149 protein-coding genes and 1 pseudogene are annotated in these 162,193 nt (G+C 70.8%); 72 read left to right on the forward strand and 78 right to left on the reverse strand.

What is annotated here, in order from left to right; genetic code table 11:
- Nucleotides 1-104 precede the first annotated feature (104 nt).
- From ACFY1L_RS44490 to ACFY1L_RS44510, 5 genes are all read left to right on the forward strand, one after another.
- Nucleotides 105-1,109 (forward strand): C-terminal binding protein, encoded by a 1,005-nt coding sequence (locus ACFY1L_RS44490; protein ID WP_388838644.1) that lies wholly within the window; start codon nt 105-107, stop codon nt 1,107-1,109.
- A complete protein-coding gene (locus tag ACFY1L_RS44495; RefSeq protein ID WP_388838647.1) occupies nt 1,106-2,152 on the forward strand; it encodes a phosphotransferase family protein in 1,047 nt (348 codons plus the stop codon). Before ACFY1L_RS44490 ends, ACFY1L_RS44495 begins: the two co-directional genes overlap by 4 nt.
- 22 nt (nt 2,153-2,174) lie before the next feature.
- Nucleotides 2,175-2,705 (forward strand): cupin domain-containing protein, encoded by a 531-nt coding sequence (locus tag ACFY1L_RS44500; RefSeq protein ID WP_388838650.1) that lies wholly within the window; start codon nt 2,175-2,177, stop codon nt 2,703-2,705.
- 140 nt (nt 2,706-2,845) lie between these two features.
- Nucleotides 2,846-3,190 (forward strand): hypothetical protein, encoded by a 345-nt coding sequence (locus ACFY1L_RS44505; protein WP_388838653.1) that lies wholly within the window; start codon nt 2,846-2,848, stop codon nt 3,188-3,190.
- Nucleotides 3,191-3,296: 106 nt separating this feature from the next.
- A complete protein-coding gene (locus tag ACFY1L_RS44510) occupies nt 3,297-4,235 on the forward strand; it encodes an RNA polymerase sigma-70 factor (protein ID WP_388838656.1) in 939 nt (312 codons plus the stop codon).
- A gap of 14 nt (nt 4,236-4,249) precedes the next feature.
- Here the strand turns inward: ACFY1L_RS44510 and ACFY1L_RS44515 are convergent, their stop codons facing one another.
- Nucleotides 4,250-5,113 carry a sigma factor-like helix-turn-helix DNA-binding protein gene (locus ACFY1L_RS44515; protein ID WP_388838659.1) on the reverse strand — a complete coding sequence of 288 codons (864 nt, stop codon included), beginning with the start codon at nt 5,111-5,113 and terminating at the stop codon, nt 4,250-4,252.
- Between the two features lie 307 nt (nt 5,114-5,420).
- Here ACFY1L_RS44515 and ACFY1L_RS44520 point away from each other — a divergent pair, with 307 nt between their 5' ends.
- Nucleotides 5,421-5,687 carry a WhiB family transcriptional regulator gene (locus ACFY1L_RS44520; protein ID WP_388838662.1) on the forward strand — a complete coding sequence of 89 codons (267 nt, stop codon included), beginning with the start codon at nt 5,421-5,423 and terminating at the stop codon, nt 5,685-5,687.
- Between the two features lie 73 nt (nt 5,688-5,760).
- On the opposite strand, the gene ACFY1L_RS44525 is transcribed toward ACFY1L_RS44520, so the two are convergent.
- The 3 genes from ACFY1L_RS44525 to ACFY1L_RS44535 form a co-directional block, all read right to left on the reverse strand.
- Nucleotides 5,761-6,507: an SDR family oxidoreductase gene (locus tag ACFY1L_RS44525; protein WP_388838665.1), complete on the reverse strand. Its 747-nt coding sequence runs from the start codon at nt 6,505-6,507 to the stop codon at nt 5,761-5,763.
- 401 nt (nt 6,508-6,908) lie between these two features.
- Nucleotides 6,909-7,382: a carboxymuconolactone decarboxylase family protein gene (locus tag ACFY1L_RS44530; RefSeq protein WP_388838668.1), complete on the reverse strand. Its 474-nt coding sequence runs from the start codon at nt 7,380-7,382 to the stop codon at nt 6,909-6,911.
- Between the two features lie 114 nt (nt 7,383-7,496).
- On the reverse strand, nt 7,497-8,414 hold the full coding sequence (locus ACFY1L_RS44535) for a LysR family transcriptional regulator (RefSeq protein ID WP_388838671.1): 918 nt from the start codon (nt 8,412-8,414) through the stop codon (nt 7,497-7,499).
- Between the two features lie 163 nt (nt 8,415-8,577).
- Here ACFY1L_RS44535 and ACFY1L_RS44540 point away from each other — a divergent pair, with 163 nt between their 5' ends.
- Nucleotides 8,578-9,462 carry an NAD(P)H-binding protein gene (locus ACFY1L_RS44540; RefSeq protein WP_388838674.1) on the forward strand — a complete coding sequence of 295 codons (885 nt, stop codon included), beginning with the start codon at nt 8,578-8,580 and terminating at the stop codon, nt 9,460-9,462.
- A gap of 49 nt (nt 9,463-9,511) precedes the next feature.
- Nucleotides 9,512-10,441, forward strand: coding sequence for an alpha/beta hydrolase (locus ACFY1L_RS44545; RefSeq protein WP_388838677.1), 930 nt, complete (start codon nt 9,512-9,514; stop codon nt 10,439-10,441).
- A gap of 32 nt (nt 10,442-10,473) precedes the next feature.
- Here the strand turns inward: ACFY1L_RS44545 and ACFY1L_RS44550 are convergent, their stop codons facing one another.
- The 4 genes from ACFY1L_RS44550 to ACFY1L_RS44565 form a co-directional block, all read right to left on the reverse strand.
- Nucleotides 10,474-11,007 (reverse strand): VOC family protein, encoded by a 534-nt coding sequence (locus tag ACFY1L_RS44550; RefSeq protein WP_388838680.1) that lies wholly within the window; start codon nt 11,005-11,007, stop codon nt 10,474-10,476.
- 108 nt (nt 11,008-11,115) lie between these two features.
- Complete coding sequence (locus ACFY1L_RS44555) at nt 11,116-12,177, reverse strand: threonine aldolase family protein (RefSeq protein ID WP_388838683.1); 1,062 nt, start codon at nt 12,175-12,177, stop codon at nt 11,116-11,118.
- Nucleotides 12,178-12,242: 65 nt separating this feature from the next.
- Nucleotides 12,243-12,455 (reverse strand): hypothetical protein, encoded by a 213-nt coding sequence (locus tag ACFY1L_RS44560; RefSeq protein ID WP_388838685.1) that lies wholly within the window; start codon nt 12,453-12,455, stop codon nt 12,243-12,245.
- Nucleotides 12,448-12,846, reverse strand: coding sequence for a hypothetical protein (locus tag ACFY1L_RS44565; protein WP_388838688.1), 399 nt, complete (start codon nt 12,844-12,846; stop codon nt 12,448-12,450). The genes ACFY1L_RS44560 and ACFY1L_RS44565 overlap by 8 nt, the downstream gene beginning before the upstream one ends.
- Before the next feature lie 86 nt (nt 12,847-12,932).
- On the opposite strand from ACFY1L_RS44565, the gene ACFY1L_RS44570 reads away from it, so the two are divergent.
- The 4 genes from ACFY1L_RS44570 (at nt 12,933) to ACFY1L_RS44585 (ending at nt 14,989) form a co-directional block, all read left to right on the forward strand.
- Complete coding sequence (locus ACFY1L_RS44570; RefSeq protein WP_388838691.1) at nt 12,933-13,049, forward strand: Lrp/AsnC ligand binding domain-containing protein; 117 nt, start codon at nt 12,933-12,935, stop codon at nt 13,047-13,049.
- A gap of 41 nt (nt 13,050-13,090) precedes the next feature.
- Nucleotides 13,091-13,228, forward strand: a complete 138-nt coding sequence (locus ACFY1L_RS44575; RefSeq protein WP_388838694.1) for a hypothetical protein — start codon at nt 13,091-13,093, stop codon at nt 13,226-13,228.
- Between the two features lie 22 nt (nt 13,229-13,250).
- Nucleotides 13,251-13,916, forward strand: coding sequence for an SDR family NAD(P)-dependent oxidoreductase (locus ACFY1L_RS44580; protein ID WP_388838697.1), 666 nt, complete (start codon nt 13,251-13,253; stop codon nt 13,914-13,916).
- A gap of 110 nt (nt 13,917-14,026) precedes the next feature.
- Nucleotides 14,027-14,989, forward strand: coding sequence for a hypothetical protein (locus ACFY1L_RS44585; RefSeq protein WP_388838700.1), 963 nt, complete (start codon nt 14,027-14,029; stop codon nt 14,987-14,989).
- Between the two features lie 49 nt (nt 14,990-15,038).
- Here ACFY1L_RS44585 and ACFY1L_RS44590 read toward each other — a convergent pair whose 3' ends face one another.
- Both ACFY1L_RS44590 and ACFY1L_RS44595 read right to left on the reverse strand, forming a co-directional pair.
- The gene (locus tag ACFY1L_RS44590; protein ID WP_388838703.1) at nt 15,039-15,965 is read right to left on the reverse strand and encodes a class I SAM-dependent methyltransferase; all 927 of its coding nucleotides are present in this window, start codon (nt 15,963-15,965) and stop codon (nt 15,039-15,041) included.
- 63 nt (nt 15,966-16,028) lie between these two features.
- Entirely contained in the window at nt 16,029-17,147 is a 1,119-nt protein-coding gene (locus tag ACFY1L_RS44595; protein ID WP_388838706.1) for a sodium-dependent transporter, read from the reverse strand.
- 268 nt (nt 17,148-17,415) lie between these two features.
- Here ACFY1L_RS44595 and ACFY1L_RS44600 point away from each other — a divergent pair, with 268 nt between their 5' ends.
- Nucleotides 17,416-17,808 (forward strand): VOC family protein, encoded by a 393-nt coding sequence (locus ACFY1L_RS44600; protein WP_388838709.1) that lies wholly within the window; start codon nt 17,416-17,418, stop codon nt 17,806-17,808.
- 35 nt (nt 17,809-17,843) lie between these two features.
- Nucleotides 17,844-18,914, forward strand: coding sequence for an adenosine deaminase (locus ACFY1L_RS44605; RefSeq protein ID WP_388838712.1), 1,071 nt, complete (start codon nt 17,844-17,846; stop codon nt 18,912-18,914).
- Here the strand turns inward: ACFY1L_RS44605 and ACFY1L_RS44610 are convergent.
- Together ACFY1L_RS44610 and ACFY1L_RS44615 are read right to left on the reverse strand one after the other, a co-directional pair.
- Nucleotides 18,896-19,411 (reverse strand): DUF664 domain-containing protein, encoded by a 516-nt coding sequence (locus ACFY1L_RS44610; RefSeq protein ID WP_388838715.1) that lies wholly within the window; start codon nt 19,409-19,411, stop codon nt 18,896-18,898. The two genes, ACFY1L_RS44605 and ACFY1L_RS44610, sit on opposite strands and share 19 nt — an antisense overlap.
- A 17-nt stretch (nt 19,412-19,428) precedes the next feature.
- Nucleotides 19,429-20,322: a LysR substrate-binding domain-containing protein gene (locus tag ACFY1L_RS44615; RefSeq protein WP_388838717.1), complete on the reverse strand. Its 894-nt coding sequence runs from the start codon at nt 20,320-20,322 to the stop codon at nt 19,429-19,431.
- A 136-nt stretch (nt 20,323-20,458) separates the two neighbouring features.
- On the opposite strand from ACFY1L_RS44615, the gene mgrA reads away from it, so the two are divergent.
- Nucleotides 20,459-21,451 carry an L-glyceraldehyde 3-phosphate reductase gene (gene mgrA, locus ACFY1L_RS44620; protein WP_388838720.1) on the forward strand — a complete coding sequence of 331 codons (993 nt, stop codon included), beginning with the start codon at nt 20,459-20,461 and terminating at the stop codon, nt 21,449-21,451.
- Here mgrA and ACFY1L_RS44625 read toward each other — a convergent pair.
- Nucleotides 21,441-22,424, reverse strand: coding sequence for an oxidoreductase (locus ACFY1L_RS44625; protein ID WP_388838723.1), 984 nt, complete (start codon nt 22,422-22,424; stop codon nt 21,441-21,443). The genes mgrA and ACFY1L_RS44625 overlap by 11 nt on opposite strands.
- A gap of 102 nt (nt 22,425-22,526) precedes the next feature.
- On the opposite strand from ACFY1L_RS44625, the gene ACFY1L_RS44630 reads away from it, so the two are divergent.
- The gene (locus tag ACFY1L_RS44630) at nt 22,527-23,444 is read left to right on the forward strand and encodes an AraC family transcriptional regulator (RefSeq protein ID WP_388838726.1); all 918 of its coding nucleotides are present in this window, start codon (nt 22,527-22,529) and stop codon (nt 23,442-23,444) included.
- Here the strand turns inward: ACFY1L_RS44630 and ACFY1L_RS44635 are convergent.
- Complete coding sequence (locus ACFY1L_RS44635; RefSeq protein WP_388838729.1) at nt 23,434-23,721, reverse strand: DUF1905 domain-containing protein; 288 nt, start codon at nt 23,719-23,721, stop codon at nt 23,434-23,436. The two genes, ACFY1L_RS44630 and ACFY1L_RS44635, sit on opposite strands and share 11 nt — an antisense overlap.
- 75 nt (nt 23,722-23,796) lie before the next feature.
- On the reverse strand, nt 23,797-24,180 hold the full coding sequence (locus ACFY1L_RS44640) for a nuclear transport factor 2 family protein (RefSeq protein ID WP_388838732.1): 384 nt from the start codon (nt 24,178-24,180) through the stop codon (nt 23,797-23,799).
- Between the two features lie 350 nt (nt 24,181-24,530).
- On the opposite strand from ACFY1L_RS44640, the gene ACFY1L_RS44645 reads away from it, so the two are divergent.
- Genes ACFY1L_RS44645 through ACFY1L_RS44660 form a run of 4 tightly spaced genes read left to right on the forward strand, consistent with a single transcriptional unit; the run spans nt 24,531 to nt 28,885 of the window.
- Complete coding sequence (locus ACFY1L_RS44645; protein WP_388838735.1) at nt 24,531-24,941, forward strand: hypothetical protein; 411 nt, start codon at nt 24,531-24,533, stop codon at nt 24,939-24,941.
- Between the two features lie 59 nt (nt 24,942-25,000).
- A complete protein-coding gene (locus ACFY1L_RS44650) occupies nt 25,001-27,340 on the forward strand; it encodes an FHA domain-containing protein (RefSeq protein ID WP_388838738.1) in 2,340 nt (779 codons plus the stop codon).
- A gap of 8 nt (nt 27,341-27,348) precedes the next feature.
- Nucleotides 27,349-27,894 carry a hypothetical protein gene (locus tag ACFY1L_RS44655; protein ID WP_388838741.1) on the forward strand — a complete coding sequence of 182 codons (546 nt, stop codon included), beginning with the start codon at nt 27,349-27,351 and terminating at the stop codon, nt 27,892-27,894.
- Nucleotides 27,884-28,885 carry a serine/threonine-protein kinase gene (locus tag ACFY1L_RS44660; protein ID WP_388838744.1) on the forward strand — a complete coding sequence of 334 codons (1,002 nt, stop codon included), beginning with the start codon at nt 27,884-27,886 and terminating at the stop codon, nt 28,883-28,885. The genes ACFY1L_RS44655 and ACFY1L_RS44660 overlap by 11 nt, the downstream gene beginning before the upstream one ends.
- Here the strand turns inward: ACFY1L_RS44660 and ACFY1L_RS44665 are convergent.
- Complete coding sequence (locus tag ACFY1L_RS44665; protein WP_388838747.1) at nt 28,860-29,276, reverse strand: nuclear transport factor 2 family protein; 417 nt, start codon at nt 29,274-29,276, stop codon at nt 28,860-28,862. The genes ACFY1L_RS44660 and ACFY1L_RS44665 overlap by 26 nt on opposite strands.
- Nucleotides 29,277-29,320: 44 nt before the next feature.
- Entirely contained in the window at nt 29,321-30,598 is a 1,278-nt protein-coding gene (locus ACFY1L_RS44670; RefSeq protein WP_388838750.1) for a streptophobe family protein, read from the reverse strand.
- Between the two features lie 162 nt (nt 30,599-30,760).
- Between ACFY1L_RS44670 and ACFY1L_RS44675 the strand changes: the two genes are divergently transcribed.
- A complete protein-coding gene (locus tag ACFY1L_RS44675; protein WP_388838752.1) occupies nt 30,761-31,945 on the forward strand; it encodes a DUF6777 domain-containing protein in 1,185 nt (394 codons plus the stop codon).
- A 104-nt stretch (nt 31,946-32,049) separates the two neighbouring features.
- The gene (locus tag ACFY1L_RS44680) at nt 32,050-32,505 is read left to right on the forward strand and encodes an ATP-binding protein (RefSeq protein ID WP_388838755.1); all 456 of its coding nucleotides are present in this window, start codon (nt 32,050-32,052) and stop codon (nt 32,503-32,505) included.
- A 51-nt stretch (nt 32,506-32,556) separates the two neighbouring features.
- Here ACFY1L_RS44680 and ACFY1L_RS44685 read toward each other — a convergent pair whose 3' ends face one another.
- On the reverse strand, nt 32,557-33,441 hold the full coding sequence (locus ACFY1L_RS44685) for an RNA polymerase sigma factor SigF (protein ID WP_388838758.1): 885 nt from the start codon (nt 33,439-33,441) through the stop codon (nt 32,557-32,559).
- Nucleotides 33,442-33,655: 214 nt separating this feature from the next.
- Between ACFY1L_RS44685 and ACFY1L_RS44690 the strand changes: the two genes are divergently transcribed.
- Nucleotides 33,656-34,099, forward strand: coding sequence for a helix-turn-helix domain-containing protein (locus ACFY1L_RS44690; protein ID WP_388838761.1), 444 nt, complete (start codon nt 33,656-33,658; stop codon nt 34,097-34,099).
- Between the two features lie 21 nt (nt 34,100-34,120).
- On the opposite strand, the gene ACFY1L_RS44695 is transcribed toward ACFY1L_RS44690, so the two are convergent.
- The 3 genes from ACFY1L_RS44695 to ACFY1L_RS44705 form a co-directional block, all read right to left on the reverse strand.
- Complete coding sequence (locus ACFY1L_RS44695) at nt 34,121-34,723, reverse strand: ClpP family protease (RefSeq protein ID WP_388838763.1); 603 nt, start codon at nt 34,721-34,723, stop codon at nt 34,121-34,123.
- A gap of 1 nt (nt 34,724) precedes the next feature.
- Nucleotides 34,725-35,363 carry an ATP-dependent Clp protease proteolytic subunit gene (locus ACFY1L_RS44700; RefSeq protein WP_388838766.1) on the reverse strand — a complete coding sequence of 213 codons (639 nt, stop codon included), beginning with the start codon at nt 35,361-35,363 and terminating at the stop codon, nt 34,725-34,727.
- Between the two features lie 110 nt (nt 35,364-35,473).
- Entirely contained in the window at nt 35,474-36,679 is a 1,206-nt protein-coding gene (locus ACFY1L_RS44705; protein ID WP_388838769.1) for an epoxide hydrolase family protein, read from the reverse strand.
- A gap of 124 nt (nt 36,680-36,803) precedes the next feature.
- Here ACFY1L_RS44705 and ACFY1L_RS44710 point away from each other — a divergent pair, with 124 nt between their 5' ends.
- Complete coding sequence (locus ACFY1L_RS44710) at nt 36,804-37,286, forward strand: VOC family protein (protein ID WP_388838772.1); 483 nt, start codon at nt 36,804-36,806, stop codon at nt 37,284-37,286.
- Between the two features lie 73 nt (nt 37,287-37,359).
- Here ACFY1L_RS44710 and ACFY1L_RS44715 read toward each other — a convergent pair whose 3' ends face one another.
- Nucleotides 37,360-39,888 (reverse strand): beta-L-arabinofuranosidase domain-containing protein, encoded by a 2,529-nt coding sequence (locus ACFY1L_RS44715; RefSeq protein ID WP_388838775.1) that lies wholly within the window; start codon nt 39,886-39,888, stop codon nt 37,360-37,362.
- A gap of 167 nt (nt 39,889-40,055) precedes the next feature.
- On the reverse strand, nt 40,056-40,823 hold the full coding sequence (locus tag ACFY1L_RS44720; RefSeq protein ID WP_388838778.1) for an ABC transporter ATP-binding protein: 768 nt from the start codon (nt 40,821-40,823) through the stop codon (nt 40,056-40,058).
- 173 nt (nt 40,824-40,996) lie between these two features.
- On the opposite strand from ACFY1L_RS44720, the gene ACFY1L_RS44725 reads away from it, so the two are divergent.
- From ACFY1L_RS44725 to ACFY1L_RS44765, 9 genes are all read left to right on the forward strand, one after another.
- Complete coding sequence (locus ACFY1L_RS44725) at nt 40,997-42,034, forward strand: ABC transporter substrate-binding protein (protein ID WP_388838781.1); 1,038 nt, start codon at nt 40,997-40,999, stop codon at nt 42,032-42,034.
- 5 nt (nt 42,035-42,039) lie between these two features.
- A complete protein-coding gene (locus ACFY1L_RS44730) occupies nt 42,040-42,840 on the forward strand; it encodes a class I SAM-dependent methyltransferase (protein WP_388838784.1) in 801 nt (266 codons plus the stop codon).
- Entirely contained in the window at nt 42,837-43,595 is a 759-nt protein-coding gene (locus ACFY1L_RS44735; protein WP_388838787.1) for an ABC transporter permease, read from the forward strand. Before ACFY1L_RS44730 ends, ACFY1L_RS44735 begins: the two co-directional genes overlap by 4 nt.
- A 152-nt stretch (nt 43,596-43,747) precedes the next feature.
- Complete coding sequence (locus ACFY1L_RS44740) at nt 43,748-45,331, forward strand: ABC transporter substrate-binding protein (RefSeq protein WP_388838790.1); 1,584 nt, start codon at nt 43,748-43,750, stop codon at nt 45,329-45,331.
- Between the two features lie 2 nt (nt 45,332-45,333).
- The gene (locus tag ACFY1L_RS44745; RefSeq protein ID WP_388839073.1) at nt 45,334-46,290 is read left to right on the forward strand and encodes an ABC transporter permease; all 957 of its coding nucleotides are present in this window, start codon (nt 45,334-45,336) and stop codon (nt 46,288-46,290) included.
- A complete protein-coding gene (locus tag ACFY1L_RS44750; RefSeq protein ID WP_388838793.1) occupies nt 46,287-47,174 on the forward strand; it encodes an ABC transporter permease in 888 nt (295 codons plus the stop codon). Before ACFY1L_RS44745 ends, ACFY1L_RS44750 begins: the two co-directional genes overlap by 4 nt.
- A complete protein-coding gene (locus ACFY1L_RS44755) occupies nt 47,174-48,922 on the forward strand; it encodes a dipeptide ABC transporter ATP-binding protein (RefSeq protein ID WP_388838795.1) in 1,749 nt (582 codons plus the stop codon). Before ACFY1L_RS44750 ends, ACFY1L_RS44755 begins: the two co-directional genes overlap by 1 nt.
- Nucleotides 48,919-50,925 carry a CocE/NonD family hydrolase gene (locus ACFY1L_RS44760; RefSeq protein WP_388838798.1) on the forward strand — a complete coding sequence of 669 codons (2,007 nt, stop codon included), beginning with the start codon at nt 48,919-48,921 and terminating at the stop codon, nt 50,923-50,925. The genes ACFY1L_RS44755 and ACFY1L_RS44760 overlap by 4 nt, the downstream gene beginning before the upstream one ends.
- Nucleotides 50,922-51,590 carry a TetR/AcrR family transcriptional regulator gene (locus tag ACFY1L_RS44765; protein WP_388838801.1) on the forward strand — a complete coding sequence of 223 codons (669 nt, stop codon included), beginning with the start codon at nt 50,922-50,924 and terminating at the stop codon, nt 51,588-51,590. The genes ACFY1L_RS44760 and ACFY1L_RS44765 overlap by 4 nt, the downstream gene beginning before the upstream one ends.
- Here the strand turns inward: ACFY1L_RS44765 and ACFY1L_RS44770 are convergent.
- The 7 genes from ACFY1L_RS44770 to ACFY1L_RS44800 form a co-directional block, all read right to left on the reverse strand.
- Complete coding sequence (locus ACFY1L_RS44770) at nt 51,553-52,467, reverse strand: SGNH/GDSL hydrolase family protein (protein ID WP_388838804.1); 915 nt, start codon at nt 52,465-52,467, stop codon at nt 51,553-51,555. The two genes, ACFY1L_RS44765 and ACFY1L_RS44770, sit on opposite strands and share 38 nt — an antisense overlap.
- A gap of 106 nt (nt 52,468-52,573) precedes the next feature.
- Nucleotides 52,574-54,235, reverse strand: coding sequence for an ATP-binding protein (locus tag ACFY1L_RS44775; RefSeq protein ID WP_388838807.1), 1,662 nt, complete (start codon nt 54,233-54,235; stop codon nt 52,574-52,576).
- 30 nt (nt 54,236-54,265) lie between these two features.
- A complete protein-coding gene (locus ACFY1L_RS44780; protein WP_388838810.1) occupies nt 54,266-54,940 on the reverse strand; it encodes a response regulator transcription factor in 675 nt (224 codons plus the stop codon).
- Between the two features lie 228 nt (nt 54,941-55,168).
- On the reverse strand, nt 55,169-56,047 hold the full coding sequence (locus ACFY1L_RS44785; protein ID WP_388838813.1) for a geranyl diphosphate 2-C-methyltransferase: 879 nt from the start codon (nt 56,045-56,047) through the stop codon (nt 55,169-55,171).
- Nucleotides 56,048-56,094: 47 nt separating this feature from the next.
- Nucleotides 56,095-57,144, reverse strand: coding sequence for a family 2 encapsulin nanocompartment cargo protein terpene cyclase (locus tag ACFY1L_RS44790; protein ID WP_388838816.1), 1,050 nt, complete (start codon nt 57,142-57,144; stop codon nt 56,095-56,097).
- 14 nt (nt 57,145-57,158) lie between these two features.
- On the reverse strand, nt 57,159-58,601 hold the full coding sequence (locus tag ACFY1L_RS44795) for a family 2B encapsulin nanocompartment shell protein (RefSeq protein ID WP_388838819.1): 1,443 nt from the start codon (nt 58,599-58,601) through the stop codon (nt 57,159-57,161).
- 261 nt (nt 58,602-58,862) lie between these two features.
- Nucleotides 58,863-59,867: a zinc-binding alcohol dehydrogenase family protein gene (locus ACFY1L_RS44800; RefSeq protein ID WP_388839076.1), complete on the reverse strand. Its 1,005-nt coding sequence runs from the start codon at nt 59,865-59,867 to the stop codon at nt 58,863-58,865.
- A gap of 151 nt (nt 59,868-60,018) precedes the next feature.
- Here ACFY1L_RS44800 and ACFY1L_RS44805 point away from each other — a divergent pair, with 151 nt between their 5' ends.
- Nucleotides 60,019-60,816 carry a VOC family protein gene (locus tag ACFY1L_RS44805; RefSeq protein WP_388838822.1) on the forward strand — a complete coding sequence of 266 codons (798 nt, stop codon included), beginning with the start codon at nt 60,019-60,021 and terminating at the stop codon, nt 60,814-60,816.
- Nucleotides 60,817-60,858: 42 nt separating this feature from the next.
- On the forward strand, nt 60,859-61,557 hold the full coding sequence (locus ACFY1L_RS44810) for a ribonuclease H (RefSeq protein WP_388838825.1): 699 nt from the start codon (nt 60,859-60,861) through the stop codon (nt 61,555-61,557).
- Nucleotides 61,558-61,619: 62 nt separating this feature from the next.
- On the opposite strand, the gene ACFY1L_RS44815 is transcribed toward ACFY1L_RS44810, so the two are convergent.
- Both ACFY1L_RS44815 and ACFY1L_RS44820 read right to left on the reverse strand, forming a co-directional pair.
- Nucleotides 61,620-62,444 (reverse strand): tyrosinase family protein, encoded by an 825-nt coding sequence (locus ACFY1L_RS44815; protein ID WP_388838829.1) that lies wholly within the window; start codon nt 62,442-62,444, stop codon nt 61,620-61,622.
- A gap of 34 nt (nt 62,445-62,478) precedes the next feature.
- Nucleotides 62,479-62,829, reverse strand: coding sequence for a tyrosinase cofactor (locus ACFY1L_RS44820; protein WP_388838832.1), 351 nt, complete (start codon nt 62,827-62,829; stop codon nt 62,479-62,481).
- 391 nt (nt 62,830-63,220) lie between these two features.
- Here ACFY1L_RS44820 and ACFY1L_RS44825 point away from each other — a divergent pair, with 391 nt between their 5' ends.
- Together ACFY1L_RS44825 and ACFY1L_RS44830 are read left to right on the forward strand one after the other, a co-directional pair.
- Nucleotides 63,221-64,660, forward strand: a complete 1,440-nt coding sequence (locus ACFY1L_RS44825; RefSeq protein WP_388838835.1) for an MFS transporter — start codon at nt 63,221-63,223, stop codon at nt 64,658-64,660.
- Complete coding sequence (locus tag ACFY1L_RS44830) at nt 64,657-65,268, forward strand: TetR family transcriptional regulator (protein WP_388838838.1); 612 nt, start codon at nt 64,657-64,659, stop codon at nt 65,266-65,268. Before ACFY1L_RS44825 ends, ACFY1L_RS44830 begins: the two co-directional genes overlap by 4 nt.
- Here ACFY1L_RS44830 and ACFY1L_RS44835 read toward each other — a convergent pair.
- Together ACFY1L_RS44835 and ACFY1L_RS44840 are read right to left on the reverse strand one after the other, a co-directional pair.
- Nucleotides 65,237-65,368 carry a hypothetical protein gene (locus ACFY1L_RS44835; RefSeq protein WP_388838841.1) on the reverse strand — a complete coding sequence of 44 codons (132 nt, stop codon included), beginning with the start codon at nt 65,366-65,368 and terminating at the stop codon, nt 65,237-65,239. The genes ACFY1L_RS44830 and ACFY1L_RS44835 overlap by 32 nt on opposite strands.
- Nucleotides 65,365-67,098 carry a cholesterol oxidase substrate-binding domain-containing protein gene (locus tag ACFY1L_RS44840; RefSeq protein WP_388838844.1) on the reverse strand — a complete coding sequence of 578 codons (1,734 nt, stop codon included), beginning with the start codon at nt 67,096-67,098 and terminating at the stop codon, nt 65,365-65,367. Before ACFY1L_RS44840 ends, ACFY1L_RS44835 begins: the two co-directional genes overlap by 4 nt.
- Nucleotides 67,099-67,234: 136 nt before the next feature.
- Here ACFY1L_RS44840 and ACFY1L_RS44845 point away from each other — a divergent pair, with 136 nt between their 5' ends.
- Entirely contained in the window at nt 67,235-68,218 is a 984-nt protein-coding gene (locus ACFY1L_RS44845) for an aldo/keto reductase (RefSeq protein WP_388838847.1), read from the forward strand.
- Between the two features lie 15 nt (nt 68,219-68,233).
- Here the strand turns inward: ACFY1L_RS44845 and ACFY1L_RS44850 are convergent, their stop codons facing one another.
- Nucleotides 68,234-68,584 (reverse strand): hypothetical protein, encoded by a 351-nt coding sequence (locus ACFY1L_RS44850; RefSeq protein ID WP_388838850.1) that lies wholly within the window; start codon nt 68,582-68,584, stop codon nt 68,234-68,236.
- A gap of 180 nt (nt 68,585-68,764) precedes the next feature.
- Between ACFY1L_RS44850 and ACFY1L_RS44855 the strand changes: the two genes are divergently transcribed.
- The gene (locus ACFY1L_RS44855; protein ID WP_388838853.1) at nt 68,765-69,268 is read left to right on the forward strand and encodes a DUF6328 family protein; all 504 of its coding nucleotides are present in this window, start codon (nt 68,765-68,767) and stop codon (nt 69,266-69,268) included.
- Here ACFY1L_RS44855 and ACFY1L_RS44860 read toward each other — a convergent pair.
- From ACFY1L_RS44860 to ACFY1L_RS44870, 3 genes are all read right to left on the reverse strand, one after another.
- The gene (locus tag ACFY1L_RS44860) at nt 69,189-69,899 is read right to left on the reverse strand and encodes a DUF2238 domain-containing protein (protein WP_388838856.1); all 711 of its coding nucleotides are present in this window, start codon (nt 69,897-69,899) and stop codon (nt 69,189-69,191) included. The two genes, ACFY1L_RS44855 and ACFY1L_RS44860, sit on opposite strands and share 80 nt — an antisense overlap.
- Nucleotides 69,900-69,996: 97 nt before the next feature.
- Nucleotides 69,997-71,013: a hypothetical protein gene (locus ACFY1L_RS44865; protein WP_388838858.1), complete on the reverse strand. Its 1,017-nt coding sequence runs from the start codon at nt 71,011-71,013 to the stop codon at nt 69,997-69,999.
- A gap of 119 nt (nt 71,014-71,132) precedes the next feature.
- Entirely contained in the window at nt 71,133-72,104 is a 972-nt protein-coding gene (locus ACFY1L_RS44870) for an LLM class F420-dependent oxidoreductase (protein WP_388838860.1), read from the reverse strand.
- A gap of 84 nt (nt 72,105-72,188) precedes the next feature.
- On the opposite strand from ACFY1L_RS44870, the gene ACFY1L_RS44875 reads away from it, so the two are divergent.
- A complete protein-coding gene (locus ACFY1L_RS44875) occupies nt 72,189-73,634 on the forward strand; it encodes a serine hydrolase domain-containing protein (RefSeq protein ID WP_388838863.1) in 1,446 nt (481 codons plus the stop codon).
- Here ACFY1L_RS44875 and ACFY1L_RS44880 read toward each other — a convergent pair.
- The 7 genes and pseudogenes from ACFY1L_RS44880 to ACFY1L_RS44910 all read right to left on the reverse strand — a co-directional run bounded on the left by ACFY1L_RS44880 (nt 73,626) and on the right by ACFY1L_RS44910 (nt 81,594).
- Nucleotides 73,626-75,242: a serine/threonine protein kinase gene (locus ACFY1L_RS44880; RefSeq protein ID WP_388838866.1), complete on the reverse strand. Its 1,617-nt coding sequence runs from the start codon at nt 75,240-75,242 to the stop codon at nt 73,626-73,628. The two genes, ACFY1L_RS44875 and ACFY1L_RS44880, sit on opposite strands and share 9 nt — an antisense overlap.
- A 187-nt stretch (nt 75,243-75,429) precedes the next feature.
- Nucleotides 75,430-76,389: a threonine/serine dehydratase gene (locus ACFY1L_RS44885; RefSeq protein ID WP_388838869.1), complete on the reverse strand. Its 960-nt coding sequence runs from the start codon at nt 76,387-76,389 to the stop codon at nt 75,430-75,432.
- Nucleotides 76,390-76,510: 121 nt separating this feature from the next.
- Nucleotides 76,511-77,548, reverse strand: coding sequence for a polyprenyl synthetase family protein (locus ACFY1L_RS44890; protein WP_388838872.1), 1,038 nt, complete (start codon nt 77,546-77,548; stop codon nt 76,511-76,513).
- Nucleotides 77,545-78,585: a tetratricopeptide repeat protein gene (locus tag ACFY1L_RS44895; RefSeq protein WP_388839079.1), complete on the reverse strand. Its 1,041-nt coding sequence runs from the start codon at nt 78,583-78,585 to the stop codon at nt 77,545-77,547. The genes ACFY1L_RS44890 and ACFY1L_RS44895 overlap by 4 nt, the downstream gene beginning before the upstream one ends.
- A gap of 172 nt (nt 78,586-78,757) precedes the next feature.
- A complete protein-coding gene (locus ACFY1L_RS44900; protein ID WP_388838875.1) occupies nt 78,758-79,435 on the reverse strand; it encodes an AIM24 family protein in 678 nt (225 codons plus the stop codon).
- Between the two features lie 64 nt (nt 79,436-79,499).
- On the reverse strand, nt 79,500-80,813 hold the full coding sequence (locus tag ACFY1L_RS44905) for a CAP domain-containing protein (protein ID WP_388838878.1): 1,314 nt from the start codon (nt 80,811-80,813) through the stop codon (nt 79,500-79,502).
- Nucleotides 80,814-80,919: 106 nt separating this feature from the next.
- Nucleotides 80,920-81,594 (reverse strand): annotated as a pseudogene (locus tag ACFY1L_RS44910) (polysaccharide lyase family 7 protein).
- A 182-nt stretch (nt 81,595-81,776) separates the two neighbouring features.
- Between ACFY1L_RS44910 and ACFY1L_RS44915 the strand changes: the two are divergent.
- Together ACFY1L_RS44915 and ACFY1L_RS44920 are read left to right on the forward strand one after the other, a co-directional pair.
- Nucleotides 81,777-83,693 (forward strand): glycoside hydrolase family 97 catalytic domain-containing protein, encoded by a 1,917-nt coding sequence (locus ACFY1L_RS44915; RefSeq protein ID WP_388838881.1) that lies wholly within the window; start codon nt 81,777-81,779, stop codon nt 83,691-83,693.
- Between the two features lie 36 nt (nt 83,694-83,729).
- Entirely contained in the window at nt 83,730-85,058 is a 1,329-nt protein-coding gene (locus ACFY1L_RS44920) for a MarR family transcriptional regulator (protein ID WP_388838884.1), read from the forward strand.
- A 10-nt stretch (nt 85,059-85,068) separates the two neighbouring features.
- Here ACFY1L_RS44920 and ACFY1L_RS44925 read toward each other — a convergent pair whose 3' ends face one another.
- Genes ACFY1L_RS44925 through ACFY1L_RS44950 form a run of 6 tightly spaced genes read right to left on the reverse strand, consistent with a single transcriptional unit; the run spans nt 85,069 to nt 92,244 of the window.
- On the reverse strand, nt 85,069-86,523 hold the full coding sequence (locus tag ACFY1L_RS44925; protein WP_388838887.1) for a glycoside hydrolase family 3 N-terminal domain-containing protein: 1,455 nt from the start codon (nt 86,521-86,523) through the stop codon (nt 85,069-85,071).
- Nucleotides 86,520-87,614, reverse strand: coding sequence for an ABC transporter ATP-binding protein (locus tag ACFY1L_RS44930; protein WP_388838889.1), 1,095 nt, complete (start codon nt 87,612-87,614; stop codon nt 86,520-86,522). Before ACFY1L_RS44930 ends, ACFY1L_RS44925 begins: the two co-directional genes overlap by 4 nt.
- On the reverse strand, nt 87,611-88,624 hold the full coding sequence (locus ACFY1L_RS44935) for an ABC transporter ATP-binding protein (protein WP_388838892.1): 1,014 nt from the start codon (nt 88,622-88,624) through the stop codon (nt 87,611-87,613). Before ACFY1L_RS44935 ends, ACFY1L_RS44930 begins: the two co-directional genes overlap by 4 nt.
- Nucleotides 88,621-89,541: an ABC transporter permease gene (locus ACFY1L_RS44940; protein ID WP_388838895.1), complete on the reverse strand. Its 921-nt coding sequence runs from the start codon at nt 89,539-89,541 to the stop codon at nt 88,621-88,623. The genes ACFY1L_RS44935 and ACFY1L_RS44940 overlap by 4 nt, the downstream gene beginning before the upstream one ends.
- Nucleotides 89,538-90,593, reverse strand: a complete 1,056-nt coding sequence (locus ACFY1L_RS44945) for an ABC transporter permease (protein WP_388838898.1) — start codon at nt 90,591-90,593, stop codon at nt 89,538-89,540. Before ACFY1L_RS44945 ends, ACFY1L_RS44940 begins: the two co-directional genes overlap by 4 nt.
- Before the next feature lie 46 nt (nt 90,594-90,639).
- Entirely contained in the window at nt 90,640-92,244 is a 1,605-nt protein-coding gene (locus ACFY1L_RS44950) for an ABC transporter substrate-binding protein (protein WP_388838901.1), read from the reverse strand.
- 244 nt (nt 92,245-92,488) lie between these two features.
- Here ACFY1L_RS44950 and ACFY1L_RS44955 point away from each other — a divergent pair, with 244 nt between their 5' ends.
- The gene (locus tag ACFY1L_RS44955; protein WP_388838903.1) at nt 92,489-93,781 is read left to right on the forward strand and encodes an alpha-L-fucosidase; all 1,293 of its coding nucleotides are present in this window, start codon (nt 92,489-92,491) and stop codon (nt 93,779-93,781) included.
- 40 nt (nt 93,782-93,821) lie between these two features.
- Here ACFY1L_RS44955 and ACFY1L_RS44960 read toward each other — a convergent pair whose 3' ends face one another.
- Nucleotides 93,822-94,871 (reverse strand): LacI family DNA-binding transcriptional regulator, encoded by a 1,050-nt coding sequence (locus ACFY1L_RS44960; RefSeq protein WP_388838906.1) that lies wholly within the window; start codon nt 94,869-94,871, stop codon nt 93,822-93,824.
- Nucleotides 94,872-94,962: 91 nt separating this feature from the next.
- Between ACFY1L_RS44960 and ACFY1L_RS44965 the strand changes: the two genes are divergently transcribed.
- Genes ACFY1L_RS44965 through ACFY1L_RS44985 form a run of 5 tightly spaced genes read left to right on the forward strand, consistent with a single transcriptional unit; the run spans nt 94,963 to nt 102,464 of the window.
- Nucleotides 94,963-96,285 carry an ABC transporter substrate-binding protein gene (locus ACFY1L_RS44965; protein WP_388838910.1) on the forward strand — a complete coding sequence of 441 codons (1,323 nt, stop codon included), beginning with the start codon at nt 94,963-94,965 and terminating at the stop codon, nt 96,283-96,285.
- Nucleotides 96,282-97,208 carry a carbohydrate ABC transporter permease gene (locus tag ACFY1L_RS44970; RefSeq protein WP_388838913.1) on the forward strand — a complete coding sequence of 309 codons (927 nt, stop codon included), beginning with the start codon at nt 96,282-96,284 and terminating at the stop codon, nt 97,206-97,208. The genes ACFY1L_RS44965 and ACFY1L_RS44970 overlap by 4 nt, the downstream gene beginning before the upstream one ends.
- An 8-nt stretch (nt 97,209-97,216) precedes the next feature.
- Nucleotides 97,217-98,083, forward strand: coding sequence for a carbohydrate ABC transporter permease (locus tag ACFY1L_RS44975; protein ID WP_388838916.1), 867 nt, complete (start codon nt 97,217-97,219; stop codon nt 98,081-98,083).
- Nucleotides 98,083-99,804 (forward strand): DUF2264 domain-containing protein, encoded by a 1,722-nt coding sequence (locus tag ACFY1L_RS44980; protein ID WP_388838919.1) that lies wholly within the window; start codon nt 98,083-98,085, stop codon nt 99,802-99,804. Before ACFY1L_RS44975 ends, ACFY1L_RS44980 begins: the two co-directional genes overlap by 1 nt.
- Nucleotides 99,801-102,464, forward strand: coding sequence for a discoidin domain-containing protein (locus ACFY1L_RS44985; RefSeq protein ID WP_388838922.1), 2,664 nt, complete (start codon nt 99,801-99,803; stop codon nt 102,462-102,464). The genes ACFY1L_RS44980 and ACFY1L_RS44985 overlap by 4 nt, the downstream gene beginning before the upstream one ends.
- A gap of 22 nt (nt 102,465-102,486) precedes the next feature.
- Here ACFY1L_RS44985 and ACFY1L_RS44990 read toward each other — a convergent pair whose 3' ends face one another.
- Nucleotides 102,487-103,698 carry a serine hydrolase domain-containing protein gene (locus ACFY1L_RS44990; protein WP_388838925.1) on the reverse strand — a complete coding sequence of 404 codons (1,212 nt, stop codon included), beginning with the start codon at nt 103,696-103,698 and terminating at the stop codon, nt 102,487-102,489.
- 256 nt (nt 103,699-103,954) lie between these two features.
- On the opposite strand from ACFY1L_RS44990, the gene ACFY1L_RS44995 reads away from it, so the two are divergent.
- Entirely contained in the window at nt 103,955-105,751 is a 1,797-nt protein-coding gene (locus ACFY1L_RS44995; RefSeq protein ID WP_388838928.1) for a M4 family metallopeptidase, read from the forward strand.
- A gap of 15 nt (nt 105,752-105,766) precedes the next feature.
- Here the strand turns inward: ACFY1L_RS44995 and ACFY1L_RS45000 are convergent, their stop codons facing one another.
- Nucleotides 105,767-106,498 carry a hypothetical protein gene (locus ACFY1L_RS45000; protein WP_388838931.1) on the reverse strand — a complete coding sequence of 244 codons (732 nt, stop codon included), beginning with the start codon at nt 106,496-106,498 and terminating at the stop codon, nt 105,767-105,769.
- 95 nt (nt 106,499-106,593) lie between these two features.
- Between ACFY1L_RS45000 and ACFY1L_RS45005 the strand changes: the two genes are divergently transcribed.
- The 4 genes from ACFY1L_RS45005 to ACFY1L_RS45020 are packed head-to-tail and all read left to right on the forward strand — an operon-like array spanning nt 106,594 to nt 113,229.
- The gene (locus tag ACFY1L_RS45005; RefSeq protein WP_388838934.1) at nt 106,594-107,781 is read left to right on the forward strand and encodes an ROK family protein; all 1,188 of its coding nucleotides are present in this window, start codon (nt 106,594-106,596) and stop codon (nt 107,779-107,781) included.
- A 26-nt stretch (nt 107,782-107,807) separates the two neighbouring features.
- The gene (locus ACFY1L_RS45010; RefSeq protein WP_388838937.1) at nt 107,808-109,607 is read left to right on the forward strand and encodes an alpha-galactosidase D; all 1,800 of its coding nucleotides are present in this window, start codon (nt 107,808-107,810) and stop codon (nt 109,605-109,607) included.
- Between the two features lie 20 nt (nt 109,608-109,627).
- Entirely contained in the window at nt 109,628-111,994 is a 2,367-nt protein-coding gene (locus ACFY1L_RS45015) for a glycoside hydrolase N-terminal domain-containing protein (RefSeq protein WP_388838940.1), read from the forward strand.
- Nucleotides 111,991-113,229: an SGNH/GDSL hydrolase family protein gene (locus tag ACFY1L_RS45020; protein WP_388838943.1), complete on the forward strand. Its 1,239-nt coding sequence runs from the start codon at nt 111,991-111,993 to the stop codon at nt 113,227-113,229. Before ACFY1L_RS45015 ends, ACFY1L_RS45020 begins: the two co-directional genes overlap by 4 nt.
- 12 nt (nt 113,230-113,241) lie before the next feature.
- On the opposite strand, the gene ACFY1L_RS45025 is transcribed toward ACFY1L_RS45020, so the two are convergent.
- From ACFY1L_RS45025 to ACFY1L_RS45045, 5 genes are all read right to left on the reverse strand, one after another.
- Complete coding sequence (locus ACFY1L_RS45025) at nt 113,242-116,181, reverse strand: AAA family ATPase (RefSeq protein WP_388838946.1); 2,940 nt, start codon at nt 116,179-116,181, stop codon at nt 113,242-113,244.
- A 167-nt stretch (nt 116,182-116,348) separates the two neighbouring features.
- Nucleotides 116,349-116,702, reverse strand: coding sequence for a UBP-type zinc finger domain-containing protein (locus tag ACFY1L_RS45030; protein WP_388838949.1), 354 nt, complete (start codon nt 116,700-116,702; stop codon nt 116,349-116,351).
- Entirely contained in the window at nt 116,699-118,159 is a 1,461-nt protein-coding gene (locus ACFY1L_RS45035) for an ATP-binding protein (protein ID WP_388838952.1), read from the reverse strand. The genes ACFY1L_RS45030 and ACFY1L_RS45035 overlap by 4 nt, the downstream gene beginning before the upstream one ends.
- Nucleotides 118,156-119,832, reverse strand: coding sequence for an FAD-dependent oxidoreductase (locus ACFY1L_RS45040; protein ID WP_388838955.1), 1,677 nt, complete (start codon nt 119,830-119,832; stop codon nt 118,156-118,158). Before ACFY1L_RS45040 ends, ACFY1L_RS45035 begins: the two co-directional genes overlap by 4 nt.
- Before the next feature lie 130 nt (nt 119,833-119,962).
- Entirely contained in the window at nt 119,963-120,319 is a 357-nt protein-coding gene (locus ACFY1L_RS45045; RefSeq protein WP_388838958.1) for a VOC family protein, read from the reverse strand.
- Between the two features lie 61 nt (nt 120,320-120,380).
- Here ACFY1L_RS45045 and ACFY1L_RS45050 point away from each other — a divergent pair, with 61 nt between their 5' ends.
- Nucleotides 120,381-121,253, forward strand: coding sequence for a universal stress protein (locus tag ACFY1L_RS45050; protein ID WP_388838961.1), 873 nt, complete (start codon nt 120,381-120,383; stop codon nt 121,251-121,253).
- A gap of 1 nt (nt 121,254) precedes the next feature.
- Here ACFY1L_RS45050 and ACFY1L_RS45055 read toward each other — a convergent pair whose 3' ends face one another.
- From ACFY1L_RS45055 to ACFY1L_RS45070, 4 genes are all read right to left on the reverse strand, one after another.
- On the reverse strand, nt 121,255-122,490 hold the full coding sequence (locus tag ACFY1L_RS45055; RefSeq protein WP_388838964.1) for a DUF4032 domain-containing protein: 1,236 nt from the start codon (nt 122,488-122,490) through the stop codon (nt 121,255-121,257).
- A 41-nt stretch (nt 122,491-122,531) separates the two neighbouring features.
- Complete coding sequence (locus tag ACFY1L_RS45060; protein ID WP_388838967.1) at nt 122,532-123,278, reverse strand: MBL fold metallo-hydrolase; 747 nt, start codon at nt 123,276-123,278, stop codon at nt 122,532-122,534.
- Nucleotides 123,279-123,371: 93 nt separating this feature from the next.
- Nucleotides 123,372-124,532: an acyltransferase gene (locus tag ACFY1L_RS45065; RefSeq protein WP_388838969.1), complete on the reverse strand. Its 1,161-nt coding sequence runs from the start codon at nt 124,530-124,532 to the stop codon at nt 123,372-123,374.
- Nucleotides 124,533-124,641: 109 nt separating this feature from the next.
- Nucleotides 124,642-125,268, reverse strand: coding sequence for an alpha-ketoglutarate-dependent dioxygenase AlkB (locus tag ACFY1L_RS45070; protein WP_388838971.1), 627 nt, complete (start codon nt 125,266-125,268; stop codon nt 124,642-124,644).
- Between the two features lie 125 nt (nt 125,269-125,393).
- Between ACFY1L_RS45070 and ACFY1L_RS45075 the strand changes: the two genes are divergently transcribed.
- The 5 genes from ACFY1L_RS45075 (at nt 125,394) to ACFY1L_RS45095 (ending at nt 131,813) form a co-directional block, all read left to right on the forward strand.
- Nucleotides 125,394-126,026 carry a TetR/AcrR family transcriptional regulator gene (locus ACFY1L_RS45075; RefSeq protein ID WP_388838974.1) on the forward strand — a complete coding sequence of 211 codons (633 nt, stop codon included), beginning with the start codon at nt 125,394-125,396 and terminating at the stop codon, nt 126,024-126,026.
- A 17-nt stretch (nt 126,027-126,043) separates the two neighbouring features.
- Nucleotides 126,044-127,714 carry an FAD-binding dehydrogenase gene (locus tag ACFY1L_RS45080; RefSeq protein WP_388838977.1) on the forward strand — a complete coding sequence of 557 codons (1,671 nt, stop codon included), beginning with the start codon at nt 126,044-126,046 and terminating at the stop codon, nt 127,712-127,714.
- A gap of 180 nt (nt 127,715-127,894) precedes the next feature.
- Nucleotides 127,895-128,581, forward strand: a complete 687-nt coding sequence (locus ACFY1L_RS45085; RefSeq protein ID WP_388838980.1) for a FadR/GntR family transcriptional regulator — start codon at nt 127,895-127,897, stop codon at nt 128,579-128,581.
- Nucleotides 128,578-129,960 (forward strand): hypothetical protein, encoded by a 1,383-nt coding sequence (locus ACFY1L_RS45090; RefSeq protein WP_388838983.1) that lies wholly within the window; start codon nt 128,578-128,580, stop codon nt 129,958-129,960. Before ACFY1L_RS45085 ends, ACFY1L_RS45090 begins: the two co-directional genes overlap by 4 nt.
- The gene (locus tag ACFY1L_RS45095; protein WP_388838986.1) at nt 129,957-131,813 is read left to right on the forward strand and encodes a GMC family oxidoreductase N-terminal domain-containing protein; all 1,857 of its coding nucleotides are present in this window, start codon (nt 129,957-129,959) and stop codon (nt 131,811-131,813) included. Before ACFY1L_RS45090 ends, ACFY1L_RS45095 begins: the two co-directional genes overlap by 4 nt.
- On the opposite strand, the gene ACFY1L_RS45100 is transcribed toward ACFY1L_RS45095, so the two are convergent.
- Nucleotides 131,768-132,127 (reverse strand): DUF488 domain-containing protein, encoded by a 360-nt coding sequence (locus ACFY1L_RS45100; protein ID WP_388838989.1) that lies wholly within the window; start codon nt 132,125-132,127, stop codon nt 131,768-131,770. The two genes, ACFY1L_RS45095 and ACFY1L_RS45100, sit on opposite strands and share 46 nt — an antisense overlap.
- Before the next feature lie 153 nt (nt 132,128-132,280).
- Between ACFY1L_RS45100 and ACFY1L_RS45105 the strand changes: the two genes are divergently transcribed.
- Genes ACFY1L_RS45105 through ACFY1L_RS45120 form a run of 4 tightly spaced genes read left to right on the forward strand, consistent with a single transcriptional unit; the run spans nt 132,281 to nt 137,049 of the window.
- Entirely contained in the window at nt 132,281-133,705 is a 1,425-nt protein-coding gene (locus tag ACFY1L_RS45105) for a M1 family metallopeptidase (protein ID WP_388838991.1), read from the forward strand.
- Nucleotides 133,706-133,746: 41 nt separating this feature from the next.
- Nucleotides 133,747-134,511, forward strand: a complete 765-nt coding sequence (locus tag ACFY1L_RS45110) for a L,D-transpeptidase family protein (RefSeq protein ID WP_388838994.1) — start codon at nt 133,747-133,749, stop codon at nt 134,509-134,511.
- A 19-nt stretch (nt 134,512-134,530) separates the two neighbouring features.
- Nucleotides 134,531-135,229 (forward strand): response regulator transcription factor, encoded by a 699-nt coding sequence (locus ACFY1L_RS45115; protein ID WP_388838997.1) that lies wholly within the window; start codon nt 134,531-134,533, stop codon nt 135,227-135,229.
- Nucleotides 135,226-137,049, forward strand: a complete 1,824-nt coding sequence (locus ACFY1L_RS45120; protein ID WP_388839000.1) for a sensor histidine kinase — start codon at nt 135,226-135,228, stop codon at nt 137,047-137,049. The genes ACFY1L_RS45115 and ACFY1L_RS45120 overlap by 4 nt, the downstream gene beginning before the upstream one ends.
- A 92-nt stretch (nt 137,050-137,141) precedes the next feature.
- Here ACFY1L_RS45120 and ACFY1L_RS45125 read toward each other — a convergent pair whose 3' ends face one another.
- The gene (locus tag ACFY1L_RS45125) at nt 137,142-137,396 is read right to left on the reverse strand and encodes a WhiB family transcriptional regulator (RefSeq protein ID WP_388839003.1); all 255 of its coding nucleotides are present in this window, start codon (nt 137,394-137,396) and stop codon (nt 137,142-137,144) included.
- A gap of 110 nt (nt 137,397-137,506) precedes the next feature.
- Entirely contained in the window at nt 137,507-138,721 is a 1,215-nt protein-coding gene (locus ACFY1L_RS45130) for a saccharopine dehydrogenase family protein (RefSeq protein WP_388839006.1), read from the reverse strand.
- A 125-nt stretch (nt 138,722-138,846) separates the two neighbouring features.
- Here ACFY1L_RS45130 and ACFY1L_RS45135 point away from each other — a divergent pair, with 125 nt between their 5' ends.
- Nucleotides 138,847-139,566 carry a TetR/AcrR family transcriptional regulator gene (locus ACFY1L_RS45135; RefSeq protein WP_388839009.1) on the forward strand — a complete coding sequence of 240 codons (720 nt, stop codon included), beginning with the start codon at nt 138,847-138,849 and terminating at the stop codon, nt 139,564-139,566.
- Here the strand turns inward: ACFY1L_RS45135 and ACFY1L_RS45140 are convergent.
- Nucleotides 139,548-140,459, reverse strand: a complete 912-nt coding sequence (locus ACFY1L_RS45140; RefSeq protein ID WP_388839012.1) for a LysR family transcriptional regulator ArgP — start codon at nt 140,457-140,459, stop codon at nt 139,548-139,550. The genes ACFY1L_RS45135 and ACFY1L_RS45140 overlap by 19 nt on opposite strands.
- 66 nt (nt 140,460-140,525) lie before the next feature.
- Between ACFY1L_RS45140 and ACFY1L_RS45145 the strand changes: the two genes are divergently transcribed.
- Together ACFY1L_RS45145 and ACFY1L_RS45150 are read left to right on the forward strand one after the other, a co-directional pair.
- Nucleotides 140,526-141,140, forward strand: coding sequence for a LysE/ArgO family amino acid transporter (locus ACFY1L_RS45145; RefSeq protein WP_388839014.1), 615 nt, complete (start codon nt 140,526-140,528; stop codon nt 141,138-141,140).
- Between the two features lie 120 nt (nt 141,141-141,260).
- Nucleotides 141,261-142,568: an MFS transporter gene (locus ACFY1L_RS45150; RefSeq protein WP_388839017.1), complete on the forward strand. Its 1,308-nt coding sequence runs from the start codon at nt 141,261-141,263 to the stop codon at nt 142,566-142,568.
- Nucleotides 142,569-142,572: 4 nt separating this feature from the next.
- Here the strand turns inward: ACFY1L_RS45150 and ACFY1L_RS45155 are convergent, their stop codons facing one another.
- From ACFY1L_RS45155 to ACFY1L_RS45165, 3 genes are all read right to left on the reverse strand, one after another.
- Nucleotides 142,573-143,028, reverse strand: a complete 456-nt coding sequence (locus tag ACFY1L_RS45155) for a cyclic nucleotide-binding domain-containing protein (protein WP_388839020.1) — start codon at nt 143,026-143,028, stop codon at nt 142,573-142,575.
- Between the two features lie 277 nt (nt 143,029-143,305).
- Complete coding sequence (locus ACFY1L_RS45160) at nt 143,306-144,793, reverse strand: aminotransferase class I/II-fold pyridoxal phosphate-dependent enzyme (protein WP_388839023.1); 1,488 nt, start codon at nt 144,791-144,793, stop codon at nt 143,306-143,308.
- A gap of 51 nt (nt 144,794-144,844) precedes the next feature.
- A complete protein-coding gene (locus ACFY1L_RS45165) occupies nt 144,845-145,066 on the reverse strand; it encodes a hypothetical protein (protein WP_388839026.1) in 222 nt (73 codons plus the stop codon).
- 260 nt (nt 145,067-145,326) lie between these two features.
- Between ACFY1L_RS45165 and ACFY1L_RS45170 the strand changes: the two genes are divergently transcribed.
- The 6 genes from ACFY1L_RS45170 (at nt 145,327) to ACFY1L_RS45195 (ending at nt 149,292) form a co-directional block, all read left to right on the forward strand.
- Nucleotides 145,327-145,770, forward strand: a complete 444-nt coding sequence (locus ACFY1L_RS45170) for an ATP-binding protein (protein WP_388839029.1) — start codon at nt 145,327-145,329, stop codon at nt 145,768-145,770.
- A 175-nt stretch (nt 145,771-145,945) separates the two neighbouring features.
- Nucleotides 145,946-146,806 carry a SigB/SigF/SigG family RNA polymerase sigma factor gene (locus ACFY1L_RS45175; protein WP_388839032.1) on the forward strand — a complete coding sequence of 287 codons (861 nt, stop codon included), beginning with the start codon at nt 145,946-145,948 and terminating at the stop codon, nt 146,804-146,806.
- Between the two features lie 28 nt (nt 146,807-146,834).
- Entirely contained in the window at nt 146,835-147,071 is a 237-nt protein-coding gene (locus ACFY1L_RS45180) for a DUF5133 domain-containing protein (RefSeq protein ID WP_388839036.1), read from the forward strand.
- On the forward strand, nt 147,068-147,934 hold the full coding sequence (locus tag ACFY1L_RS45185) for an ANTAR domain-containing protein (protein WP_388839039.1): 867 nt from the start codon (nt 147,068-147,070) through the stop codon (nt 147,932-147,934). Before ACFY1L_RS45180 ends, ACFY1L_RS45185 begins: the two co-directional genes overlap by 4 nt.
- Before the next feature lie 58 nt (nt 147,935-147,992).
- Nucleotides 147,993-148,832: a DUF1206 domain-containing protein gene (locus ACFY1L_RS45190; protein WP_388839042.1), complete on the forward strand. Its 840-nt coding sequence runs from the start codon at nt 147,993-147,995 to the stop codon at nt 148,830-148,832.
- Nucleotides 148,833-148,860: 28 nt separating this feature from the next.
- Nucleotides 148,861-149,292 carry a hypothetical protein gene (locus ACFY1L_RS45195; RefSeq protein ID WP_388839045.1) on the forward strand — a complete coding sequence of 144 codons (432 nt, stop codon included), beginning with the start codon at nt 148,861-148,863 and terminating at the stop codon, nt 149,290-149,292.
- A 6-nt stretch (nt 149,293-149,298) separates the two neighbouring features.
- Here the strand turns inward: ACFY1L_RS45195 and ACFY1L_RS45200 are convergent, their stop codons facing one another.
- The 8 genes from ACFY1L_RS45200 to ACFY1L_RS45235 form a co-directional block, all read right to left on the reverse strand.
- Nucleotides 149,299-151,539 (reverse strand): FUSC family protein, encoded by a 2,241-nt coding sequence (locus ACFY1L_RS45200; protein ID WP_388839048.1) that lies wholly within the window; start codon nt 151,537-151,539, stop codon nt 149,299-149,301.
- 79 nt (nt 151,540-151,618) lie between these two features.
- A complete protein-coding gene (locus tag ACFY1L_RS45205; protein ID WP_388839050.1) occupies nt 151,619-152,992 on the reverse strand; it encodes an NAD(P)/FAD-dependent oxidoreductase in 1,374 nt (457 codons plus the stop codon).
- A 221-nt stretch (nt 152,993-153,213) separates the two neighbouring features.
- Nucleotides 153,214-155,121, reverse strand: a complete 1,908-nt coding sequence (locus tag ACFY1L_RS45210; protein ID WP_388839053.1) for an AMP-dependent synthetase/ligase — start codon at nt 155,119-155,121, stop codon at nt 153,214-153,216.
- Nucleotides 155,122-155,291: 170 nt separating this feature from the next.
- Nucleotides 155,292-156,380: a glutamate--cysteine ligase gene (locus ACFY1L_RS45215; protein ID WP_388839055.1), complete on the reverse strand. Its 1,089-nt coding sequence runs from the start codon at nt 156,378-156,380 to the stop codon at nt 155,292-155,294.
- A gap of 62 nt (nt 156,381-156,442) precedes the next feature.
- Nucleotides 156,443-158,641, reverse strand: a complete 2,199-nt coding sequence (glgB, locus tag ACFY1L_RS45220; protein ID WP_388839058.1) for a 1,4-alpha-glucan branching enzyme — start codon at nt 158,639-158,641, stop codon at nt 156,443-156,445.
- Nucleotides 158,642-158,645: 4 nt separating this feature from the next.
- A complete protein-coding gene (locus ACFY1L_RS45225) occupies nt 158,646-160,007 on the reverse strand; it encodes a maltokinase (protein ID WP_388839061.1) in 1,362 nt (453 codons plus the stop codon).
- Nucleotides 160,008-160,033: 26 nt separating this feature from the next.
- Nucleotides 160,034-161,752 carry a maltose alpha-D-glucosyltransferase gene (treS, locus tag ACFY1L_RS45230; protein WP_388839064.1) on the reverse strand — a complete coding sequence of 573 codons (1,719 nt, stop codon included), beginning with the start codon at nt 161,750-161,752 and terminating at the stop codon, nt 160,034-160,036.
- A gap of 25 nt (nt 161,753-161,777) precedes the next feature.
- A partial coding sequence (locus ACFY1L_RS45235; protein ID WP_388839066.1) for an alpha-glucosidase C-terminal domain-containing protein occupies nt 161,778-162,193 on the reverse strand: 416 nt, incomplete at its 5' end.

Genomic DNA, 162,193 nt, shown 5'->3' on the forward strand with positions numbered 1-162,193 from the left:
GCGACCCTCCACCCCACCCGCGGCGACCGTCGGTCCATCGGACAAGCCGACGGCCGCCGTTCCGGATGGCGATGAGACTGCTGAGACTGCGAGGACGACCTGCCATGAAACCACCGAGCCGCCCGGGCACCGTGTTGCTCACCGACCACGCCTGGCCCGACGACTCCGTCGAGCGATCGGTCATCGAGGAGGCCGGGCACACCTTGGTGACCGGCCCCGCGGAGCCCGCATCGGCCGAGACCGTCGAGCAGCTGGTCGCCGAACACCGGCCCACCGGGATCCTCACCTGCTGGGCGCCCGTCTCCGCCACCGCGATCGGCACCTCGCCGGGCCTGCGGATCGTGGCCAGACTCGGCGTCGGACTCGACAACATCGCCGTGGACACCGCCACCGAGCGCGGCGTGTGGGTCACCAACGTCCCGGACTACTGCGTCGAGGAGGTCTCGGACCACGCTGTCGGCATGGTGCTGGCGTGGACCCGCGGCCTTGCGCTCTTCGACCGCGAGGTCCGTGCCGGCCGATGGGACCCCGCGAGCGCCCGACTGCGCCGGCTGTCGACGCTGACCTGCGGCGTCGTCGGCTTCGGGCGCATCGGACGGGGCACCGCGCGCAAGCTCGGTGCCTTCGGCTGCCGGATCCTGGCCCACGACCCGCACCCGCCGAAGGACGCCCACGGAGTGGAGATGGTGGGCCTGGAGGAACTGCTGCGCCGCAGCGACGTCGTGATCCTCCACGTGCCGCTCACGCCCGACACCCACCACCTCATCGGCACCGGGCAACTGGCGCTGATGAAGCCGGGCGGCCTGCTGGTCAACGTCAGCAGGGGAGGCCTGGTGGACACCGACGCGGTCGTCAAAGCCCTGGACAGCGGACACCTGGACGGCGCCGCCTTCGACGTACTGGAGACCGAACCCCACGTTCCCTCCGGCCTGTTGGACCAGCCGGGCGCACTGCTCACCCCGCACGTCGCCTTCTCCTCCGACGCCTCCGTCACGGAGCTGCGCCGCCGTGCGGCCGAGGAGGTCGTACGGATCCTGGCGGGGGAGGCACCGGCCCACGCCTGCAACAGTCCCCGCGGTCTGACCGGCGGGTCGGGTGACCCGCGGTGAGCCCGACTCCCGCGCCGGCGAGCCCGGATCCCGTACTGGCCGACTTCCTGATCACCCGGCAGCTCGCCGCACCCGGCGAGACCGCACGTTGGACGCCGCTGGCCGGCGGTGTCTCGTCCGACCTGTGGCGGGTGGACCTGCCGGGACGCTCCCTGTGCGTCAAGCGCGCCCTGGCCCGGTTGCGGGTCGCGGCCGACTGGGAGGCACCGGTGTCGCGCAACGCCTACGAATGGGCCTGGATGCGGTTCGCGTCCCGGCACCGGCCGGACAGCGTCCCCGAACTGCTGGCCCACGACGCCGAAGCCGGCCTCTTCGCGATGGCGTACCTGCCGCCCGGGCAGTACCCGGTCTGGAAGGCTCAACTCCTCGGCGGCGAGGTGGAGTTGGCGACAGCAGCAGCCGTAGGAGAGTTGCTCGGGACCCTGCACGCAGCCAGCGCGGGCGACGCCGCCCTCGCCGCGGCGTTCGCCACCGACGACAACTTCCACGCGCTGCGCATCGAGCCGTACCTACTGGCCACCGCTGCGGCGCATCCCAACCTGGGCGACATCCTCCAGCACCTCGCCGACCGCACGGCCACGACCCACCTCGCGCTGGTGCACGGCGACGTCAGCCCCAAGAACATCCTCGTCGGCCCGTCGGGACCGGTACTGCTGGACGCCGAATGCGCCTGGTACGGGGACCCGGCCTTCGACCTGGCCTTCTGCGTCAACCATCTGCTCCTCAAGAGCCTGGTGGTACGCGGTCGCCGTGCCGAACTGCTGCGATCCGCGCGCGAGTTGGCCGCGGAGTACGTCCGCTGCGTCGACTGGGAGCCGCGGCCGGCCGTCGAGGCCCGGGCCGCCTCTCTGCTGCCTGCACTGCTGCTCGCGCGCGTCGACGGCAAGTCCCCGGTGGAGTACCTCACGGACGACCGCCACCGGTTGTTCGTACGTACGGCGGCGTCGGCGCTGCTACGGGCGCCGGGCGCGTCGGTGGCCGACGTCCTGGACGCCTGGGGGAGGGCCCTGGAGGCCCCGACCGAATCCGGCATGCACGACTGACTTGACCGAGTGAGGAGAGACGATGCGCAGAGTCGTCACCGGCCATGACGAGGCCGGCAGGTCCGTCGTCGTGAGCGACGGATGCATCCCGCGCAGCCGGGAGTTCAGCAGCCTGCCGGGCTGGGTGTCCCGCCTGCCGTGGGCCACCGAGCCCGGCGAAGCGGTCAGTCGGACGGGGGAGGACCGCACAGCGAAGGTCACCAGCCTCCTCCCGGCGCCCGGCGGCACACGCTTCATCGTGCTGACCTTCCCGCCGGACACCGCGATGGCCGACCCGGCGTTCGACCCCGTCGCCTTCGACCAGGAGCAGCGAGCCGACTCGCCCGGCATCGCGGACCTCATGGAGTTCGACGGCATGCACACGACGCCGACCGTGGACTACGGCATCGTGCTGCAGGGCGAGATCGAACTCGAACTCGACGACGGCCGCTGCACCCGGCTCTCGACGGGCGACATCGTGATCCAGAACGGCACCCGCCACGGCTGGCGCAACCGCAGCGACCGTCCGGTCACGATGGCCTTCGTGCTCGTGGGTGCGGAGCGTGACGGCTGACGCGGGCAGCCTTCGGCAGGGCGGCTCGCCCTTGACGGGTGGCCGGAGGCTGCCCACGGGGTATGTCACATCCGTGCGAGCTGAACGGTCCAAGTGATGTGAAGGTCGGCGGAGGCCACCCTTTCCCTCTGGAGCGTGCCATGGATGCAGGTGAAGAGGCCGCGCGCGGCCTGACCGACATCGAGTCGTTCCTGTACCGGGAGGCTCATCTGCAAGCAGCGCATCAGCGCGTTGCGGAGTTCACCGCACGGGCACCGGGGCTGACCCGGGAGCAGAAGACGGACATCGAGCGGTGGTATCTCGAGGAGCAGACATACGTCGCCCGGATGGTCACCGAGCACATCGCCGACAGCATCAGCGTGCTGGAACAGCGGCACCACGCCAGCTTCGGGCGCTGGCTGCGAGGAACACTGATCGCGATGGCTCTGATCACCGGGGCGATGGTCTGGGTGTGCATAGCCGTGATCCTGGGATCGTCGCACTGAACCGCCCGGCGCTGTCACAGGAAGGGGCCGAGCCCGGTCTATTGAAGGAGAGGCGATAGGAGCGGTCGTGATTTTCAGCGACCGGAGGAACGGAGACCGAAGGATCATGCATCTCGAACCGTCTCCGACGACGAGTGACCTCGACGAGGCTGTTGCTGTCTTCGTGCAACACCGGGCACGTCTCTTCGGAATCGCCTACCGCGTGCTCGGCAGCGCGGTCGAGGCCGAGGACGTGGTCCAGGAGGTGTGGCTGCGCTGGCAGAAGACCGACCGTTCCGTGGTGCTCAGCCCGGTGGCCTTCCTCTCGAGCGCGACGACCCGCCTGGCCATCAACGTCGCACAATCGGCGCGTGTGCGCCGCGAGACCTACATCGGACCCTGGCTGCCCGAGCCCGTCGACACCAGCTCGGACCCGGAGGTGGGTGCGGAACGTGCCGAGGCCCTGGAGATGGCCCTGCTGCTGGTTCTGGAGAAGCTGAGCCCCACCGAGCGAGCCGCCTACGTACTGCGAGAGGCGTTCGACTATGGCTATCCCGAGATCGCTGAAATCCTCCAGCTCAGCCCCGTCAACGTACGGAAGATCGTGAGTCGCGCTCGCAGGCATCTGGCGGACGAGCAACGGGAGACCGTGGACGCGGCGGAGCACCGGCGCCTGCTGAACGCCTTCGTCTCGGCAGCTCAGACGGGGGATGTGGCGTCGCTGGAAGCCCTTCTCACCCCCGACGCCGTCAGTCTTTCCGACGGCAACGGCATCCGAGGCTGCGCTCGTGTTCCGGTGCTGGGCCGTGCACGCGTGGCCGCTCTGACGAGCGCCTGGCCGCGGTTCTGGCCGGGAGGGGACGCCAGGCTGGTGGACGCCAACGGCAGTGCGGGCGTACTGATCCACCGAGACGGCGAGCCCGTCACCTTCCTGACGATCGTGGCCTCGAAGGAAGGCATCCACAAGCTGTTGTGGGTGTTCAACCCGAGCAAGATCGCCGCGTTCCTCGCTTCGCGTTCGCGCTTCAGCACGGCTCTCGTCCCTGCGGCGGGTGTGTCCGACTGACGCTCCCGAAGCGATCAGGACCAGGACTGCAGTTTGTCGGGGTTGAGGACGGCCCAGACCTGGGTGATGCGGTGGCCGGTCACGTCGAGGCTGATGACGGCGGCGACCTGGTCGTCGTAGCGGGCGACGAGGCCGGTGCGGCCGTTGACGGACTGGGCGGTCAGGGTGGTGCCCGGGCGGCGGGCCAGGAGGGCGAGCAGGCTCTCGGCGACCTGGCGACGGCCGTGGACCGGCCTCGTCAGCGCCCGGACCTTGCCGCCGCCGTCGAAGAACGCGATGGCGTCCGGACACAGCAGCGATGCCAGCAGATCGGCGTCCTCGCTCAGGCAGGCCCGGCGGACGGCGCGGGCCAGGGCGTCGTGCTCCTCCCGGCTGGTGGCGTGCGAGCGGTGCAGCCGAAGGGAGCGGCGGGCCCGCTCGGCGAGTTCGGCGCACTCCGGCTGAGGGCGGCCCACGATGTCGGCGACCATGTCGGGCGTCATCCCGAACACGTCATTGAGCACGAACGCCGCCCGCTCGGCCGGTGACAGGGAGTCCAGCACATTGAGCACAGCCCGGCTCACCTCGGCTTCGAGCCCTGCCTGCGCCCCCGCGGTGTCTCCGGTCTGCGTTTGTTCCCCCTCGCGCCGGTCGGCGTCAGACCCATCGAGCCGGGAGAGCCGGCTCAGGCAGATGCCGCCCGCCGTCCTCGCGAGCCATGACCGTGGTGCTGCGATCTGCTGCCGTTCCGCGTCCGACAGGCCGTACCACCTGCGGTAGGTCTCGTCGACGACCTCCTCCGCCACGCCGTGACCGCCCAGCATCCAATACGCGACATTCAGCAGATACCGACGCTCGTCGAGCAGTTCCGCGATCGGGACCGCATCAGCATGGTCCATACGGCAGCCTCTTCCCTCTCGCACGACACAGGCGTCCCTCCGTGGTGCCGCCATGCCGGCCCACCACACATCTCTTTCGTTCTCTCTGCTCAATCCCTTAGACCGGGCATGCACGGATCCTGTGACATGAGCCGCTCCAACGATTCGCGACGACTCGGGCAGCGTCGTGGTGCCGCCGCGTGTCACATATGCGCCGGCTGCTTGGTCTCAACTGACAGCCGTCGGCACCGCGTCGTCGAGGCGAGAACCGCGATGATCGAATTCCGGGGTCTCCGGCCGAATGGCGAATCCTGGAGGTGTGCATTCCATGGCTGAACGACAGAACTACGCGGAGAACTGGCGAGAGCGGGCAGCCTGCCTACGCGCAGACCCAGAGCTCTTCTTCCCCATCGGAGACCGGGGCCCGGCGCGTGGACAGATCGACAAGGCCAAGGCCGTCTGCGGCCGTTGCCCTGTCGTGGAACAGTGCCTCGACTGGGCGGTGCGGGTGGGGCAGGCGGAAGGCATCTGGGGCGGTCTGACGGAGAGCGAACGGCGTGCGATGCGGCGCCGTGAGGGCTGCAGCGCCGCCTGAAGGATGCGGTGAGCGAGAAAAGCCACGGGCAGAGTCCCCGGAACGCAATGCCGGCCACCACTGCTTGCAGGGCTTACTGCTGCTGTGCCAGCCAGTCGGCGAACCTGGTCTCGGCGATGTGCGCGTCCGGACCCGGCAGGAGTGTGTTCTCCTCCAGCGGGGCACCCCAGTACGTCGCCTGCGGATCTGTGACGATCTTGCGGGGGTCGTTCTGGGCGCTGAGCCCCATGCGGATGAACTCCTCGAGCTGGAAGGCCTCCGGACCGGCGACCTCCACCACGCCGCCCACCGGTGCCCCGACCGCGGTGCGGGCGACGGCGGCGGCCACGTCGTCGGAGACGATGGGCTGGATCTTGGCGTCGGGCAGGTGCACGGTGTCGCCCTGGGTGACACCGTCGGCGAGACCCTTCGCGAACTCGAAGAACTGCGTTGCGTGGACGATGGAGTAGGGGGCGTCGGACGCCTTGATCAGGTCTTCCTGGACCTGCTTGGCCCGGAAGTACCCGCTCCCCAGGAGGCGGTCGGTGCCGACCACGGACAGCGCCACGTGGTGCGTCACGTCGGCCTCGGCTTCCGCCTTGAGCAGGTTGGTCGTGGAGGTGCGGAAGAACGCCATGACGTCCTCGTCCGCGAACGAGGGGGAGTTGGAGACGTCGACCACGACCGACGCGCCCTTCAGGACGTCGGCCAGCCCCTCGCCGGTGAGGGTGTTGACCCCGGTGTTGGGCGAGGCGGCGACCGCCTCGTGGCCGTGCTCGCCGAGCCCGGCGACCACCTTCGAGCCGATGAGCCCGGTTCCACCGATCACTACGACCTTCATGACGGAATTCCTTTCGGGTTTCCCTGATGCCTGTACCAGAAGAGACCGGGCAAGGCCTTTGCCTGTGACACCCCTATTCGGCGAGCTTCCCATCGGTCGAGACCTCCTGCATCAGAGAGGAAATCTCGTCGGGGACTGCCGGAATGCTTTCCCGGGTGACACCGGTCGTCGGGGACCACACGAGATTGACCTGCAGAGTTCTCATTCACTACGACCGGGCCGTACCGGGATCTGTGACACGCGTTGCGGCGGCGCTTGAGGAGCGGAGCGGCGGTGACGGGTCGATGTCCGGCCAGTTGACGACCAGGTCGATGCGCAACAAGTAGCCGCCTGCCGCCTCCCCGTCGCAGCTTGGGGCGACGCGGAGACGGACCGTGCGTGTCCGGCTGGGCAGGTGTTGGCTAGCCGAACATTCCGGGCTCGTAGTCGCCGGCGGGCTGTTGGTTGATGACGTTGATGCGGTTGTAGGCGTTGATGACGGCGATGAGTGAGAGCAGGGCGACAAGCTGGTCGTCGTCGAAGTGCTTGGCGGCGTTCGCCCAGGCGTCGTCCGTGACCCCGCCCGCCGCGTCGGCGATGCGGGTGCCCTGCTCCGCCAGCTCCAGGGCGGCGCGCTCGGCCTCGGTGAACACCTTGGCCTCGCGCCAGGCAGCGACCAGGTTGAGGCGCTGCTGGGTCTCCCCGGCGTGTGCGGCGTCCTTGGTGTGCATGTCGGTGCAGAAGCCGCAGCCGTTTATCTGACTTGCACGCAGCTTCACCAGCTCCTGGATCGCTGTCGGCAGCGTCGAGTCCCAGACGACCTTGTTGGCGGAGTTGATGTGCTTCAGCACCCTTCCCGCGAGAGGGTGAGCGAAGTAGTCGAGGCGCGGTTCCATGGCGATCTCCTTGCCGTGTGGTGCGGATACGCACTACTGACCGGCACGGTCGGCGATGTGTGACACGAAGCCGGGCGTGACGCGCACCGGGCGGTCATGGACACCGGGAAGCCGTCACGAATCCGCAGTCGCGAGGGCGCAGGCCGTGCGTACGAAGGCCGCCACCGCCGGGGAGCGGGACTCCTGAGGCCAGGCCAGAGCAAGCTCGAGGGGCGGAAGGTCCATGACCGTGCGGTAGGCGATGTCCGGACGGGGATGGCGTCGGGCGATCGATGCCGGGGGGAACCAGACGATGCTGCCCAGTTCGACCAGGTTGAAGATCTGGGCCAGGTCCAGGTGGCGGGGCGGGGCCGCCGGCGCCGAGGGGCGGGCAGGTCGTGGGCTGTCGTCGTTGCGCGGCTCGGCCGAGTGCAGCGGTCGTAGACCCTCCTGCTCCGCGGCGCGTCCGTCGGGCAGGACCCTTCCGCCGAGGTCCGCCAGGTGCAGGCGCGGGCGCGCGGCCAGCGGATCCGTCGCGGCGACGGCGAGGAGGCGGGGCTCGGTCAGCAGTGGTTCCACGTCGAGGCCGCGTTCGTCGAACGGCCGGGGCAGCAGCGCGATGTCCGCGCGGCCGTCGCGCAACGCCGGCTCCTGCTCTCGGGGTCCGCCGAGTACGAGTTCCACGGGGAGGGCAGCCGCCTCGTTCCGGTAGGCGGCCAGGATCTGGGGCAGCAGTCCGCCGTCGTAGTCGGCCTTCATCGCCAGCCGCAGCCCCGGCTCGGGCTGCCCCGCATGCCGGGCCCGGCGGGCGGCTGCCGTGACCGCGTCGAGTGCCGTGCGGGCATCGCGCAGCAGGACCTCGCCGGCGGAGGTGAGCGTGACCCTGCGCGTCGTCCGCTCCAGCAGCGTCACGCCCAGCTGCCGCTCGATCTCGCGGATCGCCCGCGACAGCGGAGGCTGCGCCATGCCCAGCCGTTCCGCCGCCCGTCCGAAGTGCAGTTCCTCGGCCACGGCCACGAAATACCGGAGCTGTCTGACCTCCAGATCACTCATACTCGCACGGTATCAGTGGTGCTCGGATCGGTCCTTCTGGTCGGCAGGCGCTCGGAGTTGACTGAGGAACGTCACCGGCGAGCAGCTTGCCCCTTCAGCTCGGGAACACCGCTGCGCGCGGCCCCTGCTCGCCCTCTCATCAGTACTCCTGACAGGAACTCTCGTGATCGTTCTCACCACTCCCACAGGTCAGATCGGCCGGCAGACCCTCGACCGTCTCCTGGCCGCCGAAGCACCGGTCCGTGTGGTCGTGCGCGAGGCCTCCCGCCTGCCTGACGCCGTGCGTGACCGGGTCGAGGTCGTCGAGGGCTCGCACGGCGATCCCGATGTGGTCGACAAGGCCTTCGCCGGTGCGGACTCGCTCTTCTGGTTGGTACCGCCGGACCCCCGCGCCCACAGCCTCGACGCCGCATACACGGGCTTCAGCCGGCCGGCGAGCGTCGCCCTGCGGACCCAGGGCGTCAAGCGGGTCGTGGCCGTCTCGGCGCTGGGGCGGGGTACACCCATGGCCGACCGCGCCGGACACGTCACCGCGTCCCTCGCCATGGACGACCTGCTGGCCGGCACAGGCGTCAGCTATCGAGCGCTCACCATGCCGTCGTTCATGGAGAACCTGCTGCGCCAGACCGAACTGATCAAGAAGCAGGGCATGTTCACCTCGCCCATCTCCGGAAACCGCAAGGTGCCCAGCTGCGCCATCGGGGACATCGCGGCGGTCGCCGCGGACCTCCTGCTCGACGGCACCTGGAGCGGCGTGGAAGAAGTTCCCGTGCTGGGGCCCGAGGACCTGTCGTTCGACGACATGGCGCAGATCATGTCCGAGGTGCTGCGGCGCCCGGTCCGCTTCCAGCAGGTGCCAGGGGCGGACTTCAAGGACCGGATGATGCGGTTGGGAACGTCCGAGGCCATGGCCCAGGGGCTGCTGGACATGGCGCTGGCCAAGGACGCCGGCCTCGACAACGCCGTAACACGCACCGCCGGAGCCAGTACGCCCACCAGCTTCCGCCAGTGGTGCGAGGACGTGCTCAAGCCGGCCGTGCTCGCCTGAGCCCACTCCACCACGACGGAGGCTCGACGAATCCATGACGGGGTATCACATGGCCACAACCGTAGATGACCAAGTCGCAGGCATGCTGCGGCAGTTCGCCGATGCGTTCTGCTTCCAGCGGCGTTCACCGGTCCTGCACTCACCGCACGAGCAGGGTCTGCACTACGAGGACGTGACCTTCCCTTCCGCGGACGGCGTGCCCTTGGAGGGGTGGTTCGTCCCGGCGCCCGGTTCGGACAAAGTGGTGATCGCCAATCACCCCATGGGCTTCAACCGTTCCGGCATGCCCGCCCATCTCGAGCCGTGGCGCTCGCAGTGGGCGGCCAGTGGAAACGCCTTCGAGATCGACTTCACCCCCGACTACCGGATCCTGCACGAGGCCGGCTTCCACGTTCTCGCCTACGACCTGCGCAACCACGGCCTCAGCGGCGAGGGCAACGGAGGGATCACCTCCAACGGAATCCACGAGGCCCGTGACGTCGTCGGCTCGCTGGACTACCTCCGCAGTCGCCCGGACACGCGCGACATGGCCGTCGGTCTCTTCAGCCGGTGCCTGGGCGCCAGTTCCACGTTCGCCGCCATGGCCCGGTACCCCGAGGCGTTCGACACGGTGCGCTGCCTGGTCGCGGCGCAGCCGGTGACGCCGCGGGTCATCGTCGAGCGCCGCCTCGCGCTGCTCGGACTCGCCGACCGTATCGACGAGTTGGAACAACTCCTCGTCCTCCGCACGGGCATCGGCTTCGGACCGCGGAACCCCCGACTCTGGGCGAAGAGCGTCGGCGTGCCCACGCTCCTCTACCAAGTGCGCGACGACGTCCTCACCCACACCGGCGACATCCAGACGATGTTCGACAACATCCCCGTAGCGGAGAAGAAGCTGCACTGGATCGAGGACACCACCGCGCGGTTCGACGGCTATCTGGAATTCCAGCGCCGCCCCGGCCCGGTGCTCGACTGGTTGGCGACGTACCTGTCCTGAGCGAAAGGCCTGCCCGTCTTGAGCGCAGGCCGTCACTCGGTCCGCTGCACGGGTGCGCTGCTGCGCCCGTGCCGTCGGCCGCTCAGCTCGGCGTCCAGCGTTTCCTGAGCCACGCGCATGGACTCCGCGTAAACGGGGTCCTGCAGGCGCTTCCACATCACGTCCTCAGGTACGTCCTCCACATGGCTGACCACCCACCAGATGTTGCCGAACGGATCCTTGATACGCCCTCCGCGCTGTCCGAATGCGCTGTCGGACAGGTCAGTGACGACCTCGCCACCGGCTTGGACGGCCCGGCTGAACGCCTGGTCCGCGTCGGCGACGAACACGCGGAGCAGGCTCGGCATGGCGGGCCAGTCCGCGCGTCGGTCGAAGGCCAGCACGACGGTGTCGCCGACGCGGATCTCGCCGTGACCGATCAAGTCGTCCTCGGTCGGCACCCGCGCGAGCTCCTCACCGCCGAACGCCTGGGTGACGAAGTCGAAGAAGGCTCCCGTGTCGTCGGTGACGACCCAGGGCGCAACGGTGGTGTAGCCCGCTGGTGCAGCGTTGGTCTGTTCGGACATGGCAGTCCTTTCGGCGATGTCGTTGTCGCCCGGCGACGATAGGTGCGAAGTAGGTCTGTTCCTGGCCTGGTTGACGGTGAGCAGGGCCGTACTCGACCCGTACGGTGGTCAGTTGGTGTGGTGGCGGATCGCGTCGAGGAACCGGTCGATGTCGTCGGGGGTGTGGGTGAAGGCGGTCACGAGTCGTACGACTCCCTCGCCCCAGCGGCCTCGGTAGAACGTGTAGCCCTCCGCGAGGAGCCCTTCAACGGCCGGTTGGGGCAGGCGGCAGAAGAGGATGTTCGCTTGCGGAGTGGCCAACAGGTCGGTACCGGGGATGGCCTTGAGACCGTCGCCGAGCCGTGTGGCCATCGCGTTGGCGTGGCGGGCGTTGCGCAGCCACAGGTCGTCGGTGAGGTAGGCGTCGAACTGAGCTGCGTGGAAGCGCATCTTGGCGGCGAGCTGCCCGGCACGCTTGGTGCGGAAGGCTAGTTCGGCGGCCGGTTCGGGATCGAAGGCGACGATCGCTTCGGCCGTCATCGCGCCGTTCTTGGTGGCTCCGAAGGACAGCACGTCGATGCCTGCCTTCCACGTCATCTCGGCCGGTGTGGCACCGAGGCGGACCAGGGCGTTGGCGAATCGGGCGCCGTCCATGTGGACGCGCAGGCCGGCATCCCTGGCGACAGCGGACAGGCGGCGGATCTCGTCGAGGTCGTAGACACTGCCGCTCTCGGTGGCCTGGCTGATGCTCAGCACGGACGGTTGCACGCTGCTCACGTCACCCACCTGGTGGTGCGCCGCCCGCCGCAGGGCCTCGGGGTCGATCTTGCAGTCGTCACCGGGCACCGGGACGATCTTGGCGCCGTCGGTGAAGAACTCGGGAGCACCGCACTCGCTGTTGTTGAGGTGGCTGTGCGGATGGGCCAGCACACTGCCCCAGGGCCGGGTGAGCGCGGCGAGGCTCAGGGCGTTGGCAGCGGTTCCGGTGGAGACCAGGAAGACGGTGGTGTCCCGCTCGAAGACATCGCTCAGCCGGCGTCGGACCCTGTCGGTGAACGGATCGTTGCCGTACGGCAGGACCTGACCCGCGGCCGCGTCGACGACGGCCCGGACGATCTCCGGGGACGCCCCGGCCATGTTGTCGCTCATGAAGGCATGGCTGGAGGGGATGGAGCCGGCGGTGATGTCCATGAGCGTCTTCCCTCGGGTCCGGTGCGCGACGGCGACGTGCCTCAATGTACGTGTCAGCATGTTCCCTACACGGAGTTGACGAGCACCACGTAGACGGCGGTGCCGACGCCCACGCTCAGGATCGTGCGTCGGCCGAAAGCGAGGTGGACACCGGCGGTGACGGCCACCGCGAGCCGTGCGTACGGCATCGCGTGCGGGTCGGCCTCGACCGTGCCATGCAGAGCGGTGACGGCGCGGATTGCGAGGAGGACGGCTATGAGGTACGAGGTGCTAGGCACCGGCGGCCTCCTTGGCGGCTCGGCGGGCGGTGAGCGCGTGGTGGGCCGGCAGCTGGGTGACGAACAGCAGCAGCGCGGTAAACATCGCGACGCCGGGGGAGAGGACGAGGGCGACGGCCACGCTCACCTCGGCGAGCAGCACCGACGGCAGCTCGGCGCGGGAGCGGAACGCGTCCAGGCCGAGCACGGTGAACAGCGCGCACAGGGCGAACTCCAGGCCCTTGACCGGGGCGGGCAGGGCCACGCCGAGCAGGCCGCCGCCGACCCAGTAGGTCGCGCAGGCGATCTGCATCGCGAGCAGCCGGGCTGCCGAGCGCTCGTGCTCGGGCAGCGAGGCGTTGACCGCGAACACCTCGTCGATCATCGCGTAGAAGGCATACGCCTTGGCCAACGGGTTCCTGACCAGGTGGAGGGGGCGCAGGCCGAAGAGGTCCTCGAGCTGCGCCGGCTGTTCGGCAGCCCGACTACTTCGTGCGCGTGGCCGTCGCCGACCTGGGCGCCTACGAGACCTTCCTCAGTACGCGGGTCATGACCATCCCGCGCGTCAAGAACGTCACGTCGCACTTCACGATGAACACGGTCAAGGCGCGATGAAGACCGTCACGCCGGCCCCGTGAGGGCGGCTTCGCCCGCACGTGCGGGTGGTCGGCGCGCCGACCACCACCTCGCCGGGGTTCTTGCACGGAATGCGGATCGGCCTCACGATCTCCATCGTGCTGCTGGTCGTCGTCGCGGCGGCCACGCCCGTGCTCGAGCCCGCCACATCGAAGTGACCGTCCGGACGGAGGAAGAGCCATGACCACCATCGCCGTCATCGGAGCCGGACCGGGCCTCGGCGCCGCAGTCGCCCGCCGCTTCGGCCGTGAGGGCTTCGACGTGGCGCTCGTCTCCCGCAACCACCAGCGGACGAACGCGCTCGCCGCCGACCTCGCCGACGCGGGCATCACGGCACGTGGCTTCGCGGCCGACGTACGTGATCCGAAGGCCCTCGCGGCCGCCCTCGACGCGGCGCACACGGAACTGGGACCGATCGAGGTACTGCAGTACAGCCCGGTCCCGCAGCGGGAGTTCATGCTTCCGGTGCTGGAAACCACCCACGCCGACCTCACCGGACCGATCGAGTTCTCCGTCTACGGCCCGGTCGCCGCCGTCCAGCAGGTCCTGCCCGGCATGCGTGCCCTCGGCCGCGGCACCATCCTCTTCGTCAACGGCGGCACCGCGGTCGTCCCGCACCCCGACCGCGCCGGCACCTCCATCGCCTTCGCGGCGGAGAGCGCGTACGGCCAACTGCTGCACGACACGCTGGCCGGCGAGGGCATCCACGTCGGGCAGTTGGTCATCCCCGGCGCGATCGTCCCGGGCCACCACCGCAAGGACCCGGCCGTCCTCGCCGACACCTTGTGGGAGATGCACCGCGACCGGCACGGCTTCCGGCACTTCGCCGACGACCTCGATTCCTGACGGCTGATCAGGAGGCCGGTACGAGGGCGCCGGTACCTGTGATGCGGCTGTGACCCGGAACTATGGCCTCCACCACAGTCGGCGGGACCAAGCCCTGGTGAGCTGGCCCGATGCGCAGAGCAGCCACCCCCCTCTTACTGGTCCTCGCCTCGGCACTCGCCCTCGCAGCGTGCGGCGGGCGGACCGACCCGCCCGCCTCCGACGGGCGGCCCACCTCGTCCGACGACCCGCGCTTCCTGCCGCTGGCCGCGTACGACAAGCACGACGACGCCCGAACGGTCTCGAAGGCCCGCTGGACGCTCGCCAAGGAGTGCATGGTCCGCCTCGGGTTCGCCGGCCTCGAGAACCTCGACGTCGACCCCACACCCGCCTGGCCCGAACGCCCCGCCGGGACGGGTGTGGTGACGATGGCCATGTACGCCGACGACGAGTTCCGTTACGGCGTCCAGGACCCCGAGCAGGCCGCGCGCTACGGCTATCAGGCCGCGCGGATCCAGTACGAGCACCGCTACCCGAAGAAGAAGTGGACCCTGTCCGAATACCTCGCGCTCACCGGCGGGTTCGTCGGCAACGACCCGAAGACCGTGCACGGCCACCGCATCCCGGAACGCGGCTGCCTCGGTGAGGCCGACCGCGCGATCTACGGGACCAACCCCCAGGACCGAAGGGACCCGGTCCTGGAGCTGGAGGGCAAGAGCCTCGTGCAGGGCAAGAAGGACCCCGCCTGGAAGAAGGCGGACAGGGCATGGGCCGCCTGCATGCGCAAAGCGGGTTACCACTACGCCACCCCGCAAGACGCCCAGACCGGTGACGATCGCCGTAGCCAGGAGCTCGAGGACCGGTTGAACGGGTCACGGCACGACCCGAACGAGCCCACCGCCCTGGAGAAGAAGACCGCGACCGCCGACGCCCGCTGCAAGCAGCAGACCGGCTACGTCCGCACCGTGCACGCGATCGACGTACGCATCCAGAACCAGCTCATCACCAAGAACCGAACCAAGCTGGAAAAACAGCGCAGTTGGAATGACGACGCGGTGCGCAGGGCTCAGGACATCCTCGACGACCGGTCGTGAGGCGCCCCTCACGACCGGTACGGGATGTACGGCCTGGCCCCGGCAGGCCCTATGCCCGGTTCGCGCGCGCCCGGCGTATCGCGCGGGTGACGATCGGGGGCAGCAGGTCCACGGCGATGCGGCGGGTGCGGGGACGGGGACGGGGGCGGCGGGGTGCGGGTACGGCGGCCGGTGCCGGGGTCGGGGATGTCCGGGGCCGCGGTTCCGGCGCCGAGTAGTACCGGGAGTGCGGGAAGGGCGGCGGCTGCATGCCCTTGGCGCGGGCGCGGACCAGGCGGTGTCCCGCGGCCTCCTGGACGCTCAGACCGCAGTCCGTGCGGCTCCTGAGCATCGCCAGCAGCTCCTCCTGGACCGGTTCCGGATCGCCCCAAGTGCCGTACAGCTTCTGGGTGCTGAGACATATGGGGCGCAGCCCGCGGTTGAGCACGGCCTCCCAGGTGGCGACCGAGACGCCGGGGGTGTGCTCGGAACGGAAGTCGTCGAGGACGACTATGCCGCCGGGCTGCAGGATGTCGTGGGCCGCACCGATGTCGTCGTGGACGTGCTCGTACAGATGAGACGCGTCGATGTGGACGAAGCGACAGCTGCCCGGCTCCACCTCCTTCGAGATCACGGACGTCGGGGCCTCGATGACCCGGGGCAGGGCGTCGTGGAAGGAGAGGTAGTTCCGCTCGAAGGCCTGCCGGGTGAGCGAGGAGTACGACTTCGCCGTCTCGGCCCGGTTGGCCCCGTCCGGCGCCTCGCCGCCGAACAGGTCGCAGACGGTGAACTCCTCGCCGTCCTGCCGGTGTTGACCGAGCAGGATCGCGCTCTTGCCCATGTACGCACCGAGTTCCAGCAGGTCACCCCCGACCCCGCCGGTCTCCTGCCGCTCCAGGAACCAGGTGAACAGGACCTGGTCCAACGGCGGAAACCAGCCGGGAACGTCTTTGAGCTCGCCGGGGTTCTTGTTGTCGATTGCCTGTGCGGTCGCCATGAGGCCAGTCTGCTCACTGGGCATCGAAGAAACTGTCTTCCTCTTGAACGTCCAGTGAACAGCTCACCGAGGCCGGGGTCCGTCCGCCTCCTCCGCTCCTTCCCGTGGACCGAACCCCCGCACGACCCGCCCGGCCGCCACCTTCTGCAGCAGCCCGTAGGCCAGCACCGGCAGCAGGATCTGCGGCCGGTCGGGCAGCGCCGTCGTGATCAGCACGGCACTGGCGCTGCTGTTGTTCATCCCGCAGGCCAGCGTCACGGACGCGCCGGCTCTCGCGTCCAGCCGCAGGGCGTGCGCGGCGACGCGGCCGAGGGTGAAGGACAGCCCGCACACGGTCGCGGCGACGGCGAGCGCGGCAGTCAGCAGCAGCGGACGCGGATGCCGGAGGAAGGGGCCGAGGACCCCGCTGGCGTTGACGTACGTCAGAAGCAGCGAAGCCGGGAGCGCCGCGGCGACGGCGGACTCCAGGAGCCCTGCCGACGCGTGCCGGGGCAGCAGCAGTCGGCACAGCATGCCCGCGCCGCAGGGCAGCACCACCGATGTGAGAGCGAACGTGTACCCGGCGCTGTGCTCCGCCTCGGCCACCCGGCTTGCGTAACCGCCGTGGAGCAGCGGGCACAGGACGGCCAGGGTGAGCGGCACCGTCAACGGACTGACCAGGGTGGAGGCGAGGACCAGCCCGACGGCCGTCGGCTGGTCGCCGTCCCCCTTGGCGGTCCACACCGTCGCCCCGGCCGCCACCGGCATCGCGACGATCAGGATCACCGCGGCGACCATGCCGCTGCCGCCGTCCTGATCGGGGGACTGCCGCAGCGCGAAGGCGACCCCCGGCACGATCAGCAGCGGTGCGCCGACGTGCAGCACGAGCCCGGCGACGAGTGCGACCGGGCGCCGCAGCCGCAGCCGCAGCTCACGCAACGGCACCTGGAGCCCGGCGCTGAACAGCACCAGCGCGAGCAGCAACTGCGGTGTCCGCAGGGGCAGTTCAGCCAGACTGGGGACGCCGAGCCCGTGCGGGCGCCGCAACCACAGGCCCGGACCGGGCAGCAGTGCCGCGGCGGCGTAAGCCAGGGCGATCGCCGGGCCGAGGTGGCGGCGGAGCAGGTCGGGTACGGGAGCGTGGCGCGCTCGTCGCGGTTGGTGGTCAGCGGTCGTCTTCGTCTTCGGGGGGCGGGGACACATGGCGGCGCTCTTCCGTCGTGGGGCAGGGGCACGGGCGGAGACGGAACGCCGGTATCGCGAAGGGGCCGGTCGGGACGGTCGGGCGGGTGGGAGTGCGATGCCCTGTCGTCATGTTGCAAGCCCCTTTCGCCGCCGATCGACTACATCCATGTAGACCGTCTACTGAACTGTAGACGACGGCTCCGACAGGGCGGATCGGGATCCGACTGGCGTCCTCGGGGTTTTACGTATAACCTCTCCCGTCAATCACCCCCTCCGAGAGGCTCCGATGAGACGCATCGCCCTGGTCACCCTCGTCGTCGACGACTATGACGAGGCGATCCGCTTCTACACCGAGGCCCTCGGATTCCGGCTCGGTGAGGACGAGCCGCGCCCGGACGGCTCCCGCTGGGTCGTCGTCGAGCCGGGCGTCGAAGGGCAGAGCACCGCCCTGCTGCTCGCCCGGGCCAAGGGCGAGGCGCAGCGCGGCCGGGTCGGGGACCAGACCGGCGGGCGCGTCGGCTTCTTCCTCCACACCGACGACTTCGCCCGCGACCACGCCCGCATGCTCGCCGCGGGCGTGACCTTCCTGGAGGAGCCCCGCCACGAGCCGTACGGCTCGGTCGCCGTCTTCCAGGACCTGTACGGCAACCGCTGGGACCTGCTCCAGCCCGCCACCTGATCCCGCCCACCCGAACCGCCGAGGAACGACCGCACATGACCTCTACGCGCATAGACACCGCCACTCTCCGCCGGCTCCCCAAGGCCGTGCTGCACGACCACCTCGACGGCGGCCTGCGCCCCGCCACCGTGGTGGAACTCGCGGAAGCGGTCGGCCACACCCTGCCCACCACCGACCCGGACGAGCTCGCCGCCTGGTACTTCGAGGCCGCCAACTCCGGTGACCTGGTGCGCTACATCGCCACCTTCGAGCACACCCTCGCCGTGATGCAGACCCGCGAGGGCCTGCTGCGCACCGCCGAGGAGTACGTCCTCGACCTGGCCGCCGACGGTGTCGTGTACGGCGAGGTGCGCTACGCCCCCGAACTGAACACCAACGGCGGGCTGACCCTCGCCGAGGTCGTCGAGACCGTCCAGGAAGGCCTCGCGGCCGGCATGGCGAAGGCGGCAGCCGCGGGCACCCCGGTGCGCGTCGGCACCCTGCTGTGCGGCATGCGAATGTTCGACCGCGTCCGCGAGGCCGCCGACCTGGCCGTCGCCTTCCGCGACGCCGGAGTCGTCGGCTTCGACATCGCCGGCGCCGAGGACGGCTTCCCGCCCGCCGACCACCTCGACGCATTCGAGCACCTGCGCCGCGAGAGCGTCCCGTTCACCATCCACGCCGGCGAGGCGCACGGACTGCCCAGCATCCACCAGGCCCTCCAGGTCTGCGGCGCCCAGCGCATCGGCCACGGCGTGCGCATCACCGACGACATCGTCGACGGCAAGCTCGGCCGGCTCGCGGGCTGGGTCCGCGACCGCCGTATCGCGCTGGAGATGTGCCCGACCTCCAACCTCCAGACGGGCGCGGCGACTTCGATCGCCGAACACCCGATCACCGCCCTGAAGGACCTCGGCTTCCGCGTCACCCTCAACACCGACAACCGGCTGGTTTCGGGCACGACGATGACCCGTGAGATGTCCCTGCTGGTGGAGCAGGCGGACTGGACGGTCGAGGACCTGCGCACCGTCACGGTGAACGCTCTCAAGAGCGCCTTCATCCCCTTCGACGAGCGCAGCGCCCTCATCGAGGACGTCGTCCTGCCGGGCTACGAAGCCGCGCTCTGAAGCAACCCCCGTACGTACGCGGCCTGGCCGACGTGTTCGAGATCGTCGCCCAGGACGCTGACCAGCCGGACGCCCAGACTGACCGGCGGATCCCAGCGTTCGTCGACGATGCGCTCGAGGTCCTTGGCGGCCAACCCGCGCAGGACACCGACGCTCTGGGCGTGCACGGCGTCGTAGTAGCCGGTCAGCAGATCGGGGGAGTCGACCCGTACCCTGGCGACCTTCGCGGAGCTGTGCCCGTACCCGGTGTCGTGGCGCGGGAGGTCCAGGCCGAAGCGCTTCTCCCAGTCCTGCGTGAGCCACACCTGGTCGAGCCCGAAGGCGTCGGCCACGTGGTCGTCCTGGACCCGGGTGAGATGCCAGACCAGCCAGGCGATGGAGTTGGCGTCTTCCGCGGGGCGGGCGTTGAGGTCGTCGGGGCCGAGGCCCTCGACGGCTGCGTGGACTTCTTCCTGGATGCGGTTGAACCCGTCGATGAGGATGTCCTTGGCATGCATGCATCCACCATCGCGCATTACGGTCCCTCGTGCGTCCCCTGTTCCAGAAGCGCCATCAGCGCCCGGGCCGCCGGGCTGGTCGCCTGCGGCGGCGGCAGCAGGGCCACCGTCTCGTAGACCGTCTCGCCGGTGCCCTTCACGGGCAGGGCGGTCAGCGCCTCGCGCTTGTACCGGAAGTGCCGGGGCACCACCGCGATGCCGAGGTTCTCGTCCACCAGGTCCAGCAGGCTGTGCACGTCGTTGACCTCCAGCGCGACGGTGCGCCGTACACCCGCCGCGGCAAAGGCCGTGTCGGTGGTCCGGCGCGGTCCCCAGTCCGGGTGGAAGTCGACGAACACCTCGCCGCCGAGGTCGTCCGGCGTAACGGCCGCACCGCCGGTCGCCAGGCGATGGGTGGGGTGGCACAGCACGGTCATCGGCTCGCCGGTCAGCGACACCGAACGCAGCTGATCGGTGTCCGCCTGCGTGCGGTAGGCGAAGGCCAGATCCAGACGCCCGGCCGCGACCTCCTCCGCCAGCGCGCCCGAACCGGCCTGCCGCAGCCGTATCTCCACATCCGGATGACGCCGCCGGAACGCGGCCAGCAACCCCGCCACATGCACCCCCGCGATGCACTGCTCCGTGCCCAGCGCGAGCGTCCCGCGCAGCACGCCCTGCACGGCGGCGACCGCCTCGTGCGCCGACCGCACCTGCGCCAGGATCCGCTCCGCCTCGCCCAGCAGCGCCCGCCCAGCCTCCGTGAGGGTGACCCGGCGGGTCGTGCGGACGAACAGCGGAGTCTGCAACTCCCGCTCCAGCGCCCGGATCGAGGCCGACAGGCCCGACTGGGAGACCATCAGCCGTTCCGCGGCCCGGGTGAAGTGCTGGTCCTCGGCGACCGCGACGAAGTGCTGGAGATGGCGCAGTTCCATGATTGAGAAGCCTATCCGCTTAGTTCCATCGGATTCTCCTGTTGGACCACTGCCCGCAGGTCACGAAAGAGTGGGTACTGGTTTCCCAGAGTTTCCCGGAATCCGTGATTCGTGTGCCAACCCCTCTGGAGTCGCGTTGTACACCGCACACCCCGACCGCTACGCGGACATGCCCTACCGCCGCACCGGACGCAGCGGCCTCAAGCTCCCCGCGCTCTCGCTCGGCCTGTGGCACAACTTCGGTCCCGATCGCCCGGTCGAGACCCAGCGGGCCATCCTGCGCCGCGCCTTCGACCTCGGCGTCAACCACTTCGACCTGGCCAACAACTACGGCCCGCCGCCCGGTGCCGCCGAGTCCGCCCTCGGCGAGGCGCTGAAGGCGGACTTCGCCGGCTACCGCGACGAGCTGGTGATCTCGACCAAGGCCGGCTACCTCATGTGGCCCGGCCCGTACGGCGAGTGGGGCTCCCGCAAGTACCTGCTGTCCTCGCTCGACCAGAGCCTTACGCGGATGGGCCTGGACTACGTCGACATCTTCTACTCGCACCGCCCCGACCCGGAGACTCCCCTGGAGGAGACGATGGGTGCCCTGCACTCGGCGGTCCAGCAGGGCAAGGCGCTCTATGTCGGTGTCTCCAACTACTCGCCCGAGCAGACCCGCGAGGCCGCCCGCATCCTGGGCGAGCTGGGCACGCCCCTGCTCATCCACCAGCCGCGCTACTCGATGCTGGCCCGCGGCCCGGAGGAGTCGGGGCTGCTGGACACGCTGGACGAGCTCCAGGTCGGCTCCATCGTTTTCTCCCCGCTGGAGCAGGGCGTGCTGACCGCCCGCTACCTCGACGGCATCCCGGAGGACTCGCGGGCCGCGAGCGACAGCCCGTTCCTGAACTCGGACCGGCTCACCGCGGAACTGGTCGGCAGGCTGCGCTCCCTCGACGAGATCGCCAAGGGCCGCGGCCAGACCCTGGCCCAGCTGGCCCTGGCCTGGGTGCTGCGCGGCGGCCGGGTGACCTCCGCGCTGGTCGGTGCGAGCAGCCCGCAGCAGATCGAGGACAGCGTCGCGGCCACCCGCAACCTGGACTTCGACGCCGACGAGCTCGCCCGCATCGACGCGATCATCAAGCAGTAAGGCGCTCGCTGACCTCCCAGAGGCGGGCCGCCGCCTCTGGGTCCACGGCATGGGGCAGGACACCCGGGGTCTCCTCGCCCGCGTACCAGGCGGATTCGGTCTCGGGGGTCACCAGCGGGCTGACGTCGCAGTTCTCGCAGTAGACACCGCCGACACCGGCGAGCTGCGGGCTGGTCGCGCACCAGACACTCGTGGCCGCGCCCTGCTGCACGGTCTTCCACTGGCGCTCGGGGTCTCGGATCGGCCTGCCCGCCTCGTCGACCGTGCCCGACGCCCGGATGATCTCCGGGTCGACGTGCTTGATCAGGCCCGTGTCGATGATGATGCCGGGGTGCACGGAGAAGGCCTGCACGCCCTGCGTCCGCCCGCGCCGGTCCAGTTCGACGGCGAAGAGCGCGTTGGCGGTCTTCGACTGCCCGTAGGCGGTGAACGGCTCGTAGGGCCGGTGCTCGAAGTGCAGGTCGTCGAAGTCGACGCCGCCGAAGCGGATGCCCCGCGACGACACCGCCACGACCCGAGCCCCGCGCGCCGCGACCAGCGCCGGCCACAGCCGCGCGACCAGCTGGAAGTGGCCCAGATGGTTCGTGGCGAACTGCACCTCGTAGCCGCGTGCGTCCCGGGTCAGCGGGGTCGCCATGATCCCGGCGCTGTTGACCAGGATGTGCAGCGGCCGCCCGGAGGCCAGGAACTTCTCGGCGAAGGCGTCGATCGATGCCGGATCCAGCAGGTCCAGGTACTCGACCTCGGCACCGGGCATGTCCTCGAGCGCTTCCTGGGCCCGCTGAAGATCCCTTGCCGGTACGACGACCTCGGCGCCGGCGGCGTGCAGCACTCGGGCGGTCTCCAGACCGATGCCGGAGTAGCCGCCGGTCACGATGGCCACCTTGCCGGTGAGGTCGACGCCCTTGATCACCTCCTCCGCGGTGGACGCGGCGCCGAAGCCGGAGGGGAGCGGATGCTGTGCGGTGGTCATGGCTGGTGTCTCCTCGAAAGTGAGCTGTCGAGGCCACCGTAGAGTCGCGTCTTCGTACGATGAATGCTTGAGAATCCGCATTACTTGCGTGATAGTTCGAGCATGTCCGCCGATCCGCTCTCCGACGCCCTCGCCGTCGCCAGTGCCCGCAGTGTGTTCTCCGGTGGTTTCACGGCGGGTGGGACCTGGGCGATCCGGCTGCGTGGCCGCGACAAGCTGAAGGTGAACGCCGTGGTGCGGGGCGGCTGTCTGCTGCTGCGTGAGGGTGGTGGGGAGCCGGTGTCCCTGTCCGAGGGTGACGTCGTCGTCTCCGACGGCAGACAGCCGTACGTGCTGTGCAGTGCGCCGGGCCTGGAGCCCCTCGACTCCGGCGACGTGACGATGGACCCCGAGACCCGGATGGCACGCCTCGGCCAGGGCGAGGACGTCGCGTGCGTGTCCGGGCACATCGACCTGAGCCGGGACAGCGGTGAACTGCTGCGCCGGGCGCTGCCGGAGCTGATCCATGTACGGGCCGACGCGGCCGAGGCGCCGGTGCTGCGCTGGCTGACCGGGCAGCTGGTGGGGGAGATGAAGACGCGCCGGGCCGGTGTCGAGTTCGCCTCGGACCAGCTGGCCCAGCTGCTGTTCGTGCAGGTGCTGCGGGTCTGTCTCGCCGAGGCCGAGGGGCTCCCGCCCGGCTGGCTGCGCGCCCTCGCGGACGAACGGCTCGCCCCGGCCCTGCGCCTGATGCACGAGGACCCGGGCCACCCCTGGCAGCTGGAGGAGCTGGCCCGGGCGGCCGCGATGTCGCGCACCACCTTCGCCGTACGGTTCAGGGAGGCGGCCGGGGTGCCGCCGCTGACGTATCTGCTCAACTGGCGCATGAGCCTTGCGGCGCGCGCCCTGCGGCAGGACGCGGTTCCCGTCGCCGTGCTCGCCCGCTCCGTCGGCTACACCTCCGAGAGCGCCTTCAGCAACGCCTTCAAGCGCGCCGTCGGTGTCGCGCCGCGCCGCTACCGCGACGCGGTCAGGAGCTGATCCGCTCCTCCAGGCGCACGGTCACCGTGTCGCCTTCCGCCTTCCCGATGGCCTTGCGGATCTCGGCCTTCACGGGCAGCTTGTGGGTGCCGTCCCCCAGCGCCATGAAGGAACTGCGGAAGGGATGTCCGTCGATCGTGCCGCGGACCTTGACCAGCCCGCGGGTGCCGAAGAACTCGACGGACCCCGGCCAGACGAGATAGATCCAGCCGCCCTCGTTCGGGCTTCTGCGCAGGACGGCGGTGAACTCCGCGTCCAGCTTGCCGGTCGTAGCCATGATGCTTCCTCCGCTCCCGGCGGTCCTTCATTCGGCAGACCGCCGGGAGCGGGGAAACTCATCGCGGGCGGGTTCTCATGCCCCTGCGGGCACGCGGTCCAGGAAGCCGAGCACGGACCGGATGCGGCCGTCCGCGTCCAGGGTGATCACGTCGAAGCCGGCGACGGGCGCCGAGCCGTCGGCCTCGCTCACCAGCTCCCAGGTGAAGCGCGCCGTGTCGTGGTGGCCGTCCACGGCGCCGGTCCGCCGGAAGGCGAAACCCGGGAACTGCTCGTGGGCCGCCGCGATCACGGCCGCGATCCGGTCGAGGCCGGTGACGTCGGCGAGCGGGTCGGTGTAGGAGCCGTCCGCGGTCCAGGCGGCGGCCACCGCCTTTGTCAGCTCCTCGGGCTCGCTCGCGTTCCAAGCCTCGAAGTAACGGGCGACGGCGCTCTCGTAACGATCGGTGTTCGCGGACATGGGCGATCAGCCTCCATCGAGGTGGTCGTTGCTGGTCAGGACCCGGATTCGCGCTCCGGCGACCCGGTGCGAACAACCATGCCCGCGGCTGCGAGCGCGGTCGATTACCCCTCGGGTAATGGCGGCACTCGCCGGATTTCGGCCAACTCCCCCTGTGAATATGCCAGGAGACTGGCCGGAAAGTCGTGGTGACAGTGTTTCAGTAGTGAACATACTCAACAGTCAAGGGACTTCACGGCGAGCGAAGACGCCATCACGCACAGCACATGAGCCGCACCGAGAGCACAGCACGTGAGCCGCATTGAAAGCGAGGCCGGCCGACAGGCGAACGAGCAACGGGGGAGCGAAGCGTGCACGACGAGTTCTTATGCCATGTCACCGCGTACGGCACCTGTGGGGGCGAACGCATCGGGGTGCCTTTAGGCAGCTACCGGGCCCCCACCCTGGCCCTCGCCCTGTGGTGGCTGCGCGATCGCGCGAACTGGATCGCCGACCGCCTCGACCCGCAGCCCGAGGCCGAACACTTCCCGCCGAGCTCCCTCGTCCCCGTCGCCGACACGGTGCCCGACGTCCCGGCGGTGCTGCGCTCCTGGTGCGGCGATGTCGCCCAACAGGAGCTGGTGGCCGACGAGTTGGCGGGCGGGCGGCTGGTGCGGATCGCCACCGGCGACGAGACCACCGAGTACGAGCTGCTGGCCGAGTCCGTCGACGCCCTGCGCATGCAGCGGACCATCCCGGCGCTCGTCCTGCCCGTCGGCTGAGTGTCCGCGACGCCCGCCACGCCGGGCGCGCATGTGGACGAATCGGTAGAATTCACCGCATGGCAGAGCGGCCGGTCGCGCCGACTGCGCCCGCCCTCGTCCTGGAGACCGAGACGGGCTCCCTGGTGATGAGTCCGGGCCGCGACTACCACGTCGGACGCGACCCGTTGAGCGACATCGTCATCGACGATGCGAGGGTCTCGTGGCACCACGCGGTGCTGCGGCCCGACGACGACCACTGGCTGATCGAGGACGAGAACAGCACCAACGGCACCTTCACCGACGGCCGCCGCATCCACGAGTGGGGGGTGGGCCCCGGCAGCGTGATCCGCTTCGGCAACCCGTCGGACGGCCCGCGCGCCGTCCTGGCCGATGTGCCGCCGCCGGTCCGGGAGCGCCCCTCGGCGGTGTCGATGCCGGGCCTGACCGGCACCTTCCGGCAGCCCACCACCGTACGGCCGCTGCCCACCCGCACCGTCCGCATCGGCCGCGCCGCCGACAACGACCTGGTCCTCGACGACCTGGGCGTCTCGCGCCGGCACGCCGAACTGCGCGCGCTGCCCGACGGGACGTACGAGATCGCGGATCTCGGCAGCCACAACGGCACGTTCCTCAACGGCTCGCCCGTCACCGCCGCCCCGATCGGCCCCGGCGACATCGTCGGCATCGGCCACTCCGCGTTCTGTCTGGTCGGCGACCAGCTGCAGGAGTATGTCGACACCGGCGAGGTCTCCCTCGACGTGCAGGACCTCACGGTCGCCGTCGACCGCGGCCGCAAGACGCTGCTGGACCACGTCTCCTTCCCGGTGGGGGAGAAGTGCCTGCTCGCGGTGGTCGGCCCGAGCGGGGCCGGCAAGTCCACACTGCTCAACGCACTGACCGGGCAGCGGCCGGCCGACCGCGGCACCGTCCTCTACGACGGCCGCGACCTCTACCGCGACTACGCCGAACTGCGCCAGCGCATCGGCCTGGTCCCGCAGGACGACATCCTGCACGCCCAGCTCACCGTCCGCAGCGCCCTGTCCTACGCCGCCGAACTGCGCTTCCCCGAGGACACCGCGAAGGCCGAGCGCCGCGCCCGGGTCGACGAGGTCATCCGCGAACTGGGCCTGGAGCAGCGCGTCGACCAGCCCGTGCACAGCCTGTCGGGCGGCCAGCGCAAGCGGGTCAGCGTGGCCCTGGAGCTGCTGACCAAGCCGTCCCTGCTCTTCCTCGACGAGCCGACCTCGGGCCTGGACCCTGGCATGGACCGCTCGGTGATGCACATGCTGCGCGGCCTGGCCGACGACGGCCGGACGGTCATCGTGGTCACCCACAGCGTCCTGAGCCTCGACGTGTGCGACCGGCTCCTCGTCCTCGCGCCCGGCGGCAAGGTCGCCTACTACGGGCCGCCCGAGGACGCCCTCGCCTTCTTCGGCTTCGAGCAGTGGCCGGAGGCCTTCGAGTCCTTCGAACGGGACCGGGACCGCGACTGGGCGGGCGACTTCAGCTTCTCGCCCTTCCACCGCGCCTACGTCACCGAGGCCACCGCCCAGCCCCGCGTGCCCCGCTCGGGTCCGGTCGTGATCACCCCGCCGGCCCGGCCGCGCAGCCGCGGCGGGCAGCTCGGCACGCTGGTCCGCCGCTACACGACCGCACTGGGCGCGGACCGCACCTTCCTCGCCATCATGATCGCCCTGCCGTTCGTGATGGGCGCCATGGCCCGAGCCCTGGCCGGCAGCAGGCTGACCCAGGCGACGGCGATGAACGCGCTGCTCATCCTGTGCGTCGGCGGTGTACTCACCGGCGCGGCCAACGCCGTGCGCGAGCTCGTCAAGGAGCGCACCATCTACCAGCGCGAACGCGCCGTGGGCCTGTCCAGATCGGCGTACCTGATGTCGAAGATCGTCGTGCTGGGGACCATCACCGTGCTGCAGGCCGTGGTGCTGACCCTGGTCGGGCTGGCGGGCGTCGACCTCAACGCGCCCGGTGGCGAGGGCGTGTTGATGCCGCCCCTTGTCGAAATCACCATCGCCGTCGCCCTGCTGGCGTTCACGGCGATGATGCTGGGCTTGCTGGTGTCGGCGCTGGTGCGTAAGGAGGAGGTGACGATGCCGCTGCTGGTGCTGCTCGCCATCGTCCAAGTCGTCTTCTGCGGCGCCCTGTTGAAGCTGCACGGCGTACCCGGCCTGGAACAGCTGTCCTGGCTGGTGCCCTCCCGGTGGGCGCTCGGCGCGATGGCCGGCACCATCGGACTGGCCCGCATCGTGCCCGGCGACCTGACCGGCGACCCGCTCTTCAAGCACTCGGCCGGCGTGTGGCTGCTGAACATCGCCATGCTGGTCGTGCTGTCGGCGGTCTTCGGGTTCGCGGTGTCGCGGCTGCTGCGCCGGCACGAACCCGTCGTGATGCGGAAGTAGGAGCCGCGATGACGTCCCCCGGCTTCCGCCCCACCCACGTCGTCCCCCAGCACGGCATGCCCGCCTGGGAGGCTCCCGACCCCGCCCGCCCCACCGTGCCCCTCGACCCGCTCCTGCCCGTCCAACTGGTCGAGCGGCGCGGCGACTGGGGGCACGTGATGTGCGCCAACGGCTGGTCGGCCTGGGTCGACGGCCGCTTCCTGGTCGCCGTACCCCAGGACCCGCCCGCCACCGGCGATCCCCAGGCCCGCACCGCCGACCCCCGCCCCCTCCTCGCCCGCACCGAACAGGCCCTGGCCCGCTACCGGACCGCGGTCGAGGAACTCGCCGGCGGCGGCCTGGACGGGGAGTCCTTCCGCGGCCGTACGAAAGGACTGCGGATCGGGCTGGTCGTCGACGGCGAGTCCATGTGGCTCTACGACACCGAGCACGGCCGCTGGGTGTACGGCGACGGGACGCGCCTGAGCACGTACGCGACGGACGACGAACCCCGCGCCGCGGCCGCGGACCCCGGCCACGCTCCCACCCAGGTCGTGACACCCGATGGCCCATGACGCGAGCCTCTTCTCCGGCCGCCCCTCGGAACTGATCGGCAGGCAGGTCGCCGGCTACCGCATCGAGCGCGAGATCGGCCGCGGCGGCATGGCCGTCGTCTACCGCGCCCGCGACCTGCGCCTGGACCGCACCGTCGCGCTGAAGCTGCTCGCCCCGGAACTCGCCCGCAACGACACCTTCCGCCTCCGCTTCACCCATGAGTCCCGGGCGGCCGCCGCGATCGACCACCCGCACATCGTGCCGGTCTACGAGGCGGGCGAGACGGACGGCGTCCTGTACATCGCCATGCGTTACGTCGAGGGCAGCGACCTGCGTCATCTCCTCGACCGGCGTGGCCCGCTCACGCCCGCGGTCGCGCTGCGCATCGCCGCGCAGGTCGGCTCCGCGCTGGACGCGGCCCACGAGCACGGGCTGGTCCACCGGGACGTGAAACCCGGCAACATCCTGGTCGCCCGCGGCACCGACAGCGACCACCCCGAGCACACGTATCTGACGGACTTCGGCCTGACCAAGAAGTCGTTGTCCCTGACCGGCTTCACCACCGTCGGCCAGTTCGTCGGCACCCTCGACTACGTGGCCCCGGAGCAGATCTCCGGCCGACCCGTCGACGGACGCTGCGACGTCTACGGCTTCGCCTGCGTCGTCTACGAGTCCCTGGCCGGCCGCCCGCCCTTCCGGCGTGACGACGACATGGCCCTGCTGTGGGCCCACCAGTACGACCAGCCGCCCCCGCTGACGGAATTCCGCCCCGACCTCGCGCCCCAGGTGGACGCGGTGTTCGCCGCGGCCCTGGCCAAGAGCCCGGACGACCGCCACGACTCGTGCCTGGCCTTCGTGACCGCCCTGCGCGCTGCCGTGATGGGCGAGGCGGCCGTCGGTCATCCGCCGACGGAGGTGGATCTGCCGGTCGTGGCGGCCGGGCAGGGCCGGCCGGCACCGCCGCCGCGGTGGGCCGAACCGGTCTTCAGGCCTCCTGGCCCAGCCCGTTGAGCGGCACCCGCCGCGCCACCACCTTGCGCCGGCAGATCCGCCAGCCCGCCGCGACGCGCACCACCACGTCCTCGTACGTCACCGACCCGCACGAGCCGTCCGCCATGATCCCGAGGCCCTTGGAGCGGGCACGCACCCGGTCGTCGGCCGCCTCCTCGATCACCACGTTGGTCACGTGGTGTGCCACGGGGTTCTTCGCGCCCAGCGCCAGCGCCGCCTCCTTGAGGGCGGCGAGCCCGGCGACCTCGCCCTGGCCGAAGTCGGACAGGTCGTAGACGACGTCGGACGTGAACACCTCGTGCGACCGGTCCAGGTCCCCGTCGTCGACCAGGTGGCCGTGCAGTGCGATCAACTCGGTGACCGCCAGGCGGTCTTCGAGAGCCAGCGCCATCTCCTGCCCTTCTCTCGGCTGATCGCACACTCCCACGGACGGCATCATCGGTCCCACCTCTTTTCCGTCTCGCCCCGTCGCCGCACCGGCCTGGCCAGCAGTGCGCCGAGCAGACCGGTCACCAGCCCCCACAGCAGCGCGAGGCCCAGCGCGGTCCACACCTGGGGTTTGAGAAACAGATCACCGGCCAGGTCCCCGCCCAGGTCGCCGATGCCGAGCACCGACAGCCCGTAGTGCGCGGAGATCCGGCAGACCAGGCAGATCATGAGCACGGTCAGAGCGAGCGCGACCGCCATGTGCAGGGCGTGCTGCCAGGCGCGTATCCGGGCCGGGGAGCGGGTCGCCAGCAGGAACGCGGCGGCCAGCAACAGCACCGCGGCCACGACCATCAGCCACCACACCCGGCCGTCGTACTCGGCGAGCGTGCGCAGGTTGAGCGTGGAGACCTCCTTGGTGCGCAGCACCTCGTCCAGCACATGCGGCATGGGCAGCCCGAAGGGTCCTTGCACCCGGCCGGTCCAGGTGGCGCCGAGGCCGAGCGTGAGCGCCAGCCAGACCAGGTTCGGCATACCCAGCAGGATCACGGCCAGCGTCTCGACCCGGTGGCCGCGGACCACCGCGACGACCAGGCCGACGACGATGCCCAGAACGACGTACGCCAGCAGCAGGACGACCATGGCGTACGCGGCCGGCCGTACCGACTCCTGAAAGCGCAGCAGCCGCCCCGGCAGCGGCGCTCCGGGCGCGACCAGCAGGGCCAGCACCAGCACTCCGGCCAGCCACAGCACACCGAAGAGGAGGGTCAGCGGGACATCGGTCTTGAAGCCGACCTTCGGCGAGACGTCGAACAGGTCGCCGATGTCGCCGATCGTCCCCTCGCCGAGCTGGAGCGTGAAGGTCTGCCGGGCGGCGAAGGCCAGGCCGAGCAGCGCGAGCAGCCACAGCACGGCGACCCGGGCGGCCCAGCCGGCCAGTTCCGGTGCGCCGGCGACCGCCCGGTGCCGCAGTGGGCGCAGGAAACCCGAGGCGAGCACCAGTGCCCCGACGAGCGTGACGGACAGCGGGATCACGGTCAGCCCGGCGTTGGACTCGGCCAGACCGCCGGCGTTCCCCGACAGCTCGATCGTGCCGCCGACGGCCGTGACGACCGTCGCCGCGACCACCCGCGGGAAGGCGCCGTCCGGAAGATCCCCCGCACCGGCCGCCCACAGCCCCAGCCCGGCGACCACTCCCATGGCGACCAGCGCGGCCAGCACCGCGGCGAGGGCCTGCACCCAGCCATGGCGGGAGACGGCCGGGGCGAAGGGGGGTCGCGGACTCACCCTTGCCACGCTAAGCAGCACCCGCGGCCCCCGCCCGCCGGGAGGGCCGTCCGCGTCGGCTTGCGGGCAGCACGGGACCGGAGCACACAATGGGTGCACCAGGCAAGAAAGCGGCATGAATCGGGGCGAGCCGCAGGAAATCCGCGTCGGGAAGAAGAGCTCGTGAGCGTCGAACCGCCGTCCTCCGGCCGACCCACAGGACCCCCCTCCGGCCCGCTGTCGGGCCCCTCCCAGCCACCCTCGGGCCCGCCCTCGCAACCACCGGGCAGCAGCGGCGGCACGCCGTCGCCGGAACCCCACCGCCCCTGGTGGAAGTCCGCTCCCCGCGTCGCCGTGCTCACCACCGCGGTGGTCGCCGCCGTGGTCCTCGCCGTCGTGTTCACCCGCTCCGACGGCGGCACGGGCAAAGGCGGCGAGGTCTTCCTGCAGGCCGCCGGCAAGACCGGGCCCGACCCGTTCACCCAGTCCACGGCCACGGAGAGCTCCGCCCCACCCGTCTCCGCCTCCCCGGCCACCGAATCCGCGCCGGCCAACGCGGTGCGCGGCGTCGAAGGCGGCGCGCCCGGACTGTACGGCGGCACCCGCAACGTCTCCAGCTGCGACGTGGAGAAACAGATCAAGGCCCTCCAGGCGGCCCCCGCGAAGAACAAGGCATTCGCCTCTGTCGCCGACGTCACGCCCACCCAGGTCCCCACCTACCTGCGCGCACTCACCCCCGTACAGCTGCGCATGGACACCCGCGTCACCAACCACGGCTACCGCGACGGCGCCGCCACCAGCTACCAGGCCGTCCTGCAGGCCGGCACCGCCGTCCTCGTGGACAGCCACGGGGTGCCCCGTGTGCGCTGCGCCTGCGGCAACCCGCTCACCCCGCCCGTCGCCCTGCAGACCACCCCGAGGCGCACCGGCGACTCCTGGCCGGCGTACAGCCCCGCGAACGTCGTCGTGGTCACCCCCGCACCGCGGATCATCAACATCTTCGTGATCTACGACCCAGACCACGACGAGTGGATCGGCCGGCACCGCGGCGACACCGGCCGCCACGACCACAAGACCGAGCCGCCGGTGAAGCCCTCCCCGTCGGTCAGCGTGTCCACGCCGACCTCGCCGTCGTCCAAGCCGCCGTCACCGTGTGCCTCCTCGCCCGGCGAGAGCAAGAGCACGCCGACCCCCTCCACGACCAGCTGCCCGCCGACGTCGACCGCCCCGTCCTCGCCGAGCTCCCCGTCCTCCTCGCCGCCGGATTCCGGATCCAGCTCCTCCGAGCCGGAGACGAGCCAGCCGGAGTCGATCACCACCTCGTCCGCGCTCCAGTCGGAGTCGATCACCACATCACCGGCGCTCTGAGTCGAAGCGGACACATCGGACCGGATGGGACTGCGGAGCCCGGCTCGGGGTAACAGCACTGATGCAGCAGCGTCCGGCCAGGCCGGCTTCCGAGAGAGAAACGCATGATCGAGCACGTGGGCGGGGCAGTGGTACCGACTGGTTTCGACGTGCCCGTCGAACCGCTGCGGCGGGCGGCGCACTACTCCGGCGAACCCGGATGCATCGCCGAGGCACGGTCCTTCGCCGCACACTTCGTGGACCAGCTCAGAACCGAGTGGTGCGCCAAGATCGACGACCGGGCCCGGGACGAGGTGCTCCTGGTGGTGAGCGAGCTGGTCACCAACGCGGACCGGCACAGCAACGGGCCGTACATCCTGGAACTCGAGGGCACCGACAGCGCGGTCACGGTGTGCGTGTACGACAGCAGCGCGGCCCTGCCTCGGCGTTTCCCCAAGAACCCCGAGCGCGTCGGCCGGCACGGTCTGGAGATAGTCCACGTACTGGCGGCCCGGGTCACCGTCGAGCGGGTGCCGGTCGGCAAACGGGTGTCCGCCGTGGTGGCGCTGAACGGCGAATGACCGCCGCAGTGGCCTGCGGCGGTCACCCGTACAGGTGCGCGTGTCCGTCCCTCACGCGCAGCCGAGCTCGCCCAGCATTCCCTCGCGAAGTCGCGCGATGATCCGCTTGATCAGGCGGGACACATGCATCTGCGAGCAGCCGAGCCGTTCGCCGATCTCCGCCTGAGTGGCCTCCTCCACGAACCTCATGTGGATGATCTGCCGGTCGCGCTCGCCGAGTTCCGCCATCAGCGGGGCGAGCGACTGGAAGTCCTCGACGAGCCGCAGCCCGTCCTCCTCCACGCCGATGAAGTCGGCGAGCACCGCCTCGCCGTCCTCCGGGCCGTCGCCGGTGAGCGCGGCGTCCAGGGACGAGGAGTTGTAGCCGTTGGAGGCGATCTGCGCCTCGATCACCTCGTTCTCGGGGATGTTCATCAAGGTGGCGAGTTCGGGCACCGTCGGCTCCCGGTCCAGCCGGCTGGCGAGCTCCTCACGGGCCTTGGCCAGTTCGACGCGCAACTCCTGCAGCCGGCGCGGTACGTGCACGGCCCAGGTGGTGTCGCGGAAGAACCGCTTGATCTCACCGACTATGTACGGCAGCGCGAACGAGGTGAACTCGACCTCCCGGGACAGCTCGAACCGGTCGATCGCCTTGATCAGACCGATCATCCCGGTCTGGACGAGGTCCTCCATCTCGTCGCCGCGCCCCCGGAAGCGCCCGGCGGCGAACCGCACCAGCGAGATGTTCATCTCGATGAGCGTGTTGCGCGCGTACTGGTACTCGTGCGTGCCCTCCTCGAGTTCGGACAGGCGCTGGAAGAATTGGCGGGACAGTTCCCGAGCGTCACGCGGAGCCACGGCTCGCGGTTCCGCGATCCCTGGCAGTGGTCCGTTTTCCGTGCCGGTCCTGGCGGTCTCCACGAGTTGCGCCTCCGACCGTTCCACGGCGGTGTCCATGTCCTCTCCCGGAGTCACGGTTCGACGTCTGTCTGCGTCAAGCCCTACTGGTTGCGCGTACCCCCTCTGCGCCGGAGCATGCCCATCGGCACCCACGGCGACGGGTCGGCTGCGCTGCGTCGGTCCTCACGACGTCGTCGTCTCCCTCCATGATTCCACTCTCGGCGGAATGCCGCCCCCTTCCGTCGGGGTCCTGGAAACCTAGGCTGAAGAGGTGAGCAGCCAAGCGCCGAACGAAGCCCGAGTCATTCCGCTGCGCCGCCCGCAGGGTGCGCGCCCCGCCACCTCGCCGCCTCCGCGCCAGGCCTCCCCGGCGCCCTCGGCCCCGCCGGTTCCTTCGGCTCCCGCGGCCAGGGAACCCCTGTGGCGCGACCTGATCGGTGACGTCCTGCGGCGTGAGCGTCTCGCCCAGGAGCGCACCCTCAAGGACGTGGCCGACGCGGCCCGGATCTCCATGCCGTACCTGTCCGAGGTGGAGCGGGGCCGCAAGGAGGCCTCCTCCGAGGTCCTCGCGGCCGCCGCCCACGCCCTGGGCCTGGGCCTGGGCGATCTGCTGTCGCTGGCCCAGGGAGAGCTCACCCGGATCGGCAGCCGCCGGACCGGCCGCAGCCGGGGCACGTCCACGTCGCCGTACAACGGACTGTGCCTGGCCGCCTGAGGACGCCTTCCGGTCGGCGCCTCACACCGAGACGAGGCGCCGGCTGACCACCTCGTCGGCCAGCCCGTACGCCACCGCCTCCTCGGCGGTGAACACCTTGTCGCGGTCCATGTCCGCACGCAGCGTCGCCAGGTCGTGGCGGGTGTGCCGGGACAGCACCTGTTCGACCTGGGAGCGGATCCGCACCATCTCCTTCGCCTGCAGCGCGAGATCGGAGATCGTGCCCCGGCTGCCACCGGAGGCAGGCTGCCCGAGCAGCACACGCGCGTGCTCCAGCACGAACCGCCGCCCCGGATCCCCGCCGGCCAGCAGTACGGCCGCGGTGGACGCGGCCTGGCCGACGCAGAACGTCGAGATGGGCGCCTGCACGAACGTCATCGTGTCGTAGATCGCCATCAGCGAAGTGAACGATCCCCCGGGCGAGTTGATGTAGATCGCGATCTCGCTGTCCGGGGCCGACGACTCCAGATGGAGGAGCTGCGCGATGACGACGTTGGCCACTCCGTCGTCGATCTCGGTGCCGAGGAAGATGATCCGCTCCGACAGCAGCCGGCTGAACACGTCGGAGGACCGCTCACCGTTCGCGGTGCGCTCGACGACGTACGGAATCGTGTAGTTCCCCATGTCACAGCCCCATCCGTCGCTTCGAGGCGGCCGGGCGGACGTCCGCGAAGGACTCCACGACCCGGTCCACGATGCCGTACTCCCTGGCCTCCTCGGCCGTGAACCAGCGGTCCCGGTCGCCGTCCCGGGAGATGGTCTCCGGGCTCTGGCCGGTGTGCTCGGCGATGAGCCGCTCCATGGTCCGCTTGGTGTGCTCGAGGTTGTCCGCCTGGATCTCGATGTCGGCGGTGGTGCCGCCGATGCCCGCCGAGCCCTGGTGCATCATGATCCGCGCGTTCGGCAGGGCGTAGCGCTTGCCGGGTGCGCCGCCGCAGAGCAGGAACTGGCCCATGCTGGCCGCGAAGCCCATGGCGAGCGTCGAGACGTCGTTCGGGATCAGCCGCATCGTGTCGTAGATCGCGAGCCCGGCGTGCACCGAACCGCCCGGGCTCTGGATGAACAGGCTGATGTCGGTGCGCGGGTCCTCCGCGGACAGGACCAGCAACTGGGCACAGACCCGGTTCGCGGAGACCTCGTCGACCTGCGTACCCAGCAGCACGATCCGCTGCGCGAGCAGCTGGGCGGCGAGATGGTCGTCGAAGCGGGTGGGCGGGGTGTCGCCCTCCTCGGCCCGCGGGGCGAGCGTGGTGAGTGGAGTCATCGGTTCTCCTCGTGGTGGCGGGGATGCCGTCGACTCCACTCTTGACCTCGGACGACGCCCTTCAGTGCTTTCTCTGCCCGCGGCAGATTCGCCACGGGCAGAGCCCGGTCTCAGCCCTTCTCGCGCAGCTGCCGGAAGAACGCCCGTACGTCCTCCACCAGCAGGTCGGGCTCCTCCATCGCGGCGAAGTGCCCGCCCCGGTCGAGCTCCGTCCAGCGCACGATGTGCTCCGTGCGCTCCGCCTTGTGGCGCAGCGGGATCTGCGGGTCGCCGGGGAAGGAGGCCACCGCGGTCGGGGCGGTCGAGGGCTCGTGCGGGGCGGCGATGCGCTCGCCCGTGGCGTGGGCGCGCTCGTAGTAGACGCGGGCGGACGAACCGGCCGTGCCCGTCAGCCAGTACAGCATCACGTTCGTGAGCATCAGGTCCCGGTCCACGGCCTCCTCGGGCAGCTCCTCGGAGTCCGTCCACTCCTGGAACTTCTCGACGATCCAGGCGAGTTGACCGACCGGCGAGTCGGTGAGCGCGTACGAGAGGGTCTGCGGGCGGGTGGACTGCACATGGAAGTAGCCCGTCCCGTCGCGGAACCACGCGGCCCACCGGTGCCACGACGTCAGCGTCCGCTCCCGCTCCTCGGGGCTCAGCCTCGCCAGTTCCTCGGGGGTCGGCTCGGTGGCCGCCTGGGCGCCGGGCAGCAGGTTGAGGTGGATGCCGACGACCCGGTCGGGGTGGACGCGGCCCAGCTCGCGGGAGATGCCCGCGCCCCAGTCGCCTCCCTGGGCGCCGAACCGCTCGTAGCCCAGGCGTGTCATGAGCTCGACCCATGCGTCGGCGATCCGGCGGGCCTCCCAGCCGGTCTCGCGGGTGGGCCCGGAGAACCCGAAGCCCGGAATGCTCGGCACCACCACATGGAAGGCGTCGGCGGGGTCGCCGCCGTGTGCGGCCGGGTCCGTCAACGGGCCGACGATGTCCAGGAATTCGGCGATCGACCCCGGCCAGCCGTGCGTGACGATCAGCGGAGTGGCGTCGGGCTCGGGGGAGCGGATGTGCGCGAAATGCACATGTGCGCCGTCGATCTCGGTCGTGAACTGCGGCCACTCGTTCAGCCGCGCCTCGGCCACCCGCCAGTCGTACTCGTGCCGCCAGTACCCGACCAGCTCGCGCAGGTAGTCCGAGGGCACGCCGTACGCCCATCCCACCCCGGGCAGCTCGTCGGGCCAGCGGGCACGGTCGAGGCGGTCGTGGAGGTCGTCGAGGTCGCGCTGCGGGATGTCGATGCGGAAGGGACGTAGGCCGCTGTCGGCGGACGGAGTCGTCATGACCGCGATGCTAGTTCCGAACCGTGTAGCGGCCATCTGGATTAATCGGCCGCCCGACCGATGAGTTCCGGCGCGAGGATCAGTCGACACAGGAGACCGTGTTCCACGCCCCCAGGAGGTGCTCATGACCACCGACGGATTCACCACGTGTCTCTGGTACGACGGCCAGGCGGAGGAGGCCGCCCACTTCTACGTCTCGATCTTCAAGAACTCCAGCATCGGACGCGTCGGCCGCAACGTAGAGGGAGGTGCGGGCCCCGCCGGCTCGGTGCTTGCGGTGGAGTTCACGGCCAACGGCCAGAAGTTCGTCGCGTTGAACGGCGGCCCGCAGTTCAAGTTCAACGAGTCGATCTCCTTCCAGATCTTCTGCGCGGACCAGGAGGAGATCGACTACTACTGGACCAAGCTGACCGAGGGCGGCGGCGAGCCCGGCCCCTGTGGCTGGCTCAAGGACAAGTACGGCGTGTCCTGGCAGGTCGTGCCCGACAAGCTCATCGACATGATCAGTGATACGGACCAGGAGAAGGCGGCCCGCACGACCAAGGCGTTCATGGCGATGAGCAAGTTCGACATCGCCGCTCTGGAGAAGGCCTACGCGGGCGAGTGACGGTCGGCCCCCGAGCGACGGCCGGTCCGCCCTCCACGGGGGAGGGGGCGGACCGGCCGCACCCGCTCGTCCGCTACGCGGAGGGGGCCGCCAGGGCCGCCACCTCTGCGGCGCTCAGCGCCTTGCCGTAGACCCGGAAGTCGTCGACCGCGCCCTTCAGATACGGGTCGGCGTACTGCGACCTGCCGACGTACCCGGCGCGGATGTGGTTGCCGAAGTGTCGCGGCTCGACCGTGACGCCCGCGTTCCGCCCGGCTTCGGCGCCGTCGACGTACAGGACGGCCGTCCCGCCGCCGTAGGCCACCGCCACGTGCACCCAGCGGTCTGTGGGCAGCGGGTCGGCGTCGATGCGCTGCTCGGCTCCCGCACCGCCGGCGGTGATCGCGTACCGCAGAGTGCCGTCTCCGCTGAGCGGGGTGAGGAACAGGTTGGCGGTGACGCCGGTGCCGATGTCGAAGATCCGGCTCCAGGCACCCGGCGAGCCGTCCAGCCGCACCCACGCGGCGAGGGAGTAGGCAAAGGCGCCCGCCAACAGGTCCTCGGCCAGGGCGACATGACCGTCCGTGCCGTCCAGCGCCACCGCGCCGCCGATCCGGCCGGACGCCAACCATGAGGCACCGCCGACCAGTTGGGCCGCCTTGCCGTGGCCCGTCGCGTCGGCCGCGGTGGTCCCCGAGGGCTCGTCGAAGCGGTGCCAGGCGGCGAACTCCGGGGGAGGGGACGGGGGCAGACCGGTCAGCCAGTACACCGAGTAGCGCTGGTGGTGGACGCGGGCGATGGGCAGCAGGGTGACGTCCTCGCCGTCGGCGCGGGCGGTGAAGCGCAGCGGGGCCGACGACTCCTGCCGTACGGAGGCGACGTCGAGGCGTGGCAGCCACGGGTTGGCCTTGTCGCCGTACGCCCCCGCCAGGACGACCGGGCCGTGCAGCACCGCCTGGACGTCGCCGTCGTCGGGGGTCGCCTCGACGGTCGTGCGCATCGGCAGGGACACCTCGACGCGGTCACCGGTGCGCCAGGCGCGCTCCAGGGTGAGCCAGGTGCCGGGCTTCGGACGGTCGGGCAGCGCACGGCCGTTGAGGGTGGCCCGGGCGCCCGAGGCCCAGGCCGGGATGCGGATCTGCAGCCGGTGCGTGGCGCGCCCGGCGGCCACCGTCAGGGTGGTGGCGGGGCTGTCGGGGAAGCCGGTGGTCTGCCGCCAGGTGATGCCCTGCTCCCGCCAGACGACCCGCGAGGGGATGAACAGGTTGACCAGCAGACCGCGGTCGTCGTGCGTGTAGATCGTGTCGGCGAACTTGGCGTGGGTCTCCATGCCGGTGCCGTGGTCGCAGGAGAAGTTGTCATAGTCGGTGGAGTAGGCGTTCGGGTCGCTGCCCATGAAGGACGGCTGGCGCTTGAACGAACCCGGGGCGAGACCGGTGTAGTAGATGTTGAAGCCGTGCGCGGAGTCCGGGTCCTGCTCGCCGAGCATCTGGTTGAACAGAGTGCGCTCGTAGTAGTCGAGCAGGTCGGTGCGGTCCGGGGTGTGGAAGTGCAGCAGCCGGGTCAGCTTGAGCATGTTGTAGCTGTTGCAGTTCTCGCAGGTGTTGTCGGACAACTGGCCCGCTACGACGTCCGGTTCATGGAAGGCTTCGCCGTTGCTGTTGCCGCCGATGACATACGAGTGGTGGCCGGTGACGATCTGCCAGAAGTTCGCCGCGATGGTGCGGTAGCGGTCGGGCAGGCCCTCCTCCCACAGCCGCAGGGCGCCCACCATCTTCGGGATCTGCGTGTTGGCGTGCAGACCGGCGAGCCGGTCCTCGCCCCGCGCCAGCGGATCGAAGACACGCGCGTGCGTGAAGCGCTCGGCGACCTCGAGCCACCTGCCGTCACCGGTGAGGGCGTGCAGATCGGCGAGCACGTCGTTCATCCCGCCGAACTCGGTCTCCAGCACCCGCTGCATCTGCTCGTACGACAGCTTCGCGGTGCGCGCGTCGACCCAGCCCGCCTGCTGCAGCACCACCTCCAGGGCCTGGTCGTTCCCGGCCAGCCGGTACTGCTCGACCAGCCCGGCCATGATCTTGTGGATCGTGTAGTACGGCGCCCACACCCCCGTCCCGGCCTCCAGCCGGTCGAAGAAGCTCTCCGGGAAGGCCGACAGATACCCCTTGCCGAACCCGGCGGCGGGCGAGGCGGCCTGGCACTTGGCGAGCTCGGCGACCAGGGCGCGGCCCTTGTCCCGTAACGCGGTCTCCCCGGTGCCCGCGAAGGCGAGAGCGAGCCCGGAGAGCAGATGGCCCGTGGAGTGCCCGCGCAGCTCCACGCTCGGCCCCTCCCAGCCGCCGCAGGGCTGGGCGCTGCTGGGCAGGCCGACGTTGATGCGGAAGGTGTGCAGCAGCCGGTCGATGTCGACGAAGCGCAGATACGCCGAGTTGCGGCGCTGGTTGTGGCGGAAGGCGCTGTCCAGCAGGGTCACCGCGGTGAGCGGGAAGGGCCGCACCGGGGTGGCGGCGGCCGGAGCGGCTCCGGTGGCGGCGTGCGCAGTTCCTGTGCCGGCGAGGGCGAAGGCGGCCGAGGCGGTGCCGGTGGCGGCGAGGAACAGGCGTCTGCCGAGGGGTGGGGTCATCACCGATGTCCTTTGCATGTCGAGGAGTCGGGGCGGCGGTGTCCCTCCACCACTCCACTCCGGTTCGAAATACCGAATGTTGTGCGACATGCTGTGCGGTGGACACGCTATGCGCCTGCTGTGTGATGTCAACAGCGCTTGATGAGACGGAAGTTGCGCGCGGGGGGTCAGCTCCCCTTGCGCTCGCTGTCCAGCAGCAGCGCGTGCAACTCGGCCGCCCGACGGGCCAGTTGCTCCGCCTGGCCGGTCTCGGCACGGGTGCGCGGCCGGGGGAGGGTGATGTCGAGGACCGTACGGATTCGGCCGGGGCGGGGAGTGAGGACGACCACCCGGTCGGCGAGCAGGACCGCCTCGTCCACGGAGTGGGTGACGAGGACCACGGTGGCCGGACGCTCGCGGTGCGTCCGCTGCAACTCGGCGCACAACTCGTCCCGGGTCAACGCGTCGAGCGCGGAGAACGGCTCGTCCATCAGCAGTACCCGGGGTCGCTGCATGAGCGAGCGGCACAGCGCCACCCGCTGCTGCATCCCGCCGGACAGCTCGTGCGGCAGCCGCCGGTCGAATCCGTTGAGCCCCGTCGTCGCGAGCAGTTCGAGGGCCTGTTCACGGGCGCCGCCCGGCCGCTCACCCGAAATCTCCGCAGGCAGCAGCACGTTGTCGAGCACCGACCGCCAGGGCAGCAGCGCCGGACGCTGGAAGAGGAAGGCGCAGTCGCGGCGCGGTCCGGTGACCGAGCGCCCGCCGACCAGCACCTCGCCCCGTGTCGGCGGCAGCAGCCCGGCGATCAGCCGCAGCAGCGTCGACTTCCCGCACCCCGAGCGCCCGACGACGGCCACGAACTCCCCGTCGCCGGCCTCCAGGTCGATACCGTGAAGCGCTTCGACGCGGCCCCGCCGATGCGCGAACTCCTTGGACACATTCCGTAGTTGGATCATGCGTCGACTCCAGCCGGCCACCGTGCACGGAGTACCGAAAATCGCTCTGCTGGATTGTGGCATGCGCGCGTACGATTTTCGGGATCGCGATCCCGGCAATACGGCTCGGCCGATTGCCGCCGTCCCCCCACCATTCCGCTTCATTCCCCTCCATTCCCCACCGGGGAGGCCGCATGCTCCGTGCCGGGCGCACCACGGCCGTGTTCTGCGCGATGGCCGCGCTGCTGGCCGCCGCGACCGCCTGTGACTCCAACTCGTCGGCCAAGAACGCGAGTTCGGCCAAGTACCACGACACGTACGTCACCGCGTTCGGGGCCGCGGGACGGGACGCGTTCGTCTGGGTGGCCGAGCAGAAGGGCTATTTCCGGCAGGCGGGCCTCGATGTGAGGATCGAACTCGGAAAGGCCACCGGAGAGAACCTCAAGGCCCTCGCCGCGGGAAAGGCGCAGTTCGCAAGCCTGGACCTGACCGGCGCGATGATTTCCGAGGGCGCCAAGAACTCCACCGCCTATCGCGAGTTCCGTGCGGTGCTCGCCATCCATCAGCGCACCCTTGTCTCCATCATGGCGATGCAGGGTTCGGGCATCAGCGCCCCGAAGGACCTCAAGGGGAAGCGCATCGCGGCCGCCGCCAACTCCGTGAACCAGCTGCTCTTCCCCGGCTATGCCAGGCTCGCCGGCATCGACACCGCCGGAATCCGCTGGATCGCCGTCCAGCCCGTCCAGTTGGGCCCGGCCCTCGCGAGCGGGAAGGCCGACGCGCTCAGCACCTTCCTGATCGGCCGGCCCACCATCGAAAAGGCCACCGTGCAGGCCAAGTCGAAGCATGTCGTGGTGTTCCCCTACAGCGACCACCTGCCCGACCTGTACGGCAACGCCGTCGTCACCCCCAACTCCCTCGCCACGAACAAGCCGGACCTGGTCAAGCGCTTCCGTACCGCCATGCTCCATGCCCTGAAGTACACGATCGAGCACCCCGATGAGGCCGGAAGGCTGCTGCACGCCGAACAGCCGGAGACCGACGCCGCCGCCGCGACCCAGGAGATAGAACTGATGACACCGTCCGTGACGGCGCAGGGCAGGGCGAACATCGGGATGATTACGGAGGCGCGGATGCGGCGGGCCATCAGCAGCCTGCAGAAAGCCGGTCTCATCGAGCCCGGCATGACACCGCAGGACGTCGTCGACTTCGCTGCCATGAAGGCGAGTTGACGCCCATGGAAACCCCGCTCACCTACGCCTTCGACAACGACGACCCGGCAGCCGTCGACCGGCACAACCAACTCCCGGTGGTCCTCGACGAGTTCACCGCCTCGCGGCTGACGTCCCTGGGCGACCTGACCGGCCGACGCTGCCTCGAGATCGGAGCCGGGGGCGGCAGCATCGCCGCCTGGCTCGCCCGCGCGGCGGGACCGACCGGACGCGTGCTGGCCACCGACATCAACACCCGCCATCTACCGACCGATTCACCCTACGAGGTGCTGCAGCACGACCTGGAGACGGAACCGGTCCCCGAAGGGCCGTGGGACGTCATCCACGCCCGGCTGGTGCTGCTGCACCTGCCCGGCCGCGAGGCCATTCTGCGCAGGCTCGCCGCGGCCCTCGCCCCCGGCGGCGCACTGGTGGTCGAGGATTTCGAGACGACCTTCCGCAAGATGGTGCTGGCGGCTCCCACCCCGGAGGCCGCCGAACTGGTCGACCTGTACCACACCCTGCTCGTCGAACGCGTCCTGCCCGCCCACGGCAATGACCCCACCTGGGCCTCCCGGGCACCCGCCGCCATGCTCGAGGCGGGCCTGACCGACGTCGACACCGCGATGCACGCCCGGTCCTGGCCCGGCGGCACCGCCGGCGCCCTGCTGATCGGCGCGAACCTCGCCCAGGCCCGGGAGGACTTCCTGGCCGCGGGCATGACCGAGGCCCAACTCGACGCCCTGGTAGGGCTGGTCGACGACCCCCGCCTGATCGTGCGCAGCCACTTCACATACTCGACCATCGGCCGCAGGCCCCCGGCGTGAGACGCGTCCTGTCGGCGGGACCTCCGGTCCTGGCGGCCGGGTGCGCCCTGGCCGGGTGGTGGCTGGTGACGGTCGCCTTCGACATCCGGCCGTTCCTGCTGCCCGCGCCGCCCGACGTCGTCGACGCCTTCGACCGGCTGCCCGGCTATCTGCTCCGCCAGACCTGGCAGACGTTCGCCGAGACCGCGGTCGGCTTCGGGCTCGCCGTGGCCGCCGGTCTCGCCACCGCGGTGCTGCTCACCGCCTCCCGTACGGTCGAGCGGGCGGTCATGCCGCTCCTGGTCGCCGTCAACGCGGTCCCCAAGATCGCGGTCGCGCCGCTCCTCGTGGTCTGGCTCGGCTTCGGCACCGCGCCCAAGGTGTTCATGGTGGCCCTGCTCGCCTGGTTCCCCGTCGTGGTGGCGACGATGGCCGGGCTGACCTCCGTGCCCCTGGAACTGACCGAACTGGCCCGCTCGCTCACCGCCTCCCGCTGGCAGACCTACCGCAAACTGCGCATCCCCTGGGCCCTGCCCCAGGTCTTCATCGGACTGCGGCTCGGCGTCACCCTGGCCGTCGTCGGCGCCGTCGTCGGCGAGTTCGCGGGCGGCGACCAGGGCCTCGGCTACGTCATCGTGGCCTCCGGCGGCAACGCCGACACACCCCTCGCATTCGCCGCGATGGCCCTGCTCAGCGTCATGAGCGTGCTGCTCTTCTACCTCGTCGTCCTGCTGGAGCGACTGTTGCTGCCGTGGGCCCGCGAGGTCACCGGCTGATCGCGCTCCCGGCTGCCCGCCGTCGGTAACCGCTGCGTTTCCGACGTAAATTTCCGCGCCCGAAGGGTTGGCGGGAAACCGTCGTCTCGTTATCGTTCACGCACTTCACTCAATCGTTCCACTGAACGAATAGCGAGAGGGACGGTCGGTCCATGTCCGACATCCACCATCCGGGCCGCCGGTCGGTGCTCGCCGCGGGAGCCGCCTCCGTGGCCTCACTCGGCGCGTCCTGGCTGCTGTCCGGCTGTACGGGCGCCACGGCCGCCCCCGTCGTGCCGGCCGCCGCAGTGCGGGGCGCCCCCGACCGCGGCGGCACCCTGCGGATCGCCCGGCCGCCCGCCTCCGACGCCGAGACCCTCGACCCGGCGAGCGCCCTGTCGGCGTACGAATACCTGGGCGCCCTGTACAACCGGCTCGTCCGCATCGGCGCCGACGGCGAGCTCGCGCCCGACCTCGCCGAGTCCTGGGAGGCCGACGGCAAGGCGCGCACCTGGACCTTCCGGCTCCGCAAGGGAGTCACCTTCCACGACGGCCGCGCCTTCACCTCCGCCGACGCCGCCTACACGCTGCGCCACATCCTCGACAAGGCGACGGCTTCCCCGCAGGCCGCCGTCCTCGCCCCGCTCGTCGACCCGGACAAGCTGCGCACGCCCGACGCCCACACCCTCGTCGTCCCGCTGAAAACCCCGAACGCCGAGTTCCCGAGCCTGCTGACGCACTACAACTGCTACGTCGTCCCCGACGGCAGCGCGAAGTCGATCGGCCGCACGGGCATCGGCACCGGCCCCTTCGAGCTGGAGTCGTTCGCACCCGCGGGCCCCGGCCGCATCACCGCCTACGCCGACCACTGGGCGGGCCGCCCCGTCCTCGACGCGATCGCCTTCTACTCGGTCGCCGACATGTCCGCCCGCTCAAATGCCCTGCTGGCAGGGCAGGTCGACCTGCTCTCCCAGACCAACCTGGACTTCGCCACCGCCCGCGTCGTCGCCGCCTCCGACCGCGCCACCATCGCCCGGGTGCAGAACGCCCAGTGGTACGTGCTGCCGATGCTCACCACGGAGAAGCCCTTCACCGACGTACGCGTACGCCAGGCCATGAAGCTCGCCTACGACCCGGAGCACGTGGTGCAGGTCGCGCTGCAGGGCGCCGGCACGGCCGGCTGGGACAACCCCGTACCGCCGAACGACCCGGCGCACATCTCCGCACACCCGAAGCACGACCCGGAGCAGGCGAGGTACCTGCTGAAGAAGGCGGGCCACGAGCATCTCGCCGTCGACCTGTACACCTCCTCCTACGACCCCCTCTTCACGCCGATGGCGCTCGCCTACCAGGAGTCGGCGAAACGCGCCGGCATCCGCATCCGCGTCAAGACGGCGTCCGCGGACTCGTACTACACGCAGATCTGGATGAAGAAGCCGCTCATGGCCACCTACTGGTTCACCGGCAGGCCCGTCGACCAGCTCTTCACCCAGATCTTCCGCACCGGCTCCTCCTACAACGAGACCGCCTGGTCCGACAAGAACTTCGACGCCGTCCTCGACCGGGCACGCGCCGAGACGGACGACACCAGACGCCGCGAACTGTACGGCGAGGCACAGAAGTTGGTGATCGAGAAGGGCGGGGCGATGACCCCGATGTTCGCCGACCGGCTCGTCGGCATCTCGCGCAAGGTGCGCGGATACGCCGAGCACGGCTTCGAGTTCGACTACCTCCGCATCGGCCTGAAGGGGGCGTGAGCATGCTGTCCTTCGTCGCCCGCCGGATCGCGGCCGCCTTCGGCACCCTCTTCCTCTCCTCCGTGCTGGTCTTCCTCGCCGTCCAGGCCCTGCCCGGCGACGTCGCCACCCAGGTCCTCGGCAAGGACGCGACCCCGGCCGCCGTCGCCGACCTGCGCGGCAAGTTGGGACTCGACCAGCCCGCCTGGGAGCGGTACGTCGACTGGATCAAGGGCGCCCTGCACGGCGACTTCGGCACCTCCCTCGTCTCCACGAAGCCCGTCGGCGGTGAAGTCGCCCAGTATCTCGGCAACTCCGCGCTGATCGCCCTGATCACGGTCCTGTTCGCGGTGACCGGCTCACTGCTGCTGGGCATCCTCGCCGGGCTCCACCGCGACCGCTGGCCCGACCACGTCATCTCGACCGTCAGCCTCGTCGGCATGAGCGTCCCCGAGTTCGTCGTGGCCACCGTCCTGGTGCTGTGCTTCTCGGTCGCCCTGCCATGGTTCCCCGCGGTCGTCCTCTACGGCCCCGACGCCACCGTCGGCCAACTCCTGCCCGCCGTCTGGCTCCCGGCCCTGGCTCTCGCCGTGGTGATGGCCGCCTACATCCTCCGCATGGCCCGCACCTCGGTCATCGACGTGATGGCGAGCGAGTACGTCACCACCGCCCGCCTCAAGGGCCTGTCCACCTGGCGGGTCGTCACCCGGCACGCCCTGCCGAGCGCCCTGCTGCCCACCCTCCACGTGATCGCCCTCAACGTCGCCTGGCTCGCGGGCGGGGTCGCCGTCGTCGAGAACGTCTTCAACTACCCGGGCATCGGCAAGCTGATGCTCTCCTCGGTGCAGAACCGGGACCTGCCCGTCATCCAGGCCATCGCCCTGATCAGCGCCGTCGTCTACGTCGTGTGCAACCTCGCCGCCGACCTCGGCGCCATGGCCCTCAACCCCAGGCTCCGCACCCGAGGGAGGACCCGATGACCACGCTCGACATCCCACCGGTGACCGTGGTGGCCCCGGGACGCGCCGCCCGCGCCTGGCGCACCCTGCGCTCCTCACGCACCGCCGTCGTCGGCCTCGCAATCGTCGCCGTCCACGTAGTGATCGCACTGCTCGCGCCACTGCTCACCTCCTACGACCCCATCGCGGGCGACGCCTCGCACGCCCTGCTCGGCCCGAGCGGGTCGCACTGGGCCGGCACCGACCAGTACGGCCGCGACGTCCTCGCGCGCGTCCTCTACGGCGGCCGGTACGCGCTCGGCGTCTCCGTCACCGCCACCGTCCTGACCGTCGCCCTCGGCACGGTGATCGGCTGCGCGGCCGCACTGCGCGGCGGCTGGTTCGACGACGTGCTGGGGCGGGTGCTGGACGCAGTGCTGTCAGTGCCCGCGATCCTGACACTCCTCGTCGTCGTCACGGCGCTCGGCACGGGCCCGCTCGTCATCGTGCTCGCGATCGCCGTCGTCTACGTGCCTCAGGTCGTCCGGGTGGTGCGGGGCGCCGCCCTCGCCGTCGTACCCGCCGACTACGTGACCGCCGCCCGAGCCCGTGGGGAGGGCACCTGGGCGATCCTGCGCCGCGAGGTCCTGCCGAACATCACCGACGTCGTGTGCGTCGAGTTCGCGATGCGTGCCTCCTGGGTCGTCCTGCTGATCTCCTCGCTGTCCTTCCTCGGCTTCGGCGCCGATCCGCCCACTCCCGACTGGGGGTTGATGGTCGCCGAGAACCGCACCGCCATCACCGTCGTCCCGATGGCGAGCCTTGCGCCGATCATCGCCCTGGCCACGCTCGTGGTCGGGCTCAACCTCGCGGCCGACGGCCTGTCCAAGGCCTGGGGCGTCGACCGGATCAGGGAGGGCTCCTGATGACCGCGATCGCATCGGTCACGACCCCGATCGTCTCCGTGAACTCCCTGTCCGTCGCATACCGTTCGGGCGGCCGGGACGTGCCCGTCGTCCACGAGGTGTCCCTCGAGGTCGCCGCCGGGCGGACCCTCGCCCTCGTCGGGGAGTCCGGCAGCGGCAAGTCGACCGTCGCCGCGACCCTGCTCGGGCATCTGCGGCACGGCTCCCGGATCACCGGCGGCTCGGTCCGGGTCGACGGCCACGACGTCTTCGCCCTGCCCGCACGGGAGTTGCGGCGGATGCGCGGTGGGACGGTCGCCATGGTCGCCCAGAACGCCGGACACGCGCTGACGCCCTCCATGCGCATCGGCCGCCAGATCGAGGAGGCGGGCGGCGACATCCCCGTTGCCGACCTGCTCGCACAGGTCCGGCTGCCGCGCCCCGCCGAGCTGGCCCGCCGCTACCCGCACGAGCTGTCCGGCGGCCAGCAACAGCGCGTCGCCATCGCCATGGCCATCGCCGCCCGCCCCAAGGTGCTGGTCCTCGACGAACCGACGACCGGCCTGGACGTCGTCACCCAACGCGGCGTCCTGGACCTGATCGCCGCCCTGCGCGACGAACTCGGCCTGGCGGCCGTGCTGGTGAGCCATGACCTCGGCGTCGTCGCGCACCTGGCCGACGAGGTGTGCGTGCTGAACTCGGGCCGGGTGGTGGAGTCGGCGCCCACCCGGCAGCTGTTCGCAACGCCGCAGGAGCCGTACACGAAACGGCTGTTGGCGAGTGTGCCGCGGCTGGACGACTCCGGTCTCGCGCTCGTGGGGGAGACGGGGGAGCGCGAGATCCGCCCGAAGGCCCTCGTGCCGGACGGCTCGCCCGTCGCTGTCTCTGCCCGTGACGTCACCGTCGACTACGGCAGCTCCCGTGCCGTGCACGGCGTCTCCTTCGAGGTGCGGCGCGGTGAAGTCCTCGCGCTGGTCGGCGAGTCGGGCAGCGGCAAGTCCACGCTGGCCTGGACCCTGGCGGGCCTCCGCGCCCCCTCCGGCGGCTCGATGAGCCACGAGGAGGGCGACCTGGCCCGGCCCGCCCGGCAGCGGCCGATGTCCCTGCGGCGCCGGGTGCAGCTCGTCTTCCAGAACGCGGACACCTCGCTCAACCCCCGCCGTTCGGTGGGGGACGCGGTTCGGCGCCCGCTGCGGTACTTCGGTGCGGCGGCCGGCCGCGCAGAGGCCGCCGAGCGCGCCCGGCAGCTCATCGCCGACGTACGCCTCGACCCCGCCCTCGCCGACCGGCTGCCCGCCCAGCTCTCCGGCGGCCAGCGCCAACGCATCGGCATCGCAAGGGCGTTGGCGGGCGAACCGGACGTGCTGATCGCCGACGAGATCACCACCGCGCTGGACGTGTCCGTACAGGCCGACGTGCTGCGCCTCCTCGACGACCTGCGCCGCGAGCGACAGTTGGCCTGCCTGTTCATCAGTCACGATCTGGCGGTCGTGCGAGGCATCGCGGACCGCGTGGTCGTCCTGCGGGACGGCGTCGTGGTCGAGGAGGGGCCGACGGAGGCCGTCTTCGCCGCGCCCGGCCACCCCTACACCCGGCAGCTGATGGCGGCCGCCCTCGAACCCGACCCCGACGCAGGACCGTTGGTGGACGACGTTCCCGACTGGGCCGACGCGGCGGAATCGGACGAGGTGTGGACCGAGCACGGCGACGGTCACCGTGTCCGCCGCTGGCGACCCGTCAACGCCCCTGTCACTGAAGGAGTTTCGTGAAGTACCGCGACCGGTTCGAGCACCAGGTCGTGCACGAGGACGTGTGGATCCCCACCCGGGACGGCACGACCCGGCTGCACGCCCGCATCTGGCGCCCCGCCGACGCCGAGACCACCCCCGTGCCCGCGCTGCTCGAATACCTCCCGTACCGCAAGAGCGACTGGACCGCCCCGCGCGATGCCCAGCGCCACCCCTGGTACGCGGGTCATGGTTATGCCTCCGTGCGTGTGGACATCCGCGGCCACGGCGACAGCGAGGGCACACCCGGCGACGAGTACGACGCACAGGAACTCGCGGACGGCGTCGACGTCGTCAACTGGCTTGCCGCACAAGCCTGGTGCACCGGCAAGGTCGGCATGTTCGGCATCTCCTGGGGCGGCTTCAACTCCCTCCAGATCGCCGCCCTCGCCCCCGAACCCCTCAAGGCGATCGTGACGGTCTGCTCGACCGACGACCGCTACGACAACGACGTCCACTACACGGGCGGCGCCGTCCTCGGCATCGACATGCTCGCCTGGGCCGGCACCATGCTCGCCTTCGCCGCCCGCCCGCCGGACCCGTCGAACGTCGGCGCCGACCGCTGGCTGCCCATGTGGCGCGAGCGCCTCGACGCCCTCGAACCCTTCCTGCACACCTGGCTGGAGCACCAGCAGCGCGACGACTACTGGAAACACGGCAGCGTCTGCGAGGACTACGGCGCGATCGATGCGGCCGTCCTCGCGGTCGGCGGCTGGAACGACCCGTACCGGGACACCGTGCTGCGGCTCGTGGAGCACCTCCCCGGCGACCGGGTGCGGGGGATCATCGGGCCCTGGTCGCACCAGTACCCCGACCGCGGCCTGCCGCCCGGCCCCGCGATCGGTTTCCTCCAGGAGACACTCCGCTGGTGGGACCAGCACCTCAAGGGCATCGACACGGGCGTGATGGAGGAGCCGCTGCTGCGTGCGTGGCTCAACGACCCGGTCCCGCCCGCCCCCTCGTACGACGAGATGCCGGGCCGCTGGGTGAGCGACACCAACTGGCCCAGTCCGAAGGTAACTTGGGGTACACGGCCGCTCGGCGAGAGCCGTGATCCCGTTCCCGTACGCTCCCCGCAGCACACGGGCCTCGACGCCGGGCGCTTCTTCCCCTTCGGCAACGCGGGCGACCTGCCGCCCGACCAACGTGAGGAGGACGGCCGTTCGGTCTGCTTCGACTCCGTTCCCCTCACCGAGCGGGTGGAGATCCTGGGCCGCCCGCGTGTCCGGCTCCGCCTCGACAGCGCCACCCCGCGGGCCCACGTCATCGCCCGGGTGTGCGACGTCGCGCCTGACGGCTCGTCCACGCTCGTCACCCGGGGCGTGCTCAACCTGCTCAGCAGGCACGGGCGTGACCGGGCGGTCGAGTGGAGCCCGGGGACGTACGAGGACGTCGAGTTCGAGCTCAACGGCATCGGCTACGCCTTCCCGCCCGGCCACCGCATCCGCGTCGCCGTGTCCGACGCGTACTGGCCCTGGGTGTGGCCGCACGGCGAACGCGGCGCACTGCATGTCGTCCCGGCCGACAGCGCCGTACTCCTGCCCGTCCGCGAAGCCGTCGACGAGCCACCCGTCCGCTTCGAGGAACCCGAGCAGGCGTCCCCGCTGCCGGTGGCCTACGACGTGTCCGCCGACCCCCGCCCCGAGCGGCTGGTCACGCACGACGTGGCGAAGGGGGAGTGGACGCTCGAGGTCGACCCCGGCTACGGGGGATCGCGGACGTACCCGGACGGGCTGCGTTATGAGGAGAGCGCGCGCGAGACGTACGTCGTCCGCAGTGACGACCCCCTGTCCGCGCGGGCCGTCTCCGAGTGGCACATCCGGCTGCGGCGGGGGGACGACTGGGACGCTGAGATCATGACGCGGACGGAGCTGCGCGCCACGGCCGCGGACTTCATCATGGACAGCCGTATCGAAGCACGGGCGAACGGAGAGACAGTGGCCAAGCGCGCATGGCACCGCACCACCCCGAGGACGTCGGGATGACGGCCGCCAAGCAGCCCGAGCAGGCCGCGAAGAGCCCGCGCCGAGCCGTCGCCGCCGCCGACCGGACCCGCCAGCCCACCGAGGTGCGGCGGCGCCTTATCGTCGAGGCGGCCGTGCCGCTGATCGCCGAGCGCGGTTACAAGTCGGTCGGCGTGCGTGACGTGGCCGCGGCCGCCGGGGTGTCCGTCGGGACCGTCACCTACCACTTCGGCAGTGTGCAGGAGATCCTCTCCGAGGCCATGGTGCTGCACATCGAGCGGTACTACGCCGCGCTCAGCGAGGCCGCCGAGCAGGCGACGAGCGGCGCCGAGGCGCTCAGGCTGCTCGTCGACGCGCTGTTCACCGAGGACACCGACCGGCACTGGCGGATGTGGTTCGACTACTGGAACGCGGGCGAGCAGGGCACCGACGAGGCCTTCGCGCGCGGCCAGGCCCAGCGGTACGAGGCCTGGCACCGGCAGATCCGTGAACTGGCCGAACGGGGCGTCGCCGACGGCGAGTTCGACTCCGACGACCTCGACGGATTCACCGTCCGCTTCGCCGCCCTCGCGGACGGCCTGGCTCTTCAACGGCTGCGCCAGGCACCCCCGTTGAGCACCCAGGAGGCCCGACGGCACCTCAACCGGCTCATCGAGCGCGAGCTCGTTCCCCGATCACCCGAGTGATCTCGCGGGCGATCCGCAGGATGCCCGGGGAGCGCGCCGGGCACGGCTTCGGCGTGGAGGTCGTGGGCGCCAGACAGAAGTGCAGGTAGTCCTTGTCGAGGTGGAGGGCGGTGCGGTCGCGGGAGGGCTGGGTGCAGTAGTCGGGGTGTGCGCGCTCGTAGGCGGTGCACGGCAGGTACTCGGCCCAGGTGTAGCGGGCCCCGGCGGGGCTCACGGTCGCGCCCGCGTCGGCGACCAGGTCGCCCGAGGCGGTGGCCTGCTTCTCGTACATCTCGTTCACGCGCCGGACCCGGTCGGGGGTGATCGGGTCCGGGCCCTGCAGCACCCACACGATCTTCGGGGGTTTGCTGCCACCCGCCGCGGCGATCTGCTCGGTGAGCCTGCGCAGGTCGGCCTCGTAGCGGGTGAAGTACTTCTGCTGCGAGGCGTCGTAGGTGATGCCGTCCATGCACCACGTGTAGACCCACGCGTTGCCCCAGAACTGCATGACCACATAGTCCGGATGCTGCGCACGCACCAGCGCGGCCGCCTTGTCGGCGGCCGGCACCAGTGACTTCTCCCCGGTGCCCTCCAGGTAGTCGCACAACGTCGTGCCCGAGTACGGGGCGCTCGTGTACTTCGCCTTCAAGTCCCGGCGCAGTTCCTGCCCGAGCACGTTCTGGGCCTCCATCGCGAGCGAGTCGCCGAGGTAGAGCACACGGGGCGCCACCTTGGGCACCTCGGGGGAGGCGGGGGCCCGCTGGTGGGTCGTCGTGGCGGATGCGCCCGGCACGGCGGGCGAGGGCGGGGCCTCCTCGGGCCCGGACGACGGGTCGCCGCACGCGCCGAGCAGCAGCACTCCGGTCAGCAGTGCCCCCACGAACCACGGCTTCCGCATACGTCGACTCCAGCCCCGGCAACCGAAACGGCACCCCAGGCAAGCACAGCCGGGCCCAAGGCGGAAGACACACAAGTGAGTTCAAGCCGAGGGACTGTCTTTCGGATCAGCCCCGGCCCAGTCGCTGAAGGAGTTCCAGCAGATCCGTCAGCGGCAGGGGCTTGGCCAGGTGGGCATCGAAGCCGGCCGCCCGGGACAGGGCGCGGTCGGTGCCCTGGCTGAACCCGGACACCGCGATCAGCCGGATCCGGTCGCCGTCCGGCCGCGCACGCACCGCACGGGCGACCGCATAGCCGTCGATGTCCGGCAGCCCCAGATCGCACAGCACGACGTCGAAGGGCTGATCGTCGACGGCGGCGAGCGCGTCCTCGCCCGTGTGCACCGCCGTGACCCGGTGGCCCTGCCGTACCAGCAGGGTGCGGTAGGTCGCGGCCAGGTCCACGTTGTCCTCGACGATCAGGATGGACAGGTGGCTCTGCGCCGGGCGGATCTTCCGGGGCCCGGCCTTCCGTGGACTCGCACCGTCGGTCGTCGGCAGCAGCACCGTGAAGGACGCGCCCTTGCCCGGCCCGTCGCTGTGCGCGCAGATCGTGCCGCCGTGCAGCTCCACCACCGTACGGGCCACCGCGAGCCCGAGCCCCAGCCCCTCCGGCGTGTCCGGACCGGCCGGGGCGGCCCGCATGAACACCCCGAACAGCTCCTCGGCCTGGGCGGGTTCAAAGCCGATGCCGTCGTCGCGCACGGTCAGCCGGGCCCGGCCGTCCACCGCCGTCAGGCCCACCTCCGTGTGCCCGCCCGGCCGGGTGTACTTCAGCGCGTTCGACAGGAGGTTCATCAGAACCTGCGCCAGCCGCAGCCGGTCGCCGTCCACGACCACCGGCTCGGCCGGCAGCACCACCCCCAGCGTGCGGCCCTCGTGCCCGAACAGGCCCCGTATGTCGGCGCACGCCCCGTGCACCACGGACCGTACGTCGACCGGATCGCGCACCAGCTCAAGACGCCCGGTCACCGCCCGCGTCCCGTCCAGCAGGTCGTTGCTCATCCGCGCCAGCGTGCCCAACTGCCGCTCCAGCACCGCCAGCGCCGGATGGCCGTCCGGCATGTCGAGGGCCAGCAGCTCGGTGGCAGCCGTCGCCGCGGCGAGCGGGTTGCGCAGCTCGTGCGAGAGCGTGGCGATGAACCGGTCCTTGGCCCGCTGTTCCTCCCGCAACCGCCGCCCCGCCGCGTCCAGTTCGTGATTGGCCCGACTCAGCTGCTCGTTCACCTCGCGGATCTCCCGCGCCCGTACGAACAGGTCGATCTCCATGCCCTCGGCCCGCATCTGCGCGTCCGCCACGGCCCGCTGCTGCTCCCGGCCCACCTTGCGCAGATGCACAAACTCCGTGACGTCCTCGACCCGGTGGATGATGTACCGCACCTGCCCGTCGTCCCCGAGCACCGGCGCGTTGACGGGGCTCCAGTACCGCTCGTCGAAGGCGCCCTCCTCGCCCGTCGGGATGTCGTAGCGCTGCAGCGCCATGGTGTCCGTACGGCCGCTCCTGACCACCGTCTCCAGTGACCGGCGCAGGTTGGCGACGCCGTCGGCCGACGGGTCGTCCGGGTTGTCGGGGAAGATCTCGAAGATGGGGTGGCCGACGATGGCCCGCTCGGTGCGGGTCGCCGTCAGGTAGGCGCGGTTGACCTCGACGATGGTGAAGTCGGGGTCCAGGATCAGCAGCGGCGACAGCGTCGCGTCGAACAGGCTCCGGAAGTCGGGGGCGTCGGGCATGGTCGGACCTCCGTGGCCGCAGCGGATGACTCAGGCGTCGAGGCGGTAGCCGTAGCCCCGCACGGTCGTGATCCGCGGGGCCGGTCCGGGCAGGTCCGCGAGCTTGCCGCGCAACCGGTACACGTGCTCGACCACGGTCGCCGGCTGCTGCCAGGACGAGCCCCAGATCCGCTCCAGCAACTGCTCCGCCGAGAACACCCGGCCCGGCGCGGCCGCCAGCATCTCCAGCAGCGCGTACTCCTTGGGGCGCAGCGTCAGCGCCGCACCGTCGACCGACGCCTGGCGCGCGGCGCAGTCGATGCGCAGCGCGCCGACCCGCAGCACGGTCGGCAGGTCAGGCGGCTGCGAGCGGCGCAGCACGGCGTGGATACGGGCCACCAGCTCCCGCTGCGAGAACGGCTTGACCAGGTAGTCGTCCGCGCCGATCTCCAGCCCCGCCACCCGGTCCGCCTCCGCACCGCGCCCTGTGACCACGATGACCGGCAGCCGGCTCGTGGAGCGCAGCGCCCGCAGCAGCTCGAGACCGCTGCCGTCCGGCAGCCCCAGGTCGAGCACGGCGAGATCAACGCCGCCCTCGTACAGGGCGGCCTTGCCGGCGCGCGCGTCCATGGCCCAGGTGACCGTGAAGCCCGCGCGCTCCAGATAGGAACGGCACATCAGTGCGAAGTCGGGGTCGTCCTCGATCAGAGCGAGGTGCGGACGCATTCCGCATCACCCGGCCCATCTGCCGTCCACCAGTTGTTGCGCTGGTGAGCAGGCGTTGATGCCCCGACCATGTGGCGAAGGTAGAACAGTAAATGCCCACGGTTCAAGGGGGAGCCGCCCGGGGGAGTTCCGGCACGGGCTCGTGCGATGCGGGGATGCAAGAGACATCGCACGAGCCCGCGCCGGAACGTGCTGTCCGGCGCGGGCCCGTGCGGGGCGCGGCGCCGCTCAGATCCGGTCGGCCGCGATCAGCAGGTACTGGAAACTTCCGTTCTTGTACGCGGTCAGGAACGTCTCCTCGATGCCCGTGACCAGATGGTCGGCCTGCCGGCGCAACTCCCAGTAGGGGATGGTGTCCGAGGTGAGGTCCTGCACATGGACGGGCACCAGGCGGTGGCGGGCCAGCGCGCGGAAGTACTCCGAGCGCGGGTGGATGTCGCAGATGTAGTGGGCGTTGATGAGGGACACCTCGCGGGAGGCCCGCCCGTAGGTGTCGTTGTAGCAGCCGGTGATCACGACGTAGCGTCCGCCGCGGCGCAGCAGCCGGGAGTGCTCGGCGAACAACAGGTCCAGCTCGACGTACATGGTCGACTCGTTGTTCCACGACGCCGCGTACGCACCGCTCGCGAAGCCCGTGTCGAGCATGTTGCGGTGGTGGTAGCGCACCTGGCCGTCGATGCCCCGCCTGCGGGCCTGGTCGCTCGCGAACTCGGCCTGCTTGGCGGAGATCGTCACACCGTCCGCGTGGCAGCCGTGGCGCAGATGCGCCACGACACTGCCGCCGCCACGCCCGCAGCCGGCGTCGAAGACGCGGTCGGTGGGGGAGAGGGGGCCGAGGTGGGTGGTGAGGAGTTCCGCCTGGGCGTGCTCCAGACGGTGCAGTTCGGTGGTGATCCGCTCACGGCGCAGCTCGGGGTCGGTCTCGTCGAGCACGGACCAGTCGACATCGCCGACGCCGTAGTGGTGGTGGTAGAGGTCGTCGATCCTGCCGAGTTCGAGATTGACCGGGTTCTCCTCGGCATTCCAGTAGTCCGCGACGCGGGTCTGGTACGTGGACTGGGTAGGCACCGGTGCTGCCTTGGTGCCGGCGTCGGGGGCGATGGTCAACGATGACTCCTCGTGGTGCGTCTGACGGTACGTCAGGAGAGTGGGCATTACCAGTAGTTGGGCAGGTGGTAGCGATGGGTGTTGGTGGCGTGCCACTCGTGGTTGCCGGCCACCCAGTCGGACAGGCCCCGGGCGTAGCGCTCGACGAGGGGCGAGGTGGCGGACAGCAGGGCGGACTCGTCCTCGAACGCGGCCATGATGTCGTTGTGGATCTCGACGGCCTTGAGATAGGCGGCCTTCAGCCCGCACCGCTCGTTGGCCGCGACGACGACCGGCAGATTCAGATGGGTGGGGTCGCTCGCCAGCTCCTTGGTGAAGGAGTACAGGTCGTTGACGATGGTGGTGGCGTTGCAGGCGAGGGCGGTGATGCGCTGGATCTCCGGCCGGGCGTAGACGGCCTCGGGCAGCTCGTAGCCGTCCACGGCGTCGACGATCGACAGACAGGGCCGGAAGTTGTTGAACTGCCGCATCACCAGGTACTCCCACACCCGCGGCGTGTAGCGGATCTCGGACCAGGCCGCCTCCGCGAGATAGCCGAGGTGCAGCCGGGCGATGTCCTGCACGAAGCGGTCGGTCTGGCTCGGGGTGGCGAGGACGGCGTAGTCCTTGAGCGCCCAGTGGTACGAGCGCAGCGGGCCGTCGGCCTGCACCCCGTGCGCCCACTGTTCCTGCAGCGCGGGTGTGCCGTGGAAGGGGTCGAGCGCCGACTGGGCCAGGATCAGCCGTCCGCCGAGGCCGCGGCGGGCACCGCCCCTGCCCTCGTCCTCCTCGCAGTAGCAGCTGTCGACGAGGTTCTCCGCCAGCAGCAGCTTGCCGGCGACGGTGAGGCGTTCCAGGTCGGCCGCCGCCGGATGCTGCAGTACGACGGCCCGGCCGAACTGGAAGCCCGAGAAGTCCCCCGACCAGGCCTCGGGGAACAGGTCGAGGCCGCGGGCCCAGGATTCCAGCCTCCGGTCGACCTCCTTGACCTTCTCCGGGTCGGCGGGGGCGACGGACCGGTACCTGAGCCCGGGGATCGCACCGCCGCGGCGGGTACGCACGGTGCGGGCCAGATTCGGCGGCCCGGGCAGCGCAGGCGGGGAAGCGGGCGTGCTCATTGCTTGCTCCACCCTCAGTCGGCCGTCCGGCCGATCTGGACGTTCTCCAGGATCCCGGCCGCGTCCGGCACGAGGATGGCCAGCGAGTAGTAGGCGGTCACCAGATAGCGGATGATCGCGGCCGTGTCGATGCCCATGAACCGGACGTTCAGGCCCGGCTGGTACTCCTCCGGGATGCCGGTCTGGTACAGACCGATCACGCCCTGGTCGGACTCTCCGGTGCGCAGCGCGATGATGCTGCTGGTGTGGTCGCGGCTGATCGGGATCTTGTTGCAGGGAAAGATCGGGACCCCGCGCCAGGCAGGAATCTCGTGCCCTTCGACGGTCGCCGTGCCCGGCACCAGACCGCGCCGGTTGCACTGCCGGAAGAACGCCGCGATCGCCTTGGGGTGGGCCAGGAACACCTTGGTCTTGCGGCGCATGGCGAGCAGCTCGTCCATGTCGTCGGGGGTCGGCGGTCCGGTGAAGGTGCTGACGCGCTGGCCGTAGTCGACGTTGTGCAGCAGCCCGAACTCCCGGTTGTTGACCAGCTCCCACTCCTGGCGCTCGCGGATCTCCTCGATCGTCAGGCGCAGTTGCTGCTCGGTCTGGTTCATCGGGTTGTTGTAGAGGTCGGCGACCCGGGTGTGGACCCGCAGCACGGTCTGGGTGAGCGACAACTCGTACTCGCGCGGGGCGAGTTCGTAGTTGACGAAGCCGCCGTTCAGGGTCGGCTCGCCGACATGGCCGGCCTGCACGGGGACGTCGGCCTCGCCCTTGCGGTTCACCGGCAGCTTCTGCCGCTCGGCGTACGCCGCCAGATGTGCGGCGAGGGACGGCACCCGCTCGGTCAACTCCGTGACCACGTCCCAGGGCAGGACCAGCAGCACGCCGGCGGTCTCCGCCCGCACCGAACTCAGCCACAGCGGATCGGACTGGCCGATGCCCTCGTCCCCCATCTGGTCACCGTCGGCGACGACCCCGAGGATCTCCTCCTCGCCGTACTTGCCCGCCGCGAAGCGGGTGAACTTGCCGTGCACCACCAGGTACGCCTCCGTGACCGGCTGCCCGGCCTCGAACAGCACCTGCCCGGCGCGCACTTCGCGGACCCGGAAGCGCGTGGCGACCTGCCTGAGGACGTCGGTGTCGGAGTAGCCGCGCAGGACCGGCAGTTCGGTGAGCGTCTCGGGGATGACCTTGATGTCGTCGGCGCCGTTCTGCTCGAACTGCACCCGCCCGCGCCCGATCCGCAGCTGCAGACGCCGGTTGACCCGGTAGGTGCCGCCCTTCACGTCGACCCACGGCAGGGTCCGCAGCAGCCAGCGCGAGCTGATGGCCTGCATCTGCGGTTCGGACTTGGTCGTCGTGGCGAGCTGGCGTGCCGCCCGGGTGCTGAGACTGGTCAGTTCCGGCTCGCCGGCGGGATCGGGGACGGGTTCGTCGGTGGCGGGTCCGGGGGCGCTTTCGGGCGCGGACACATTCCCTCCCTGGGGATGACAGGGGTGAGTGGAGTGGTCGTTGATGAAGGAGACGTCGCGGTGGCTGACAACCGCGCACCGCATGTACAAGGCAAACAGCCACGGCGATGCCCCGGTACGGCGCGAAGGGGGCGGTTTCACGGCCCGGTGGTGCAAACCCGGCAAGCGAGGCGGATCACCACGGCCATCTCACCCCCACGCCGGTCGCTCCCGACCGCCGCCTCCGGCGCACAGGCGCACGACCACCGCGCGCAGCCCGCACTACAGGTCGTTGACCAGCACCGCCGCACCGTCGAACCGGCCCGCTTTGAGGTCCCGCAGCGCCTCGTCGGCCCGCGACATCGGGTAGGTGTGCGTGGTGGCATGCACGCCATGCAGCGCGGCCAGGGTCAGGAACTGGCGGCCGTCCTCCCGGGTGTTGGAGGTGACGCTGCGCAGCTGCTTCTCGTAGAAGACGTCCGTCTCGTAGCGCAGGGGCGGGATGTCGCTGAGATGGATGCCGGCGATCGAGAGCGTCCCGCCCCGGTCGAGGGCCCGCAGCGCGAACGGGACCAGATCGCCGACCGGCGCGAACAGGATCGCGCTGTCCAGCGGTTCGGGCGGCAGCGCGTACGCGTCCTGCGCCGAGGCCGCGCCCAGCTCGAGCGCCAGCTGCCGTGCCGCCGCCCCGCGGGTCAGGACGTGCACCGTCGCGCCCTCGGCCAGCGCCACCTGCGCGCACAGGTGGGCACTGCCCCCGAAGCCGTACAGGCCGAGCCGTCCGCCCGGCGGCAGCGCCGCCCGCCGCAGCGCGCGGTAGCCGATGATCCCGGCGCACAGCAGCGGCGCCAGCGCCACGTCGTCCAGGGCGCCCGGCAGCCGGTAGGCGAAGTCGGCGGGCACGGTCGTGTACTCCGCGTAGCCGCCGTCGGCGTCCCAGCCGGTGTACCGCGAGGCCGGGCACAGGTTCTCGGCCCCGCGCACGCAGTACGCGCACGTGCCGTCCGTCCGGCGCAGCCACGCCACACCCACCCGGTCACCGACGGTGAACCCGTCGACCTCCGCTCCGAACCCGGCCACCAGGCCCACGACCTCGTGCCCGGGCGTCACCCCCGCCCGGTGCACCGGCAGGTCCCCTTCGGCGACGTGCAGGTCGGTCCGGCACACCCCGCACGCGCGCACGTGCACCAGAAGCTCGTCGTCGCGGGGCACCGGCACCGGTTTCCCGACGAGTTCCAGCCCCCTCTCCTCGACCGGCCCGGGCGTCACCACCGACCACGCGCGCATCGTCCCGTCCGTCATCCCGCACCCCGTCCGCAGCGTCGAAACCCGTTCACATCCAGTCTGAAACGGACCGAAGCGTTCGGCGCGCGCTTCGGCGGGCGTGTGACTAGCGTGAGGAAACGGACCATCCACCGATCGGGAGAGGGTCGCAGTCATGGCCGTACAACCAGAGGGAACCCCCTGTTGGGCCGATGCGATGTTCGGCGACGTCGAGGGAGCGAAGAGCTTCTACGGCGACGTGCTCGGCTGGACCTTCGGCGAGGCGTCGTCGGAGTACGGCAACTACACCCAGGCCTACGCGGACGGCAAGGCGGTCGCCGCCGTCGTACCGCCGATGTCCGGCCAGGAGGGCCAGTCGCAGTGGTGCCTCTACTTCGCCTCGCCGGACGCAGCCGCCACCGCCGCCAAGATCCGGGAGAACGGCGGCGAGGTGCTGATGGAGCCGATGCAGGTCGGCGAGTTCGGCACCATGTGCCTGGGCCGCGAGCCCAGCGGCGCCGTGTTCGGCGTGTGGCAGGCGGGCACCCACGAGGGCTTCGAGGCGACCGCCGTGCCGGGCGCCTACGGCTGGGCCGAGGTGTTCACCCGTGAACCCGAGAAGGCGGACGCGTTCTTCCGTGCCGTCTTCCCGTACACGGCCCAGCAGATCGTCGACGACAACGTCGACTTCCGCATGTTCAACCTCGGCGACACCACGGTCCTCGGCCGTATGAAGATGGGCGACGAGTTCCCGCCCGAGGTGCCGTCGTACATCAACCTCTACTTCGTCGTCCCGGACTGCGACGACGCGGTCGCCAAGGCCACCAAGCTCGGCGGTGTACTGCGCTTCGGCCCGATGGACAGCCCCTTCGGCCGGTTCGCGGCACTGAGCGACCCACAGGGCGCGAGCTTCTCGGTGATCGACGTCAACCGCACCGAGGGAGAGCTGCCGAAGACGAAGGACGTCCCTTAGACCTCCCTTGGACCGCGAACGAGGGGCCCGTCCACGCATGGCATGATCGAGCCCATGCGTGAACGTGTGGTGGCCGCGTGCGACGGGGCTTCGAAGGGAAATCCGGGACCGGCGGGCTGGGCGTGGGTGGTCTCCGACGACTCTGAGACCCCGGCCCGCTGGGAGGCCGGACCGCTCGGCAAGACCACCAACAACGTCGCCGAACTCACCGCGCTGGAACGCCTGTTGGCGGCCACCGACCCCGGCGTCCCGCTCGAGGTCCGCATGGACTCCCAGTACGCGATGAAGGCGGTCACCACCTGGCTGCCGGGCTGGAAGCGCAACGGCTGGAAGACGTCCGCCGGCAAACCGGTCGCCAACCAGGAACTGGTCGTCCGTATCGACGAACTGCTCGACGGCCGCACGGTCGACTTCCGTTACGTACCCGCCCACCAGGTCGACGGCGACCCGCTCAACGACTTCGCCGACCGCGCCGCCAGCCAGGCGGCGAAGATCCAGGAGCCCGCGGGCAGCGACCTCGGCTCACCGGAGCCGCCGCCCTCCCCGGACACCCCGAAGACGGCTGCGCCGCGCCGGAAACCCGGCACGGCGCGCAAGAACGGCGGCTCCTCGTCCCGGACCATCAAGGCGAAGTTCCCCGGGCGCTGCCTGTGCGGCCGTTCCTACGCCGCCGGGGAGCCCATCGCCAAGAACGATCAGGGCTGGGGGCACCCGGAGTGCCGTACGGCGGAGGCCGATTAGACCCTGCACTGCTGGGCGAACCGCCCCATCCCGTCCGTCGGCCGGCGCCGTCCGTCGTGCCCTCAGTCGGTGTCGAAGGTGTAGTGGGCGGTGTGGTCCAGCAGGTCGGAGGGTCGTACGTCGTTCCACGGCTTCATCGTCTCGCCGAGGTCGACCACATCGGGCGTACCGCCGGTCGGCAGATAGCCGGAGCCGGGGTGGCGGCGCTGCCACTCGGCCCACAGCTTGTCGATGTAGGCGTGGTGCAGCCAGAACACCGGGTCGTTGGGGGAGACGCCGGTCGCCATCTGACCGCCGACCCAGACATGGACGCGGTTGTGCAGGTTCACGCCGCGCCAGCCCTCGAGATGGTTGCGGAAGCCGTCCGAGGCGCTGTTCCAGGGCGCCATGTCGTATATCGCCGTCGACAGGACCGACTCCACCTCGGCCCGAGTGGGCAACTCCCGTACCCCTGAGCCCAGTTGGCGGCGCAGATACGTACGTCCGTCGACGCGCACATTGATCGGCCAGTTGCCGGCCGACGCCGCGAACGGACCGTCCGTCACCTGGCCGTCACGGCTTCGCCCCGTGCCGCCGAGGAAGTCGGGCGCCCACAGCGAGGAACGCGGCGAGCGGTCGGTGCTCCAGTCCCAGTAGGGCAGCGCCACCGACGCGTCCACGGACTGCAGTGCGGCCTCGAACTCCAGCAGGAATCTGCGGTGCCAGGGCAGGAAGGACGGCGAACGGTGGCCGGTGCGTTCGCCGTTGTCGGTGTCGCCGAGGATGAACGCGTTGTGCGTCGTGACGAAGGCGTCGTAGCGGCCGCTGCGCTTGAGTTCGAGGACGGCGGCGACGAAGCGCCGCTTCTCGTCGGCGGTCAGGGTCGACTGGTTCTTGCGGACGGTCATGGTGCAGGTGCTCCGAAGGTGCTTGCGGGACTGGTCAGTTGGCGGGGAACGGCAGGAGTACGGCGCCCTGCAGCTCGTCGACGGCGGCGCGTGCGGCGGCGTGCGGCGTGGGGACCGGGTCGTAGTGGCTGACGACGCTGATCCATGTGCCGTCGGCGTTCTGCATCACGTGCAGCTCGACTCCGTCGACGAACACGGCGTAGCCGCCGCCGTGGTGGTGCCCGCCTCCGGAGGCCGGCCGGCCCTGTATTCGGCGGCCTTTGTAGACCTCGTCGAAGGAGTCGGGGGAGTGGTGGTGGTCGGCGGCGGACGCGACAGGGGTGACAGTGGTCGCGGTCAGGGCGGCCGCCACGGTGAGCGCGCGGCGGCGGGTCAGGGCCTGCATACGGGATCTCCCGGGTTCGTTCGGTGGACGACCCGGCATGCCTATCGGCCCCGCCGTGAGCTGGAGAAATCCTTCGGGAGTGGTTGGCTGCGATCAGGACAATTACGTACATGTCATGCAAGATTGAACGAAGGTGATCTTGCCGAAAAGGGGGCTGTCGACTCCCGGAACGGGGAATTCCTTCCCGCGAGCCCCCTGTTTCAGGTGGTCCTTCGCGGACGCCCGCGTCGCCAGTGGCCTGCCTCACCTCGCAGAACTGACGTGATCCGTATCGACGATCCAGGACGGCCGTCACGTCGTGCGCGGGATATTTTTTGGGTGAATTGCCATTCACCCACTATGGTGAATTGTCATTCACCTATTGTTTCCCGTACCAACCACTGGAGTGCCGATGGAGCGAGGCCGGCTCACCGTCCTGGTGCTGGCGTTCGGTGGCATCCTCATGGCCGTCATGCAGACGGTCGTCGTGCCGCTGCTGCCCGACCTGCCCCGGCTGACGAACTCCTCGGCGGGCACGGTCTCCTGGATGGTCACGGCGACGCTGCTGTCCGGCGCCGTGCTCACCCCGGTCCTCGGCCGCGCCGGTGACATGTACGGCAAACGCAGGGTGCTCACGGCAGCCCTCGCGCTGATGACCGTCGGCTCGGTGATGTGCGCCCTGTCGTCCGACATCGTCGTGCTCATCGTGGCCCGCGCCCTGCAGGGCGCCGCCGCGTCCGTGGTGCCGTTGTCGATCAGCATCCTGCGGGACGAGCTGCCGCCCGAGCGCCGGGGCTCCGCGGTGGCGCTGATGAGCTCCACCGTCGGCATCGGCGCCGCGCTCGGCCTGCCGCTGGCCGCGCTGGTCGTGCAGTACGCCGACTGGCACACCATGTTCTGGCTGACCAGCGCCCTCGGGGCACTGGGTGTGACGGCGGTGTGGTGGGCGGTCAAGGAGTCTCCGGTGCGCGAGCCGGGCCGCTTCGACGTGCCGGGGGCCCTGGGGCTGGCCGCCGGACTGGTGTGTCTCCTGCTGGGGGTCTCCCAGGGCGGTCAGTGGGGGTGGGGGAGTGTGCGGGTCGTGGGTCTGTTCCTCGCTGCCGTCGTCGTCCTGGCCGTGTGGTGGTGGCACCAACTGCGCGCCGAGCGGCCGCTGGTCGACCTGCGGCTGGTCTCGCGGCCTCGGGTGGGCCTGTCCCACGTGGCGGCCCTGCTCACCGGCTTCGCCTTCTACGCCAACTCCCTGGTCACCGCCCAGCTGGTGCAGGCGCCGAAGGCCACCGGGTACGGGCTCGGGCTGTCGATCGTGGAGACCGGCCTGTGCCTGCTGCCCGGCGGTGTCACCATGCTCCTCTTCTCGCCGCTGTCGGCCCGGATCTCCGCATCCCGCGGCCCGCGGATCACGCTCGCGCTCGGGGCCGCGGTCATCGCCTGCGGCTACGCGGTGCGCATCGCCGACAGCCGCGACCTGTGGATGATCATCCTGGGGGCGACGGTGGTGGCGACCGGCACCACCCTCGCCTACTCGGCACTGCCCACCCTGATCCTGCGCGCCGTCCCCACCGAGCAGACCGCCTCCGCCAACGGCGTCAACGTACTGATGCGCACGATCGGCCAGGCCACCTCCAGCGCCGCTGTCGCCGCGGTGCTCGTCCACCACACGAGCCTCGTCGGCGGCGCCCCCGTGCCCACCCTGCACGGGTACCTGCTCGCCTTTGCGATGGCCGGCGCGATCGCCCTGGCGGCCTGCGCCGCGGCTCTGACCATCCCCGGCGACCCGGCCGCGGGCGGGACGCCGGCCGGCGGCGACCGCACCCGGGACGCGCGCGACGAGGCTTTGGAGGGAGCATGAGTGCCGTGAGCACTCCCCCCACCGCACCCGCACCCGCGCCCGCCCGCCGGGACGCCGACGCGACCAAGGCGGCCATCCTCAAGGCGGCCCGCCATCTCCTGGCCAGGCACGCGCACGCCGACATCACGCTCAAGGCGGTCGCCGAACGCGCCGGTGTCAGCCCGCCGTTGATCCTGAAGTACTTCGGCAACAAGGACGCCCTGTTCGCCCGCGTCATGTCCTTCGAGTCCGACGCCGACGCCCTGCTGGACGTCCCCCTCGACGAACTCGGCCGGCACATGGTCCGCCATGTCCTGGTCAGCCAGTCACGGCAGGGCGCCGACCCGCTCCTGCGGATCGTGTTCGCGCCCCTGCACGGTGAACAGGGCGACATACTGCGCGCCAACTTCCGCACTCAGGTCACCGAACGCCTCACCGCACGCCTGACCGGCCCCGACGCGGGTCTGCGCGCGGAACTGGCCGTCGCGAACCTGCTCGGCCTGGGGGTGATGTACGGCATCGCGCGCGGCACCCAGGTGCGGGGCGCCACGCTGGAGGAGATCGTCGACCGGTACGCGCCCGCGGTGCAGGAGCACCTCACACCGGGCGGAGGAACCCCGCGACCGTAGCCGCGAACCGCCCGGGATCGTCGAGCCACGGGAACTGACCGGCGCCCGCCGCGGCCTCCTGCCGCCGCCCGGCACCGGCGGCGAGCTGTGTCTCGCTCATCGCAGCAGCCGGTCCAGGAAGGCGTTCCCGAACACGCGGTGCGGGTCGAGCCGGTCCAGGGTTCCGCCCGCGCGGCCCCACACGGTTTCGCCGAAGGAGGCGGGTACCGCCGAACTCAGCACCTCCTCGTCGCTCCAGACCGCCTCGTCCGTGTAGGCCCAGCCCTTGGACCACTCGACGCGGGTGAGCGCGTGCTCCCCGTCGTACGTGCGCAGCAGGAACCGTTCCAACTCCCGCAGGAACGCCTCCGCGTACGGCGTACCGGGCAGCGTCAGGACGTCCAGCCACACGGCCGTGTCCCACTCGGGATGTGCGTCGCTGGGCCGCAGCGCCGACAGCAACGGGGCGCGGGCGCCGTCCAGTTCGACGTCGGCCGGGTCGTCGAGGCCGGTCACCCGGATCTCCACCGAGCCGTTGACCGGGAAGCGGCCCAGCGCCGCGTACGCGGTGAGCCGTTCGCGGTAGAAGGACGTGAACTCCGCGACCACGCGCTGCACTTGGGCCCGTGTGGTGAGCACCGCGTACCCGTTCGCGGTCACCCTGAGCGTCGTCGGCTTGATGTACAGCAGCGTGTTCTTCGACGGCCCCCAGATGTCGGCGGACAGCGTCGCCACCAGCCCGAGCGCGGCGGCGTCGGACTGCGCGTTGCCCAAAACCGGAGCCAGATACCAGGCCGCGTCCGAGGTCATCCGCCCGACCAGGTCCGCCACCACGGTCGGAACGTTGTCGGAGAACGGGTAGTTGTACGGCGATGTCACATGCCGCGAGGTGAGCGGCCGGGTCGGGGCCACGCTCCACACCTTGAACCACGGGTACTCGGTGAACGCGAACCAGATCGCCTCCACCCGCCCCGACTGCTCGAGGTAGCTCGCGAGGGTACGCCCGTCGCTGCCCGGCGCCGCGAAGAGTTCGGCGGCCGGGATGTCCGTCCGGCTCACGCACCGCAGATTGACGTTCGCCCCCACCCGCAGCACGACCTCGGTCACCAGCGAGCGGCCCAGATGGGTGAGCAGGGCGGCGCAGTCCGCCTCGTCGCGGTCGTAGGTCCGCAGGACGTACGCGCCCGAGGCCTCGTCCCACACCACCGCCGTCAGCGACAGGACCAGATTGCTGAGCGACCCGTATGTGTGCCCGGGCAGCCGCTGCTCGCCCTTCGCCGGTACGGCGGTGCCGTGCGCGTCGATGGCGAGCGCACCGCCCAGGGTGAGGTCGCCGGGGGCGGGCGCGGCGGTGACCCCGAGGCCGTGCTCCTCCAGGAAGGTGAGCAGGGCCTCCAGGGTGACGCCGGTGCCAGCGCGCACGGCGGTCGTCGAGTCGAGGGACAGGCCGGTGAGGTGCGGGGCGGTGTCGACGAGCAGGACGGGCGCGTCGGACGGTGTGCCCGCGGTGATGGTCAGTGGCGACCAGCCGTGCGCGGAACCGCGGGCCCGCACCGTCCAGCCGTGCCGCCAGGCCCAGTTGACGACGTCGACCACCTGGTCCGGGCCGTCCGGCGCACAGGCCCACAGTCCGTCGGCGGTGATCTCGCCGACCCAGTTGCGGTACGCCGAGCGGTACAGCGCGACGTTGGCCGGAAAGTCCGGTAACTCCTGCGCCGCGACCGCCGGATCGGCCGCGACCAGGACGGGCACGGCGGCCAGCGCTGCCGCACTGAGCAGGAAACCCCGACGGCTCCAGGAGGGTTCTTCGGGTGCCCCGGACGGGAAGTTGCTCGCTGAACAATCAGTCACGGGCTCACGCTAGGCGCCGGTTGACACGTGCCGCCATCCTGTCGAAACACGTCACTCGTGTGAGTGAATGATTCACAGGTTCTGCACCGGAGCCGTCGGTTCCGCGAGCGGACGTGACGGATGACAGACTGACGCCATGGACGAGCGCACATTCGGTAGGTCTGGTCAGCACGCATCCGTCGTCGGTCTCGGGACCTGGCAACTGGGCGCCGACTGGGGAGACGTCGACGACAAGGAAGCCCTGGCGGTGCTGGAGGCGGCGGCCGAGGCGGGGGTGACCTTCTTCGACACCGCCGACGTCTATGGCGACGGGCGCAGCGAGCAGACCATCGCGGCGTTCCTCGCGGGCCGGCCGGACCTGCATGTGCTGGTGGCCACCAAGATGGGCCGCCGGGTCGAGCAGATCCCCCAGAACTACGTCCTGGACAACTTCCGCACCTGGAACGACCGTTCGCGGCGCAACCTCGGCGTCGACCGCATCGACCTCGTCCAGCTGCACTGCCCGCCCACGCCCGTCTACTCCACGGACGAGGTCTTCGACGCCCTGGACACCCTCGTCGAGGAGGAGCGCATCGCCGCGTACGGCGTCAGCGTGGAGACCTGCGAGGAGGCGCTGACCGCGATCGCCCGGCCGGGCGTGGCGAGCGTACAGATCATCCTCAACGCGTTCCGCATGAAGCCGCTGCGGGAGGTCCTCCCGGCCGCGCAGGAGGCCGGCGTCGGCATCATCGCCCGCGTCCCGCTCGCCTCCGGGCTGCTGTCGGGCAAGTACACCAAGGACACGGTCTTCCCCGAGAACGACCACCGCACCTACAACCGGCACGGCGAGTCCTTCGACGTCGGCGAGACCTTCTCCGGCGTCGACTACACGACCGGCGTCGAGGCCGCCGCGGAGTTCTCCGCGCTCGCGCCCGAGGGATACACCCCGGCCCAGCTCGCCCTGCGCTGGATCGTCCAGCAGCCCGGCGTGACCACCGTGATCCCCGGCGCCCGCTCACCCGAACAGGCCCGCGCCAACGCGGCCGCCGCCCGGCTCCCCCAGCTCGGCGAAGAGACGATCACCGCGATCCGCGACCTCTACGACCGTCGTATCAAGGACCAGGTCGAAGGCCGCTGGTAGACCCGGGCCGGGCGCTCACGGTTCCAGGAGCAGCTGCCACTCCTGCTCCTGGTCGCCAGAGACCGAGCCCTGCTCCTGGGCGGTGAACGTGTGGCCCAGCCTCTCGCGGGCCTTCGCCACCGCCTGGGGGCTGCCCTGCACGGTCACGGTCACCGCTCCGGAGAGGTGACCGCCGGTGCCCGGCGCGCCCCCGGGCGGCGGGTCGGCAGGATCGTGCTCGAACCTCGCGGTGTGGACCGTGACGCGGTCGTCCGCGGGCGGCTCCTCCTCGGGAGCCCCGAAGGCGGGCTCCAGGGCCCGCACGACCGCGCGTGCGTCGGCGGCGGTGCCGCCACTGAGTGTGAGCGTGAGCTCGGTGCCGGACATGATCGACGGACTCCTCGGCTGGTCGTCGTACACCTGCTGGTCGTCGCTTGCGTCTGCGCTTCGTGTAACCGCCCGGTGATCGCTCAAACGGCGGCCCTGTTTGCGCAGGGCCGATCAATCATGGCGAAAGCGGGAACACGGGTCGCAGAGAACATCCGGGCGATCGAGCCGGGAGGAGCCTTGCCGGACACGAACAGGGACGCCGACGACGTCAATGAGTGGGGACGGCACGAGACCGACGAGGAGCGGGCCGACCGGAAGTGGGGCGATCTGATCCAGGAGGTCAGGGTCGCCCAGACCGGGGTGCAGATCCTGTTCGGCTTCCTGCTCACCGTCGTGTTCCAGCAGAAGTACGACTCGCTGGAACAGACCGACAAGACCATCTACATCGTCACCGTGGTGCTGGGCGCCGCCGCGACCGGGGCGCTGATCGGCCCCGTCTCCCTGCACCGCCTGGTCTCCGGGCAGCGGGTCAAGACGGAGGCCGTCACATGGGCCTCCCGGCTGACCTTCGTCGGCCTGGTGCTCCTCCTCGCCACCATGACCTCGTCGCTCCTGCTGATCCTTAGGGTCGCGACCCACAACGCGGCCGTGCCGTGGATCGTCACGGGAGTGGTCGCATGGTACGTACTGTGTTGGTTCGTGGTGCCGTGGTGGACCCGGCACCGGCATACGGCCGACTGACACCGAGCGCGTCGAGCTGCCGGTCGTGCAGGCGGGAGAGCACCAGCACCGAGACCGTCGCGCCGATCAGTGCGCAGAACATGTCCCACTGCGTGTCCCACACATCGCCCTGCGTCGCCAGGAACGCGTCCGCCGAATGCCCGCCGATCACGGCGGCCAGCCACTCCAGCATCTCGAAGACGGCGCTGAAGGCCAGGCACGCGCACACGGTCAGCGGGGCCAGCCAGCGGCTGCCGCGCAGCGGCGAGGTACGGCTGAGCAACTCCCGTACCAGCACCGCCGGGACGAAGCCCTGCATGAGGTGCCCGAAGCGGTCGTAGGGATTGCGGGCCAGGCCGCAGGTGTCCCGCACCCAGTCGCCCAGGGGCACCTGGGCGTAGGTGTAGTGGCCGCCCACGGCCAGGACGAGCGCGTGCACCGCCAGCAGACAGCACAGCAGGTTCGTCAGCGGGAAGCGCCGCCAGGCCAGCACCACCAGCGGCAGCCCGACCAGCACCCACACCGTCTCCAGGAACCAGGTGCCGCGCTCACGCGGACCCCAGGCCGACACGGCCAGTCCCGCGACCACCACGGCGGCGGCCATGGCGGGCAGGTGCCGTCGCGGGACGGCAGGGTGCACAACGGCGGTCATGGGGGCTCCTCTCGGCCGGCCAGGAGCCCCCATCGTGGTGGAGCGGGTGGGGGCGGGCATGAGTACGGCTACTCAGCCCGGCCCGGGTATCCGGTGCTCAGCCCTTCGCGCCGCGCAGCGCCGTCAGGCACGAGGCGATGGCCTGCTGGAGCTCCTCCAGGCGCTCCACCATGTCGTCCTCGACGAACTCCTGCACATCGTCGAAGGTCAGCTCCTCGAACACCTTGGTCGCCTTCTGCAGGCTGCTGTAGAACTTCGTCCGCCGCTCCTGCACGCGCAGCTCGGGGTCGGCCTCCACGGTCTCGGCGACGAGGGACTTCATGGTGTCGTAGGCCTCGCTCGCCCAGTCGCCGGTGTCCTCGTCCTCCTCGAGTTCGTCGATGAGCGACAGGTGCCGCTCGGCCTCCTGGCGCAGGTCGACGGGCGCGTCGATGGTCTGGCCCGCGGGCGTCTTGACCTGGCCCGTCTCGGCGATCTGGCGCACATAGCCGATCCGGTCGGCGGACCGGCTCTCGCTCGCGACGGCCTTCTTCAGGTCGTCCGTACGTACGACGTCACGCGCCAACTCGGCCTGCAGCTCCGGGTCTTCACGGACCCGGTCCAGCAGCGCCTGGCGGGCCGCACGGGCGGTGGAGGGGTCGGCGAGGATCGCGGCGCGCAGCGCGGTGGGGTTCTCGGCGACCTCCAGCGCCTTCGTCGGCCGGATGCCCTCGGCCTCGGCGGCCTCGGCGATGGCGGTGCCGCGCTCGGAGGTGGCGCTGTTGCGGGAGACGTAGTAGCTCAGCCACACGTCGGCGTCCGGCAGCTCGACCTCCTGGCCCGGCTGCAGCGCCTCGAAGTGCGGCACCATGCCGTCGTCGGCGGCCCGGTCCCAGGCCTTGTAGTAGCGCATGACGCGCTCGGGGGAGCACCCGGCCAGCTCCGCGAACTCCTTCGCGGACACCTTCGGCGTCTCCTCCGCACTCTGCCCGCCGGGCCGTACGCTGCGCGCCACCATCAGGCCGAAGGCCCACCCTCCGGTCCGCGCGTAGACGCCGAACTCGCGCGCGTCCCGCGCGACGAGGTCGGACAGGGGCGCGGGGGACGTCTCGGAGGGGACGATCGCTAGGGTCACGGATGACTCTCCTGTGCAAAGCCGGTCGGACTGCAAAAGTGCAGACCGCAGCCTATCCGCACCCACGAGTCCGATCCGTCGGCGATCCTCGGCCGGGCTCGGCGCCGGATGCCTCCCGGTCAGCCGAACGCGTCGTGCAGCGCGGGCAGCAGCGTCTTCTCCGCCCAGTCCAGATACGCCGGTTGCGACTCGCCGCCGATCTGCACCAGTGCGATCTCGCCGAACCCGGCCTCGGCGTACGGGCGTACGGCCTCGACGAAGTCGTCCGGGTCGTCGCCGCACGGGATCGACGCGGCGACGTCGTCATGGGTGACGTACTGGGTCGCCGACTCGAACGAATCCGGGTGCGGCAGCTCGGAGTTGACCTTCCAGCCGCCGCCGAACCAGCGGAACTGCGCGTGCGCGCGCTTCACGGCGGTGTCCCGGTCGGGGTCGTGGCAGACGGGCAGCTGGCCCACCCGCGGCTTGCCCTCGCCGCCGTGCCGGTCGAAGGCCGCGAGCAGCCCCTCCTCGGGCTCGGTGGCGACGACCAGGTCGGCGAGCCGGCCGGCGAGCGCGCAGGACTGTTCGCCGGAGACGGCGATGCCGATGGGCGGCGGCTCGTCCGGCAGGTCCCACAGCCGGGCGGACTCCACGTCGAAGTGCGTGCCGCGGTGGTTCACATGGCCGCCCTCGAAGAGTGCGCGAATGATCTCCACGGCCTCCTCGAGCATCTCGTGGCGTACGTCGACCGAGGGCCAACCGCCGCCCACCACATGCTCGTTGAGGTTCTCCCCGGAGCCGAGACCCAGCCGGAACCGGCCCTCGGACAGCAGCTGCATGGTGGCGGCCTTCTGCGCGACCACCGCCGGGTGGTAGCGGACGGTCGGACACGTCACGTAGGTCATGAGGGGGATGCGCGAGGTCGCCTGGGCCGCCGCGCCCAGCACGCTCCACGCGTACGGTGAGTGACCCTGCGAGCGCAGCCACGGGAAGTAGTGGTCAGAGGTCACCGAGAAGTCGTAGCCGGCGTCCTCGGCCCGCACCAGATGGTCGACGAGGTCACGGGGGCCGGCCTGCTCGGTCATCATCGTGTATCCGATTTGCACCATAACCGCCGAGTCCCCTGCGCGAGCCACGGAAAACTGCTCGCCCCCGCCTCGATCAAGGGTTGATCGCCGGGGGAGGATGCGGTCATGAGTGCTCGCCCGCTGCCCTCCGCCACCCTCGCCGCCCAAGGGGTGGACGCCGCCGGTGTCCACACCTTCCTCGACGCCCTCGAAGCCGCCCCGGACATCGAGCCGCACAGCCTGATGATCATGCGGCACGGGCACCTCGTCGCCTCCGGCTGGTGGGCGCCGTACACACCCGACCGCCTCCACCTGCTGTACTCGGTCAGCAAGAGCTTCACGGCCACGGCCGCCGGGTTCGCGCTGGACGAGGGGCTGATCGGTCTCGACGACCCGGTGATCTCCTACTTCCCGGAGTTCGAGGCCGACATCACCGATCCGCGCAGCCGCGCCATGCGGGTGCGGCACGTGGCGTCGATGGCGAGCGGACACGACGCCGAGACCTACGACCGGGCGCACGCGCTCGACCGCGAGGACCTGGTCCGCGGCTTTCTGCTGCTGCCGCCGGACCGCGAGCCGGGCACCGTGTTCGCCTACAACCAGCCCGCCACGTACACGCTCGGCGCGATCGTGCAGCGGGTCACCGGGCAGTCGCTCACCGGATATCTACGGCCGCGCCTGCTGGACCCCCTCGGTGTGGGCGAGGTCGCCTGGCTGGCCGACCGGTCCGGCCGTGAGCTCGGCTTCAGCGGGCTGCACGGCACGACGGACGTGATAGCCCGGCTCGGCCAGCTGTACCTGCGCGAAGGAGCCTGGGAGGGGAAACGGCTGCTGTCGCCGGAGTGGGTCGCCGAGGCCACCCGCGCGCACATCCCGACGGCCGGCGCGATGGGAGATCAGGACCGGTCGGACTGGGACCGGGGCTACGGCTTCAAGTTCTGGCAGTCCCGGCACGGCTACCGCGGCGACGGCGCCTACGGACAGTTCTGCCTCGTACTGCCCGAGCACGACGCCGTGATCGCCACGACCGCGGCCACCGAGGAGATGCAGCAGCTGCTGGACCTGGTCTGGGAACACCTGCTCCCGGCCTTCGAGGACGGCCCGTTGCCCGGCCGGAGCGACGCGGACACGGCCCTGCGCGAGCGGTTGGCCGGGCTCGCGCTTCCGCCTGCCGCGGGCAGCCCCGTACCGCCGGCGCGTCCACAGGACTGGTCCGGTGCGCAGTTCACACCGTACGGCGGAGTCTGCGCGGACCAGCCGAGGCTGACCGCGGTCGAGGTGACGGCGGCAGCGGACGGCCGGCTACTCGGCCTCACCGAGGACGGCCATCGGCTGGATCTGCGGATCGGGGAGGACGGCTGGACCGTTGCCGAGGAGCCGTTGCCGGTCGCGGTGAGCGGCGGTTGGACCGACACGGACACCCTCGCCGTGGACGTCCAGTTCCTGGAGACACCGCACCGGCTGACCGTGACATGTTCGCTGCCCGACCGGACGTTCACGGCGCGGTGGCACACGACCCCGCTGCACGGCCCGCGGCTGCTCTCCATGCGGGCGCCGCGCGTCTCAGTCTGACGAGGTCCGGAACGTCCGCAGGAAGGTGTCGAGGGCCTGCCGGTTCGCGGAGTCGTCCCAGTCGGCCGCCGGGGTCGTCCAGCGCAGCGAGAAGCCGCGGCCGCCGCCGAGGAGGAAGCCGCGGCCGAAGGTGTGCACCTGCTTGCCGTCGACCTCGGACAGCCACTCCATGTCGGCGGCCTTGTCGCCCTGGTACGTCGTCGCCTTGATCTGCCCGATCCGCCGGTACCCGGCGTACTGCTGCAGTTCGGGCTCGACATCGTCACGCCACACGGCGACCGGGTCCGACCCCACCACTTTGCTGTAGGTGACCGCGAGGCTGCGCGGGTCGTCCTTCGCGCCGAAGAAGACGCGGTACGACAGGTCGTCCACCCGCGAGGTGCCCTGCCGCTTCCAGCCCTTGGGAAGGGCGATCGAGAAGCCCTCCGGCGCGGTGTAGCGGTGGAAGCCGGCAGGGAGCGCGTTGCCCGATGGCGACGGCGACGGGGAGGACGAAGACGACGGTGGCGAAGTGCTGGGCGTCGCCGACGCGGACGGGGCGGAGGTCCGCCCCTCGGTGCTCGCGCCGGCTGTGACGGACGCCGAGGGCTGCGGTGCCGTGTCGGTCCCGGCGCTGTCCGTGCCCGGCAGTTGGTGGGTCGCGGCGAGCACGGCGACCGCGACGGTGACCACGGCAAGGGCGGTCCCGAACGCCATGGTGCGTCTGCTCCAGCCGGGAGCCGCATGGCACGCGGCGGTGTAGACACCGCGCAGCCGGGGCCGGGGCATGGCCTCCATGGTCGACTCGGGATCCTCGGTGAGCACGCGGCTCAGGGCCTCCCGGACCACCGGACGGGTCAGCCGCTCCCGGTAGTTCTTGCGCAGCAGCCCCTGCACGGTCTGGGTGATCGGCCCCGCATGCACCGGCGTGCGCAGCGGCAGCCGGTCCACGCCCTTCAGCGTGGCCTCGGGCCGGTCCCGGTCCCGGAACGGCGGCCGCCCCTCGACCATCGTGTAGAGGATCGCGCCCAGCGCCCACAGGTCCGCCGCCGGCCCGATGCGCTCGTCGCGGGCCTGCTCCGGGGAGGCGTACGACGGTGCGCTCAGCCGCGGCGCCAGGGTCGCGCCGGCCAGGCCGAAGCCGGTGACCACGACCGAACCCCGGTCCTGTACGAACACCTGGCCCGGGCTGAGTTCACCGTGGGTGATGCCCTCGCCGTGCGCGGCCTCGAGCACGTCGAGCAGCTGCAGCCCGATCCGCGCGGCCCGCACATAGTTGAACGTGCCCTGCTGGGCGATGAGTTCGGCCAGCGGCGTGCCGTCGATCCACTCGGTGACGATCCACAGGGTGCCGTCCTGCTCCACGGCGTCGACCACCGTCGCCACCGCCCCCGGGCAGAGCAGCCCCATGGTCTCGGACATGCGGATGATGCGCGCGGTCGCCCGGGGCGCGGCCTCACCGTCCGGATCGTCCGGGAGGTCGATCTGCGTGAGGAGATACGGGCGTTGGGCGTTGACGTCCTTGCCGTACCAGCAGACGCGGTTCGTCTCGCGATGGACGACATCCACGAGCCGGTACCTACCGGCGACCAACTCGTGCGTGAAGACATGCGCCTTGACCATGGTCATCCCTCGCTGAACCCCTGGCTCTCTGCTTTCACAGAGGTACGAGGGGTGTGACGGGATGTGTTCAAAGGAACCGCAAATCAACGGCCGACGCGGCCATTTGTTCACGCACCGTTGGGCGAATTCCAGGAAGTCCCCTATTCCTGAACGGAATTCAACCCCCGCGGCATTCGAGGGCGGCGGCAGAAACTCAGCGCAGCCCGAAGCGTTCCGCCCACGCCATGACATCGCCGGTCGTCGCGTTGCCCCCGCACACCACCAGCCCGAGCCGTGCGCCGTCACCGACCCGCTCGAGCACCCGCCGGGCCGCGGGCAGCAGACACCCGGCTGCGGGCTCGGACCACACCTTGGCGTGGTCGGCGAGATCGAGCGTGCCCTGCACCGCCTCCCGGTCCGGCACCACGAGCACCTCGTCGACCAGCGCGGACACATGGTCGTACGTCAGCTGCGACACGGACGGCGCGCTGAGCGTGGACGAGATGGACGACAGGGTGACCGGCACCGGACCGCCCGCCGCCAGCGCCTCGGACATGGCCTCCGCGCCCTCCGTCTCCACGCCCCAGACCCGCACGCCCGGGCGCAGGGCCCGCAATGCCGCCGCGACGCCGGAGATCAGACCTCCGCCGCCGATGCTGACGACCACGTCGGTGAGGTCACCGGCGTCGGCGGCGAGCTCCAGACCGACGGTGCCCTGTCCGGCGATCACGACGGGGTCGTCGAAGGGGTGCACCAGCGTCAGCCCCTCCTCCTGCAGCGGTTTCATCAGCGCGAACGCCTCGGCCATGTCGTCGGTCAGCCGCACCGACGCGCCCGTGGCCGCCACGAGCTCGACGGAACGGGTGGGCGCCGACCGCGGCATGACCACGGTGGCCTTCACATCGAGGGCAGCGGCCATCACCGCCAGGGCGATCCCGTGATTGCCGCCGCTGACCGCCACGACCCCGGCGGCCCGCTCCCGCTCGCTCAGCGACAGCAGCTTCGCCGTCGCCCCGCGCGCCTTGAACGAGCCGGTGCGCTGCAGCAGTTCGAGCTTGAGGGTGACCGGGACACCGAGCAGCGCGGACAGCCCCGGGCTGGGCACGGTAGGTGTCCGCACGACGTGCCCGGCGATCCGCTCGGCCTTGGCTTCGATCTCCGAGATCCCGATCAAGACACCCATCCTCCCGGCACGGGGCGACATTCCGCACCGCTTGCACCCTGGCCCGGAAGGCGGCGCAGGTCAAACAGTTTCGGGCCTGGGGGTGGGGGAGGGGCTGCGGGCCTGCGCCGTCTCAGAGGTCCCGTTGCACCAGGAAGCCCAGCAGGGATCGCAGCTCGTCCGCGGCTCGCCCGTCCAAGGCCACGTCAGCCAGGGCCTTCTCCACGGCGGCGACGTGACTACGGGCCTCGGCCACCGCCGCCGACCGGCCGCCCAGCTCATCGATCAGCGCGGCCGCCTCCTCGGGCTCCCCGCCCGCCTCCAGCAGCGCGGCGAGCCGCTGCGCCCCGGGTGCCTCGGAGCCGAGCGCGGCCAAGACCGGGAACGTCTTCTTCCGCTCCCGCAGATCACCGTGCACCGGCTTCCCGGTGACCTCGGGATCGCCCCAGATGCCCAGCACGTCGTCGACGACCTGGAAGGCGACCCCCAGGTGCCGCCCGGCACGGTCGAGGGCGGTGACCACCGGTGGTTCCGCGCCGCCGAGCAGGGCGCCGAGTGCCGCCGCGCAGCCCAGCAGCGCGCCCGTCTTGTGCTCGGCCATCGCCCGGTACTCGTCCGGCCGCACCCGCTGCGGTCCCGTCCAGGGGCGCGAGGCGAACAGCAGATCGTCGGCCTGTCCGCGCACCAGGTCACCCAGCGCCACCGAGAGCACCCGCACGGCCTGCGGCCCGGCTGTCGTGGCCGCGAGGGTCTCGACGGCCAGTGCGAACAGTGCGTCACCCGCGAGGACCGCGGGCCCGGTGCCGTACGCCTTCCATACGGTGGGGCGGCGTCGCCGGGCCGGGTCGCCGTCCATGATGTCGTCGTGCAGCAGCGAGAAGGTGTGCACCAGCTCCACCGCGACCGCCGCCGGCACCCCGGCCCGCCCGGGCGCACCCGCCGCCTCCGCCCCGAGCACGGCCAGCGCCTGCCGCACCCCCTTTCCACCGGACGCGACGGCGGGCGCCCCGCCCACCTCGCACCAGCCGAACGAGTACCCGGCCATCTCACCCATCCACGGATGCATCCGTCCGACGGCCTCCACCAGCGCGGGCCGCACCAACTCACGGCAGCGGGCGAGGACGTGGGGAGCGTCGGCCGGTGCCTGCAGCACCGAGGGAAGCGCCGTCACCGTACGACCTCCGCCTCGACGCCGAACTCCTGCTGGGCCCGGGCCACCATCTCCCGTGCATGACGCAGGCCGATCCGTTCCAACTCATCGGCCAGATATGCGAGTTCGGCAGCCGTCTCGGCACGGTCGCGGCCCAGCCTGGCCAGCGACTTGGCCAGCCCGAGCCGGGAGAGCGCCTCCCCGCGCGGCTCGCTCATCGCACGGAACTCCGTCAGCGCCAGTTCGTACAGCTCCCGCGCCTCGGCGTGGCGCCCGGCCCGGTACAGGACGTTGCCGCGCATCTTGTGGTTGTAGGCCAGCGCGCTCGACAACTTCATCGCACGGCACGTCGACTCCGCCTCCGACAGCAGCGCGAGCGCCCGCTCCACATCGCCGTCCCGCACGGAGACGATGTCGGCGAGCCCGCGCAGCGCCCACGCGTGGCCGCGCCGGTCCTCGGCGCGCGCCGCTATGTCGGCCGCCTCCTCGAACAGCGCGTAGGCGGTGTCGTACTCGCCGGTGTTGCGGTGGATCTGTGCGATGCCCTCGAGCGCCCACACCGTGTGCCGTGCCTCCCCGCGCCGCCGGGCCTCGGCCAGCAGCTGCTCGTGCAGCCGGGCGACGGCCTCGTAGTCGCCCTGGATGCGACCGGTCTCGGCGAGGCCCGCCAGCGAGTAGCCGCGTACGACGACGTCGCCGCCCAGTTCGCCGAGTTCGGCCGCGAGCCTCAGCAGCCGCCAGGCCAGTGGGAAGGCGCCCCGCTGCCGGGCCAGGGTGCCGCCGCTCCACAGTGCCCAGGCCATCGCCGCCGTGTCCCCGGCCGCCCGCGCCGCCCGGTAGCTCGCCTTCCACGCCCGGTCGGCGTCCCCGACCTGCCCCAGCCGGCGATGCGCCTCGGCGACCGCGAGCCCGGAACGTGCCACCTCCCCGTGCCGCCCGGCCCGCTCCGCCGCCCTCAACTCCCTGGTACCGGCGGCCAGTACGTCGGTGAGCGAGGAGTTCACGGACAGTGTGGTGAGGGCGCCCTGATACTCCGGGGCGAATGCCTTGCCGTACATGGATGCCTTTCGTTCCATATACACGCCATGTATACACACTGTGTATACATGGCGTGTATAGAGCGTCGAAAAATGTGCCCCGGCCCAGGGGCCGGGGCATCACCTGATATTGGTCAAGACGTGATCAGCTCCGCGGAGGTTGCCCGTGAGGCGCAGATCACTACGTGAGGTCTCAGTGCTGCTGCGCCTTCTGCGGGGTCGCCTCGCTCGGCCGTACGACGACGTACCCGTCGCCCTGCAGCATCAGCTGCACCGCCTCGCCGGAACCGCCCCGCAGCATCGAGCCTATGGACTGCGAACGGTGCAGCGAGGTCTGCAGACCGGCCGTCCAGCCGACCACCGCGTCCGTGTCGACGTACACCGGGAACTGCGGCGAGACCGGGATGACCAGCGGATTGCCCTCGCACACCAGGCCCAGCCTGCCCTGCCCGGTGAAGACGCTGTTGAACAGGCCGCCGCCGGCGATGCCCGCGCCCTTGACCGTCGCGATCCGGTACGACAACGAGGCGTCGAAACACAGGACGTTGCGGCCGTTGACGGTGAACTCGTCGCCGGGGTCGACATCGACCACGAAACAGTTCTGCGCCTCGTGCGCGAACCAGGCCTCGCCCTGGCCGCGCACCGCCATCAGCGGCAGCCCCTCCCCGGTGACCGCGCGCTTGAGCATGCCGCCCACGCCCTGGCCCTTGCGCTCGAACTGGAGGTTGCCGCGGTAGGCGATCATCGCGCCCTGGCGGGCGAGCATCTCGCCGTTCACCGCGTACTTGATGCATTTGGCGTTCTCGACGGTCATGCCCGCCTGTGTGGCCGGCTGGACCATGTGGTCACTGGAAAAGAGGGAACCCTTCATGCGCGCATCTTGTCCCGGAGGATCTCGTTCCGCCAAGATCGCTGCGTGGGGCGGTTCTCGGTGGTCAGGCGCCGAACAGCTGCGTCCAGTACGTGCCTTGCCGGCCGCCGCCCTCGAAGCCGATCCCGATATGGGTGAAGTCGGCCTTGAGGATGTTGGCACGGTGGCCGGGACTGTTCATCCAGCCGTCCACCACCTCGGCGGGGGAGCGCTGGCCGCAGGCGATGTTCTCGCCGATCGAGCGGCGTCTCGCGCCGGCCGCGGCCGCCCGGTCCCAGGGCTGACTGCCCTCGGGCGAGGTGTGGGAGTAGAAGGCGCGGGCCACCATGTCCGCGCTGTGCGCCTGCGCCGCGGCGGTGAGGTGGGGGTCGGCGGCCAGGGGACGCAGACCGGCGCGGCCGCGCTCACGGTTGGTGAGGTCGGCGACCTCGGCTGCCGTACGGGCCAGGTCGCCGGGGGTGAGGGGCCTGGCCCACAGTGCGGTCCAGTAGGTGTCGCCCGTACCGTCGACCCACGCCAGCCCGGCGTGTGTGAAGCCCGGGTCCCGCAAGGTGCGTCGGGCCGGCTCGTCGCCCAGGCAGTAGTCGACGAACTCGGCGGGGGTGCGGGGGCCGGAGACCAGATGCTCGCCGACCGTGACGTACGTGTATCCGGCCGCCGTGATCCGCTGGTAGACGGAGACTCCGTCCCGGCCCTCGACGCCCAGGCGTCCAGCGCCGGCCATGGCGGCGGCGTGGGCGCGAGCCGCTGTCGCCAGGCGTGCGTCGAGGGAGACCGGCGGTGAACCGGCCGCCGCGCGGGCGGAGTTGACCAGACCGAGGAGGCCGTCCGGGTCGGGGGAGGGGGCGAGATGCGGTGACGGAGCTCCAAGCGCCGGCGACGCCGCGGTCGCCGCTCCGTCGTCGGCGACATCGACGCCGAAGTCCCGCGCGATACCGGCGAGTCCGTCCGCGTATCCCTGCCCCAGCGCCCGCAGCTTCCAGCCGTCGCCCCGCCGGTAGATCTCCGCGAGCAGCAGCACCGTCTCCTGCTGTGGGTGCGGCGGCGCGAACCGGGCGAGGGAGCGGCCGCCGGGAGCGGTGACATGGAGTGTGGGGGCGGGGAGGCGGCCCAGGGGGGTGCCGGGCTCGGCCGGGCTCGCGACCACCGTGACCCGCGTGGCACCGGGGCGCAGACTCGGCGGGTCGACGGTGAGCGCGTCGCCGTCGAGACGGACTCCCGGGGCGGACGGCTGGTTGTAGAACACGAAGTCGGCGTCGCCCCGGACCTTGCCCCCGTCATCAGTGACGAGCGCGGAGACGTCGAAGGGGCCGGGCACCCGGACGGTCACCGCGCCGCCGGGAAGAGGCATGTTGCCCCCGGGGACCAACTCGCTCATTCCGCCGCCCTGGTGTCGTCGTCCGGCCCCGGTGGGGTCGACCGGAAAACGTCCACCGGCGGACAGGGGTTCCCGCCCGGGTGCCGGCGGTGTGTCCGCGGTCCGGTCAGCGCGTCCAGTAGCGGATGTTGCGGAAGCGGGCCTCCGCGCGGCCGGAACCGTGGTCGTACACGCCGTTCTTGAAGTAGCGCGTGGCGGGGCCCCGGTCGTCGACCGTCAGGACCAGGGAGTCGTCGAAGTAGACCTGGATCGTCCCGGTCCCGCTGCTCGCCCGGTGGGCGATCTTCACGTTGAACCAGGTGTCCTAGGCGCCGGTCTTCAGCACCGTGCCGTCGTAGCGCCGCACGGTGCCGCCGCCGGTGTCGTAGACGTTGAGCATGATGTCGGTGGCGGGGGTGCCCGAGGGGTGGACGCCGCGCAGGATCTGCACGAAGGAGGCGCCGTCCGTGCCGGAGGGAAGGTGGACGTCGGCGTCCCACATGTGGTCGCCCGTGGTGTAGTCGACCTTCCAGCGCATCTCGGTGCGCGGGTCGGTGGAGCTGCCCTCCTGGAACGGCTCGTCGGTGGCGTACACCCACATCCGGTGGACACCGCCGCTGTAGCTGTGCCGGTCGGCGAGGTCGAGGTTCCAGGGCTTGTGCCAGCTGTACGTGAACGAGGTCTGCGTCCAGCCGTCGGTCGGGTCGGCGGCCGCGACGGCGAGCGGGACCGGCGGGAGGGCGAGCGCGGCGCCGCCGGTCAGCAGACCGGCTCCGGCCCGTAAGAGGGATCTTCTGTTCATCGCGTGTCCTCTCCGGCGAAGGGGTGCAGGGCGATCGTGCGCGAACGCAGGCAACCCCAAGACATCGGAGGAGTCAAGGTAGTTGGGTGCATCCGTGTCGTTGACAGGTGCACGAAGCATGCTTAGGTTCGTCGATACACCCGATGTATCGCCCGGCTCCGCTTTCAACACGGGAGGGCTTCATGGCGGTTCCGATCAGAACCGTGGTTGCCGCGCTGTGCGCCGGACTCGCGGCCACACTGTGCACGACGGCGCCCGCGCGGGCCGACCGTGCCGCAGATTCCCACGAGCAGCTCTGGGCGGTGTCCGGCCCAGGACGCACGGCAGCGGCGGGCGCACCGCGCGCCCAGGTCGCCCTCGACGGCACCACGGGCGCGCTCAGCCTGTCGGTGTCCCGTGGCGGCCGTACGGTCATCGAGCCGTCGCCCGTCGGCATCGTCACCGAACAGGCCGACCTCTCCAAGGACTTGCGGTTACTGCACCGCAAGGACCGCCTGGTCGACGAGCGTTACCGGACCAAGTCCGGCAAACGGCTGGAACGCCGGGCCCTCATGAACGAGACCCGTCTGTCGTTCGCCACTGCGGCGGGCGCCCGGTTCGACCTCGTCGTCCGCGCCTCCGCCGACGGCGTCGCCTACCGGTACGTCCTGCCGGCGGGGCACGGCGACGTGCTCGGCGAGACGTCCGCCTTCAATCTGCCGCCGGACGCGAGCGCGTGGCTCGGCACCTACCGGGTCGACAACGAGGGCCAGTTCGGGCAGTACACCGCTGCGAGCGCCCCTACCGGTGAGTACTCCGACCAGGCGCTCTTCGCGACGGACGGCGGCTACACCCTGCTCGCCGAGTCGGACCTCACCGGCAGGTACTCCGGCGCCCGTCTCGCCCACGACCAGGGCAGCGGCACCTACCGGATCAAGCTCGCAGACGACCGCGTCCACACCGACGGCGCCCTCGCCACGCCCTGGCGGGCCATGGTCACCGGCGACCTCGCCACCGTCACCCGCTCCACCTTCACCGACGACCTCGCCCCCGCCTCCAAGGTCGCCGACACGTCCTGGATCCGTCCCGGCACGGTCCTGTGGACCTGGCTCGCCGGCGGCAAGGAGGCAGGCCAGAGCCTCGCCGCGCAGAAGGCCTACGTCGACTACGCCGCCGCCCGGCACTGGCCTTACGAAGCCGTCGACGCCGGCTGGTACTTCAAGACCGACGCGTGGGACACCACCGACCCCGACTGGCAGACCAACAGCTGGATGCCCCAACTCACCGACTACGCACGGGCCAAGGGCGTCGGGATCATCGTCTGGATCCACCAACGCGACCTCGACACACCCGAGGAACGCGCCCAGTGGCTGCCCACCCTGGAGCGCTGGGGAGTCAAGGGCGTCAAGATCGACTTCATGAACTCCGAGGCGCAGCCCATGCTCCAGTGGTACGACGCCATCCTCAAGGACACGGCCGCCCACCACCTCATGGTCGACTTCCACGGCTCGACGATCCCCAAGGGCATCCAGCGCACCTGGCCGCAGGTCATGACCCTGGAGGGCGTCGGCGGCGAGGAGAAGCGCACCAACACCGCCGCCCACCTCACCACCCTGCCCTTCACCCGCAACGTGATCGGCTCCATGGACTTCACGCCCGGCGCCTTCCAGCGCGTGGGCCTGCGCCCCAACTCGGACGCCGCCGAGGTGGGCCTGACGGTCGCCTACGAGTCGGGCCTGCAGATGTTCGCCGGCACCCCCGAGTCGTACGACGCCCGGCCGCTCGCCCGGGCCTTCTTCGACCAGGTGCCCGCAGCCTGGGACGACACCCGGCTGCTCGCCGGACAGCCCGGCAAGGAAGCGGTACTCGCCCGTCGCAGCGGCGACCGCTGGTTCCTGGGCGGGGTGTACGCCGGGGATGCCCGTACGGCCTCGGTGCCCCTGTCGCTCGGTCCGGGACGGTGGCTGGTGGAGACGATCCGGGACGGTGCCGACGGTCTCGTCCAGGACCGGCAAGTGCTGCGCGGCGGTGAGGAGTTGAGCGTCGATGTAGTGGCCAACGGCGGCTTCGCCGGGATCGCGTGCCCCTGGCGGCCGGGGGTCACGACCTGCTACCGATGAGCCGCCGGACAGGCCCCAGTGAACGGGTGGTACGCCGTGAGTCTTTCGATCGGAGTCGTCGTTCACGCAAGCCGACGCGGGGTCTTCGAGGAGGCAGTCGAGCCGCTGTCCGGAATCTCCCTGAAGTGGGTGACCTACGGACATGAGCAGGAGATCCTGCCCCGCGTGCGGCGGCTCGTCGACGGCCATGCCCTGGACGGACTGCTGGTGGGCGCCGTGCCGTACCGCGCCTGCCGTGACGTCCTCGCCCGCAACCTACCCGTCGCCGTCATCCGCAGCTCCGCCCTCGACCTGGCCCTGGCCTTGTCCCAGGCGCAGGCCCGCGGCTGGCCCCCGGTTCCGGTCAGCATCGACACCTTCGCCCAGGAGGTGGTCTCCGAGGTCACGGAGGCGGTGCATCTCGACCGGACCAGGGTCGGCTGTCTGCCGTACGCCGACGACCAGAGCGTCGACGAGATCTGCGCCTTCCACCGGCGGTCGCTCCAGGACGGCGACGGCTATGTCATCACCGCACGGACAGCGGTGCTACGGCAGCTGCGCGGCACCCTGCGGGTGCTGAACGGCTCGCCCACGCCGTCCAGCATCCGCTCGGAACTGCACGAGCTGGTGCTGCGCATCCGGTCCGAGCGTGCGGGTGCAGCCGGATTCGCCGCCGGTGTCTTCTGCGTCAACAGACTCGGAAACTCAGGAGACTTGGAGCGCAGCCGGATGGGGCTGCTGCATCTGCTGCGGGCCACGCCCGAGCTCACGGACGCGTGGATCGAGAACCGTGGCCGACGCGGCGTAGTGGTGCTCGGGCGCCGGACCTTGTTCGAGAACCTCAGCCGCAACTGGCTTGTCGTGCCGGTGCTGCAGCAGGCCCAGGAGGCGCTGGGTGTGGAGGTGTCGGCCGGCTTCGGCGTCGGTCCGTCCGCCCGCACCTCGGTGGTTCTCGCCGAACGGGCCGCCGCCCGCGCGGAGTCGGAGAACCGGCCGTGCGGCTATCTGATGGAGGACAGCGGGTTGGTCATCGGCCCGATGGGGCCGGGAGGACAGCCGCAGGCCCGGTCCTTCAGCGAGCAGGGCGACCGTGTGCGCGAGCTCGCGCGGACCGTCGGGCTGAGTCCGGCAACGTTGTCAAGGCTGGCCGCGATCGAGCAGGACCTCGCCGGACGGGCCGTCACACCACGCGAGTTGGCCGACGCCATGGCCATCACCGACCCCAGCGGCCGCCGTCTGGTCCGCAAGCTGCACGCACACGGTCTGGTCACCGCCGAGGGGTGCGCACCGACTCATGGGAAGGGGAGGCCGACAAGTCTGTACCGACTGGCGATCGACGCGGCACTCACCGAATCCGGCAACGGGACCCCTTTGCCAACAGCCTGACGGCGCACGGTCACAGCAGCGCCTCGGCGACGGCCCTCAGATTGGCCCGCCCCCGCCCGTACGCACACAGCCCGTCCGCCACCTCGGTCTCCGCGTCCGGCATCCCGGTGGCGACGAGGAGTGCGTCCGGGCGCCCGTCGAGCAGGGCCGCACGGGCCTCGGCCTGCCAGGGGTGCAGGTCCGGGTCCTCGGTGGCGATGAGCAGCGGTCGTCCCTGGGCGCGGCGCAGGATGTCGGCCACGTCCACGGGACCCTGTGCGGCCACTACGCCCTCGGTGCCCGGGATGACCTCGCGCAGGATGGAGACGAGGTCGGAACGGGCCCATTCCAGCGCGGGGTTGGGGCGGCGGTGCAGGTCGACGACGAAGGGATCGAGGACGGGCCCGGGCAGTGGCTTCCAGCGGATGGCCCGCCGGGCCGCGACCAACCCGATGTCCTCGGGAGCACGCCCGCCGCTCGTCGCCGGTGGCTGCGCGAACCGCCCGGCCAGGGCGTCCACGCGGCCGGCAGCCTCGACCACTCGGGCCGGGTCCAGCCTGGCGCTCGCCATCGCGTCGAGCAGGGCGTCCCGGCACCGCAGCCACAGTTCCGGATCCGGGCGGGCGATGATCAGCAGGTCGGCGCCCGCAGCGATCGCGTCGACGGCACCGGCCGCCTCGCCCACCCCGGATGCGATCGCCTTCATCTCCAGGGCGTCGGTCACGATGACGCCCTGAAAGCCGAGTTCGGTGCGCAGGAGGTCGGTGAGGACACGGCGGCTGAGGGTGGCGGGAGCGGCGGGGTCGAGCGCCGGGTGGACGACGTGCGCCGTCATGACGAGCGGGACGCCCGCGCTGATGGCGGCCCGGAACGGCAACAGGTCGACCTCTCGCAGGACCTGCTCGTCCCTAGTGTCGACGGCGACACCCAGGTGACTGTCCACGGCGGTCGAGCCATGACCCGGGAAGTGCTTGGCGCACGGGGCGACACCGGCCGTCAGTGTGGCCTCGATCCAGGCGGTGACATGCCGGGCGGCGAGGCCGGGGTCGGCGCCGAACGCCCGCGTACGCACGATGGGGTTGGCTGCGCGACGGTGAACGTCGGCCACCGGAGCGAAGCTCACGGCCACTCCGCACTCGGCCAGATGCCGGGCGAGGGCGTCCGCGACGGCGGCGGTCAGCGCGGTGTCGTCGGCAACCCCGAGCGCCCAGGCCCCCGGGGTCTCCGGCGCTCCCGCCCCGGCCAGATGGCTGATGCCGCCGCCTTCTTGGTCCACGGTGACCAGCAGGCCGGGGCGCTGCGAGCGCAACTTGTCAGTGAGCTCGCGTAGTTGAGCGCGCCCGGCGACATTGCGGGTGTGCAGGATGACGCCGCCGAGTCCGCTGTCGGCCAGCCGCCTCAGCTCGCCGGGAGGCGCCGTTCCGTCGAATCCGACGACGAGGCAGCGGTTCGCGGCCTCGACGAGATCACCGGGGAGTGTGGTCACGGGGTCATCTCCGGAGTCGTCGTATGGCCATAGGCGTCCTCGTCCGGATCCAACAGCAGTACACAGCGGGCCCAGTGACGGTCGGTCACCTCGACACGTGGGGGCGGCTCGGTGCTGCATGCGGGCCGGGCAAGGGGGCAACGGGGGTGGAAGCGGCAGCCGGACGGTGGGTGGACCAGGTCCGGGGGCTCTCCGTAGTCGTCCGCCCCGGCGGAGTCCGGCGTCGTACCGTCGTCCCGGCTCGTCCGTGCCGCCAGGAACTCCATCCGGTCGGGATCCGGCGTCGAGTCCAGCAGCAGCCGGGTGTAGGGATGCGCCGGGGTCTGGGTGACGTCCTCCGCGGTGCCGTACTCGACGATCTCGCCGGCGTACATCACCGCGATCTCGTCGGCGAAGTAGCGGGCGCCGGCGATGTCGTGGGTGATGTAGAGCATGGCCAGGCGCTCCTCGTCGCGGAGGGTGGCGAGGAGGTTGAGGATCTCCAGGCGGATGGAGACGTCCAGCATGCTCACCAGCTCGTCGCCGAGCAGCACTTCGGGTTCGACCGCGAGCGCACGGGCGATGGCGACGCGCTGGCGCTGGCCGCCGGAGAGCTGATGCGGGAAGGCCTCCAGGAAGCGGTCGGGCGGGGTGAGCCGTACGCGTTCCAGCAGGGCGCGAAGGCGCTGCTCCAGATCGTCGCGGTCGGTGACGGAGCCGTGCAGCCGCAGTGGTCGTTCGAGCAAGTACCGCACGCGGTGCAGGGGGTTGAGGGAGCCGAACGGGTCCTGGAGCACCATCTGCACTCGGCGGGCGTATGCGCGGCGGGCCCGGCGGCCCTTCGCCGAGGCCGGTTTCCCGTTCAGCAGGATGCTGCCGCCGGTGGGTTCCTGGGCGAGGGCGAGCGTGCGGGCGAAGGTGGACTTGCCGCTGCCGCTCTCGCCGACCAGGGCGACGGTGCGGCCGGGGCGCAGGCGCAGTGAGGCGTTGTCCAGGGCGTGCACGGTCTCGCCTCGGGCCCGGTGCACCGGATAGTGGACGGTGACGTCGACTGCTTCCAGTACGACGTCCACCGCGTCCTGCATCGGGGCCGGGGCTTGCTCGTCGGTCATGCTCGCCCTCCAGCGGTCGGCACGGGCAGCCAGTCGGCGTGGATGCAGGCCACCGCGCGGGCGGCGCCGTGTTCGGTCAACTCCGGAGGTGCCGCCCCGCACTCCGCCGTCGCATGCGGGCAGCGCGGCTCGAAGGCGCAGCCCGGTGGGAGGCCGCGCAGATCGGGTGGATTGCCGGGGATACCGTTCAGCCGTCGCATCGGTCCGCGCAACGGCGGGAAGGAGTCGCGCAGTCCGCGCGTGTACGGATGCTTGGGGTCCCGGTACAGGTCCCCGGTCGGCCCGCTCTCCACGATCCGCCCGCCGTACATCACGGCGATACGGTCGGCGATCTCGAGCAGCAGGGACAGATCGTGCGTGATGAAGACGACGGAGAAGCCCAACTCCCTCTGCAGCCTGATCACTTGGCGCAGGATCTGTCGCTGCATCACCACGTCCACGGCCGTCGTCGGCTCGTCCATCACCAGCAGGTCCGGCTCGCACACCAAGGCCAGGGCGATGGTGGCCCGTTGACGCATTCCGCCGGACAGCTCGTGCGGATAGCTGTCGAGGCGGGTGGCGGGGATGCCGACGAGTTGGAGCATGTGCGTGGCGCGTTCCCGGGCCCGGGACTTCGGCATACGGCGGTGCGCGCGCAGGACGTCGGTGAACTGGGCGCTCAGCCTGGACACCGGATTGAGGGCGTTCATCGCGCTCTGGAAGACGACGGCCGTGTGCTCCCAGCGTGTCCTGCGCAGTTCGCGCGGGTCGGCGTGGAGCAGGTCCACGGGGTCGCCCGCGGCCGGGTGGAGCGTCGCGCTGCCCGACCGGACGACCGCGGGTGGGCGCAGCAGTCGTAGCAGAGTGTTGATCAGAGTCGTCTTGCCGCTGCCGCTCTCGCCGGCGATGCCGAGGATCTCGCCGCGGCGCAGTTGCAGGGACACCCCGGACACGGCAGGCAGGGGTTCGGCCGCCGAGCCGTAGTCGACGCTCAGGTTCTGCACGTCCAGCAGGAGGTCTGCCGCGGTCACTGTGCCCCCTTGCGCCGGGCTCCCCGGAGCCGTGGATTGGTCAGTTCGTCGATGCCGAAGTTGACGAGTCCGGCGGCGGCGCCCAGCACGGTGATCGCCACCCCGGGCGGCACGAACCACCACCACGCACCGGAGACCATCGCCTGCCGCTGCTGGGCGAAGTAGAGCATGGTGCCCCAGCTGACGGTGTTGATGTCGCCGATGCCCAGGAAGTCCAGGCCGGAGACGGCGAGGATGGAGGTGACGAGCGAGAGCATCAGCGTCGCCGAGATCACCGGCAGCAGATTGGGCAGCACCTCGACCAGCATGATCCGGAAGTTGCTCTCGCCGAGCAGCCGCGCGCCCACGACGAAGTCCCGGTTCCGCAGGGAGAGCGTCTGGACGCGTTTCGAGCGGGCGCCCCAGGCCCAGCCGGTCAGCCCGATGACCAGCGCCACTGCGAACGGGCCGCCCCGCCCGCGCAGATACCCGGCGAGGATGATGACCAGCGGCAGCCCGGGCAGGACGAGGAAGACGTTGGTGAGTGCGCCGAGCACCGAGTCGAGCGTGCCGCCGTAGTAGCCGCCGATCAGTCCGACGGCCACCGACAGCGTGGTGGAGACGACCGCCGCCAGCGCGCCGACGAGCAGCGACGTGCGGGTGCCGACGACGAGCTGGGCGAGGACGTCGGTGCCGTCCTGAGTGGTGCCCAACGGATGGGCGGAAGAGGGGGGTTGGAGGACCGCGCCGGTGAGCTCGGTGGGGGAGAGGCTCATCAGGGACTGCACGATCCACGGGCCGACGGCGGCCACCAGGACGTACATGCCGATGATCGCGAGTCCGGCCCGGGCCTTGCGGTTGGCGGGGATCAGCTTGCGCAGGGCGGTGCGCCAGGTCAGCCGGCCGGCCGTGGGAGTGAGCGGGGCGGTGAGCGTCACGCGTCCTCCCGGGTGCGCGGGTCGAGCAGGACGTAGACGGAGTCGGCGATGAAGTTCGCCACCAGTACGGACAGCGAGATGATCAGGAACAGGGCCTGCATCAGCGGATAGTCGAGGTTCACGACCGCCTGGTAGAAGAGGTAGCCGATGCCGGGATAGGCGAAGACCGCCTCGGCGAGCAGGGAGCCGCCGACGACCGTGCCGATGGAGATGGCGAGGCCCGCCACCTGCGGCAGCATCGCGTTGCGGGCCGCATATGCGAGCAGGATCCGCCAGCGGCCGAGCCCCTTGGCCTCGGCGAGGGTGACGTAGTCCTCGGCCACGGTGGTGATCATCATGTTGCGCATGCCGAGCAGCCAGCCGCCGACCGAGGACACGATGATCGTGGCGGCGGGCAGGAAACCGTGCGCGATCACGCTCGTGACGAAGGCGGAGTCGAAGCCCGGTTCGAGGTTGAGGTCGTAGCCGTTCTGGGAGGGGAAGACCGGCAGGCTCACCGACAGCAGAAGCAGCAGCATGGTGGCGACCCAGAAGTACGGCATCGAGCCGAGGAAGGTCGCGAGCGGGGCCATCACGCTGTCCAGGCGACTGCCGGGCCTGCCACCCGAGATGATGCCGAGTCCCGTGCCGATCAGGAACGCGAGGACGGTCGTCAGGCTCACCAGGCCGAGGGTCCACGGCAGCCCCTGCGAGATCATCTCGCTGGCCGGCTGCGGGAAGTACGCGGTGGAGACGCCGAAGTCGAGGTGGGCGAGCTGGGAGAGGTAGTGCAGATACTGCTGCCACAGGTTCTGGTCGGGTACGCCGAACAGCGCCCTGATGGACTTCTCGGTTGCCGGGGTGACCTGTGAGCGCTGCGCCAGCTTGTTCAGGATGACGGAGGCCGGATCCCCCGGCATGAGCCGGGGGATGACGAAGTTCAGGGTGATGGCCACGGCAGCGGTGCCGAGATAGAAACCGAGTCGGCGCAGCAGGACCCGGGCCCGGCCGCCGCGCCGGCGACCAGACGTCGAGGACCGTGCCTCACCGACCGGCAACGTCGTCGCCGTCATCGGGCGAACGCCTTGGACTCGGCAGGGACTTCACCGAACACGGTCATCACTTCACCGGCTTCAGATGCGCGAGCACGTTCTCGAACGCCGGTCCGCCGTTCCAGGGTGCGCAGATGTCGTACGGGTCGCTCTTGCTGGGGAAACCGGTCCAGTTGCGGGCGCTCCACGCACAGCCGGCGGTGATGTTCGACAGCGTCACGAACGGCACCTGGTCGACGATGATCTTCTCCAGCCTGCGGGTGAGGTCGATCTGGGTCTGCTCGTCGCCGGAGTTCGCGAGCTGGTCGAGCAGGCTGTCGGTGGATTTGTCGCGCCAGCGCAGGTAGTTGTTCGTCTGCGCCTTTCCGCCGTTCGCGGTACCGGCGAACTGGCTGTTCAGCAGGGGGTTGTAGACCTGCCACGGCACTGCGCCGTACGCGAGTCCGTACGCGGCGAGATCGAAGTCGCCCTTCGCCCTGGTGTCGGTGTAGGTGCCGCTGGCCAGCGGCTGCACATTCACCTTGATGCCGATCTTGCCGAGTTGGTCGGCGATGATCCGGGCCCGCTGCACCGAGTCGGCGAAGTCGGCGACCTCGATGTAGTTGAGCGTGAGCTGCTTGCCGCCCTTCGTCGCCTTGCCCCCGCTGATGGTGTAGCCCGCCTGCTGCAGCTGGGACTTGGCCGCGGCGAGGTCGGTCTGCACGGCGTCCTTGTACGCGGGGTCGAGCCACTTGCCCTGGGTCGCCGCGTCCAGGCCGGTCTGGCTGATCGGGGTGGCGCCGAGCTGGGTGACGAGCTGGATGAGCTGCTTGCGGTCGATCGCCGACTCGACGGCCTTGCGGACATGGACGTCCTTCAGCGCACCGCGGTCGTGGTTGAAGACCAGGATCAGCGACCCGTACGTCGGGTAGAAGTAGCCGTTCTTCGCCGGATTCTTGTCGACGTACTGCTTCTCCAGGTTGGGTATGGCGCCGCCGCTCAAGTCCTCCTGGCCGCTGGTGAGTTGGGAGATCTCGGTGGCGGAGTTCACCACGGGCAGCCGGACCTCCTTCACCTGGATCCTGCTGCGCCAGTAGTCGCCGCGCAGTCCCAGCGTGATCTGCTGAGGGTCGAACCGCTTCAGGGTGTACGGGCCGCTGCCCACCGGATCGGGATTGGTGAAGGTGACCGGATTCTTCCCCGTCCAGTATTTCTCCGGAACGATGTACTGCTGGAGAATCGAGGCGACCTGCGTGAAGGCGGGCTTGTCGAAATGGAACACGACCGTCTTCTCGCCCTGCGCGGCAACGGACGTGAAGGAAACTCCCGAGGAGTTGAGCGCGGGTGTCTTCTTCACCAGTTGGAAGGTGAACACCACGTCCTCGGCAGTGACCGGTTTCCCGTCGCTCCAGGTAGCCTTCTTGTCGATGTCCACGGTCAGCGTACGGCCGTCCGGCGACAGTTTCTGCGTGGAGGCGAGCCACGGTTCGAATTCGCCACCCTTGAGGACATTCACGCCCATGAGCGACTGGTACATGTAGATCCTGGTTCCCGGAGATGCATCTCCGGTGCTGGTCAGAGGATTGAAGTTGCGCTGCAGCACGGTTTTTCCGGACGCATAGTTGATCATCATCGAGCCATTGCCCGAATTTGCCGAACCGCTGTCCTGGCAGGCGGTGAGCGCAAGACTCATCACCACGACCACCGCTGCCGGACCGGTTCGGAAGGAACGCCTGAGCCGCACGGCTGACCTCCCGTCTCGGATGCGGCATTGTGTGGACGAAAAACGCTGGGCGTCAAGAAGCGACTGCGAATTCGCGATAAATGAACCTCGTCCCAAAAAACAAACGAACCAGGTTCGTAAGTCGGCGTCGTGTTTAATTCTGCCCGGTGCAGGGGGAAGAATGGCCCCCAGTCGCGCTATCGGAGGCAATGGATTGACGCAGCCACAGGACATCCCCGCGGCGACCGGCTGGATGCGGGAGGCGAGGTTCGGCCTCTTCGTCCACTTCGGCGTCTACAGCATGGCCGCACGGCACGAATGGGTGCGCAGCTACGAGGAGATCGGGGACGCCGAGTACCAGAAGTACGTCGACCACTTCGACCCGGACCTGTTCGACGCGGCCGACCTCGCCCGCACGGCGCGCGCCGCCGGCATGCGCTACGCCGTACTGACCACCAAGCACCACGACGGCTTCTGCCTCTGGGACTCGGCGGTCACGGACTACACCTCGGCCCGCGTCTGCGGTCGCGACCTGGTCGCCGAGTTCGTCGACGCGGTCCGCGCCGAGGGCCTCAAGGTCGGCTTCTACCACTCGCTCCTCGACTGGCACCATCCCGACTACGTCATCGACGGCGTCCACCCGCTGCGCAACGCACCGGACGTCGCCGCCCTCAACTCCGGCCGGGACATGGGCGGATACCGCGCCTACCTGCACGCCCAGGTCAAGGAGCTGCTCACCTCGTACGGCCAGGTGGACCTGATGTTCTACGACTTCACGTTTCCCTGGAACCGCGGCGGAATGCCCGGCAAGGGACCGGAGGACTGGGACTCGCCCCGGCTCCTGGCCCTGACCCGTAGCCTTCAGCCCGGCATCGTCGTCAACAACCGCCTGGGCATCCCGGGCGACTACGTCACTCCCGAGCAGTACCAGCCGGACCGCCCGCTCACCGAGGACGGTGTCCAGGTCATGTGGGAGGCGTGCCAGACCCTCAACGGCTCATGGGGGTACCACCGCGACAACCTGGAGTTCAAGGACCCCGGCGACCTGGTGCGCATGCTGGTCCAGTCCGTGGCCAACAACGGCAACATGATCCTCAACGTGGGCCCCGACGGCCGCGGGAACCTCGAACCCCGCGCCCGCGTCACCCTCGACGCCATCGCGGACTGGATGCGACTGCACGCCCGTGCCGTTCACGGTGCCGGCCCGGCGCCGTTCGAGCCGCCGGCCAACGGTGTCTACACCTGCCGCGGCAACCGCCTCTATCTGCACCTCTTCGCCTGGCCGTTCCGGCACGTCCACCTGCCCGGGCTGGCCGGCCGTGTGGAGTACGCCCAACTCCTCAACGACGGCAGCGAAGTCGAGCTCGGCGTCCTCGACAGCACTCCGCAACCGCACGCCCACCTCGACCCGTTGCCGCAGTCCGCCGACACGCTGACCGTGACGCTTCCGGTCACCCGTCCCGACGTACTGGTGCCGGTCGTCGAGCTCTTCCTGACGGAGTCGTAGCGACGGGCCCTTCCATGAGGAGCCGTAGCACGCCGGCTCCTCAGGACTCCGTCGGCGGCCCGCTGCTCTCCCGCACCACCAGCTCCGTGGCCACTTCCACCCGCGTCGTCTCCGGCTCCTGCCCGGCCAGCAGCCGCAGCACCATACGGGCGGCGAGTGCGGTCATGTCGGCAATGGGCGTGCGCATGGTCGTCAGCCGAGGCGTCACCCAGTCCGCGAACGGCAGGTCGTCGAAGCCGACCACGCTGACGTCGTGCGGGATACGCAGGCCCAACTCGGCCGCCGCACGGTAGGTGCCCAACGCCTGGTGATCACTCCCGGCGAAGATTGCCGTCGGACGGTCGTCCAACGCCAGGAGATCCAGGGCGTGTTGATACGCGAGACCGTGCGTGAAGTCGCCGTAACGCACCAGGGCCGGGTCGAAGGGGAGCCCGGCCTCCGTCAGCGCCGAACGGTAGCCGTCCACCCGGGCGCGTGAGGTCAGCCGGCGCTCCGGGCCGCTGATGACGGCGATGCGCCGGTGGCCGAGCTCGATCAGGTGACGGGTCGCGGCGAGCCCGCCGGGCCAGTTGGTCGCGCCCACCCAGGGGATGCCGGGTGCGGGCTCGTCGATCGGGGCGACGAGGGCGTACGGGATGCCGAGCCCGGCGAGATCCGTCTGCTGCTCCGGGGTGAGTTCGGGGACGACCAGGATCGCGCCGCGCGTGGGCCGCGTGGCCAGCGAGTCGAGCCACTGGCGTGCCCGCTTCTGCCGCCCGTGCGTCGCCGAGACGACCAGCCCCATGCCCGCCTCGTGCAGCACGTCCTCCGCGCCACGGATCAGCTCCACCGCCCACGGGCTGTCCAACTCGTTGATGACCAGGTCGATCAGACCGCCGGGCGGTGCCGCGGTGGCCGTCGGCCGCTGCCTCGCCAGATAGCCGTGCTTCTCCAGCAGACGCTGCACCTTGGCCCTGGTTCCGGCCGATACATCGGACCTATCGTGAAGCACCTTGGAGATGGTGGAGACCGAAACGCCTGCCTCCTCGGCGATTTCGGCCAGCGTACGCCTCCTCGCTTCGCCGGATCCTGTCCGGACTGTTGACGTCATCGGATGAATCTCCTACGTTTCCGGAGCGGTCGCTGATTGCGAAAACTATCGCAATCCAACCCTCCGGCGTAGAGGTGGCAGGTGGTTCTCGATGAAGAGATGGCGTCCGGGCCGGAGTCGGCGCACCGCCTCCCTGGCCACCGCCACCGCGGCGCTGTTACTGGCCGGCTGCGGCGGCACCGGCGGAGGGAGCACCGACTCGGGCGGTGGCAAAGGTGAGTTGCTGGTGTGGGTGGACAACACCCGTACGCCGGCCGCCCAGCAGTACAAGAAGGCCCATCCCGACGTGAGGATGCGCATCGTCACCATCCCGCCCGACGCGGGCTACGTGCCCACCAAGGTCTCCCTCGCCAACCGCACCAGGAGCGGCTGGCCCGACGTCGTCTTCCTGACCAACCCGGCCGAGGCGGCGACCCTCGCCGGCGACAGGTTCGGCTACGCAGCCCCGCTCGACGACCTCGTCCCGAAGTCCGTCCGCGACGGCTTCACCCCCGGCTCCCTCGACACCTGCACCTTCGGCGGCAGGACGTACTGCCTGCGCAACGACATTGCCCCGACGGTGCTCTGGTACGACGCCAAGCTCATGAAGCAGTACGGCTATGCCGTTCCCAAGACGTGGGCCGAGTACCAGCAGGTCGGCCTGAAGGCCGCCAAGGACCATCCCGGCACCGTCGTCGGCGCCATCAACGGCAAGTACGGCGCGGGCACCTACTTCGGCAGCAGCGGCTGCCCCACTCGCGACACCCTCAGCCTCACCAAGGTCCACATCGACCTCACCCAGCCGAGCTGCACCCGAGTGGCCGACCTCCTCCAGCCGATGGCCAAGGCCAAGGCGGTCACCACCGTCGTACCCACCGACCCCGCTTTCGCCAAGCTGGGCAAGGAGAACAAGATCCTGATGCTGCCGGGCCCCGCCTGGTTCGGCGACTTCATGTTCGGGCCCGCCTTCAAGGTCCCCAAGGGCCGGATCGCCGCGGCCCCCATGCCCACCTGGCCCGGTGAGACCAAGTCCTACGCCGGCCAGGTCGGCGGCGGTGCCTTCCTCGTCTCCGCGCACGCGGGTGACCGTACGAAGGAAGCGGTGGATCTGGTGCGTTGGATGACCACCGACGTCACCCTGCAGTCCAAGCAGCCGACTTACCCCGCCTTCACGGCCGCCGCCCAGAAGTGGGGCGAGGCCAAGTCCAAGGACGGCTACTACGCCTCCGACCCGATGCCCGCGCTCACCTCCGCGGCCGACGCCCTGCGCCCCGGTTTCGGAGCCGTCCGCTTCGAGGCCGACTGGCAGGCGAGCTTCAACGACACCGTCGGGAAGGCGGCCGACTCCGGCGGCAACCTCCAAAACCCGCTGGCGAGTTGGCAGGACAAGCTCGACGCGGCGGCCAAGACCGGCGACTACACGGTCGGACCATGACGCTCACGCCCATCCGCCCGCCCGCGAAGGCGAAAGCCCCGCCGGCCCCACCCCGGCGTCGCGGGCGCCGGGGCCGCACCACGGCCATATGGATCCTCATCGGCCCCTACACCCTGTTCCTCGCGGTCTTCGGAGTCGCACCCGCCGGATACGCGCTGTGGACCTCCCTCGTCCACGACGGCTCCTTCTCCGGCGGACGCAACTGGGCGGCCGTCTTCGACGACTACCGCCTCGGCGAGGCTGCCCAGAACGTCACCCTCTACCTCCTGCTCTGGCTCCCGGTCCTGCTGCTGACCGTCCTCTCGCTGGCCTTCACCCTGCACGCCCGGCCAAGCAGGACGACGAGCGCCTTCCAGCTCGTCTACTACCTCCCGGGCGCAGTCACCGGATCCGCCGCCGCCCTGCTCTGGCTGTTCATGGTCAGCCCGGACAACAGCCCGTTCGGACCGCTGCTGAAACTGATGGACGTACACAGCGCCACCGACGCGCTCTCCGGCGGCAGCCTCATCGGCGTCCTCGCCGTGATGGGCGTCGCGGTGCATGCGGGCGGCTGGATCGTCGTCCTCTACGGCGCCCTCACCGCGCTCCCCAGGGACGTCCTGGAGGCGGCCCAGGTCGACGGCGCCTCAGCCTGGCGCACCATGTGGCACGTCAAGCTCCCCATGGTCCGCACGTACGTCGCCGTCGTGCTGATCTCCAGCTTCGCCTCCGGCAGCCAGGTCTTCGTCGAACCCACCGTGCTCGGCACCGGCGCCCCCGGCCAGATCAGTCCCACCTGGTCCGTCAACCAACTCGCCTACGTCTACGCCACCCAGGACGGCGACTTCGGCAAGGCCGCCGCGCTGTCGCTGGCCATGCTCGCGGTCGGCCTGCTGGCCGCCTGGATCGTGATCACCCGCACCCGTATGTACGCCACCCGGTGAGTGAGCCGATGACTGTTGTCTCCCGCGGCGCCCGTGCCGTCTTCCTGCTCGGAGCCGCCGCCTTCTTCGGACTGCCCCTGCTCTGGCTGCTCCTCGCACCCACCCGCACCGCCGACGACCTGACCACCGGCTCCCCGCTCGGCTTCGGCGCGCTCGGCAACGTCGGCGACGCCTGGTCGCACCTGATGTCGTACAACGACGGAGAGATCACCGTGTGGATCGGCAACTCCGTGATCTACGCGGGCGCCAGTGTCGTTCTGGCCCTGCTCCTGTGCGTCCCCGCGGGCTACGTCCTCGCCAAGCACGACTTCGCGGGCCGCCGCGCCCTGCTCACCCTCTCGATCGTCACGATGATCCTGCCCCCGGCCGCGCTCGTCCTGCCCCTCTACCTGGAGATGTCGGCGGTCGACCTCACCGGCACGGTCTGGGCGGTCATCCTGCCGCTGTCCTTCTACCCGTTCGGCGTGTACCTCGCCTTCCTCCACTTCCAGGCCAACCTCCCCGACAGCCTCCTGGACGCCGGACGCGTCGACGGCGCGAGCGAGTTGAGGCTCTTCTGGTCGGTCGCGGTGCCCCTGGCCCGCCCGGCGATCGCACTCATCGCCTTCTTCGGCTTCGTACGCTGCTGGACCGACTTCTTCCTCCCCTTCGTCATGCTCTCCGACGACCGCACCTTCACCCTCCAACTCGGCCTGATGTCCCTCCTCCAGTCCACCGGCGCGGTCAACAACTCCAGCGGCTTCGCCGACCTCGACATCCACCAGCCGGAAGCCGCACTCGCCGGTCTGGTGGCCTGCGCACCACTGCTCGTCGGCTTCGTGCTGGCACAGCGCTTCCTGCGGACGGGCCTGCTGGCCGGGGCGGAGAAGGGCTGATGAGGGATCAACTGCAGCAGGAACTACGGCAGTTGGTGGCGCCGGTCGTGCCGCACTTCAGCGCGGGACGGGCGCGGGTACGGCTCGGCGTCAACACCGCCATCCACGACGACACCGCCGCCGAACTGGAGTCCTTCGCCCGCCCGTTGTGGGGCCTGGCCCCGCTCGCCGCGGGCAAGGGAGAGGTCCCGCACGCGGACCTCTGGGTGCGCGGACTGGCCTCCGGCAGCGACCCCGACCACCCCGAGTACTGGGGCGAGCCAGGCGACCGTGACCAGCGGATCGTCGAGATGGCCGCGATCGGCTTCGCCCTCGCCCTGGCGCCCGAGGCGTTCTGGGACCCGCTCACCGGCCGCGAACGCGACCGACTGGCCCGCTGGCTGCTGAGCGCCCTGCCTCGCGAGACACCCGACAACAACTGGCACTTCTTCCCGGTGCTGATCGGCCTCGGTCTCCACCGGGTCGGCGTGCCGTACGACCGCTCGACGATCCGCACTCGGCTGGAACGCCTCGAGTCCTTCTGGCTCGGCGACGGCTGGTACTCCGACGGACCGACCGAACGCCGCGACTACTACGTGCCGTGGGCGATGCACTTCTACGGCCTGCTGTACGCCCAACTTGCCGCGGACGGCGACCGGTTCCGCGCACGCGCGGCCCGTTTCGCGCACGACTTCCGGCACTGGTTCGCCGACGACGGGGCCGCCGTCCCGTACGGCCGCAGCCTCACCTACCGCTGGGCGCAGGCGGCTTTCTGGGGCGCGCTGCCCTTCGCAGGGGTGGACGAGCTGCCGTGGGGCGAGGTCAAGGGCCATCTCCTACGGCATCTGCGGTGGTGGCAGGGGCGCCCGGTGACCGGCCCCGACGCACTGCTGTCGATCGGGTACGGCTATCCGCAGCCCGCGCTCGCCGAGCAGTACAACGCGCCGGGCTCGCCGTACTGGTCCCTGAAGGCGTTCCTGCCGCTGGCGCTGCCCGCCGACCACCCCTTCTGGACCGCCCCGGAGGAGCCGGCCCCCGAACTGCCGGCCGTCAGCGCCCAGCCGCACCCGGGCGCGATCCTGATGCGCACCGGCGGCGACGTGACGCTGCTGGCCGGGCGCCAACACCACCCCTGGGTGCGGCAAGGCGCCGCGAAATACGCCAAGTTCGCGTACTCCTCGCGCTTCGGCTTCAGCCTGCCGAACGGGACGCTCGGCCTGGAGCAGGGCGCGTACGACTCGATGCTCGCCCTCAGCGACGACGGCGGCGTGCACTACCGCGTTCGCGAGGAGCCCATCGCGCCGCAGATCACGGCCGAGACGGTGCGCAGCACTTGGCGGCCGTGGCCCGACGTGGAGATCACCACCTGGCTGACCGCCGCGCCTCCATGGCACGTGCGCAGGCACCGAATCCGGACCGCGCGTGCGCTGCACGCGGCTGAGGGCGCCTTCGCGGTCGATCGCGACGCGGGCGTCGACCGTGTCGCAGGCACCGGCCATGCCCGTGTCTGTGCACCTGCGGGCTGCTCCGGCATTCGGGACCTCGACGGTGTGCGCGAGGGCGCGATCATCGACTGCCTCCCCGGCACGAACGTTCTCGCCCGCCGCACCGCGCTCCCCATGCTGACCGGTCAACTCCCGCCCGGGGAGCACTGGTTGAGCTGCGCGGTGCTGGGCGCCGCCGACGGACCCGAAGCCGAGGCGGCCTGGCGGCAACCCCCTACGACTGGAGACGGTTCATGAGACCGAGACACCTGTCCGTACTGACCGCCGTCACTGCGCTGCTGGCCCTTCCGGTCCAGGCGGAGGCGGCGGACCCAGGCGGCCGTACCTACCAGGTCGCTCCCTGGGGCAGCGACCATGCCCACGGCACCCGGTCGAACCCCCTGCGCACCATCCGCGCCTGCCTCTCCCGCGTCCACCCCGGCGACACCTGCCTCATCCACCGCGGCACCTACCGCGAGCAGGTGACCCCGCCCTCCGGCACGAAGGACGCTGCGATCACCCTCGCTGCGTACGGCGACGGCCCGGTGACCGTCGACGGCACCGAGCAGGTGACCGGCTGGAAGGACGCCGGCGACGGGCTGGTCGCCGCCGACACGAACCTGCCGCTCGACCCCGACTTCAACGCGGTGTTTCTGGACAACGGCCGTGCGGTGGAGGGCCGTTGGCCCAACTCCGGCTCCGATCCGCTGAACACCACCTGGGCCGAGGCCGACGCCACCTCCACCGACCAGCACATCGACGACCCCGACCTGCCCGACGCCGACTGGACCGGCGCCACCGTGCATCTGTGGGCGGGCTCCAACCCCTGGGCCCAGCAGACCGGCACGGTCACCGCGACCTCGCCCGGCAAGCTGGACTTCAAGGGCGGCAACTACCGCTGCCCGCCGCTGTGCATGGGCAACCAGAACTACCGCAACTACTACCTCGTGGGCTCGAAGGCCGCCCTCGACCAGCCGGGGGAGTGGTACTACGACAAGTCCGCGCACCGGCTCTACATGGTCCCGCCCAAGGGCGGCATGACCGGACACACGGTGACCGCCAAGCACCGCCTGTGGGGTGTGGACCTGAGCAACAGCTCGTACGTCACCGTACGCGGCCTCGACCTGTGGGCCACCTCGCTGCGAACGGGCAAGTCAAGTACGGGAGTTGTGGTCGACGGCGTGCACGCCACGTACATCTCCGAGTTCTCGACCCTCCCCATGCCGCCGGACAGCGACCTCGCCATCCCGCCCTTCGAGGGGCACATCGTCGCCTCCCGCATCCTCGATTCCGGTGTGCAGATCCTCGGCACCGGCAACACCCTGAAGAACAGCGAGATCTCACAGTCCGCGGGCGACGGCGTCCTGGTGCGCGGCGACAGCAACACGATCACCAACAACTACATCCACGACGTCGACTGGATGGGCAGCTACACCCCCGGCATCGAGATCAACGGCAACGACCACACAGTCACGCACAACACCGTCCGCCGCACGGGACGCGCCTCCATCGACACGGCCTGGCAGCTCAACGGCACCGAGTTCCACGGCAACCGCATCGCCTACAACGACCTGTCGGAGGCCATGCGCACCTCCCGCGACGGCTCACCCTTCTACGTCTGCTGCAGCCTGGACGGCTCCGGCACCTCCATCGACCACAACACCTCGCACGACGCCGACGGTCAGGTCGGCTTCTACGTCGACAACTACTCGGGCCACTTCCTCCTGCACCACAACGTCGCCTGGAACACCGGCAGTCGAGGCACCTTCTTCAACGGCCACACCGGCCCGAGCATCGCCAACCAGGACCACAACTCCAGCTACGGCATGGGCATCAACGGCAACTCGGTGCTGCTGAGCGGCGCAACGGACGCCTCCGGCTCGTACATCAGCAACATCGTCGGCCCGAAGCCGGTCAGCGCCAGCCAGACCGGTGACCCGCTGCCGGTGGTCCGCTCCAACTTGATCAGCGACCAGCCCGGTTACACCGACGCCGTCAACGGCGAGCTGTGGCTCACGAGCACGTCACCCGCCATCGACGCGGGCGAGACGATCGACGGGGTCACCACTCAGGTCCGGGGCTCGGCTCCCGACATCGGCGCCTACGAGTACGGCGAGCCCATCTGGTCGACCGGGTGCAACCTGCCCGGCTGCGTGCAGCGCGTCCGGCACGGCGCCTGGAATGCGACCGCGAGCGACGGCACGGACGCCTCCGCCGCCGTCGACGGCGACATCAACACCCGCTGGACGGCCGCGGCCGTCCAGGCCCCCGGCCAGTCGCTGACCGTGGACCTGGGCGAGACGAAGACCTTCGACCGGCTTTCCCTGGACGCCGGGCGCGACACCAGCGGACAGCCGTACGGCTTCTCGGTCTCCGCCAGCCGCGACGGCACGCACTGGAGCGGGACTCTCGCCCGGGTCTCCGGCCGGTCCTTCACCCAGGACGCGGTCTTCCCGACACAGACGGCCCGGTATGTCCGGATCACCCTCACCGCGAGCGGTCCCGTGCCCTGGGTGATCAACGACCTGCGCCTGTACAGCGACGGGCCCGACGCCTCCAGCACGCTCCAGGCCGAGCAGGCCACGGCCGTGCGCGGGACCGAGCGCGGCACGGCGGCCACCGGCGTGCTGGGCTCCGGCGACCGGATCGGTTACCGGCAGGCGAGCGTGAGCGGCGACCGGCTCACCGTGCGCCTCGCCTCCACCTGCACCGCCGGCTGCACACTCCAACTCCGGCTCGACACCCCGCAGGGCCCGGTCGCCGGAACTCTGCCCGTGCGGGACACCGGCTCCGCCGACACCTGGCAGGAGCAGTCGGTCACCCTGTCCCGCCGGCTCACCGGTGTCCACACCCTCTACCTCGTCGCGAAGGGAGGTCCCGAGGTCGCCCGCGTGGACTGGCTGACCATCCGCCCGTGACGGCGGGCCGCAAGGCTCTACGTCAGTGCCGGACGACCCCGGGAGCGACATCCTCGCTCCGCTCCACGACCGTGCCGACGCGCCGCGGCTTTGCCTGCTTGCCGCAGAACGCCGACTCCAGCGTGCCCAGCATCGTGTTGAGTACCGCACCGTTGTTGGAGGTGTTGGCGAGCGCGGCGAGGCTGCGCCGGCCGTCCTTCGTGGCGAACGCGTACGAGTAGTAGCCCTGGACGGCGCCCGTGTGCCCGTACACCGAGATCCCGCACGACAGATCGCGGCGCCGCAGCCCCAGGCCGTACGCCTGCGTGCTGTTGACCGGCAGCATGCGCTCCATCTGCGCCAGCTGCGCGGCCGACATCAGCCGGCCGCCGAGCAGCGCGGAGAGGAAGGTGTTCAGATCCTGCGTGTTGGAGATGATCGCGCCCGCGCTCTGCGCCCAGGACACCGTCTGGTCGGTGGCGTCGACCAGCTCGGCGCCCGGCTGGTCCGGTGTGAGGTAGCCCTTGGCATGGCGGCCGGGGATCGTCGAGTCGGGGTGCAGGTAGAAGGTGTCGCGCAGTTTCAGCGGCTTGAAGATGCGGTTTTCGTACTCGGTCCGCACGGAGTGGCCGGTCAGCCGCTCGATGAGCATGCCGGCGACGACGAAGTTGGTGTTGGAGTACGCGTACGCGGCGCCGGGTGCGCCCGTCCGCTTGTGCCGCAGCGCACGGTCGACCAGCTGACGGTAGGTGAAGACCTTGCTGCGGACCGCCTCGAAGCCGGGGACCGTTTTCGCGAACATCTCGTCGGTGTAGTCGTACAGGCCGCTGCGGTGGCCCAGCACCTGCCGAACCGTGATGTCGCGGTCGGGGAGCAGCCCCGGCAGATAGCGGTCGACCGAGGAGTCGAGGTCGAGCTTCTTCTCGTCGGCCAACTGCATCAGCACCACGGCCGAGAAGGTCTTGGTGATGCTCCCGATGCGGAACCGGTCGTCGTTGCCGAGACCCCGTTCGTCCTTGCGGTCGGCGAGGCCCACGGCGATCGAGTCGATCGTGCCGTTGTCGTCGATCTGCGCCATGGCGCCGGGCGCGCCCTGTGCGAGCGCGGTGTCCAGGACGCCGCGCAGTCCGGCCAGATCGGGTTTCGGAGGCGCGGCGGCCGGGGCTGCCTGAGCGGGGACCGCGAGCAGGCAGAGCACGACCGTGCCGAGGAGCGTTCCCTTGCCCAGGGGCGATGCGAGATGGGTCACATTCATGCGAGGCAACCTTCTTCCGTCCCGTCACATCTCCACAACCGACACACAGTTGGTGATCCGGTGATCACTGAGCGGTGCGGATTTGCAAAGTATTGCCATGTATCGCACTGAAAGCGATGATTTAGTCTTTACATGGACATGACTCGTCCGAAAGGGTTTCGCCCTGGGGCCCGACCAGCCCCCATGGCGCTCAACGGCGCCATGCATCAAGGCGGTTGGTGATCCCGGCCGCCTTGCAAGGAAGGAACCCTCATCAGTGCGTAGACCGCACATACGCAGCGTGGCGGTCGCCGTCGCTGTGACGACGGCCGCCACGGGCCTTGCGGGCACCGCCTTCGGGAGCCCCGACACGGGGACGGGCCAGGCTGCCTCCGCCGGCGAGGCCTCGGCCGCGTCTGTGGTGAAGGCCGCCAGCTCGGCCGCCTTCGCCCACGCCTCGGCAACCGGCGTCTCCCACGGCGACGAACTGCAGGCCACGGACGTCATGATCGACCCGGAGGGCGCGCGGCACGTCCGCTTCACCCGCACCCACCAGGGCATGCAGGTGCTCGGCGGCGACCTCGTCGTCCACCTCACCAAGCAGCTGGCGTACGCCGGTGTCACCCGGGCCGCCGAGCACACCGTCAAGCCCGCCCTGGCCACCTCCGCCAAGCTGTCGGCCGCGCAGGCCGAGCAGAAGGCGGCGAGCGTCGCCAAGGGCGACGCCGGCAGCGCCGAACTCGTCGTCGACGCCCGCGAGGGCGCCTCCGCCCTGGCCTACCAGGTGCAGGTCAGCGACAGCGGCACGACCGAGGGCGGCTCCCGGACGGTCGTCGTCGACGCCCTCACCGGCAAGGTCCGCAGCAACACGCCCGACAGCGACGAGTTCCTCTCGCCCAAGGTGCTGGACGCCCTGCGCGAGCGCGGCGAGACGGCCGACCCCGCCACCGGCATCGGCTCGCAGGCTGCCGGACTGGCGGCGCCCCGCTCGGCTGCCGCCGTCCGCTACCCGGTGACGGCCAACGGCACGGGCAAGTCGCTCTTCGTCGGCCAGGTCGCGCTGAAGACCACCCAGACGGCCCGCACCAGCTTCCTGCTGAAGGACCCGACCCGCTACGGCACCGAGACCCGGGACGCCAGGGGTTCGGAGACCGAGAGCTTCGCCCGCGGCAAGAAGATCACCACCACCAACAACATCTTCGGCAACGGCGCGACTTCGAGCCGCAACAGCGCCGCGGCCGATGCCCAGTACGGCGTCACCAAGACCCTGGACTTCTACAAGAAGACCTTCGGTCGCAAGGGCATCGCGAACAACAGCAAGGCCGCCAAGGCCATGGTCCACTGGGGCAACAAGGTCGCCAACGCGTTCTGGGACCCCACCTGCGGCTGCATGCTCTACGGCGACGGCGACGGCGACATGTTCAAGAAGCCGCTCGTCGTCCTCGACGTCACCGGCCACGAGCTGACCCACGGCGTCGTCGACGCCACCGCCAAGCTCGAGCCGACCCGCGTCGACGCGGACGGCAACCAGTACGGCGAGCCGGGCTCGCTGAACGAGTCCCTCGCGGACATCTTCGGCTCGAACGTCGAGTTCTTCACCAACAACGTGAAGGACAAGCCGGACTACCTGATCGGCGAGAAGCTGGGCCTGGACCAGAAGTTCCTGCGCCGCCTCGACCACCCGTCCCTCGACAAGCTCGAGGGCACGATCGACTACTGGGCGCCCCAGACGTACGACACCGAGGTGCACGCCGGCTCCGGCGTCTCCTCGCACGCGTACTACCTGCTCGCCGAGGGCAGCGGCCAGAAGACGATCGGCGGCGTCAAGTACGACTCGCCGACCTACGACGGCTCGACCGTCAAGGGCATCGGCCGCACCAAGGCCACGGCGATCTTCTACCGGGCGCTGACCCGCTACATGGTCTCCTCGACCGACTTCCACGACGCGCGCATCGCGACGCTGAAGGCGGCCAAGGACCTCTACGGCGCGAGCAGCGTGGAGTACAAGACGGTGGACAAGGCCTGGGCCGCCGTCAATGTGACCGTCGCCAACACGCCGGCCGCCCGGCACTGACGGCACACCGGTCCGTCACACCCACTGCCTCTCCACCTCGTCGGACACACTGAACTCGGCGTCGCAGGAGGGGCAGTGGGCCCTGCCGAAGACGTAGGTCAGAGCGAGTGCCACCTCGCCCTGGCCCGCTTCGACGGCCTCCCGGTGCAGGCGCGCTCCGATCCCCGTGAGCCGTTCCGGGGGCGTCGGTATCAACGCCCCCCGGGTGTCCGGGTCCTTGGCACTCGATCCCACGTAGTCACCCGCCGAAGCGAACGTGCCGTACGAGCCGAATGCCACGTAGAGGCTGTCCTCGCACTCGGGGCATTCGAGGTCGTACTCCTCTCTGGTCACGCCCTCCAGCGCCTCCGCCCATGTGCCGGCTCCCTCGAAGGCGAGAACCGCCATCTGCAGGTAGACGAAGTCCCGCCGACCCGGGGCGGTGAGCAGCCCGCGCGCCACCACCAGCAGTTCGCCGATCTCCCATGCGTGCTGCTCGCGCCGTGTGTCGTCAGGGTCCGCCGTGATCAGTCCGGCCATGAGCACCGCCTGTATCGGCTCGCCCGGCGCCCTGCCCAGCGCGATGTCCGCGAGCACCGGCATCGCCGCCCAGCTCGCCTCGTACACCGACCCCTGATGGCACAGCGCGGACCACAACTCCGACCAGACCTTGTCGTCCTCCGGGCCGCCGAGCTGCGCGAACAGCCCAGGGATGTCCTCGGCGCTCCCGTAGGCGTGGGTCAGCTCGGCCCAATTGATCGTCGTCATACGGCGATTGTGCCGCCCGGCACTGACAGCCGGGTCACAGGCGAATCCTGCTTCTTTTATTGACGACGGAAAAGAAGCCCTCTAGGTTTCCGGCCATGCGCCCGACCCCTCGTGTCGAGACGTTCCCGGCGAACACGCCGGCCGCCTCGCAGATCTTCACCACGGTCCTGTCCCAGGGGCCCCTCACCCGGCTGGAGGTGGCCCGGCGGGCGGGGCTGTCACCGGCCGCCGTCACCAAGGCGGTCCGGCCCCTGATCGAGGCCGGATACCTGGTGGAGGACACCGCCGAGGAGGCCCGCGCGGCCCTCGGCCGGCCCGCCAACCCGGTTCGTGTCGACGGCGGACGGGCGCTGTTCGTCGGCGTCAAGGTGACCGCCGACGAGATCATCGGCGTCCTCACCGACCTGTGCTGCGAGATCCGCGCCGCCCGTCATGTGCCGCTCGCCGACCGAGACCCCAAACCGGTCCTCGCCGCGATCGCGGACCTCGTGGGCGAACTCCTCGCCGAGGCAGGGCAGTTGGGCGTCGGCGTGCACGGCCTCGGCATCGCCGTCTCCGGAGACGTCGACCGCGCCGAAGGGGCCGTACGCTACTCGCCGTTCCTGGAGTGGCGCGACGTGCCGTTGGCCGAACTCGCCGCCATGACCACGGGGTTGCCGGTCACCGTCGACAACGACGTCCGGGCCCTGACCGTCGCCGAGCAGTGGTTCGGGGCCGGCGTGGGCCTGTCCGACTTCGCCGTGGTGACCGTCGGCGCGGGCATCGGCTGCGGCCTCGTGGTGCACGGGCGGGTGGTCGCCGGAGCACACGGGGTGGCCGGCGAGATCGGCCACGTCACCGTCGACCCGGCGGGCCCGCCCTGCCACTGCGGCAACCGCGGTTGCGTGGAGGCGATCGCGGGGGAGGCGGCCATCGTCCGGCAGATCCGCGAGGCCACGGGAACCCGAGTCGCCGACGCCACCGAGGCTTTGGACCTCGCCCATCGCGCAGTCACCGGCGCGCGCGAGGTGTACGCGCGGGCGGGCGAGGCCATCGGCCGCGGCATCGCCACCGTCGCCAACCTCCTCGGCCCCGAACGAGTGATCATCTCCGGCGAGGGCCTGGCCGCCTACGACCTGTTCGCCGAGCAGATCCGCGACACCTTCACCGCGGCCGCCTTCGGCTCCGCCGCCCACTGCGACGTACAGACCCGCCCGCTGCCCTTCGAGGAGTGGGCCCGCGGGGCCGCCGCCACCGCGATCCAGTCCTTCATCACCCCCGACGACCCGCACCCGAGCCGCTGAACCAACTCCCCCTGGAGGTACGACCCATGCGGTCATCCTCGTACTCCGTCATGCCCGCGCGCGCCCTCAGAGCCGTGGTGGTCCTGGCCCTCGCCGCAGGCGCCGTCACGGTCGCCCCCGCGGCCCACGCCGAGACCACCGACGCTGCCGCCGTCGCGGCCAAGCCCTATATGGGCTGGTCGAGTTGGAGCATGCAGTCGTCGAAGTACCCCGGCCTCAACCCGGACGGCGACTACAGCTACCTCACCGAGGCCAACGTCAACAAGCAGACCGACGCCCTGGCCGCCAAGCTCAAGAAGTTCGGCTACGAGTACGTCAACATCGACGCCGGCTGGTGGCGCGACAACAGCTGGAAGCCCGAGTACGACCAGTACGGCCGCCAGAAGGCCGACCCGAAGCGCTTCCCCAGCGGCATGAAGTCCGTCGCCGACCGCATCCATGCCAAGGGCCTCAAGGCCGGCATCTACCTCCCCGTGGGCCTCGAGAAGGAGGCGTACGGCGACGGCAAGACCTCGATCTGGAACGCCGACGGCTGCACCACCGCCGACATCGTCTACACCGATCTGCGCACCACCAACGGCTGGGACAGCTCGTACAAGCTCGACTTCTCCCGTCCCTGCACCCAGAAGTACATAGATTCGCAGGCCCAGTTGATCGCCGGCTGGGGCTACGACTTCCTCAAGCTCGACGGCGTGGGTCCCGGCTCCGGGAAGAGCGGCGACCAGTACGACAACGTTGCCGACGTGGCCGCCTGGAACAAGGCGATCGCCGCCACCGGCCGTCCGATCCATCTCGAACTGTCCTGGTCCCTGGACATCGGGCACGCCGCCGACTGGAAGAAGTACTCGCAGGGCTGGCGCATCGACACCGACGTCGAGTGCTACTGCAACACGCTCGTCAGCTGGGAGAACTCCGTCGATGACCGCTGGGACGACGCCCCCGGCTGGACGAAGCACGCAGGTCCCGGCGGCTGGAACGACCTCGACTCCCTCGACGTCGGCAACGGCGAGATGGACGGCTTGACGAAGGCCGAGCGGCAGAGCTACGCCACTCTCTGGGCCATCGCCAAGTCCCCCCTCTATACCGGCGACGACCTCACCCGCCTCGACTCCTACGGCCTCTCCCTCCTGACCAACAAGGAGGTCATCGCGGTCGACCAGGGCGCCGCACCGCCCGCACGCCCGATCACCCCCTCCGACCCGCAGCAGGTGTGGGCAGCGAAGAACCCCGACGGCAGCTACACCGTCGCTCTCTTCAACCTCGAGGACTCACCGGCCGCCGTCACCGCCCGCTGGGCCTCGCTCGGCTTCACCGGCAAGGCCGCCGTCCGTGACCTGTGGAACCACGAGAACCTCGGCACCTACAAGGACAAGGTCACCCAGGCGCTGCCCGCCCACGGCTCCCGCCTGTTCACCGTCACCCCGCACGGCAGCACCCTCGCCTTCACCGGATACGAGGCCGAGTCCAGCAGCAACACTCTCGCCGGCAACGCGTACGTCGCCGACTGCTCCGCCTGCTCCGGCGGCAAGAAGGTCGGCAACCTCTACCTCGGCGGCAAGCTCACCTTCAACGACATCACCGTCGACAAGGCCGGCACCTACCTGGTGAAGATCGCCTACGTCAGCGGCGACGCCCGCTCGGTCGCCGTCTCCGCCAACGGCGGCGGCGCCACCAGCCACAAGTTCCCGTCCACCGGCGACTGGGGAACGGCCGAAACGGTCGGGGTCCCGTTGACCCTCAAGGCCGGCTCCAACACGATCACCTTCGACAGCGGCAACAGCTACGCGCCGGACATCGACCGGATCGACGTACCGAAGTCGTCCTGAACGACCCACCAGGAGCCGCCATGAGCACCGATCCGTCCTCCATGCTGCCCAGACGCAACCTGCTGGCCCTCGCCACGGCCACCGGAGCCGACCTGGCCACCCTCCCCGCCTTCACCGCTTCGGCCGCACCGCAGCGGCCCGGCAACTCCGCCTCGTACCAAAGCAGTTCACCCGACACGCTGTGGTGGCAGGCCCCCGCCGACGACAACTCCATGATCGAACAGGGCCTGCCCGTCGGCAACGGCCGCCTCGGCGCCCTCGCGAGCAACGACCCCGGCCGCGAGCTCCTCCTCCTCACCGACGCCACGATGTGGACCGGCGGCCTCAACGACACCCTCGACGTCAACGGCCAATTCCCCTACGGCCGCGACGACTTCGGCTCCTTCACCCTGCTGGGCCGGCTCACCGTCGACATCCCCGACCACGACCTGGGCGCGGTCTCCGGCTACCGGCGCACCCTCGACCTCGAGCAGGGCGTGGTGACCACGTCGTACGTCCGCTCCGGTGTGACGTACCGGAGGCAGATCTTCGCCAGCCGCCCCGACGACGTGATCGTCCTGCACTTCACACAGAGCGGGGGAGGACGCTACACGGGCACGGTCACGCTGGAGGGGACGCACGGCGAGGGTGCCGGCGTCTCGTTCGGTGCAGCCTTCCCCAACGGTCTGGAGTACGGGGCCGGAGTCACCGCCTACGGCACCGGAGGCCGCGTCACCGTCAGTGGCACGCACATCGCCTTCTCCGGCTGCAGGGACCTCACCGTGGTGGTGAGCGGCGGCACCAACTACGCGCCGGACGCGGCCAAGGGTTATCGCGACCCGTCGCTCGACCCACAGCGGCTGGCCCGCACGAAGGTCCGCGACGCCGCCGCTCACCCGGCCGACACGCTGCTGCGCACCCATGTCGCCGACCACCGCGCCCTGTTCGGGAAGTTCTCCCTCGCGCTCGGTACGTCCTCAGCCGATCAGCGGTCGATGGACACGTGGGAGCGGGTCAAGGCCCGGGCGCGGGACGGTGTCCCCGACCCCGAACTCGAGGCCGCCTACGTGCAGTTCGGGCGGTACCTGATGATCGCCGGGTCACGCGGCAGCCTGCCGCTGGGCCTCCAGGGACTGTGGCTCGACGGCAACGACCCCGCCTGGATGGGCGACTACCACACCGACATCAACATCCAGATGAACTACTGGGCGGCCGACCGAGTGGGCCTGTCCCCGTGCTTCGACGCGCTCACCGACTACTGCGTCGCCCAGGTCCCGTCCTGGACCGACCTGACCCACCGCCTCTTCAACGACTCCCGCAACCGCTACCGCAACTCCAACGGCAGGAACGCCGGTTGGACCGTGGCCATCTCCACCAACCCCTACGGCGGAGGCGGCTGGTGGTGGCACCCCGCGGGCAACGCCTGGCTGTGCAACACCCTCTGGGAACACTACGAGTTCACCCGCTCGCGCTCCCACCTGGAGAAGATCTACCCCCTGCTCAAGGGTGCCTGCGAGTTCTGGGAGGCACGACTGCTCACCACGACGCTCCCGGGCAGCTCGCGCGAGGTCCTGATCGCCGACAGCGACTGGTCGCCGGAGCACGGCCCCCTCGACGCCAAGGGGATCACCTACGCCCAGGAGCTGGTGTGGGCGCTGTTCGGCAACTACTGCACCGCCGCGGCGGAACTGAAGCGGGACGGCGGTTACGCGGACACCGTCTCGGGTCTGCGCAAGCGTCTGTATCTTCCAGAGGTGAGTCCGAAGACCGGCTGGCTGGAGGAGTGGATGTCCCCGGACAACCTCGGCGAGACCACCCATCGGCACCTGTCGCCTCTGGTCGGCCTCTTCCCCGGCGACCGCATCCGCCCCGACGGCTCCACCCCGGCCGACATCGTGGCCGGTGCCACCGCCCTGCTCACCGCGCGCGGCATGGAAAGCTTCGGCTGGGCCAACGCCTGGCGCAGCCTGTGCTGGGCCCGCCTCAAGAACGCCGACAAGGCCTACCAGTTGATCGTCAACAACCTCCGCCCGTCGACCGACGGCGGCAACGGCACCGCCCCCAACCTCTTCGACATCTACGAACTCGGTCCGGGCAACGGTGTCTTCCAGATCGACGCCAACTTCGGCACCCCGGCGGCCGTGATCGAGATGCTCCTGTACTCCCGCCCGGGACACCTGGAACTCCTCCCGGCGCTCCCCGACGCCTGGGCGAAGTCGGGCTCCGTGAAGGGCATCGGCGCCCGCGGCGGCTTCGTCGTCGACCTCGACTGGAAGGACGGCAGACCGACCGAGGCCCGCATCCGCAGCGTCGGTGGCCGCACGACGACGGTGACGTACGGCGGCCGTTCGCGCACCGTGACCGTCCAGCCCGGCGGATCCGTCACGCTCAAGGACCTCGCGCGGTGAGGGCCCGGTTCGCGCGCGCCGCCCGCCTGGCTGCTCTCCTGCTGCTGGCCGGCGGTGCCCAGGCCGCGCCCGTACAGGCGTCCGACGGCCCGCACGAGTTCGCCGTGCTCGGCGCACCCGCGGACCCGCGCTCCGTCGTCACCTGGGGCGCGAGCGCCGACCGCATGGGCGACGGAGTCGCCGACCGCGGCTACCGGCTGGTCGTGCACACCAGCACCGGCGGCACCGATCTGCGAATCCGGCTCTCCAACGCCTTCGGGGACCGGCCCGTGACCTTCGACGACGTCCACGCCGGCATCCGGCGGACCGGCGCCGAACTGGTCCGCGGCAGCAACCATGCCCTGACCTTCGAAGGCGCCCGCTCCGTCACCGTCCCCGCCGGAGCCGTCGTCGTCAGCGACCCGCTGCCCGTCAGACTGCCCGCCGCCACCGACCTGGTCGTCAGCATCCACTCGCCCGACGCGGCGGGCCCGGCCACCGGCCACTGGATGGCCATGCAGACGTCCTACACGACCCAGGGCGATCACACCGCCGAGGAGAGCGCCGCCAACTGGACGGAGACCACCGGCTCCTGGTCCTACCTGGACTCCGTCTCCGTACGACCGCCCGCGGGCACCGGAGCCGTCGTAGCCTTCGGCGACTCCATCACCGACGGCTGGCAGTCCACCACGGACCTCGACCGCCGCTGGCCCGACTACCTCTCCCGCCGCCTGCAGACCGCCCGCACCCACATCAAGGGCGTCGCCAACGAGGGGATCTCCGGCAACAAGGTCCTGGCAGACGGCGCCGGCCAGAGCGCCCTGAACCGACTGCAGCGCGATGTCCTCTCGCAGCCAGGCGTGCGCACCGTCTTCCTCTTCGAGGGCGTCAACGACCTCAAGGCCCACACCGGCGTCACCGCCCAGGACCTGATCGCCGGCTACCGCGAGATCGCCGACCGGGTCCACGCGGCGGGCAAGTGCGTCGTCGTCGCCACCGTCGCCCCCTTCAAGGGCTGGTCCGAATGGGACCCGGCGGCCGAGGCCGTGCGTCAGGACGTCAATGAATTCATCCGTACCAGCGGAGACTTCGACGCGGTCACCGACTTCGACCACATCCTGCGCAACCCCTACGACCCCGAGCGCATTTTCCCCTTCTTCGACGGCGGCGACCATCTGCACCCGAACGACAAGGGGATGCAGGCCATGGCCGACGCCGTCGACCTCCCGAGCCTCGACTGCACGGGACGGGGGTGAGGCTCGCGCTGGTCAACCGGCCGTCGGCTCGGGCGCGATGAGACCCTCCCGGTAGGCGATCGCCACCGCCTCCGTACGGCTCGAAGCGCCCAGCTTGGCAAGGATGTTGGAGACGTGGACGCTCGCCGTCTTGCCGGTGATGAACAGCTCCTCGCCGATCTGCCGGTTGCTGCGCCCGCGGGCGAGCAGCCGCAGCACGTCCTGCTCGCGGGCGGTCAACGGCGAGGTGCGCTCTCCGGCGGGAGAGGCGTCGGTGAGGCGACCCCGGCGTATCAGACCGTCGAGCCGCTCAAGCAGGGGCACGGCGCCGAGTTGCTCGGTAACCGCTCTGGCCTCGCGGGCCTGCACGGCCGCCTCCTCGCGCCGCTCGGCCACCAACAGGGCCTCGGCGAACCGCACTTGGCAGCGCACCCGCTCGTACACGTCGCCGTACTCGAACGCGGTCACCGCCTTCTCCCAGGCCGCCGCGTCCGGTCCCGACACCGCCCGCAGCCACTCCGCCTCGGCGCGCGCCAGCCAGGCGAAGCCCTCGGGGCCCTGCGGCGCGCCGTCCTCGCCGTGCAGGGCCGATTCCCGGGCCAGCTCGACGAGTTCGTCCGCGGTGTCCTTCCACCGGTGCGACTCCTCACCGGTCAGCCGCAGTTCCACGGCCGCGTCGGCGACCGCGGTCAGCGCCAGCGCGGCGAGCCGGACCGTGGCGTCCGGGCGGGTGCCTGAGCCGTCGCCGAGTGCGTCGACCGTGGCCTGCAGCCGCTCCACGGCAGCCTTCGGATCGCGCCGCAGCACGGCGGCCTCGGTCAGCGCGATGCCCGCGACCAGCGTGGCCATCCAGTCGAAGTGCCCCTCGAGCAGGAGCCCGGCCCGGTCGGCCGCCGTCAGGTCGCCGCGGGCCAGCGCCACATACAGTGCGGGTCCCGACGCGTACCCGCCCGCCGCGGGCAGCACCTCGGCGTCCGCCACCGCGGCCCGCAGGCACTCGTCCCAGCGGCCCAGCGTGTACAGCGCCAGCAGATGCAGATAGCGCATCTCCAGCGGATACGGCGATGACAGCAGCCCCGTCCGGCGGGCGCGGTCCAGCCCCTCGGTGACCCAGGGCAGACAGCCGTCGAGGTCGCCGGACTCGAAGCAGCCGATGGCGAGGTTGAACAGGGCACGCATCTCCACCGGCGCGTTCCCCGCCTGCCGGGCCAGCTCCCGGGCCTTCTTCAGCCGCTCCTGGCCCTCGCGCGTACGGCGGCCGCCGCCCTCCAGGATCGCCAGCGAGACCAGCAGGTCGGCCTGCGCGTCCGTCACACCCAGCTCTTCGGCGACATGCAGGGCCTGGCGGGCCACCCGCACCGCCGTCTCGTTCTCCCCGACCTGGCGGGCCGCAAGGACGTGGACCGCCGCCGCCCACACCCACGTCCGGGAAGGCGGTTCGGCGGGGATCATGGCGAGCGCCTCGCTGCTGTAGGCGAATGCGGCCGTCAGGCTGTCGACGTCCAGGAGATTCCCGGCCAGCGTGTACCGGACCCGGACGGCGAGCTCCGAGTCGGCGTCCCGGCCGATGCTCGCGAGCGCGGACCGGGTCAGCGACACGGCGCGGTGCGAGGCTCCGGCGCGCGCGGCGGCCGCCGAGGCGCGCAGCGTGAGCGGCACCCGGTCGACGCCCTCGCCGGAGGGTCGGGCCGCCGGGTCCACCGACGCCCACAGGTCGAGCGCGGTCTCCAGGTGCCGCAGCTCCTCGGCGGGCGCGCCCACGCGCTGGGCGTGGTCAGCGGCCTCCAGGGACGCGGTGAGCGCCTGGGACAGGTCGTGGCTCTCGCGGTAGTGGTGGGCGCGCTCCGCCGCGCGGCCGTGCCCGGCGAGCAGCCGGGCGAACGAGCCGTGCAACCGGGCTCGTTCGCCGGGCAGCAGGTCCGCGTAGACCGCCTCCCGGGCCAGGGCGTGCCGGAACGCGTACGTGTCCCCGTCGCCGGGGACCAGCAGCTGGCGGCCGATCGCCTCGCGCAGCGCCGACTCCAGATCGTCCTCGGGCAGCCTGACCGCCTCGCGCAGCACGTCGTGCTCCACGCGCCGCCCGGCGACGGCGGCCGTGCGCAGCACCTGCTGAGCGGTGTCGGAGAGCTGCTCGAAGCGGATGAGGAGGACGTCGGCCAGACCGCTGGGCAGTCCGCCGGCCTCGCTGTCGGTGGCGGCGAGGAGCTCCTCCGCGTAGAAGGCGTTGCCCTCGGCGCGCTGGACGATCCCGCGGACCGTGGCCTCCGGCAGCGGACGGTCCTGCAGCGTGCGTACCAGCCGGATCACCTCGGCGTCGGCCATGGGCCGCAGCTCCAGCCGCTCGACCGCAGGCAGCCGCACCAGCTCGGCCAGCAGCGGGCGCAGCGGATGGCGACGGTGCAGATCGTCCGCGCGATACGAGGCGAACACCGCCAGCCGATGCGTCGGCGCCCCGCCCGCGGGCCGCTGCAGGACACCCCGGCTGAGCAGGAACCGCAGCAGATCCCGGGAGGACTGGTCGGCCCAGTGCAGATCCTCCAGCACCAGCAGCAGCGGAGCGATCTCCGACAGATCCGCCAGCAGCCCCGCCATCCCCTCGAACAGCCGCAGCCGCCCACCCACGTCCCGCTCGGCGTCCGTGCCCGCGCCCAGCAGTCGGTCGACCACCGGATGCGCGCCCAGGACCTCCGCGAACCGCTCGTCGGCCGCCAGCACACCCAGCACCTCGGTGAACGGCAGATACGGCAATCCGACGTCACCGAGATCCACACAGTGACCGGTGAGGACCGTCATCCCTTCCCGGACGGCCCGCCCCGCGACCTCGTCCAGCACTCGCGTCTTGCCCACCCCGGCGTCCCCGGCGAGCAACACGGCCCGAGCCTCCCCACCGCGGGCACGCTCGAGCATCGCGGCGAGGTGGGCTACCTCGTCCTCCCGGCCGATCAGCGGCGTGGTGAATACGGTCTGCGACACGATTCCATCCTGGCACGCACCACTGACAGCGCCTCTGCATTAAGGGGTGACTGAACCGCCCTCAAGGGGCGCGGGGCTGTATCGATATGCGGCTCCGCCGCGCGGGCGCGACCAGCCACAGGCAGCTCGCACTCGCCGCCGGACAGAACTCCCGAGCTCTCAGGCGCTCAGGACCTCAACACCCGCGCCCAATCCTCTGGCACCCGCCCCGCAGGCCCCGGCGCAGGCTGATCCGCAGGATGACTCACCGGCGGCGCAAGCTCGGGCCCCGACTCGTACAACTGCGAACTCTCGAAGTCCCAGAACCACCCCTCACCCGGCTCAAAACTACGAATCACGGGGTGACCGGTGGCCCGGAAATGCGCGGTGGCGTGCTTCGCGGGCGAGTCGTCGCAGCACCCCACATGCCCGCACTGCGCACAGCGCCGCAGATGGAACCACCAGCCACCCACCGCATCACACTCGACGCACCCGGTACCGCTGGGCGGAACGCTGGGGTCGATTCCGTCGGCGCTGCTCATACGGCCTCCTCCTCGGCTGCGTCCTCGGCCACCGCGGTGAGCGGCAGCAGGACCTGGAAACGGGTGTCCCCGGGCTCGGACTCCACCTGCAGGGTCCCGTGGTGCTTGTTGACGACGATCCGCCAGGAGATGTCCAGACCCAGCCCCGTGCCCTCGCCGACCGGCTTGGTGGTGAAGAACGGGTCGAAGATGCGGCCCCGGATCTCCTTCGGCACACCGGGCCCCGTGTCGCGGAACTCCACCAGCAGCCGGTCGTTCTCGAGCGCCGTCCGCACGGTCAAGGTGCCTTCCCCGCCTGCACTGTTCATGGCGGCGACCGCGTTGTCGATCAGGTTCGTCCACACCTGGTTGAGCTCCGCCGGGTAGGCGGGGATCTTCGGGAGGGTGCGGTCGTAGTCCTTGACCACGTCGATCCGCGAGCCGATCTTGGCCGACAGCATCAGCAGCGTGCTGTCGAGGAGTTCGTGGACGTCGGCGTCCTGGTAGGGGGCGCGGTCGAGCTGCGAGTACTGCTTGGCGGCGTCGACGAGGTGCGAGATGCGTTCGGTGGAGTCGTTGATCTCGTCCATCAACAGTTCGGTCTCGACGGTGTAGTTGAGCCAGCCGATCGCGTTCGGCAGGATGTCCTCGTCCACGGCGGCCGCGATCTGGTCCAGCCAGTCCACGTCCAGGCCGGCCTGCACGAAGGTGGGCGCGATCCGCCAGCCCTCCTGGATGTCGTGGTCGTCGAGCCAGTCGGTGAGGGCGTCCTCCCGGTCGGATGCCTCCAGCGGGCTCAACGTGGGCGCTTTGGCGACGCGTTCGGCGGTGCGTTCCTGGATGTCGATGAGGTTCGCCATCACCTCGGGGGCGTAGTTGCCCTGTGCGATGATGGCGAGCTTGTGCCGCATCTTGCCCACCCGCTCCCGCAAGGTCGCGGTGGCCCGTACGGCCGCCGCCGCAGGGTTGTTGAGCTCGTGCGTGAGCCCGGCGGACAACGAGCCGAGCGCCAGCAGCCGTTCGCGTTGCCCGATGGCCCGCTGGGTGTTCTTCGTACCGAAGAACAGTCCCTCCAGCAGGTGGACCGCCATCGGGAACCACTCCTGCATGATGTTCGCGAACGAGTCGGCGGGCAGCACGAAGAACCGGGTCGGCTCCGTGACGCGCATCGAGCCGTTGTAGACCTGCCGCACCCGGTCCCCGAGGTAGCCCTGCATGGCCCCCGCATACACCCCGCGCTGCGAGGTCCGGGACACCTCCACGTCGTCGCCGCCGACCCGGCGGGACAGCACGACGGTGCCCTCGATCATCACGTAGAAGCAGGTGGCGGGATCGCCCTCGGTGTACACGGGCCCGGGCTCGAACCGCTCCACCCGGCCCTCGCTGCACAGCCGCCCGAGCTGCTCGGGCGTCAGCTTCTCGAACAGGAACAGTGAACCGATCTCCTGCGCGCTGCAGGGCAGCGCCTGCCCGCTCACGACTGCTCCAGATACCGGTGGACGAGCATCACGGCCATGGCTCCCTCTCCGACGGCGGACGCGACACGCTTGGCGGACTCCGCGCGCGCGTCGCCCGCCACGAACACGCCGGGAATGTTGGTCTCCAGGTGGTACGGCGGCCGGTCCAGCTCCCAGTCCGCCGGCGGCCGCCCGTCGGCCGTCAGGTCGGGTCCGGCCAGGATGAACCCGTGCTCGTCGCGCAGCACCGCGTCGCCCAGCCAGTCGGTCAGCGGGGCCGCGCCGATGAACACGAACATCCACTGCGCGTCGACGAGTTCGGTCTCACCGGTGTCCACGTCGCGCAGGGTGAGCTGCTCCAGGTGGTCGGTCCCGTGGGCGGTCTCGACGACGGTACGCGCGCGTACCGAGATGTTCGGCGCCTCGTTGATCTGCTGGATCAGGTAGTACGACATCGACGCCGACAGGTCCGCCCCGCGCACCAGCAGCGTCACCGACTTGGCGCCCCGGGACAGGTACATCGCCGCCTGCCCGGCCGAGTTGGCGCCGCCGACGATGTACACGTCCTGCCCCTGGCAGGAGGCCGCCTCGGTCAGCGCCGATCCGTAGTACACCCCGCAGCCGGTCAGGTCGTTGCAACCGGGCGCGTCGAGCTGCCGGTACGACACGCCGGTCGCCAGGATCACGCTGTGCGCGGCCACCGCGGACCCGTCGGAGAACCGCACGGTCCGCGCGGCCCCGTTGACCTCCAGGCCCGTCACCTCGCGCGCGGTGAGGATCTCGGCGCCGAACTTCGCCGCCTGCCGCCGCGCCCGGTCGGTCAGCTGCGCCCCGGACACACCGTCCGGGAAGCCCAGGTAGTTCTCGATCCGCGAGCTCTGTCCGGCCTGCCCGCCGGTCGCCGAACGCTCCACGAGCACCGTCCGCAGACCCTCCGACGCTCCGTACACCGCGGACCCGAGTCCGGCGGGTCCGCCGCCGATGACGACGAGGTCGTAGAAGTCCGCCGCCGGTGTCGTCGCCAGGCCCACCCGGGCGGCCAGCTCGGGCGCCTCGGGCTCGACCAGGGCCGTGCCGTCCGGGGTGATCACGATCGGCAGCCGCTGCCCGTCCTGATCGGCCGCCGCCAGCAGCCGCTTCCCCTCGGGTTCCTCCGCCGAGTACCAGCGGTAGGGCACCTGGTTGCGGGCCAGGAACTCCCGTACGTCCGAGGAACGCGCCGACCAGCGGTGCCCGACCACCTTGGTGCTGGGCACCGGCCGGAAGTCGCTGCACCGCCAGGCCTCCAGCAGGTCGTCCAGGACGGGGTAGAGCTTCTCCTCGGGCGGATCCCACGGCTTGAGCAGATAGTGGTCGAGGTCGACGACGTTGATCGCGTCGATCGCCGCGTTCGTGTCCGCGTACGCGGTCAGCAGCACCCGTCGCGCGCCCGGGTACACGTCCAGGGCCTGTTCCAGGAACTCGATGCCGTTCATCTGCGGCATGCGGTAGTCGGCCAGGATCACCGCCACGAGATCGCCGCGCAGCTTGAGCTCGCGCAGCGCCTCCAGCGCGGACTCGCCGGACTCCGCGCGCACGATCCGGTGCGACTCGCCGTAGCGGCGCCGCAGGTCGCGGGCGACGGCTCGGGACACTCCCGGGTCGTCGTCCACGGTCATGATGACGGTCCGCGCTGCGTCGGACGCCTGTGCCATACGTCTCCCACCCCGACTGGTCGGATCGGCGGCACGGCGAGCCCTGTCGCAAGAGGCGGTCACCGCGCCGGCTCCCGCCCATCGTATGTTCGATCGTCCCGCTTCGCTCCGGTATGCAGCAGGCCGCCCCTCAGGGGCGCCGCGAGGACAGCACGCAGAACTCGTTCCCCTCGGGGTCGGCCAGGGTCACCCACGGCACGTCGTCGCCCTGCCCGACGTCCGCGTGCCGCGCGCCCAGCGCGAGGAGCCGGGCGACCTCCGCCTCCTGGTCGTCGGGGCGGAAGTCCAGGTGGAGACGGTTCTTGATCGTCTTGCCCTCGGGTACCGGTGCGAAGGTCATGCCCGGAAGGCGGTCCTTCGCCGGGCGGATCTCGTACTCCTCGCGGTCGTCGTTCACCACGACCCAGCCGAGCGCCTCGCTCCACCACTGTCCCAGTGCGACGGGGTCGGCCGCGTCCACGTTGACTTGCTCCCATTCCAAGGTCATGTCCGGAGGGTAGTGAAGACTGGGCCCGAGCGACGTGACCACGACACTGGGAGGCAGCCGCATGACCCGCCCGATCACCGCAGCAGTCGATGGAACCGACGAGAGTCTCGCCGCGCTTGACTGGGCGGCCAGGGAGGCGGTCCGCCGCGGACTCGCGTTGCGCGTGGTGCAGGCGTGGCGCTTCGAGCCGTACGAGGCCATCGACGCGGCGGACCCGGACACGCAGGCCGCGTGGGTGCGGGACGCGCTGGCCGAGGCGGTGCGCACGGTCACTGCGCGGCATTCGGGCCTCGACGTCACCACCGACGTCGTCGAGGGCGACACGGTCGACACCCTGGTCGCCGCCGCGGCGGACGCCGAGCTGCTGGTGCTGGGCTCACGCGGGCACGGACCCGTCGTCGGCTTCCTGCTCGGTTCCGTCGGCCAGCAGGTGATCGCCGAGGCCACCCGGCCGGTGGTGCTCGTGCGCGCCGGGGACCAGCCGACCGCCGAGGCGGCGGGCCGCGAGATCGTCGTCGGCCAGCAGGGCGAACCCGACGACAGCGCCGACACCCTGCGGTTCGCGTTCGAGACGGCCGCCGCCCGCGGTGCCGGCGTGCGGGCGGTACGGGCCTGGACACTGCCGCCGGTGTTCGCCTACAGCCCCGGCTCGATGCATCTGCTCGACGAGGCCGGCGGCCTGGAGCCGTTCGAGAGGAAGGCGCTGTCCGCCGCACTGCAGCCGTGGCGGGAGCGCTTCCCCGACGTACCCGTGGTGGAGCACGTGGAGATCGGCAGCGCGGGCCAGGTCCTGCTGTCGGTCGCCGCGCGGGCCCAGCTGATGGTCGTCGGCCGCCGCGCCCGCCGCACGGCCGTCGGCGCGCGCATCGGCTCCGTGGCGCACGGGGTCCTGCACCACGCACCCTGCCCGGTGGCCGTGGTCCCGCACGCCTGAGTCACTCGCCAGCGGTGGGCTGCAGTGTCTCGCGGGCCGTGGGCAGGATGTTCTGGATGTAGTCCTCGACGGCCACATCGAGTCCTATGTCGTGCTGCGCCTGCTCGGACATGTACCAGCGGTGTTCGAGCAGCTCGTGGTAGATCTCGGCCGCGTCCATCGAACCGCGCAGTTCGAGCGGTACGGCGCGCACGGTGGGGCGGAACACGTCCCGCACCCACCGGTGGGCCAGCACCTCGGGGCGGGCCGCGAGGGGATCGCCGGGCGCGTAGTCGTCCTGGGTGGCCATCCAGCTCTCCAGGTCGTTCAGCAGCCGCCGGGCCTGGTTCTCCTCGGTGTCGAGACCGGTCAGGCGCAGCAGCTGCCGCTGGTGGTGCCCGGCGTCGACGACCTTCGGCACGAACGTGACGGTGTCGCCGTTGGAGGAGTGCTCGATCTGCATCTCGGCCACGTCGAAACCGAGCTCGTTCAGCCGGCGGATCCGCCGTTCGATGTAGTGGTACTTGCCCGCCGGGTACACGGACGTGCGGGTCAGCTCCGTCCACAGGTCCCCGTAGCGCGCACAGATCTCCATGCCGAACTCGACCGGGTCCACGGACGGGTGCAGCGCCCCGGACGCCTCCAGGTCCAGCAGCTCGCCGCTGATGTTGACCCGGGCCAGGTCGAGGTCGTACTCCCGCTGCCCGGTGCTGAGTTGAGGGTGCAGATCGCCGGTCTCGGCGTCCACGAGGTAGGCGGCGTAGGCGCCCGCGTCGCGTCTGAAGAGGGTGTTGGACAGCGAGCAGTCGCCCCACGCGAACCCGGCGAGGTGCAGCCGCACCAGCAGCACGGCCAGCGCGTCCATGAGGCGGTGCATGGTGGCCGGCCGCATCGTCGTCTCGAACATCGAGCGGTACGGCTGTGAGCCGCGCAGGTGGCGGGTGATCAGCACCGGTTCCAGCGGCTCGCCCTCGCCGTCGGTGCGGCCGGTGACCACGGCCAGCGGGTCCACCGCGGGGATGGCGAGCCGGTCCAGGTCGCGCAGCAGCTCGTACTCGCGCAGCGCGGGCCGTTCGGCGAGTTCCTTGACGGCGATCACCTCGTCCCCGGCGCGGGCGTAGCGCACGACGTGCCGGGAGATGCCGCGGGGCAGCGGCACCAGGTACTCCTCGGGCCACTCCTCCAGGGGCAGCTGCCACGGCAGTTCCAGCAGGAGCGCGGGGTGCTCCGGGTTCGTCGCGCTGATCTGCAGTGCCATGGCTCGCGTGTCCTTGCCTCGCGGGTGATCGTCACCTCACCTTAGAGGGCGCGCTCCTTGGCCTGAAGTGCCGCTTCACGGACCGGACCACGGTGTACGGGACCGTGTCCGGGCAGTATCAGGTCGCCGTCCAGCGCGGCCAGGACGTCCAGCGAGGCCACGGCACGCGCGCGCTCGTGGTGGAACATGTCCGGCAGCAGCTGCGGGCCCTGGATCCGCGAGGTGGGGTGACCCGTCGCGAGCGCGTCACCCGGGATCACCACGCCGGCGTCCGGGAGGTGGAAAGCCGTGTGTCCGTCGGTGTGGCCGGGTGTGTGGACGGGCACGGGCCGGCCGGGCAGATCCAGTGCCCCCGCCGCCGGGAACGCCTCGGGTGCGGCGACCGGGACATGGGCCGTGCCGCCGGAGCGGATGGCGTGCAACGACCACGGCAGGACGCCGGGCCGCCAGCTGTTCTTCAGGACCTGCCCGACGGTCACCTGGTGCAGGAACTCCCGGCGCGCGTGCGGCACTTCGGCCTCGTGCAGGTACACGGGCGTGCCGTAGGTGCTGCGCAGATACTCGGCGGAGCCCAGGTGGTCGTTGTGCGCGTGGGTGATGAGCACCGCCGCGACCGCCTCCGGCGAACTGCCCACCGCCTCCAGCGAGGCGAGCACCTGCTCCCGGTCGCCCGGGTAGCCGGTGTCGACCAGCGTGACCTCGTCCCCCTCGGTGAGGATCACCCAGTTCGTGTTGCTGCCGTGCACCAGGTGAATGCCATCGGCGACTTTCCGCACGTCTGCCCGCATGATTGCCCCGCGTGTTGAGATCCCTGCCCGACGGGACCAGCAAAGCAGACCCGGGCCGGACCGGAAGCGTCGGGTCCGCGCCAATCTGCGAGCTCAGGGACGCATCCCGAACAGAAAGCGCGTCACCCGCGTCCGCCGCACCCCGTACTCGTACACCACGAGGATCACGAGGAGTGAACCGGCCACGATCGCCGCGTACTTGACGGGAATCGGCGCGCTCCAGCCCACCACCCCGTACGCGAAGGCAACGACGACCGGCTGGTGCAGCACGTACAGCGGCAGGGCCGCGACGGCGAGGTATCCCAGGAGGGGCCCCGGGGCGAGCCGTGTGCGCTCCCACCGGTCCAGCAGCCCGAGGATCGCCGCTACCCAGCACCAGCCGGCCACCGAGAACAGCACGCGGGAGCCCACCGCGAGCGGTGTCCACGCGGTGAACGGATCGTCCTCGGCCATGAACCCGGGCGCCGTCGCCGCGAACAACAGCAGCCCGGCCACACCGACCGGAACGACGAGGCTGCGCAGGGCGGCCCGGACGCGCGCGTCGTCGGCGAGGGCGTAACCGAAGACGAAGAACAGCAGGTAGGCCCAGCGGTTCCAGCCCGCGAAGCCCTCTTCCATGCCCAGCAGCGCGTTGATCGCGGCGAGCGGCAGCGCGGGCAGCAGAAGCAGGGCCGGCCGCCGCTCCACCGCCCGCGCGGTGCGCTCGGCGCCTGCCGCGACGGGGCCGGCGACCGGGGCGAGGAGCAGGCAGAAGGCGAGCAGGAGGACGACGAACCACAGGTGGCCGGTCTCGAAGTACTTTCCGTCCAGGACGAACGGGAAGTCGCCGAGGTCGAGGTGGACGGTCAGGAAGCGTGGCCAGAAGTGCCAGTACGACTCGTGGTAGCCGGGGTCGGCAGCCCTGAGCCGCAGCCACTGCGGGACGGGGCAGAGCAGGACCGTGGCGAGGACCAGCGGGACGCCGAGGCGCAGCAGGCGTTCGCGGGCGAAGCCACGCGGGCCCCGGCGGCGGATGGAGTGCCGCGCGCCCAGACCGGCGACCAGGAACAGCATCGGCATCGCCCACACCACGCCGAAGCCGGCGAGGACGGTCACGGCAGGCGTCGTATCGGCGTTCTTGACGTAGAAGTCGTCGTCGGGGTCGAAGACCAGGGCGGAGTGGAAGAAGACCAGGCCGAGCACGACGAGGGCGCGCAGGGCGTCGAGTTCGAAACGGCGGGCAGTCGTGGTCGCCCGTTCGGTTTCCGCGCTCACCCCGCCAGTGTGGGCGTGGCGCGCGGCCCGGCCCAGAGGAAGGGCTGCCTCCGGCACCGTCCGCCGGAGGCAGCCCCCTGCGTGCAGCCGAAGCGGCCGCCTCTCCGCCTCACTGCACGCCGTGCGGGCGGAACTGGATGCTGATGCGCGGTCCCGCCGCGCGCGTGGTCTTCGGGACGGAGTGCTCCCACGTCCGCTGGCAGGAGCCGCCCATCACGATCAGGTCCCCGTGCCCCAGTGGCCGCCGTACGCTCTCGCCGCCCCGCATCGGACGCAGCAGCAGATCACGGGGCGAGCCCACGGAGAGGATCGCCACCATCGTGTCCTCGTGCGCGCCCCGCCCGATCCGGTCGCCGTGCCAGGCCACGCTGTCCCGGCCGTCGCGGTAGTAGCACAGCCCCGCCGTGGTGAACGGCTCGCCCAACTCGTCGGCGTAGCGCGCGGACAGCGCGTCACGGGCCTCGTCCAGCACCGGGTGCGGAAGGGCGTCGTCCGCGCCGTAGAACGCGAGCAGCCGGGGCACGTCGACGACCTGGTCGTACATCTTGCGTCGCTCCGCGCGCCACGGCACCTCGGCGGCCAGCCGTTCGAACAGGCCGTCCGAGCCGCCGAGCCATCCGGGCAGCACGTCGATCCAGGCGCCGAGTCCGAGCCGCGTCCGGCGGATCCCGTCGAGGGGGCCGAGGCGGAGCTGGTCGGTCTGGTCGAAGAGCGAGCCCTGGAGGTGCGTGGTCATGGATCCAGCGTACTCCTTATTCGAATATCTGTTCCCATGGTTTCTCCGGCACTTTCGTCGTGCTCGCAAGTCTTTCGATACATCGGTGTATCGGATACATTCCTGTATCGAACGGAGGGCCGACGGTGGCTGAGGAGACGGTGCGGCGGGTGACCCGGCGCCGGGTGCGGACACGGGCCAACCTGCTCGACGCCGCCTTCGCGGTGTTCGCCGCCAAGGGCTTCGGCCGGGTCTCGATCGAGGAGGTCTGCGAGGCCGCCGGCTACAGCAGGGGCGCCTTCTACTCCAACTTCGGCAGCCTGGACGAGCTCTTCTTCGCCCTTTACCAGCAGCGCGCGGACCTGATCGCGGACCAGGTTTCCGGCGCCCTCGCCCTCGACGGACCCGACCTCGACGTGCCGGCCGCCGTCGACCGGGTCACCGAGGTGCTGCTGCTCGATCTGGACTGGCTCCTGGTGAAGACGGACTTCCTGGTGCACGCGGCCCGCGATCCACAGGTCGCCGAGACGCTGCTGGAGCACCGGGCGCGGCTGCGGCGGGCGATCGCCGACCGGCTCGCCCGCGCGCACGGCTTTCCCCGACTGCCCGCCGTTCTCGGTGACGTGGACGGCGCGGCCCATGCCGTCGTCGCCGCCTACGACGGAGTCACCACCCAACTCCTGCTGGACAAGGACGTCGAGAGCGCCCGCGTCTGGCTGAAGCAACTGCTCACCGCGCTGCTGACCGACGGCAGCGGCAACCCCCAACCGGCCCATTGAGAAAGGGAAACGTCGCCATGGATGCGGACGTCATCGTCGTCGGAGCGGGCCTAGCGGGCCTGGTCGCCGCGCACGAACTCACCAGCAGGGGAAGGCGGGTCGCCCTGGTCGACCAGGAGAACGCCGCCAACCTCGGAGGGCAGGCGTTCTGGTCCTTCGGCGGGCTCTTCCTCGTCGACTCCCCGGAACAGCGCCGCCTCGGCATCAAGGACTCCTTCGACCTGGCCTGGAGCGACTGGCAGGGCAGCGCGCAGTTCGACCGGACGGACGACGAGGACTCCTGGGCGGTGCGCTGGGCGCGCGCGTACGTCGAGTGGGCGGCGGGGGAGAAGCGGTCCTGGCTGGACGGGCACGGCATCAAGCTGCTGCCGACGGTCGGCTGGGCCGAGCGCGGTGACCTGCGCGCCGACGGCCACGGCAACTCCGTGCCCCGCTTCCACGTGACGTGGGGGACCGGCACCGGTGTGGTGGAACCCTTCGTCGACCACGCCAAGAAGGCCGCGCGGGACGGGCTGCTGACCTTCTACCACCGGCACCAGGTCGACGAACTCGTCATCGAGGAGGGCGCCGCGCGCGGGGTGCGCGGCACGGTCCTCGCCGAGGACAACTCGGCCCGGGGCGTGGCCTCCAACCGCGACCACGTCGGCGAGTTCGAACTGACCGCCCAGGCCGTCATCGTCACCACCGGCGGCATCGGCGCCAACCACGACATCGTCCGCCGCTACTGGCCCGAACGGCTGGGTACCCCGCCCGCCGAAATGGTCACCGGCGTGCCCGCCTACGTCGACGGCCGCATGCTCGACATCAGCGCCGAGGCGGGCGTACGCCTGGTCAACCGCGACCGCATGTGGCACTACACCGAGGGCCTGCAGAACTGGGACCCGATCTGGCCCGGCCACGGCATCCGCATCCTGCCCGGCCCGTCCTCCCTCTGGTTCGACGCGCTCGGCCGCCGCCTCCCGGACCCCTGCCTGCCGGGCTACGACACCCTGAGCACCCTCAAGCACCTGCGCACCACCGAGGACATCGCCGGATACGACCACTCCTGGTTCATCCTCACCCAGAAGATCATCGAGAAGGAGTTCGCGCTCTCGGGCTCCGAGCAGAACCCCGACATCACCGCCAAGGACAAGGCCGCCGTCCTGAAGAACCGCCTCGGCAAGGGCGCCCCGGGCCCGGTGGACGCCTTCCTGCGCAAGGGCGCCGACTTCGTGACCGCGCCGACGCTGGAGCAACTCGTCGCGAAGATGAACGAGTTGACGGACAAGCCGCTGCTCGACGCGGCCGAAGTGCGCCGCCAGATCGAGGCCCGCGACCTGCAGATCGCCAACCCGTACAGCAAGGACTCCCAGGTCCAGGGCATCCGCAACGCCCGCCGCTACATCGGCGACCGCCTCGGCCGTGTCGCCGGCCCGCACCGCATCCTCGACCCGGCGGCCGGCCCGCTGATCGGCGTCAAGCTGCACGTCCTCACCCGCAAGACCCTCGGCGGCATCCAGACCGACCTCGACTCGCGCGCCATCGGCGCCGACGGCAACCCGATCGACGGGCTCTACGCGGCCGGGGAGGTCGCCGGTTTCGGCGGCGGCGGCGTCCACGGCTACAACGCCCTGGAGGGCACCTTCCTCGGCGGCTGCCTCTTCTCGGGACGGGCGGCCGGGCGGGCGGCGGCCAAGCAGACCGCCTGACACGTTCACCTGCCCGCGGGGGCGGCCGGAGCACACAGCCGGGCGCCCCCGCGGGCATTCCCGGCAAAGCGCCCCTCTGCAACAACGCACCCCTGCAAGGGGGTTGCCCCTCGGACCCGTGCACTGGTTCAGTGGATGAGCCACTCAGCCACTGAACCCCACCGTGTCGAGGAGGAATCCGTGGAGGCACTGCCCCGCGAGACGATCGTGGACGTCCTGGAGGCCAGGCTGCGCGAGGACATCCTGGCCGGACGGCATCCGGCGGGCAGCTATCTGCCGCCCGAGCGCAGCCTCGCCGACGGATACGGCGTCACCCGCACCACCCTCAAGCACGCCTTCGGACGTCTCGTCCAGGCGGGCCTCCTGGAGACCCGGCACGGCGTCGGCACCAAGGTGCGCGACTTCATCCGGCTGGGCGGCGCGGACCTGCTGCCGATGCTCGTGCGGCACGACGCGAAATGGATCCACGAGATCTTCGAAGTACGGCGGTCCGTCGGCGCGTTGATAGCCGAGCGGGCGGCGGCGCGGGCCACCCGCGCGCAACACGCCGAACTGCGTGCGCTGTTGGACGCCGTACGCGAGGCGGACGGTGCGGACGCGGTGCAGCTGGCCGACGTCGAGGTGCACCGCGCGCTTGCCCGGGCGACCGGCAACCGGGTCTACGTCCTGCTCACCAACACGCTCTTCAACGCCTATCTCCCCGTCCGCGCCGCCCTGCGCGGACCCTTCACCGACCCCGAAGCCGCGCACCGGCGCCTCGCCCCGGTGGTCGAAGCGGTGACGTCCGCGGACACCGGACGGGCACACGCCGCCGCGGACAGCTATCTGCGCGACACCGAGCGGATCATGCTGGAGGGGCTCGCATGAGGGGCACCGTGTTCACGGAGACCATGCTCGGCACGGTCCGGCTCGACTCCGGGCACCCCCTGCGCCGGATCCGTCTGGACCTGAGGGCCGAGGCCGACGAGGTACTGCGGCCGCACCGCACCACCCGAGCCCGGATCGGCGGCCGGGTCCGCATCGGCGGACTGGGCGACGACCCGGACGCCACGGGCGAGTTGGAGATCTCGCCCCTGGCCCGGCGCCGTATTCGCTACCGGTTGTCGTTCACCGCTGACGGCCGCGCGCTCGCGCTGGACGGCTGGAAGTCGGTGACCCCGCGCCGCCCGGTGAAGTCGATGACCGTCCTGCCGTTCACGCTGTACGAGGACGGCAGGCGGGTCGGCCGGGGCACCCTCCGTTTCCCCCTCGCGACCGCGCTGGCACCCTTCCTCCTCAGCTTCCGCTTCCCCCGGCGGGAGGACTCCGCGCAGTACCTGGCGCCGCGCTGGGACGGCAGCCCCGGCCGCACCGAGGTCTGGTACACCACCCTGACCGACCTGGAAACCGGCACCGGCATCTGGCTGCACCATGAACTGGTCGCCCCCACCGACGGATCCGCACCGACCGCCCACGGCTGGGCGGCCTCGTTCCCGCCCGAGGGAAAGGTCCGCCACAGCCGCTTCGGACCGAGTCCGTGGAGCAGCCCGGCCGACGGATTCGCCGCCGGCGAAGTCACCGCCACGCAGGGCCGGTTGACCGGCAGCGCCGGCGACTTCCGCTGGGACCTCACCGAACAGCCCCTGGCCGAGCCCCTGTTCACCTTCCCCCGCTGGTCCTGGAAGCGCGCCCTGCTGCCCGCCGCCCACATGCTCCCGGCGGCCAGGGCCACGTACGACGGCACCTTCTCCGACGGGGAACGCACCCTCACCCTGCGCGCCGCCCCCGGAGCCTCCGCCCGTATCCACGGCCACGGCAACGCCCGGCGCTGGGCCTGGCTCCACGCGGACCTCGGCGACGGCGGCGTACTGGAGTTGATCGCGGCGGTGTCGACGCGCCCCGGGCTGCGCAGGCTGCCGCCGCTGGTCTTCCTGCGCCTGCGTCACCGCGGTCGCGACTGGCCGCGCCGGGCGGAACGCTCCGCGGTGGGCCTGCTCGGCGTCGGACGGTTCCGCGCCCGGATCGGACTGCCCGAGTGGACGGTGACCGGCCGCACGCTGCTGCGTCGCATCCGCGTCCAGGTCACCCAACCCGCCGACCGCACCCTCGCGTTGGACTACCGAGACCCGGACGGCGCACCCGCGGTGTGCAGCAACAGCGAGAGCGCCGACGCGACGATCCTGCTCGAGCGCTGGTGGGGCCACTGGCGCACCGAAGCCTCGTGGACGCTGGAGGGCACCGCACACGCCGAGGTGGGGGACCGGTGACGGGGGAGGGGCTGGTCGCCGCACTGCTCGCCGACACCGGGGACGAGGCCTGGCTCGCGCGCGTGCCCGGCAGGCTGGACACGTTCCTGTCCGCCCTGCCCGGACCCGTGCGGGCCGGTGTGCGTGCCGCCGCCACCGCCGTGGACGCATACGCGGTCCTGCACAGCGGGCATCGCCTGGCCGCCCTCACCCCGGACGAGCGCGAGACGGTGCTCGACTCGCTGGCCGCGCGTCCCGGACTCGTACCTGCGCTCGATCTCCTCAAGGTTCCGGTGCTGCTCGCCGCGGCCACCGAGCGAACTCCCCTTCCGAGGACGCCAGTTGTACCCGAAGACCCGCCCCTGGACTGCACGCCGGCCGAGGAGTGGCCCGCCCGCAGCACGGCCGACGCGGTCGTCGTGGGTTCCGGAGCCGGCGGGGCGGTGGCCGCCCGCACCCTTGCGCGCGCCGGGCTCGACGTCGTCGTACTGGAGGAGGGCGAGTACCACACCACCGCCTCCTTCGGCCGCCGCACACCGCTGGACCGCTTCACGGACCTGTACCGGGACGGCGGAGCGACCGCGGCCCTGGGCGACCCGCCCCTGCTGCTGCCGGTCGGCCGGGCCGTCGGCGGCACCACCGTCGTCAACTCCGGCACCTGCTACCGCACTCCGGACCACGTCCTTGACCGCTGGAGCAGCAGCTTCGGCTTCCACCTGGCCGACGACCTCCCGGCCCGCCTGGACGAGATCGAACGCACCCTCCACGTCGCCACCCAGCCCCTCGACGTCCTCGGCGCCAACGGCCTGCTCGCGCTGGCCGGCGCCGAGCGGCTCGGCTGGCGGGCCGGACCGCTGCGGCGCAACGCACCGGGCTGCCGCGGCTCCTGCCAGTGCGTGGTGGGCTGCCCCACCGGCGCCAAACAGAGCGTGCAGCTGTCCGTGCTGCCCGACGCGTGCGCCCATGGTGCGCGCATCGTCACCGGGGCCCGTGCTCAGCGGATCCTGCTCGACCGTGACCGACCGGGACCGCCCCGCGCGGCGGGTGTCCTGGTGCGGCGGGTCGACGGCAGTGAGCTGGAGATCCTCAGCCCCCTGGTCGTCACGGCCGCGGGCGCCCTGCAGACACCGCCACTGCTGCGCCGCTCCGGACTGGGCCGGCATCCGCGCCTGGGCCACAACCTCAGCGTGCACCCCGCCACCAGCGTCGCCGGCCGCTTCACCGAGCCGGTCACCTCCTGGCAGGGCGTCCTGCAGAGCGCCGGCATCGAGGAACTGCACGACCGGGGCATCCTCATCGAGGCCACCGCGAGCCCGCCCGGCATGAGCAGCTTCGTCCTCCCGGGCCTGGGCCGCTCCCTGCGCCGCGAGTTGGAGGGCGCGGACCGGCTCGCGATCCTGGGCGCCATGATCGCCGACCGTCCGGCGGGCCGCGTCCTGGGCCGCGACCGCACCCTCGTCCGCTACACCCTGGACCCCCGGGACGGCGGGCGCCTGATGACGGCCGTACGGGCCATGGCCCAGGTCCTGTTCGCCGCCGGGGCCCACGAGGTCCTCACCGGCGTCCCCCGCGCGCCGCGCGCCCGTAGCCTCGCCGAACTCGACGCGCTGCTCGCCGGGATCACCCCGCGCGACCTGCACCTGTCGGCCTTCCATCCGGCCGGCACGGTCGCCGCGGGCGGCGACCCGGACCGGGCACCGGCCGACCCCGAGGGCCGACTGCGCGGCGTCCACGGCGTCCTTGTCGCCGACGCCTCGGTCCTGCCGAGCTGCCCGGAGGTGAACCCCCAACTGAGCATCATGGCGGCCGCCCTGGCCGTCACCGAGGCCTACCTCGCACCCGACTCCAGCAGGCGCAACAGCACGGCGGCGTGACTCTGCTCGGGAGACTTGGCGGAGGTCAGCAGCGTCACCGGGCCCTTGGCGGCCAACTCCCGCACATGGTCGAGGAGTTCGGCCGCCTCCGGGGCGTCCAGTTCCGCCTCGTAACGGCCAGCGAACTCCTCGTACGACCCCTCGCCCGCGTGATACCAGCGGCGCAGCTCGGTCGACGGCGTGAGCGCCTTGGGCCACTCGTCCACGTGCGCCGCGTCCTTGGACAGGCCGCGCGGCCACAGCCGGTCGACCAGGACGCGCACGCCGTCGTCCGGCTCGGGGGGTTCGTAGACGCGACGGATGCGAACGCTCACGGTCGGGCCCTTCTCCGGTGGCGGGTGGTGTCGAGCCTAAGCGGAGTGCGCCAGGTGACGCTGTGTGACTTGACCCTTTTTGGGGATGTAGCCCGCCGGGACGGCCCATAGCCTGAATGCGAATGATCATCAGTCCACCCCCCAGGAGCGCATGTGAGGCCATCCCGCCGACAGGCCGTCAGACCCGCGACCGTGCTGCGCCGCGAGGCGTTGATCGTGACCGTTCCCGTCGCCCTCGCGGCGCTGCTGGCCGCCGCCGGACCCGCGTCCGCGATCGGCGGCGGCGCGTCCGGTGCCGGTGACCCCTACTTCCCGCTCGCCGGCAACGGCGGCTACCACGTCGACCACTACGACCTGACCCTCCGTTACGACCCGGACAGCCGCCACCTCGACGGCACCGCGGTCCTCACCGCCCGCGCCACCCAGCTCCTCACCCGTTTCGACCTCGACTTCAAGGGACTGAAGGTCACCGGCCTGACCGTCGACCACGCCGCCGCGGACTTCCGCCGCCACGGCCAGGAACTCGTCGTCACACCGGGCCGGCCCCTGCTCCCGGGCGAGGAGTTCCGCGTCACCGTCGCCTACAACGGCACCCCCAAGCCCGTCACCGACCCCGACGGCTCGCTCGACGGATGGATCCCCACCGACGACGGCGCCTTCGTCGCCGGCGAGCCGCAGGGCGCCATGACCTGGTTCCCGGCGAACAACCACCCCAAGGACAAGTCCTCGTACGACATCACCGTCACCGTTCCCAAGGGACGCACCGCCGTCTCCAACGGCATCCTGGTCGGGCAGCGCACCGCACAGGGCCACACCACGTTCCACTGGCGCCAGCGCGAACCCATGGCCGCCTATCTCGCCACGGCGACCGTCGGGAAGTTCGAGGTCGAGCAGTACACCACCCGCGACGGCATACGGGTCTACAACGCCGTCGACCCGCGCGAGGCCTCCGACGCGGAGTCCGTACTGAAGAAGCTGCCGTCCGTCCTGGAGTGGGAGAGCAAGCTCTTCGGGCCCTACCCGTTCCGCAACGCCGGCTCCATCGTCGACCGTGCCCCGGACGTCGGATACGCCCTGGAGACCCAGTCCCGGCCCCTGTACGACTCGGCGCCCGACCTGTCCACCCTCGTCCACGAGAACGCCCACCAGTGGTTCGGCGACTCCGTCTCGCTCACCTCCTGGAAGGACATCTGGCTCAACGAGGGCTTCGCCACCTACGCCGAATGGCTCTACGAGGAGCAGCACGGCGGCGACACCGCACAGGAGATCTTCGACGAGCTCTACGACCGCCCGGCCAGCGACGACCTGTGGGAGTTCCCGCCCGGCGACCCCGGCAGCGGCGAGAACATCTTCGGCAGTCCCGTCTACGAGCGCGGCGCCATGGCCCTGCACGCCCTGCGCACGGCCGTCGGCGACCGCACCTTCTTCCGCATCCTGCGCGCCTGGGCGGCCGAACACCGAGGCGGCCACGGCACCACCCAACAGTTCGTCCACCTCGCGGAACAGGAGTCCCGCAAGGACCTCGACGGTCTGTTCACCACCTGGCTGTACTCTGCCGGGAAGCCGAACAACCCCTAGATCCTGACGAGTTCCTCACAAGTCTGGGCCAAGGTCGACTCATGATCACGCACAGACGCCGTGCCGTGCTGCTCGCCGCCCCGCTGCTCCTCACCGCATGCGGCGGCGGGGCCATGGCGTCGCCGGGCCACCCGTCCGGCGCCGCCACGGCCGGGGCGAGCACACCGGCAGCCGTACCGATACCCGCCCCTTCACCCGAGCTGACCGTCGAGTCCGCACCGCAGCAACTGCCCGGGCTGGGGCCCAAGACGCTCGCCGAGGTACCCTCCGACACCCGCCAGGCCGTCGTCGTCACCGGCCGGGGCCGCAACTCCCCGATCTCCACGGTCGTCCTGTACGAACGCACGACCACCGGCTGGCAGGCCGGCGCGAGCTGGCCCGCGCACAACGCGCTCAAGGGCTGGTCCGACCACCACATGGGCGGCGACCTGCGCTCACCCATCGGCGTCTACGGCCTCACCGACGCCGGCGGCCTGCTGCGCGACCCCGGCACCCGGCTGCCGTACCACCGCTCCGGCGGATTCACCGCACCCGGCACCGGCTTCGAGGGCGAACCGCTCGCGGGCTCCTTCGACTACGTGATCGCCATCGACTACAACCGGAAACCCGGCACTTCGCCCCTCGACTGGACGCGACCCCTCGGCGCGAACCGCGGCGGCGGCATATGGTTCCACGTCGACCACGGCGGCCCCACCCACGGCTGTGTCAGCATCTCGGAGGCCAACATGAAGAACCTCCTGCGGGCGCTCGACCCCGACCGCCGGCCGGTCGTCGTCATGGGGGACGCCAAGTCCCTCGCCCGCTGAGCCGATTGGGATCCGCCGCGTGTGCGCACATGTACTGGTCGCCGAGGACGACGAGATGCAGGCCGAACTCATCCGCCGCTCCCTGCTGGCGGAGGGCCACACCGCCACCGTCGTCCACGACGGCGCGGCCGCCCTGGACGCCGCCCGCAAACTCAGACCCGACCTGGTCGTCCTCGACCTGATGCTGCCCGTGGTCGACGGCTTCGGAGTCTGCCGGGTGCTGAGAGGCAGCGACGAGGACCTGCCGGTGCTGATGCTCACCGCCCGCTCCGAGGAGGACGACGTCCTGCTCGGCCTGGAGCTGGGCGCCGACGACTACATGACCAAGCCGTACAGCCCACGCGAACTGATGGCCCGCATCCGGACGGTGCTGCGACGCAGCGGCCGTGCCGTCGGCGTACGCGAGGACTCCGTCGTACGGGCCGCGGGCATCACCGTCGACCCGGCACGGCACGAGGTGCGCTGCGACGGAGAGCCGGTGGAGTGCACGCCCGCCGAGTTCCAGATCCTGCTCGCCATGGCCGGCGAACCCGAACGGGTCTTCACCCGGCGGCAGTTGCTGCAGTGCACCCGCGGCTTCGACCGGGCCTCCACCGAGCGGGCCATCGACGTCCACATCATGAACCTGCGCAGGAAGATCGAGGCCGACCCGCGCCGCCCGGTGCGTCTGCTGACCGTGTTCGGCGTCGGCTACAAACTCAGCGGTGCCCGCCCGTGAAGCGCCGCATACCGCTGCGCAAACGGCTCCTGGTGCGGCTGCTGATCGCCTCGGTGCTCATCGCGGTGTGCTCCGTCGCGGCGACGGCCTGGCTGGCCGTGGAGACCACCACCCGAGCCCTGCGCGAGGAACAGGGCCAGGACCTCGCCGACGACATGCGGATCCTCGCGGGACTCAGCGGTTACGCCGCAACCCACCCCGAATGGAAGGGAGTCGAGGCCACGGTCCGCACCCTCGCCGCGAGCACGGGCCGGCGGATCGCCCTGACCACCGCCGACCGCACCCTCATCGCCGACTCCGCGCCGAAGGGCACGTCCCTGCCCCTCGGCGCCGCCGCCACCGTCGACCCCCTGCACACCGACACCTACACCGAGTCCGGCGCCCAGCTCAGCGGGATCGACCCCCGTGCCGTGGGCCCCTACCGGCTCACGGCGAACGAGCGCGACCGGCTGGAGGCGATCGCCGCCAAACAACAGACGTGCTACCACCGGTTCGGCGTCGAGACCAAGGTTGAGCAGAGCCCGAGCGGCCGTCCCGTGATCGTCAATTCCGACGGCAGCCCGACCGCCGACTACCTGGCGCAGGACTGCGGTTACGGACTGCTCGGCGAACCCACCCGCACCGAGAAGAAGGCACTCGACCACCTGACCGATGGCGCCCGCACCTGCCTGCAGCAGCACGACCTGGACCTCGGCTCACCCCTGCACCTCATGCTGGATCCCACGGGCAAGGCCACCGCGAGCCGGTACGCCATCGCCGAGTACGCCAAGATGGGCGACACGAAGGCGATGAAAGCCGCGCAGACCTGCACGGACAACGCCCTGCGCACTCAACTCGCCCCGTACGTCGCCCCCGTGGCCGAGCTGTACCTCGGTGGGGACGACCCCACCACCCCGCCCCGCTTCGACATGTCCCCGGCCAACAAGGCCAAGATCGTCGGTGCCGCCGGTCTCGTCCTCGCCGTGACCGTCGCTGTCACCGCCGTGGTCGCCACCAGGCTCGTCAGGCCGCTGCGCGCGCTGACCGAGGCGGCGCAGCAGCCGCCGGACATGCATGTGCGGGTGCCGGTGACCACACGGGACGAGACCGGCATCCTCGCGGAGGCCTTCAACGACCTCACCGAGCGCCGCGAACGCATCGAGGCCCAGCGCAAGGCCATGGTCAGCGACATCGCACACGAACTGCGCAGCCCGCTCACCAACATCCGCGGCTGGCTCGAGGTCACCCGGGACGGTGTCGTCGACCCCGATCCCGCACTGCTCGCATCCCTGCACGAGGAGGCGCTGGTGCTCCAGCGCGTCATCGACGACCTCCAGGACCTCGCGGCCGCCGACGCGGGCACCCTGCGCCTGCACCGCGAGCCGGTCCGCGCCGACGAGTTGCTGGACCAGGTCGCCGCCGCCCACCGCGTCGCCGCCGCCGCGGCCGGCGTCGCCGTACACACGAAGACCGAGGACGGCCCCTGGCTGGACGCCGACCCGGTACGCATGCGGCAGGCGCTCGGGAACCTGGTCTCCAACGCACTACGGCACACACCCGTCGACGGCACCGTCACCCTGACGGCCCGCCGCGACGGCGACGAGGTCGTCTTCACCGTCACCGACACCGGCACGGGAATCGCCCCCGAAGACCTCCCGCACGTGTTCGACCGCTTCTGGCGCGCCGAGAAGTCCCGAAGCCGCCGCACCGGAGGCAGCGGCCTGGGCCTACCGATAGTCCGCCACTTGATCGCCGCGCACGGCGGAACGGTGGATGCGACAAGCGACCCCGGTGCGGGAGCCGAGTTCACCCTGAGGCTGCCGCGAACTCCAACGCCCTGAAAGGGGCGCAGGGCTGTATACATTCGCGGCTCCGCCGCGTGGGCGCGACAAGCCACAACGGCGCAGCAGACGCCCGACAACCCATCGCTGCACTACCCGCGGCGTGCCCCCGCCCTGGCCCGCCGTCGGCGAAGCGCACGCCGTTCCGTCTCGCCCGTGCCGCCCCACACACCCAGAATCTCTCCGTGACCCAGCGCCCACTCCAGGCACCGCTCCCGCACCGGACACCGTCCACACACCGCCTTCGCCTTTTCTGTCTGCAACAAGGCGGGGCCGGACGTGCCGATCGGGAAGAAGAGCTCGGGATCCTCGTAGCGGCACGCGGCCTGGTCTCGCCAGTTGTCCATCAAAAGTCACCTGCGATCGAAGTCGTACGTGCCCTCGCGAATGGCTTACTCGTTTTCGGGTCACCTGTCGATGCGCGAGTGAAACGAAGTAAGTCGCGGAGAGTCCGTGTTCATTGCTCGCGGATGCCCCACGGAGAGCCGTACGCGGTCAGAAGTTCCAGGAACGGACGGGCCGGGAAGGCCTCCGGACCGAGGACACCCGAGCCCGACCAGGCACCCGTGGCGAGGAGTTCGAGGGCCACGACCGGGTTGACGGCCGTCTGCCACACCACCGCCTGGCTGCCGTACTCCGCCATGGACCACTGGTTGTCGACCACGTGGTACAGATACACCTCGCGCGGCGCCCCGTCCTTCGTGCCCCGCACCCACGTCCCCGCACAGGTCTTGCCGTGCATCCGTTCGCCCAGCGTCGCCGGGTCCGGCAGACACGCGGCGACGACGTCCCGGGGCGAGACCGCGACCGGTCCGGCCGCGCTCGGCACCGTCACCGGCGTGGTGCTGTCCAGGCCCAGCAGGTGCAGCGTCCTGAGCGTGTCGATGAACTCCCTGCCCAGGCCGTACTTGAAGGTGACCCGGCGCGCGTCCACCCACCGCGGCACGAGCAGCACCTCCTCGTGCTCCACGTTCACGCACTCGACGGGACCGATGCCCTCGGGGAAGTCGAACACCTCCGGCTCGCTGAACGGCTCGGTGGTGTACCAGCCGCGGTCGGCCTCGTAGACGACCGGTGGGTTGAGACACTCCTCGATCGTGGTCCAGATGCTGAAGGACGGCGCGAAGCCATAGCCGTCGACGGTCAGGTTCGCGCCGTCGCGGACGCCGATCTCCTCGATCTCGTCGAAGAGTTCGTCGGCGGCGAAGCGGGCGAAGACGTCGGAGAGACCCGGCTCGACTCCCATGCCGACCAGCGCCAGCGCGCCCGCCTTCTCCCACTCCTCTGCCTGCGCGAACTGGTCGTCGCCGAGCTTGACCCCGCACTTCTCGTACGGCCGCTCGGCGTGCGGGTGCGACAGCGACATCGCCATGTCGAGGTAGCCGGCCTCGGCGGCGCGGGCGGCCCGGAACAGCGGCATCACGAAGCGCGGGTCGGTGGCGTTGAGGAGCACGTCGCACCCGTGCCGGCGCAGCAGCTCCGCGACCGCCTCCTCGTCGCTCGCGTCGACTCGCTCGGCGCTGAAACGGCCGTCGTCGAGCGCCGCGACCGCGGCCTCGGCCCGCGACAGGTCGTAGTCGGCCACCACCATCGCGTCGAAGAACTCACGCCGGGCGGCGATCCGGGTGATGGCGGTGCCGACACCGCCGGCACCCACGAGCAGTACACGCATGACACGAACTCCCTCGGCTGCAGGTCTGTGAACGCGGGGCCCCTGGTCGAGATACAACGCCGCCGCCCCGGATAAGGTCAATGGCGTTGGCATAAGAGCGAGGAACGCAAGGAGGGGAGGCCGCCGTGCCCAAACCGGTGGTGTCCGAGGAGAAGCGCCGCAGGCGCCGGCCCACAAAGAGCGGCACCGTGCTCTCCGAGCGGCTGATCGTCGACACGGCGCTGCGCATGCTGCGCGAACACGGCAGTGCGGGCCTGACCGCCCGCCGCCTGGGCCTCGCCCTGGACGCCGACCCGAGCACGCTCTATCGCTACTTCCGCGGCATGGACGACCTGACCCTCGCCATCGGTGACGCGCTCATCGGCCAGGCCCTCGACGGCTGGCGCCCGACGGGGGAGTGGCGTGCGGATCTGCGCTCGGTAGGGCTGCGCATCCACGCCGCCTACGTCGCCCACCCGCAGGCGGCGGTGCTGACCACGAGCCGGGTCACCGGCCGGGCCAACGAACTGGCCGCCGACGAAGCCGTGTTGGACGTCCTGCGCACGGCCGGGTTTCCGCTGCCGGACACGGTCCGCATCTACCACGCCTTCATCGACCAGACCCTGGCCTTCGCCGCCCTCGACGCCGCTTCCCTGGCGCTACCGAGCGACGCACTGCACGCGGACGAGGACATGTGGCGCTCGACGTACGCCCGCCTGCCCCGCACCACCCATCCGCGGATCGCCGAGGCGGCGCCCCTGCTGGCGGCCCGCATGGTGAACAGTGCGTATCCGACGGCGCTGGAGATGCTGCTGGACAGCGTGGCCGTGCAGCTGGCAGCGGTTCCTCAGGAGCGCAGGGCCTGACCCGCCACGTCCATCACCGCCTCCGCCACCACCGCCAGCGCGGGCGAGTCCAGCTTCCACTGCTGCCAGTACAGGGGCACGTCCAGGGCCCGCTCCGGTGCGAGGTGGACCAGGCGGCCCGCGCGCAGCAGCGGCTCGGCCTGCACCTCCGGGACCACGCCCCAGCCCAGGCCGGCGGCCACGGACGCCACGAACCCCTCCGACGTGGGCACGAAGTGGCGTACCGGACTCGCCCCGCCCTTGCCGCGCCGCAGCCGTCGTACGAACGCGTCCTGCAGGTCGTCGCTGCGGTCGAAGGCCAGCGCGGGCGCCTCGGTGAGCACGTCCCGCAGTGGACCGCCGAGGTGCTCCCGGGCGAAGTCGGGGTTCGCCACCGGGACATAGCGCATCCGGCCCAGCGCGCGGACGGAACAGCCGGTCACCGGCTCGGGCGAGGAGGTCACCGCGGCCATCACCAGCCCCTCCCGCAGCAGCGTCGCCGTGCGGGTCTCGTCCTCGCGGCGCAACTCGAAGCACAGCCGCGGTTCCTGTTCCCGGGCCCGGGTGAGGGCGGTGAGGAACCAGGTGGCCAGGGAGTCGGCGTTCACCGCGATCGACACCCTGGTCGGCTCCCCGGCGCCGCTCATGCCGAGCTCGGCGCGTGCATCGCGCTCCAGCCGGGCCAGCTGGCGGGCGAACCGCACGACGACCTCGCCCGACTCGGTGGGTCGCACCGGCTTGGTGCGCATCAGCAGCACCCGTCCCGTGCGCTGCTCCAGGGCCTTCACCCGCTGGCTGACCGCCGACGGCGTCACATGCAGGGCCGCGGCCGCCGCGTCGAAGGTGCCCTCGTCCACCACCGCGAGCAGCGTCCGCACCTGGTCGAGCGGAAGCTCGGTCAGCTCTGTCTTCATGAGTGCTAATGATACGTAAGAATCTTTAGCTGTACGTGGAGTGATCGTCTCCGTAGCGTCGATGCCATGTCCACCGCACTGACCGCCGCGGCCGCAGGATTCGGCACCGGCCTCTCGCTCATCGTCGCCATCGGCGCCCAGAACGCCTTCGTCCTGCGCCAGGGGATCCGCCGCGACGCGGTCCTCGCCGTCGTCGGCATCTGCGCCCTGTCCGACGCCCTCCTCATCGCGCTCGGCGTCGGCGGCGTCGGTGCCGTGGTGGTGGCCTGGCCGGGCGCGCTGAAGGCAGTGGGCTGGATCGGCGGCGCCTTCCTGCTCTGCTACGGCGCCCTCGCCGCCCGCCGGGTGCTGAAGCCGGGCGGCGCGCTGCGGGCGGAGGGGGAGGCGGCGGGATCGCGCCGGCGGGCGGTGCTCACCTGCCTCGCGATGACCTGGCTCAACCCGCACGTCTACCTGGACACCGTGTTCCTGCTGGGCTCGATCGCCGCCGACCGAGGCCCGCTGCGCTGGACCTTCGGCCTCGGCGCCGCGGCCGCCAGCCTGTGCTGGTTCGCGGCGCTCGGCTTCGGCGCCCGCGCACTCGGCCGCTTCCTGGCGAAGCCGACGGCCTGGCGGGTCCTGGACGGTCTGGTCGCCGCGACGATGATCGGCCTCGGCGGGATGCTCGTCGCCAGGGCGTGAATGGTCCATGAAGTCCACGGTCCGGAGTCCACAACCTGAGACTGCGCGTCCCGAACTCCCGGACGGTGCTGGGATAGTGAACCCTGGCCCCGAAAGATGTATCGAGCAACCAGGACGCCCGTGGACACCAGCGAGAGCAGCACCGAACCGCAGACACCGAAGGCCCCGGACCCGGTGGCGGTCGAACCGCCCCGGCGCGGCTGGCGCCGCTGGGCCATGGACACCCGCCCCCTGCGCATTCCGGCCTACCGCCGCCTGTGGTCCTCCACTATCGTCACGGCCGTCGGCAGCCAGCTCACCGCGGTCGCCGTGCCCAAGCAGATCTACGACATCACCGGCTCCTCCGCCTGGGTCGGCGCCGCGAGCCTCGCCGGTCTGCTGCCGCTGATGGTGTTCGCGCTGTGGGGCGGTGCGATCGCCGACACCATGGACCGCCGCAAGCTGCTCCTGATCACCAACAGCGGCATCGCCGTCACCTCGCTGCTGTTCTGGCTGCAGGCCTTCACCGGGCTCGAGTCCGTGGCCGCGCTGATGGTGCTGCTCGCCATGCAGCAGGCGTTCTGGGGCCTGAACGCCCCCGCCCGCAACGCCTCCATCGCCCGCCTCGTCCCCGAGGGACAGCTGCCCGCCGCCAACGCCCTCGGCTCAACCGTCATGCAGACCGGCCAGGTCGTCGGACCGCTGCTCGCCGGCGCCCTCATCCCCGTCATCGGCCTGCCCGAGCTGTACCTGATCGACGCGCTCGCACTGTGCGTGACGGTGTGGGCGGTCTACCAGCTGCCCTCGCTGCCGCCCCTGGCGGGCACGTCCGCGCGACGTGCCGGCGTGCGTGAGATCGCCGAGGGCTTCCGCTACATCTCCATGCACAAGGTGCTGCTGCTGTCCTTCCTCGCCGACATCATCGCGATGGTCTTCGGCATGCCCCGCGCCCTGTTCCCCCAGCTCGCCGCCGAGACCTACGGCTCCTACGGCGAAGGGCTCGCGCTCGGCCTGCTGTTCGCGGCGATCCCCATCGGCGCCGTGCTCGGCGGACTGTTCTCGGGCACCTTCTCCCGGGCGCGCCGGCACGGCTGGATGGTCATCGGCGCGGTCGTGGCCTGGGGTGGCGCGATCACCGGCTTCGGGCTGAGCGGCAACCTGTGGATCGCGGCGGCGTTCCTGGCCCTGGCCGGGCTCGCCGACATGGTCTCCATGGTCTTCCGCGGGGCGATCCTGCTGTCCGCCGCAACCGACGAGATGCGCGGCCGTATGCAGGGCGTCTTCACGGTCGTCGTCGCGGGCGGCCCGCGCCTGGCCGACGTCCTGCACGGCACCGCGGGCTCCGCCTTCGGACCGCGCGCGGCGACCGCCGGCGGCGGCCTGCTGGTCGTCGCCGTGATGCTGGGCCTGGCCGCCGCCGTACCGGCACTGCGCCGCTACCGCATCTGACGCGCTACAGGGAGCTGCGGCGCTGACTTCCGTACTGCTCCATGAGCTTGCCCCGCGTCTTCTCCAGCCGGTGCGCGAGGATCTCGGCGACACTGCGCACCAGCACCAGCCCGAGCTCCGGGTCCTCCTCGCACAGCCGCAACACCGCCGCCGCGTCGAACTCGTAGGCCCGCACGGGGCTGAAGGCCTCCGCGCCGAAGTCCCACTCGTGCGGCGGGAACAACCAGGACCAGCCCAGCAGATCGCCCGCGCCGAGGCTCGCCACGGTCACCCGCTGCAGCGAGTTGACCCGCTGGTCCAGGGAGACCGCCCCCGAGCGGATGACCCAGAAGCGGTCGGCCCGGCCGCCCGCCTCGAAGATCCGGGTGTCCTCCGCGAAGGAGACCTCCCGCGCGAGCGTCATCAGGCTCTGGCGCTGGGGCGGCGGAAGGGCGGTCAGCAGTTTTATCGCTTTGGTCATGACGAGGGGCTCCTGCCGGCGATCGGTTCCGGTGCTTTCCCTACGCCCATTTCAGCCGCTGCGGACGCCCCGGGCACCTCGGCGGACGACACTTCCGCCAAGAAACCCGAAGACGCTCAGTAGACATGAAAAAGCCCTGGCTGGACGGGGGAGACCAGCCAGGGCCGTAAGCGGTGGTGCCGGAGGACGGTACGGTCCACTCCGTCACCACGTATGGATGAACCGTAAACCATCCACGGGGGATTCGCGTACCCCTAACCGGGGCACGTGACCGGTTTCACTTCGCGAGGTCTTCACCGGCGGCCACGACCCTGATCGTCTTCAGCTTCCGATCCGTGGGGTCCGGCAGGTTCATGCCCGCGTCCAGCCCCGTGCGCAGATACCGAAGCACGGGTTCGGTGAGCCGCTCACCCGGGAGGACGGCCGGGATGCCGGGCGGGTACGGCGTGATCATCTCCGCCGTGACACGGCCGGCGGCCTCGGCGAGGGCCACGTCCTCGGTGGCACCGAAGAAGGCGTCCCGCGGCAACAGGGCCTGGGCGAGCCGGAGTTCGGACGGCTCCGGCACATTCACCCGCGGGGCGCGCGGCAGGTCGGGCGCGGCCTGAGCGAGCGCCTTGAGCGCCGTGAGCAGCTGACCGGTCGTCTCCCGGTCGTCGGCATGGGTGATCTGGGCGCCGATACGGCGGTGATCGGTCAGATGCATGTCCATGTGCCGGTGCTCCCGCAGCCAGTCGGCGGCCTGGAACCCCGTGATCCCGAGGCCCTCGACGTCGATCACACCGGGCAGCGGATCGAGGTCGTCGGCGAGCCCCTCGCCGCAGAAGTCGGCCCGGTCGTTGACGTGCAGGCCGTCGATCTCCTCGATCGCCGCCCGGACCTCGGCCGCGAGATCCAGGGCGGCGCCCATGAGTTCGTGTCCGTGCAGGGCCATCTGCCGGCGCCAGCCGTCCAGCCCGGCGTACAGCAGGACGGACGGGCTGGTGGTGCCGAGCAGGTCGGCGCGCATCTTCAGCAGCTGCGGCGGGACAAGACCGCCCTGCAGATGGAAGACGGAACCCTGCTCCAGGCCGCTGCCCATCTTGTGGATGCTGGTCACGCAGATGTCGGCGCCCGCGTCCATCGCCCAGGACGGCAGATCGTCATGGAACGGCAGATGCGCACCCCACGCCTCGTCCACGATCAGCGGCACCGAGCGGCGGTGGCACAACCTGGCGATCGCCGACAGCCCGGCGCAGGTGCCGTACGGTGTCGGGCTGGTGACCAGGGCGCCCTTGGCGTCGGGATGGATGTCGAAGGCCTGGTCGAACTGCTCCGCGGACGGCGGATGCGCAAGGCGCCGTTCGGCGTCCCACCGGGGCTCCACCCACACCGGCTCGATGCCGGACAGGATCAGACCCGACACGACCGACTTGTGCGCGTCCCGCCCGATCAGCAGCTTCTCGTGCGGCCCCGCGACCGACAGCATCGCCGCCTTGACGGACAGGGAACTGCCGCACGTCGTGAAGAACGTGTGCTCCGCGTGCACGGCATCGGCCATCAGCTCCTCGGCACGATCCAGCACCCGCCCCCGGGTGAGCCGGTCGTCCAGCCCGCCGGACGCCAGCACATCCCCGAGGAAGACGGCATCACCCAGCACTTCCCGTACGGCCGGGTCGGCGCCCCGGGCCTGTTTGTGACCCGGCGGGGTGAACCCCAGCCTCCCGCGGCGGCGGTACTCGACCAGGGCTTCCAGAACGGGTGCTCGGCTGTGATCGGCTGCCATGCGCACCCGGGTTCCCGGCATCGGGCGCCGTCAATCGGCCGGTGAGACCGGTCAGCCCTGTTCGGCGGCCCGGCCCGGGGTCAGGATCTCGTCCAGCACCCTGAGGACGGCCTCGTAGGCCAGCGTCCGCACGGCGGCCTCGCGCGCCGCCTCCGGATCACTCGCCCGCAGGCCCTCGCCCCGAGCCCGCCACTCCCGCTTCTCCTGCTGCGCGCAGGCCCGCGCACGCCGGATGCGCCGCAGCAGCTCGTCCGAATCCACGACATCGGTCATGGCATCCGCGTACCCATGTTGTGTCTTCCGATGGCTCCGGTCCGTCCGGGACAAGAGGTTTGGCAGGGCTCCCGCAGGTGAGCCGAGTAGGAGAGACCTGCGGTGCTCGCGCAGCGCGAGGCGGAATCGCTGCGAACGGGCGGGGGAACGGCCGTGTCCGTGAGGCGTGTGCCCGGATGCGGCGGCCGCGGGTGTGCCGGGTCCGGCTTCCCTCCCCCCGCACACGGGAGCCGGCTCTTCACCGATCAGGGAGCCAGGTGATGTGCGACCAGCGCAGGACCCCATCCGCCATCGAGCGGCATGGCGTGGAGCGGTCCGGGCAGCCACGATCGTGCAAACCTGCCGAGGCGCGCAGGGCTGTCGAGTGGGCGGTCACCGAACGCTGCCGTGCCACCCATACGCACTGCGACCCGGAGGCGCTCGGCGACGCCCTGCTCGTCGCCTCCGAGCTCACGACCAACGCGATCCTGCACGGCGGCGGGGTCACCGACTTCCGCGTCGAGGTGGTCGCGGCGGGCGTCCGCGTCTCGGTGAGCGACCGCAGTGACCGGCTGCCCGTCGCCCGGGACCCCCTGGACCTGCGGCGACGGCAGCGGATCGGGGGACACGGCTGGCCCATCGTGTGCCGGCTGGCACGCGACGTCCGCGTGTCCGAACTGCCCGCCGGCGGCAAGTGCATCACCGCCGTCGTCGCCCTCGACTGAATGTCTTCCGCGGCTGCGACGGAGTTTGTTCCCGCAGCGACCGGGCAGATGGAATTTCGTGCTTCGGACCGGAGGCGCGTCAGCGGGAGCGGTATGGCTGCCCGGCCCTCCAGTCGGTCCGGGCGCACCCTTCCCGCGGTAAGTCCCTGAAACCACTGTTCAGGAGCGATTCCGCATGCTTATCGACATGTCGACAAGCGGTTCCGGCACGGAGAACCGTCCGACCGCACCCACCGCACGCAAGCACGACGACGCCCCCGACACGGCGGACCGGTTCGCCCGCCTCGCACACCTGGCCGACGGCCCGGAGCGGGACGCGATCCGCGACGAACTCGTCGCCGCCTGGCTGCCCATGGCCCACCGCATCGCCGGCCGGTTCCGCGACCGCGGCGAGGCCGTGGAAGACCTGCGCCAGGTCGCGGCACTGGGCCTGATCAAGGCGGTCGACCGGTTCGACCCCGAGCGGGGAGCCTTCGAGAGTTATGCCGTGCCCACCATCACCGGCGAGGTCAAGCGGCACTTCCGGGACCGTATGTGGGCTCTGAGGGTGCCCCGCCGGGTCCAGGAACTGCGCAACAAGGTGCGCGTGGCCCGCCGCGAGCTGACCCAGACCCCGGGCAGCCCGGAACCCTCCGTGGCCGACATCGCCGCCCACACCGGCCTCACCGAGGAAGAAGTGAACAGCGGCCTCGAGGCCCTCGAGAGCTTCAGCACCCTGTCGCTGGACGCCGAACTTTCGGGCGAGGACGACGGCTACCGCCTCGCGGACACCCTCGGCGCGCCGGACTCCTCGTACGACGTCGTGATCGACCGCGAGTCCGCCAAGGAAGGCCTGCGCCGTCTGCCCGAACGCGAGCGCACCATCCTCTACATGCGCTTCTTCGAGGACATGACACAAAGCCGGATCGCCGACCAACTCGGCATCTCCCAGATGCACGTCTCCCGCCTCATCAGCCGCAGCTGCGCCCGGGTGCGCGCCGAGGCCATGGGCCAGAACAGCCGGCGCAGTGACCGTCGGCGAGCGGTCGCGGCCTGAGCCCCCGAGCGAACGAGGAGTGAGACCGATGCTGATCCCTCATCCCGCCGTTCTGCGCAGGCTCGTCGAGGAGTACGAGGCGGTGGTGGCCGAAGAGGCGGAGACGGGAGGGGGCTGGGCGAGCCCGAGGGCACAGGACCTGGCGTACACCCTGTGCGTGTCGACCGGCACGCGGGATGTGCGGCGGGCCCTGGCGGCGGCCCACCGGCTGCTCGCGACCACACCCTCTTCCCGAGCACAGACGAACGAGATCGGAGCTACATGACAGAGCCGGGACACGGAGCGGCGGACGAGGCGCCGGAGCATGACGAACTGGCGCGGCTGCGGGCGGAGTTGCGCGACCTGCGCGCACGGGCCCGCGTCCATCCGCTGATCTCCCAGGCCCAGGGCATCCTGCAGGAGCGGTACGGGCTGCTTGACGGGGACAGCGCGTTCGCGCTGCTGCAACGGGCCTCGCAGCGGTACAACGTCAAGCTGCGGACGCTCGCGGGCGTCGTGGCCACCGCCCCGCGCCCGGACCCGCGGGAAAGGCTGTGGTTCCCGCGGCGCGTGCGCCAGCCGGAGCCCGCCCTGCGCTTCGACCCCGAGCACCGGCCCGACCCCGGCAACCGCGGTGCCGTCCTGGGCGCCGTACTGAGCCAGACCCTCGCCGTGGTCGGCGCCGGCATGGGCAACGTCCAGGTGGCCGACCGGGCCAGGCGCGGACTGCTCATCGAGAAGCACACCGGCCTGAGCGCCGACTTCGTCGACTTCTTCGGATACGTCGGCGAGGACGGCACCTCCTGCGCGCTGGCCGCCCGGGAGGTCACCCAGGTCACCGTCCGGGACGTGGAGTCCGACCCGGTCTTCACCGAGTCCGCCCGGGCGGCGATCCTCGCGGCCGGCAGCCGGGCCTGTCACAGCGTCCCGCTCACGACGACCTCGGGCCTGTGCGTGGGCATGGTCTCCGCCCATTTCGAGGGCACCCTCGACGGGCTGACCAGGACCCAGCTGAAGAACCTCGACGTGGTCGGCGCCGACGGCGGCAGGTGGCTCGCCTGGCACGACCGCACGGTGGTCCTGGACGCCCTTGAGCACCTGCACGCCCTGGGCCGCCGCACGCGGGGCACGCGGATGCGCAGGTCATGACGAGAAGGCCGTGGTGTGCCCGGTCCGAGCCGGGGCATCCGGATCCCAGGAGGTCCACGTGAACTCCAGTGCCACGGCGCGCACCGGCCGGCTCGAGGCCGAGCGGGTGGCGCGCGGCTCGGTGACCGAGGCCGCCGCCCGCGCGGGTCTCACCGCACGCGGTGTCATCTACCTGCTGGTCGGGGTCCTGGCCCTGCAGATCGCCTTCGGCGACGGCGACCGGCAGGCGGACCGCGGCGGCGCCCTCGCGGAACTCGCGAAGCAGCCGTTCGGCGCCGTCCTGCTGTGGGCCCTCGGCCTCGGCCTGGCGGGCATGGCCGTGTGGCGGCTGTCGGAGGTCGTCTTCGGCTCGGTCGGCCCGGACGGCCGCAGCGCCGGAAAACGGCTGCTCGCAGCCGGCCGCTGTGCTTTCTACGTCGTCGTCGCCTACTCCGTGCTGACGTTCGCGGCGGGCCCGCACAGCGGCAGCGGCGGATCCAGTGACGAGCAGTCCCGCGACGTCACGGCCAGGGTCCTGGACCTGACCGCCGGGCAGTGGCTCGTGGGCGCGGCCGGGGCCGGTGTCGTCGTGGCGGGCGTGTGGATCGGCGCCCGGGCCGTGCGGCGCGACTACCGCGACAAGGTCAAGCTCGGTGAGATGGCGCCGTGGGCCCGGCGGCTGACGGACGTCACCGGAGTGGTCGGCGGCGCGGCTCGTGGCCTCGTCTTCGCGGCCGCGGGAACCTTCGCCGTCCGCGCCGCGGTCGACTACCGGCCGGACAAGGCCAAGGGAGTGGACGACACCCTGCGTTCCTTCGCCCACACCCCGCTCGGGCCGTGGCTGCTCGCCCTGATCGCGGCCGGTCTGGTGCTGTTCGGGGTGTTCTCGTTCGCCCTGGCCCGCTGGCGCCGGGTCTGAGAAGCGGATCTCGGGGAACACGGACCGGATGAGCGAATCCGAGTTTCCCCCGGAACACAGGCCCGTCGACGTCTACCTCGGTCTCCTGCGCACCCGGATGGACACGGAGGACTACCGGCAGCTGCTCGGCGTGGTCGAACCGGTCCTGCGGGCGCTCGAGGAGCAGCGACTGCCCGCGCTGGACTTCGCGCTCGACGGCGACCGTACGGAAGGCCTGTCCCAGGAGGTCCGCGACGAGGCCGCCCTGGTCATCGCCGCAGCCGTCACGGGCCGGCTGGACAACGAGGTCGTCGAGATCGACCTCGAGGAGACCGGCCCGGTCAGAGTGATCACCGACGCGGACACCGCCGCCGACCCGGCACGGCTGGGCGAGATCGCCGACTACCTGCTGGAACGCCACCGGCAGAACGAGGAGCTGCGCGGCATCGCCGAGGTGAGCGACCTGCCCACCGACTTCTGAGCGCCGTCACCGCTTCGGCGCCGCCACCGGTACCTTCAGCGGCCGGGCCAGGCCCACCACGGCCTCGTCCAGGCGCTGCAGATGCCGCAGCACGCGGTCGGTGATGCGCCCGTAGCGGGAGCTGCCCGGCACCTCGGACTCCAGGAGGGCCGCGATGCTCGCCCCTGTCTCGACCTCGACAGCGGCCCGCCCGTCGGCGACGCGCGCGCCGATCGCCGAGATGTTGCGCAGGATCCGCTGCCCGGCCCTCCGCAGCCGGGGATCCGCCGCGATCGAGGGATGCGTGGGCAGCAGCTCGGCCATAGCGGCCAGCGAGCGGGAGTGGTAGGCGCAGGTCTCCAAGAGCGCGACCACGTAGCGGGCGGTGTTGCGCCGGGTCCGCAACGGGGTGACCGGATGGGTGAGCGGCTGCGTGGCGGCCCGCAGATCGGCCAGCGCCTGGTCCAACTCGCGCGCCTTGTCGAGCAGTTCGGCCGGGTCCCCGCCGCTGAGCTGCTCCACGGCGGCCTCGGTGACATCCCCGAGCCGCTCCAGCACGGTGACCAGGAGGTCGTTCGTACGGCGGTCCGTGTGCACCGGCAGCACAAAGGCCGCCGCGATCACACCGCAGGCCGCGCCCAGCGCCGTCTCCTCCACACGCAGCACCAGCACCGACAGGCTGTAGGTGTGCAGCAGGGTGTACAGCACGCCCAGGGCGGCGGTGACGAAGAACGACATCAGCGTGTACGACAGAGGTGCCGTGTAGAACATCGCGAACACGCACAGCAGCACCAGCGCGAACGCCGTCCACGTGTGGTGCCCGACCAGGCCCGCCAGCAGCAGACCGGCCACGACACCGAGCACCGTGCCCAGCAGTCGCCGGTAGCCCTTGACCAGGATCTCGCCCGTGGAGGCGGTGTTGATGAACACGATCCAGCAGGTCAGCACCGCCCAGTACCAGCGCTGGCTGGAGAGGAACTCGCCCCCGACGATGGCCAGCGCCGATCCGACCGCCACCTGCACGGCGGCACGCGTGGTCGCCCGGCTGAGCCCCGTCGGCTCCTCCTCGGCCTCCTCGCCCGCGTCGATCGCCGCATCCTCGGCGTCCAGCTCCTCCCGCGAGCGGGCCGTCGACGGGGTGTCGTCCGAGTCGTCCTGCGGTCCGTCGAGCGCGATCCGCAGCCCGAGCACCGCGCGAGCCGCCTCGCCGATACCGCGGAACACGTCCTGGACGGCGGGCGACGCCTTCGGCAGGTTCTCCTCGTCCCGGTAGCCGAGGAGCCGGTTGCGCAGCTGGGCGAGGCCGGAGCCGGTGTCCTCGGCGACGGGCCGCAGCACGAGCAGCCGTAGCGCCTCCAGGTCGCGGCGCAGAGTGACGGTCGCCTCGTCCCGTACGGGCAGATGGCCGCCCGGCGGCACGGGCGCACCCGGCAGATGCAGGGTCAGCGTGTCCGCCCGCTCGGCGCTGCGCGCGGTCAGGATCAGCAGACCGAGCCGCTCGGCGGCGATCTCGGCGTCCGCGATGCGGCGCTGCACCAGCCGGGCCACGGCCTCGTCGGCGGTGCCCTCCTCCAGACGGCCCTGGATCATCATGGCCGACTCGTTCAGACGCGCGGTGCCGTCGCGTGCCGCCTGCAGGGCCTTGTCGATCTCGTCCGGGCCGGCGTCGAGCAGTTCCAGCTGCGCGGACACCAGCTGGGCCAGCCGGGCGCGGAAGGCGTCGCGCAGCCGGTCGAGGATCCCCGTCGGCGTCTCCGGCACGAGCGCGAAACGCACCACGGCGCTGGACGCGAAGGCGATCGCGATGACCCCGTACAGCTGCGGCAGGGCGGAGACGGTGGCGCCGACGAACAGGGACAGGAAGTAGATCTGGAAGCCGATCAGCCCGAGCGCCGTGCCGCGGTCGCCGAAGCGGCGGGCGTAGACCGCGCAGAAGATCAGGGCGACGAAGATGAGGTCGCCGCCCACCACCCGGGAGTGCAGCAGCGCGCCCAGCGACACGGAGGCCAGCGCCACCGGAAGACCGAGCGCGAGCGTGACGGCCTGCTGTGTTCGCTGCTTCTCCCGGATGGCGAAGGTGGCGACCATCGCCGCGATGGCGCCCGCCACCAGATGGCGTACGTCGTCCGCGAGCAGGGAGAGCACGGCCAGCGTGAGGGCGATGGCCCCCACCGTCCTGAGGCCGGCGGTCAGGCGCAGCAGCCCGGGATCGGAGGCCGCGACGAGATCGCGCAGCCGCGCCCGGACCGACCCACCCGCTGCCCTCACGCCGCCGTACTCACTCCCGTTTCACGTCATGATCCGGATCTCAGCATGACACGGCGCGACCGGACCGCCGCCACCCGCCTCACTCCTTGAGATCCCTCGCCTCGCAGTGCGCCCGCACCTCTTCCGGCGTCATGTAGGCGTCGGTGAACTCGAAGTCCTTGAGCCGTGCGGCCTTGCGGGACTGGAAGCCGGTGCGCACGAAGTCGTCGCCGGCGATCGCGTTGAGCGTCCAGTTCGTCGCCACACGGACCTTGGCGACGTTGGTGCGCAGCGCCATCCAGTGGTAGCCGCGGGCGGCGACCTGGGCGGGCAGACCGCGCAGTTCGATACCGAGCGGCTTGGAGACGGCGTCCTTGCCGCCGAGGTCGACCACCAGACCGAGGTCCTTGTGGACGTACGGCGTCAGGGGCTTGCCCCGCAGGGTCGCGATGACGTTGTCCGCGACGTGCTTGCCCTGCCGCATGGCGTGCTGCGCGGTGGGCGGGCAGACCGCCGCCTCGTCGTCCTTGGCCTTGTCCGGTACCGCGGCGGAGTCGCCGAGCGCGAACACGCCGTCGTGGCCCGGCAGGTTCATCTCGGCGCCGACCGCGAGCCGGCCCCGCACCGTCTCCGCGCCGAGCGTGGCGATGAGCGGGCTCGCGACGACACCGGCGGTCCAGATCAGGGTCCGGGTGGGGATCACCCGGCCGTCGGTGAAGGTCACTTCCTCGGGGCCCGCCTTGGCGATGGAGACGCCCAGCGAGACGTCGATGCCGCGCCGCTTGAGGATCTCCTGGGCGCTGCGGCCGAGCTTGTCGCCCAGTTCGGGCATCAGCTTCGGGGCGATGTCGATCAGATGCCACTTGATCAGCGCCGGGTCGATGCGCGGGTAGCGCTTGACCGCGGCGTGCGTGAGCTTCTGCAGACAGGCCGCGGTCTCGGTGCCGGCGTATCCGCCGCCGACCACCACGAACTGCAGCCGCGAGGCCCGCTCCGCCGGGTCGTCGCTGGCGTCGGCCAGGTCGAGCTGGGAGATGACGTGATCGCGGATGTACGCGGCCTCGGCGAGGGTCTTCATCCCGAAGGCGTGCTCGGTCAGACCCGGGATGTCGAAGGTGCGGGTGATGCTGCCGGTGGCCAGCACGATGTAGTCGTACGGCTCGTTGACGATCTGGTCGGTGATGGTGCGGATGACGCAGACCTTGGCCTTCAGGTCGACGCCGATGGCTCCGCCCGGAATGATCCGGGTGCGGTACTTCTTGCTGCGGCGCAGCGACACTGCGATCGACTGGGGCGTCAGCACGCCGGAGGCGACCTGGGGCAGCAGCGGCAGATAAAGCTGGTAGGCGAACGGCGTCACCAGGGTGACGTCCGCCTCGTCCGGCGCGAGTTTCCGCTCCAGCCGGCGCACACACTCCACGCCGGCAAAACCTGCGCCCACCACCAGGATCCTGGGTCGTGTCACGGTGTTCATCCCTTTCTGCGGCTCCAGGCGGCCTGTGTCCAACGCCCTTCGCCTGCCCTGGATCTCTGCTCCCACCACATCGATCCCACCGTTGTCCCGGCCGTTGCGCCAGCCGGACGCGGCAGGCAGACGAACGCGTCGAGCACAACCATGCCCGCCCACGTCCGGAAACGCACCGGGCGGGAGTGAACGTTTTGGATCACATATTTCACGGGTGCGGTCAGAGGTGTTCAGCGGAAGACGTTGTCCGCTTCGTCCCAGCTCGACAGTTCGTCCGGCACCTGCTGCCGCGGAGCGCGCGAGCGCGCCTGGTACATGGCGTCGATCTCGAAGGCGTAGTGCTTCACGATCGCGTCCCTGCGCAGCTTCATCGACGGCGTCATGAGCCCGTTGGACATGTCGAACTGCTCCGCCAGCACCCGGAAGACCCGGATCGACTCCGTGCGCGACACCGCGCTGTTGGCCGCGGCCACGGCCCGTCCGATCTCCTCTCGCAGCGCGTTCTCCTCGCGGGCCTCCCGGCTCGGCGTGTCGCTCTGCAGCGACAGTGAGCCGCGCCAGTACGCCAGGAACTTCGGGTCGAGGGTGATCAGCGCCCCGACACAGGGGCGGTTGTCGCCGACGATCACCGCCTGGTGGATCAGCGGATGCATCCTCAGACGCTGCTCCAGGGCGGCCGGCGCCACGTTCTTGCCGCTGCTGGTGACGATGATGTCCTTCTTGCGGCCGGTGATCGTCAGATAGCCCTCCGAGTCGAGCCGCCCGAGATCCCCGGTGGCCAGCCAGCCGCCGCGCAGGGCGGACCGCGTCGCGGCCTCGGCGTTGATGTAGCCCTGGAACACCGAGGGCCCGCGCACCAGGATCTCGCCGTCGTCGGCCACGATGATGTCGTTGCCCGGCAGTGCCTGCCCGACGGTTCCCGACATCTCCCGCCCCAGCGGCTGTGCGGTGACACCGCCGGAGGCCTCTGTGAGGCCGTACCCGTCGTTGACGTAGATCCCGATGCCCTCGTAGAAGAGGGAGAGTTCGCGGCTGAGGGGCGAGCCGCCGGACGTCGCCCGGACCACCCTGCCGCCGAGCGCGGCCCGCAGCTTGCGGTACACCGTCCGCTCGAACAGGGCGTGTTGCAGCCGCAGATCGAATCCGGGACCCGAACCGCCGCCCAGCCGCTGCCGCTCGAGGGCCGCGGCGAAGTCCCGCGCCGTGTCCGCGGCCCGCGAGAACAGAGCGCCCCGGCCCGCCTCCTGTGCGGCTCTCAGGAAGTTCTTGTAGATCTTCTCCAGGAGCGAGGGAACCGCGCAGAGGTACGTGGGGCGGAAGGAGCGCAGGGACGCCACGAGGGCTTCCTCGGTCATCTCGGGTTCATGGCCCATCAGCATGCCGCCGCGGATGCACAGGCTCTGCACCAGCAGGCCGTAGACATGGGAGAAGGGCAGGAAGGCCAGTACGGTCGCCTGGCGCTCGCCCGGTGGGATCACGGTGTGGCCCCAGCCCCTGAGGAGCGTGTCGCAGGGGCTCGCCAGGTTGCGGTGGCTGAGTGCGCAGCCCAGCGCGCGGCCGGTGGTGCCGGAGGTGTAGGTGATGGCGGCGGTGGAGTCCGGCAGCACGATGCGGCGCAGCGAGTCGACCGTGGCCAGCGGGATGAACGCGCCCCGCTCGACCAGGTGGGCCATGGCCCCCGCGTCCAACTGCCAGACGTGGCGCAGCAACGGCAGCGATCCGCACACCGAGCCGACCGTCATCACCGCCTGCTCGTCCTCCACCACCACGGCCACGCAGCCGGCATCGCGCAGGATCCACTCGACCTGGTCGCGCGAGGACGTCGGATAGATCGGCACCATCTCTGCGCCCACCGCCCAGAGCGCGTAGCTGAGCACCGTCCACTCGTAACGGGTGCGCGCCATGATCGCCACGCGGTGACCCGGTGAAATGCCGGACGCGACCAGCCCCTTGGCCAGCTCCACCACCTCGTCGCGCACTTCCACGGCGGTCACTTCCTCCCATGTGGTGGAGGAGGGATCGGCGCGGCGTGCGAGCAGCGGAAGGGTGGGATCGAGGGCAGCCATGTCGAAGAGGCTGTCGGCCAGCCCGCCGGTCAGTGGCGAAACGGTGGGGGGAGCGAGGGCGACGTCGCGCATGCGCTGCTCCTGATGTGTACGGAGGGTGACCCCGCCGACGAGTTCCGTTGTCGACGGTGCTCGAATCTAGCCCAGGTGGGTGCGGATGGTGACCGGAACGTGCGATCCCGTGATGATCTCGGAACGTTCGGGGGACACCGGGTGAACCTGATGTTCCGAGACGTGCCGTTTCACGCCTGTGTGTGGCGCGCGCACTCCGTGACGACCTCCCGCAGACTCCCCTTCCGCGCCAGCAGTTCGCGCTGGATGCGGGCGCCGGTGCCGCCGTCGAGCAGCCGGGAGCAGCCGGCTTCGGCGCGCTCCAGGTCGCCGCTGTCGGTGAGTGCGTCGCCGACGTGCTCCAGCAGTGCCCGCACCACGGTCTCGGCAGGCAGCCGGTGCATGGTCGCCGGGTGCAGCAGCTCGTCCCCGAGCCCGGAGCGTGCGGCCCGCCACGCGGCCAGCCGCAGCAGGCTCACGCTGTGGTCGACGGGCTCGCGGCCCGCCCGCCAGTCCCGCGCGGCGGTCTCCACGAGTCCCCGGGCCAGCGTGGCGATGAGCACCGCCGTGCCGGCGTGCAGGCACACGTCCGCGACCCGGACCTCGACCGTCGGATACTGCTGGGACAGACGGGCGTCGAAGTAGGCCATCGCCTCGTCGAGGATCACCCCGCTGGCGACCATGTCCGCCACCCGCCGGTGGTAGCGCTCCGGCGACCCGAACACCTCGGTCGGTCCGGCCGACGGCCAGCGCTGCCACACCCGGCTGCGATAGCTGTCGTAGCGCGTGTCCCGGCCCTGCCAGAACGGGGAGTTGGCGCTGAGCGCGGCCAGCACCGACAGCCACGGCCGGATGCGGTCGAGGACTGCGACACCCTCCTCGTCGGACTCGACGGCCACATGGACATGGCAGCCGAGCACCAGCTGCTGCTGCTCGGCGATGCCGTACTGCTCCGCCATCCACTGGTAGCGGTCACCCCTGGTGACGGACGGGCTGACGGGCAGCGGCGAGGTGGCGAGCGCGGCCACCGTGCACCCGAGGTTCCCGGCATGCCGGGCGGCCTCCCGCCGGCAGCGGACGATCTCCGCGCTCAGGTCCGCCATGTCGGACTGGGGATGCGTGTTGAACTCCAGCATCTGGTTGTACAGCTCTTTCTCGAACACGCCCCCGCACCTGTCGTCCTGCGCCGCACGGGCCAGCACCGCGGCGGAAAGCGCCTTCGGCTCCCCGGTGTCCGGGTCCACCAGGAGGAGTTCCTCCTCCACTCCGACGGTGCGCACCTGAGGCCGCCTTTCTGTGGCGTGGCTGCGGCTCGACGAGCACCGGGTACCCAATCGACCGGTCACGCCAACGGGGTCAGCCAGACCGTTGCGAGCGGCGGCAGGGTGAGCGTGATCCTTTCCTCCTCCGGCTTGAGATCGTCCGCGTTGGTGACGTCGCTGCCGCCATAGCACGCGGAGTCGGTGTTGAGGATCTCCCGCCAGACGGGGATGTCGTCCGGGACCCAGAGGCGGTAGTCGTGCCGTACGACGGGGGAGAGGTTCGAGACCGCGAGCAGCGGGGCGCCGTCGGCGGCGAAGCGCAGGAACGCGAAGACGTTGTCCTCGGCGGCGTCCCCCATCACCCACTGGAAACCGGACGGCCGGGTGTCCTGTTGCCACAGGGCGGGTGTGCGGCGGTAGACGGTGTTGAGATCGCGGACCAGGTCACGGACCCCGCGGTGATCTGCTGCCGCGCCATAGCCGTCGGCGACCACCCACCAGTCCGGGCCGTGTTCCTGGGCCCACTCCGAACCCTGCGCGAACTCCTGCCCCATGAACAGCAGTTGCTTGCCCGGGTGGGCCCACATGAAGCCCAGGTAGGCGCGGTGGTTGGCGCGCTGCTGCCACCAGTCGCCCGGCATCTTCGACACCAATGCCTGCTTGCCGTGCACCACTTCGTCGTGCGAGATGGGCAGGACGTAGTTCTCGCTGTAGGCGTACACCATCGAGAACGTCATCTCGTTGTGGTGGTACTTGCGGTGCACCGGCTCGTGCTCGATGTAGCCGAGGGAGTCGTGCATCCAGCCCATGTTCCACTTCAGGCCGAACCCCAGGCCGCCGCTGTCGGTGGGGCGCGTCACCCCGTCCCAGGCCGTGGACTCCTCGGCGATGGTCACCACGCCCGGGGCCCGCCGGTAGACGGTCGCGTTCATCTCCTGGAGGAACGCCACGGCGTCCAGGTCCTCGCGGCCGCCGTGCACGTTGGGCGACCACTGGCCCGAGTCGCGCGAGTAGTCGAGGTAGAGCATCGAGGCGACCGCGTCCACGCGCAGTCCGTCGATGTGGAACTCCTCGCACCAGTAGACGGCGTTCGCCACAAGGAAGTTGCGCACCTCGGTGCGCCCGAAGTCGAACTCGTACGTCCCCCAGTCCGGGTGCTCGGCCCGCCGCGAGTCTCCGGGCTCGTACAGCGGGTCCCCGTCGAACCGGGCCAACGCCCAGTCGTCCTTGGGGAAGTGGGCGGGCACCCAGTCCATGATCACGCCGATGCCGGCCCGGTGCAGCGCGTCCACCAGGTACTTGAAGTCGTCGGGCGTGCCCAACCGCGAGGTCGGCGCGTAGAAGCCGGTGATCTGATAGCCCCAGGAACCGTCGAAGGGGTGCTGGGCGACCGGCATGAACTCGACGTGGGTGAATCCCAGGCCGGCGACGTACGGCGGTAGCTGCTCGGCGAGTTCGCGGTACGTCAGCCCGGGTCGCCAGGACGGGAGATGGACCTCGTAGACCGAGAAGGGCGCCTCGTGCACCGGGACGTCGCCCCGGTGCGCCATCCACTCGGCGTCCCCCCACTCGTAGTGCGAAGCGTGCACGATGGACGCCGTGTCCGGCCGGACCTCCGCGTACCGCGCCATCGGGTCGGCCTTGAGGAAACGGCCGCCGTAGCGGGACGTGATCTCGAACTTGTAGTGCGCGCCCTCCCCGATGCCGGGCACGAACAGCTCCCACACGCCGGACGCGCCCAGGGACCTCATCGGCAGCGCGGTTCCGTCCCAGCACGTGAACTCCCCGGCGACGCGCACCCCTTGGGCGTTCGGCGCCCACACGGTGAACCGGGTGCCGCTCACGCCCTCGTGGACCATGGGCTCGGCGCCGAGCGCCTTCCACAGCTGCTCGTGCCGGCCCTCGCGGATCAGATGGAGGTCGAGCTCACCGAGGGCGGGCAGGAAGCGGTACGGGTCGGCCGCCTCCTGCTCGCCGTCCGCGTACGTCACCGCCAGCGTGTACGCGGGGATCTCCTCCAGCGGCAGCACAGCGGAGAACAGGCCGTCGCCCTCCGAGGTCAGCTTCTGCCGCTTCCCGTCGACGACGACGCTCACCGCTCGGGCGTACGGGCGCAGGGCGCGGAACGCGATGCCGCCCGGCACCGGATGGGCGCCCAGCAGCGCGTGCGGGTCGTGATGCCGGCCGGTGAGCAGGCGTTCGCGGTCGCCGGGGTCCAGCGGAGGCGCCGTCCCTCGGGGGCCGGACGGCTCGGGGAGCGAGGTGTCACGCAGGGCCATCTCTTCAGCCTCCTCTTACGGCGAGACGTTCGATCGCCGCCATCGGTACGGGGAGCCAGTCGGGGCGGTGCCGGGCCTCGTAGAGCACCTCGTACACGGCTCGGTCGGTCTCGTAGGCACGCAGCAGCCCGTGTTTCTTGCGCGGGTCCCAGCCGGCGCGGTCGGCATAGCCCGCGCAGTAGGCCTCCCGGCAGCGGCGCGCCCACTCGGGGCGCCACGGGCGGCGCTGCCGGGCCGCGTAGTCGAAGGAGCGCAGCATGCCGGCGATGTCGCGCACCGGGGACTGGGCGCTGCGCCGCTCGGCGAGCGGGCGGGAGGGCTCGCCCTCGAAGTCGATGACGAACCAGTGCCGGCCCGCCCGCAGCACCTGCCCCAGGTGGAGATCACCGTGGATGCGCTGCGCGGGCGGCCCGGGATCGCAGGCGACGAGCGCTCCGAAGGCGGTGCGCAGTCCGGGTACGTAGGGGCGCAAGGCCGGCACGCAGTGCGCGGCGGCATCCAGGCGCTCGGTCATCACGGCCGCCGTCCGCCCGCTCTCGTCGTGGGCCCCGGCCGGAAAGGCGGCGCCCAGCGCGAGATGCACCTCCGCGGTGGCCTGCCCCAGCTCGTGCGCCTGCGCGGTGAAGTCGTCGCCGGCGGCGAGCGCCTGCAGGGCCAGCGCCCAGCCGTCGGAGGCGTTGCGCAGGAACGGCTGCAACACGCCGAGTGTCGCCTCCTGCGGATGCGTCGTCCGGAACCACGCCACGGGCGCCGGCACCCGGCCGCACCCCTGCTGCGCCAGCGCTTCCGACACTTCCAGGTCGGGATTGACGCCGGGCTGGATGCGGCGGAACACCTTGAGGATGAACTCGTCGCCGTACACCAGCGAGGAGTTGGACTGCTCGGCCTCCAGCACCCGCGGCACAAGGCCGGCGGGCACTGGGACGGATGGGTCGGCCTCGAAGCGCAGCGGGCCCGCCGCTCCCGGGTGCCGCAGCCGCTCCAACAACAGCTGCGCCGAACGGGGGTCCTGAAGGGCGTCGTACACCGTGAGACCGGCCAGCGGACCGGCCGTCGCCCTGCCGATCAACGCCCGCCCCAGCCGCGGCGAGAGGTGTTCGCGCACGCCGAGCAGCAGTTGGTAGCAGTCGCCGGACGGTGAGCCGCCGCCCGGTGCGGGCATTCCCGACTGACCGGCGTGGACCAGCAGATGCAGACAGCCCGGGAACAGCTCGGTCATGGAGAGCAGGCCGAGGTCCGTGACCGGCCGGTCCTTGCCCGCGAACCAGCGCTGCCGCGGGAGCCACTCGCGCAGCAGCCCGGCCAGCGAGGCCATGGGCCCGGTGGCGACGGTACGTCTGGAGCGCAGCGATGCGGTCTTCTGCACGGTCACGCGTCCTTTCGTCGGCGTGCTCAAGGTCGGCGGCCGATGCGGGATGCGACTCGGGTGAGCCGGAACCAGTAGAAGCCGTGGCCGGCGAGGGTCAGCAGGTACGGCAGCTCTCCGATCGCGGGGAAGCGCACCCCGCCGATGAGCTCCACGGGATGGCGTCCGTCGTAGGCACGCAGATCGAGCTCGGTGGGCTGCGCGAACCGGGAGAAGTTGTTCACGCACAGGACGAGGTCGTCGCCGTACTCGCGCAGGAAGGCCAGGACCGCCGGGTTCGACGATTGGAGTTCTGTGAAGGAGCCGAGTCCGAAGGCGGGGTTCTGCTTGCGGATCTCGATCATGCGGCGGGTCCAGTGCAGCAGGGAGGACGGGTCGGACATGGACGCCTCGACGTTGGTGACCTGGTAGCCGTAGACGGGGTCCATGATGGTCGGCAGGAACAGCCGTCCGGGGTCACAGGACGAGAAGCCGGCATTTCGGTCCGGTGTCCACTGCATCGGTGTGCGTACGGCGTCCCGGTCGCCGAGCCAGATGTTGTCGCCCATGCCGATCTCGTCGCCGTAGTAGAGGATCGGCGAGCCGGGGAGGGACAGCAGCAGGGCGGTGAACAGTTCGATCTGGTTCTCGTCGTTGTCCAGGAGCGGGGCGAGCCGCCGCCTGATCCCGATGTTGGCGCGCATACGCGGGTCTTTCGCGTATTCGGCCCACATGTAGTCGCGTTCCTCGTCGGTGACCATTTCCAGGGTCAGCTCGTCGTGGTTGCGCAGGAAGATGCCCCACTGGCAGTTCGAGGGGATGGCCGGGGTCTTGGCGAGGATTTCCGAGACCGGGTAGCGGGATTCCCGTCGTACGGCCATGAAGATGCGCGGCATGACCGGGAAGTGGAAGGCCATGTGGCATTCGTCCCCGCCGCTTTGGTAGTCGCCGAAGTAGTCGACCACGTCTTCGGGCCACTGGTTGGCCTCGGCCAGCAGCACCGTGTCCGGATACATCGCGTCGATCTCGCGGCGTACGCGCCTGAGGAACTCGTGGGTGGCGGGCAGGTTCTCGCAGTTGGTGCCCTCGGCCGCATACAGATAGGGCACCGCGTCGAGGCGGAAGCCGTCGATGCCCAGGTCCAGCCAGAAGCGGAGGGCGGCCAGGATCTCCTCCTGTACGGCCGGGTTCTCGTAGTTGAGGTCCGGCTGGTGGGAGAAGAAGCGGTGCCAGAAGTACTGTCCCCGGACCGGGTCGAAGGTCCAGTTGGAGGCCTCGGTGTCGACGAAGATGATCCGTGCGTCCGGGTACTGCTTGTCGTCGTCGGCCCAGACGTAGTAGTCGCCGTAGGGGCCGTCGGGGTCCTTCCTCGACTCCTGGAACCACGGGTGCTGGTCGCTGGTGTGGTTCATGACGAAGTCGATGATCACGCGCATGCCGCGCTGGTGTGCGGCGTCCACGAACTCCACGAAGTCGGCCAGGTCACCGAACTCGGGCAGCACCGAGGTGTAGTCGGAAACGTCGTAACCGCCGTCCCTGAGCGGTGACTTGAAGAAGGGCGGCAGCCACAGACAGTCCACGCCCAGCCATTGGAGGTAGTCGAGCTTGGCGGTGATGCCCTTGAGGTCGCCGACGCCGTCGCCGTTGCTGTCCTGGAAGGACCGGACGAGGACCTCGTAGAAAACCGCACGCTTGAACCACTCCGGGTCCCGGTCCTTCGCGGGAGTGTCCTCAAAGGTGTCCGGGACGGGCTGGTTGACAGTCATGACGCTCTGACCCTCCGATCGGTGGCTACGCGGACGAACGCTGGATATGGAGCACGTGTGCCGGGGCCCGCCCGGGCTCCAGGCGCACATAGCTGTTCCTGCCCCAGTGATAGGTCTCACCCGTCAGTTCGTCGTGCGCGGACATGAATGCGTGCCATTCCAGGCCGAGTTGCGGCATGTCCAACGAGACCGTGGCCTCCTGGGTGTGGTGAGGGTCGAGGTTGACGACGACGAGAACCGTGTCCTGGCCCGTGGTCTTGCTGTACGCGAGGACCATGTCGTTGTCGGTGGGGTGGAAGCGGAGGTTCCGTAGCCGCTGGAGGGCTGGATGGCGCCGCCTGATCGAGTTGAGTTTGGTGATCAGGGGGGTGATGGTGCGGCCCTCGCGTTCGGCCGACTCCCAGTCACGCGGGCGGAGTTGGTACTTCTCCGAGTCCAGGT

This window comes from Streptomyces sp. NPDC001663, assembly GCF_042893105.1.
In the GTDB taxonomy this organism is placed as follows: domain Bacteria; phylum Actinomycetota; class Actinomycetes; order Streptomycetales; family Streptomycetaceae; genus Streptomyces.

Bases quoted from the DNA above. Each gene is read 5' to 3' on its own strand.
- ACFY1L_RS44490 (WP_388838644.1), top strand. From the start codon at position 105: ATGAAACCACCGAGCCGCCCGGGCACCGTGTTGCTCACCGACCACGCC.
- ACFY1L_RS44500 (WP_388838650.1), top strand. From the start codon at position 2,175: ATGCGCAGAGTCGTCACCGGCCATGACGAGGCCGGCAGGTCCGTCGTC.
- ACFY1L_RS44505 (WP_388838653.1), top strand. From the start codon at position 2,846: ATGGATGCAGGTGAAGAGGCCGCGCGCGGCCTGACCGACATCGAGTCG.
- ACFY1L_RS44510 (WP_388838656.1), top strand. From the start codon at position 3,297: ATGCATCTCGAACCGTCTCCGACGACGAGTGACCTCGACGAGGCTGTT.
- ACFY1L_RS44515 (WP_388838659.1), bottom strand. From the start codon at position 5,113: ATGGACCATGCTGATGCGGTCCCGATCGCGGAACTGCTCGACGAGCGT.
- ACFY1L_RS44520 (WP_388838662.1), top strand. From the start codon at position 5,421: ATGGCTGAACGACAGAACTACGCGGAGAACTGGCGAGAGCGGGCAGCC.
- ACFY1L_RS44525 (WP_388838665.1), bottom strand. From the start codon at position 6,507: ATGAAGGTCGTAGTGATCGGTGGAACCGGGCTCATCGGCTCGAAGGTG.
- ACFY1L_RS44530 (WP_388838668.1), bottom strand. From the start codon at position 7,382: ATGGAACCGCGCCTCGACTACTTCGCTCACCCTCTCGCGGGAAGGGTG.
- ACFY1L_RS44535 (WP_388838671.1), bottom strand. From the start codon at position 8,414: ATGAGTGATCTGGAGGTCAGACAGCTCCGGTATTTCGTGGCCGTGGCC.
- ACFY1L_RS44545 (WP_388838677.1), top strand. From the start codon at position 9,512: ATGGCCACAACCGTAGATGACCAAGTCGCAGGCATGCTGCGGCAGTTC.
- ACFY1L_RS44550 (WP_388838680.1), bottom strand. From the start codon at position 11,007: ATGTCCGAACAGACCAACGCTGCACCAGCGGGCTACACCACCGTTGCG.
- ACFY1L_RS44555 (WP_388838683.1), bottom strand. From the start codon at position 12,177: ATGGACATCACCGCCGGCTCCATCCCCTCCAGCCATGCCTTCATGAGC.
- ACFY1L_RS44580 (WP_388838697.1), top strand. From the start codon at position 13,251: ATGACCACCATCGCCGTCATCGGAGCCGGACCGGGCCTCGGCGCCGCA.
- ACFY1L_RS44585 (WP_388838700.1), top strand. From the start codon at position 14,027: ATGCGCAGAGCAGCCACCCCCCTCTTACTGGTCCTCGCCTCGGCACTC.
- ACFY1L_RS44590 (WP_388838703.1), bottom strand. From the start codon at position 15,965: ATGGCGACCGCACAGGCAATCGACAACAAGAACCCCGGCGAGCTCAAA.
- ACFY1L_RS44595 (WP_388838706.1), bottom strand. From the start codon at position 17,147: ATGTGTCCCCGCCCCCCGAAGACGAAGACGACCGCTGACCACCAACCG.
- ACFY1L_RS44600 (WP_388838709.1), top strand. From the start codon at position 17,416: ATGAGACGCATCGCCCTGGTCACCCTCGTCGTCGACGACTATGACGAG.
- ACFY1L_RS44605 (WP_388838712.1), top strand. From the start codon at position 17,844: ATGACCTCTACGCGCATAGACACCGCCACTCTCCGCCGGCTCCCCAAG.
- ACFY1L_RS44610 (WP_388838715.1), bottom strand. From the start codon at position 19,411: ATGCATGCCAAGGACATCCTCATCGACGGGTTCAACCGCATCCAGGAA.
- ACFY1L_RS44615 (WP_388838717.1), bottom strand. From the start codon at position 20,322: ATGGAACTGCGCCATCTCCAGCACTTCGTCGCGGTCGCCGAGGACCAG.
- ACFY1L_RS44625 (WP_388838723.1), bottom strand. From the start codon at position 22,424: ATGACCACCGCACAGCATCCGCTCCCCTCCGGCTTCGGCGCCGCGTCC.
- ACFY1L_RS44630 (WP_388838726.1), top strand. From the start codon at position 22,527: ATGTCCGCCGATCCGCTCTCCGACGCCCTCGCCGTCGCCAGTGCCCGC.
- ACFY1L_RS44635 (WP_388838729.1), bottom strand. From the start codon at position 23,721: ATGGCTACGACCGGCAAGCTGGACGCGGAGTTCACCGCCGTCCTGCGC.
- ACFY1L_RS44640 (WP_388838732.1), bottom strand. From the start codon at position 24,180: ATGTCCGCGAACACCGATCGTTACGAGAGCGCCGTCGCCCGTTACTTC.
- ACFY1L_RS44650 (WP_388838738.1), top strand. From the start codon at position 25,001: ATGGCAGAGCGGCCGGTCGCGCCGACTGCGCCCGCCCTCGTCCTGGAG.
- ACFY1L_RS44655 (WP_388838741.1), top strand. From the start codon at position 27,349: ATGACGTCCCCCGGCTTCCGCCCCACCCACGTCGTCCCCCAGCACGGC.
- ACFY1L_RS44660 (WP_388838744.1), top strand. From the start codon at position 27,884: ATGGCCCATGACGCGAGCCTCTTCTCCGGCCGCCCCTCGGAACTGATC.
- ACFY1L_RS44665 (WP_388838747.1), bottom strand. From the start codon at position 29,276: ATGGCGCTGGCTCTCGAAGACCGCCTGGCGGTCACCGAGTTGATCGCA.
- ACFY1L_RS44680 (WP_388838755.1), top strand. From the start codon at position 32,050: ATGATCGAGCACGTGGGCGGGGCAGTGGTACCGACTGGTTTCGACGTG.
- ACFY1L_RS44685 (WP_388838758.1), bottom strand. From the start codon at position 33,441: ATGGACACCGCCGTGGAACGGTCGGAGGCGCAACTCGTGGAGACCGCC.
- ACFY1L_RS44695 (WP_388838763.1), bottom strand. From the start codon at position 34,723: ATGGGGAACTACACGATTCCGTACGTCGTCGAGCGCACCGCGAACGGT.
- ACFY1L_RS44700 (WP_388838766.1), bottom strand. From the start codon at position 35,363: ATGACTCCACTCACCACGCTCGCCCCGCGGGCCGAGGAGGGCGACACC.
- ACFY1L_RS44705 (WP_388838769.1), bottom strand. From the start codon at position 36,679: ATGACGACTCCGTCCGCCGACAGCGGCCTACGTCCCTTCCGCATCGAC.
- ACFY1L_RS44710 (WP_388838772.1), top strand. From the start codon at position 36,804: ATGACCACCGACGGATTCACCACGTGTCTCTGGTACGACGGCCAGGCG.
- ACFY1L_RS44715 (WP_388838775.1), bottom strand. From the start codon at position 39,888: ATGACCCCACCCCTCGGCAGACGCCTGTTCCTCGCCGCCACCGGCACC.
- ACFY1L_RS44720 (WP_388838778.1), bottom strand. From the start codon at position 40,823: ATGATCCAACTACGGAATGTGTCCAAGGAGTTCGCGCATCGGCGGGGC.
- ACFY1L_RS44725 (WP_388838781.1), top strand. From the start codon at position 40,997: ATGCTCCGTGCCGGGCGCACCACGGCCGTGTTCTGCGCGATGGCCGCG.
- ACFY1L_RS44730 (WP_388838784.1), top strand. From the start codon at position 42,040: ATGGAAACCCCGCTCACCTACGCCTTCGACAACGACGACCCGGCAGCC.
- ACFY1L_RS44740 (WP_388838790.1), top strand. From the start codon at position 43,748: ATGTCCGACATCCACCATCCGGGCCGCCGGTCGGTGCTCGCCGCGGGA.
- ACFY1L_RS44745 (WP_388839073.1), top strand. From the start codon at position 45,334: ATGCTGTCCTTCGTCGCCCGCCGGATCGCGGCCGCCTTCGGCACCCTC.
- ACFY1L_RS44750 (WP_388838793.1), top strand. From the start codon at position 46,287: ATGACCACGCTCGACATCCCACCGGTGACCGTGGTGGCCCCGGGACGC.
- ACFY1L_RS44755 (WP_388838795.1), top strand. From the start codon at position 47,174: ATGACCGCGATCGCATCGGTCACGACCCCGATCGTCTCCGTGAACTCC.
- ACFY1L_RS44765 (WP_388838801.1), top strand. From the start codon at position 50,922: ATGACGGCCGCCAAGCAGCCCGAGCAGGCCGCGAAGAGCCCGCGCCGA.
- ACFY1L_RS44770 (WP_388838804.1), bottom strand. From the start codon at position 52,467: ATGCGGAAGCCGTGGTTCGTGGGGGCACTGCTGACCGGAGTGCTGCTG.
- ACFY1L_RS44775 (WP_388838807.1), bottom strand. From the start codon at position 54,235: ATGCCCGACGCCCCCGACTTCCGGAGCCTGTTCGACGCGACGCTGTCG.
- ACFY1L_RS44780 (WP_388838810.1), bottom strand. From the start codon at position 54,940: ATGCGTCCGCACCTCGCTCTGATCGAGGACGACCCCGACTTCGCACTG.
- ACFY1L_RS44790 (WP_388838816.1), bottom strand. From the start codon at position 57,144: ATGAGCACGCCCGCTTCCCCGCCTGCGCTGCCCGGGCCGCCGAATCTG.
- ACFY1L_RS44800 (WP_388839076.1), bottom strand. From the start codon at position 59,867: ATGCGCGCGTGGTCGGTGGTGACGCCCGGGCCGGTCGAGGAGAGGGGG.
- ACFY1L_RS44805 (WP_388838822.1), top strand. From the start codon at position 60,019: ATGGCCGTACAACCAGAGGGAACCCCCTGTTGGGCCGATGCGATGTTC.
- ACFY1L_RS44810 (WP_388838825.1), top strand. From the start codon at position 60,859: ATGATCGAGCCCATGCGTGAACGTGTGGTGGCCGCGTGCGACGGGGCT.
- ACFY1L_RS44815 (WP_388838829.1), bottom strand. From the start codon at position 62,444: ATGACCGTCCGCAAGAACCAGTCGACCCTGACCGCCGACGAGAAGCGG.
- ACFY1L_RS44820 (WP_388838832.1), bottom strand. From the start codon at position 62,829: ATGCAGGCCCTGACCCGCCGCCGCGCGCTCACCGTGGCGGCCGCCCTG.
- ACFY1L_RS44825 (WP_388838835.1), top strand. From the start codon at position 63,221: ATGGAGCGAGGCCGGCTCACCGTCCTGGTGCTGGCGTTCGGTGGCATC.
- ACFY1L_RS44830 (WP_388838838.1), top strand. From the start codon at position 64,657: ATGAGTGCCGTGAGCACTCCCCCCACCGCACCCGCACCCGCGCCCGCC.
- ACFY1L_RS44835 (WP_388838841.1), bottom strand. From the start codon at position 65,368: ATGAGCGAGACACAGCTCGCCGCCGGTGCCGGGCGGCGGCAGGAGGCC.
- ACFY1L_RS44845 (WP_388838847.1), top strand. From the start codon at position 67,235: ATGGACGAGCGCACATTCGGTAGGTCTGGTCAGCACGCATCCGTCGTC.
- ACFY1L_RS44850 (WP_388838850.1), bottom strand. From the start codon at position 68,584: ATGTCCGGCACCGAGCTCACGCTCACACTCAGTGGCGGCACCGCCGCC.
- ACFY1L_RS44860 (WP_388838856.1), bottom strand. From the start codon at position 69,899: ATGACCGCCGTTGTGCACCCTGCCGTCCCGCGACGGCACCTGCCCGCC.
- ACFY1L_RS44870 (WP_388838860.1), bottom strand. From the start codon at position 72,104: ATGGTGCAAATCGGATACACGATGATGACCGAGCAGGCCGGCCCCCGT.
- ACFY1L_RS44875 (WP_388838863.1), top strand. From the start codon at position 72,189: ATGAGTGCTCGCCCGCTGCCCTCCGCCACCCTCGCCGCCCAAGGGGTG.
- ACFY1L_RS44880 (WP_388838866.1), bottom strand. From the start codon at position 75,242: ATGACCATGGTCAAGGCGCATGTCTTCACGCACGAGTTGGTCGCCGGT.
- ACFY1L_RS44895 (WP_388839079.1), bottom strand. From the start codon at position 78,585: ATGTACGGCAAGGCATTCGCCCCGGAGTATCAGGGCGCCCTCACCACA.
- ACFY1L_RS44900 (WP_388838875.1), bottom strand. From the start codon at position 79,435: ATGAAGGGTTCCCTCTTTTCCAGTGACCACATGGTCCAGCCGGCCACA.
- ACFY1L_RS44905 (WP_388838878.1), bottom strand. From the start codon at position 80,813: ATGAGCGAGTTGGTCCCCGGGGGCAACATGCCTCTTCCCGGCGGCGCG.
- ACFY1L_RS44915 (WP_388838881.1), top strand. From the start codon at position 81,777: ATGGCGGTTCCGATCAGAACCGTGGTTGCCGCGCTGTGCGCCGGACTC.
- ACFY1L_RS44930 (WP_388838889.1), bottom strand. From the start codon at position 87,614: ATGACCGACGAGCAAGCCCCGGCCCCGATGCAGGACGCGGTGGACGTC.
- ACFY1L_RS44945 (WP_388838898.1), bottom strand. From the start codon at position 90,593: ATGACGGCGACGACGTTGCCGGTCGGTGAGGCACGGTCCTCGACGTCT.
- ACFY1L_RS44950 (WP_388838901.1), bottom strand. From the start codon at position 92,244: ATGAGTCTTGCGCTCACCGCCTGCCAGGACAGCGGTTCGGCAAATTCG.
- ACFY1L_RS44960 (WP_388838906.1), bottom strand. From the start codon at position 94,871: ATGACGTCAACAGTCCGGACAGGATCCGGCGAAGCGAGGAGGCGTACG.
- ACFY1L_RS44965 (WP_388838910.1), top strand. From the start codon at position 94,963: ATGAAGAGATGGCGTCCGGGCCGGAGTCGGCGCACCGCCTCCCTGGCC.
- ACFY1L_RS44970 (WP_388838913.1), top strand. From the start codon at position 96,282: ATGACGCTCACGCCCATCCGCCCGCCCGCGAAGGCGAAAGCCCCGCCG.
- ACFY1L_RS44975 (WP_388838916.1), top strand. From the start codon at position 97,217: ATGACTGTTGTCTCCCGCGGCGCCCGTGCCGTCTTCCTGCTCGGAGCC.
- ACFY1L_RS44980 (WP_388838919.1), top strand. From the start codon at position 98,083: ATGAGGGATCAACTGCAGCAGGAACTACGGCAGTTGGTGGCGCCGGTC.
- ACFY1L_RS44985 (WP_388838922.1), top strand. From the start codon at position 99,801: ATGAGACCGAGACACCTGTCCGTACTGACCGCCGTCACTGCGCTGCTG.
- ACFY1L_RS44990 (WP_388838925.1), bottom strand. From the start codon at position 103,698: ATGAATGTGACCCATCTCGCATCGCCCCTGGGCAAGGGAACGCTCCTC.
- ACFY1L_RS45000 (WP_388838931.1), bottom strand. From the start codon at position 106,498: ATGACGACGATCAATTGGGCCGAGCTGACCCACGCCTACGGGAGCGCC.
- ACFY1L_RS45005 (WP_388838934.1), top strand. From the start codon at position 106,594: ATGCGCCCGACCCCTCGTGTCGAGACGTTCCCGGCGAACACGCCGGCC.
- ACFY1L_RS45010 (WP_388838937.1), top strand. From the start codon at position 107,808: ATGCGGTCATCCTCGTACTCCGTCATGCCCGCGCGCGCCCTCAGAGCC.
- ACFY1L_RS45015 (WP_388838940.1), top strand. From the start codon at position 109,628: ATGAGCACCGATCCGTCCTCCATGCTGCCCAGACGCAACCTGCTGGCC.
- ACFY1L_RS45030 (WP_388838949.1), bottom strand. From the start codon at position 116,702: ATGAGCAGCGCCGACGGAATCGACCCCAGCGTTCCGCCCAGCGGTACC.
- ACFY1L_RS45040 (WP_388838955.1), bottom strand. From the start codon at position 119,832: ATGGCACAGGCGTCCGACGCAGCGCGGACCGTCATCATGACCGTGGAC.
- ACFY1L_RS45045 (WP_388838958.1), bottom strand. From the start codon at position 120,319: ATGACCTTGGAATGGGAGCAAGTCAACGTGGACGCGGCCGACCCCGTC.
- ACFY1L_RS45050 (WP_388838961.1), top strand. From the start codon at position 120,381: ATGACCCGCCCGATCACCGCAGCAGTCGATGGAACCGACGAGAGTCTC.
- ACFY1L_RS45055 (WP_388838964.1), bottom strand. From the start codon at position 122,490: ATGGCACTGCAGATCAGCGCGACGAACCCGGAGCACCCCGCGCTCCTG.
- ACFY1L_RS45060 (WP_388838967.1), bottom strand. From the start codon at position 123,278: ATGCGGGCAGACGTGCGGAAAGTCGCCGATGGCATTCACCTGGTGCAC.
- ACFY1L_RS45070 (WP_388838971.1), bottom strand. From the start codon at position 125,268: ATGACCACGCACCTCCAGGGCTCGCTCTTCGACCAGACCGACCAGCTC.
- ACFY1L_RS45080 (WP_388838977.1), top strand. From the start codon at position 126,044: ATGGATGCGGACGTCATCGTCGTCGGAGCGGGCCTAGCGGGCCTGGTC.
- ACFY1L_RS45090 (WP_388838983.1), top strand. From the start codon at position 128,578: ATGAGGGGCACCGTGTTCACGGAGACCATGCTCGGCACGGTCCGGCTC.
- ACFY1L_RS45110 (WP_388838994.1), top strand. From the start codon at position 133,747: ATGATCACGCACAGACGCCGTGCCGTGCTGCTCGCCGCCCCGCTGCTC.
- ACFY1L_RS45125 (WP_388839003.1), bottom strand. From the start codon at position 137,396: ATGGACAACTGGCGAGACCAGGCCGCGTGCCGCTACGAGGATCCCGAG.
- ACFY1L_RS45130 (WP_388839006.1), bottom strand. From the start codon at position 138,721: ATGCGTGTACTGCTCGTGGGTGCCGGCGGTGTCGGCACCGCCATCACC.
- ACFY1L_RS45140 (WP_388839012.1), bottom strand. From the start codon at position 140,459: ATGAAGACAGAGCTGACCGAGCTTCCGCTCGACCAGGTGCGGACGCTG.
- ACFY1L_RS45145 (WP_388839014.1), top strand. From the start codon at position 140,526: ATGTCCACCGCACTGACCGCCGCGGCCGCAGGATTCGGCACCGGCCTC.
- ACFY1L_RS45155 (WP_388839020.1), bottom strand. From the start codon at position 143,028: ATGACCAAAGCGATAAAACTGCTGACCGCCCTTCCGCCGCCCCAGCGC.
- ACFY1L_RS45160 (WP_388839023.1), bottom strand. From the start codon at position 144,793: ATGGCAGCCGATCACAGCCGAGCACCCGTTCTGGAAGCCCTGGTCGAG.
- ACFY1L_RS45165 (WP_388839026.1), bottom strand. From the start codon at position 145,066: ATGACCGATGTCGTGGATTCGGACGAGCTGCTGCGGCGCATCCGGCGT.
- ACFY1L_RS45170 (WP_388839029.1), top strand. From the start codon at position 145,327: ATGTGCGACCAGCGCAGGACCCCATCCGCCATCGAGCGGCATGGCGTG.
- ACFY1L_RS45175 (WP_388839032.1), top strand. From the start codon at position 145,946: ATGCTTATCGACATGTCGACAAGCGGTTCCGGCACGGAGAACCGTCCG.
- ACFY1L_RS45180 (WP_388839036.1), top strand. From the start codon at position 146,835: ATGCTGATCCCTCATCCCGCCGTTCTGCGCAGGCTCGTCGAGGAGTAC.
- ACFY1L_RS45185 (WP_388839039.1), top strand. From the start codon at position 147,068: ATGACAGAGCCGGGACACGGAGCGGCGGACGAGGCGCCGGAGCATGAC.
- ACFY1L_RS45195 (WP_388839045.1), top strand. From the start codon at position 148,861: ATGAGCGAATCCGAGTTTCCCCCGGAACACAGGCCCGTCGACGTCTAC.
- ACFY1L_RS45205 (WP_388839050.1), bottom strand. From the start codon at position 152,992: ATGAACACCGTGACACGACCCAGGATCCTGGTGGTGGGCGCAGGTTTT.
- ACFY1L_RS45210 (WP_388839053.1), bottom strand. From the start codon at position 155,121: ATGCGCGACGTCGCCCTCGCTCCCCCCACCGTTTCGCCACTGACCGGC.
- glgB (WP_388839058.1), bottom strand. From the start codon at position 158,641: ATGGCCCTGCGTGACACCTCGCTCCCCGAGCCGTCCGGCCCCCGAGGG.
- treS (WP_388839064.1), bottom strand. From the start codon at position 161,752: ATGACTGTCAACCAGCCCGTCCCGGACACCTTTGAGGACACTCCCGCG.